Annotated in this window: 211 protein-coding genes, 2 tRNA genes and 2 pseudogenes; 99 read left to right on the plus strand and 116 right to left on the minus strand. The window is 58.2% G+C overall.

Annotated elements, in window-relative coordinates; translation table 11 throughout:
- Nucleotides 1-109: 109 nt before the first annotated feature.
- The 7 genes from ACZ47E_RS12755 to ACZ47E_RS12785 all read left to right on the plus strand — a co-directional run bounded on the left by ACZ47E_RS12755 (nt 110) and on the right by ACZ47E_RS12785 (nt 7,439).
- Nucleotides 110-1,912: a sensor histidine kinase gene (locus ACZ47E_RS12755; RefSeq protein ID WP_004439140.1), complete on the plus strand. Its 1,803-nt coding sequence runs from the start codon at nt 110-112 to the stop codon at nt 1,910-1,912.
- A complete protein-coding gene (locus tag ACZ47E_RS12760) occupies nt 1,909-3,255 on the plus strand; it encodes a sigma-54-dependent transcriptional regulator (RefSeq protein WP_107339865.1) in 1,347 nt (448 codons plus the stop codon). The genes ACZ47E_RS12755 and ACZ47E_RS12760 overlap by 4 nt, the downstream gene beginning before the upstream one ends.
- Nucleotides 3,256-3,453: 198 nt before the next feature.
- Nucleotides 3,454-4,437: a tripartite tricarboxylate transporter substrate-binding protein gene (locus ACZ47E_RS12765; RefSeq protein WP_004439144.1), complete on the plus strand. Its 984-nt coding sequence runs from the start codon at nt 3,454-3,456 to the stop codon at nt 4,435-4,437.
- Nucleotides 4,438-4,537: 100 nt separating this feature from the next.
- The gene (locus ACZ47E_RS12770; RefSeq protein WP_004439147.1) at nt 4,538-4,999 is read left to right on the plus strand and encodes a tripartite tricarboxylate transporter TctB family protein; all 462 of its coding nucleotides are present in this window, start codon (nt 4,538-4,540) and stop codon (nt 4,997-4,999) included.
- A 9-nt stretch (nt 5,000-5,008) separates the two neighbouring features.
- Entirely contained in the window at nt 5,009-6,514 is a 1,506-nt protein-coding gene (locus ACZ47E_RS12775) for a tripartite tricarboxylate transporter permease (protein WP_004439149.1), read from the plus strand.
- A gap of 148 nt (nt 6,515-6,662) precedes the next feature.
- Entirely contained in the window at nt 6,663-6,875 is a 213-nt protein-coding gene (locus ACZ47E_RS12780; protein WP_006699817.1) for a SlyX family protein, read from the plus strand.
- Nucleotides 6,876-6,887: 12 nt separating this feature from the next.
- Entirely contained in the window at nt 6,888-7,439 is a 552-nt protein-coding gene (locus ACZ47E_RS12785) for a DUF924 family protein (protein ID WP_072493789.1), read from the plus strand.
- A gap of 66 nt (nt 7,440-7,505) precedes the next feature.
- On the opposite strand, the gene dnaJ is transcribed toward ACZ47E_RS12785, so the two are convergent.
- Together dnaJ and dnaK are read right to left on the minus strand one after the other, a co-directional pair.
- A complete protein-coding gene (gene dnaJ, locus ACZ47E_RS12790; protein WP_004439156.1) occupies nt 7,506-8,642 on the minus strand; it encodes a molecular chaperone DnaJ in 1,137 nt (378 codons plus the stop codon).
- Between the two features lie 89 nt (nt 8,643-8,731).
- Nucleotides 8,732-10,633 carry a molecular chaperone DnaK gene (gene dnaK, locus ACZ47E_RS12795; protein ID WP_004439158.1) on the minus strand — a complete coding sequence of 634 codons (1,902 nt, stop codon included), beginning with the start codon at nt 10,631-10,633 and terminating at the stop codon, nt 8,732-8,734.
- A gap of 809 nt (nt 10,634-11,442) precedes the next feature.
- Here dnaK and ACZ47E_RS12800 point away from each other — a divergent pair.
- The 3 genes from ACZ47E_RS12800 (at nt 11,443) to ACZ47E_RS12810 (ending at nt 14,210) form a co-directional block, all read left to right on the plus strand.
- Nucleotides 11,443-12,327 (plus strand): hypothetical protein, encoded by an 885-nt coding sequence (locus tag ACZ47E_RS12800; protein WP_464016862.1) that lies wholly within the window; start codon nt 11,443-11,445, stop codon nt 12,325-12,327.
- A gap of 124 nt (nt 12,328-12,451) precedes the next feature.
- Nucleotides 12,452-13,777 carry a DNA cytosine methyltransferase gene (locus ACZ47E_RS12805; protein WP_464016863.1) on the plus strand — a complete coding sequence of 442 codons (1,326 nt, stop codon included), beginning with the start codon at nt 12,452-12,454 and terminating at the stop codon, nt 13,775-13,777.
- Between the two features lie 37 nt (nt 13,778-13,814).
- Nucleotides 13,815-14,210, plus strand: a complete 396-nt coding sequence (locus ACZ47E_RS12810) for a very short patch repair endonuclease (protein WP_464016988.1) — start codon at nt 13,815-13,817, stop codon at nt 14,208-14,210.
- 70 nt (nt 14,211-14,280) lie between these two features.
- On the opposite strand, the pseudogene ACZ47E_RS12815 reads toward ACZ47E_RS12810, so the two are convergent.
- Nucleotides 14,281-14,715: pseudogene (locus ACZ47E_RS12815) on the minus strand (DDE-type integrase/transposase/recombinase); the annotation flags it as partial.
- 688 nt (nt 14,716-15,403) lie between these two features.
- On the opposite strand from ACZ47E_RS12815, the gene ACZ47E_RS12820 reads away from it, so the two are divergent.
- From ACZ47E_RS12820 to ACZ47E_RS12830, 3 genes are all read left to right on the plus strand, one after another.
- Nucleotides 15,404-16,204 carry an FRG domain-containing protein gene (locus ACZ47E_RS12820; RefSeq protein ID WP_464016864.1) on the plus strand — a complete coding sequence of 267 codons (801 nt, stop codon included), beginning with the start codon at nt 15,404-15,406 and terminating at the stop codon, nt 16,202-16,204.
- Nucleotides 16,201-17,256, plus strand: a complete 1,056-nt coding sequence (locus ACZ47E_RS12825) for a DUF262 domain-containing protein (RefSeq protein WP_464016865.1) — start codon at nt 16,201-16,203, stop codon at nt 17,254-17,256. The genes ACZ47E_RS12820 and ACZ47E_RS12825 overlap by 4 nt, the downstream gene beginning before the upstream one ends.
- 581 nt (nt 17,257-17,837) lie before the next feature.
- Nucleotides 17,838-19,073, plus strand: coding sequence for a tyrosine-type recombinase/integrase (locus ACZ47E_RS12830; protein ID WP_464016866.1), 1,236 nt, complete (start codon nt 17,838-17,840; stop codon nt 19,071-19,073).
- Between the two features lie 44 nt (nt 19,074-19,117).
- On the opposite strand, the gene ACZ47E_RS12835 is transcribed toward ACZ47E_RS12830, so the two are convergent.
- Nucleotides 19,118-19,975 (minus strand): hypothetical protein, encoded by an 858-nt coding sequence (locus ACZ47E_RS12835; protein ID WP_464016867.1) that lies wholly within the window; start codon nt 19,973-19,975, stop codon nt 19,118-19,120.
- A 133-nt stretch (nt 19,976-20,108) separates the two neighbouring features.
- Here ACZ47E_RS12835 and ACZ47E_RS12840 point away from each other — a divergent pair, with 133 nt between their 5' ends.
- Nucleotides 20,109-20,312, plus strand: a complete 204-nt coding sequence (locus tag ACZ47E_RS12840) for a helix-turn-helix domain-containing protein (RefSeq protein WP_464016868.1) — start codon at nt 20,109-20,111, stop codon at nt 20,310-20,312.
- A gap of 489 nt (nt 20,313-20,801) precedes the next feature.
- Nucleotides 20,802-21,374 carry a recombinase family protein gene (locus tag ACZ47E_RS12845; protein ID WP_464016869.1) on the plus strand — a complete coding sequence of 191 codons (573 nt, stop codon included), beginning with the start codon at nt 20,802-20,804 and terminating at the stop codon, nt 21,372-21,374.
- Nucleotides 21,375-21,644: 270 nt separating this feature from the next.
- On the opposite strand, the gene ACZ47E_RS12850 is transcribed toward ACZ47E_RS12845, so the two are convergent.
- From ACZ47E_RS12850 to ACZ47E_RS12875, 6 genes are all read right to left on the minus strand, one after another.
- On the minus strand, nt 21,645-22,091 hold the full coding sequence (locus ACZ47E_RS12850; RefSeq protein ID WP_464016870.1) for a hypothetical protein: 447 nt from the start codon (nt 22,089-22,091) through the stop codon (nt 21,645-21,647).
- 269 nt (nt 22,092-22,360) lie between these two features.
- Entirely contained in the window at nt 22,361-23,692 is a 1,332-nt protein-coding gene (locus ACZ47E_RS12855) for a virulence-associated E family protein (RefSeq protein WP_464016871.1), read from the minus strand.
- Nucleotides 23,685-23,900, minus strand: coding sequence for a hypothetical protein (locus ACZ47E_RS12860; protein ID WP_464016872.1), 216 nt, complete (start codon nt 23,898-23,900; stop codon nt 23,685-23,687). The genes ACZ47E_RS12855 and ACZ47E_RS12860 overlap by 8 nt, the downstream gene beginning before the upstream one ends.
- Nucleotides 23,901-23,939: 39 nt before the next feature.
- Nucleotides 23,940-24,299: a hypothetical protein gene (locus tag ACZ47E_RS12865; RefSeq protein WP_464016873.1), complete on the minus strand. Its 360-nt coding sequence runs from the start codon at nt 24,297-24,299 to the stop codon at nt 23,940-23,942.
- A gap of 239 nt (nt 24,300-24,538) precedes the next feature.
- The gene (locus ACZ47E_RS12870; protein WP_464016874.1) at nt 24,539-24,721 is read right to left on the minus strand and encodes a helix-turn-helix transcriptional regulator; all 183 of its coding nucleotides are present in this window, start codon (nt 24,719-24,721) and stop codon (nt 24,539-24,541) included.
- 792 nt (nt 24,722-25,513) lie between these two features.
- Nucleotides 25,514-25,603: transfer RNA gene (locus tag ACZ47E_RS12875), tRNA-Ser, on the minus strand.
- A 220-nt stretch (nt 25,604-25,823) separates the two neighbouring features.
- Between ACZ47E_RS12875 and ACZ47E_RS12880 the strand changes: the two genes are divergently transcribed.
- The 10 genes from ACZ47E_RS12880 to deoA all read left to right on the plus strand — a co-directional run bounded on the left by ACZ47E_RS12880 (nt 25,824) and on the right by deoA (nt 35,034).
- Entirely contained in the window at nt 25,824-26,141 is a 318-nt protein-coding gene (locus ACZ47E_RS12880) for a hypothetical protein (protein WP_006699814.1), read from the plus strand.
- A 63-nt stretch (nt 26,142-26,204) separates the two neighbouring features.
- Nucleotides 26,205-26,855 carry a peptide-methionine (S)-S-oxide reductase MsrA gene (gene msrA / locus ACZ47E_RS12885; RefSeq protein WP_112766027.1) on the plus strand — a complete coding sequence of 217 codons (651 nt, stop codon included), beginning with the start codon at nt 26,205-26,207 and terminating at the stop codon, nt 26,853-26,855.
- Nucleotides 26,856-27,069: 214 nt separating this feature from the next.
- The gene (locus ACZ47E_RS12890; protein WP_004439166.1) at nt 27,070-28,062 is read left to right on the plus strand and encodes a BMP family lipoprotein; all 993 of its coding nucleotides are present in this window, start codon (nt 27,070-27,072) and stop codon (nt 28,060-28,062) included.
- A gap of 82 nt (nt 28,063-28,144) precedes the next feature.
- A complete protein-coding gene (locus ACZ47E_RS12895; RefSeq protein WP_034496172.1) occupies nt 28,145-29,650 on the plus strand; it encodes an ABC transporter ATP-binding protein in 1,506 nt (501 codons plus the stop codon).
- A 7-nt stretch (nt 29,651-29,657) separates the two neighbouring features.
- Nucleotides 29,658-30,761 carry an ABC transporter permease gene (locus ACZ47E_RS12900; protein WP_278067132.1) on the plus strand — a complete coding sequence of 368 codons (1,104 nt, stop codon included), beginning with the start codon at nt 29,658-29,660 and terminating at the stop codon, nt 30,759-30,761.
- 6 nt (nt 30,762-30,767) lie between these two features.
- Nucleotides 30,768-31,739 carry an ABC transporter permease gene (locus ACZ47E_RS12905; RefSeq protein ID WP_004439173.1) on the plus strand — a complete coding sequence of 324 codons (972 nt, stop codon included), beginning with the start codon at nt 30,768-30,770 and terminating at the stop codon, nt 31,737-31,739.
- Between the two features lie 4 nt (nt 31,740-31,743).
- Nucleotides 31,744-32,145, plus strand: a complete 402-nt coding sequence (locus ACZ47E_RS12910; protein ID WP_278067133.1) for a cytidine deaminase — start codon at nt 31,744-31,746, stop codon at nt 32,143-32,145.
- Nucleotides 32,145-32,945 carry a purine-nucleoside phosphorylase gene (locus tag ACZ47E_RS12915; RefSeq protein ID WP_022555368.1) on the plus strand — a complete coding sequence of 267 codons (801 nt, stop codon included), beginning with the start codon at nt 32,145-32,147 and terminating at the stop codon, nt 32,943-32,945. Before ACZ47E_RS12910 ends, ACZ47E_RS12915 begins: the two co-directional genes overlap by 1 nt.
- A gap of 2 nt (nt 32,946-32,947) precedes the next feature.
- Nucleotides 32,948-33,721, plus strand: a complete 774-nt coding sequence (gene deoC, locus ACZ47E_RS12920; protein WP_278067134.1) for a deoxyribose-phosphate aldolase — start codon at nt 32,948-32,950, stop codon at nt 33,719-33,721.
- Entirely contained in the window at nt 33,718-35,034 is a 1,317-nt protein-coding gene (gene deoA / locus ACZ47E_RS12925) for a thymidine phosphorylase (protein ID WP_278067135.1), read from the plus strand. The genes deoC and deoA overlap by 4 nt, the downstream gene beginning before the upstream one ends.
- On the opposite strand, the gene ACZ47E_RS12930 is transcribed toward deoA, so the two are convergent.
- From ACZ47E_RS12930 to cyoA, 9 genes are all read right to left on the minus strand, one after another.
- Nucleotides 35,027-35,548 carry a TIGR02281 family clan AA aspartic protease gene (locus ACZ47E_RS12930; protein ID WP_278067136.1) on the minus strand — a complete coding sequence of 174 codons (522 nt, stop codon included), beginning with the start codon at nt 35,546-35,548 and terminating at the stop codon, nt 35,027-35,029. The genes deoA and ACZ47E_RS12930 overlap by 8 nt on opposite strands.
- Nucleotides 35,549-35,679: 131 nt before the next feature.
- On the minus strand, nt 35,680-36,309 hold the full coding sequence (gene upp, locus ACZ47E_RS12935) for a uracil phosphoribosyltransferase (protein WP_004439188.1): 630 nt from the start codon (nt 36,307-36,309) through the stop codon (nt 35,680-35,682).
- A gap of 95 nt (nt 36,310-36,404) precedes the next feature.
- Nucleotides 36,405-37,382, minus strand: a complete 978-nt coding sequence (locus tag ACZ47E_RS12940) for an adenosine deaminase (RefSeq protein ID WP_278067137.1) — start codon at nt 37,380-37,382, stop codon at nt 36,405-36,407.
- Nucleotides 37,379-38,599, minus strand: coding sequence for a phosphopentomutase (locus ACZ47E_RS12945; protein WP_278067138.1), 1,221 nt, complete (start codon nt 38,597-38,599; stop codon nt 37,379-37,381). Before ACZ47E_RS12945 ends, ACZ47E_RS12940 begins: the two co-directional genes overlap by 4 nt.
- Nucleotides 38,600-38,712: 113 nt before the next feature.
- Nucleotides 38,713-39,474, minus strand: a complete 762-nt coding sequence (locus tag ACZ47E_RS12950) for an SURF1 family protein (protein ID WP_278067139.1) — start codon at nt 39,472-39,474, stop codon at nt 38,713-38,715.
- A 173-nt stretch (nt 39,475-39,647) separates the two neighbouring features.
- On the minus strand, nt 39,648-40,043 hold the full coding sequence (gene cyoD / locus ACZ47E_RS12955; protein ID WP_004439196.1) for a cytochrome o ubiquinol oxidase subunit IV: 396 nt from the start codon (nt 40,041-40,043) through the stop codon (nt 39,648-39,650).
- Entirely contained in the window at nt 40,043-40,669 is a 627-nt protein-coding gene (gene cyoC / locus ACZ47E_RS12960; protein ID WP_006699805.1) for a cytochrome o ubiquinol oxidase subunit III, read from the minus strand. Before cyoC ends, cyoD begins: the two co-directional genes overlap by 1 nt.
- Nucleotides 40,670-40,675: 6 nt before the next feature.
- Nucleotides 40,676-42,679: a cytochrome o ubiquinol oxidase subunit I gene (gene cyoB, locus ACZ47E_RS12965; protein WP_004439200.1), complete on the minus strand. Its 2,004-nt coding sequence runs from the start codon at nt 42,677-42,679 to the stop codon at nt 40,676-40,678.
- Nucleotides 42,680-42,751: 72 nt separating this feature from the next.
- The gene (cyoA, locus tag ACZ47E_RS12970; RefSeq protein WP_034496355.1) at nt 42,752-43,825 is read right to left on the minus strand and encodes a ubiquinol oxidase subunit II; all 1,074 of its coding nucleotides are present in this window, start codon (nt 43,823-43,825) and stop codon (nt 42,752-42,754) included.
- 306 nt (nt 43,826-44,131) lie between these two features.
- Between cyoA and ACZ47E_RS12975 the strand changes: the two genes are divergently transcribed.
- The 3 genes from ACZ47E_RS12975 (at nt 44,132) to ACZ47E_RS12985 (ending at nt 53,135) form a co-directional block, all read left to right on the plus strand.
- Nucleotides 44,132-45,460, plus strand: coding sequence for an MFS transporter (locus tag ACZ47E_RS12975; protein ID WP_107339875.1), 1,329 nt, complete (start codon nt 44,132-44,134; stop codon nt 45,458-45,460).
- A gap of 404 nt (nt 45,461-45,864) precedes the next feature.
- Nucleotides 45,865-51,369 (plus strand): glutamate synthase-related protein, encoded by a 5,505-nt coding sequence (locus ACZ47E_RS12980; RefSeq protein WP_464016875.1) that lies wholly within the window; start codon nt 45,865-45,867, stop codon nt 51,367-51,369.
- Nucleotides 51,366-53,135 (plus strand): diflavin oxidoreductase, encoded by a 1,770-nt coding sequence (locus ACZ47E_RS12985; protein WP_135856011.1) that lies wholly within the window; start codon nt 51,366-51,368, stop codon nt 53,133-53,135. The genes ACZ47E_RS12980 and ACZ47E_RS12985 overlap by 4 nt, the downstream gene beginning before the upstream one ends.
- Nucleotides 53,136-53,171: 36 nt before the next feature.
- Here the strand turns inward: ACZ47E_RS12985 and ACZ47E_RS12990 are convergent, their stop codons facing one another.
- The 5 genes from ACZ47E_RS12990 to fabA all read right to left on the minus strand — a co-directional run bounded on the left by ACZ47E_RS12990 (nt 53,172) and on the right by fabA (nt 57,171).
- Nucleotides 53,172-53,765, minus strand: coding sequence for a TadE/TadG family type IV pilus assembly protein (locus ACZ47E_RS12990; RefSeq protein WP_107339878.1), 594 nt, complete (start codon nt 53,763-53,765; stop codon nt 53,172-53,174).
- Nucleotides 53,762-54,358 carry a TadE/TadG family type IV pilus assembly protein gene (locus ACZ47E_RS12995; RefSeq protein ID WP_004439213.1) on the minus strand — a complete coding sequence of 199 codons (597 nt, stop codon included), beginning with the start codon at nt 54,356-54,358 and terminating at the stop codon, nt 53,762-53,764. Before ACZ47E_RS12995 ends, ACZ47E_RS12990 begins: the two co-directional genes overlap by 4 nt.
- 185 nt (nt 54,359-54,543) lie before the next feature.
- Nucleotides 54,544-55,350 carry an enoyl-ACP reductase FabI gene (gene fabI / locus ACZ47E_RS13000; protein WP_004439215.1) on the minus strand — a complete coding sequence of 269 codons (807 nt, stop codon included), beginning with the start codon at nt 55,348-55,350 and terminating at the stop codon, nt 54,544-54,546.
- Nucleotides 55,351-55,356: 6 nt separating this feature from the next.
- On the minus strand, nt 55,357-56,580 hold the full coding sequence (gene fabB / locus ACZ47E_RS13005; protein ID WP_006699799.1) for a beta-ketoacyl-ACP synthase I: 1,224 nt from the start codon (nt 56,578-56,580) through the stop codon (nt 55,357-55,359).
- Nucleotides 56,581-56,655: 75 nt separating this feature from the next.
- Entirely contained in the window at nt 56,656-57,171 is a 516-nt protein-coding gene (gene fabA, locus ACZ47E_RS13010) for a 3-hydroxyacyl-[acyl-carrier-protein] dehydratase FabA (protein ID WP_003507274.1), read from the minus strand.
- Nucleotides 57,172-57,487: 316 nt separating this feature from the next.
- Here fabA and irrA point away from each other — a divergent pair, with 316 nt between their 5' ends.
- Nucleotides 57,488-57,907, plus strand: a complete 420-nt coding sequence (gene irrA, locus ACZ47E_RS13015; protein WP_022555384.1) for an iron response transcriptional regulator IrrA — start codon at nt 57,488-57,490, stop codon at nt 57,905-57,907.
- Between the two features lie 75 nt (nt 57,908-57,982).
- Here the strand turns inward: irrA and ACZ47E_RS13020 are convergent, their stop codons facing one another.
- The gene (locus ACZ47E_RS13020; RefSeq protein ID WP_004439220.1) at nt 57,983-58,621 is read right to left on the minus strand and encodes a trimeric intracellular cation channel family protein; all 639 of its coding nucleotides are present in this window, start codon (nt 58,619-58,621) and stop codon (nt 57,983-57,985) included.
- Between the two features lie 77 nt (nt 58,622-58,698).
- Here ACZ47E_RS13020 and ACZ47E_RS13025 point away from each other — a divergent pair, with 77 nt between their 5' ends.
- A complete protein-coding gene (locus tag ACZ47E_RS13025) occupies nt 58,699-59,217 on the plus strand; it encodes a hypothetical protein (RefSeq protein WP_004439222.1) in 519 nt (172 codons plus the stop codon).
- A gap of 12 nt (nt 59,218-59,229) precedes the next feature.
- Here ACZ47E_RS13025 and ACZ47E_RS13030 read toward each other — a convergent pair whose 3' ends face one another.
- Nucleotides 59,230-59,940: a YoaK family protein gene (locus tag ACZ47E_RS13030; protein WP_037089520.1), complete on the minus strand. Its 711-nt coding sequence runs from the start codon at nt 59,938-59,940 to the stop codon at nt 59,230-59,232.
- Nucleotides 59,941-60,145: 205 nt separating this feature from the next.
- On the opposite strand from ACZ47E_RS13030, the gene ACZ47E_RS13035 reads away from it, so the two are divergent.
- From ACZ47E_RS13035 to ACZ47E_RS13070, 8 genes are all read left to right on the plus strand, one after another.
- Nucleotides 60,146-61,087 carry an ABC transporter substrate-binding protein gene (locus ACZ47E_RS13035; protein WP_004439226.1) on the plus strand — a complete coding sequence of 314 codons (942 nt, stop codon included), beginning with the start codon at nt 60,146-60,148 and terminating at the stop codon, nt 61,085-61,087.
- A 134-nt stretch (nt 61,088-61,221) separates the two neighbouring features.
- Nucleotides 61,222-61,995 (plus strand): ABC transporter permease, encoded by a 774-nt coding sequence (locus tag ACZ47E_RS13040; RefSeq protein WP_037089516.1) that lies wholly within the window; start codon nt 61,222-61,224, stop codon nt 61,993-61,995.
- Nucleotides 61,995-62,780, plus strand: coding sequence for an ABC transporter ATP-binding protein (locus tag ACZ47E_RS13045; protein ID WP_037089514.1), 786 nt, complete (start codon nt 61,995-61,997; stop codon nt 62,778-62,780). Before ACZ47E_RS13040 ends, ACZ47E_RS13045 begins: the two co-directional genes overlap by 1 nt.
- 34 nt (nt 62,781-62,814) lie before the next feature.
- A complete protein-coding gene (gene hutC / locus ACZ47E_RS13050) occupies nt 62,815-63,552 on the plus strand; it encodes a histidine utilization repressor (protein WP_125270148.1) in 738 nt (245 codons plus the stop codon).
- 189 nt (nt 63,553-63,741) lie between these two features.
- Nucleotides 63,742-64,899 carry a tonB-system energizer ExbB gene (gene exbB, locus ACZ47E_RS13055; RefSeq protein ID WP_278067140.1) on the plus strand — a complete coding sequence of 386 codons (1,158 nt, stop codon included), beginning with the start codon at nt 63,742-63,744 and terminating at the stop codon, nt 64,897-64,899.
- A 6-nt stretch (nt 64,900-64,905) separates the two neighbouring features.
- Nucleotides 64,906-65,391 carry a TonB system transport protein ExbD gene (gene exbD / locus ACZ47E_RS13060; protein WP_006699793.1) on the plus strand — a complete coding sequence of 162 codons (486 nt, stop codon included), beginning with the start codon at nt 64,906-64,908 and terminating at the stop codon, nt 65,389-65,391.
- Complete coding sequence (locus tag ACZ47E_RS13065; protein ID WP_006699792.1) at nt 65,388-66,317, plus strand: TonB family protein; 930 nt, start codon at nt 65,388-65,390, stop codon at nt 66,315-66,317. The genes exbD and ACZ47E_RS13065 overlap by 4 nt, the downstream gene beginning before the upstream one ends.
- Nucleotides 66,318-66,436: 119 nt before the next feature.
- The gene (locus ACZ47E_RS13070) at nt 66,437-67,426 is read left to right on the plus strand and encodes an Ldh family oxidoreductase (protein WP_107339883.1); all 990 of its coding nucleotides are present in this window, start codon (nt 66,437-66,439) and stop codon (nt 67,424-67,426) included.
- Between the two features lie 220 nt (nt 67,427-67,646).
- Here the strand turns inward: ACZ47E_RS13070 and ACZ47E_RS13075 are convergent, their stop codons facing one another.
- From ACZ47E_RS13075 to phnG, 16 genes are all read right to left on the minus strand, one after another.
- Complete coding sequence (locus ACZ47E_RS13075; RefSeq protein ID WP_022555391.1) at nt 67,647-67,892, minus strand: response regulator transcription factor; 246 nt, start codon at nt 67,890-67,892, stop codon at nt 67,647-67,649.
- 455 nt (nt 67,893-68,347) lie between these two features.
- Nucleotides 68,348-69,388 carry a helix-turn-helix domain-containing protein gene (locus ACZ47E_RS13080; RefSeq protein WP_022555392.1) on the minus strand — a complete coding sequence of 347 codons (1,041 nt, stop codon included), beginning with the start codon at nt 69,386-69,388 and terminating at the stop codon, nt 68,348-68,350.
- Between the two features lie 86 nt (nt 69,389-69,474).
- The gene (gene phnN / locus ACZ47E_RS13085) at nt 69,475-70,071 is read right to left on the minus strand and encodes a phosphonate metabolism protein/1,5-bisphosphokinase (PRPP-forming) PhnN (protein WP_172874117.1); all 597 of its coding nucleotides are present in this window, start codon (nt 70,069-70,071) and stop codon (nt 69,475-69,477) included.
- Nucleotides 70,068-71,204, minus strand: a complete 1,137-nt coding sequence (locus tag ACZ47E_RS13090) for an alpha-D-ribose 1-methylphosphonate 5-triphosphate diphosphatase (protein WP_004439239.1) — start codon at nt 71,202-71,204, stop codon at nt 70,068-70,070. The genes phnN and ACZ47E_RS13090 overlap by 4 nt, the downstream gene beginning before the upstream one ends.
- Nucleotides 71,201-71,890, minus strand: coding sequence for a DUF1045 domain-containing protein (locus ACZ47E_RS13095; RefSeq protein WP_345797432.1), 690 nt, complete (start codon nt 71,888-71,890; stop codon nt 71,201-71,203). The genes ACZ47E_RS13090 and ACZ47E_RS13095 overlap by 4 nt, the downstream gene beginning before the upstream one ends.
- 283 nt (nt 71,891-72,173) lie before the next feature.
- Nucleotides 72,174-73,523, minus strand: coding sequence for a phosphonate ABC transporter, permease protein PhnE (phnE, locus tag ACZ47E_RS13100; RefSeq protein ID WP_278067142.1), 1,350 nt, complete (start codon nt 73,521-73,523; stop codon nt 72,174-72,176).
- Nucleotides 73,523-74,509, minus strand: a complete 987-nt coding sequence (gene phnE, locus ACZ47E_RS13105) for a phosphonate ABC transporter, permease protein PhnE (protein ID WP_004439242.1) — start codon at nt 74,507-74,509, stop codon at nt 73,523-73,525. The genes phnE (ACZ47E_RS13100) and phnE (ACZ47E_RS13105) overlap by 1 nt, the downstream gene beginning before the upstream one ends.
- Nucleotides 74,510-74,579: 70 nt before the next feature.
- Nucleotides 74,580-75,485 (minus strand): phosphonate ABC transporter substrate-binding protein, encoded by a 906-nt coding sequence (gene phnD, locus ACZ47E_RS13110; RefSeq protein ID WP_004439243.1) that lies wholly within the window; start codon nt 75,483-75,485, stop codon nt 74,580-74,582.
- Nucleotides 75,486-75,571: 86 nt separating this feature from the next.
- Entirely contained in the window at nt 75,572-76,432 is an 861-nt protein-coding gene (gene phnC, locus ACZ47E_RS13115) for a phosphonate ABC transporter ATP-binding protein (protein ID WP_006699785.1), read from the minus strand.
- A gap of 215 nt (nt 76,433-76,647) precedes the next feature.
- Nucleotides 76,648-77,265 (minus strand): transferase hexapeptide repeat family protein, encoded by a 618-nt coding sequence (locus tag ACZ47E_RS13120; protein ID WP_278067143.1) that lies wholly within the window; start codon nt 77,263-77,265, stop codon nt 76,648-76,650.
- Nucleotides 77,262-77,969 carry a phosphonate C-P lyase system protein PhnL gene (gene phnL / locus ACZ47E_RS13125; RefSeq protein ID WP_004439247.1) on the minus strand — a complete coding sequence of 236 codons (708 nt, stop codon included), beginning with the start codon at nt 77,967-77,969 and terminating at the stop codon, nt 77,262-77,264. The genes ACZ47E_RS13120 and phnL overlap by 4 nt, the downstream gene beginning before the upstream one ends.
- A gap of 4 nt (nt 77,970-77,973) precedes the next feature.
- On the minus strand, nt 77,974-78,750 hold the full coding sequence (gene phnK, locus ACZ47E_RS13130; protein WP_004439249.1) for a phosphonate C-P lyase system protein PhnK: 777 nt from the start codon (nt 78,748-78,750) through the stop codon (nt 77,974-77,976).
- Entirely contained in the window at nt 78,747-79,649 is a 903-nt protein-coding gene (locus ACZ47E_RS13135; RefSeq protein ID WP_004439252.1) for an alpha-D-ribose 1-methylphosphonate 5-phosphate C-P-lyase PhnJ, read from the minus strand. The genes phnK and ACZ47E_RS13135 overlap by 4 nt, the downstream gene beginning before the upstream one ends.
- Nucleotides 79,650-79,782: 133 nt before the next feature.
- Nucleotides 79,783-80,892 (minus strand): carbon-phosphorus lyase complex subunit, encoded by a 1,110-nt coding sequence (locus ACZ47E_RS13140; RefSeq protein WP_464016876.1) that lies wholly within the window; start codon nt 80,890-80,892, stop codon nt 79,783-79,785.
- Nucleotide 80,893: 1 nt separating this feature from the next.
- Nucleotides 80,894-81,502 carry a phosphonate C-P lyase system protein PhnH gene (phnH, locus tag ACZ47E_RS13145; RefSeq protein ID WP_278067144.1) on the minus strand — a complete coding sequence of 203 codons (609 nt, stop codon included), beginning with the start codon at nt 81,500-81,502 and terminating at the stop codon, nt 80,894-80,896.
- A complete protein-coding gene (gene phnG / locus ACZ47E_RS13150; RefSeq protein ID WP_004439260.1) occupies nt 81,502-81,963 on the minus strand; it encodes a phosphonate C-P lyase system protein PhnG in 462 nt (153 codons plus the stop codon). Before phnG ends, phnH begins: the two co-directional genes overlap by 1 nt.
- An 82-nt stretch (nt 81,964-82,045) precedes the next feature.
- On the opposite strand from phnG, the gene phnF reads away from it, so the two are divergent.
- Nucleotides 82,046-82,783 (plus strand): phosphonate metabolism transcriptional regulator PhnF, encoded by a 738-nt coding sequence (gene phnF / locus ACZ47E_RS13155; protein WP_004439262.1) that lies wholly within the window; start codon nt 82,046-82,048, stop codon nt 82,781-82,783.
- Between the two features lie 21 nt (nt 82,784-82,804).
- On the opposite strand, the gene dapB is transcribed toward phnF, so the two are convergent.
- The 4 genes from dapB to mepA all read right to left on the minus strand — a co-directional run bounded on the left by dapB (nt 82,805) and on the right by mepA (nt 86,338).
- Nucleotides 82,805-83,632: a 4-hydroxy-tetrahydrodipicolinate reductase gene (gene dapB, locus ACZ47E_RS13160; RefSeq protein ID WP_278067145.1), complete on the minus strand. Its 828-nt coding sequence runs from the start codon at nt 83,630-83,632 to the stop codon at nt 82,805-82,807.
- A gap of 122 nt (nt 83,633-83,754) precedes the next feature.
- Nucleotides 83,755-84,777: a glucokinase gene (locus ACZ47E_RS13165; RefSeq protein WP_004439264.1), complete on the minus strand. Its 1,023-nt coding sequence runs from the start codon at nt 84,775-84,777 to the stop codon at nt 83,755-83,757.
- 22 nt (nt 84,778-84,799) lie between these two features.
- Nucleotides 84,800-85,183, minus strand: coding sequence for a methylglyoxal synthase (locus ACZ47E_RS13170; protein WP_004439265.1), 384 nt, complete (start codon nt 85,181-85,183; stop codon nt 84,800-84,802).
- A 99-nt stretch (nt 85,184-85,282) separates the two neighbouring features.
- The gene (mepA, locus tag ACZ47E_RS13175) at nt 85,283-86,338 is read right to left on the minus strand and encodes a penicillin-insensitive murein endopeptidase (RefSeq protein WP_278067146.1); all 1,056 of its coding nucleotides are present in this window, start codon (nt 86,336-86,338) and stop codon (nt 85,283-85,285) included.
- A gap of 200 nt (nt 86,339-86,538) precedes the next feature.
- Between mepA and ACZ47E_RS13180 the strand changes: the two genes are divergently transcribed.
- The 7 genes from ACZ47E_RS13180 (at nt 86,539) to ACZ47E_RS13210 (ending at nt 96,596) form a co-directional block, all read left to right on the plus strand.
- Nucleotides 86,539-88,383: an extracellular solute-binding protein gene (locus ACZ47E_RS13180; protein WP_278067147.1), complete on the plus strand. Its 1,845-nt coding sequence runs from the start codon at nt 86,539-86,541 to the stop codon at nt 88,381-88,383.
- Between the two features lie 142 nt (nt 88,384-88,525).
- A complete protein-coding gene (locus ACZ47E_RS13185) occupies nt 88,526-89,620 on the plus strand; it encodes a microcin C ABC transporter permease YejB (RefSeq protein ID WP_004439268.1) in 1,095 nt (364 codons plus the stop codon).
- Entirely contained in the window at nt 89,620-90,765 is a 1,146-nt protein-coding gene (locus ACZ47E_RS13190) for an ABC transporter permease (protein WP_004439269.1), read from the plus strand. Before ACZ47E_RS13185 ends, ACZ47E_RS13190 begins: the two co-directional genes overlap by 1 nt.
- Nucleotides 90,766-90,770: 5 nt before the next feature.
- Entirely contained in the window at nt 90,771-92,411 is a 1,641-nt protein-coding gene (locus ACZ47E_RS13195; RefSeq protein ID WP_037089634.1) for an ABC transporter ATP-binding protein, read from the plus strand.
- 100 nt (nt 92,412-92,511) lie between these two features.
- A complete protein-coding gene (locus ACZ47E_RS13200; RefSeq protein WP_278067148.1) occupies nt 92,512-93,759 on the plus strand; it encodes an NAD(P)/FAD-dependent oxidoreductase in 1,248 nt (415 codons plus the stop codon).
- Between the two features lie 172 nt (nt 93,760-93,931).
- The gene (locus ACZ47E_RS13205) at nt 93,932-95,293 is read left to right on the plus strand and encodes a glutamine synthetase family protein (protein ID WP_004439273.1); all 1,362 of its coding nucleotides are present in this window, start codon (nt 93,932-93,934) and stop codon (nt 95,291-95,293) included.
- Between the two features lies 1 nt (nt 95,294).
- Nucleotides 95,295-96,596 (plus strand): NAD(P)/FAD-dependent oxidoreductase, encoded by a 1,302-nt coding sequence (locus ACZ47E_RS13210; RefSeq protein WP_278067149.1) that lies wholly within the window; start codon nt 95,295-95,297, stop codon nt 96,594-96,596.
- Here ACZ47E_RS13210 and ACZ47E_RS13215 read toward each other — a convergent pair.
- From ACZ47E_RS13215 to rirA, 7 genes are all read right to left on the minus strand, one after another.
- Nucleotides 96,593-97,081, minus strand: coding sequence for a gluconokinase (locus ACZ47E_RS13215; RefSeq protein ID WP_278067487.1), 489 nt, complete (start codon nt 97,079-97,081; stop codon nt 96,593-96,595). The two genes, ACZ47E_RS13210 and ACZ47E_RS13215, sit on opposite strands and share 4 nt — an antisense overlap.
- 107 nt (nt 97,082-97,188) lie before the next feature.
- Nucleotides 97,189-97,929 carry an ABC transporter permease gene (locus ACZ47E_RS13220; protein ID WP_278067150.1) on the minus strand — a complete coding sequence of 247 codons (741 nt, stop codon included), beginning with the start codon at nt 97,927-97,929 and terminating at the stop codon, nt 97,189-97,191.
- Nucleotides 97,926-98,864 (minus strand): ABC transporter ATP-binding protein, encoded by a 939-nt coding sequence (locus ACZ47E_RS13225; protein ID WP_004439277.1) that lies wholly within the window; start codon nt 98,862-98,864, stop codon nt 97,926-97,928. Before ACZ47E_RS13225 ends, ACZ47E_RS13220 begins: the two co-directional genes overlap by 4 nt.
- Nucleotides 98,861-100,027 carry an ABC transporter permease gene (locus ACZ47E_RS13230; RefSeq protein ID WP_278067151.1) on the minus strand — a complete coding sequence of 389 codons (1,167 nt, stop codon included), beginning with the start codon at nt 100,025-100,027 and terminating at the stop codon, nt 98,861-98,863. Before ACZ47E_RS13230 ends, ACZ47E_RS13225 begins: the two co-directional genes overlap by 4 nt.
- A gap of 82 nt (nt 100,028-100,109) precedes the next feature.
- Entirely contained in the window at nt 100,110-101,021 is a 912-nt protein-coding gene (gene osmF / locus ACZ47E_RS13235; protein WP_006699768.1) for a glycine betaine ABC transporter substrate-binding protein OsmF, read from the minus strand.
- Nucleotides 101,022-101,144: 123 nt separating this feature from the next.
- The gene (locus tag ACZ47E_RS13240) at nt 101,145-102,191 is read right to left on the minus strand and encodes an AbrB family transcriptional regulator (protein ID WP_035206796.1); all 1,047 of its coding nucleotides are present in this window, start codon (nt 102,189-102,191) and stop codon (nt 101,145-101,147) included.
- 171 nt (nt 102,192-102,362) lie between these two features.
- Nucleotides 102,363-102,833 carry an iron-responsive transcriptional regulator RirA gene (gene rirA / locus ACZ47E_RS13245; protein ID WP_004439283.1) on the minus strand — a complete coding sequence of 157 codons (471 nt, stop codon included), beginning with the start codon at nt 102,831-102,833 and terminating at the stop codon, nt 102,363-102,365.
- Nucleotides 102,834-103,006: 173 nt separating this feature from the next.
- On the opposite strand from rirA, the gene ACZ47E_RS13250 reads away from it, so the two are divergent.
- Nucleotides 103,007-104,056, plus strand: coding sequence for a Fe(3+) ABC transporter substrate-binding protein (locus tag ACZ47E_RS13250; RefSeq protein ID WP_052114182.1), 1,050 nt, complete (start codon nt 103,007-103,009; stop codon nt 104,054-104,056).
- A gap of 90 nt (nt 104,057-104,146) precedes the next feature.
- On the opposite strand, the gene ACZ47E_RS13255 is transcribed toward ACZ47E_RS13250, so the two are convergent.
- Nucleotides 104,147-105,643, minus strand: coding sequence for a CoA-acylating methylmalonate-semialdehyde dehydrogenase (locus tag ACZ47E_RS13255; protein WP_004439286.1), 1,497 nt, complete (start codon nt 105,641-105,643; stop codon nt 104,147-104,149).
- Between the two features lie 105 nt (nt 105,644-105,748).
- Here ACZ47E_RS13255 and ACZ47E_RS13260 point away from each other — a divergent pair, with 105 nt between their 5' ends.
- The 7 genes from ACZ47E_RS13260 (at nt 105,749) to pncB (ending at nt 112,600) form a co-directional block, all read left to right on the plus strand.
- Complete coding sequence (locus tag ACZ47E_RS13260; protein ID WP_174150588.1) at nt 105,749-106,630, plus strand: LysR family transcriptional regulator; 882 nt, start codon at nt 105,749-105,751, stop codon at nt 106,628-106,630.
- Between the two features lie 123 nt (nt 106,631-106,753).
- Nucleotides 106,754-107,671, plus strand: coding sequence for a DMT family transporter (locus ACZ47E_RS13265; protein WP_006699764.1), 918 nt, complete (start codon nt 106,754-106,756; stop codon nt 107,669-107,671).
- Nucleotides 107,672-107,950: 279 nt separating this feature from the next.
- Nucleotides 107,951-109,057, plus strand: coding sequence for a DUF475 domain-containing protein (locus ACZ47E_RS13270; protein ID WP_004439293.1), 1,107 nt, complete (start codon nt 107,951-107,953; stop codon nt 109,055-109,057).
- A gap of 360 nt (nt 109,058-109,417) precedes the next feature.
- Nucleotides 109,418-109,762, plus strand: a complete 345-nt coding sequence (locus tag ACZ47E_RS13275; RefSeq protein WP_035206798.1) for a MarR family transcriptional regulator — start codon at nt 109,418-109,420, stop codon at nt 109,760-109,762.
- A gap of 18 nt (nt 109,763-109,780) precedes the next feature.
- Nucleotides 109,781-110,632, plus strand: a complete 852-nt coding sequence (locus ACZ47E_RS13280) for a C40 family peptidase (protein ID WP_278067152.1) — start codon at nt 109,781-109,783, stop codon at nt 110,630-110,632.
- Nucleotides 110,633-110,725: 93 nt separating this feature from the next.
- A complete protein-coding gene (locus ACZ47E_RS13285; protein ID WP_072493832.1) occupies nt 110,726-111,085 on the plus strand; it encodes a hypothetical protein in 360 nt (119 codons plus the stop codon).
- 210 nt (nt 111,086-111,295) lie between these two features.
- A complete protein-coding gene (gene pncB, locus ACZ47E_RS13290) occupies nt 111,296-112,600 on the plus strand; it encodes a nicotinate phosphoribosyltransferase (RefSeq protein ID WP_278067153.1) in 1,305 nt (434 codons plus the stop codon).
- 42 nt (nt 112,601-112,642) lie between these two features.
- Here the strand turns inward: pncB and ACZ47E_RS13295 are convergent, their stop codons facing one another.
- Nucleotides 112,643-114,037: a leucyl aminopeptidase family protein gene (locus ACZ47E_RS13295; RefSeq protein ID WP_072493833.1), complete on the minus strand. Its 1,395-nt coding sequence runs from the start codon at nt 114,035-114,037 to the stop codon at nt 112,643-112,645.
- 256 nt (nt 114,038-114,293) lie between these two features.
- Here ACZ47E_RS13295 and ACZ47E_RS13300 point away from each other — a divergent pair, with 256 nt between their 5' ends.
- Nucleotides 114,294-115,004 carry a tetratricopeptide repeat protein gene (locus tag ACZ47E_RS13300; RefSeq protein WP_174150681.1) on the plus strand — a complete coding sequence of 237 codons (711 nt, stop codon included), beginning with the start codon at nt 114,294-114,296 and terminating at the stop codon, nt 115,002-115,004.
- Between the two features lie 71 nt (nt 115,005-115,075).
- Here the strand turns inward: ACZ47E_RS13300 and ACZ47E_RS13305 are convergent, their stop codons facing one another.
- The 9 genes from ACZ47E_RS13305 to ACZ47E_RS13345 all read right to left on the minus strand — a co-directional run bounded on the left by ACZ47E_RS13305 (nt 115,076) and on the right by ACZ47E_RS13345 (nt 123,982).
- Nucleotides 115,076-116,062 (minus strand): type II secretion system F family protein, encoded by a 987-nt coding sequence (locus tag ACZ47E_RS13305; RefSeq protein WP_004439300.1) that lies wholly within the window; start codon nt 116,060-116,062, stop codon nt 115,076-115,078.
- Between the two features lie 9 nt (nt 116,063-116,071).
- On the minus strand, nt 116,072-117,076 hold the full coding sequence (locus ACZ47E_RS13310) for a type II secretion system F family protein (RefSeq protein WP_004439301.1): 1,005 nt from the start codon (nt 117,074-117,076) through the stop codon (nt 116,072-116,074).
- 15 nt (nt 117,077-117,091) lie between these two features.
- Complete coding sequence (locus tag ACZ47E_RS13315) at nt 117,092-118,558, minus strand: CpaF family protein (protein ID WP_035206587.1); 1,467 nt, start codon at nt 118,556-118,558, stop codon at nt 117,092-117,094.
- A gap of 33 nt (nt 118,559-118,591) precedes the next feature.
- The gene (locus ACZ47E_RS13320; protein ID WP_022555427.1) at nt 118,592-119,875 is read right to left on the minus strand and encodes an AAA family ATPase; all 1,284 of its coding nucleotides are present in this window, start codon (nt 119,873-119,875) and stop codon (nt 118,592-118,594) included.
- Nucleotides 119,876-119,909: 34 nt separating this feature from the next.
- A complete protein-coding gene (locus tag ACZ47E_RS13325; protein WP_278067154.1) occupies nt 119,910-120,590 on the minus strand; it encodes a CpaD family pilus assembly protein in 681 nt (226 codons plus the stop codon).
- A gap of 56 nt (nt 120,591-120,646) precedes the next feature.
- The gene (locus tag ACZ47E_RS13330; RefSeq protein ID WP_045533064.1) at nt 120,647-122,230 is read right to left on the minus strand and encodes a type II and III secretion system protein family protein; all 1,584 of its coding nucleotides are present in this window, start codon (nt 122,228-122,230) and stop codon (nt 120,647-120,649) included.
- Nucleotides 122,227-123,033, minus strand: a complete 807-nt coding sequence (cpaB, locus tag ACZ47E_RS13335; protein ID WP_107339899.1) for a Flp pilus assembly protein CpaB — start codon at nt 123,031-123,033, stop codon at nt 122,227-122,229. The genes ACZ47E_RS13330 and cpaB overlap by 4 nt, the downstream gene beginning before the upstream one ends.
- A 127-nt stretch (nt 123,034-123,160) precedes the next feature.
- Nucleotides 123,161-123,673 (minus strand): A24 family peptidase, encoded by a 513-nt coding sequence (locus ACZ47E_RS13340; protein ID WP_037089473.1) that lies wholly within the window; start codon nt 123,671-123,673, stop codon nt 123,161-123,163.
- Between the two features lie 123 nt (nt 123,674-123,796).
- Nucleotides 123,797-123,982 carry a Flp family type IVb pilin gene (locus ACZ47E_RS13345; protein ID WP_037089472.1) on the minus strand — a complete coding sequence of 62 codons (186 nt, stop codon included), beginning with the start codon at nt 123,980-123,982 and terminating at the stop codon, nt 123,797-123,799.
- Nucleotides 123,983-124,396: 414 nt separating this feature from the next.
- Here ACZ47E_RS13345 and ACZ47E_RS13350 point away from each other — a divergent pair, with 414 nt between their 5' ends.
- Entirely contained in the window at nt 124,397-124,807 is a 411-nt protein-coding gene (locus tag ACZ47E_RS13350; protein ID WP_004439310.1) for a pilus assembly protein N-terminal domain-containing protein, read from the plus strand.
- Between the two features lie 221 nt (nt 124,808-125,028).
- On the opposite strand, the gene ACZ47E_RS13355 is transcribed toward ACZ47E_RS13350, so the two are convergent.
- Both ACZ47E_RS13355 and ACZ47E_RS13360 read right to left on the minus strand, forming a co-directional pair.
- Nucleotides 125,029-125,115, minus strand: a tRNA-Leu gene (locus ACZ47E_RS13355).
- A 119-nt stretch (nt 125,116-125,234) separates the two neighbouring features.
- Nucleotides 125,235-125,540, minus strand: a complete 306-nt coding sequence (locus tag ACZ47E_RS13360) for an Rdx family protein (RefSeq protein ID WP_042936652.1) — start codon at nt 125,538-125,540, stop codon at nt 125,235-125,237.
- A 134-nt stretch (nt 125,541-125,674) separates the two neighbouring features.
- On the opposite strand from ACZ47E_RS13360, the gene ACZ47E_RS13365 reads away from it, so the two are divergent.
- The 4 genes from ACZ47E_RS13365 (at nt 125,675) to ACZ47E_RS13380 (ending at nt 128,501) form a co-directional block, all read left to right on the plus strand.
- Nucleotides 125,675-126,124 carry a DoxX family protein gene (locus ACZ47E_RS13365; protein WP_004439312.1) on the plus strand — a complete coding sequence of 150 codons (450 nt, stop codon included), beginning with the start codon at nt 125,675-125,677 and terminating at the stop codon, nt 126,122-126,124.
- A gap of 135 nt (nt 126,125-126,259) precedes the next feature.
- Nucleotides 126,260-126,958 carry a type 1 glutamine amidotransferase gene (locus tag ACZ47E_RS13370; RefSeq protein ID WP_172874111.1) on the plus strand — a complete coding sequence of 233 codons (699 nt, stop codon included), beginning with the start codon at nt 126,260-126,262 and terminating at the stop codon, nt 126,956-126,958.
- Nucleotides 126,959-127,040: 82 nt separating this feature from the next.
- On the plus strand, nt 127,041-127,229 hold the full coding sequence (locus ACZ47E_RS13375; RefSeq protein ID WP_004439314.1) for a YegP family protein: 189 nt from the start codon (nt 127,041-127,043) through the stop codon (nt 127,227-127,229).
- A 174-nt stretch (nt 127,230-127,403) separates the two neighbouring features.
- Complete coding sequence (locus ACZ47E_RS13380; protein WP_060942483.1) at nt 127,404-128,501, plus strand: glycoside hydrolase family 25 protein; 1,098 nt, start codon at nt 127,404-127,406, stop codon at nt 128,499-128,501.
- Between the two features lie 13 nt (nt 128,502-128,514).
- Here ACZ47E_RS13380 and ACZ47E_RS13385 read toward each other — a convergent pair whose 3' ends face one another.
- Complete coding sequence (locus ACZ47E_RS13385) at nt 128,515-129,390, minus strand: DMT family transporter (RefSeq protein WP_107340010.1); 876 nt, start codon at nt 129,388-129,390, stop codon at nt 128,515-128,517.
- A gap of 104 nt (nt 129,391-129,494) precedes the next feature.
- On the opposite strand from ACZ47E_RS13385, the gene ACZ47E_RS13390 reads away from it, so the two are divergent.
- Complete coding sequence (locus tag ACZ47E_RS13390) at nt 129,495-130,937, plus strand: aminotransferase-like domain-containing protein (RefSeq protein WP_107339900.1); 1,443 nt, start codon at nt 129,495-129,497, stop codon at nt 130,935-130,937.
- A 73-nt stretch (nt 130,938-131,010) separates the two neighbouring features.
- Nucleotides 131,011-131,328, plus strand: a complete 318-nt coding sequence (locus tag ACZ47E_RS13395; protein WP_004439319.1) for a hypothetical protein — start codon at nt 131,011-131,013, stop codon at nt 131,326-131,328.
- Nucleotides 131,329-131,405: 77 nt separating this feature from the next.
- Here ACZ47E_RS13395 and ACZ47E_RS13400 read toward each other — a convergent pair whose 3' ends face one another.
- On the minus strand, nt 131,406-131,864 hold the full coding sequence (locus ACZ47E_RS13400; RefSeq protein ID WP_006699744.1) for an Rrf2 family transcriptional regulator: 459 nt from the start codon (nt 131,862-131,864) through the stop codon (nt 131,406-131,408).
- A 152-nt stretch (nt 131,865-132,016) separates the two neighbouring features.
- Between ACZ47E_RS13400 and ACZ47E_RS13405 the strand changes: the two genes are divergently transcribed.
- Nucleotides 132,017-132,904, plus strand: a complete 888-nt coding sequence (locus ACZ47E_RS13405; RefSeq protein ID WP_035206602.1) for an NAD(P)/FAD-dependent oxidoreductase — start codon at nt 132,017-132,019, stop codon at nt 132,902-132,904.
- On the opposite strand, the gene ACZ47E_RS13410 is transcribed toward ACZ47E_RS13405, so the two are convergent.
- Nucleotides 132,905-133,681, minus strand: coding sequence for an AraC family transcriptional regulator (locus ACZ47E_RS13410; RefSeq protein ID WP_034496341.1), 777 nt, complete (start codon nt 133,679-133,681; stop codon nt 132,905-132,907).
- 94 nt (nt 133,682-133,775) lie between these two features.
- On the opposite strand from ACZ47E_RS13410, the gene ACZ47E_RS13415 reads away from it, so the two are divergent.
- Complete coding sequence (locus ACZ47E_RS13415) at nt 133,776-134,183, plus strand: DUF2000 family protein (protein ID WP_006699741.1); 408 nt, start codon at nt 133,776-133,778, stop codon at nt 134,181-134,183.
- A 71-nt stretch (nt 134,184-134,254) separates the two neighbouring features.
- On the opposite strand, the gene lepA is transcribed toward ACZ47E_RS13415, so the two are convergent.
- From lepA to ACZ47E_RS13430, 3 genes are read right to left on the minus strand one after another with little or no spacing between them, the layout of a single operon-like run.
- The gene (lepA, locus tag ACZ47E_RS13420) at nt 134,255-136,081 is read right to left on the minus strand and encodes a translation elongation factor 4 (RefSeq protein WP_003524495.1); all 1,827 of its coding nucleotides are present in this window, start codon (nt 136,079-136,081) and stop codon (nt 134,255-134,257) included.
- Nucleotides 136,082-136,140: 59 nt separating this feature from the next.
- Nucleotides 136,141-137,010 (minus strand): carbon-nitrogen hydrolase family protein, encoded by an 870-nt coding sequence (locus tag ACZ47E_RS13425; RefSeq protein WP_464016877.1) that lies wholly within the window; start codon nt 137,008-137,010, stop codon nt 136,141-136,143.
- A complete protein-coding gene (locus tag ACZ47E_RS13430; protein WP_464016878.1) occupies nt 137,007-137,615 on the minus strand; it encodes a GNAT family N-acetyltransferase in 609 nt (202 codons plus the stop codon). Before ACZ47E_RS13430 ends, ACZ47E_RS13425 begins: the two co-directional genes overlap by 4 nt.
- A 72-nt stretch (nt 137,616-137,687) precedes the next feature.
- Here ACZ47E_RS13430 and ACZ47E_RS13435 point away from each other — a divergent pair, with 72 nt between their 5' ends.
- The 3 genes from ACZ47E_RS13435 to ACZ47E_RS13445 all read left to right on the plus strand — a co-directional run bounded on the left by ACZ47E_RS13435 (nt 137,688) and on the right by ACZ47E_RS13445 (nt 139,298).
- Nucleotides 137,688-138,089, plus strand: coding sequence for a ketosteroid isomerase-related protein (locus tag ACZ47E_RS13435; protein ID WP_142182024.1), 402 nt, complete (start codon nt 137,688-137,690; stop codon nt 138,087-138,089).
- An 89-nt stretch (nt 138,090-138,178) separates the two neighbouring features.
- Entirely contained in the window at nt 138,179-138,760 is a 582-nt protein-coding gene (locus tag ACZ47E_RS13440; protein WP_004439336.1) for a helix-turn-helix domain-containing protein, read from the plus strand.
- Nucleotides 138,761-138,779: 19 nt separating this feature from the next.
- Complete coding sequence (locus tag ACZ47E_RS13445; RefSeq protein ID WP_278067156.1) at nt 138,780-139,298, plus strand: GNAT family N-acetyltransferase; 519 nt, start codon at nt 138,780-138,782, stop codon at nt 139,296-139,298.
- 18 nt (nt 139,299-139,316) lie between these two features.
- Here ACZ47E_RS13445 and ACZ47E_RS13450 read toward each other — a convergent pair whose 3' ends face one another.
- Nucleotides 139,317-140,390, minus strand: a complete 1,074-nt coding sequence (locus ACZ47E_RS13450) for an alpha/beta hydrolase family protein (RefSeq protein WP_278067157.1) — start codon at nt 140,388-140,390, stop codon at nt 139,317-139,319.
- 140 nt (nt 140,391-140,530) lie between these two features.
- On the opposite strand from ACZ47E_RS13450, the gene ACZ47E_RS13455 reads away from it, so the two are divergent.
- A complete protein-coding gene (locus tag ACZ47E_RS13455; protein ID WP_278067489.1) occupies nt 140,531-141,625 on the plus strand; it encodes a helix-turn-helix domain-containing protein in 1,095 nt (364 codons plus the stop codon).
- Nucleotides 141,626-141,632: 7 nt separating this feature from the next.
- Here ACZ47E_RS13455 and ACZ47E_RS13460 read toward each other — a convergent pair whose 3' ends face one another.
- On the minus strand, nt 141,633-142,736 hold the full coding sequence (locus ACZ47E_RS13460) for a TRAP transporter substrate-binding protein (protein ID WP_004439343.1): 1,104 nt from the start codon (nt 142,734-142,736) through the stop codon (nt 141,633-141,635).
- A 184-nt stretch (nt 142,737-142,920) separates the two neighbouring features.
- Nucleotides 142,921-143,394 carry a group III truncated hemoglobin gene (locus ACZ47E_RS13465; RefSeq protein WP_022555454.1) on the minus strand — a complete coding sequence of 158 codons (474 nt, stop codon included), beginning with the start codon at nt 143,392-143,394 and terminating at the stop codon, nt 142,921-142,923.
- Nucleotides 143,395-143,534: 140 nt separating this feature from the next.
- Between ACZ47E_RS13465 and mbfA the strand changes: the two genes are divergently transcribed.
- Nucleotides 143,535-144,518, plus strand: a complete 984-nt coding sequence (mbfA, locus tag ACZ47E_RS13470) for an iron exporter MbfA (RefSeq protein WP_006699734.1) — start codon at nt 143,535-143,537, stop codon at nt 144,516-144,518.
- A 57-nt stretch (nt 144,519-144,575) separates the two neighbouring features.
- On the opposite strand, the gene ACZ47E_RS13475 is transcribed toward mbfA, so the two are convergent.
- Nucleotides 144,576-145,190: a transglutaminase-like cysteine peptidase gene (locus ACZ47E_RS13475; protein ID WP_004439350.1), complete on the minus strand. Its 615-nt coding sequence runs from the start codon at nt 145,188-145,190 to the stop codon at nt 144,576-144,578.
- A 118-nt stretch (nt 145,191-145,308) separates the two neighbouring features.
- Nucleotides 145,309-146,097: an alpha/beta hydrolase gene (locus ACZ47E_RS13480; protein ID WP_278067158.1), complete on the minus strand. Its 789-nt coding sequence runs from the start codon at nt 146,095-146,097 to the stop codon at nt 145,309-145,311.
- Between the two features lie 187 nt (nt 146,098-146,284).
- Between ACZ47E_RS13480 and infC the strand changes: the two genes are divergently transcribed.
- From infC to pheT, 6 genes are all read left to right on the plus strand, one after another.
- Entirely contained in the window at nt 146,285-146,821 is a 537-nt protein-coding gene (infC, locus tag ACZ47E_RS13485) for a translation initiation factor IF-3 (RefSeq protein WP_004439353.1), read from the plus strand.
- Between the two features lie 184 nt (nt 146,822-147,005).
- Nucleotides 147,006-147,209, plus strand: a complete 204-nt coding sequence (gene rpmI, locus ACZ47E_RS13490) for a 50S ribosomal protein L35 (RefSeq protein WP_003493355.1) — start codon at nt 147,006-147,008, stop codon at nt 147,207-147,209.
- 40 nt (nt 147,210-147,249) lie between these two features.
- A complete protein-coding gene (gene rplT / locus ACZ47E_RS13495; protein ID WP_003493358.1) occupies nt 147,250-147,654 on the plus strand; it encodes a 50S ribosomal protein L20 in 405 nt (134 codons plus the stop codon).
- Between the two features lie 162 nt (nt 147,655-147,816).
- On the plus strand, nt 147,817-148,695 hold the full coding sequence (locus ACZ47E_RS13500) for a lipopolysaccharide kinase InaA family protein (RefSeq protein ID WP_035206809.1): 879 nt from the start codon (nt 147,817-147,819) through the stop codon (nt 148,693-148,695).
- Nucleotides 148,688-149,770 carry a phenylalanine--tRNA ligase subunit alpha gene (gene pheS, locus ACZ47E_RS13505; RefSeq protein ID WP_004439367.1) on the plus strand — a complete coding sequence of 361 codons (1,083 nt, stop codon included), beginning with the start codon at nt 148,688-148,690 and terminating at the stop codon, nt 149,768-149,770. Before ACZ47E_RS13500 ends, pheS begins: the two co-directional genes overlap by 8 nt.
- Nucleotides 149,771-149,794: 24 nt before the next feature.
- Entirely contained in the window at nt 149,795-152,218 is a 2,424-nt protein-coding gene (gene pheT, locus ACZ47E_RS13510) for a phenylalanine--tRNA ligase subunit beta (protein WP_278067159.1), read from the plus strand.
- Nucleotides 152,219-152,271: 53 nt separating this feature from the next.
- Here the strand turns inward: pheT and ACZ47E_RS13515 are convergent, their stop codons facing one another.
- Entirely contained in the window at nt 152,272-153,273 is a 1,002-nt protein-coding gene (locus ACZ47E_RS13515; protein WP_045533043.1) for an aldo/keto reductase, read from the minus strand.
- A 116-nt stretch (nt 153,274-153,389) separates the two neighbouring features.
- Between ACZ47E_RS13515 and ACZ47E_RS13520 the strand changes: the two genes are divergently transcribed.
- Complete coding sequence (locus ACZ47E_RS13520; RefSeq protein ID WP_004439376.1) at nt 153,390-154,280, plus strand: LysR family transcriptional regulator; 891 nt, start codon at nt 153,390-153,392, stop codon at nt 154,278-154,280.
- Here ACZ47E_RS13520 and ACZ47E_RS13525 read toward each other — a convergent pair whose 3' ends face one another.
- From ACZ47E_RS13525 to ACZ47E_RS13540, 4 genes are all read right to left on the minus strand, one after another.
- Nucleotides 154,281-154,724 (minus strand): GNAT family N-acetyltransferase, encoded by a 444-nt coding sequence (locus ACZ47E_RS13525; protein ID WP_006699727.1) that lies wholly within the window; start codon nt 154,722-154,724, stop codon nt 154,281-154,283.
- Nucleotides 154,725-155,675 carry an aldo/keto reductase gene (locus ACZ47E_RS13530; RefSeq protein WP_207588402.1) on the minus strand — a complete coding sequence of 317 codons (951 nt, stop codon included), beginning with the start codon at nt 155,673-155,675 and terminating at the stop codon, nt 154,725-154,727.
- Between the two features lie 107 nt (nt 155,676-155,782).
- Nucleotides 155,783-156,766 (minus strand): GlxA family transcriptional regulator, encoded by a 984-nt coding sequence (locus ACZ47E_RS13535; protein ID WP_278067161.1) that lies wholly within the window; start codon nt 156,764-156,766, stop codon nt 155,783-155,785.
- Nucleotides 156,766-157,326, minus strand: a complete 561-nt coding sequence (locus tag ACZ47E_RS13540) for an isochorismatase family protein (RefSeq protein ID WP_037089447.1) — start codon at nt 157,324-157,326, stop codon at nt 156,766-156,768. Before ACZ47E_RS13540 ends, ACZ47E_RS13535 begins: the two co-directional genes overlap by 1 nt.
- Nucleotides 157,327-157,504: 178 nt before the next feature.
- On the opposite strand from ACZ47E_RS13540, the gene ACZ47E_RS13545 reads away from it, so the two are divergent.
- Nucleotides 157,505-158,488, plus strand: a complete 984-nt coding sequence (locus tag ACZ47E_RS13545; RefSeq protein ID WP_037089444.1) for a Gfo/Idh/MocA family protein — start codon at nt 157,505-157,507, stop codon at nt 158,486-158,488.
- Here ACZ47E_RS13545 and ACZ47E_RS13550 read toward each other — a convergent pair.
- Both ACZ47E_RS13550 and ACZ47E_RS13555 read right to left on the minus strand, forming a co-directional pair.
- Complete coding sequence (locus ACZ47E_RS13550) at nt 158,485-158,856, minus strand: hypothetical protein (RefSeq protein ID WP_107339909.1); 372 nt, start codon at nt 158,854-158,856, stop codon at nt 158,485-158,487. The two genes, ACZ47E_RS13545 and ACZ47E_RS13550, sit on opposite strands and share 4 nt — an antisense overlap.
- Nucleotides 158,857-158,868: 12 nt before the next feature.
- Entirely contained in the window at nt 158,869-159,111 is a 243-nt protein-coding gene (locus ACZ47E_RS13555; RefSeq protein ID WP_107339910.1) for a hypothetical protein, read from the minus strand.
- Nucleotides 159,112-159,299: 188 nt separating this feature from the next.
- Here ACZ47E_RS13555 and xseA point away from each other — a divergent pair, with 188 nt between their 5' ends.
- Entirely contained in the window at nt 159,300-160,898 is a 1,599-nt protein-coding gene (xseA, locus tag ACZ47E_RS13560; protein WP_107339911.1) for an exodeoxyribonuclease VII large subunit, read from the plus strand.
- Here the strand turns inward: xseA and ACZ47E_RS13565 are convergent, their stop codons facing one another.
- The 3 genes from ACZ47E_RS13565 to ACZ47E_RS13575 form a co-directional block, all read right to left on the minus strand.
- Nucleotides 160,899-162,101 carry a mandelate racemase/muconate lactonizing enzyme family protein gene (locus ACZ47E_RS13565; protein WP_107339912.1) on the minus strand — a complete coding sequence of 401 codons (1,203 nt, stop codon included), beginning with the start codon at nt 162,099-162,101 and terminating at the stop codon, nt 160,899-160,901.
- Between the two features lie 54 nt (nt 162,102-162,155).
- The gene (locus ACZ47E_RS13570) at nt 162,156-162,863 is read right to left on the minus strand and encodes a FadR/GntR family transcriptional regulator (RefSeq protein ID WP_004439405.1); all 708 of its coding nucleotides are present in this window, start codon (nt 162,861-162,863) and stop codon (nt 162,156-162,158) included.
- A gap of 104 nt (nt 162,864-162,967) precedes the next feature.
- Complete coding sequence (locus ACZ47E_RS13575) at nt 162,968-163,468, minus strand: MarR family winged helix-turn-helix transcriptional regulator (RefSeq protein ID WP_037089606.1); 501 nt, start codon at nt 163,466-163,468, stop codon at nt 162,968-162,970.
- Nucleotides 163,469-163,549: 81 nt separating this feature from the next.
- Here ACZ47E_RS13575 and pecM point away from each other — a divergent pair, with 81 nt between their 5' ends.
- A complete protein-coding gene (gene pecM / locus ACZ47E_RS13580) occupies nt 163,550-164,413 on the plus strand; it encodes a 4-hydroxybenzaldehyde efflux transporter PecM (RefSeq protein WP_060942485.1) in 864 nt (287 codons plus the stop codon).
- A 6-nt stretch (nt 164,414-164,419) separates the two neighbouring features.
- On the opposite strand, the gene ACZ47E_RS13585 is transcribed toward pecM, so the two are convergent.
- The 3 genes from ACZ47E_RS13585 to ACZ47E_RS13595 all read right to left on the minus strand — a co-directional run bounded on the left by ACZ47E_RS13585 (nt 164,420) and on the right by ACZ47E_RS13595 (nt 166,582).
- Complete coding sequence (locus ACZ47E_RS13585; protein ID WP_035206643.1) at nt 164,420-165,658, minus strand: aminopeptidase; 1,239 nt, start codon at nt 165,656-165,658, stop codon at nt 164,420-164,422.
- A gap of 87 nt (nt 165,659-165,745) precedes the next feature.
- Nucleotides 165,746-166,222, minus strand: coding sequence for a Cys-tRNA(Pro) deacylase (gene ybaK / locus ACZ47E_RS13590; protein ID WP_060942486.1), 477 nt, complete (start codon nt 166,220-166,222; stop codon nt 165,746-165,748).
- A gap of 12 nt (nt 166,223-166,234) precedes the next feature.
- Complete coding sequence (locus tag ACZ47E_RS13595) at nt 166,235-166,582, minus strand: ArsC family reductase (protein ID WP_035206648.1); 348 nt, start codon at nt 166,580-166,582, stop codon at nt 166,235-166,237.
- 234 nt (nt 166,583-166,816) lie between these two features.
- On the opposite strand from ACZ47E_RS13595, the gene ACZ47E_RS13600 reads away from it, so the two are divergent.
- Nucleotides 166,817-166,984, plus strand: coding sequence for a hypothetical protein (locus tag ACZ47E_RS13600; RefSeq protein WP_003503889.1), 168 nt, complete (start codon nt 166,817-166,819; stop codon nt 166,982-166,984).
- 169 nt (nt 166,985-167,153) lie between these two features.
- Here the strand turns inward: ACZ47E_RS13600 and ACZ47E_RS13605 are convergent, their stop codons facing one another.
- A complete protein-coding gene (locus ACZ47E_RS13605) occupies nt 167,154-167,870 on the minus strand; it encodes a 2'-5' RNA ligase family protein (RefSeq protein WP_022555468.1) in 717 nt (238 codons plus the stop codon).
- A gap of 415 nt (nt 167,871-168,285) precedes the next feature.
- On the opposite strand from ACZ47E_RS13605, the gene ACZ47E_RS13610 reads away from it, so the two are divergent.
- Entirely contained in the window at nt 168,286-168,864 is a 579-nt protein-coding gene (locus ACZ47E_RS13610; RefSeq protein WP_278067162.1) for a TetR/AcrR family transcriptional regulator, read from the plus strand.
- A gap of 139 nt (nt 168,865-169,003) precedes the next feature.
- Nucleotides 169,004-169,492 carry a hypothetical protein gene (locus ACZ47E_RS13615; RefSeq protein ID WP_006699713.1) on the plus strand — a complete coding sequence of 163 codons (489 nt, stop codon included), beginning with the start codon at nt 169,004-169,006 and terminating at the stop codon, nt 169,490-169,492.
- 70 nt (nt 169,493-169,562) lie between these two features.
- On the opposite strand, the gene guaA is transcribed toward ACZ47E_RS13615, so the two are convergent.
- From guaA to ACZ47E_RS13680, 13 genes are all read right to left on the minus strand, one after another.
- Nucleotides 169,563-171,140, minus strand: a complete 1,578-nt coding sequence (guaA, locus tag ACZ47E_RS13620) for a glutamine-hydrolyzing GMP synthase (RefSeq protein WP_022555471.1) — start codon at nt 171,138-171,140, stop codon at nt 169,563-169,565.
- A gap of 82 nt (nt 171,141-171,222) precedes the next feature.
- A complete protein-coding gene (locus ACZ47E_RS13625; RefSeq protein ID WP_004439434.1) occupies nt 171,223-171,861 on the minus strand; it encodes a 5'-methylthioadenosine/S-adenosylhomocysteine nucleosidase in 639 nt (212 codons plus the stop codon).
- Entirely contained in the window at nt 171,858-172,307 is a 450-nt protein-coding gene (locus tag ACZ47E_RS13630; protein WP_003520131.1) for a PaaI family thioesterase, read from the minus strand. Before ACZ47E_RS13630 ends, ACZ47E_RS13625 begins: the two co-directional genes overlap by 4 nt.
- A gap of 133 nt (nt 172,308-172,440) precedes the next feature.
- A complete protein-coding gene (locus ACZ47E_RS13635; protein WP_004439437.1) occupies nt 172,441-172,893 on the minus strand; it encodes a TspO/MBR family protein in 453 nt (150 codons plus the stop codon).
- Between the two features lie 51 nt (nt 172,894-172,944).
- On the minus strand, nt 172,945-174,039 hold the full coding sequence (locus tag ACZ47E_RS13640) for a DUF1513 domain-containing protein (protein ID WP_048902770.1): 1,095 nt from the start codon (nt 174,037-174,039) through the stop codon (nt 172,945-172,947).
- Between the two features lie 4 nt (nt 174,040-174,043).
- Nucleotides 174,044-175,165 (minus strand): imelysin family protein, encoded by a 1,122-nt coding sequence (locus ACZ47E_RS13645; protein WP_022555474.1) that lies wholly within the window; start codon nt 175,163-175,165, stop codon nt 174,044-174,046.
- On the minus strand, nt 175,165-176,688 hold the full coding sequence (locus ACZ47E_RS13650) for a di-heme oxidoreductase family protein (RefSeq protein WP_278067163.1): 1,524 nt from the start codon (nt 176,686-176,688) through the stop codon (nt 175,165-175,167). The genes ACZ47E_RS13645 and ACZ47E_RS13650 overlap by 1 nt, the downstream gene beginning before the upstream one ends.
- A 61-nt stretch (nt 176,689-176,749) precedes the next feature.
- Nucleotides 176,750-178,027, minus strand: a complete 1,278-nt coding sequence (locus tag ACZ47E_RS13655; protein WP_037089428.1) for an imelysin family protein — start codon at nt 178,025-178,027, stop codon at nt 176,750-176,752.
- A 154-nt stretch (nt 178,028-178,181) separates the two neighbouring features.
- Nucleotides 178,182-179,471, minus strand: coding sequence for an RsmB/NOP family class I SAM-dependent RNA methyltransferase (locus tag ACZ47E_RS13660; protein WP_174150608.1), 1,290 nt, complete (start codon nt 179,469-179,471; stop codon nt 178,182-178,184).
- A 61-nt stretch (nt 179,472-179,532) separates the two neighbouring features.
- A complete protein-coding gene (locus ACZ47E_RS13665) occupies nt 179,533-179,898 on the minus strand; it encodes a septal ring lytic transglycosylase RlpA family protein (RefSeq protein WP_004439454.1) in 366 nt (121 codons plus the stop codon).
- A gap of 428 nt (nt 179,899-180,326) precedes the next feature.
- Nucleotides 180,327-181,199, minus strand: a complete 873-nt coding sequence (locus ACZ47E_RS13670; RefSeq protein ID WP_278067164.1) for an SDR family oxidoreductase — start codon at nt 181,197-181,199, stop codon at nt 180,327-180,329.
- Nucleotides 181,200-181,202: 3 nt separating this feature from the next.
- Nucleotides 181,203-182,354, minus strand: coding sequence for a tRNA epoxyqueuosine(34) reductase QueG (gene queG / locus ACZ47E_RS13675; protein WP_278067490.1), 1,152 nt, complete (start codon nt 182,352-182,354; stop codon nt 181,203-181,205).
- A 78-nt stretch (nt 182,355-182,432) separates the two neighbouring features.
- Complete coding sequence (locus ACZ47E_RS13680) at nt 182,433-183,125, minus strand: glutathione S-transferase family protein (RefSeq protein ID WP_006699702.1); 693 nt, start codon at nt 183,123-183,125, stop codon at nt 182,433-182,435.
- A 158-nt stretch (nt 183,126-183,283) separates the two neighbouring features.
- Here ACZ47E_RS13680 and ACZ47E_RS13685 point away from each other — a divergent pair, with 158 nt between their 5' ends.
- On the plus strand, nt 183,284-184,090 hold the full coding sequence (locus tag ACZ47E_RS13685) for an undecaprenyl-diphosphate phosphatase (protein ID WP_278067165.1): 807 nt from the start codon (nt 183,284-183,286) through the stop codon (nt 184,088-184,090).
- A 576-nt stretch (nt 184,091-184,666) separates the two neighbouring features.
- Here the strand turns inward: ACZ47E_RS13685 and ACZ47E_RS13690 are convergent.
- The 6 genes from ACZ47E_RS13690 to dnaN form a co-directional block, all read right to left on the minus strand.
- Nucleotides 184,667-185,647, minus strand: a complete 981-nt coding sequence (locus ACZ47E_RS13690) for a complex I NDUFA9 subunit family protein (RefSeq protein ID WP_035206671.1) — start codon at nt 185,645-185,647, stop codon at nt 184,667-184,669.
- 120 nt (nt 185,648-185,767) lie between these two features.
- On the minus strand, nt 185,768-186,055 hold the full coding sequence (locus ACZ47E_RS13695; protein WP_004439466.1) for a DUF1330 domain-containing protein: 288 nt from the start codon (nt 186,053-186,055) through the stop codon (nt 185,768-185,770).
- A 20-nt stretch (nt 186,056-186,075) separates the two neighbouring features.
- The gene (gene pyrF / locus ACZ47E_RS13700; protein ID WP_004439469.1) at nt 186,076-186,783 is read right to left on the minus strand and encodes an orotidine-5'-phosphate decarboxylase; all 708 of its coding nucleotides are present in this window, start codon (nt 186,781-186,783) and stop codon (nt 186,076-186,078) included.
- 4 nt (nt 186,784-186,787) lie between these two features.
- Nucleotides 186,788-187,384, minus strand: coding sequence for a histidine phosphatase family protein (locus tag ACZ47E_RS13705; protein ID WP_006699700.1), 597 nt, complete (start codon nt 187,382-187,384; stop codon nt 186,788-186,790).
- 94 nt (nt 187,385-187,478) lie between these two features.
- On the minus strand, nt 187,479-188,072 hold the full coding sequence (pmtA, locus tag ACZ47E_RS13710; RefSeq protein ID WP_006699699.1) for a phospholipid N-methyltransferase PmtA: 594 nt from the start codon (nt 188,070-188,072) through the stop codon (nt 187,479-187,481).
- 193 nt (nt 188,073-188,265) lie between these two features.
- A complete protein-coding gene (dnaN, locus tag ACZ47E_RS13715) occupies nt 188,266-189,384 on the minus strand; it encodes a DNA polymerase III subunit beta (protein ID WP_006699698.1) in 1,119 nt (372 codons plus the stop codon).
- Between the two features lie 265 nt (nt 189,385-189,649).
- Between dnaN and rsmI the strand changes: the two genes are divergently transcribed.
- The 10 genes and pseudogenes from rsmI (at nt 189,650) to ACZ47E_RS13765 (ending at nt 199,476) form a co-directional block, all read left to right on the plus strand.
- Nucleotides 189,650-190,591, plus strand: coding sequence for a 16S rRNA (cytidine(1402)-2'-O)-methyltransferase (rsmI, locus tag ACZ47E_RS13720; protein ID WP_072493860.1), 942 nt, complete (start codon nt 189,650-189,652; stop codon nt 190,589-190,591).
- A pseudogene (locus ACZ47E_RS13725) lies at nt 190,581-190,947 on the plus strand (YraN family protein). Before rsmI ends, ACZ47E_RS13725 begins: the two are co-directional and overlap by 11 nt.
- 10 nt (nt 190,948-190,957) lie before the next feature.
- Complete coding sequence (locus tag ACZ47E_RS13730; RefSeq protein ID WP_278067167.1) at nt 190,958-191,518, plus strand: sugar O-acetyltransferase; 561 nt, start codon at nt 190,958-190,960, stop codon at nt 191,516-191,518.
- A 107-nt stretch (nt 191,519-191,625) separates the two neighbouring features.
- A complete protein-coding gene (locus tag ACZ47E_RS13735; protein WP_022555483.1) occupies nt 191,626-192,924 on the plus strand; it encodes an extracellular solute-binding protein in 1,299 nt (432 codons plus the stop codon).
- Nucleotides 192,925-193,006: 82 nt separating this feature from the next.
- Nucleotides 193,007-193,975 (plus strand): ABC transporter permease, encoded by a 969-nt coding sequence (locus ACZ47E_RS13740; RefSeq protein WP_278067168.1) that lies wholly within the window; start codon nt 193,007-193,009, stop codon nt 193,973-193,975.
- 11 nt (nt 193,976-193,986) lie between these two features.
- A complete protein-coding gene (gene ugpE, locus ACZ47E_RS13745; protein WP_035206675.1) occupies nt 193,987-194,829 on the plus strand; it encodes a sn-glycerol-3-phosphate ABC transporter permease UgpE in 843 nt (280 codons plus the stop codon).
- Nucleotides 194,830-194,839: 10 nt separating this feature from the next.
- The gene (locus tag ACZ47E_RS13750) at nt 194,840-195,940 is read left to right on the plus strand and encodes a sn-glycerol-3-phosphate import ATP-binding protein UgpC (protein WP_278067169.1); all 1,101 of its coding nucleotides are present in this window, start codon (nt 194,840-194,842) and stop codon (nt 195,938-195,940) included.
- Nucleotides 195,941-196,050: 110 nt separating this feature from the next.
- Nucleotides 196,051-196,563 (plus strand): cupin domain-containing protein, encoded by a 513-nt coding sequence (locus ACZ47E_RS13755; RefSeq protein ID WP_278067170.1) that lies wholly within the window; start codon nt 196,051-196,053, stop codon nt 196,561-196,563.
- 237 nt (nt 196,564-196,800) lie between these two features.
- Entirely contained in the window at nt 196,801-197,760 is a 960-nt protein-coding gene (gene gshB, locus ACZ47E_RS13760; RefSeq protein WP_022555488.1) for a glutathione synthase, read from the plus strand.
- 183 nt (nt 197,761-197,943) lie between these two features.
- Complete coding sequence (locus ACZ47E_RS13765; RefSeq protein WP_464016879.1) at nt 197,944-199,476, plus strand: YifB family Mg chelatase-like AAA ATPase; 1,533 nt, start codon at nt 197,944-197,946, stop codon at nt 199,474-199,476.
- 201 nt (nt 199,477-199,677) lie between these two features.
- Here ACZ47E_RS13765 and cysK read toward each other — a convergent pair whose 3' ends face one another.
- The 3 genes from cysK to dut form a co-directional block, all read right to left on the minus strand.
- Nucleotides 199,678-200,646, minus strand: a complete 969-nt coding sequence (cysK, locus tag ACZ47E_RS13770) for a cysteine synthase A (RefSeq protein ID WP_006699690.1) — start codon at nt 200,644-200,646, stop codon at nt 199,678-199,680.
- 141 nt (nt 200,647-200,787) lie between these two features.
- The gene (locus ACZ47E_RS13775; RefSeq protein ID WP_006699689.1) at nt 200,788-201,405 is read right to left on the minus strand and encodes a LysE family translocator; all 618 of its coding nucleotides are present in this window, start codon (nt 201,403-201,405) and stop codon (nt 200,788-200,790) included.
- Between the two features lie 86 nt (nt 201,406-201,491).
- On the minus strand, nt 201,492-201,962 hold the full coding sequence (gene dut, locus ACZ47E_RS13780; protein WP_278067171.1) for a dUTP diphosphatase: 471 nt from the start codon (nt 201,960-201,962) through the stop codon (nt 201,492-201,494).
- Between the two features lie 90 nt (nt 201,963-202,052).
- Here dut and ACZ47E_RS13785 point away from each other — a divergent pair, with 90 nt between their 5' ends.
- The 3 genes from ACZ47E_RS13785 (at nt 202,053) to ACZ47E_RS13795 (ending at nt 205,384) form a co-directional block, all read left to right on the plus strand.
- The gene (locus ACZ47E_RS13785) at nt 202,053-203,636 is read left to right on the plus strand and encodes a peptide chain release factor 3 (RefSeq protein WP_022555492.1); all 1,584 of its coding nucleotides are present in this window, start codon (nt 202,053-202,055) and stop codon (nt 203,634-203,636) included.
- Nucleotides 203,637-203,807: 171 nt separating this feature from the next.
- Entirely contained in the window at nt 203,808-205,013 is a 1,206-nt protein-coding gene (coaBC, locus tag ACZ47E_RS13790) for a bifunctional phosphopantothenoylcysteine decarboxylase/phosphopantothenate--cysteine ligase CoaBC (RefSeq protein ID WP_107339943.1), read from the plus strand.
- Nucleotides 205,010-205,384 carry an MmcQ/YjbR family DNA-binding protein gene (locus ACZ47E_RS13795; RefSeq protein ID WP_004439515.1) on the plus strand — a complete coding sequence of 125 codons (375 nt, stop codon included), beginning with the start codon at nt 205,010-205,012 and terminating at the stop codon, nt 205,382-205,384. The genes coaBC and ACZ47E_RS13795 overlap by 4 nt, the downstream gene beginning before the upstream one ends.
- A gap of 8 nt (nt 205,385-205,392) precedes the next feature.
- Here the strand turns inward: ACZ47E_RS13795 and olsE are convergent, their stop codons facing one another.
- The 3 genes from olsE to ubiE form a co-directional block, all read right to left on the minus strand.
- The gene (olsE, locus tag ACZ47E_RS13800) at nt 205,393-206,307 is read right to left on the minus strand and encodes an ornithine lipid hydroxylase OlsE (protein WP_278067172.1); all 915 of its coding nucleotides are present in this window, start codon (nt 206,305-206,307) and stop codon (nt 205,393-205,395) included.
- Nucleotides 206,308-206,467: 160 nt separating this feature from the next.
- Nucleotides 206,468-208,042, minus strand: coding sequence for a 2-polyprenylphenol 6-hydroxylase (gene ubiB, locus ACZ47E_RS13805; RefSeq protein ID WP_004439518.1), 1,575 nt, complete (start codon nt 208,040-208,042; stop codon nt 206,468-206,470).
- Between the two features lie 36 nt (nt 208,043-208,078).
- Nucleotides 208,079-208,855 (minus strand): bifunctional demethylmenaquinone methyltransferase/2-methoxy-6-polyprenyl-1,4-benzoquinol methylase UbiE, encoded by a 777-nt coding sequence (ubiE, locus tag ACZ47E_RS13810; RefSeq protein WP_278067174.1) that lies wholly within the window; start codon nt 208,853-208,855, stop codon nt 208,079-208,081.
- 143 nt (nt 208,856-208,998) lie between these two features.
- Here ubiE and mutM point away from each other — a divergent pair, with 143 nt between their 5' ends.
- The 3 genes from mutM (at nt 208,999) to rpsT (ending at nt 211,158) form a co-directional block, all read left to right on the plus strand.
- Complete coding sequence (gene mutM, locus ACZ47E_RS13815; protein ID WP_278067175.1) at nt 208,999-209,895, plus strand: bifunctional DNA-formamidopyrimidine glycosylase/DNA-(apurinic or apyrimidinic site) lyase; 897 nt, start codon at nt 208,999-209,001, stop codon at nt 209,893-209,895.
- Between the two features lie 27 nt (nt 209,896-209,922).
- Nucleotides 209,923-210,696 carry an enoyl-CoA hydratase gene (locus tag ACZ47E_RS13820; protein WP_278067176.1) on the plus strand — a complete coding sequence of 258 codons (774 nt, stop codon included), beginning with the start codon at nt 209,923-209,925 and terminating at the stop codon, nt 210,694-210,696.
- A gap of 195 nt (nt 210,697-210,891) precedes the next feature.
- A complete protein-coding gene (rpsT, locus tag ACZ47E_RS13825; RefSeq protein WP_004439523.1) occupies nt 210,892-211,158 on the plus strand; it encodes a 30S ribosomal protein S20 in 267 nt (88 codons plus the stop codon).
- Nucleotides 211,159-211,922 lie beyond the last annotated feature (764 nt).

Genomic DNA, 211,922 nt, shown 5'->3' on the forward strand with positions numbered 1-211,922 from the left:
AGCGCTCACTTGGAAAATCTCGTCACTCCTCCTACACTCGCTTCGGGAGAGCGGGTTAGATTCCTGCCGCGTGAGGGGAGTTTCGGTGAAATATCGCTGGATTTTGTTGATGATGCTCGGTCTTGGCCTCGGTTACGGCGCCGTGACAAAAGGAAGCGGCGTCATTGCAGAAAGCTATTTCGGTGAAATGTCCGAGCAGGGGCGCACGACGCTCCGGCTTGCCGTCTCCGCCCTTGGCGGGCTGTTGAACCGTTACGAGCCGCTGCCTGCCTTGATTGCAGATCATGATGACATTGAGGAGCTGGTCGCACATCCCAAGGATGAAGCCCTGCGACAGCGCGCCAATGTCTACCTCAAATCCATCAACACCCTGCTGGAATCCTCCGATATCTACATCATTACGCTGGATGGCGAGACAATCGCGGCCAGCAACTATGATGGCCCGACAAGCTTCGTCGGTGAGAATTTCAGCTACCGTCCCTATTTTCAGGATGCGGCGAAGGGCCTGCAGTCGCGGTTCTTCGCGCTCGGCACGACCTCGCACAAGCGCGGATATTATTTCTCCGCACCTATTCTCTTCAATGCGGAAATAAAGGGCGTCATCGTCTTCAAGGTCGACATCGAAGGCATAGAGGCCTCCTTCGGCGATGGCGAAAACCGTATTCTTGTGTCGGATCCCGAAGGCATCATTTTCATGACCGGCACGCCGCAATGGCTTTACTCCGGCCTGATGCCGCTGACGCCCGAAAGACTGGCGCGTACCGAGGCCTCACGCCGTTACGCCAATGCCACACTGAAGGAACTGCCGCTGAAACACGGCAGTTTCGGCTCGCATCAGCTGATGACGATTACCCAGAATGAGGGGGACAGGGAATATATGGTCCTGTCTCAGCCGATGGCGGATGCAGGATGGACCGTCAGCGTGCTGATGGATACCGGTTCATTGCGGACACAGGTGAAGACGGCAATGATCGCGATCATCCTGTGCCTGTGTCTGGCAGCCGCGCTCATTGCGGCGATGCTGCAGAGACGGCGACGGCTGCGTGAACGGCTGACCCATCAGGCAGAAGCCCAGGCGGAGCTGGAACGGCGGGTCGAGGAACGCACTGCCGATCTGGCGCGTGTGAACCAGGAGATCGAACACGAAATTGCCGAACGCCGCCAGACGGAAAAACAATTACGTAAGATGCAGAATGATCTGGTGCAGGCGGGCAAGCTTGCGGCGCTCGGACAAATGTCGGCGGCCTTGTCGCATGAAATCAACCAGCCGCTTGCCGCAGCCAAGAATTATGCCGAAAACGCGTCGCTTCTTGTAGAGCGCGGGCGGCTGGACGAGGTCAGGGAAAACCTCAGGCGCATTTCGGGGCTGATCGATCGCATGGCCTCGATCAGCAGGCACCTCAGGAATTTCGCCCGAAAGCCGAACGAAAAAATGACTGCGGTCAGCCTGGAAACCGTGCTTCGCGACACGCTTGAAATCGTCGGTGCCCGGTTGAAGGCCGCCAATGCGGTGCTGGATGTCAATCTCGGCCCGGTGCCACTTGCGGTGAAAGCTGGTCCGGTGCGGCTGCAGCAGGTGCTCGTCAACATCATTTCCAACGCGGCGGACGCCGTGGAGGGGCGCGAGGATCGGCGCATCGCGCTCGAGGCCGTACAGCACGGCCAGACGGTTTCCGTCTTCATCCGCGACCGGGGACCAGGCGTTCCGCCGGCAATTTCGGATCGCATCTTCGATCCGTTTTTCACCACCAAGGGTGTGGGGCGTGGCCTCGGCCTCGGGCTTTCCATCTCCTATAACATCATCAAGGATTTTGGCGGCCAGTTGCGGGTGAGAAATCATGAGGAAGGGGGCGCGGAATTCGAGATCGAATTGCCCGCCGCCGCCTGGCGCATGGAGGCGGCTGCGGAATGACCATGTCGCGGGTTTTGCTGATCGATGACGAAGAGGAACTGCGCTTCTCCACTGCCCAGGCGCTGGAGCTTTCCGGTTTTGCCGTCACCATGCTGGCGAGCGCCGAACACGCGCTCGAACTCATCGGCTACAGTTTTGATGGTGTCGTGGTCAGCGACATCCGTATGCCCGGCATGGACGGCATGACACTGCTGCAGAAGGTGAGGGAGCTCGATGCGGAAATACCTGTGATTCTGATGACGGGTCACGGGGATGTTCAGCTGGCGGTCAACGCCATGCGCAATGGCGCCTATGATTTCATCGAGAAGCCGTTCACACCGCAATATCTCGCGGGCATCATCAAGCGGGCCAATGACCGGCGGGCGCTGGTGCTGGAAAATCGCCGTCTCAAGGCGGTGGCGGGCAAGCATGACGATCTCGAAACGCGCCTGCCGGGCAGAACCCAGGTGATGGTCGATCTGCGGTACCGCATTCGCGCCATCGGTGCGACGGATGCCGATACACTGATCGTCGGCGATACAGGCGCAGGCAAGGAGGTGGTTGCGCGGGCATTGCACGATATCAGCAGCAGAGCCAACCGGCCCTTTGTCGCGATCAACTGTGCGGCGCTTCCGCAGACACTGATTGAGAGCGAGTTGTTTGGTCACGAGGCCGGCGCCTTTCCGGGCGCGCTGCGCCCGCGTTATGGCAAGTTCGAACACGCGCGCGGCGGCACCATCCTGCTGGATGAAATCGGCTCTATGCCTTTCGAACTGCAGGGTCGATTGCTTCGCGTGCTGCAGGAAAGAGTGATTACCCGTCTCGGCTCGAATGAAACGGTCGAACTCGACGTGCGCTTCATCGCCACCAGCAAGGTAGATCTGGAACAGGAAGTTGCGGCTGGCCGTTTTCGCGCCGACCTTCTTTACCGCCTCAACGTCGCGACAATTCTCGTGCCGTCGCTCTCGCAGCGCAGCGCGGATATTCCGCTGCTCTTCCTCCATCTGGTACGAGAAGCTGCCGCCCGCTACGGGCGGGAGGATATGGAGGTGCCGCAGCACCTGCTCTCCGCTGTTTCGCTCAGGGAATGGCCGGGCAACGTCCGGGAATTGCGCAACGCTGCGGACCGCTTCGCGCTGGGCCTGGAAACCGACGTATCCGATGCGTCGCCGGCGTTTCAGGATGATGGCAGGTCGGCTCTTGCCCCGAGGGTCGCGGCATATGAAAAAAGCCTGATTGCGCAGGCCATCGCAGCCCATGGTGGAAATCTGAAATCCGTTTATGAGAACCTCGGCATCTCCCGCAAAACGCTTTACGAGAAGATGCAGAAATACGAGCTTCACCGGCATATGAACGAGATCTGATGGGTGGATTTCCACCCATCTTTACGCCGTCATGGGTTGAAATCCACCCATTATCTTTGGTTACACGGATAAAACTGCGTTTCATCGCAACAGTGCCGTTGCTGAATGTCACTTCGGGATCGCAAATATCGTCACCCCGGCCGCCATGGAGGAGCATGCGCGGCTGAAGTGGCGATCATTTTCATCCGGGAGGAATCGATGAAAATACTGAAGACAGTTTCCGGCCTTGCTGCCGCCGCTGCCGTTTCCCTTTTCGCGCTGTCCGCATCCGCTCAGACCTATCCCGAGCGTAACATCACCATGGTCGTGCCTTTCTCGGCCGGTGGCCCGACGGACACGGTGGCGCGTCTTGTGGCTGAATCCATGTCGAAGGATCTCGGCCAGCAGATCATCGTGGAAAATGTCGGCGGCGCCGGCGGCACGCTTGGCGCCGGCCGCGTTGCCTCGGCAGATCCCGATGGTTACACCATCCTTCTCCACCACATCGGCATGGCGACCAGCGCCACGCTCTATCGAAAGCTCGCTTACGACACGACCAGTGCTTTCGAATATGTTGGTCTGGTCACGGAAGTACCGATGACCATCCTGTCGCGCAAGAACCTTGAGACCACGGACCTCAAGGGGCTGATCGATTACGCCAAGGCGAACAAGGACAAGGTCACCGTTGCCAATGCCGGCATCGGCGCGGCCTCTCATCTGTGCGGCATGCTGTTCATGAGCGCCATCGAGACGCCGCTCGTTACCGTGCCCTACAAGGGCACCGGCCCTGCCATGACCGATCTGCTGGGCGGCCAGGTCGACATCATGTGCGACCAGACCACCAACACCACCAAGCAGATCCAGGGCGGCACTGTGAAGGCTTACGCCGTAACCTCGCCGAAGCGGCTGGATGTGCTGAAGGACGTGCCGACAGTTGCCGAAGCTGGCTTGCCCAAACTCGAAGTCGGCATCTGGCACGGCATCTACACGCCGAAGGGCACGCCTGCGGAAATCAACGAAAAGCTCTCCAAGTCGCTGCAGGTCGCGCTGAAGGACAAGAATGTCGCGGCGCGTTTTGCCGAACTCGGCACCACGCCGTCGCCGGAAAGCGATGCGACACCGGCGGCGCTGAAGGCCAAGCTTGAAAGCGAAATCGCCCGCTGGAAGCCGGTGATTGAGGCTGCCGGCCAATATGCCGACTGATGAACGCGGAAAGACCGGCGGTTTCCTGCCGCCGGTCGACCGTGATCAACTTTAACAGGCGAACCGGCTGAATGTCGGCCGCCGTGGAGGGGCATCTTTCATGAAGTCGTTATTTAATGACCCTGCCGAAGCAGTCTGCGGGGCAATTTTTATGGGGCTTGGCGTCTTTTTTGCCTTGCAGTCCTATGGTCTGGAAATCGGAACCGCCTTCCGTATGGGGCCGGGCTACTTCCCGCTGGTACTCGCGATCATCCTGATCCTGCTTGGCGGCGTCATATTCCTGCGCGCAACCCGGCCGGCTGGCGAGGGCATCGGCGCAATCGCCTGGCGCGGCATATTTTTCATCCTGCCTGCACCGATCTTTTTCGGTTTCACTGTTCGGGGCCTGGGTTTTGTGCCGGCGCTGTTTTTCAGCGCGCTCATTGCGTCCTTCGCCTCACACAAGATGAGCCCGTTGATGGCGGTCGTTCTTTCCGCGGCTATCACTGTCTTTTCCGTCGCTGTTTTCAATTATGGTCTTGGCCTGCCTTTCCAGCGCTTCGGCCCCTGGCTCAACTTCTGAGGTATAGCGATGGATTTGCTCGATAATCTTGCGCTCGGTTTCGTCACCGCCTCGTCGCTGGCAAACCTCTTTTTCTGCCTGATCGGCGTGCTGCTTGGCACCCTCATCGGCGTTCTGCCCGGCATCGGCGCGACGGCGACTATCGCCATGTTGCTGCCGATCACCTTCCAGCTTGAGCCCGTCTCGTCGCTGATCATGCTCGCCGGCATCTATTACGGTGCGCAATATGGTGGATCGACCACGGCGATCCTGATCAATATGCCCGGCGAATCGTCCTCTGCCGTCACCGCCATCGATGGTTACCAGATGGCACGCAAGGGCAAGGCGGGTGCAGCGCTTGCCATCGCCGCCATCGGGTCGTTTTTCGCGGGCACGGTGTCAACCTTCCTCGTCGCAATCTTCGCGCCGCCGCTCACGGCAATCGCGCTGGAATTCGGCGCGGCGGAATATTTCTCGCTGATGGTCGTCGGCCTCGTGTCGTCCATCGCGCTCGCCCATGGCTCCATCGTCAAGGCGTTGGCCATGGTCGTGCTTGGCCTGCTGCTCGGTCTCGTCGGCACGGATATCTATAGCGGCACGCCGCGCTTCACCCTCGGTATCCGCGAATATGCCGATGGCCTGAATTTCGTGGCTGTGGCTGTGGGTGTCTTCGGTATCGCCGAAATCCTGCGCAACCTCGAAAACGAGCGGACCCGTTCGGTGCTGATCGCCAAGGTCAGCGGCTTGATGCCGACCAAGGATGATTTCAAGCGCATGGTAGGGCCGGTTCTGCGCGGCACGGCCATTGGTTCGGCCCTCGGCATCCTGCCGGGCGGCGGGGCGATCCTTGCCGCCTTTGCCTCCTACACCGTGGAGAAACGTGTCTCCAAGAACCCGGAAGAATTCGGGCACGGAGCGGTTGCCGGTGTGGCCGGTCCGGAATCAGCCAACAATGCCGGCGCCCAGACGTCGTTCATTCCGCTGCTCACGCTCGGCATTCCGGCCAATCCGGTGATGGCGCTGATGATCGGCGCGATGATCATTCAGGGCATCGTTCCCGGTCCGAATGTGGCGACCGAACAGCCAGCGCTGTTCTGGGGCATCATCGCCTCCATGTGGATCGGCAATCTGATGCTCGTCATCCTCAACCTGCCGCTGATCGGGCTGTGGGTGAAGCTGCTGACGGTGCCCTACTATGTGCTTTTCCCGATCATCATGGCCTTCTGCGCCATCGGGGTCTATAGCGTCAATTCAAACGTCTTCGATCTCTATGCCGTCGCCTTCTTCGGCTTCATCGGTTACGTGCTGGTGAAACTGCGCTGCGAACCTGCCCCTTTGCTGCTCGGCTTCGTGCTCGGTCCGCTGCTGGAGGAGAACCTGCGGCGCGCCATGATCCTCTCGCGTGGCGATCCGTCGACCTTCGTGACCCGGCCGATCAGCGCAACCCTGCTTTTCATTGCGCTCGCCGTGCTGATCATCGTCTTCCTCCCCAGCGTGAAGAAGAAGCGCGAAGAGGTTTTCGTAGAAGAAGACTGAGAATGCGATAAACTCATGTGGCCGGCGATGGAGACATCGCCGGCTTTTCTGTCTCTGTTTCCGCCATGCCGAATTCGCTTCACGAAAGCGACATATGGTTGACTCGCGAGCCTTTAGGCCCAAGGAAGGGCTGGAAAGAGAGGTCACCATGACGTCGGAAACCGAAGAACGGATCATCGCGCTCGAGGAAACGGTCGCGCATCAGGTGAAGGTGATAGAGGAACTGTCGGACCAGCTGGCGGAGCAGTGGAAGGTTGTTGAACAGACCCGCGCCAAGCTTGATCGCCTGACAGAGCGGTTCCTGAGTCTTGAGGAGCAGTCATTGGACGCGCCCGCCATCACAAGGCCACCGCATTACTGACGGGAGTACAGGATGAAAAACGACACAGCCAAGCTCGCTGAAGAAATCGTCGATTTCTGGAAGAAGGCTGGCCCGGAAAAATGGTTCGACAAGGACGCCGCCTTCGACAGTCACTTTCACGACCGGTTCCGTGACGCTCATTTCGCTGCAGCGAGGCGAGAACTGGATGGCTGGCTGGAGGGTGCAGAAAGCAGCCTCGCCTTGATGCTGCTGCTGGATCAGTTTCCGCGCAACTGCTTTCGCGACACGGCCCACATGTATGCGACCGATCCTCTGGCGCGGCTTTTGGCCGATGAAGCCATCCGGCGCGGACATGATCAGGCAGTGAGTGAGGATCTGCGGGTCTTCTTCTATCTACCGTTTTCTCACGCAGAAGATCTGGAGGCGCAGCACCGGGCGTGCCGTCTCAATCGGCCGCTCGGCGGGCTTTATCTGCATCACGCCGAAGAACATCGCGAGATCATCGAACGTTTCGGCCGCTTTCCGCATCGTAACAAGATATTGTTGCGGGAAACGACACCGGAGGAGCGGCGATATCTGGAAGAGGGCGGCTTTTCAGGCTGACCCCAAAAAGAAAACGCCGCCAGTCCAAGGGATGGCGGCGTTTCTGATGGTGAAGAACGGCGGCACTCAGCCGTCGAAGAATTCCTTCATCCGGGCGAAGAAGCCCGTCGATTCCGGATTATTCTCCTTGGAAGACAGCTGCTCGAACTCCTGCAGCAGCTCGCGCTGTCGCTTGCTGAGTTTCTGCGGCGTCTCGATCTGAATCTGGATATAGAGATCGCCCGTCTGCGCCGAACGCAGCACCGGCATGCCCTTGCCCTTCAGACGGAACTGCTTGCCCGGTTGGGTGCCTTCCGGAACCGTGACGCGCGACTTCGTGCCATCGAGCGTCGTGACATCGAAGGTGCCGCCGAGCGCTGCCGTCGTCATCGAGATCGGCACGGTGCAATAGAGATCGGCACCGTCGCGCTGGAAGAACTCATGCGGACGCACGGACAGGAAGATATAGAGATCGCCCGCCGGACCGCCACGCATGCCGGCTTCGCCTTCGCCCTGCAGGCGAATGCGTGTGCCATCCTCGATGCCCGAGGGAATGTTGACCGAGAGCGAACGCTCTTCCGTTACACGGCCCTGACCATGGCACTTGCCGCAGGGGTCGGAGATCGTCTGTCCGCGGCCATGGCACGTGGGGCAGGTGCGCTCCACCGAGAAGAAGCCCTGCGCGGCGCGCACGCGGCCTGAACCCTGGCAGGTGGCGCAGGTCTTCGGCTGCGTGCCGGGCTTGGCGCCCGAGCCGGAACAGACGTCGCAGGTGATCGAGGTCGGAACCCTGATCTGCGCCGTCTTGCCGGTGAAGGCTTCTTCCAGGGTGATTTCCATGTTGTAGCGAAGATCGGCACCGCGTTCGCGACCGCCGGAAGATCGGCGCGCGCGACCGCCGCCCATCATCTCGCCGAAGATGTCTTCGAAAATATCCGAGAAGCCGCCATTGGCGAAACCGCCGCCGCCAAAGCCGCCACCGCCGCCCATGCCGCCATTTTCAAAGGCCGCATGGCCGAAACGATCGTAGGCCGCGCGCTTCTGCGGATCCTTCAACGTTTCATATGCTTCGTTGATTTCTTTGAATTTCCGTTCGGAATCGGCATCATCAGGGTTTTTGTCCGGATGGTACTTCATCGCGAGTTTGCGGAAGGCGCTTTTCAGCTCTTTTTCGTCCGCAGTCTTGCTGACGCCGAGTGTTTCGTAAAAGTCTGCTTTCGCCATTCAGTTAACAAGCCCCGCAAATGGATTTCCGGCTGCACGCGGCAGCCGGATGTCTTGCATAAATTGTCAGGAGACGGAAAGTCGCGCGATTATGCGGACTTCTTGTCGTCCTTGATTTCTTCGTAGTCAGCGTCGACGACGTCATCCTTGCCGCCTTCGGAAGCATCGCCAGCCTCGGCCTGCTGCGCTTCATAGATGGCCTGACCGAGCTTCATGGAGACTTCCATGAGGGTCTGGGTCTTCGCCTGGATGTCGTCGGCGTCAGGCTCGGAAGCCTCAACCGCGGTCTTCAGGGTGGCAATGGCGTCTTCGATCGCCTTGCGGTCGGTTTCGGAAACCTTGTCGCCATATTCCTTCACCGACTTCTCGGTAGAATGGATGAGGCTTTCAGCCTGGTTCTTGGCTTCCACGCCCGCACGACGCTTCTTGTCGGCCTCAGCATTGGCTTCGGCGTCCTTGACCATCTTTTCGATGTCGGCGTCAGAAAGGCCACCGGAGGCCTGGATGCGGATCTGCTGTTCCTTGCCGGTGCCCTTGTCCTTGGCCGAAACCTGCACGATACCGTTGGCGTCGATATCGAAGGTAACTTCGATCTGCGGAACACCACGCGGTGCCGGCGGCAGGCCAACGAGGTCGAACTGACCAAGCAGCTTGTTGTCCTGCGCCATTTCGCGCTCACCCTGCGAGACGCGGATGGTCACGGCCGACTGGTTGTCTTCGGCGGTCGAGAAGGTCTGGCTCTTCTTCGTCGGGATCGTCGTGTTGCGATCGATCAGACGCGTGAAGACGCCACCCAGCGTTTCGATGCCGAGCGACAGCGGGGTCACGTCGAGCAGCAGAACGTCCTTGACGTCGCCCTGCAGAACGCCGGCCTGAATGGCCGCGCCCATGGCAACAACTTCATCAGGGTTCACGCCCTTATGCGGCTCCTTGCCGAACAGCTGCTTGACCACTTCCTGCACCTTCGGCATGCGGCTCATGCCACCGACGAGAACGACTTCGTCGATCTCGGAAGCGGAGACGCCGGCGTCCTTGAGCGCTGCCTTGCAAGGTGCAACGGTGCGCTGCACGAGGTCGTCGACCAGGCTTTCGAACTTCGCACGGGTCAGCTTCAGCGTCAGGTGCTTCGGACCGGAAGCGTCAGCCGTGATGAACGGCAGGTTGATTTCGGTCTGCTGCGAGGACGACAGTTCGATCTTCGCCTTTTCAGCAGCTTCCTTGAGACGCTGCAGAGCGAGCTTGTCGTTCTTCAGATCGATGCCCTGATCCTTCTTGAACTCGCCGGCCAGATACTCGACCAGACGCATGTCGAAGTCTTCACCGCCAAGGAAGGTATCGCCATTGGTGGACTTCACTTCGAAGACGCCGTCGCCGATTTCCAGAACGGAAATATCGAAGGTGCCGCCGCCAAGGTCATAAACGGCGATCGTCTTGCCGTCCTTCTTGTCGAGGCCGTAAGCGAGTGCTGCCGCGGTCGGCTCGTTGATGATGCGCAGAACATCAAGACCGGCGATGCGGCCGGCATCCTTGGTTGCCTGGCGCTGCGCGTCGTTGAAGTAGGCGGGAACGGTGATGACGGCCTTCTCGACCTTTTCACCGAGATAGGCTTCAGCGGTTTCCTTCATCTTCTGCAGTATCATCGCGGAAATCTGCGAAGGGGAATAATTCTTGTCCTGCGCCTTCACCCAGGCGTCGCCATTGTCGCCCTTGACGATCTCGAAGGGAACAAGAGCCTTGTCCTTCTCGACGGTCGGGTCTTCATAACGGCGGCCGATCAGGCGCTTTACCGCAAACAGGGTGTTAGTCGGATTGGTGACCGCCTGGCGCTTGGCCGGCTGGCCGACAAGGCGTTCGCCATCATCGGAAAATGCCACCATGGACGGCGTGGTACGTGCGCCTTCCGCGTTTTCAATAACTTTCGTGTCCTTGCCATCCATCACTGCGACGCAGGAGTTGGTTGTGCCAAGGTCGATACCGATTACTTTTGCCATGCTCTTCTCTCCTTGAAGCGCGCTGTCTGAACCCCGTGAGGCATTCCTTTGACAGCACCTTGACTTGGATTTGCAGCCTTCGCTGCTGTTATGCGGCGTATATAAGGAGCGATTTTTGCGGCTGCAAGGCGCAAGAGCAGGGGAAAGGCAGCAAAAAAGCGCCGGAAACTCTTTCTTTGCAGATGCATAGCCATCAAGGCTTGCGTAAGCCGAAAAACGCGACTTTGACGCTATGCTGCGCTGTCGTCCGGCGCCGCAGGCACAAGGACTTCCGGGATGCCATTATAATGGTTTGAAGTGGGCGAAATGGCGGACAGGGTGTCTTTCCGCCCAAACATCGAAAAGCCTTGAGCAATTACGATATTAATTTAAAAACAACGCGTTGAGCCCTTTTTTTGCTTGAGTTACTCCGCCAAGTGCCGGTAAGTTCCGACGAGTGTTTGTGGTTAATTTTGTGGGTAGGGAACTTTCAGCGCCAACTCGTTATCACTATCTAGGACTTTTTCTTGGTCCGCTTCGGTCAAATATCGCAGCGATCACTACAGGAATTTCCAACAAAAACATCAGTTTTTTGGGGCGGCATTTCGAGTCGATTATTGAAATTTTGCTTGATTCGCCAATCAAGCCTGCCCACGTCCACCGACGACGGTTAGAGCGCTTAAATCTCGCCCATATCGCAACTTGATAAAGTTATCATTTTTTCAATGCATTAGATAGCCATTCATCGATCAGCTTTATCCCCTGATGATCGCATCTTGCGTCACACTTCAGCGCGTGAGAGGAGTCGAAAAAACACCGGAGATGCGACATTGGAATCGATTGAAGAGTATCGGATCAAAATCCTAAAAGATCTGATGAAAACCAAGACCATGAGCACAGCTTGGGCACTTTGGGCGCCGACAGTGAATTCGCTTACTGAAAGCTTAACCAACACGGATAAGGTATTTGATCTCGGGGACCACCTATCAAAGATTTTCTTATCGACATCCACGGAGGGGCGGGGTCAAGACGTGCTCTCCGCAGCGGGTCACGCATGGGAAGGCTTGGTAACCCTATATCTAAACATGGTTTTGTCAGGGACAAACGGCGTTGCCATGAAGCAGAAGAAAAGCTTGGTTCCCCAATGCATTCTCGACTCAACAAGTATCAACTATCACAGTGACCCGACAAACACCGAATCGGATGTTGTTGTAGTGATTTTTCCAGATGGATTCCAATTTCCCGAGGGTGGGTACACGATACAAACCATGTCTGCCGCAATCTCTCCAATACTCAACCGGTTTGAGCTTGGGGTAGTTCAATGCAAAACAAATTGGAACGACAACTCACAAATCCCTATGCTTTGGGATTTGGTGTATCGTTCGAAGGGGTTTGAAGGTAACCACATCAGCGTCGGTCAAAATGGTCACTATTTTGCAGACTTGAAGAAGTTTACCTACGCCTTTGTAACTGTACCGACCCAAAAAGCTCCGTTCAAGCCAACGGACATGGCTGTCAAACGAGTTAGGAATCTGAGCGGCGGGAATTATTGGGGAAGGGAGACGGAAAAGGGCATTGCATTCGGCGTCAAGCAAATTTTCTCTGCAAACTTCAGGTCGGCATTCGCGGGAAAATCGATACGTAATAGCCTGTCAGACGCAATATTTGCGAAGGCTGGCGCATTTTCCTCGGACCTAGCCCTGGACAAAGCCTAAGCTTTTCTGGCATGTAGAGAGCTTCGAACAAACACCTAGATAGGGTGCATGCATGCTGCGACATAGTTTTCAAAACGACCTAGTTCCAGTTCACACAGGCAAAAACAAAGCTGTGGTCCGCCCTATGATCGACCTCTTTGCAGGATGTGGAGGTCTTTCTCTTGGGTTCGAACAGGCGGGCTTTACGCCGATTTTCGTAAACGAGTTAAATGACGATGCACGCGCGACCTATCTTCTAAATCGAAGCCACCTCATTGGTGGATCACCATTCAATACAATGCCGGATTTGGCATCGTCAGACGTCAACACTCTGGATAAATTGCGTCTAGAAAAGCTACAGGCTGACCTCCGGCAGCTCGACAGCGACTTAGTCTTTGGTCCCGCGAGCACGATTGATGTACTCGCGGGCGGACCACCCTGTCAGGGCTTCTCCGGTATAGGGCATCGACGCTCATACTCCGTCGATAAACAGGACATACCATCAAATCAGCTTTATGAAAGAATGGCTTCCGTTATCGAGACGGTTCAGCCGCGTATATTTTTATTTGAGAACGTGCGTGGCTTGCTATTCTCACGGTGGACTAACGAAGGTCAGAAAGGCGACATTTGGAAAGATGTCTACGGCCGCTTTCGCCGGTTAGGCGTGGAATTTGGCTATACAGTCCGCTGGCAGTTGGTGCTTGCGAGCGACTATGGTGTACCTCAAAATCGGCCCCGTGTCCTAATGGTCGGCATCCGGAATGACGTGAAGGATGCAGCAAGAGCAGTTCTTAAGCCGGAAGCTGATGAACATAGCGCCTACTTATGCAACTTTCTGCCTCGATATGGCATCCACCCCGTTCCAGATTTGATCGACTTACTAGGCGACCTCGAAGATCGAACGACTACTGATGCCCTACTTACACAAGACTTCCCTGAGGATTTCGCCACAAGGAAGTACCCGCGAAAAGCAACTACAGCGGTTCAGGAGCAGCTTCGCGCCAATCAAGGAGGTACAAACGTCTCCAGAATAACGGAGCAGGAGTACAGCCGTCACTCTGCTAGGATCGTGGAAAAGTTCAAAGCAATGATAGAGAACGGCGGCGAGATTCCGGAAGAGCATCGAACTAAGAAATTCTCTCAAAAAGTTCTACCCGCAAGATGGGGCAATAAAGCTCCCTCGATTACTGCGACATCTATGCCGGATGACTATGTCCACTATAGACAGCCTCGAACGCTGACGGTTCGGGAATGGGCGCGGCTACAGACTTTCCCTGACTGGTATCAATTTGCGGGGAAGCGCACTACTGGCGGCCTTCGTCGGGCAGGAAATCCGCGTGAAGGAATTCACGATCGCGAAGTGCCAAAGTACACACAGATTGGAAATGCAGTCCCTGTTAGGCTGGCCGAAGCTGTCGCCCTGCATTTCGACATGATTTTGAAGGCTGCCGGTTATCCGGGCGACGAGTAGTATGGGCAAGATCTCCCCAGAAAAACGCTCCAATATCATGCGAGGCGTAGTCTCAAAGAATACGAAACCTGAAATGCTGGTCAGGCACTTACTCCATCGGCTTGGATATCGGTATACACTGCATGCTCGAGGTCTCCCGGGAAAGCCAGATATTGTTTTTTCGCGGCGACGAAAGGCGATTTTTATCCATGGGTGTTTTTGGCACCAACATCCGGCAACCGACTGTAGGATTTCGAGGCGCCCAACCTCTAACACGGAGTTCTGGAACGCCAAACTTGATCGAAATATTGAGCGAGATAGGGCGTCTCTGCAAGGCCTGCAAAGGCTAGGCTGGACGATCTTAACACTATGGGAGTGCGAACTTAACGACGCCAATCAGCTGGAACTGGCGCTAACGGATTTTTTGGGCCCAACACGCTTTTTGGCGAAATAAACGACTCATAGAGGTGGCTTGGTTTGTTTAGATATTTTCGGGTGTTTTGCTAATTGGGTCTCAGCCTCGATTATGCCGCCACCATGATTGGTGCCAGCGCATTAAAGTAGGCCTGATCCGGCGTCTGCCGGTTAAGGGATAAATCTTGGCGTCGGCTGTTATAAATGACCAGATAGCGACTGATGCCATCCCCGCCCTCGGAGACTCTTTTGTAGGCGTGGAAGTTCTTCGTATTTGATAGACCGCCAGATCCACTCGACGAAGACGTTGCCCGGCTACTCGACGTTACCATCCAGTAAAATGGCGATTACGGCCTTCTTTAGTACCGCCGTGACGTCGACAGAGGTAAACTGCGAGCCTGACCCGTGTTGACGAAGTGGGATATGCCATAACGGGCCAGAGCTTGCGCAACTGCTTCGATGCAAAGAGCCGCTTCCATCGCGATCGACAGCCGCGATAAGAGCACGCGGCGACTGAACCGATCTACGACGGCGCAGAGATAGACGAGTTCCGCAAGGATCCGTGCCTTCTCCCCGGCAGTCTAGTTCCGCCGCTGCCGCCGGCCGGTGATCACCTCTATCCGAAGATACTCTCCCGCCTGACTTCGCGCACGCCTTCATTCATGACTTCAAGCGTGGCATCAGCGCGGTCTCCAACCATTGCATTCCGCTCCTATCGATGAAGGAGCTTATCTCGCGACCTCAATCTCAAAAGAAAATGTGGGGTGTTCGTTGCGCTCGCTCTTAAGCAGCGCGGCGACATGAAGCCACGCAGCAATCCCGCCTTGCCGAGCGCTCCGGCAAAAAAATCGTTTTCAGCGTTAGCTCCACCAGCCGGTTCCGCCCTCGCTTCATCGCCGAACACGCCTGTCGCCCCGTCAAGAAGCTGGCCTGTCGACTGCTTGACCTGATTGGCGTGCATATCAAACTGCTGCGATAATTCCACCAGTGCCTGCTCTCCGCTGATCGCAGCGAGCGCCCACCTTTACCTTGAAGGATGGGCTATGGTTCCGGCGCGATCGTCTCGTCCCGGCATCTCCTGTTCCTAACATGTAAGCCAAAGTCAGGCAGGAGTTCCACTTACCCGCTGCAGGTGAGATAATTGAAAATGCCGCATGCATAGGTCTCCGCCCTACTTCCGCTTAGTCCTAAAGTTGTGGTAACTGGGGACAGTTTGTCGTTCGTGGGGAAGATATGCCAGACATCGTTACTCATAAGCCGGGTAGCTTTTCGGAAGTAATGCAACTCGTTGAAACGTTTCAGAACGAACACGAAACTTCTTGGTACCGCGGAGTTGGCAATGCCGAGCACTCCCTAAGTCCCTCCATTTTTAGGCATCAAAAACATAGAACTATCGAAAAAATCCATGAGATAGAGTCGGCGCTTGCGTCCGTATTCGAGCAACGCTCTCCCCCGTTCGTAAGCCAAGCATTCAAGAATGTCTGGGAGCGCATGTTCTACATGCAGCATTACGGTATACCAACACGCCTTTTAGACTGGACGGAAAGCCCGTTTATCGCTCTTTACTTCGCCTTGACCTCGTCCGAAAGAACGAGAGCAGGCAAGCCCAAGAATGATGCCGCCGTTTGGATGCTTGATCCAGTCCAGTGGAATCGTGGAGCACTCAGTGACATCTCGTTCAATGGAGGGATCCTCGACCCAAACCGCGAGCAGGTTAAAAGTTACAGTCCCGAAGCCGACCTTGAGGAGCGTAAAAATCTTCCAATAATGATATACGGCACCCACAATAGTCCGAGGATCGTGGCGCAGCGGGGGATGTTTGCACTATTCGGCAAAAGCGTCGATGCAATGGATAAAAGCTTTAAAAACAATGCGTTCGCGGCTGGAACTTTACATAAAGTCGTCATTGGTAAAGACATACGGGATGCTGTTGCACATTCCTTGTTTCGCAAGGGGATCTCTGATTCCACAATCTACCCCGATCTTCACGGCTTATCGCTCGAACTGAGACGATCATTTGGGTTTTCGCAATGAGTATACTCCGGATAACTCCTCACAATCCTAAAACTCTCGTCTGGTGGTACAATCACCGGGAGGAGATCGATTTTGATCCACCATATCAGCGCCGCGGCAGGCTTTGGTCCACTGAGGACAAGGCTTACTTAGTCGACTCTATCATCAACGGCTTTGACGTTCCCAAGCTGTATTTGGCTGACTTCCAAATTGGTCAATCGGCACTTAACAATTCAAAGCTGCCCTATGCCATCATCGATGGAAAACAACGCTTGGAAGCGATTTTCGATTTTTTTGAGAATAAACTTGTGCTTGGGCCGAGCTTTTCTTTCAAAAAGGATCCATCGCTCAAAATTGCCGGTTTAAGCCTACGAGATTTGCGGCGTTCTTTTCCAAAAGTTGCGGAAGAATTTGAGAATGCATCTCTGGATATCATGAGTGTATTTGCAGAGGACGAAGCTGATATCAACGAGATTTTCGTTCGCCTAAACAAATCCAAGCCGCTCACAGGTGCGGAGGTCCGGAATGCGGTAGTGGGGCCGGTTTCAGAACTTATTCGCGTACTAGGCTCTCATGACTTTTTCATCGAGAATATCCGTTTTGGGGTCTCGCGCGCCGCAGACCTCAACGCTGCGGCCAAACTTTTGCTTTTCGAATATACTGGTAAACCTGCAGCCACCAAGAAGACGAACTTGGACGAGTTTGCGCTACAAGTCGTAGATAAGGAAAAGCTCGAACTTGCGGCACGGCGCGCATTGGACACACTGACGGCAATGTCAGAGATATTTATACCACGAGATCCGCTGCTTTCTTCCGCTGGCATAATCCCGGTGTACTATTGGTTCATTCGCGGCATCCCGGAAGAGCAAAGATTTCGAGTACGGCAGTTTTTGAATGAATTCGAACTCCAACGAAAAGAAAACAGAGAAATGCAAAAGGATGTGGGAGATGACACTCTTAATCCGGCGCTAGCTAGATTTGACACACTGAACAGAAGCACAAATGATCAGCAAAGCCATTTGGGGCGAGTTTATATACTGCAAGAATTCTTTGAACGGTGGGCGCTGCTATAGCTTGATTATCAGATCTTTTGACGGCGGTGAGGTATAGGGGCACAACACAAACTGTTCCTAGTTCCTCTGAACGACCAATTGCCATGGCGCCATGCTCATGTCAGACACGCAACATAAAGGGGGAGTTATGTCCCCCTAGCCGTATCTAAAAGCCCAATTTCTAGGTGTTCTGAGCGATGGTCGACTTCTCCTCTTGCTTTTTCCCTCCCGCACATTCAGCGATTGACGCTTCGCAGCAGCTAAGGGCTCTGTCATGTTACCATTCACTCACGCTGCTGTAGAAAACTGGTACATAGAAAGTGAGGCATCGTGCCTCAATGACGACCTGTAAAAACCTTTGTTTTTCAGGGCTTTAATTTTCAGGAAGTGCCCGACGTAAGCGATACCGATTTGGGCATAGACATCGTTCCGGCGGCGACGTGATCTTCGGTTCTCGGTTCCATAGTGACTGGAACAACCAGCGATGTATATCACATTCCCAACTGTGTGACTTCTTCCGCGTCCGCTAAAATTACTCGCGTAGACTTCGTCAATTCAATAAGTTACATTGAATTAGTTAAATCCCTTGTGGGTAAACTCCAATGGCCAGTGTTGTAAATAAACTTAGCGCAGCAGGGGTCGCAAAGGAACGTGCGCCGGGCTTGTATGGCGACGGCGGGGGGCTTTATCTGCAGGTCGCCAAGGGCGGGTCGAAGTCGTGGATTTTCCGGTTCATGATTGCTGGCAAGGCTCGTTACATGGGGCTCGGCTCTATCGACACCTTTTCTCTCCGCGAAGCGCGGGAACGAGCGAAGGAGGCTCGGAAACTCGTGGCGGACGGCATTGATCCTATTGACACTCGGCGCGAGATGATAGCCGCAGCCCGCGCAGATGATGCAAAGCTTGTCAGCTTCTCGGAAGCGGCCAAGCGGTACATTAAGGCCCATGAAGCGGGCTGGAAAAATGCGAAGCATGCGGACCAATGGCGTAACACTCTCGCCACTTACGCTGATCCGGTCATCGGTCCCCTCTCAGTCGCGAAGATTGACACCGGGCACATAATGCAAATTATTGAACCCATCTGGACAGGGAAAACCGAAACCGCATCTCGCGTTAGGGGGCGTATAGAGGCCGTGCTAAATTGGGCTACAGCACGGCGTTATCGCTCGGGTGACAACCCCGCTCGTTGGCGAGGCCACCTCGATAAACTTCTCCCCGCCCCATCGAGAGTGGCAAAAATACGCCACCATCCCGCAATGCCATACACAGACCTTCCGGCATTCATGCAGCGGCTTCGGGCACTGAATAGCATCTCGGCCAATGCGCTTGAGTTTACAATCCTGACCGCTGTGCGTACGTCGGAAGCGATCGGTGCGACTGAGTCGGAGTTCGATCTAGAAGCCAAGGTCTGGACGATTCCAGCCGAGCGAATGAAGGCAAATCGCCCCCATCGAGTCCCGCTTTCGGATCGTGCACTCGAAATCCTGAAAACGACCCCACGCGAGGCCAACAGCCTGTATGTGTTCCCCGGTGCAAAACGTGGAAAGCCCTTGAGCAACATGGCCATGCTCGAGTTACTCCAAGGATTGGAAGGTGCTGAGGGATTAACCGTCCATGGCTTCCGTTCTACGTTTAGAGATTGGGCGGCGGAGCAGTCGAGGTTTCCCCGGGAAATTGCGGAAGCAGCGCTGGCCCACGTTGTAAAAGACAAGACTGAGGCGGCGTATCAACGCGGCGATCTGTTGGAGAAGCGCCGCAAACTTATGGCAGCTTGGGCGGGCTTCGCCACTACAACTAAGGCGAGACGCGAAAATGTGGTTGCTATGAAGAAGGCGTAGTAAAATGCGCTTTGTAGATACGAGGTTGTCTACGCACCTGTTGACTATTTTGACGACACTACCTTTGCTTTGGCTATTATCGCAGCAGAAAGTCCCTTGCAGACTGAATCGAGTTCTTGGAAATTCTTTTTGTGAGCTTCCTGCCTCATTAACTCGAAATCGAGTATTTTTTTCAAGTTTAGAGAATTTTTCTTCGACAGCGATTTGTATTCATCAAAGCTTATTTTTCCTTGGATCAGCTTCTCAATCGCATTCGCCTCTGCCCTATAGTACGTATCCATATCTGCCCAATTGGCCGCTTTGGCCAGCTCTGACATTTGGACATTCTCAGCTGCATTAACTTTCATCGCCCAATTAGTATCACCTCCGCCCACTCTCAGATCATGAGCGACGGTATTGCGGTAGTTATTACTGATGCCCCCCCGGACGCAAAGAACAAGGGAAATCTTTTCGGTTTGACTTAGTCCGGACAGCTTAGAGATTATATCGTCCGAAGGGGGTGGCCGTTTTTCTGTTGTGCCTTGTATAGTCTCTCCGGCCTCCATTTGAACCGAAAGCCGTTCCCAGCATTCGATCAACTCTCTGTACTCATTAGTTACGTCGTAGCAGGCCGCAAGAGCATTACCTGCTTCCAACTGGTCGTATCTATTTGCATTTCGCGACATCTTTTGTAGCGCAGCCAATTCGCGGGGGTGTAACGCCTCAAGTTCGGAGCGACACTCCATATCTCGCCAACCTTCAGATATGCAGCGTTCATAGTACCGTAGGACGTGTGCTTTTTTTAGGTTCACGGACGCTTTCAGTTGATCGTCAAAACTTTCTGCAAAGGCAGTTCCGCCCGCCGATACGGTACCGGCGATTAGAATTGCAATAACCTTTGACCAATTCGCTCGCGGCCACATAGTCTCCCCCTACAAACCGAAATTCCTCGTATTATATGACGTGGTTTCGTAGAGTTCCAGATGTTGCTTTGGGAGAATGGATGTCAAAGAGCGCGTTGGTTGGAATCTCAGGCGTTTACGCGTCGGAAAGGGTATGTCGCAAGACCACCTTGCGTATGCTGCTGAGGTCGAGCGCGCTTATGTCGGATATCTGGAACGCGGTAAGCGGAACGCGACCATCAACACGCTCCAAAAGCTGGCGACGATATTGGAGCATGATATTTCCGAGTTGTTTGCCGTCCCTCCAAGCGACGCGGAGCCAATTGCTCCTTTGAATGCAGGTAGGCGAAAAAGCTAGTCCGGCGCAGCGTGAGCCATATCTCGAAAAATTCCGCACAAAATTTGCGAGGGACGTGGCGATAGGCAAGGCCGGGGGCCATCGGCGAACCCACCCCCGCCTACGGCTGCGATTGAGGGAGGTAGGGGACTTATGTTGCTGCGGCCACATGAAGTCAACGCCACGCTCGACCATACCTATTTATTGCCCCGCATTTAGCCCACGGCACGACCTTTAATTTCATAGGTATTCATGCCGGATGTCCCGCCAAGCGCACGGGCGGCGCATTGTCGTCCCGGCATCCGGCAACGCGGCGGCATCCCGTGTCACCCGTGACGTTGCCCGGCCCCATAGGATATGGCTCACACTCTTGCCTGCAGTATCATTAGGGCAAGCTCTAATGATACTCGTCGGCGCGACTGTTTTTCGTATCACACAGGTTCGAGTTGACATTTTGATACGTGAGTATCACAATTTCTTTGATGCTTGTGAGACTGATGGAGCCCCCCTATGTCCACTTCCGCTTTAATTGGCTATGCCCGCACGTCCACGTCAGACCAGAAAGCTGGGCTTGCTGCGCAACTCCGCGACCTGACCGACGCCGGATGCGCCAAGATATTCAAGGAGGAGATTTCCTCTGTTGCATCCCAGCGGCTCGAACTGGATCGAGCGTTGGATTATTTACGGGAAGGCGACACGCTGATTGTCACCAAACTGGATCGCTTAGCCCGATCCGTCGCGGACCTCGTTGCAATCACAGAGGCTCTGCGCATCAAGGGAGTTGCACTGCGCATCCTTTCAATCAGCCTCGACACGGCGACGCCCACGGGCAAGCTCATGTTGAATTTGTTGGGATCGATTGCCGAATTCGAACGGGAATTGATGCTGGAACGCCAACGCGAGGGCATAGCCAAGGCAAAAGCCGAAGGGAAGTATAAGGGACGCGCACCGACGGCCAGAGCCAAGGCGGATGACGTGTTACGGCTCAAGGCCGGAGGGATGACAGCGGACGCCATCGCGATGCGACTCGGGATCGGGCGGGCAAGCGTGTTTCGCATCCTGCGCGGCGCGAGCGGGAGTTAACCTCGGCAGTATACGCTTCATTGGGGCTAGCGCTATGCGCTGTATTGCTACGCCCGCAAGTCACCAACGCAAAAGTCAAGAACTCGACAGCAAGCGGTGCAAGGCAAAGGTTTTAAACTTTTCGTTTCCCGAGCGCTTTCCGAGGTCCGTGAAAGGCATGAGATTACGCACATACGGGCCAGAACAGCAAAACAATAAAAAGCTGCGGCGGTATAGCCTCCGTCGTCCGAAGTCGAATTCAGCTTGAATTGGCTGACAACAGCGCGGAAGTTACCCGCCTCTTGCCGCCTTAAGCCGCTCAGCCAGCCCGTCTGTGTCTAGCGTCACAGCCTCCGGCACCGCCGCTTGTTCCCATCCCTCGCCGGGGGGCCACTTCCCTTCGGCAATCAAGGATAGCCGACGCTTAGCCGATCCAAGCCGCCTCGCAGTCTCCTGACTTATCATCGCATTCGCAGCAACTGCCACCCCCGGTACCACGCGGCGCGCCTCAACTTTTCGGATGAGTTTTAACGCTTCCAGCTTCAGCCCAACATCCTGCGCTTCATCTTCGGCCACGCCCAGCAAATATCTATGCGTCAGGTCATAGACTCCCTGCGGGGCTTCGTACTCAATAATCGCTTTCGCCGCCTCTATGCACCGGGCCTCAGAAACGTCCGCCGATGTCATAATCTGCAATAGCGCGACGAGCGCGGGGCTCAGGATTTCGTTTTCAGTCATCGGCTTTGCCCTTCTTTGTCCTGCGCTGCACAGGATGTGTCTGTTGATTGTACCAAACTGAAACCAAAGGTGGGTTTGGGCAACTACCCGGTTATGAAGCCCGGCGCGGTTATGATAAATTCCCAATCTTTTCAATTAAATGGAACAATCCTAACCCGTCTAACCCCTCTAACTATAGTTGGCTGTTGGCGCTACTTTTGGGGAATGGGTTCATAGAACTACCGGTTCTAACCGGAAAGCGCGGTTATGCGGTTAGGACCATACCAAACTCATTCCAGCTTCTTTTCATACCCCTTCAGCGCCGTATCCCCCATCCAAAGCGGCTTCGGCCCCTCCCAGCCCAACCGCCGCATACACGCGGCCACACGCTTGTTCTCCCGCATGGCCACGTCCCGCATGTCCCGCATGAGGATTTGCTCGAAGATCGCCTTCGTTGTAATCCGCTGCCTGCCTTCGATAACCTTCGCAAACCTCGGCAAAAGCGTGGAGAGCGTATCCTCCCATGGATCGGCCTCAACCCTTTCCGCCTGTTGCGCCGCCGCAAGAGCCCACAGGTGCTCCGGGATCGTAACAGGCTCAGCAAAGCTGGGCTCTGCCATTGCAGCTTCGGCCCAAAGCTGATCCCGGTCCCGCCGAAGGCCCTCGAGATCAATCTTCCCCGTCCGCACAGGCCAGAACCTCCGGTTTCCGGTCGGGTCTTTCAGATATGTTGCGTCGTTTGTCGTGCCGATCAGGATACAGCGGCGCGGCACTTCCTCAACAGCGCGGGCGTAGGCCTTTCGTGCCCGATCATGAGTTTTGGAAATAAATTGCTTCGCCGACTGAACGGCGGCTTGGCTAAGTCCGCTCAGTTCCGGCGCTTCCAAGACCCACTTCCCTGCGAGCATCTCCAGATGTTCTTTATAGCTTTGGCGGAAATCGAGGGCGTCACTGAAATTGTCATCGCCTCCGGCCAGAATCTTGAGAGCCGTGGACTTACCCGGTCCCTGATCCCCTTCGAGAACTAGCATCGCATCAAACTTGCAACCCGGCTTGCGAACGCGCCGCACCCCGGCAATTAGCACCGCACACCCGATTGCCCGTGTCAGTTCGTCGTCTACCGCACTGAGATATCGCGACAACCAAGTATTCAGCCTCGGGGTGCCATCCCATTTCAACCCGTCGAGATAATCACGGACGGGATCGAATGCGTTCTCAAGCGCTAAAATCCGCGTCGCATCCTCCGTGAAACCTTGCTTGGGATCAAAGCCAAACCGTTCTACCACCGCATTTCGCATCTTCAGGGTGGTGTCGGAGAAAGGCTCCCCGCTCGGCTTGTTGTATCCCTCGAATTCTATCCGATCGTGAAACACGTTGTATTTAGGACGAACGCCTAAGGACTTGACGGCAATTTTTGCGTTTGCCAGCGATGGCTCGTAATCTTCGGCATTGCCTCGGCGGATGAAGTTAGGCCCAACTTTCGATCCGGGCGTCTGCTTCCGAGTCAGTTGCGAAGCAAACGCATCAACTTCCCTCGGTTTTGCTGGAGCAGGTGGAAGTATCTCGCCTAATCCTAGGTCTTCCAACCGCAAAGGTGACTCATTCTTCTCTTCTTCACCCACGATGCACACCTTTCTCGCGGTTCACCAGTATCCGCAATCCCTCATACAGCTTGTCGTACGCGGCCTGCGCCCGCGCCGTGGGAATATCCTCGACCAGTTCAAGCGCCTCGAAGATCAGCATCCACGCCTGCGCGAATGCAGGGTCAACCGGAGGCTCGTTGCTACGTCGCGCCCTTTCCACGTCCAATGAAATAATTTCGGCAGCCATAGGCTTTTACCTCGCTAGATCACTGTGGCTGGATCAGCCCTAGACTTGCTGCTGCAAGGCTCTGATTCGCATGCTTCGCAGCACTTTCTCCGCCTTTTTCGCCAATTCGCTAACATCCGGTTGGGGTAATCCAAGTACCCGCAGCGTCGTGATGGTGGCGCGAAACCGGTCGAAGACAGGAAGGGCCTCACAATGCGCCAGCCATTCTTCGAACCTTTCCAGAACTAGAGTGCGGAAAGGAGCCTCAGTATCGGGCCAACCTGCGGACGTTAACAGTTCAAGCGCCCGCATGACTTCGTATCGGTTTTCTTCGTTGAGGTGGCGGAGAACTTGCTCCGCCACTCTAGTCGTTCCGTACCGACTGAACTGCAAGTCTAGGACGATTTCTTGCGCGTTCATTCTTCAAACCTCACGTTAGGACAAGTGATCTAGCCTGTCGCTCTCGTGACGCTGCCACGAGTTCAAAGCAACTGAATGGGAAGGGGCCGTACCCGGTGGTCAAAGCCCCGTGTAAGTCGAGTCCGCAATCACGATGCCGTTCAGTTGACGCATCGAAATAGACAATTTTCAATTCAAGTGATGCTGCTCAAGCTCAGAGGCGCTGGTTGCCATGAAACCGGAGTTGAGTGTTGTCCATATCAGGCGCTCTTCGCGATGCGTTCATCTTGCCATGCGCTAATAACGTCAATGTCCCACGCGATGGCGCGCGGCCCCATCTTTACCGGCTTGGGAAACCATCCGTCCCGGATGCCTTCGTAGATGGTAGAGGTGGAAAGGCCGGTGGCCTCACGAACTGCTGGCAGGCGGATGAAGGTCTTCATGATTTCTCCTATCAGGTTGATATGGCTCACGTAATTTCATCCCGTGAAAGCCGATAGTGTACGTCAACACCCCTTCATGCTTGCTCGGATTCCCCCGCAAGGCAATGATATGGCCCTAGCAAAAATCATTCACAATCACGTGATTAAATCGATTCATTTAAGTATATCGGAGATAAATCGAAATAAAATAAATGAACATTACCCAACATAAGCTTTTCAACGCCCAATATGATAAAAAAAATCCTCTTATTACATATTTTTATCTTAACAAAACATAGCTTTCGGGGAATACTTATACTCAAACGACGCACCTATTTTAACTTAATCTGCACATCGTTTATATTTGCAATTATACCTCGCGCTCGGGAAACGCGCTTTCCCTTAGAAGTGCTTGTGCAAGCTTAGGGCGATGCGTTCAATCACACCCATCTACGCCTCGGTATCCGAGTGTCTTTGCAGAGACTTTAGCCGGAGGGTTGGCACACCGGAAATGCGCGGAGCCCTGTATGGTCTTGGACACAGTGTCTGGAGCCATACCAAGCTGCGCCTCAATTGCTGCTAGGGGAGTCGAAAAATTTTATTTGAGATCGAGTCTTTGGAAAGTCAGCGCTAGTGGCCAACTCACTGATTGTGCCATGTTGGTTCACGGCTTACAAAACGGTGAGACTCCTAAATTGGATTTAGTTTCCGAAGCCCGGCAGAACGTAGCGTGTGGCTTTTGTGGGTAAAGTTGTTGGTCCACCACATGCTATCGATAAAAATCTACATTTATCAAATACTTACATGGAGATATGGCGGACAGGGTGGGATTCGAACCCACGGTACGCTTTCACGCACACACGCGTTCCAGGCGTGCGCCTTAAACCACTCGGCCACCTGTCCTTTTTCAAGTCTGCATGTCATGAAGAATGCAAATCACTGGAACGGCGCGATATATACCGATGAATTCGCAGGGATCAACACGAATCTGACAGTTTTTTGAATTGTCGGCAATTTCATGCCTTTCGATGCGATTGCAATCGCGTTTTCCGGCCTTTATCCATGCAGGAAATGTTTCAAAATGTGGCTGCCGTAAGCGGCAGACCGTGAGCGAGGTATCCCAATGAAAGCTTTTTTGCGGTTTTTGAGCTTTCTTTTCCTCGCCGCAGCGATTTTTCTGGGTGTGCTCGATTCGATCCGCTCTGTTTCCACGTCATCAGTCACCATCACCGGCATATTGTCAGTCTGGAACTATCTTCTTCCTGCTTCGCGAACCATGGTGGAAGCGTCTCTGGCTCACTATATTCACCCTGAAGCGTGGCGCTTCATAGAAAATGCCCTGTCGGCACTGCCTGCATTTGCCTTTTTCCTCGCGCTGTCCCTCCTCTGCTGGATGGCCGGTTACAGAAAATACAAGGCGACGAGACGTTTGGCGGTCTGACGGGGCTGGCGCCCGCGGATGTGAACCGTGAGAAGCGGCGGAACTGGCCGCATGGAGGACCGAATGTTCCTGTTCGATACGCTTTCTAAAAAAACGACGATGCCGACCGAAGAGACGGCGTTGCCTGGCCGTGAAGAGGCTCTCGTTGTGCCGGAACTTCACTTCGTCAACGGCAGACCTCTGAAGGGGCCTTATCCGGATGGCTTCGAGACCATCTATCTCGGCATGGGTTGCTTCTGGGGCGCGGAGCGGTTGTTCTGGAAGACGCCCGGCGTTTGGGTGACGGCGGTCGGTTATGCCGGCGGCTTTACCCGCAATCCGACCTATCAGGAAACGACGACGGGTCAGACGGGCCATGCCGAGGTGGTCAAGGTTGTCTACGATCCGGCGGTGATCTCGCTCGGGGCGCTCTTGAAGATATTTTTCGAGGAGCACGATCCCACTCAAGGCATGCGGCAGGGCAACGACGTCGGCACGACCTATCGTTCCGCCATTTATGCGACGACGGAAGGGCAGCTGCAGCAGGCACAGAAAGCTCGAGACGCATTTCAGCAGGCTCTGGAAGAGGCTGGCCATGCCGGCGCCATCACCACCGAGATCGGCCCGCTTGAAACGTTTTATTATGCTGAGGACTATCACCAGCAATATCTTGCCAAGAACCCGGGTGGCTACTGCGGCCTCAGGGGAACCGGCGTAAGCTGTAATATCGACTAGTTTTTTTGCAGTTCTGCCCGGTGGAAAGACTAAAAAATCGCCAGATCAAAGTTTTTCCACCGGGTCAAAAAAACCGGATGAATTTTTCATTGAGCCATGCAAGGATATGAGGCAAGCACAGCCGGTATAACGGCTGGCGGTTCCGCAGACATTCCCGGGAAACGGGATTGCGGGAGGACCCTTAAAATATCAATTGCAACAACAGGGCTGCACAATGAAAAAATCCCTTCTGACGCTTTTTGCGCTTGCCGCAATGTCGGCCTCCGCGCTCGCCGCGGATATCAAGCCTGCGCTGGTCTATGGCACGGGCGGCAAGTTCGACAAGTCGTTCAACGAGGCCGCTGCGGCCGGCGCTGAAAAGTTCAAGGCGGAAACGGGCATCGAATTCCGCGACTTCGAACCGACCAGCGACACGCAGGGCGAACAGGCCATCCGCAACTTCGCCAGCAAGGGTTTCAACCCTGTCGTCGCCGTATCCTTCGCCTGGACGTCGGCCATGGAAAAGGTTGCCGCCGAGTTCCCCGACACCAAGTTCGTCATCGTCGATTCCGTCGTTGAACTGCCGAACGTCCGCTCGGTCGTCTACAAGGAGCACGAAGGTTCTTACCTCGTCGGTCTGCTGGCCGGCATGGCTTCCAAGACCGGCAAGGTCGGGTTTATCGGCGGCATGGACATTCCGCTGATCCGCAAGTTCGCCTGTGGTTACGCTCAAGGCGCCAAGGCTGCCAACGACAAGATCGAAGTCTTCCAGAACATGACCGGCACCACCGGCGCTGCCTGGAACGACCCTGTGCGCGGCGGCGAGCTTACCAAAAACCAGATCGATCAGGGCGCGGACGTGATTTACGCGGCAGCCGGTGCGACCGGTATCGGCGTGCTCCAGACTGCCGCCGACAACAAGAAATTCTCGATCGGCGTCGATTCCAACCAGAACCACCTGCATCCCGGTTCGGTTCTGACCTCGATGGTCAAGCGCGTCGATCTGGCCGTTTACAACGCCTATAAGGACGCCAAGGATGACAAGTTCACGCCTGGCATCGTCGCTCTCGGCGTCAAGGAAGACGGCGTTGCCTACGCGCTCGATGATAACAACAAGGCGCTCATCACGCCTGAAATGACTGCTGCCGTGGACAAGGCCAAAGCCGACATCATCTCCGGCGCCGTCAAGGTCCATGATTACATGGCGGACAATTCCTGCCCGAAATGATATGATATGTGGCTGGGGCGCGTGATGTTTTTCATCTTGCGCCCTTTTCATATCCAGCCTTCGGAGAGGTTTCGGTTTGAATATGGACCCTGCAATCGAACTCGTGGGCATCGACAAGAAATTCGGTGCCGTACACGCCAACAAGAACATCAATCTGACAATTGCCAGGGGTACGATCCACGGCATCATCGGGGAAAACGGTGCCGGAAAGTCGACTTTGATGTCGATCCTCTACGGTTTTTACCAGGCGGATGCCGGTGAAATCCGGGTGAACGGCACGCCGGTTTCGATCCGCGACAGTCAGGCCGCCATCAATGCCGGTATCGGCATGGTGCATCAGCACTTCATGCTGGTCGAAAATTTTACCGTGCTGGAAAATGTCATGCTGGGCGCAGAAGGCGGTGCGCTGCTGGCCAATGGCCGGGCTGGTGCACGCAGGGAGCTGAAGCGCCTGGAGGACGATTATGGACTGGAAGTCGATCCCGATGCGGTGATCGAGGAATTGCCAGTCGGCCTCCAGCAGCGCGTCGAAATTCTGAAAGCCATGTATCGTGGCGCGGAAATCCTGATCCTTGACGAGCCGACCGGCGTTCTGACGCCGGCAGAGGCCGATCACCTGTTCAAGATCCTCGGCGTGTTGCGTGATCAGGGCAAGACAGTCATTCTCATCACCCATAAGCTGCGCGAGATCATGGCGATCACGGACTCCGTCTCCGTCATGCGTCGTGGCGAGATGGTGGCGACCCGGAAAACCTCCGAGACGAGCGTCGAGGAACTGGCCGAACTGATGGTCGGCAGACGGGTGCTGCTGCGGGTGGAGAAGGGCGAAACGACGCCGGGCGACGTTCTTCTGTCGATCCGCAATCTCACCGTCAAGGATAGCCGCGGCGTCACCATGGTCGATGACGTTTCGCTGGATGTCCGAGCAGGTGAAATCGTCGGTATAGCCGGTGTCGCAGGCAACGGCCAGTCGGAGCTGCTGGAAGCCATCGCTGGCATCCGAAAGCCCTATTCCGGCGAAATCTGGGTGGACGGAAAGAAGGTGGATCGCCCCGATCCCGCAATTTTACGCAGGCTTGGCCTCGCCCACATCCCGGAAGACCGCCATCATATGGGGCTGGTGCTGAAATTCGAGGAATATGAAAACTCCATCCTTGGTTATCATCACGACGAACGTTACGGCAAAGGGCCGTTCCTCAACCCCGAGGCCATTCGCAGGGATGCGGTCGAGAAGATCGAGAAATACGATATCCGCCCGCCAAACCCGCAGCTGAAGACCGCCAACTTTTCCGGTGGCAACCAGCAGAAGATCGTTGTCGCCCGTGAAATCGAGCGTGACCCCAAGATGCTGATAATCGGCCAGCCGACACGCGGCGTGGATATCGGCGCGATCGAATTCATTCATCGCCGCATCATCGAAATGCGCGATGCTGGCAAGGCGATTTTGCTGGTTTCCGTCGAACTCGATGAAATCCGGTCGCTGTCGGACAGGATCATGGTCATGTTCGCAGGCCGGGTCGTCGGAGAAAAAACGGCGGAAGCCGAAGAACAGACGCTGGGCCTGATGATGGCCGGCATCGCCGCATGAGGCATGAATGAGCACCGCTTCCGTACCGCTGCCAAACTGGATTACTTACGGCCTCCTGCCGTTTCTCAATGTCGTTACCGCCTTTCTGATTTCCGGCCTCGTTGTCTGGTCCATCGGTGAAAACCCGCTTGCGGCGCTGCGCCTGCTGATCGAAGGGGCGCTCGGCCGTGGTGATGCCATCGGCTTCACGCTGTTTTATACGACGAGTTTCATCTTCACCGGCCTCTCCGTCGCCGTCGCCTTCCATGCCGGGCTCTTCAATATCGGCTCCGAAGGTCAGGCCTATGTCGGTGGCCTTGGCGCGGCGCTGGTGGCGCTGGCACTCGATCGTTATGTGCCGTGGTACGTGACGATGCCCTTCGCCGTCATCGGCGCTGCTGTTTTTGGCGCCGCCTGGGCCTTCATTCCGGCCTGGCTGCAGGCAAAACGCGGCAGTCACGTGGTCATCACCACCATCATGTTCAACTTCATTGCTGCGGCCTTGATGGTTTACCTGCTGGTGAACGTGCTGATCGTGCCCGGCAAGATGGCGCCGGAAACCCGTACTTTTCTGCCGGGCGGCCAATTGCCGAAACTCGACTGGCTGATGGCTCTCTTCGGCCTGAAGCTTGGTCCGGCGCCGTTTAACGTCTCCTTCCTGATAGCGTTGGTGATGTGTTTTCTGGTCTGGGTGCTCATCTGGCGCACCAAGCTCGGTTATGAAATGCGCACGCTCGGCATCAGCCCCTCCGCCGCCATTTATGCCGGTATTCACTATGCACGCACCGTCATCATCGCCATGCTCATCTCAGGCGGTCTGGCGGGCATGATGGCGCTGAACCCGGTTATGGGCGCGTCGGCCCGTCTGCAGGTGGAATTCGTCGCCGGTGCGGGCTTCGTCGGTATCGCCGTGTCGCTGATGGGCCGAAGCCATCCGCTCGGCATCATCTTCGCGGCATTGCTGTTCGGCATTCTCTATCAGGGCGGCGCAGACCTTTCCTTCGAGATGCCCAACATTACCCGCGAGATGATCGTGGTCATTCAGGGTCTTGTGATCCTTTTCGCCGGCGCGCTGGAATATATGTACCGGCCTGCAATCGTCCGCATTTACCAGCGTCTGGCAAAGGGGTGAGCTGATATGGATTTCTTCGATATGCTGGTCAGCATTCTGGGCTCGACCGTTCGTCTCACCATTCCGCTTCTCTTTACCGCACTGGCCGGGCTCTTTTCCGAGCGGGCCGGCGTGTTCGATATCGGCCTTGAGGGCAAGATGCTGGCAGCGGCCTTCGCTTCCGCATGCGTTGCCTATATCACGGCGAACCCCTGGGCCGGCCTCTTGGCCGGTATTGCCGTCTCGATCCTGTTCTCGCTGATCCACGGCTTTGCTGTCATCACCAATCGCGGCAACCAGATCGTGTCGGGCGTGGCGTTGAACTTCATTGCCGCCGGCCTGACCGTGGTGCTGGGACAGGCCTGGTTCGGCCAGGGCGGACGCACGCCGCAGCTTCCGGGCGAGGGGCGTTTTGCCCCGATCATCCTGCCCGGTGCTGATGCCATGCGCGAGGTTCCCTTCATCGGCCCGCTCTATGCAAACGTCATTTCCGGCAACAACATCCTCACCTATCTTGCCTTCTTGGCTGTGCCGCTGTCCTGGTGGGTGCTTTACCGAACGCGTTTCGGCCTGCGCCTGCGCGCGGTCGGTGAAAATCCGGGTGCTGTCGATACGGCTGGTATTTCGGTGACATGGATGCGCTTCCGCGCTGTCATTGTCGCCGGTTTTCTCTGCGGTTTTTCGGGCGCCTATCTTGCTGTGGCTCAATCTGCTGCCTTCATCGCCAACATGTCGGCGGGCAAGGGCTACATCGCGCTCGCAGCGTTGATATTTGCGAAATGGAAGCCGGTGCCGGTTATGTTCGCCTGCCTTCTGTTCGGTTTTCTGGATGCTGTCGCGAACTTCATGCAGGGTAAATCCGTGCCTGGCATCGGCGAAGTGCCGGTGCAGATATTCCAGGCCATGCCCTATATTCTGACCTGCATCCTGCTTGCGGGTTTCATCGGCGTTGCCAAGCCCCCGAAGGCCGGTGGCGTTGCTTATGCGAAGGAGCGTTAACCCCATGTCCGATCCGCAGGCCCATGCCCTGTTTGAGGCGGCAGTAGAGGCCATGGCCTTCGCCCATGCCCCCTATTCAAAATTTCCGGTCGGTGCGGCAATCCGCGCCGAAGACGGCAAGATCTACAAGGGCGCCAATATCGAGAACATCTCCTTCCCGCAGGGCTGGTGCGCAGAACCATCAGCCATCAGCGCCATGATCATGGGCGGGGCGAAAAAGATCAATGAAGTCGCCGTTATCGCCGAGAAGCTGCCGCTCTGCTCTCCTTGTGGCGGCTGCCGCCAGAAGATCGCCGAGTTCGCCACGCCAGAGACAAAGATCTATCTTTGTGACGAAACCGGCGTCCAGAAGGTCATGACCATGGAAGAGCTGCTACCCTCCGTCTTCAAGACCGAGCTGCCCTGATGACCGACGGTTTGATCGACATTCTGGTGGACCGCCTGAACGGCCTCATGCCGCGCGTCGCCATCGTGCTTGGCTCCGGTCTGGGATCGCTGGTGGAAGAGGTGAGCGAGCCGATCCGCATTCCTTACACCGAGCTGCCCGGCTTTCCAGCTGGCGGCGTTTCCGGCCATGCGGGCGAACTGGTGGCCGGTTATCTCGGCGGTGAGCCCGTCATGATGCTGTCGGGTCGGGTCCATTTCTACGAAAAGGGTGATCCCGCAGCGATGCGCCCGGTCATCGAAGCGCTCGCCGGCCTGGGCGTGCAGTCGCTCATCCTCACCAATTCGGCGGGCTCGGTCAGGCAGGATATGCCACCCGGCTCCGTCATGCAGATCACCGATCACATCAATTATTCCGGCATGAACCCGCTGATCGGCGAAGAAAGCGACCGCCGCTTCGTCGGCATGACGACGGCTTATGATCCTGATCTTATGCTTGCCATGCGCAATGCCGCCATCCGTGCGACGGTGCCATTGTTCGGCGGTGTCTATATGTGGTTCTCTGGCCCCAGCTTCGAAACACCGGCGGAAATCCGCATGGCGCGTCTGCTGGGGGCGGATGCCGTGGGCATGTCTACCGTGCCGGAAGTCATCCTTGCGCGCTTTTTCGGGATGCGCGTCGCTGCCGCATCGGTTATTACCAATTACGGTGCCGGCATGACCGGCGCGGAACTGAGCCATGAAGAAACCAAGGACATGGCTCCCGTGGGTGGCAAAAGGCTTGCCGCCATTCTGAAGGAAATGATCGCAGGAGGAGCGTGACCATGGAACTCCAGCGTCCGCGCGAAGCGGCTGCCCTCACTTTGTCCTTGCTGGACCTCACCAACCTCAAGGAAGACTGCACGCCACAGCAGATCGCCGCGCTCTGCCAGCGGGCGCATACGGAGTTTGGAAATACGGCCGCCATCTGCATCTGGCCGCGTTTCGTGGCGCAGGCGCGCGCCGCCTTCGGAGAGGACCACACGATCCGCATTGCAACGGTCGTCAATTTTCCGTCGGGTGATCTTGATGTCGCAACCGTGGTCGCGGAAACCGAGGTGGCGATCCGCGACGGTGCGGATGAAATCGATCTTGTCATTCCCTATCGCAAATTCATCGCGGGCGATGAAACCGCGGTTTCCGACGTGGTGGCCGCCGTTCGCAAGGCCTGCGCTACACCCGTGCTGCTCAAGGTCATTCTCGAAACCGGCGAGCTGAAGGACAGGGCCCTGATCCGTCGGGCTTCCGAAATTGCCATTGCCGAAGGCGCCGATTTCATCAAGACCTCGACAGGCAAGGTTGCCGTCAACGCCACGCTGGAGGCGGCTGACATCATGTTGCAGGCGATCCGCGACAGCAAACAGAAGGTGGGCTTCAAGCCGGCCGGCGGGATCGGTACCGTGGAGGACGCGACACTTTACCTGCGGCTGGCGGAAACCATCATGGCGCCGAACTGGGCCATGCCTTCGACGTTCCGTTTCGGCGCTTCAGGTCTCCTTGACGACGTGCTGAACGTTCTGGCCGGCGGAGAGCCCGCCAGGACCGCCAGCGGGTATTGAGCTTGATCCCGCAGGAAACCATCCGCCGCAAACGCGATGGCCTGGCGCTCTCGCCGCAGGAGATCGCCGCATTCATCGAAGCGCTGTCGAAAGACGGCATCTCGGAAGGGCAGGCGGCGGCTTTTGCCATGGCGGTGTTTTTCCGTGGCATGAACCGGGATGAGATGGTGGCATTGACACTTGCCATGCGTGACAGCGGTGATGTCCTGTCCTGGAGCGATATCGGCAGGCCGGTTGCCGACAAGCACTCGACCGGTGGCGTTGGAGACAATGTCTCTCTGATGCTCGCCCCGATCGTAGCCGCCTGTGGTCTCGCTGTGCCGATGATTTCCGGCAGGGGCCTTGGACATACCGGCGGCACGCTGGACAAGCTGGAAGCGATTCCCGGTTACAATGTCATGCCGGACGAGGCTCTGTTTCGCCGGGCGGTGAAGACGGTCGGCTGTGCCATCATCGGTCAGACGGGTGACCTCGCCCCCGCTGACAGACGCCTCTATGCCATTCGCGATGTGACCGCGACGGTCGATTCCATACCGCTGATTACGGCTTCCATCCTGTCGAAGAAGCTGGCGGCCGGGCTGCAGACGCTTGTGCTTGATGTCAAGGTCGGCAACGGCGCCTTTATGCAAAGCATTGACGATGCACGGACGCTCGCCCGCGCGCTGGTCGATGTGGCTGTTGGCGCAGGTTTGCCGACAACGGCGCTGATAACAGATATGAACCAGCCGCTTGGCGATGCTGCCGGCAATGCCGTTGAAATCGTCAATTGTCTCGATTTTCTGGCTGGTCGCAAGGCTGGCAGCCGTCTGGAAAACGTGGTTCTGTCTTTCGCGGCGGAAATGCTCGTGCAGGCTCAAAAAACGGCCACACTGGAAGAAGGCGCAGCACTGGCGTCGGCCGCCCTCTCCTCCGGCCGGGCAATGGAAATTTTCGCGCGAATGATTTCGGCATTGGGCGGGCCAACGGATTTCGTTGAAAATCCTTCCCTTTATCTGCCGTCCGTGCCAGTCACTCTTCCGGTCCAGGCCGCGAGCAGCGGCTGGCTGACATCCTGCGCAACGCGCGAACTCGGCATCGCCGTCGTCGGACTTGGCGGCGGCAGACGAAAACCCTCGGACAGGATCAATCCCGCCGTTGGTATTTCGAATATCCTGCCGCTTGGGATGAAGGTGGAAAAGGGAGAACCGATTGCCATTGTCCATGCAGCGTCCGGAGAAGACGCAGCCTACGCCATTAAAGCGATAACGGCCTGCTATGGAATCAGCGACGACGCGCCGGAAGTCGCTGCACCCGTTCTCGAGCGGATCACCTGACCAGCCGCATTTCGCCGCCAGAAACCTTGAACGACGATAATTGCTTCAGGAAGCTCATGCCGACCAGCATGTTGCTCAGTGCATTGTCCTTCAGCACCATGGCGTCGACATTCTGCACGCGGATCGTGCCTATCTCCACCCGGTCGAGCTTCACATAGGCGGCCATGGTATGACCGTTGGCGGTTGAGATCGCGTATCTGAAATCCAGACTGTTGACGCCGTACCCGAGTCGACGTGCAATCGTCTCATTGATGGCAACCGTTGAAGCACCGGTGTCGATAAGTCCGTCGAATGATTTGCCGTTGATACGAAAGGTGGCGTTGAAGTGGCCGCGGGCGTCAGCTTTCAGATTGACTCCGCCCAACGAAACAGGCTGGGGTTTGGCTGCTTCGGCCACAATTTCGGTTTTTGCTACGCTGCTTTCCGGGCGCGGCTGAAATTTGTCCATCAGAACGGGTATTTGCGTGGCGCCGATGGAAAGGCCAACAAGCAGAAAAATCGCGCGCGCCAGCAAGTCTTCACTCCTCCGAGGGCCGGTTACCCCTGGCAAGAATAGACGCAAAACATGCCGAAATCTTAAAAGAAAAAGCCATCCGCCGCTGATCGGGCAGCGAATGGCGTAAAAGGTTAAGCGATGATGAATGGTTACTTGGTGCCGTACATGCGGTCGCCGGCATCACCGAGGCCGGGAACAATGTAACCCTTCTCGTTCAAATGCCTGTCGATCGCGGCGGTGTAGATCGGCACATCGGGATGTGCCTCACGGAAATTCTTGATGCCTTCGGGGGCTGCCAAAAGACACAGGAAGCGGATGTTCTTCGCACCACGCTCCTTCAGCTTTTCCACGGCGGCGATGGAGGAGTTGCCGGTCGCCAGCATGGGGTCGACAACGATGACCAGACGGGCATCGAGGCTTTCGGGAGCCTTGAAATAATATTCGACGGCCTCGAGCGTATCGTGGTCGCGATAGACGCCGACATGGGCAACGCGCGCCGAAGGCACCAGTTCGAGCATGCCTTCCAGAAGGCCGTTGCCGGCGCGCAGGATGGAGGCGAAAACCAGCTTCTTGCCTTCCAGCACCGGTGCCTGAATGGTCTCGAGCGGCGTATCGATGGTTTCCATCGTCATTTCAAGATCGCGCGTCACTTCATAGCAGAGCAGCGTCGAAATCTCCCTGAGCAGGCGGCGGAAGCCGGCTGTGGAGGTTTCCTTCTTGCGCATGATGGTGAGTTTGTGCCGCACCAGCGGATGTTCGATGACTGTGACGCCGTCCATGAAACTGGCCTTCCTTTTTTCTTGTGCCCCTGTAATTGACCGAAAGTCGGCTTTTCGCAAGCCTTCTTCGTGGTTTTACCCTGCCAACAGCTGCATCAGGCACCGTCGAGTTTTTTAAGCAGCCTTCCGCGCGTTGCCTCGTCAACGAAGGCACATTCCAGTGCGGTGCGGGTCATGCTGTTTATCTCGCCATCGCTGAAGCCGAACTCGTCGGCGGCCAGCGCATATTCCCGTGCAAGTGATGTAAAGAAGAATGGCGGGTCGTCGGAGTTGATGCAGACCCGCACTCCCGCGTCGCTGAGGGCTCTCAGCGGATGGCTGGCGAAGTCGGGATAGACCTTGAGCGCAATATTGGAGCCGGGGCAGACTTCAAGGACTGTTCCGGTTTCGGCGAGCCGTGCAACGAGACCGGCATTCTCGATTGCCCGCACGCCATGCCCGATGCGGGATGGTTTGACGAGATCGAGTGCATCGGCCACGCTTTCCGACCCGCAAACCTCGCCGGCATGAATGGTCAATCCAAGGCCGGCATCGCGTGCGATATCGAAGGCGCGCGCATAATCGGCGACGCGGCCCATACGCTCCTCGCCCGCCATGTTGAACCCCGTCACCAACGGATGTTGGGTGCGCGCCGCATATTCGGCCGCGGCGATCACCCGCTCCGGACCGAAGTGCCGCTCGCCTGTGACGATGATGCGGGTTTCGATACCCGTCTTGTCCCTTGCAATCCGGATGCCTTCGGCAATGCCGGCCAGATAAGCGTCGGCGCCAAGCCCGATGCGGTCGCCATGGTCGGGCGAAATGATCAGTTCGCTATAGATCGTATTGGCTTCCGCGAGTTCGGTCAGATAGGCCTCGGTGAGAACGGCATAATCCTCATCCGTCTTGAACACCTGTGCCACCGCATCATAACAACGGATGAATTCGGCGAAATCCGACCATACATATTGGCCGTTCCGCAGAAAGCTGCTGGTGTCGATCCCGTATTTTTCAGCCTGTTTCGCGACGAGGGCGGGCGGGGCCGCACCTTCGATGTGGCAGTGAATTTCCGCCTTCAGCAAATGCGATGTCAAATGAAGCTCCTGCCGTGAGAACCGGCCTCGATACCTAGATGGTGGGCGATGCTTTCGCCGATATCGGCGTAGCTTGAACGAATGCCGACATCGCGCGAGCGAATGCCCGGGCCGAATGCCATGATCGGCACCCTTTCCCGTGTGTGGTCCGTGCCCCGCCATGTGGGGTCGCAGCCGTGATCGGCGGTCAGAAGAGCGATATCGCCAGGCGCCATCTTGCGGTGGATTTCGGGGATTCGCGCATCGAAAGCCTCAAGGGCGGCGGCGTAACCGGCAACGTCGCGCCGATGGCCATAAAGCATGTCGAAATCGACGAAATTGGTAAAGACGAGATCGCCGTTTTCTGCCTCGTCGATAGCCTGCAGCGTCGCATCCATCAGGGCGGCGTTGCCGTTTGCCTTGATGACGCGTGAAACGCCCTGGTGGGCATAGATATCGCCGATCTTGCCGATGGCGTGCACTTTTCGGCCGGCCTCCACAAGCCGGTCGAGCAGAGTAGGCTCCGGTGGCAGCACGGAAAAATCGCGGCGGTTGCCGGTGCGTTCGAAGGTCGCGACCGTTTCGCCGATGAAGGGACGCGCGATGACGCGGCCTATGTTCAGCGGATCGAGCAGCTTGCGTACCGTCTCGCAGAGCGCGATGAGCCGCCCCAGGCCAAAATGCGTTTCGTGCGCGGCAATCTGGAACACGGAATCCGAAGATGTGTAACAGATCGGCTTGCCGCTCCGGATATGTTCTTCGCCGAACCGCGCGATGATCTCGGTGCCGGAAGCATGGCAATTGCCAAGAATACCCGGAAGATCCGCCTCCTCGCAGATCGCTTTCACCAGTTCCGGCGAAAACGCATCGCCCTCCGTCGGAAAATATCCCCAGTCGAACGTCACCGGCGTTCCCGCGATCTCCCAGTGACCGGACGGAGTGTCCTTGCCCTTCGAAACCTCGCTGGCGCAGCCATGCAGGCCAAAAATGCGTTCCGGCGCCTCCATACCGACGGGAATGTCACCACTTGCCTGCCTTGCGATCTCCAGCAGGCCGAGCGAACACATGTTCGGCAGCTTCAGCGGTCCGGACCGTAGTCCCGTTCTGTCAGCTGCACCGGCAGCGCAGAATTCCGCGATGTGACCGAGCGTATTCGCTCCAAGATCGCCATAGTGCTCCGCATCGGGCGCACCGCCGACGCCGAAGGAATCCAGAACGAGAAGAAATGCTCTTGCCATAACTCACCGAAACGAAGCTGCGCCGACGGGCATGTCAGGCCGAACTGTCGTTATAGATCAGCAAAACGTGAAGAAGGAAGGGGTTTTGTGAACCATTCGGTAAAACCGGCCGCTCAATCCTTGCCCTGCTTTGACCTCGGGGCGTTCAGATTGCGCAGCACATACCAGCCCGCCGCGACGACCATGGCCGCGAGAATGTACCAGGTAATGGCGTAGGAGAGATGGTTGTTGGGGAAGGTAAGCATGGTCTTGCCGCCGACCGGCAGACCGCCGGGATTGGGTGCCGCATCGGCATCGACATAAAACGGCGCGACGCCCGAAAGGCCGGAGGCCTGCGATATCTGCGGAATATTGCGGGAGTACCAGCGTCCATTTGCGGGGTCATTGGTGCGGAGGAAAAGCCCGCCTGTCTCGGGGGCACGCATCAGCCCGATGACCTCCGCGCGGCCTGTCGGCTGACCTTCCTGTCGCGATGACGGGTCTCGCCTGTCGGACGGGACAAAGCCGCGATTGACGATGATGCTCGTGCCATCATCTCGTCTCAGCGGTGTCATGATCCAGTAACCCGGGCCGAGATCGGTAACGGTATAGACCTGGACCTCTTTGTCGTTGAGGAAAGTGCCCGAAAGTCTCACACGGCGATATTCGTACTCCGCTGGCTCGCCGAGCGCCGCCCACTCCCCGGCGGCGGGCGCATCGGTGGGCTCCGCGTGCACACGGGCCTCGACACGCTCAATCAGGTCGAGCTTCCAGGAAAGTCTTTTGACCTGCCAGGTTCCAAGAGCCAGCAGCAGCCCTGTCAGGGCGACGGTCAGAAACAGAACGACGATGGCTGCGGGGCGAATGCCGCGCTTGGGGGGCGTTGTTTTGGTCATGTCACGGTCCTTGAGAAGCGTGTCTGGCAGAAGTGTCGTCCACCTGACCGGGCCTCATCGCCCCGAATGCGCTTCTTCCAGCAGATAACCCCATAAATCGCGCTACGATTCATGGGGTTATGTGTTGGCGCGGAAGGCGGCCTGCCGGGCTTCCGGCAGGCCGCAATTTGTGGTTAAGGCAGGTTTTTCACATCTTCGATGTGCAGCGGCATCATGTTCTTGTTCATGTTGTACATAACCCACAGCGAACCGGAGAGCGTGATCAGCAGCACCACGACGGTGAAGATCAGCGCCATGAAGGTCCAGCCGCCTTCCGACTTGGTGTCCATGTGCAGGAAATAAATCATGTGCACGAAGATCTGGATGACGCCGAGGCCCATGATGGCGATGACGAGCAGCGTCTTGTTTTCAAGGACGTCGCCCATGACCAGCCAGAAGGGGATCGCCGTCAGAATGACCGAAAGGATGAAGCCGATCATGTAGCTTTTGAACGTGCCGTGGCTCGCGCCATCATGGTGATGATGGTCGTCGCCATGCGCGTCGTGATGTGCGTGTGCTTCGGAACTCATCAAAGAACTCCCATGAGGTAAACGAAGGAGAAGACGCCGATCCAGATGACGTCGAGGAAGTGCCAGAACATCGACAGGCACATCAGGCGACGCTTGTTCGCCGCGATCAGGCCATGCTTGGCGACCTGCACCATCAGCGTGACGAGCCAGATGATGCCGAAGGTGACGTGCAAACCGTGGGTGCCGACCAGCGCGAAGAACGACGACAGGAAAGCCGAACGGTGCGGACCGGCTCCTTCTTCGATCAGGTGATGGAACTCGTAAAGTTCGACGGCAAGGAAGGCGAGGCCGAAGAGACCGGTGATTCCGAGCCAGACCAGGGTCGTCTTCACCTTCTGCTTTTCCATTTCCAGCATGGCAAAGCCATAGGTGATGGAGGAGAAAAGCAGGAAGCCGGTGTTGATGGCGACGAGCTTGAGATCGAACAGATCCGCGCCCGAAGGTCCGGCCGCATAGCTGCGGCCGAGGACGGCGTAGGTGGCGAAGAGCACGGCAAAAATCAGGCAGTCGCTCATCAGGTAGAGCCAGAAGCCGATCGAAGTGCCGTTCTCGGGATGATGGTCTTCCTTCAGGTAAAAGACCGGTGGTTCAGCGCCGTCGACGCTTTGTGCAGGTGTATGAGCCATGTTTCGTTACGCCTGTTTCGCGAGCAGCTTGGTACGCTCCGCCTCAACCGTGGAGACGTCGGAGGCTGGAATGTAGTATTCGCGATTGTAGTTGAAGGTATGGGCGATCGAGACCGCGACGATGCCGATGAATGACAGAACTGCCAGCCACCAGATGTGCCACACCAGGGCAAAGCCCAGCACCACGCTGATGGCGCTGATGATGACGCCCGAGCCGGTATTCTTCGGCATGTGGATTGGGATGAAGCCTTCCAGCGGGCGGCTGTAACCGCGCTTCTTCATGTCCGTCCAGGCGTCAACATCGTGAATGACGGGCGTGAAGGCGAAATTATACTGCGGCGGCGGAGAAGACGTCGACCATTCCAGCGTGCGGCCATTATAGGGGTCGCCGGTGACGTCACGCAGCTTGTCGCGCTTCAGGAAGCTGACGATGAGCTGGATGACGAAGGAGGCGATGCCGAGCGCGATCAGGAAGGCGCCGAAGGCGGCAATCAGGAACCAGATCTGAAGAGAGTTGTCTTCGAACTGGCTGAGGCGGCGGGTAATGCCCATCAGGCCGAGAATATAGAGCGGCATGAAGGCAAAATAGAAGCCGGTGAACCAGAACCAGAAGGACAGCTTGCCCCAGAACGGATCGAGACGATAGCCGAAGGCCTTCGGGAACCAGTAGACGATGCCGGCGAGAACGCCGAACACCACGCCGCCGATGATCGTGTTGTGGAAGTGGGCGATCAGGAACAGCGAGTTATGCAGCACGAAGTCCGCTGGCGGTACGGCGAGAAGGACGCCGGTCATGCCGCCGATGACGAAGGTGATCATAAAGCCGATCGTCCACAGCATCGGCACGTCGAACTTGATGCGGCCCTTATACATGGTGAAGAGCCAGTTGAAGATCTTCGCACCCGTCGGAATCGAGATGATCATCGTCGTGATGCCGAAGAAGGCATTGACGTTTGCGCCCGAACCCATGGTGAAGAAGTGGTGCAGCCAGACGATATAGGACAGGATGGTGATGACGGCAGTGGCGTAGACCATCGACGCGTAACCGAAGAGGCGCTTGCCCGAAAAGGTGGCGACGATTTCGGAGAAGATACCGAAAGCCGGCAGTACCAGAATATAAACTTCCGGATGGCCCCAGATCCAGATGAGGTTGACATACATCATCGGATTGCCGCCGAGGTCGTTGGTGAAGAAATTCGTACCAGCGTAGCGGTCAAGGGTCAGAAGCGCGAGCGTTGCGGTCAGGATCGGGAAGGATGCCACGATCAGGATGTTCGAACACAGCGACGTCCAGACGAAGATCGGCATACGCATCATTGTCATGCCCGGCGCGCGCATCTTGATGATGGTCACGATCAGGTTGATGCCTGACAGCGTCGTTCCGACACCCGCGATCTGCAAACCCCATATATAATAGTCGACCCCCACTCCCGGGCTTCCGTCGATGCCGGAAAGCGGCGGATAGGCAAGCCAGCCCGTCTGCGCATATTCACCGATGAACAGCGAGATCATGGTGATGACGGCGCCAGCCGTGGTCATCCAGAAGGAGAAATTGTTGAGGAACGGGAATGAAACGTCGCGGGCGCCGATCTGCAGCGGCACGACGAAGTTCATGAGACCGGTGATCATCGGCATGGCCATGAAGAAGATCATGATGACGCCGTGGGCGGTGAATATCTGGTCGTAGTGATGCGGCGGAAGATATCCCTCCGATCCGCCGGAGGCGATGGCCTGCTGCACGCGCATCATGATGGCGTCGGCAAAACCGCGCAGAAGCATGATAAGCGCCAGAATGATGTACATGATACCGATCTTCTTGTGATCGATGCTCGTGAACCATTCATTCCAGAGGTAGCCCCACAGCCTGAAATAGGTGATGGCGCCGACGACGGCGATGCCGCCCAGAGCCACGGCCGCGAAGGTGGCGACAAGAATGGGCTCGTGAAGCGGGATTGACTCCCAGGTTAGCCGTCCGAATAGGAACGACGTTTGATCGGAGTTGACGACCATTTTAGCCTCTTGCGATTCAAAGACGTAAATTCGGCGCGGACAGGCCGCGCCGCAGAATGCCGGGACGTATCGTCAGCCAGCGACTTGTTTGGTTTCCGGCAGCGCCGCAGGTTCGAAAGTCTGGCCTTCGATAGCAGCCGGAGTGGATTGTGGACCGCTGGCGACGCCATAAGGCGCAAGCGGGGTGCAGACGACGGAGTTAAGCGCCTTGGCGATGTCGATGCCTTCCTTGCCGCCGCCGCCATTGGCGTCGATATGCATCATGTCACGCATGCAGAGTTTGTTGGGCTCCACACAACGGTTGAGGATCGCGCTGTAGAGTTCCGGATCGACCGAAGCGAAATATTGCACCGGCTCGCGCTCCGAAGGCTTGGCGAATTCGAGATATTCCTGGCGCCCGAAGCCCTTGCCGCCTTCCTTTGCCTTGGCCACCCACTGGTCGAAGCCCTGCTGGCTGAGGCCGTGGAATTTGAAGCGCATATGCGAGAAGCCGGGGCCGGAGAAGTTGGCCGAGAAGCCGTCATAGACGCCTTCCTTGTTGATCACGGCATGCAGCTTGGTCTGCATCCCGCCCATGGCATAAATCTGGCCGGCCAGTGCTGGAACGAAGAAGGAGTTCATCGCCGTCGTGCCGGTGATCTTGAAATTGATCGGAACATCGACCGGAGCGGCGAATTCATTGACGCTGCCAATGCCGAGTTCAGGGTAGAAGAACAGCCACTTCCAGTCCATGGCCACAACTTCGACGGTGATCGGCTTGATATCGGCGGTGACCTGACGGTTCTCGTCGATGCGCTCCAGCGGCCGATAAGGGTCGAGTCGGTGGGTGGAAATCCAAGTCACGGTACCGAGCATCAGAATGATCGCGACAGGTGCCGACCAGATCACCATCTCAAGGCGCGTGGAATGGTGCCACTCGGGATCGTAATCCTCGGCCTTGGCCGACTCGCGGTACTTCCACGCGAAGAACAGCGTCAGGGCAATGACGGGAACGATGATCAGCAGCATCAAGACCGTGGACGTGATGATAAGATCGCGCTGCTGGATGGCGACGTCGCCCGAGGGATTCATGACAACAAGGTTACAGCCGCTGAGCAGCAGCATTGCCGGAATTGCCAGGAGGGCGGATGGGAGTTTTTTGATCATGCGCACGTTCTTTGAACTCGTACAGTTTGGATTATGCCGCGAATAATTGCCGAACATCATTTTTCAAATGAGGTATATTGTCGCGGTGCAGCGAAATCTTTGCGATGCACCATGTGGCGGTCAAAGCTGCGTTTACAGGCGGAGCGCGTGCATTATCGCATAGGAAGCCCGTGGGGCAAGCCTTTCTTCTCAAACTTCAATTGACGTTACGTAGGGTGCGTGTGACAATCCGTCGCATCGTAACGCAACGGAAGAGGAGCCTGCGCGTTACAGGAAATGGTTCGTCCATGACGCAGGAGGAATATTATGAGTTATACGAATGCTGCTCCATCTTTTGGGCAGGCGCCAGAGGCGAACGGACACGGTGCCGGCCCCGTAAAGGTCGATCCGGATCGCATTACGATTGCAGTCATTCTTGCGAGAATGACGGAGTTTTTTGATTTTTTCATTTACGCCATCGCCTCCGCGCTCGTTTTTCCGCATGTCTTCTTCTCTTATGTGGATCCGCTGACGGCCACGCTTTATTCCTTCGCTGTCTTCTCTCTCGCTTTTATCGCAAGGCCGATCGGTTCTCTGATCTTCCTCCAGATCGACCGCAGGTTCGGCCGCGCCGTCAAGCTGATGGCCGCGCTCTTCACGCTCTGCGGTTCCACCATGGCGATCAGCTTCCTTCCATCCTATGCCGAGGCTGGCATGCTGGCTCCCTGCCTGCTGGCGGTTTTCCGTATCGGCCAGGGCCTTGGCCTCGGCGGCGCCTGGGATGGCCTTGTCTCGCTGCTCGCCATGAACGCTCCGCCGAGGCAGCGCGGCTGGTACGCCATGATGCCGCAAATCGGGGCGGCCATGGGTTTTGGACTCGCCAGCGCCTTCTTCATCGTTTTCGTCACGCAGCTTTCCAGTGCAGAGTTTTTGGCCTGGGGTTGGCGTTTCCCCTTCTTCGTGGCGCTGGCGCTGAATGTGCTTGCGCTCTTTGCCCGCCTTCGCATGATCGTGACGCCGGAATTCCAGGCCATGCTGGAACAGCATGAACTGGAGCCGCGTCCCATGTTCAGAATGCTGCGGTCGCAGTTCCCGGTGGTTGTCACCGGCGCTTTCGTGCCGCTGGCGAGCTTTGCGCTCTTCCATCTCGTCACCGTCTTCCCGCTGAGCTGGGTTTCTCTCAACACCAGCCAGCGCGTGTCGGACTTCCTCTTCGTGCAGTTCGTCAGCGCCATCATTGCCGGCGGCATGATTGTCGTTTCTGGTATTCTGGCGGATCGCATAGGGCGGCGGAAACTTCTCGCCATCGCGGCGGTCCTGATTGGTCTCTTCAGCCTTGTGGCCCCCGTTCTCCTCAGTTCCGGTGATATCGGCCGTTATCTTTTCGTGCTGATCGGCTTCTCGCTGCTGGGCCTGTCCTTCGGTCAGGCGGGTGGCGCGCTCGCCTCCCGCTTCAGCCGCGAGTACCGCTACACCGGCGCATCTTTGACCTCGGACATTTCCTGGCTGATCGGTGCCGGCTTCGCGCCGCTCGTGGCGCTCGGATTTTCGTCCAAATTCGGCCTTTTCGCGGTCGGCATCTACCTCATGTCGGGCGCCCTGTGTACGCTTATTGCCCTCTGGTTTAGCCGCACGCTCGAAATGCCGTCTGACTGATCTGGGCAATTTAAAAAACTCCTGAAGCAGTCACGCCGCGGAATCCTGTCGGATTTCGCGGCGGTTTTGTTTTTTTATTGCGCCGGATCGATTTTAATCTTGACTTTCCTAATCATGAAATATTACGTAAGCAATACTGACGTAATTCGGCGTATGTTTGCGCTTGAAAATCGACCATCAGGGAACGCGATGCGAACGAACACGATCATTATTTGCGAAAATGCGGCGATTGCCGCCCAGCCGTTTGACGGCCGCAAAACGACCGTTCGCGCCATCAAACGCCGATAAGCAGAAGAAGAGGAGCAGCCAGGTCGCCTGCGGCTCCGCCCGCAGAGCGCCGGCTGACGCGCCGGATTCGGGAAAAAGGCGATGCCGCGCGAATTGCGCAATGAGAGGAGACAGCCTTGAGCGTGACGGAGCAAAAATTCGGCCTTTACGATGCCGCTTTTGAAAAAAGCAGCTGTGGCGTTGGTTTCATCACCCGCAAGGACGGCGTGCAGACTCACGATGTGTTGAAGCGCGGCCACGAGGCGCTCTGCGCCGTCCCGCATCGCGGTGGCATGTCGGCAGAAGGTGTCGGCGATGGTGCCGGGGTGTCGCTGGATTTGTCGCTCTCCTTCTTTCGGAAATTGACTGGCGAACACGGTTTGCAGGCCGGCCGTTTCGGCGTCGGCAATTTTTTCCTGCCGCAGAACTCCGCGTTCCATGATGAGGCGGTTGGCATTATCGGCAGCGCGCTGCAGGAGCAGGGATTTTCGGTCCTCACCGTCCGTGATGTACCGGTAAATGACGCGGCCATCCGTGCTGCCGCCATCCCTTACCAGTTGCCGATCCGCCAATGGGTTTTCTCTGCTCCGGCCGAATGCGCAACTCTGGCGGAATTCGACTGGCGTATCCACAAGGCACTGATTGCCATCGAGGCGCTTGCGTATAGCGTGCCTGACCTCGCCGGCTTTTATCCGCTCTCGCTCAGCGCCCGCACGCAGGTCTTGAAGGGCCGTCTGAACTCCCATGAGGTGATGCCCTATTTCTGCGACCTGACGGATCCGCGCCATGAAGTGCATACGATGTATTTCCACACGCGGTTCTCCACCAATACCGATCCGCACCCATCCATGGCGCAGCCTTTCCGCCTGATGGCGCATAATGGCGAACTCAACACCGACAAGAAGAACCGCCTGTCGGAAGCGGCAGTCGCCCTGGCGAAGAATGCCAGCATCATCAGGCCGAAAGGCCAGTCGGATAGCTGCCGTCTGGACCAGACCTTGCAGGCGCGGGTTATGGAGGACGGTCTTGACCTCGTTACCGCTGTGGTCTCGATGATGCCACCAGCCTGGGAAAACGACGACACCCTGTCGCCGGGCGTGAAGGCGATGCTGGAATATTTCTCTCTCTATGAGGAGAAAAATGACGGTCCGGCCGCGCTGATCTTCGGCGACGGCACTATCGTTGGCGCGCGGCTCGATCGGCTTGGCCTGCGCCCGCTGCGCACCGTCGAGACGGACGAATATCTCTGTGTCATGTCGGAGGCCGGGCAGATCGCCTTTCCGGCGGAGAGCGTTATCCGGCGCGGCCGCATCGAGGCGGGCGGCATGCTTTATTACGACCACGCCGCGCGCCGCGCCTTTTCCACCGTCGAGGCGCTGGAGCTTCTTGCCGCGCGCCGCGACTATTCATCCCTGCTGCGCGAAGCCCGTGTCATGCTGGAGGATCTGCCGGAAGTGCCAGCGGAAAAGCAGGGCTCACCGCTGCGTTATAATGGTGATCTCGAACGTCACCAGCGTTACGTCGCCTATTCGCACAATCAGGAAAGTTTTAAATTCCTGATGGACCCGATGCTGGCTTCCGGTTCCGAAAAAATTTCGGCGATGGGATACGGCAATGCCATCAACGCGCTTTCCAATCAGGAAGGTGGGGTCGCCAAGTATTTTTCGCAGCGTTTCGCGCAGGTCACCAATCCGCCGCTAGACAGTATTCGCGAAGCTGATGGCATGACGCTACGGGTGGCCCTGGGTGCCAAGCCGAACAGCGGCGCTAAGAAGGCACGCCAGATCGTCGTGCGCTCGCCAATCCTTAGCCACCTGGACATGCTGCGCATCCGCGAGCAAACCGAGACGCCGGTGTGCCGTTTCGAAATGCTCTATGCGCCCGTCTTCGATCAAGGGGAGGCCAATGAAGCGGCATTGAGAGAGGCGATAGACGGACTGTGCGCCGCGGTCGCCGCTTTTGCCGCTGGCGAAGGTGGCATTGCCGTGATCACTGACCGGCATGTTTCCGCACGTCGTGCCGCTTTGCCGATGATCATGGTCGTTTCCGCCATCAATCAGCGACTGATCGAGGAAGGCCTCAGGCTGCGTGTGTCGCTGATCGTCGAAAGCGGACAATTCTCCTCCTCCCATCACATTGCAGCCGGTCTCGGCTTTGGCGCTTCGGCGGTCTATCCGCTCGCCGTGCAGTTCCGCGCCGAGGAGAAATTCGGCAGCGAAGCCGACAAGGCCTTCAAGCGCTTCGCCAAGGCGGCGGAAAAATCGCTGATGAAGACCATGGGCAAGGTGGGCCTGTGTACGGCGGAAAGCTATATCGGGGGCGAGTTCTTCGAGCCGAACTTCCTCGATACGGAAGATGACGTGCTGAAGCGTTATTTCCCGAATGTGAAAACGCCGGTCGGCGGCGTGAGCTTCGCCGTCATCGCCCAGGCCGTGGCGGACTGGCACCGCAAGGCGCTGTCTGTAAAGGGAGAAAGCGACATTCCGCTGCTCGGTCTTTTCAAGGAGCGTGCCGAAGGGGCCGGCCATTCCTATGGCACGACGGCCGTCCGCGGTTTCGTGGATATGACGGAGGAAAAGATCGGCTTCGACAAGGGAACCGAAAACGAAGAGGCGTTACGTCTCCTGCCGCTCAACCGCTTGGAAGATGCCTTCGGTCTCGGCGACGCGGCCTATTATCACACCAGTTTTGACCGGTTGACCCCGGAGGCGATCGATGCCTTCGAGGTAACGCCCGGCTACCGCGCATTTGCCAGTATGATGGCGGAAGAAAGAGCGCGTCGCCCCGCCGCCCTGCGCGATGTCCTGGAATTGCCGGCGGATGTGACGTTCGCCGGTTCGGCGGAAGAGTTTCGCCGTGAAATGGGTCGGTTTTCCCGCAAGGGCAATAACAGCTTCATGGTACGGGGCTTGCTCTGCGAAGGCGCAGAGGAAGGCGCCTTCCGGCTGCAATTGACCGGCCCGGACGGCCATGAGCTTGCCAGGCTCGCAGCACTTGGCCAATCGCTGATCGATCGCTTCGGCGAGGACATAGTTGGACATTGGCTTGAAGGGGGCGCTCTTCTGGTTCAGGCGAGGGGCGAGGCTTCCGATTACCTCTCGCTTGTTCGCACCGCGCCGGCGAGCATTTCGCTCAATGCCGTGCAAAAAGCCAGCGAGATCACCATGACCCTCGCCTCTGGTGCAATGAGCCATGGCGCGCTTGTCGCGGCCGCTCATGAGGCTGTGGCGCATGGCACCAACATGGTTGGCGGCATGTCAAATTCCGGTGAGGGCGGCGAGCATATATCGCGATACGGCACCATTCGCGCCTCGCGCATCAAGCAGTTCGCATCGGGCCGCTTCGGTGTCTGGGCCGGCTATCTTGCCGATCCGATGCTGGAAGAGATCGAGATCAAGATCGGCCAGGGCGCAAAGCCCGGCGAAGGCGGACAATTGCCGTCTCCAAAGGTCACGGTGGAAATCGCCGCCGCGCGTGGCGGTACGCCGGGCGTCGAGCTTGTCTCGCCGCCGCCGCATCATGATACCTATTCCATCGAGGATCTGGCCCAACTCGTCCACGACGCCAAGGCAGCGCGCGTGCGGGTCATCGTCAAGCTGGTCTCGTCAGAAGGCATCGGCACGATCGCGGTCGGTGTCGCCAAGGCGGGAGCGGATGTCATCAACGTCGCCGGCAATACCGGCGGCACGGGGGCGGCGGCCGTTACCAGCCTCAAATATACTGGGCGCGCCGCAGAAATTGGCGTTGCCGAGGTGCATCAGGCGCTTTGCGCCACCGGCCTGCGCGCCAAGGTGCTGTTGCGCTGCTCCGGCGCGCACCAGACGGCGAGCGATGTCGTGAAATCGGCTCTTCTCGGCGGGGATAGTTTCGAATTCGGCACCACGGCGCTGATGATGCTGAAATGCGTCATGGCGAAGAACTGCAACATCAAATGCCCGGCCGGCCTCACCACCAATCAGGAGGCGTTTAACGGCGATCCGCGGGCGCTGGCGCAATATCTCATGAACATCGCCCATGAAACGCGCGAGATCCTGGCCGCACTCGGGCTGCGTTCGCTGCGGGAAGCGCGGGGCCGCTCAGATCTTCTTCACCTACTCGATCATCCCGCAAGCGTTGGCCAGCTTGACCTCCGGGCAATGCTAACCGTGGTCGAGGAAGTGAAGATCGACAGCCCGGTCTATATGGAAAAGGACTTCGCGCTGGACGATGCCTTCATCGAACTCGTGCGCTCGGCACTGGTCGACGGCGGGCGCGAAAGCATCGAGCTTGGCGGCAACCGTTTCCTTAACAATTGCAACAAGAGCGTCGGCGGCCAGCTCGCCGTCGATATCGAACGTATGCTGAACCATGAGCTTTCCGACGAAGAGGCGGATGCGCTGCCGGCCGTCAGGCGGGACAGCCGTGGCCGTCGATTTCTGGAAGCGGGTTCCGTGCGCATCGATACATCAGGTTCGGCTGGACAGTCCTTCGGCGCTTTCTGCAACGACGGCATGATCATGGTCCATACCGGTACCTGCAATGACGGCGTCGGCAAAAGCGCCTGCGGTGGCACCATCGTCGTGCGTTCTCCCGGCGGCGGTTCGCAGGAGGCGGGCGGGAATGTGCTGGTCGGTAATTTCGCACTGTTCGGCGCAACCGGCGGCCGCACCTTTGTGGAAGGGCAGGCAGGCGATCGTTTTGCGGTGCGCAACTCCGGCGCGACCGCCGTTGTGGAGGGCGTGGGGGATTTTGCCTGCGAATACATGACCAACGGTGCGGTGCTTAACCTCGGTAGTTTTGGCAAGGGCTTCGGCAACGGCATGAGTGGCGGTTTCGTCTATCAATACGACCCCTATGGCGACCTGCCGAAGAAAGTCAGCCACGATTCGATCCTGCTTGGCTCCATCACGGGCGAGGACGAGCAGGCGGCGATCCATCGTCACGCCGTTCACCAGCTTCTGAACTGGCACGCGGTGGAGACTGGCTCAGCGAAGGCCGCATGGCTGCTGGAAAACTGGGAGAGCGAACAGCACAATTTCGTTTACGGCATGCCACGCGCGCTGCTGCTTTATCAGGACAGTGACGAAATTCTCAAGGCCAAGCCGCGCAAGGAATTGCTGGAGGAACTGGCTTCCGCACTTGCTGCCCATCAGCTGCGGAAGTTCAAGCTGGCCTATCGAGATCGCAAGTCCGTATTGAACGGCACCGTGCCGGCCTATGGCGAAACGGATACGGAAGACATGTACGCACTGATCAACAATTACACTGTGTTGAGCATGGCGCAGGCCATCGCCTTGCAGCGATTGCCGATGGCATCGGGTCCTTCCGACGCCGCCATCGAAAAAGCGGTGCGCAATCTCATTCTCACGGAAGATTATGCCCTGATGCAGCGTCTGCTGAAATATGCGCGCGAGGCTCTTTCCGACCATAGCGACGGACAGCTTGCGGTGATGATCGCCGCCAAGCGACTTGATGACTACAAGCAGGCACTGGCGCGCCGCAACATCTGGTCGGTGGACAGTCCAGGCACCTATGGCTGGATCATTCATCAGAGCCGCAAAAACATCGAGAAGATCGGTCGTCTGCCGGGCTTCGAAGAGCTTTTCGCGGCCCGCGCCATTCCTGACCTAACCGCCGCATCCAGCCAGAACAGGGCAGCATGATGAAGATACCCTACATTCCCGAAGATGCGCCCTTTAACGGCGACCAGCGCGCCTGGCTTGCGGGTTTTTTAGCCGGGCTCCACTCCCGCGCGGCCATTGGCCTGGAGGCATCTGTCGCCGCTGCCGCTCCCGAGACGGCGGCGAGCGTGCTGAACATCCTCTTCGGCACACAGACCGGCAATGCCGAGGCGCTGGCGATGGATATCGCCGCCGCCGCCCGCACGCAGGGTATGCAGCCGGCGGTGATGGCGCTTGACGACGTGTCCATGGAGCGCCTCGGTTCGATGAAACGGGTCATTGTCGTGACCTCGACCTATGGCGAGGGTGAAATGCCCGATAATGCGCAGCTATTCTGGGAAGCGCTTGCCGCTGATGGTGCGCCACGACTGGAGGCGATGAATTTCGCCGTGCTGGCGCTGGGTGATACGGGGTATGACGGATTTTGCCAGGCCGGCAAACTCATCGATACGCGCTTTGAGCAGCTCGGCGGCAAACGTATGAAAACGCGGATTGATTGCGATATCGACTTCGAGGACGCTGCCGCCGCCTGGATCGATGAGACCCTGCCCATTGCACTTGCGCTCGATGGCGACCAGGCGGCGACTGTCGTGATGCCTCGTCCGGCCCAACTCCCCAGGCGGGTGACACAGGAATGGAACCGGAAGAATCCCTATCTGGCGCGGCTAAGCGTCAATCACCGTCTTTCCGGTCCGGCTTCATCGAAGGAAATCAGGCATTACGAATTCGATCTCGGGGAAAGCGGCCTCAGCTATGAGGCGGGTGATGCCCTTGGTGTCGTTCCCGTCAACTGCCCGAAACTGGCTGGTGCGTTGCTCGACCATTTCGAGGCGGAAGCCGATAGCGAAGTGGCCGGGCTGGATCGTTCGGTGGGAGACGCATTTCTCCGCATGTTCGAAATCTCGACGCCCTCGCGTGAACTGGTCGCCGAAATCGGCAAGCGCGCGGGTCATGACGAACTGGCGCATGTTCTTGCGAACGGCGACAGGGAGCAGCTGGCCGCCTTTCTCTGGAGCAAGGATATTCTCGACCTGCTCAATCTTGGCGGCAGGCGTCTTTTCGATCTTGCTGAATTCGTGACTTTCCTGAAACCGCTGCAGCATCGGGCTTACTCCATCTCCTCCAGCCCCCTTGCCGCGGGAAACAGCGTGCATCTGACGATCGCCAGCGTGCGTTATCGCGCTCACGACCGCGAGCGCGGCGGCGTGTGCTCCACCTATCTGGCAGATCGGGTGGAGGCAGGGGCGACTGCCGGGGTTTTCGTTTCGCCCAACAAGGCGTTCCGTGTGCCGCAGAACGACGATGCGCCGGTTATCATGGTGGGTCCGGGCACGGGAATAGCGCCGTTCCGGGCCTTCCTGCAGGAACGGCTGGCGCGGGGCGCCACCGGCCGGAACTGGCTGTTTTTTGGTGACCAGCACCGGCAGTCGGATTTCATTTACGAGAGTGAGCTGGGTGAAATGAGCCGTGCGGGCGTGCTGACGCGTCTCGATCTCGCCTTTTCGCGCGATCAGGCGGAAAAGATCTACGTGCAGACGCGCATGCGGCAGAATGGCAAGGCGCTTTATCAGTGGCTCGAAGAGGGGGGCTATTTTTACGTCTGCGGTGACGCGACCCGCATGGCGAAGGACGTAGACGATGCCCTGCACCGGATCATCATTGACGAGGCCGGCCTCTCTGCGGAAGCAGCAAGCGAATATGTCAGCCAGCTGAAGCGCGAAAAGCGCTATCTTCGCGATGTCTACTAGTCGTCAGCGCGAGGGGATCCGGATGCAACGGTGCATTCAGCAATTGCTGCAGACTGTCTCCGCATCGCGCTGCTTGAAGAAATAATCGCGGCCGATGGTGATCGACTTGACGCCAGAGGAGGAGATGTCGGTCATGAACATCAACAGTTCATGCGGGACAGAAAGTTCGACATGGATGAGGAAGCTGTCAGCAATCAGCAGGCGGGTCGGCACCACCACCGCAGAGCCGACCGCATAGGGCCGCTGGTTCTTCTCATCCCAGGACCAGGTGATTTTCGCCTGTTTCTGAGCATCGATCTTGATACCGCTGATCTTCAGCCGGAGACCCTTCGTGCTATAGGGCGCGAAGACTGCGGATGCTACATCCCCCATGCCTGCAAGATAGGTCTTGTCTACAGAACCCGTTTTCGAAATCAGGTCGTTGATAGTCGCGGCGGCGCTGCTTGCCCGCTTGTAGGTATTGTAGCCGATGGTGAGTTCGAAGGACGTCACATAAAGTGCGAGCAATATCGGGAAAATGATCGCGAATTCCACCGCGCCAACACCGCGGCGATCTCTTGCGAAGCGTGAAGCAAGCGCAATGAAACGCAGCCTGCCGTGCGTCACGGCGGCAATCAGACCTGCCATCAGGAGCCCCCGCTTGTCGTGTATTTTTCATTCATGAAAGCGTCGGTCGCGACGATCAGGAAGTGAGAAGGCATCGATCCATCGGCCGGGCGAATTTTTGTAAGATAGGGGCGAATGATATCGGCCGTCACCCGCCAGCGATAATAGACACGCAGCATGTTGATCGTTTCCGGCCCACCCGGCTTGAAGCCGAATTGCGCCGTATCAAGATCGTAATATTCTCCGAAGGCCTTCAAAGGTATGGCGGTGGGGATATCCTTGAAGGTGGTGAAGGAGCGAAGATCGATATAGAGCTTCTGTTCCGTTTTGATCTCATCCGCCGAGCAGGTGATTATCACCGAGACTTCGTTGCAGAAGTTCTTTCGGAAATCTTCTTTCGAAATCGAACTGCTGATCTGCCCCGTCCTCAGCCGCCGGGCCATGCTTTCGGTGGCATTGACGACCACCTGCTCCGCGATCATGGCGATGAAGGTTTCGATGATTGCGAAAACAACCAGGAAATAAGGGATGGCGAGGATCGCGAATTCGATGGCTGCGGTCCCGTCGCGCGAAACTCCGAATTTTTCCAGCAATGGCTTCAGTTTGGCCAGTCGCATGAGGCAGTGTCGATCTCTAAGCATATGCGGCAAGCGCAACCGTTGAATTGTTGCGGACCATAATCAACCGATGTTTAAAATCAGTTACCTCGGTGATTTATACTTTAGTAATTTATGAAAATGACACAGACGCCAAATGAAAAAAGCCCGGCACGGGGCCGGGCTTTAATAAACCAGGGACGTGATTATTCCGCGTCCGCTTTCGACAGAACCTCGAGCGTGGGTGTCGAGGTGATATTATAGCCGCAGTCTACGTAATGGCACTCACCCGTCACGCCGCGCGAGAGGTTGGACAGAAGGTAGAGCGCAGACCCGCCGATATCGTCGATATCCGCCGTCCGTCTCAGCGGCGCGTTCTTCTGGTTCCATGCGTAAATGGCGCGCGCGTCGGAAATGCCCGCACCTGCGAGCGTGCGGACCGGGCCGGCCGAGATGGCGTTGACGCGGATATCGCGCGGGCCGTAATCGGCAGCGAGATAACGCACGGAAGCCTCGAGCGCCGCCTTGGCAACGCCCATGACGTTATAGTTGGGAATGACGCGCTGCGAACCGTTATAAGTCAGTGTCAGCATGGAGCCGCCATTCGTCATCAGCTCGGCGGCGCGCTTGGCGATTTCCGTGAAGGAGAAACAGGAAATGACCATGGTGCGGCTGAAATTCTCGCGCGTCGTATCCGCGTAAAGGCCCTTCAGCTCGTTCTTGTCGGAGAAGCCGATGGCATGCACGACAAAATCCAGCGCGCCCCATTTTTCGCGAATCGTCTGAAACAGCGCGTCCACAGAAGCGATATCTTCGACATCGCAAGGCACGATGAAGTCGGAGCCAAGTTCCGCGGCGAGCGGTTTGACACGCTTGCCGAGCGCTTCACCCTGATAGGTGAAGGCCAGTTCCGCGCCCTGTGCCGCAAGTGCCTTGGAGATACCCCAGGCGATGGAGTGATTGTTAGCGACGCCCATGATGAGGCCGCGTTTACCCTGCATGATGCCGTTCATGGGCAATTATCCGTTATGACGCTGGAAGACGAGCGTGGCGTTGGTACCGCCGAAGCCGAAGGAATTGGATAGGATGGTGTCGATCTTGGCATTGTCGATGCGGCTGCGAACGATCGGAACGCCCGCAAATTCCGGATCGAGTTCGGAAATATGCGCGCTCTCGCCGATGAAACGTTCCTGCATCATCAAGAGGCCGTAGATTGATTCCTGCACTCCGGCCGCGCCAAGCGAATGGCCAGTCAGCGACTTGGTCGACTGAATGTGCGGGATCTTGTCGCCGAAGACTTCGCGGATCGCGCCGATTTCCTTGCTGTCGCCAACCGGCGTCGAGGTGCCGTGGGTATTGATGTAGTCAATGTCGCCCTTGACGGTGGAAAGAGCCTGCCGCATGCAGCGGATCGCGCCCTCGCCTGAGGGGGCAACCATGTCGTAACCGTCAGAGGTCGCGCCATAACCGACGATTTCGGCATAAATCTTGGCACCGCGTGCCTTTGCGTGTTCCAGCTCTTCGAGAACCAGAACGCCCGCACCGCCGGCGATGACGAAGCCATCGCGGTTGACGTCATAGGCGCGCGAGGCGACGTCCGGGGTCTCGTTGAATTTGGACGACATGGCGCCCATGGCGTCGAAAAGGTTCGACATCGACCAGTCGAGGTCCTCGTGGCCGCCAGCGAACATCACGTCCTGCTTGCCCCACTGGATCATCTCGGCGGCGTTGCCGATGCAGTGCGCCGAGGTGGAGCAGGCCGAAGAGATGGAGTAGTTGACGCCGTGGATCTTGAACCAGGTCGCGAGCGTGGCCGAAGCGGTGGAGGACATCGCCTTCGGCACGGCAAACGGACCGATGCGCTTCGGGCTGTTGTTCTTCAGCGTAATATCGGCAGCTTCGACGATGGTGCGGGTGGAAGGACCGCCCGAGCCCATGATGATGCCGGTGCGCTCATTGCCGCTGATATCGCTCTCTTCCAGACCGGAATCGGCGATTGCCTGCTTCATGGCAACATGGTTCCACGCGCCGCCCTGTGACAGGAAACGCATGGCGCGGCGGTCGACCAGATCGGTGGGGTCGAGAGAAGGCTTGCCCCAGACCTGGCACTTGAAACCGTGTTCGGCAAAATCCGGCGAAAAAGAAATGCCGGATTTGGCATTGCGCAGCGACGCGGTGACTTCAGCGGCATCACCGCCGATGGAAGAAACAATACCGAGGCCGGTGACAACAACTCGTCTCATGAAAGGGACCTTTTCTTAAGATTTCGGCTGGACAACCGAAGCCGCCCGGCGTTTGTCTGAACTATTCCGTCTGCCTCAGGCAGCCTTTTCCTTGGACAGGCCGACCCGCAGGTCTGTCGCCTGATAAATGGTTTCGCCGTCCGCCTTCAGCCAGCCGTCAGCAGTTCCAAGCACCAGACGGCCACGCATCACGCGCTTGAAATCAATACCATATTGAAGGAGCTTGGTGTGAGGGCGCACCATGCCCTTGAACTTCACTTCGCCGGTGGAAAGCGCCATGCCGCGGCCTTCTTCGCCCAGCCAGCCGAGGAAGAAGCCGGTCAGCTGCCACATGCCGTCAAGGCCGAGGCACCCCGGCATGATCGGGTTGCCCTGGAAATGGCAGGGAAAATACCAGTCATCGGGGCTGACATCATATTCGGCACGGATGAAACCCTTGTCGAACGCGCCACCGGTTTCTGAAATTTCGGTGATGCGGTGAACCATGAGCATGGGGGGCAATGGGAGCTGTGCATTTCCCGGGCCGAACAATTCGCCGCGACCGCAGGACAGGATCTCCTCGTAATTGTAACTTGATTGCCTCGTTGCCATACCGCTTTCACTTCCCCAATTACTGGTGTTGATCGACTTCACTAGAGCAAGTTAGGTTCAAAATGAAGCGCTGCAAGGGCAGAGGCGGTTCCGCCCCCATTCTTTGTCTTCGAACCTTCTTTGCAGAAGTCATTACCTCAATATGCCGTCCGCATACAGGAACCATCCGGTCGGAACCAGAGGAAATTTGCAGGAATGGCCGGTTTGCGGCCATTTGCGACACTCGGCGGCGCTGAAACTATTGAAAGCATTCCCTGCAAAAGATATATGCTATTGCAATTGACGGGTGGCATACCTCTGTTTGGAATGGGATTGCATGGCATTTGACGCCACAATGGATATCGGAACGAGGCTGCGGCGCTCTGGGCTGAGGCCCACGCGCCAGCGCGTGGCTTTGGGCGATCTTCTCTTCGCGAAAGGTGACCGCCACCTCACCGTCGAGGAACTGCATGATGAGGCTGTGACAGCTGGCGTGCCCGTTTCTCTCGCCACGGTCTACAACACACTGCATCAGTTCACCGAGGCCGGTCTCATCCGGGTTCTCGCCGTGGAAGGTGCCCGTACCTATTTTGACACCAACGTGTCGGATCACCATCACTTCTTCGTGGAAGGCGAGAACGAGGTTCTCGATATACCTGTCAACAATCTCCAGATCGGCAATCTGCCGGAAGCGCCTGAGGGCATGGAAATCGCCCATGTCGATGTGGTGATCCGCCTCCGCCGCAAGCGCGGCTGAAGTTCTTCGGTTCGACGACGGATATGCAAATGGCGCCCGCGGGCGCCATTTCTGTTTTCAGCGTCGTTCCATGGGTCACTTCATGACATCTTCCGGGCGTCTGCCGGGCTTGCCTTTATAGGGCGGGAAGGTCCAGCCGAAGATCAGCGCGCCGGACCGGATCCCAAAGGCCATCAACACGCCCGCTGCCGAAGCGGCATAAAGCGGCGCGCCGAAGAAATAGACGACAATGAAGGTGGAAGAGCCCAGAAGCGCGCAGGTGATGTAGATTTCCGGCCGCAAGAGCACGGAGGGCTCACCGGCGAGAATATCGCGCAAAACCCCACCAAATGTTGCCGTCAGAACGCCGGTGACAATGGCGACAGTGGCCGAACCGCTTGCTGCGAGGCCCTTGGCCGCTCCCATGACGCAATAAGCAGAAAGGCCGAGCGCATCGAGCCAGATCAATACCCGGTAACGGGATTCGAACAGATGTGCCGTGAAGAACAGCAGCACCGCCACCGAGACGCAGACGAGAATATAGGTGGGGTTGATGACCCAGAACACCGGCGTTCTGCCGAGCACGAGATCACGCACCGTGCCACCGCCGATACCGGTGGCCGCCGCAAAAAACAGGAAGCCGATCAGGTCGAGCTGCTTGCGCGAAGCGGCAAGCGCACCGGTTGCGGCAAACACTGCCACGCCGGCATAGTCGAGAAAACCCAGAAGTGTCATGAAAAGGTTCCCCCCGGAACACGGGCGGCGAACACGTCAGTGTCGCGCAAGCACTAAATTCTAGGCTGGCCGCCCGGATGATCGCAACATCCATAACCCAAACGGATGCAAAGGAAAATGCCGTGCGAATCGCTCTCGTTGCCGCTCTTCAGGCGCTGGTTCTCTTGATGTTCCCGGTGGCGCTCTCGGCGCAGCAGCAGCTGGTGAGCGATCCGGAGATTTACGAGAAGGATCATTTCCGCAACGAGTGCAAGGTGGCAGCATTCGGCGACGATTTTGTCACACGGCTGGATATCAACAATGACGGGTTGATGGATGCCATCGTCAATCACGGGGTTCTGGATTGCGACGGCGAAAAAGGCCGCGCCTGTGATGACGAGGGATGCCCCTATAATTTTTACGTGCAGGTGAAAGAAGGCGGCTACCTGATGATCGCGACGGCCCGCATCTACGGTTATGACTTCATCAAGCGTTTTGGTAACATGGTCTTCGTGCTGAAGATGCATCCGCGTTATTGCGAGCGTACTGATAAGGAGCCCTGCCTGATGACAGTGCGGGTGCGCGGGACAAAATTCGTCACGATCTCGCGAAAGTGAGCGCAACGGTTGCTACGGCGTAATCCGCCGGATTTTCACCCTCTGATTATAGCGCTGTCGGAGTGAGCGCGGAATGATGAGTGTGGCGATGGCGACAACGAAGACAGCGACCGCCACGACCCAGAGAGCATCCGATTGCAGCTTGGCCCCGAGAACGGCACCGCACATCGCACCGCTCAGCATGCCCAGCCACGGCACGATCTGGATGCCCCAATCAAAGCTCCGGTCACCGAGAAGAAAGCGGCCGATGCCTCGGCCGAAACGGGAAAGGGCGCCCGTCACATAGGTTAGGCCGATCGGCAGTCCCTCGATATGCTCGACGGCCGCATTGACCATGCCCATGGCGAAGACCACGAGGTAAAATTGCACGAGGCCCGAGGTCTCGCCACGAAGCAATGCCGAAATGGCCACAAGCGATCCGACCGCCATGAGGACTGCAAAGATACGCCGCTCGAACTTGTGCGCCACCACGATCCCGCCCGCGTTGCCCGCCACAAAGGCGATGATCGCGACAAGGAGTTTCACGGCGTGGGAATAGATGCCGGCTTCCGCTGAAACCGCGGCGCGCGTGGTATTGCCGGTCATGAAGGATACGAAGTCGCCGGAAATATGCAGTCCAACCGCATCCGTCATGCCCGCGATGAAGGAAATGGCGGCAACCAGCGCGATACCCGTGCCGGTCCTTCTGGCCTTGATGATATTACGACGTCTCTGTCTGGTCATGGAGAGCTCGATACGGGAAATCGTTGGGCCTGCTCGCCGGCCGCGTTCTCTATGTCTAGAATGGCTGGCCGTGCATTTGCAATCGTTCCAGGGATGTGCGTGCGCTTTCTGTTTTGTCTAGACAAATACAAAATGCCTGCCTACGATGCCTCAAATAAAGCGAAAAACAATGTCGCACAAAAATAAATCAAAAGGGGTTCCGATCATGAAAAAAACCTGGGTTTTCGCCGCTGTGGCGGCGCTTTTCTCATCCGCTTCCGCCTATGCCGAAACGTCCGTGACGATAGGCATGTCGGGCTGGACGGGTTTTGCACCGCTGACGCTTGCAAAACAGGCCGGCATTTTCGAAAAGAACGGCCTGAAGGTCGAGATCAAGAAAATCCCGCAGGCCAGCCGCCATCTCGCTCTCGCTTCCGGTGACATCCAGTGCGCCGCCACCACGGTGGAAACCTGGATCGCCTGGAACGCCAATGGCGTGAAATCCACCCAGATTTTCCAGATGGACAAATCGCACGGTGCCGATGGCATCGCGGTGCGCAGCGATGTCGCAAAGGTCGCGGACCTCAAGGGCAAGACGGTGGCCGCGTCCGCACCGGGCACCTCTCCTTATTTCTTCCTCGCCTGGATCCTCAAGGAAAACGGCCTGACACTGAAGGATGTGAAGGTCGTCAACCTTGAGCCGGGGCCGGCCGCGCAGGCTTTCGTCGCCGGACAGAACGATGCAGCCATGACCTATGAACCCTATCTCTCTACCGTGCGCGCCGCTCCCGACAAGGGTAAGATTCTTGCCACGACACTGGATTATCCCGCGGTTATGGACACGTTTGGCTGCACGCCAGACTTCCTGAAGGCCAATCCGCAGGCAGCCAAGGCTCTGGCGGACAGCTATTTCCAGGCACTTGATCTTATCAAGGCCGATCCCGAAAAATCCTATGCGACGATGGGCGCGGATGTGAAACAGTCCGGCGAGGCCTTTGCCGCTTCGGCAAAATTCCTCGAATGGCAGGACAAGGCCGCCAACCAGAAATTCTTCGAGGGCGAGTTCAAGACTTTTTCCGAAAAATCGGCTGACCTGCTGCTCGAAATCGGCGTGATCAAGTCGAAGCCCGATCTTTCGACCCTCGCGGACACGTCCTTCATCAAGTGACGGAAACAGCCAGCTGCATTTCCCTCTCCGGATATTGCAGCCAGTAAGAAGCGCGACAGTGTTCCCGCGTCTTGAGTGCGGGAACATGGTGATGGCGTGGCGAAGTGCCGCGCCGGTTCGGGACAGGCGACAGAATGCAACCACTTCAACCCATAAAGAACAGCACGAGGATAGCGCTCGGCATCCTGTTCTTCGTGCTTTTTTTCTCTGCCTGGGGCTTTGCCACGCTGGGCGGTTTCGTGTCGCCGACCTTTCTGGCCGACCCCGTCACCATGCTGAAGGATGGTATCTATCTGCTGACGGATCAGGGTTTTGCCAGCGATATCGGCATGACGATCTGGCGTGTCGTGGGCGGTTTCGTGCTGGCCTCCGTAGTCGCCGTCCCTCTCGGTATCGCCATGGGGGCTTATAAGCCCATCGAGGCGCTGCTTGAGCCTTTTGTCTCCTTCGCGCGTTACCTTCCGGCTTCCGCCTTTGTGCCGCTGCTCATTCTCTGGGCCGGCATCGGCGAGATGCAGAAGCTGCTGGTGATCTTCATCGGCGCCGTCTTCCAGATCATCCTGATGGTGGCTGTGGCCGTCGCCGGCACGCGGCGGGATCTGGTGGAGGCCGCCTATACGCTGGGCGCGAGGGATCGGGGCGTGGTGCGTCGAGTCCTCATTCCCGCCAATGCGCCCGACATTGCCGAAATCCTCCGTCTCGTCCTCGGCTGGGCCTGGACCTATGTCATCGTCGCGGAACTGATCGGCGCCTCCTCCGGTATCGGCTACATGATCATCAACAGCCAGGCGCTGATGGCGACCGGCCAGATCATCTTTGGCATCATCGTCATCGGTGTTATCGGCCTTATCTCGGATTTCGCGTTCAAATCGCTGAACTGGAAGCTTTTTGCCTGGAGGCTTGCCTGATGAGCGAACTCGTTATCAACGGCGTCAGCCGCATCTTTCCAGGCGTACACGGCGGGCAGCCGACGCTGGCCCTGCAGCCCACCAATCTGGAAATCCCGCGCAATGATTTCGTTACCATCCTCGGTCCTTCGGGATGCGGAAAATCGACCCTGCTGCGCATCATCGCCGGGCTTGACCGTCCGACAACGGGCGAGGTGCTGTTGTCAGGCAGGGCGGTGACTGGCCCGGGGGCGGACCGCGGCATGGTGTTCCAGTCCTACACGCTGTTCCCTTGGTTGACGATCCGTGAAAACGTCGCTTTCGGCCTGCGCGAACGCGGCGTTGCGGAGAAGGAAAAATGGGAGATCGTTGACAGCTATATCGACAAGGTCGGCCTGCGTGGTTTCGAAAACCATTGGCCGAAACAACTCTCCGGCGGCATGCAGCAGAGAACGGCCATTGCCCGCGCCCTGGCAAATGGCCCGAAAATCCTGCTGCTCGACGAGCCTTTCGGCGCTCTCGACAATCAGACCCGCGGGCTGATGCAGGAATTGTTGCTCGGCATATGGGAGCGTGAGCAAAAGACGGTCATTTTCGTCACGCACGATATTGAGGAGGCGGTTTTCATGGCATCGCGCGTGGTGACCATGTCTGCGAGGCCGGGCCGTATCAAATCGATCACGCCGGTCGACCTGCCGCATCCGCGCCACTACACCGTCAAGGCCAGCCCGGAATTTTCCGAACTGCGTGCAAGGCTGACGGAAGAAATCCGCAGCGAAGCGATCGCCGCCGCCGCTCACGGATAGCAGGGTATGGAACGGGGAGGATAGAAGCATCGGGATGAGGGGCACAGGCGCCGATCTTCAGGAAAAGTCACTGCACGAGCGAATCCGCAACGATGTGGAGCGCCACATCATGTCAGGCGAATGGCCGCCGGGATATCGTATCCCATTCGAACACGAAATGACCCGCCAATATGCCTGTTCGCGCATGACGGTGAACAAGGCTTTGGGAGAACTGGTGCAGCGGGGTCTTATCGAAAGACGCCGGCGTCTCGGTAGTTTTGTCCGTCAGCCCCACGCGCAATCGGCCGTGCTGGAAATCCACGATATCGAACGAGAGGTGCAGGCACTTGGGCTGGTTTACAGGTATCGCCTCGATCAGCGGCGTCTCCGGCCTGCGGGTAAAGACGATGGAGCGGCTATGGCGCTTGCGGCCGATGCGCCCGTGCTGGAACTCACCTGCACGCATTTTGCGGGTGGCGTCCCATTTTGTCTGGAAGAGCGCCTCATCAATGTCACTGCTGTACCGGAGGCCGAGTTTGCCGATTTTTCGCAGATCGGCCCCGGAACGTGGCTGCTGAAGATGGTGCCCTGGAGCGCTGCCGAACATCGCATCAGCGCCGTCTCGGCCGACCGCAAAAATGCCGCTGCGCTGGGTATCCGATCGGGAGCCGCCTGTCTGGTCATCGATCGCCGGACCTGGCACGGAACGGATTACATCACCCGCGTGTCGGTCACCTATCCCGGTGACCGACACGCGCTCGTTGCGCAGTTTTCGCCTTCGCAGAGCAGCTGAAGACGGTAGATCGGTCAATTTTTTGTAAAGAAGAGTTTACGGGTCGTCTTTTGGCAATATAATAGTTGTCAAAAGAACTCAGGTTTATTATCGGAACGTCAAGCTTTTACGACGGCATCCGTTATGACCCCGGTTTCAAACCGGTCAATCTGCGGATGGGTTCATCGACGGAAATCCGGGATAAAAAACATGTCAGTTGCGACCACCACTTCTTCCGCGTCTCTCAACAAGGCAAGCAGGACACGGCGCATTTCCCTTGCCACGACGGTTATCTTACTGGTTGGATTGAGCGCCGGTGCGGTTTTCGCTCAGACGGCATCCGAACCCCAGATTCAGTCCGCACCGCAAGCGGAAACGGTCCAGCCGGCACAGCCGTCCCCACAAACCCCGGCGGCGCCGGACGCTCCAGTCGTTCAGCCGAACCAGCCTTCCATGCCCGCACAGGAACGGCCGGCAGCCGTCGCGCCTGCACAACCTCAAAACAATGAAGCCGCGCCTGCAGAGCGCGCACAATCTTCAGTCGCTCCCGCCCTGACACCCGAAGGTGCCGCGCCGACCAACGAGGTTTCAACCCCGGTAGAGCCCGTCGGCGCCGAACCGGCAAGTGCCGAACATCGCGCGGATATCCCACACAACCTGTCCCCCTGGGGCATGTTCATGGCGGCGGACTGGGTCGTGAAGGGTGTCATGATCGGTCTGGCCTTCGCCTCGCTGGTGACCTGGACGGTGTGGGTTGCAAAGTCGGTTGAACTTGCAGGTGCGCGTGTTCGGGCCGGCGCAACGCTGAAGGTCATTCGCAAGGCGAAAACCCTTAACGAGGCCACCGAGGCTGTCGAGAAGAAGGGCGGACCTGCGGCGCTCATGCTGCGCATGGCAACTCATGAAATGCAGCTTTCCGATGCTGTGGTCGAACATACCGATGGCGGCGGTATCAAGGAACGTGTCTCCTCGGCGCTGTCGCGTATCGAAACCCACGCCGGTCGCCGCATGTCACGCGGGACGGGCGTTCTGGCAACGATCGGTTCCACCGCCCCCTTTGTCGGCCTGTTCGGCACCGTCTGGGGCATCATGAACTCCTTCATCAGCATTTCGGAATCGCAGACCACCAATCTCGCCGTCGTCGCGCCCGGCATTGCCGAAGCGCTTCTGGCCACCGCCATCGGCCTCGTTGCCGCCATTCCCGCAGTGGTGATCTATAACGTCTTCGCGCGCTCGATCACCGGATACCGCCATCTGCTGGCGGATGCCGCAGCGGGCGTGGAGCGCCTCGTCAGCCGCGACCTCGATTTTCGCCGCATTCCGCCGGGCAGCACCAGCAAACCCGCAGTATCGCTGGTTGGACGGTGATCGGACATGGCTGGAGGAATTCGCGAAAACAGCGGTGACGATCTCTCCGAAAACCATGAGATCAATGTCACGCCCTTCATCGATGTGATGCTGGTTCTGCTCATCATCTTCATGGTGGCCGCGCCACTCGCCACCGTCGATGTGAATGTCGATCTTCCCGCATCCACCGCAAAACCCGCGGAGCGACCGGAGGAGCCGCTGTATCTTACGGTCAAAGACGATCTCTCGCTTAATCTGGGCAATGATGCGGTGGCCCGTGAAGCCTTGGCGGCCGCCATCGACCGCCAGACGGGTGGCAAGAAGGATACCCGCATCTTCCTGCGTGCAGACAAGGCGGTTGATTACGGCCACTTCATGGAAATCATGAACCTGCTGAGAGATGCCGGTTATCTGAAGATCGCCCTTGTGGGGCTGGAAAATGCCGCTGCCGTATCGCAGCCTCCGGCTGCTGGCCAGCCCGCCCCGTCGGCGGTGCAGGAAGCGACGCCATGAGTGAAAACGGCTATCCACAGGCCCGACATTCCCGCCTTTGGGAGGTGACGCTGTGGTCCGCCGCGGCGTTGCTGATGCTCAGCGTCCATGCCGGGTTCGCTTATTATCTGATGCAGGAGCCGGATGAGCTTGAGGCCGGCGGGCCGCCCCCCGCCGCCATCATGATCGAAATGGCGGCGATACCGGAAGCCGTCCAAACTGAAGAAACGACGCAGGCACAGGATGTCGAGGACGCCGAAGAAGTGAAGAGCGACAGCAGCGAACCGGTTGAGGAAGCTGCTCCTGAAGAGACCCCGCCACCACCTGAACCGGTTGCCGAAACGCCGCCGCCTGAGCCGGTGCAGCCGCCTGAGCCACCGGTCGAGGAGATCGTCGAACCGCAGGAAATTCCCGAGCCGGTTGAGCCTGTCGATCCCGTTCAGGAGCAGATGATGGCGGAACTTGAAAATGTCGAGGTCCCCTTGCCCGTCATGCGGCCTCCGCCTCCGCCCGTCGAAAAGAAGGTGGAAAAGAAAGAGCCTGAAGAGAAAAAGAAGGTCGAGCGCCAGCGCCCCAAACCGCAGCAGGCCTCGGAACTGCGTGAAACTGCGAAGGCGGAAGCCCAGCAATCCGACCGCACGGCCGCATCGCGCAGCAATGCCGGCTTCTTTTCTTCGTCATCCGCCTCCCCGGCAAAATGGGGATCGAAAGTCCGCTCGCACATTCAGCGCCGCAAACCACGTTCACTCCGCAGCGATGCAATGACTGCGACGGTGCGGTTCCGCGTCAATGATGCCGGTGCCATCAGCGGTGTCAGCGTTGTTCAGTCCACCGGCGATTCGTCCGTGGATCAGCAGATCGCCGCCTGGATTCAGAGCGCGTCGCCCGTGCCCGCCCCGCCGCCGGAAGCAAACAGGACAATCACGCTGCCGATCAGCATCCGCTAGCAGCTCCCCTGGCGGGACCGATTTTTTCCGACCTGTCCCGTGGTGTGGCCTCAATGATATTTCGCGAATGTTTTCGATGGTGTAGGTCTTGACGACATCACAAGCAGAGGCATTCCGGAATGAAATTCTCAATCGCAGAGGCGGAGGATCTCGTATCCTCTATCTTTGAGCGCAACGGCGTTCTACCGCAAAACGCCCGCTCGGTGGCAAAGGCGCTCGTCGCCTCCGAGGCCGCCGGGCAGGGTGGTCATGGTTTTCGCCGTATACCCGTTTACGTGCGTCAGGCCCGTGTAGGCAAGGTCGATGGCAAGGCGCGTCCGGTGGCCACACGGGTGAAGCCCGGCGTCCTCTCGGTCGACGCCAATCATGGTTATGCCTATCCGGCGATCGATCTCGCGCTTGAGGAATTGCCTGAAATGGCGCGCCAGCAGGGGATCGCGCTCGCCGCCATCCACCGTTCCCATCACGCCGGCGTCATGGCGCTGACTGTCGAACGTATTGCCGAAACGGGTCTCGTGGCGCTGATGTTCGCCAATGCGCCTGCGTCCATGGCGCCCTGGGGCGGCAGCAGGCCGCTTTATGGTACGAACCCGATTGCCTTTGCCACGCCCGTTGGCGGCGCTGATCCACTCGTCATCGATCTGGCTCTCTCCAAGGTCGCACGCGGAAAAATCATGGCGGCGCGCCAGAAGGGGGAGACGATCCCGGGCGACTGGGCGCTTGACAGAAATGGCCGACCGACCACCGATCCGGAGGAGGCCATAGAAGGAACCATGGTTCCTGCGGGCGAAGCCAAGGGCGCAGCGCTGGCGCTGATGGTGGAAATCATGGCCGCTGCAATTACCGGCGGAAACTTCGCCTTCGAGGCTTCCTCCCTTCTGGACGACAAGGGTGCGCCCCCCTCGCTCGGACACACCATTATCGCAATAGACCCTGTATCATCAGGCGGCTCTGCCTTTACCGAAAGGCTGGCTCTCATAGCCCAGGAGATAGAAAAACAGGAAAATGTCCGCCTGCCCGGTCGCCGCAGCCAGGGTATCCGCAAACAGGCGTTGGAAAGCGGTATCGTGATCGAAAGCGATATTCTTGGCGAAATTCAATCGCTTTGACCGGACATTAAAAACCCGGCGGGTCGACCGTGACCCGCCGGGTAAACCGTAAATGGCTGCGTTTATCTGCGTCGATGGGACCGGACATCATGTCCAGCCGCCATTTGGTCCGCCGATCCCGCCATTGATATGGAAGGATTTTGACGCAGAAAGCCGCTCATTCGGTTTTCAGCTTCCGGAAAGGACTTTGTCGCGGAAGCTTGAGTTGAGCAGGTGGCGATTATGCCTCCTGTTCGATCAGGCCGCGCAGCAGGGCAATACTGACGGTATTCAGCAGATTGGTCGCACCGAGCCTGTGGCGCACCTTTTCCAGAGTATCCTTGACGTCCGCCTCGTCGGCGCCGACTATCACGGCGACGTGCGAGGGATGTTTGCCCCGCGCGACCAGCCCCAGATATTGCCGCTCACGCTCCGAGAGGACGACTTCATGCGTCTGGCGATATTCATGCGGCGAATTTGAAGACATTTCTTTCAGCCTCAAAAAAGATTGGCCTTCCCGGGCAGGAGCAGGCAGTGTTCATTCTCCGACACCAGCTCGTTGGCCGCTCCGTCCACACGCGAACAGAAACGCCAATTTCGCCAATAGGTTTCATCTGGCCTCAGGAGTTTTGCGGTAAGGGGCCGCTTTCGCAGCCTGTAAATCCGATGCAGACGTTCTATTCCAGCCATCGAGGGCCTGCGACAACGACGCCCAGCGACGACAATCTGTCTGGCGTGAAATACAGTTTCAAAGCTTTGGAATGTTTTCGTCACACCCGAAGGAGATCGGCGCTCTAATAGTGGATGTGTTCCACCGATGAAATAACATGACGCGCCAAGTTTTTCATTTTATTGTTATGTTTCGGCACACATCGCGACAACTGTTGATATATTCATCAACTTTAATGCCTCGTTCCGAAATATTGATGCTGTAGCCATGTATTATCCGGCGGAATGATGCGCGTGTTTCCGGCGAATATCCGTAGGTGTTGCCCCGAACCAGCGAGAAACGGAGCGGGAAAATGCACCTGGGGTCGAATATCCAAGCCGGTAACTGATGTCGGAGACCGGAAGATCACTTTCCACCAGAAGCTTGAATCCGGCATTCTTGCGAATGGCATCCTTTATCTCGTTGAGATTGGTCCCGAGTTCGGCAAGGCGCCGCTGAAAACTGCGTTCCGAAAGGTTGAAATAGGGGGCAATCTCGCTGAGCGAAAGCTCCGCATCGGAAAGCCTCATCTGCATATACCGCTTCACCTGATCGATGAAATGCGTCGCGTCGGCCGATGTCTCCGGTCGAAGCATCCGACACTGCAAATTCATCAATTCGAACAGGCGTTCATCGGCGTTCGGATTGGCCACCTCAAGGAGAGATAGGGGAAGGCGCATGGTATGGATCGGTTGGGAAAAGCTGATCCGCTTCGTCATTCTTTCTTTAAATAATTGAATATTATCGGGTTTCTGTCGCTCCATCCCAATCTCGATCTGATGGATGCGCTCTCCCAGAATATCGCGGAGCCGCTGTATCAGGATTGCCAGGGACAGATCGACATATTGATCACGCTTGACAATCACCGGTGCAAAGGACCATGACAGCGTCACCCCGGTCGCATCTGCAACCATGGTGAAATTGCTGTTATTGGTCGCATAATAGACGTGATCCTGAAGAAAGCGCAGAAACGCCCGCACCGTCGGGGCGCTGATCAGGCCATATCCGAAAGCACCGGACGCGCCGGCGGGAAAAGTGGAGGCGCACTGCAATCCGAAAGCGTCGTCGCCGGATATCAGGGCGCAGGTTTCCAGCAGACGGCATAATCTATCGAGGCTGATGCGCTCTGTGAGACTTCCGAAATTGCCGGGATCGATCTCAAGAGCCTTGCAGATGGGTGCGATATCGATGCCACGCCCCCGCGCATAATTGCTGACGCCGGCGGCCAGACCGGCCACCACAGTTATTTCGTCGCTGAGCCTCTTTTCGGGCATCCCTAGCCTTGGCGTACCATGTTTGGAAATTGTCGCCTAATGGTAAGCCTCGCGCACCCGTTTGTCGAGCAGCGCGGCCGGGGATTTTATGTACGGTTGCGGACGCTTTGCTCCAGAAGCTCCATCATTGTTCTTCCCGCATCTTCGATCGCGCCGCTGTTGTCCACAGTGATCACGTCAAAATTGCCGTCGACACAGAGAGCACTACGTTCCAGCCGTCGCAGGATATCGTCGCGGCTCTCCCTTCCTCGCTGTTCCAGCCTTCGTGCCAGAACCTCCGGTCGCGCCACGATATTCACGACCTTCAGGCGGGAAAAAGCAATACCGAACTGAGGCAGGGCCGACCGGGAACCGTTGGCGATAACCACGTCCCCGGCGTTCAGCTGACGATAGACAGCGGCCGGAATGCCATATTTCAGCCCATGCGCCTGCCAGGAGACTGCGAAAGCGCCTTCACTCTCAAGCCGGTTGAATTCCTGCATGGAAACTGCGTCGTGGTTTTCACCGCCCGCGTCGCCGCTGCGGGTAATGACGCGGCGGGTGAAGTGAAAGCCCGGCCGGCCGGACAGCTGCATTGCCGCATAATCCATCAGCGTATCTTTGCCGGCCCCGCTGGGGCCGACAATGACGATCATGGTTCCGGGCGATCCCTCGCGCCGGCTATCTTGTCCGTCGCCGGTCATGCCACGCGCTTGCCCAGACGCCAGACGGAACGTGCCACGGGAACGCCATCTTCGCGGTGAACCCGAACCAGATCGGCCCGCAGACCGCCGGCTATGCGGCCGCGGTCGTGAAGACCAACGGTCCGCGCCGGTGTGGCGGTGACCATACGCAGAGCTTCCGGCAGCGTGATGGCTTCCACCTGATCGGCAAGCAGGAACGGCGCGAAGAGCAGGCTGAAGGGCACGTAGTCGGAAGAGAGAACATCCAGAACACCAATTTCGGCCAGATCGCGGGCGGCGATGTTGCCGGAATGGGATTTGCCGCGAACGATGTTCGGGGCGCCCATCAAGACACTCATGCCGGCGCTGTGCGAAGCTTTTGCCGCCTCGACGCTGGTGGGAAATTCCGCCAGCTTCACACCGTGACCAATCGCTTCGCCGACATGCGCTTCTGTTGCATCGTCGTGGCTCGCAACGGTGATTCCACGCTCAGCGCAGCGGGCAGCCAGATAATCACGATGTTTGGCGGAATATTCCGCCGATGCCGCCTGCCTGCGCCGCACGAATTCGGCGAACGCCTCGTCGCTCAGACCGCGCTTCTTCTGATAATAGAAAATATACTGGTCCATCGACTGGAACTGGCGCTGGCCCGGGGAATGATCCATCAGCGAAATCAGCCGCACGCGCGGATCGGTTTCGAAATCTTCAAAATGCTCCAGCACATCGGCGGAAGCGACCTCACAACGCAGATGCAGCAGGTGGTCCGAGCGCAGGCGGTTCTGATCCGCCGCCGCCTCGATGGCGTCAGCCATTTCCCGCATTTCACCTTTTTTGAAACCACCGTCTTCATCCGAGCCAAGTCGCAGGCAATCGAATACGGTGGTGATGCCGGAGGCCGCCACCTGTGCGTCATGGGCCTGAATGGCGGCAATCTTGTCCCAGATGACACCGGGGCGCGGCGAATAATGCTGCTCGAGATGGTCGGTATGCAGTTCCACCAGGCCGGGAATCAGGAAATCGCCTTCAAGATCTTCTCCGGTCTTGGAGGCGCCTTCGCTGATATCGGCGATCTTGCCGTCGCGGATCAGAACGGAGCCCAGAATAATATCGTCTTCCAGAACGATACGGGCGTTGGAAAGGGCGTGCTCAGTCATGGTGTCGCATCTTCCTTTGGCTGCTGGCCAAGCGGGTGCCAGCTGTGAACGGTGAAGGGGGCGCCGCGCGTTTCTTCAATGAACAGGGCGAGGCCGGAAACGGTGAGGGGTTTGTCGGTGAATTCGGCAAATCGTGCGGAGAGAAGCTCACGCACGGCGGGCTGTTCGCTTTCGTCGATCCGGCCGGTCAGCGTCATGTGAAAACGGAAATCATCCATGACATGCGGATAGCCCCAGAGCGACAGATTTTCCCGCTGGCTTTCGGTCAGCATCTGCGGCCGGCGGCGGGCAATATCTGTTTCGGACAGGGGGGCGCGGAACCGGTCGAAATGATCCACGATCTCCGCTGCAAAGTCTTGCAGCGGCTGGTAAATGCGATCCGGCACCAGGGCGAAGAATGGCCCAAGTGCACCAACCACGATACGCGGAATGTCAAAGGCCGGCTGGCTTGCAGCAAAGTCCGCCACGGCCGCCAGCAGCTCTGCTTCGCTGTATTTTTCGGACAGCTCGAAAGGCGCTTTCAGGGTTGCGTGGAAGCCATAACGGCGGGGCTCTTCCGTCATCTCCGCATAGTCGGCATGGTCATCATGCAGTCTGCCGGAAAACGCGTTTCGTCCAAGCCAGCGGGATGCCGTTTTGGTCAGAGGATGATCTTTAGCCGGAGAAAAATAGATGGCATAGCGCACGGCAAGCACTCTTCGGTGTCATGGAAAACCAGGGATGAGAAGCCATTTGGCGTGACTCGCCCGCCTCCCGCAAGGTCAGGAGTGCGAAGTAATCTCTTTCCGTGACAGAATGATGATGCAGATGGAAAAAAGCGCACCCGGAACCTCATAGAGGTTAAGGGTGCGCTTGAGGATAAGTTAGCCCTACGGACGCGGGACGGAGAAAGGATCAGTCGCTTCTCCTGATGTGAGGGGCGGGATGACGAACGCTTGCGGCGTCACGTGAAGTCCCGTCTTGCCGGGTTTAATGATGCGTTTTTCCGATGAGACGCGAACGCAGCGAGTTAGAAATGTGGTCAAACAGGAAAACGACGAACAGGATCAGCAGGACCATATAGGCCACCTTGTCCCAGTCGGCATTGGTGCCCATCGCTTCCAGCAGTTTCAGGCCGATACCCCCGGCTCCCACCGCACCGATGATGGTGGCGGACCGGGTGTTGCTCTCCCAGAAATAGAGTGACTGTGAAATGAACACCGGCAGAACCTGCGGCAGCACGCCGAAGCGATTGACGGCAATCGGGGAGGCGCCGACCGATTTGACACCCTCGCGCTGCTTGTCGTCGACATTCTCCAGCGCCTCGGCATAGACCTTTCCGAGCGCGCCGGTATCGGTGAAGAAGATCGCGGCAATGCCGGGGATCGGTCCCGGGCCGAAGCTGCGGGTGAAGAACAGTGCCCAGATGAGCATGTCGATCGAGCGCAGAAAATCGAAAAGGCGCTTCATGCCCCAGTTCGCCGCCCTGTTCGCGGTGATGTTGCGTGCGGCGATAAAGGCGAGCGGCAGGGCAACGACGGTGCCGAAAAGCGTACCCACGAAAGCCATGACCAGCGTTTGCATCAGCTTGGACAGGATGTCGGCGTGTTGCCAGACACTGTTGTCGAGAAAATCATCGACCATATGGCCGAGATTGGAGCGCGCGGGATCGAGCCTCTCTCCCCAGAGAGCGAGAGCGGCAAGCTCGCCATAACCCTTGCCCCAGAATTCCGATTTCGTATCGAACAGGAAGTTCGCCCATCCAAGGAAACGGCGCTGCACATAAACCTGGCTGGTGCGGATTTCCGCCTGACCGGCAAAGCCGTAATGCACCAGCACCTTCTTGCCGTCCTGCTGGATTTCGGCAGGCAGCCCCTGTGGTGCAATAGCGCCGTCGTCGTTGATCATGACGGGATAGTTCTTGCCGTCGACATAGACATCCACGCGGGTTGGCGTCACATCGAGGCGGTTGTCCGAACCCACATAAACAACGCTGTAACCGCCATCGGGCAGGGGTTGCAGCCAGTCGATCTTCGCATCGACCGGATATTGACCGCGGCTCGACCATTGCGGTTCAACCTTGCCGGCTTCGAAACGGAGGCGCGGTTGGGCGCGCCAGGAATACCAGTCCTGCATGTAGCTGGAGGCGCGATCCCATCGGCCCTGCATAAAAGCCGGACCAACATTGAAGAGGAAAAAGCAGCCGACGAGATAGGCGGTGACGGCAAGAAGTCCGACAAGCAGACCATATCGCTGCATGAAACTGCGGTTGAATACCTCAGGATGCGCAGCCGTCAGCCTCTCGCGCTCGGCAGTGTTGAGAATGAAGCTGGAAGACATCAGGCCGCTCCCCGTCCGAATTCGAAGGATTGATGGCCGATCAGCCTGCGGCGCAGCCAGCCGGAAAACTGATCGACGGCGATGATGGTGATCAGCAGCAGAATGATGATGGCATAGGTCTTCGACGCATGATCATTGCCGATGGACAGCCGGAACACTTCGCCGATGCCGCCGCCGCCCACGGCGCCGATGATGGTGGAGGCGCGCACGTTGATTTCGGCGCGCAACAGCGCATAAGAAACGAAATTTGGCAGCACCTGCGGCACGATGGCGAAACGCACCCGCTCCAGCCAGTTGGCACCGGCGGCGCGAAGGCCTTCATCCGGCTTCATGTCGGCATTTTCCACCACTTCGAAGAAGAGCTTGCCGAGAGCGCCGATGGTATGGACCGAGATTGCGATGATCGCCGCGATCGGACCGATCGACAGAATGGCTGTCAAAAGCCCGGCGACGACGATTTCAGGAAAGGCGCGCAGCACTTCCATCACCCGGCGCACCAACCAGCGCACAAGGCCGGCGCCAACGAGATTGGTGGAGGCGAAGAAGCAGAGCACGAAGGCGAAGCCGGTGCCGATGATCGTCGAGACCAGCGCAATATTGAGCGTGATGATCAGCTGGTAGATGAAGTGCGGGATGTAGAAACCGCTGGTGATGTAAACGCGATCCGCGACATAGTTGTATTTCAGCGAACCGTCCGCATAGGGCGACGGCAGGTCGAACATGGCCCGGAAGATTTCCAGCGGACTATCGGGTACGAAGGTCTTCATGAAATCGAAGAAATAGGGCAGGCGCTCGAAAAATTTGCCTGAATTGGCCGCATTGGCGAAATTCAGGGAGGCGGCAAGGATGACGAGAAAGATCACGAGCGAAATGACGGTATAGATTCGCCGAGTCGCAAGCTGCTGTTGATAATGACGCATGACCGTCTGGGACGATGCGCTCAATCCTTCTGGCGAGAAGGTACCATGGTGCAGTGTGGTCGCCATGCCGCTTTTCCTTTATTTGCAAAAGCGGCGGCGCCGCAAGGCACCGCCGCTTCCGGATATGATCTGAGGATCAGCCGCCGATAACCGACTTACGGGCGTCGATGATCGTCTGGTAGAAAGACGGGTCGACCTTGATGTAGGCGGTGTTCTTGCCCTGTGTGAAGCCCTGGAAGCAGGCGAGGTCCTTCTTCGGCAGTTCCATGAAGAAGTTTTCGACCTTCTGCTTCATCGCGTCGCCGAGCTTGTTGGTGACCATCAGCGGGCCGTTCGGGATCAGTGGCGACTTCCAGACTTCGACGATATCGTCCATGTCAAGGTTGCCCTTCTTGACCATCTGGTAGAGGTTGCCGGCCGTGTAGCCTTCTTCCCACTTGCCCACGCCCGAACCAAAGGTGGTGCCGACATCGAACTTCTTGTCGAGAACGGCGAGAACGAGGTTCTCATGGCCGCCGCCAAAGCCGGTTTCGGAGAAGTATTCCTTGACCGGAACGCCGGTTTCCTTCGGAATAGCGACGTTCGGAACGAGGAAGCCGGAAGTGGAATCCGGGTCCGCGAAGCCGATCTTCTTGCCCTTGGCATCAGCCAGCGTCTTGATGCCGCTGTCCTTGCGGGCAACCATGATCGTGTAGTAACCGGTCGAGCCGTCAGCGCCGGCGGTGGTCAGAATCGGATCAACGGCCTTCGGATCGGCCAGGGCGATCTTGGCGTAGGAAGAAGCGCCCATGGAGGCGATGTCGATGGTGCCGCCGAGCAGACCCTGGATGACGCCGTTATAGTCCGGCGATGGGAAGATCTGAACTTCGGAAACGCCGGTCGCGGCCTTCAGGCCGTCGGCTACGCACTTCGTGTTGCGGATCTGGTCCGCTTCGTTTTCGGAACCGTCGAGACCGATGCGCAGGACCTTGACGTCCTGGGCCATGGCGGAACCGGCCAGAACGCCAAGGGCGACTGCCGAAAGAAGGATTTTCTTCAACATGGACTTTCTCCTGTTTCCCGGCAAGCCGGAGTTTGTTGTGAACCATCGGCCCTTGACGCGGGCGCAAACGATGCTGGGCGGTTCCCTCAGAGCCCGGCGAGAGCGAGCGGTTCGGGACCGGCAGATTGCTGCACCGGACGCGCGGCAAGCTGCGCGCCGGGAATATTGATGCTGGTCGAGGTCATGGTCTCGTCGATGCCGGATCCCTGAGAATCGGTTCCGTAAATCTCGGTAACGGCTGCGGCCGTCAGTTCGGCGGGCGTTCCGTCGAACACGACGCGGCCCTGAGACATGCCGATGATGCGTTCGCAGTAGTTGCGCGCGGTATCCAGCGTGTGCAGGTTGGTAATGACGGTGATACCTTCACGCTCATTGATGTCGCGCAGCGCATCCATCACGATCTTGGCGTTCAGCGGGTCGAGCGAGGCGATCGGCTCGTCGGCAAGGACCATCTTCGGAGACTGCATCAGGGCGCGGGCTATGGCGACGCGCTGCTGCTGACCGCCGGAAAGCGTACCCGCCGCCTGCATGGCCACATGCTCGATGCCGAGCCGCTCCAGCGCGGCGATGGCCATCAGGCGCTCTTCATGTGTGAAGATGTTAAAAAGGCTCAATGCCGTGGAACGGTGGTTGAGGCGTCCAAGCATGACATTGGTGAGCACGTCGAGGCGCGGAACAAGATTGAATTGCTGGAAGATCATGGCGCAGTCGCGCTGCCAGTTGCGCAGTGCAGCCCCCTTCAGCGACGAAACTTCCGTGTCATTGAAATAAATGGAACCCGAGGACGGATCGACGAGGCGGTTGATCATGCGCAGCAGCGTCGACTTGCCGGCGCCTGAACGTCCAATCACGCCGACCATCTGGCCCTGCGGAATTTCGACATTCACGGAATCGACCGCGGTGTGATTGCCGAAACGGCGCGTGACTTGCTTCAGGTGAAAGCTCATTTCCCCGTCCAATCTTCTTTTGACGGGGTTCGACGTAACAGCGGTGCGTGAAGTGCGAATGTCAGTTTGATGAAGAAAATATTACAAAGAGCTCAAGTGTTGCGGCCGCATGTTTGCCGGCGAATGTCTGGGAACCGGCCCGCCGCGTCTTCAGGACACCAAACTGAAAAAGCAAACCCCGGGAACTTCCCGGGGTCGATCAGGTCTGTAATGTTTCAGCCGCGATATTTTCTGATGAAATCCTCGGCCGCCATGCTGCGAAAATCATCGAGCGCGTCGCGCAGTCTTCTGTGATCCCAATCCCACCAGCGGAGGTCATCCATCTGCCGGCCCAGTTCTGCGGGGAAACGCTCCCGGATCAGTCTTGCGGGTACACCTCCCACGATGGTGTAGGGCGCTACGTCCCTCGAGACGACAGCACCTGCTCCGATCACCGCGCCGTTTCCAACGGCGACCCCAGGCAGGATGGTGGCGCCGTGGCCGATCCAAACATCGTGACCGATCACAACGCGTCTGGCGCGGCGAGCGGCAAAAAAATCGGTCTCGTCTTCCGCATCGTCCCAGTAATTGCGCGCGCGATAGGTGAAATGATGCAAGGTCGCCCGCTGCATGGGGTGATTGGTGGCATTGATGCGGACGGAGGCAGCGATGTTGACGAATTTGCCGATGGTCGCGCACCAGATGGCGCCGTCCTGCATGACATAGGAATAGTCGCCCATCTCGACCTCCTCGATCCGGCAGCGCTCCGAAATTTCGGTGTAGCGGCCGATCGCGCTGTTGGTGACGCGGGCGGTTTCGTGGATGACGGGCTCGAGGCCGACCTTCACACTCATGCTGCAGCCTTCCGTGGAGAAAACTGCGAAACGTCGAGAATGCGGTCGGCCACGGCTTCTCGCACTTCTTCATCATGAAAGATGCCGAGCAGTGCCGTGCCCTTTTCCTTTTTCTCCCTGATCATCTCGACGACGACACGCCGGTTGGTGGCATCAAGGGAAGCGGTTGGCTCGTCGAGCAGCAGGATCGCATGATCGGTGATGAAGCCGCGGGCGATGTTGACGCGCTGTTGTTCACCACCTGAGAAAGTGGCGGGCGGCAACGACCACAATTCGCGCGGCAGGTTAAGTTTCGAAAGCAGAGCGGCCGCCTGCTCACGTGCCTCTTCAGTGGCAATCCTGCGCGCCAGAAGCGGTTCGGCAACAACGTCTATGGCGGCGACTCGGGGTACCGTGCGCAGGAATTGGCTGACATAACCGATGGTGCGATGGCGAATGTCGAGGATCGTGCGAGGGGAGGCGCTGCCGATGTCGACAACTTCACCCTCATGGCGGATCAGAATCTGTCCGCTGTCTATGGCATAGTTGCCATAGAGCATCTTCAGGATCGAGCTCTTGCCGATGCCGGAGGGCCCGCCGAGCACGACGCATTCGCCGCTGCAGACAGAGAAGTTGACATCGCGGACGACAGGCAGTTCGATGCCGTCGCGAAGATGCATGGTGAAGCTTTTGAAGACTTCCGAAACGATGAGAGGCGTCGGCATGGCGTCAAACCTGCAAGATGGAGGAAACAAGCAATTGCGTATAGGGCTCGCGCGGATCGTCCAGCACCCGGTCGGTCAGGCCGTGCTCGATGACGTCGCCGCCCTTCATCACCATCATGCGGTGAGACAGCAGCCGGGCTACCGCGAGGTCGTGGGTGACGACGACGACGGCGAGGCCGAGATCGTTGACGAGGCCACGCACAAGATCAAGCAGACGCGCCTGCACGGACACATCGAGACCACCCGTTGGCTCATCCATGAAAACCAGGCGCGGCGAGGTGACGAGATTGCGGGCGATCTGCAAACGCTGGCGCATGCCGCCTGAGAAGGCGCGCGGCTGATCATCGATACGGTCGGTGCCGATTTCCACCCTCTCCAGCCATTCGCTGGCAGATTGCCTGATATTCCCGTAATGCCGGTTGCCAACTGCCATCAGCCGCTCGCCGACGTTTGCACCGGCCGAAACCGCCATTCGCAACCCGTCTGCCGGGTTCTGATGCACGAAGCCCCAGTCGGTGCGCATCAGGAAACGCCGTTCGGCCTCACCCATATGGTAGAGATCGCGCATAGAGCCGTCGCGCATGCGATATTCCACGCTGCCTGCCGTTGGCATCAGCCGGGTGGAAATGCAGTTGAGGAGCGTGGTTTTGCCGGAACCGGATTCGCCGACTATGGCGAGAACTTCACCTGGATAAAGTTCGAAAGAAACATTGCGGCAACCGGCTCGGTCACCGTAATATTTTGAAACGTCACGGACTTTGAGAAGCGGTGCGTCGCTCATTCTGCGGCCTCCTTCACATCCGCCAGCATATGGCCCTTGTGGCCATGGGCGCGGCGGTCCTCGCAATGATCGGTATCGGAGCAGACGAACATCCGTCCGCCTCTGTCATCAAGCACCACCTCGTCGAGATAGACATTTTCTGCGCCGCACAGCGCGCAGGGCTTGTCGAAGCGCTGGATTTCAAAAGGATGATCCTCGAAATCGAGGCTGACGACGTCGGTGTAGGGCGGTACGGCATAGATGCGCTTCTCGCGCCCGGCGCCGAACAGCTGCAACGCGTCCGACATGTGCATTTTCGGGTTGTCGAATTTCGGGGTTGGCGATGGATCCATCACATAACGCCCGGCCACCTTCACCGGATAGGCGTAGGTGGTGGAGATGCGGCCGTTGCGGGCAATGTCCTCATAGAGCTTGACGTGCATCAGGCCATATTCCTCCAGCGCGTGCATGACGCGCGTTTCGGTCTCGCGCGGCTCGAGGAAACGCAACGGCTCGGGAATGGGTACCTGATAGACAAGCACCTGGCCCGAATGCAGTTCCTCTTCCGGAATGCGGTGCCGCGTCTGGATGATGGTGGCATCCTTCGTTCGGGTCGTAACGGCAACATTCGACACCTTCTGGAAGAAGGCGCGGATGGAAACCGCATTGGTCGTGTCATCGGCTCCCTGGTCGATTACCTTCAGCACGTCGTCGGGGCCAAGAATGGAGGCGGTCAATTGCACACCGCCCGTGCCCCAGCCATAGGGCATGGGCATTTCACGGGAAGCGAAGGGAACCTGATAACCCGGAATCGCGATGGCTTTCAGGATTGCCCGGCGGATCATCCGCTTGGTCTGTTCGTCCAGATAGGCGAAGTTGTAGGCAGCCAGTCCGTCGTCAAATGAAACTTCTTCAAGCATTGCGCGTTAGCCTTGTGAAAAAAGGAGTACAAGCTCATGGAGATTGGAATTCTTGTAGCCGTGTTCTTTGCTGTCTTTGCAGCAACGACCGTCTTTTGCGCTTACTGGTTCGGCGAGCAGCACAGCCGCTGAGTCATTCGGCCGCATCGCCCATCCATTCCGTGCCAGTCGCGTTCGTTGCTTCGAAATCAGCACGCATTTTTCGGACGAGCCCGAGTTCAGCCTCGAAATCCACGTAATGCGGCAGTTTCAGATGTTCGACGAAGCCCGTTGCCTGCACGTTATCGGCGTGTGAGATGACAAATTCTTCGTCCTGCGCTGGCGCTACGACATCTTCGCCGAATTCGCCGGCGCGTAGTGCACGGTCGACCAGCGACATCGCCATCGCCTTGCGCTCGCTCTGACCGAACACCAAGCCATAACCGCGCGTGAATTGCGGAGGGGCCTTGGACGAACCCTTGAACTGGTTCACCATCTGGCATTCGGTAACCTGGATATCGCCCAATGAGACCGCGAAGCCAAGTTCCGGCACGTCTAGCTGGATTTCAACTTCACCGATGCGAATCTCGCCGACAAAAGGATGTGTCCGGCCGTAGCCGCGCTGCGTGGAGTAAGCGAGCGCCAGAAGAAAACCCTCATCGCCGCGTGCCAGTGATTGCAGGCGCAGATCGCGCGACATCGGGAATTCCATCGGTTCCCGCGTCAGGTCACCGGCAATATGGTCGTCCGGCAATTCGCCATCGCTTTCGATCAGCCCTTCCTGGGCGAGAATATCGGAAACGCGCATGACATGTTCCGGCTCGCTATCCCGCTGGGTTGCTGCTTCGACCGTTTGGTCTTCGAGAAGGGAGGGGTCGAGCAGGCGGTGGGTATAATCGAAGGTCGGCCCCAGCAATTGTCCGCCCGGCAGGTCCTTGTAAGTCGCGGAAACGCGCCGCCTCACCGTCATATCCGCTGTGTCCACCGGTACCGAGTAACCGAAGCGCGGCAGCGTGGTGCGGTACGCACGCAGCAGAAAGATAGCTTCGATCATGTCGCCGCGCGCCTGCTTGATGGCAAGGGCCGCGAGCGACTGATCGTAGAGAGACGCTTCCGCCATTACCCTGTCGACAGCGAGCGAAAGCTGTGAAACGATCTGCGCGACCGTCATGGCAGGCAGGTCCCGGTCTCCGCGCCGCTTGTCGGCCAGAAGCCGGTGGGCATTGGCGATGGCGGTTTCACCGCCTTTGACAGCAACATACATCTTATGACTCCACGAGTTTGATGCGCGTCGTGCGCGGCAGGCAGACGAATTTATCGCCAGCCGTCAGGATCACGTCGACGCCGCGCGGAAAGAAGGCGTTGTTCTCCGCCCAGAGCCTCGGGAATATGTCGGGCAGACCGGAAGGACTGATCACGTTGACGTGGCGGATGCCAGGGCCGGAAAGCTGCAGTTCCCGACCGCCATCGAGATCAGGCAACTCGATGATGAGCGTGGTGGAACGGTCGGGATATTCCTGGCTTCCCAGGGCGAAGAGACCGAAGGAGGAGATGGCGCCGCCGGCCTCGAAGACCGCGAAATGTGCCGCGACCTTTTCTTCTGTCGCAGCTGCGCCAGTGTGAAAACCGATCCAGCCGGGGACAGCGGTTTTTCGTAGTGCACCGCTCAGCCAGACCGGAGTGTCATGGTCACAGAGCGCCAGCAGAACCGCTCCGGTCGCCGCGGCAAGCGGCAGCGGCGGAAAGACTGCTGTTTCGACCGCCTGTGTGGTGCCCGGACGGGCCATGCCGTCCATCAGTTTTTTGAAAACCCGTTGGGAATCGAAGACGGCGTTGGAGAAACCGCCCGTCAGTGCTTCGGCCGTGACACCCATCAATCTTCTCCTCGAACCATGGTAAAGAAATCGACCCGTGTTGCGGCAGTCTCCTTCATTGTCCGCTCTTTCTCTGCGGTCAGCCTTTTTTCAAGAGGCGAGAGAAGCTCGGTCTCGATGAAATCCCGTGTCGGGCTTTCCTGCCAGAGCGCATCGAAAACGGCGGCGTACCAGGCTTTTTTGCGGCCGGTGCCGAGAACATGCGCATGACCCACGGTGCCGGAGGCCAGCTTGATCGTCGCCCGGGTGACTGTCGTTTCACCGAGGTTGAAAGGAGCGCCGCCACCGCCGATCCGGCCCTTGACCATCACCAGCCCGGTTTCCGGCCCGCGTACGGTTTCCGTTTTGGGGTTCTCACCTTGGCGGTTCCAAGCCGTTTCAAGTTCCTGAACCGTGGCGCGGGCAAGAAGCGCTGCCGCTCTTTTTCTGCCTGCGTGTATGTCTGCAGTATCGTTTGTCATCGCTTGACCTCTAATGTCTATTGATATAGACAACTATACAATATAAGCTACAAGTAATGGCGATGAATGACAAGCGTGTGACATGAGCCCTTCGGCAACGATGAAAAGAAAGAATGGAGTGGCGCTCTGGCGGCAGATTGCCGACCGGATCAGAGGCGAAATCGCCGCTGGTGATCACGACGAAACCGGCATGTTACCGCCGGAAATGACATTGGCGCAAAAATTCGGCGTCAACCGCCATACTGTCCGGAGTGCCATTGCCGCACTGGCGAGCGAGGGCATACTCGAGCCGATGCAGGGACGCGGCACGATCATCGCCCGCAAGGAGCGTTTGAGCTTTCCGATATCGCTACGCACGCGCTTTACGGCTGGCATCGGCGATCAGGTAAAGGAAATGGAGGCGCTGCTGCTTTCCCACATCACCGAGCCGGCCAATGCCGATCTGGCGGCGCGACTGCAATTGCCGCTGGGTACGCCGCTCATACGTCTCGAAACGCTCCGAAAGGCGGACACTCGCCCGGTCTCTCGCTCGACCACGTGGTTCCCCGCCGACCGTTTTGCCGGAATAGGAGAGGCCTATCAGAAAAGCGGCTCCATTACGGCTGCGTTCAAGATGCTTGGCGTGGCTGACTACGTGCGTATTTCGACCGTCATTTCCGCTAGTCACGCGGATACGCGCGATCTCGCCGATCTCGAATTGTCGCCAGGCGCCATCCTGCTGATAACCCAGGCGCTGAACGCAGATATGGACGGCGTGCCGGTGCAATACGCCATCAGCCGCTTCTCGGCCGATACGGTCGAATTCACGGTGGAAAACTAAGGTCAAAATCGAGGTGGAAGACTATTCCGCCTGCGACAACCCCAGCACATCCAGCATCGAATAGAAACCGGGCTTCTTGTCGAAGGCCCAGACCGCTGCCGTGATCGCGCCGCGCGCGAAGATGGAGCGGTCGCCGGCGTAATGGGAAAGTTCGACGCGCTCGCCTTCGCCGGCGAAGATGACAGAATGTTCACCGATCACCGAACCACCGCGCAGTGTGGCAAAGCCGATGGTTCCCGTCTCGCGCGCCCCGGTATGGCCGTCACGCACACGAACGGATGACGTGGAAAGATCGACGTTGCGGCCGGCGGCGGCGGCTTCGCCCAGCAGCAGCGCTGTGCCGGAAGGTGCATCCACCTTGTGCTTGTGGTGCATTTCCAGGATTTCAATATCCCAGTTCTCCGCATCCAGCGCCTGCGCCGCCTGCTGCGTCAAGACGCTGAGCAGGTTGACACCGAGGCTCATATTGCCCGACTTGACGATGCGGGCATGGCGCGACGCCGCCTTGAATTTTTCCTCATCTTCCGGCGCGCAGCCCGTGGTGCCGATGACATGCACGATGCGGGCCTGTGCAGCGAGACCGGCAAAGGTGACGCTGGTTGCCGGTGAAGTGAAGTCGATCACCCCTTCGGCGTGGAGAAATGCCTGCAGCGGATCGCTGGTGATTTCGACGCCGATGGGGCCGAGACCGGCAATCTCCCCGGCATCGCGGCCGACAAAGGCCGAACCCTCGCGCGCGACCGCAGCATGCAGCTGAACGCCCGGCGTCTGGTGAATGAGGCGGATCAACGCCTGTCCCATGCGGCCCGCCGCGCCGACCACCACCAGTTTCATGCCGCTGCTGCCCATGCTGTCACTCACTTCTCATGTCGGGCGGATCGGAACCCGCCGGTATCGGATGTTTGATTCCGCAGTGACGTTAAAGACCGTCCGCCCGCTTCGCAAGCATCACGTCGGAACGGTTCGGGCGATCAGACCCTCCAGCGCCGCCCGTCCAGCGCCAGGCCGAAATCGGAAGGTGTTCTCGCATAGGTGGCGAGGCCGGAAAGGGCCGCCTGAGGGTGGGTGACGACGAAAGTGGGGATGGTCCGCATCAGCGCACTGTGCGGCGCCTTGTCTTCAAAGGCGGTCCGGAATTCCGGGCTCTTGAGCGCCGGAATGATCTTCTGCGAAATGCCGCCCGCGAGATAAACGCCGCCCTTGGCCATGAAGATTAGCGCGAGGTCGCCCGCTACGCGGCCGAGATAGGTGCTGAAAAGCGAAAGCGTTTCTTTGGCCTGTGCATTCTCACCCGTGAGCCCCTGCGCGGTAATATCGGCCGGATCGGAAAAGACGGCTTCGATGCCATCGGCCTTGCAGACGGCGCGGTAAAGATTGACCAGCCCGCGCCCGCACAGAATCTGTTCGCCAGCGACGCGACCTTCGATGGTTTCGATATGCGGGAAAACCGCGTAGTCACGCGCGCTTCTCGGGCCGATATCGATATGGCCGCCTTCACCCGGAACCGGAAACCACATATGGCGCGCATAAACCAGACCGGCCACACCAAGTCCCGTGCCCGGTCCAAGAACGACGCGAGAGGCCAGCACGTCTTTTTTGCCGGAGCCGATGGCTTCGCGGTTGTTGTCATCCAGAGCCGCAATCGCGAGCGCCTGCGCCTCGAAGTCATTGATGACGATGACGTCCTTCAGGCCGAGATTGGCGAGCATTCCCTTCGGCTTGACGACCCAATGGCAGTTGGTGAGCGGTATCTCGTCACCTTCGATCGGGCCGGCAATGGCAAGAATGGTCGAGACGGGCTGAAGCGAGGTCTTGTCCAGAACAGCCTGCTGGATGGCGTCGTCAATGGTTGGGTATTCCGCCGTCTTCACCGTTGTGAGGTGCACAGGCTCCGCAAAGGAATCGATCAGGATGGAAAAGCGGGCATTGGTGCCGCCGATGTCGCCAAGAAGGATTGGAAAGGACAGATATTCGGTATCGGACGTCTTCGGCATTGCCTGTTCCATGGTGGGAGGGTCAGTTGGCGACGTGGAAGTCGATGAGATTTTCTGCGGTGGCGCGGTTGAGCGCCATGGGAATATCATAGACCGTGGCAAGCCTCGTCAAAGCCTTCACGTCGACATCATGCGGCATTGCCGTCAGTGGATCGGTGAAGAAGATCAGCATGTCCACTTGGCCAGTGGCGATCATCGCGCCGATCTGCTGGTCGCCGCCGAGAGGGCCGCTTTTGAGGCGAATGACTTCAAGCCCGGGGCAGGCTTCCTGCACCCGTCCACCGGTGGTGCCGGTTGCGACAATCTTGAAATTGGCAAGCGCCTTCTGGTGATGACGGGCGAAATCCGCCATATCGTCCTTTTTCTCGTCGTGAGCGATGAGCGCGATACAGCGTTGTCCTTCCATGGTCCCAGCCCGTCCCCGTAGAATTAAATCGATTTGAAGCCTTCTATAACAGCTTGCCGCCATTTGAAAAGGGAAGCTGTTGAATGCCTCATTTCTGTTTCAGTTCAATGTCGGGCGCTGGGTCGGAAGTGGAATATCCGAAGGCGGCTGCAGGGCGGGGGCCGCCTGAATGACCTGTTCCACGCTTTGCTGGCGCACGGCCTGGGTCGGCGAAGTTGAATAAGCCTGGGCAGCAATCCCCTCGGGGTTGGCGGAAAGAGCGGCGGCCACGGCGGCGCAGGCAGCGGGCAGGTCGGAAACCATGACGGGACGCGGTCTCACCGGCTTGGCATTGGGGTCCTTTTTCGGCGGCGCCCATGGCTCCTTGGTGAACCACCAGGCAAGAGACTTATCGCAGCCATCGCCCTTGCCGACGGCGGCCTGCGGCTTGCAGTTCGGCGCGCCGGGCGGGCATTCGAGACGGATGTGGAAATGCTCGTCATGGCCGTAGATCGGCCTGATCTTGCCCATGAAGGTGCGATCGCCGGTCCAGGTCTGGCAGAGCTTCTGCTTGATCGCCGGGTTGACGAAAACACGCTCCACCTGCGGGTAACTTGCCGCCATCATCACCAGCCGTGCATTCAGCGGCGACCACTTGCGGTCGTCAACCGTCAGAAACTTGCTCTTGTCCAGCATGGAGATGAAGGGCACCGTTTCGCGCTGTTCGACAGTGAGCCGAGGCGTGGGCATGGGCCGCCACCAGACATCTACATCGAGGCCGATCTGGTGCGAGGCATGGCCTGTCAGCATCGGACCGCCGCGCGGCTGGGAAATGTCGCCGAGCAGCAGGCCCGGCCAGCCGATTTTCTGGGCGTCCTGCGAAAATTGCTCAAGGAAGGAAATCAGCTGCGGCTGGCCCCAGCGCCGGTTGCGCGAAAGGCGCATGGCCTGCCAACCGGGACCGTCCGTTGGCATGGCGACTGCGCCAGCCTGGCAGCCCTTGGCATAGGAGCCGATCGGCTGCGATGCGGCGGCGGAAGGCAGCGCCATGTGGCCGAACACTTCTTTTGCGGGCCTGTCTTCGGCCGATGCGGTTTCGATCTGCAACTGCAGCGACAAGACGACCGACATCGCCAGCATCGTCGCCTTGAAAATTCTCGATGATCCCGCCCTCATATAGCCGTGCCCGTCCGATCAGTTGATTCTCTTGCCCCAAGAATAAACTGGAACGGGATTTTGTTAAAACCATGTTTCGTGTTGCCCTTCAGGGCGGGATAACGACGCTGATAAAGAGCTTGTGAGACAGCGCATCTGTTTTTTGCCAATGTTTCTTTTATGCTCTCCGCAACAGGCACAAAAACAGGGACATTGACCCGATGACATTGGCACCACTGAAATCCCGACTTCTTATCGCCCTTATGGCGTCCGCCATCCTGATGCCGGCGGAGGCTTCCGCCCAGTCGGGCGATGTCTGGCGAAAGGGGATTTCGACGGTCGGGGAGCTGAAGCATCCCGATGGATTTGACCATTTCGATTATGTAAACACCAATGCACCAAAAGGCGGCACGTTGCGCCTCTCCACATCGGGCACCTTCGATACGCTGAACCCGCTGCTGGCGAAGGGCGAGGCGGCGACGGGCCTTTCGCTCGTCTTCGATACGCTGATGAAATCGACGGAAGAGGAACTGTCGGCCTCTTATGGTTTGCTGGCCGAAGGCGTCAGCTATCCCGAGGATATCTCCAAAGCGACGTTCCGCCTGCGTCGGGAGGCCAAGTGGGCGGATGGTAAGCCTGTGACGCCTGAGGATGTCGTGTTCAGCTTCGAAAAAGCCAAGGACCTGAGCCCGCAGCTTGCGACCTATTACACCCACGTCACCAAGGCGGAGGTGAGCGGCGACAGGGACATCACCTTCACCTTCGATGAAAAGAACAATCGCGAGCTGCCGCAGATCGTCGGTCAATTGCTGATCGTTCCCAAGCACTGGTGGGAGGGCACCGGCCCGGACGGCAAACCGCGTGACATATCGCGCGGCACGCTGGAGCCTGTGATGGGTTCCGGCCCCTACAAGATCGCTGCCGTCGCCCCTGGATCGACCATCACTTATGAACGCCGTGACGATTATTGGGGCAAGGACGTCAACGTAAATGTCGGGATGAACAACTTCAAAACCATCGCATACACCTTTTTTGCCGATCAGGACGTGGAATTCCAGGCGTTTAAATCGGGTACGATCGATTTCGCGCGGGAGGCTTCCTCCAGCCGCTGGGTCACGGGTTATGATTTTCCCGCTGTCAAAGACGGTCGGGTGAAGAAGGAGGAGCTGCCGAACATCTACCGTTCCGTCGGCATCATGCAGGCCTTTGTGCCGAACATGCGGCGGGAAAAGTTCCAGAACCCGAAACTGCGCAAGGCGCTGAACTATGCCTTCGATTTTGAGGAACTCAACCGCACGCTGGCTTACGGCCAGTTCCAGCGCATCAACAGCTTCTTCATGGGCAGCGAACTAGCTTCGTCAGGCCTGCCGACGGGTCGCGAACTGGAGCTGCTTCAGGAGCTCAAGGATCAGGTTCCACCTGAGGTCTTCACGACGGAATACAAGAATCCGGTGGCGGGCGATCCGGCCAAGCAACGCGACAATCTGCGCGAAGCCGTCAGGCTGATGAAGGAAGCGGGATATGAACTGCGCGGCAATCGCATGGTCAATGCGAAAACCGGCCAGCAACTCGATATGGAATTCCTGATTGATTCCGCCGGCATGGAACGAACGATCCTTCCTTACGTCCAGAGTCTGAAGAAAATCGGCATCAACGCGACCATCCGCACAGTCGATGCCTCACAATTCACCAACCGCACCCGCAGCTTCGATTACGACATTATCGTCAAGCTCTGGGCGACGTCGGCCAATCCGGGCAACGAGCAAGCCGATTACTGGGGTTCGGCGGCTGCTGATCGTCAGGGATCGAACAACCTCGCCGGCATCAAGAATCCGGCCGTCGATGCTTTGGTGCGCAAAGTCATTTTTGCGCCCAATCGCGATGAGCAGGTCGCTGCTGCCCGGGCGCTTGACCGGGTGCTGCTCGCCAACAGCTATGTCATTCCGCAATTCTACCGCGGCGAGCTGTTCATCGCCTATTGGAACACGATTATCCGCCCGGAAAACCTGCCTGAATATGGCATCGGTTTTCCTGAAGCCTGGTGGTCCAGCCAGACGGGAAAATGACGCCGGCCTTGCTTTCGCGATCAAGGCTTGATTCACATAGGCCGAGACGAATCGCTTGAAATGCGCGTGACGCCGCTTTGAGGAAAGGACCGGGCTTGACCGAGACGAAAATCGCTGACCGAACGGCTGGGAGAAAAGGCTGATGGGCGCCTATATCCTCAGACGTCTGGCGCTGATGATCCCGACCATCATCGGCATCATGGGCATTTCGTTTCTTGTCATCCAGTTCGCCCCGGGTGGGCCGGTGGAACAGGTCGTCGCGCAGCTGACGGGTCAGGGCGACAGCGCCTCCGACCGGCTCTCGGGCGGCGGCGATCTCATGGGGCAATCAGGCGGCTTCGATGAAAGCGGTTCGAAATATCGCGGTGCACAGGGGCTCGATCCGGAGCTGATCAAGAAGCTCGAAAAGCAGTTCGGTTTTGACAAACCGCCGCTCACCCGGTTCCTTGAAATGATGTGGAATTACATCCGCTTCGACTTCGGCGACAGCTTCTTCCGCAATTCGTCGGTCATCGATCTCATCATTGACAAGCTGCCGGTCTCGGCCTCGCTCGGTTTCTGGATTCTGATCATATCCTATGTGATTTCCATTCCGCTCGGCATCAAGAAGGCCGTTTCCGATGGCTCGACCTTCGATGTCTGGACCTCAGGCATCATCATCATCGGTTATGCGGTGCCGAGTTTCCTGTTCGGCATCCTGCTCATCGTGCTTTTCGCCGGCGGATCGTTTTTCGACTGGTTTCCGCTGCGGGGACTGGTGTCTGATAATTTCGACCAGCTGAACTGGTGGCAGAAGATCATCGACTATTTCTGGCATCTTACCCTGCCATTGATCGCGCTGTCGCTCTCCGCCTTTGCGACAACGACGCTTTTGACCAAAAATTCCTTCATCGACGAGATCAAGAAGCAATATGTCATTACTGCCCGCGCCAAGGGTCTCACCGAGCGCAAGGTCCTTTATGGGCATGTTTTCCGCAACGCGATGCTGATCGTGATCGCTGGCTTTCCGGGTGCTTTCATCTCGGCCTTTTTCACAGGCTCACTGCTCATCGAGAATATCTTCTCGCTGGATGGTCTCGGCCGCCTCGGTTATCTCTCGGTCGTCAACCGTGATTACCCGATCGTCTTCGGCACACTGTTCATCTTCTCGCTGATGGGCCTTGTCGTCGGCCTGCTCTCTGACCTCATCTACACATGGATCGATCCGCGTATCGACTTCGAGCGGAGGGACGTGTGATGTCGCTCGCTCATCCTGCAGGAACCGAGACGCTGGTAAATCCCAAGCGCCCGTGGTTTTCGCCGACGACCAAGCGCCGCTGGCAGAATTTCAAGGCAAACCGCCGTGGATACTGGTCATTCTGGCTGTTCCTGATCCTGTTTTTCCTGAGCCTGATGGCGGAATTTATCGCCAATGACAAACCCATCCTCGCCTCCTACAAGGGCGAGCTGCTGGTGCCGGTCATGGTGGATTATCCGGAGGAGAAATTCGGCGGGTTCTTGGCCCAGACCGACTACAAATCCTCCTTCATTCAGGACGAGATCAACGCCAATGGCTGGATGATCTGGCCGCCGATCCGGTATTCCTACCAGACGGTCAACTCCAACATTCCGCATTCGGCACCCACCGCACCTTTCTGGCTGATGGATAAAAAGGAGCGCTGCTCGGCCTATCCGCAGGGCGATGCCGATCCCGGCTGCACGCTTGGCAATCTGAACTGGCTCGGCACCGACAATCAGGCCCGCGACGTCACGGCGCGGATGATCTACGGCTTCCGCATCTCCGTGCTGTTCGGTCTGACGCTGACCATTGCTTCCGCCATTGTCGGCGTCACCGCCGGCGCCATTCAGGGCTATTTCGGCGGCTGGACGGACCTGCTTTTGCAGCGTTTCATCGAAATCTGGTCGTCCATGCCGGTGCTTTACATCCTGCTCATCATTGCGGCCATTCTGCCGCCCGGTTTCTTCGTGTTGCTTGGGATCATGCTGCTGTTTTCATGGGTCGGCTTCGTCGGCATCGTTCGTGCCGAATTCCTGCGTGCCAGAAACTTCGAATATGTCCGTGCCGCCCGTGCGCTCGGCGTCGGCAACTGGACGATCATGTTCCGGCATCTTCTGCCCAATGCCATGGTGGCGACGCTGACCTTCCTGCCCTTCATTCTTTCCGGCTCCATCACCACGCTTACCTCGCTCGACTTCCTCGGCTTCGGTATGCCGCCGGGCTCACCGTCGCTGGGCGAGATGATCGCGCAGGGCAAGAATAACCTTCAGGCGCCCTGGCTCGGTCTCACGGCCTTCTTCACCATGTCCATCATGCTGTCGCTCCTTATTTTCATCGGCGAGGCCGTTCGCGACGCCTTCGATCCACGCAAGACGTTCCGGTGATCGCCATGACGGAAACAAATATCCAGCCGCTGCTCTCCGTTCGTGATCTCTCTGTCGCCTTCCACCAGGGCGGCGCGACAAGTGTTGCGGTCGATCACGTCTCCTTTGACCTGATGCCGGGCGAAGTCGTTGCCCTTGTCGGCGAATCCGGCTCTGGCAAGTCGGTGACAGCCAATTCCATCTTGAAACTGCTGCCCTATCCGGCAGCAAGCCACCCCTCGGGCAAAATCCTGTTCGATGGCAAGGACATGCTGACATTGCCGGAGCGCTCGCTACGTGCGGTGCGCGGCAACGATATCACCATGATCTTCCAGGAGCCGATGACCTCGCTCAATCCGCTTCACACCATCGAGCGTCAGATCGGAGAGATTCTTGAGCTGCATCAGGCAATCACGGGGAGCGAGGCGCGTGAACGCACACTGGAGCTTCTGCGCCAGGTCGGTATCCGTGAACCGGAAAAACGCCTGAAAGCCTATCCGCACGAATTGTCCGGCGGCCAGCGACAGCGTGTGATGATCGCCATGGCGCTGGCAAACCGGCCGAAACTGCTGATTGCCGACGAGCCGACGACGGCGTTGGACGTGACGGTTCAGGCCCAGATTCTTGAACTCCTCGGTGATCTGAAAAAGCAACACGGCATGTCCATGCTGTTCATCACCCATGACCTCGGCATCGTCCGTAAATTTGCCGACCGCGTCTGCGTCATGACGAAGGGGAAGATCGTAGAAACCGGGACCGTCGAACAGGTTTTCAACGATCCGCAGCATGCCTATACACGCCACCTGCTGGCGGCGGAGCCCAAGGGCGAGCCACCGGTTTCCGACAGCAGTAAGCCTGTGGTCATGCAGGGCGACGATATCAAGGTCTGGTTTCCCATCAAGGCGGGGCTGATGCGTCGCGTTGTCGACCATGTGAAGGCGGTGGACGGTATCGATATCACGCTGCGTGCCGGCCAGACGGTGGGTGTGGTCGGGGAATCCGGGTCCGGAAAGACAACCCTTGGTCTCGCGCTCTCCAGGTTGATCGCATCTGAAGGACGTATCAGCTTCATCGGCCAGTCGATCGACCACTATTCCTATGAGATGATGAAGCCGCTCAGGAACCGGCTGCAGGTCGTGTTTCAGGACCCCTATGGTTCACTCAGCCCGCGCATGTCGGTGGGTGAGATCGTCGCCGAGGGCTTGAAGGTGCATGAGCGGTCGCTGTCTGCCGACGAACGCGATACGCGCGTCGCCACCGCGCTGGAAGAGGTCGGTCTCGATCCGGCCACCCGCTGGCGATATCCGCATGAATTTTCCGGCGGCCAGCGCCAGCGCATCGCCATTGCCCGTGCCATGGTGCTTAAACCCCGTTTTGTCATGCTGGACGAGCCGACATCGGCACTCGACATGAGTGTGCAGGCGCAGGTGGTCGATCTCTTGCGTGATCTCCAGGCAAAGCATGAGCTCGCTTATCTCTTCATCAGCCACGACCTGAAGGTGGTGAAGGCACTTGCCAACGACCTGATCGTCATGCGTCACGGCAAGGTGGTGGAGAGCGGCCCGGCGGCGGAAATCTTCGCCAGTCCACAGCAGGACTATACCCGGGCGCTCCTGGCGGCTGCCTTCCACATCGAGGCCGTGAAAACGAAGGCGATTAGCCAGTAGGCCGCGTGGTGTTTCTGTTAAGGCAATGATTTTTCTGTTGCTTCGCGAAAAATGCCGACCCATGTTGCTGGGTATGTGACGCAGAGACGGATTGATTGCCATGGCAGCGGATGTGATCGTTTTGGGGGCGGGGATCATTGGGGTTTCCACCGCCTTGCAGCTGGCCCGCAGGGGCAGGTCGGTGGTGCTGGTCGACCGGCGCGGACCGGGTGAGGAAACCTCTTTCGGCAATGCCGGGTTGATCCAGAGAGAAGGTGTGGTGCCCTATGCCTTTCCGCAGGATCTTGCCCTGCTGCTGCGCTATTCCCTGAATAACAGCATCGATGCCCGTTATCATCTCTCAGCTCTGCCCAAGATCGCGCCTTTTCTGGGCCGCTACTGGTATAATTCCGCAGCCGCGCGCCATGCGGCAATTGCCCGGGCCTATGCACCGCTGATCGAGCATTCGGTATCCGAGCACAACATCCTGATCGAGGAGGCCAAAGCCGGTGACCTGATCGTCAAGAATGGCTGGATGGAAGCCTACCGGACAACCGCAAGGCGGGACGCTGATTTTGCCTTTGCCGAACGTCTGGCGCGAGACCATGGCATTTCCCATACGAAACTCGACGCTGAGGAACTTGCCGCTGCCGAACCGCATCTGAGCCATGATTTCGTCGGCGGCCTGAAATGGAACGATCCCTGGTCGGTGCTCGATCCGCATGCGCTGACGCTCGCTTATGTCCGGCTGTTCGAGAGCCTCGGTGGACGCGTGTCAAGGGGCGATGCGTCCACCCTCAGTCAGACGGCAAGCGGTTGGACGGTGCGCACCGAAACCGGCGCAGTCGAGGCCGAACATGCCGTCGTGGCGTTAGGCCCCTGGGCGGATACCGTCACCGAGCGACTGGGCTACCGTTTTCCGCTCGGCGTGAAGCGCGGTTATCACATGCATTACGCGCCGCAGGAAGGCACTAAGCTCAATAACTGGCTGATCGATGCCGAGCGGGGATATTTCCTTGCGCCGATGCGAAAAGGTATCCGGCTGACGACGGGGGCGGAATTTGCCGAACGCGATGCGCCGAAATCGCCCGTGCAGATTGAACGGGCGGAGCGGGTGGCGCGGACCGTCTTTCCTCTTGGCGGCCGGCTGGATGCGGAACCGTGGATGGGTGCCCGGCCCTGCACGCCGGATATGATGCCCATAATCGGCAAGGCGCCACGTCACCGGACTTTATGGTTTGCCTTCGGCCACGCCCATCACGGGCTGACGCTCGGGCCCATTACCGGTCGTGTTCTGGCTGAAACGATGCTGGGCGAAACGCCTGTTATCGCAATTGACGCGTATCGCCCGGGAAGGTTCAATCCCTGAGAACGAAATCCGCTGGCCTTCTGTGAGCGGGCCACGTAACATGGTCCCATGCAAAGGGGAAAAGGGGCAGACGTCATCATGGTGGCGAGGTTTCTCATCTATCAGCAGCAGGATGATTTTCGCTAGCGAAGATTGCTGCGCATGATCAGAGATGAAAACGGCTTGCTGGTGCATGATGGATGATATTGAAAACGCAAAGAAATTTTTCGTCGATAACCCCGATATCGAAATACTCGAAGCCTTTGTCATAGATGCCAACGGCGTGCCGCGCGGCAAATGGATTCCGCGCGAACGGGCAATCGACGTGCTTGAAAAGGGGATGGCCATTCCCCGTTCCGTTTATGCGCTGGATATCTGGGGCCGTGATGTCCACGCTGCGGGCCTCGCGGAGGGCACGGGTGATCCGGACGGCTTCTGCTTTCCCGTTCCCGGCACACTGTCGCGGGTGACATGGCTCGGCCGGCCGACGGCGCAGGTTTTGCTCGCGATGAAGAATCCGGATGGAACCGGTTTTTACGGCGATCCGCGCCATGTTCTGGCGCAGGTTCTCAATGCTTATAAAAAAGCGGGTTTGACCCCTGTCGTGGCCACTGAACTCGAGTTTTACCTGATCGATCCCGTTCGTTCGGCGCTCGATCCCGTGCGTCCGCCGCACAGCCGCGAGGGCCGGTGGCATACGGGCCAGACGCAGGTCCTGTCGATTTCAGAGTTGCAGGATTTCGAAGATGTTTTCCACGACATCGCGACAGCGTGCCGCGCGCAGGGCGTGCTTGCCGATACGACGCTGCGGGAAAACGGTCCCGGCCAATATGAGATCAACCTCAATCACGTGCCTGACGCGTTGCAGGCTGCCGATTTTGCCGTTTTTCTGAAGCGTATCGTTAAAGGAGTGGCGCGTCGGCATGACCTCGACGCCACCTTCATGGCCAAGCCCTATGGGCTGCAGGCAGGCAATGGCATGCATGTGCATTTCTCCGTTCTCGACAGGGATGGCAGGAATATCTACGCGGGAGAAAACGGCCCTTCGGATGCGCTGCTGCATTCGGTCGGAGGCCTCCTTGAAAACATGGGAGAGAGCATGGCGATCTTTGCACCTCATGCCAATTCCTATCGCCGTCTCACACCGAGCGAACATGCGCCGACCTACGCCTCCTGGGGTATCGATAACCGCTCAGCAGCGGTGCGCGTCATTGTTGCCAGCAAGGCGGCGACGCGTATCGAACACCGCGTCGCCGGCGCCGACACCAACCCCTATCTGGTTCTCGCGATGATACTGAGCGCCGCGCTCGCCGGCATGAAGGAGAAGCGCCAGCCCGGCGGCGCGATTTCCGGCGACAGTCACGCGATCAACCATGAGCCGCTGCCCACCAACTGGGACTATGCGCTGCAACGCTTCACGCGGTCCAGCTTCGCCTATGCGACGCTTGGCCAAAAATACCGTACGCTGTTTTCCGCCTGCAAACAGCAGGAGCTTTCCGAATTCTCCCTGCGTGTAACCGACGTCGAATATGACGCCTATATCAGGACGGTGTGAAATGGCTGAGGTCACCAACATTCCCAATCCCGGCCACACATCGTCATGGTATGCGGCCTCCGCTAATGTCAAAACCGTGCGCCCGACGCTTGAGGGCGCGCTGGAAGCCGATGTCTGCGTGATCGGCGGCGGTTTCACCGGCATTTCCGCCGCCCTTGAACTCAGTGAACGTGGCTACGCGGTCATTGTGCTGGAAGGCGTGCGGGTCGGCTTCGGCGCGTCGGGGCGCAACGGCGGGCAGATCGTCAACGGTTACAGCCGGGATCTCGAAACCATCGCCGGCCGCTACGGGCATGACAAGGCGGTGAAGCTTGGGGAGATGTCGCTTGAAGGCGGCGCGATCATCCGCAACCGCATCGCCAAATATGCCATCGACTGCGATCTGGTCGGCGGCGGTTTCTTCGCCGCCTTCACGTCAAAACAGATTCGCGAAATGGAGGCACACAAGGCCCATTGGGAAAAACATGGTCATGGCGGCCTGGAAATGGTCTCCGGAGCGGATGTCGGCCGCTACGTGAAGACCGATCGTTACGCCGGTGGCATGATCGATCGTTTCGGCGGCCATATCCATCCTCTTAATCTCGTGCAGGGCGAGGCGGCGGCTGCCGAAAGCCTGGGCGCTCGGATATTCGAAAATTCGCGGGTCATTGCGGTAGAGCAGGGGGAAAACCCCGTCGTGCGGACGGCAACGGGCAGCGTGAGGGCGAAATATGTTCTCGTTTGCGGCAATGCTTATCTCGGCAAATTGCTGCCGGAAATCGGCGAACGGATGATGCCGGTCTCGAGCCAGGTCATGGCAACGGAGCCCCTTAATGCCGATCTGATCGAGGCGCTTCTGCCCGCCAATTACTGCGTCGAAGATGCCAATTACATTCTCGATTATTACCGTCGCACCTCGGACAACCGTCTGCTTTACGGCGGCGGTATCGGTTATGGCGGCAGCGATCCGGCCGACCTGACAGGCGTGATCCGCCCGAACATGCTGAAGACCTTCCCGCAGCTGGAAAAGATAAAGATTGAGTATGCCTGGAGCGGCAACTTCGCCTTGACCCTGACGCGTATTCCGCACATGGGCAAACTGTCGGACAATATCTACTTTTCCCATGGCGACAGCGGTCACGGGGTAACGACCACGCATCTGCTCGGCAAGATATTGGGCGAGGCCGTTGCAGGCCACGCCGAACGTTTCGATATCTGGAGCTCCTTGCCGAACTATCCCTTCCCGGGTGGCAAGACGTTCCGCGTTCCGCTGACCGTACTTGGCGCCTGGTGGTATGGCCTGAGAGACAGGCTCGGGCTTTAAAACACGACCGTTTTCAAAGCGGAAAGCGCGTTCGAAACGATCTCTTCCGGGGTCGTATCGATGCTGACAGCCACGACGCCGGGTTCTCCCGTTGGTACTTCCAGCGTGGCAAGCTGGGTCTGAAGCAGCGAGAGCGGCATGAAATGGCCCTTGCGCTCGCCCATCCGCCGGCTAAGCAGTTCCAGGCTGCCATCCAGATAGACGAACGCCAGCGGGCCGCCTGTGGCCCGGCGGAGGCGGTCGCGATAGATTTTCTTGAGCGCCGAGCAGGAAACGACGACACCGTTGCTTTCGCTGCCTTTGCGAAGTTCCGCGCCGACGAGATCGAGCCAGGGCCAGCGGTCTTCATCAGTAAGAGGAATACCCTCTGACATCTTTTCGACATTGGATTTGGGGTGGAGTTTATCGCCCTCAATAAAGGCAATGCCCAGTTTTTCCGCCAGACCTTCCGCGACCGTGGACTTGCCAGAACCGCTCACTCCCATCACGACGATTGCCTGTGTCACCCGAACCTCTGAAATTTCTGTTTCGACGGTTTGCCCCTACCATGTGCGGCGAACGCCGGGAATATAAAATGTGACGCATGTCCTGTTCATTGCCCGGTTCTGCGGGCCGCGGTCCTTTCCAGGGCGGAAAAGCCGGTGTGGATCAGGATCGCCAGTGCCGCAACGATAAGCCCGCCCTGAAGGATGAAAGCGAGATTGTTGGATTGCAGGCCGGCGATGATAACTTCCCCAAGCGTCCTTGCGGCAACCGTTGAGCCGATGGTGGCGGTGGAAAGGCTGATGACCGCCGAAAGTCGGATCCCGGCGAGGATGGCCGGCAGGGCGAGCGGCAGCTCCACTTTTACGAGCCGTTGCCAGCCGGTCATGCCGCTGCCTTTTGCGGCATCCACCACTGCTGGCGGAAGGGTGGTAAGTCCGGTCAGCGTATTTTCGAAGACGGGCAGCAGGGCATAAAGAAACAGCGCGATCAGAGTGGGTTTTTCGCCAAAACCGATTATCGGCACCGCGAGCGCCAGAACCGCTACAGGGGGAAAGGTCTGGCCGATATTGACGATGCTGCGGGAGAGCGGAAGGAAATCCCTTCCGGAGGGCCGGGTTACGAGAATGGCGAGCGCACCCGCCATCATGGCGGCAAGCCCCGTTGCGATAGCGACAGTGGCGAGATGCGAAAGGGTGAGGGAAAGCAGATTGGCCTGCGTGTAGATGGCTGGCGCATTGGCCTGCACAAGGGGGCTGAACAGGGGCGAGAAGCTCTGGGGCGAGGCAAGAAACGCCATCAGCGCCAGCACCAGAAATCCCAGGGCGAAGAAAGAAGCGGCTTTTCTCATCGGTTTCCGGCGGCGCGCTGGAGGAGAACGTCACGCCGCACCAGGCCCGCGGGCTGTCCGCTGTCTTTTATCACTGGCAGGACATCGCGGCCCGCCCATAACATGGCCGAAAGCGCGTCGCGCTGGCTTGTATGTTCGCTTAGCGGCTCGCCCTCGGCGCTTCCCGGCTCCACGACATCGGCAACCGAGAGGACCGAGAGCAGTTTCAGCGCGCGTTCGTTTTCCCCGATCATGGTGCGCACGAAGTCATTCGCGGGTTTCAGCACCAGTTCTGCCGGCGGACAGTCCTGCACGATACGTCCCTTGTCCATGACTGCGATACGATCAGCCAGATGAAAAGCCTCGTCCATGTCGTGCGTGACGAGAACAATGGTCACGCCAAGCTTCTTCTGTATATCGATGAGGTCTTTCTGCGCCTTGGCGCGGATAACCGGATCGAGAGCGCCGAATGGCTCGTCCATGAGGAGAATGTTCGGTTCAGCGGCCAGCGCCCGCGCCACGCCGACACGCTGCTGCTGGCCTCCGGAAAGTTCATGCGGGAAACGCTCGGCATAAAGCGCAGGTTCGAGCTGGAAGAGATGCATCAGCGCATCGATCTTCGCAGCGATGCGTTTGCGGTCCCAGCCGATCAGCTGCGGCACGGTCGCGATATTCTCCGCCACCGTTCGATGCGGAAACAGGCCATGGCCCTGAATGGCATAGCCTATCTGGCGGCGAAGCCTGAATCCGGGTATCGCGCTGGCATCTTTTCCGTCTATTCGGATTGCGCCGGAAGTTGGCTCCACCAGCCGGTTTATCATGCGCAGCAGGGTGGTTTTTCCCGACCCCGACGTGCCGACGATGACGGTGACGGTGCGCGGCGCGACCGTTAGTGACACCTGGTCCACAACGGTCGTATCGCCATATCGCTTCGTGATGGTGTCGATCTCGATCATGCCTTTTGCCTTCCGCCTGCGCTGAAGAGATTGCTGTCGATGAGGGCGTCAAGCATGATTGCAGCCGCAAAGCCGAGGAAAACGGTCGGCACGGTACCCAGCAGCACGAGGTCCATCGCCGTCTGCCCGATGCCCTGGAAGACGAAAACGCCAAAACCACCGCCGCCAATCAGCGCTGCGATCGTCGCGAGCCCGATATTCTGCACCAGCACGATGCGGATGCCGGTGAGGATGACCGGAATGGCCAGCGGAAACTCCACCCGCAGCAGGCTTTGCGTGGAAGTCATGCCGAGTCCGCGCGCCGCCTCCCGGACTGCTCGCGAAACGCCGGAAAGGCCAACCACCGTGTTGGAAACCACCGGTAGCAGCGAATAGAGAAATAGCGCCACGAAGGCGGGCGCCATGCCTATGCCGGCGATGCCGATCTTTGCCGCGCCCGGCACCGTCGCTGCGATCCATCCAAGCGGCGCGATCAGCAAACCGAAAAGAGCGATGGAGGGTATGGTCTGGACGATGTTGAGGGTGTTCAGCACGCCCGCCCGCAGCCGCTCCACCTTGTAGCAGAGGAGGCCGAGCGGAATGCCCACGAGCGTCGCCGCAAAGAGCGAGCCGATGGCGAGCTGCACGTGCCGCAGTGCCTCGGTCCAGAATGTGTCGGCTCTCCCGGTATATTCCCTGATGATCGAGAGATCGTTCCAGAGACCGCTTGTCAGCACGGCCGCAAGTGCAGCCATCGCCAGCAGCAACAGCAAAATCCGAACGACGGGCCTGGGCCTGAGACGGGCTATACAATCCGTAGCAAGCAGAGCAAGCCCGGCAAAAATCAGCCAGAAACCGCTGGCAGGCGAGACGCGTGCAAAACTATTGCCCTCCGGTGTCAGGAAAGAAGCAGCCTGACCGACGAAAACCGCCAGTACCGCAAGCCCGACCAGCGCAATCGTGAGCTTGAGGCGGGCGGAAAAGCGAAAGAACGCGATGAAAGCGGCAAGAAGAACGACGGTGGTGATAATGGCGGCAGCCGAAGCCGGGAGGGCTTCGAAAACCGTTCGTGTCTCACCCTGAACGATCCGGTTCGCACGGAATGTCATGAAGGGCGCCACGAGAAGCGCATAGAGAAGCAGGCATGAAATCACCACCCCCACCTTGTCAGGCCATTTCGTCAAAATCCCGCTCCCCTGTCTCATCGATCAGGCGAAGGCCGGAAGAACGAATTTTTCCCGACCCGTCGCCCGGAACCACAGACTATTACTTGACGAAGCCGTTCTTGGTCAGGAAGTCGAGCGCGACGGTTTTTGCCTGCTCGCCGCCCACCTGGACACGGGCGTTAAGCTCCTGCAGGGTCGCCAGATCGAGCTTTTCAAACACGGGTTTCAAAAGTTCCTCGATATTCGGATGCTTTTTCAGGACTTCTTCGCGAATGATGGGCGCCGGCTGATAGACAGGCTGCACGTGTTTGTCGTCCTCCAGCACCACGAGACCGGACGGGGCGATGCCGCCATCCGTGCCGTAGACCATGGCGGCATTGGCGTTGTTGGTCTGGTTGGCTGCGGCTGCGATGGTAGCGGCCGTATCGCCGCCGGACAGCGTGATCAACTGGTCCGGCTTCATGGTGAAGCCGTAAGTGGTCTGAAACGCCGGCAGGGCAGCAGCCGAGTTGACGAACTCGGAAGAAGCGGCAAGAACCACTTCACCACCGTCGGCAACATATTTGCCGAAATCGGAGAGCGTCTTCAGCTTGTTTTTGTCCGCAACATCCTTTCGCAGCGCGATTGCCCAGGTATTGTTGGCCGGGGAGGGCGTCAGCCAGACGATCTTGTTGGCGTCATAGTCGAGCGTCTTTGCTTCCTGGTAGGCCTTGGCAGCGTCCTTCCAGAGAGGGTCATCCGCCTTGGAGAAAAAGAAGGCGGCGTTGCCGGTATATTCGGGGTAGATGTCGATCTCGCCCGCGGTAATCGCCTTTCTGACGACTGGCGTTGCGCCGAGCTGAATGCGATCCGTCGTCTCGATATTGTTCTTGCTGAGAACGGCGAGAATGATGTTGCCGAGAACGCCACCCTCCGTGTCGATTTTCGACGACACGACCACTTGCGCCTGAGCGATCGAAACAGAAAAGGCAAGCGCAAGTCCGGCGCCCGTCAACGTCATCAAGCGGTTCATGAATGGTCCTCCGATGGGTCAGCCTGCCGAACAGGCGAAAGGTCGCCGCCCGCAATTGCGGCTAAGCCTGAACGTGCCGGAGAGAAAAAGGTTGCAATGCTGCCAGCATTTTTCCGGCAGATGTCAGGTTTCGCCGTCTCGTTTTCGGGCATCCTTTCCCATGACGAGCGGCATAAGAACCGACAGGAACAGAAGCCTGATGACGTGATGCGAGCCGACATAGGCGGTATCTGCGTGCATCATGACCGCCATCGCAGCCATCGTTTCGAGGCCACCCGGTGAATAGGCGATCATTACCGCATTGAGCGGAACGCCGGTCACGTGGGAAATCATCCAGGCAATACTGCCGGCGATCACCATGACGGCGATGGTGACGACAAAGCCCGCTACAAAGCCCTTGCGCACCTCCATCAGCGAGACATTCGAAAACCGTGTCCCGATCAGGCAGCCGATCAGCACATACACTGGAAGGCTGAGCCAGGTCGGGACGCCGCCTTCAGTGAGGCCGGTAATATGCGTGCCAATGGAGATCGCGACGCCGCCGAGCAGCAGGGCAGCAGGAAACTTCCAGCGCAGGAAAAGCCAGCCGGTCAGCAGGGAAGCGACGATGGTCAGTCCCAAGGTGAGGAGATCCATCGGGGGTTTGGTGAGGAGCGGTTCGGTGCTGACAAGATCGAAATATTCCACGATCAGCGGTACGGAAAGAGTGAGCGCAAGTACCCTGACGCTTTGCACGATGCTGACGGTTGCGAGGTCGCTTTTCGTCTCGGCCCCGAGGCTGATGATATAGCTAAGGTGGCCGGGGGAAGCGCCGAGCATTGCCGTGGTCCGGTCGTAGCCGAAACCGTAATGCAGTATCCAGTAAGCGACATAGAGCATGATGACGACAGCGACGAGGACGACGACAAAGCTCACCGGCCAGGTCTTCGCAGCGTCTATCACGGAGGGCGTCACGCTCGTTCCCATCGAAATGCCGACAACGACGAAACAGGCATTGCGGATGAAGGCGGGAATGCCAAGCCTGAGGCCTGCCAGTCCAGAGATCGTCACCGCAAGTGCCGGGCCGGATAGAAAGGGTGCCGGGATATCGATGAGGCTGGCGAGCAGCGCACCTATACTGCCGATGAGCGCGGTAAGCGCAAATGTATGGAATTCAGGCTTGATGATCATTGCGACGCTGATTGGTTGCTTGAAAAAGCTCGCGACCAAATGCGCCGCTTCCGTTCGCGAGGTCAACACGCGGGATCAAAAATATTCTGTCTCGCGCGGCTTCCTTAAAGAAAAGCCCGTGACCTCATGGGCACGGGCTATGGTGTAATCGCCAGGGAAGCAATAAGACGATCATGCAGCCGGAAGGGCAGCGACCTTCGGCATCGTGGTGTCGAGGCCAAGCAGAAAGTTGATCTGCGGCCGAGCCTTGACGAGATCGTCGATCGAATATTCGGCCAGCACGTCGAAGAAGGCGTTGAGCGCCTTGCGCAGCGCAGAGTTCAGGCCGCAGCTGTCAACAAGAGGACATTCGACGGCGCCGTCCTCGAAACATTCCGCCATGGCGAAGCTGTCTTCGGTGACCCTGACCACATCGAACAGGCTGATCTTTTCGGCAGGCTTGCCAAGCCGCACGCCGCCATTGCGGCCGCGAACTGTTTCCACCAGGCCGGCCTTGTTGAGCGGCTGGAGGATCTTGAACAGGAACAGCTCGGAAACGCCATAGGCCTTGGCAATCTCCGGAATGCGGCTCAGATGGCCTTCATTTGCGGCGCAGTACATCAACATGCGCACGGCATAGTTGGTCTGTTTGGTCAAGCGCATGCTGGTCTCCTAACTCTCAATGTGGAGTTATATAGTCTCTTTTTCAGTTTAGAACAATTCCAGAAACCGAAAAAACTGGCATCCATCCGAGATTTCTCAAACAGCCTTGTTGACCGCCTTCATGATTCATGAACAAACAAGTCAAGAATCGGAATGTAATGGAGGCATTCACAATGGCAAGCTTGAAATCATATTTTTCCGCTGCCGTTTTTTCAGGGATGATGATCCTTTCCTGCGCACCCAAAGCCTGGGCAGAGGGAGAGGTTAATGTCTATTCCTATCGCCAGCCTGAATTGATCCAGCCGCTGCTCGACGCCTTTACCAAGGAAACGGGAATAGAGACGAATGTTCTTTTTCTCGACAAGGGACTGGTGGAACGCATCCAGGCAGAAGGCGTCAATTCGCCGGCCGATGTGCTGTTGACGGTCGATATCGCCCGTCTGGTCGAGGCCAAGGAGGGCGGTGTCACGCAGCCTGTTCTCAACGATCCCGTCATCGAAAAGGATATCCCCGCCAATCTGCGTGATCCCGAGGGCGAATGGTTCGGCCTGACGACACGCGGCCGGGTTGTCTATGCCTCGAAGGAGCGGGTGAGCCAGAAGGATATCACCTATGAGGAACTGGCGGATCCGAAATGGAAGGGCAGGATCTGCATTCGCGACGGCCAGCATTCCTATAATATTGCGCTGATCGCCTCAATGATTGCACATCATGGTGTCGATTATACCCGCACCTGGCTTGCCGGCCTGAAGAACAACCTTGCCCGCAAACCTGATGGAACCGACCGCAGCCAGGCGAAATCAATCTTTTCCGGCGAGTGTGATATTGCCCTTGGCAACACCTATTATGTCGGCCTGATGCTGACAAATGACCGCGAGCCGGAAGAAAAGGAATGGGCGGGTTCCGTGCGGGTCATCTTTCCCAATGCGGGCGACCGTGGCACGCATGTGAATATTTCCGGCATGGCCCTGACGAAATACGCCCCCAACAAGGACAATGCCCTGAAACTCATGGAGTTCCTGGCATCGCGCGAGGCACAGGAAATCTACGCCAGGCAGGTCTTCGAATATCCGGTGCTGCCCGGCGCCGAGCCGTCGGATGTGGTGAAGGGCTTCGGCCCCATCAATCCGGACAGGTTGCCGCTGACGGACATCGCCGCCCATCGCAAGCAGGCATCCGAACTGGTGGACGAAGTGGGCTTTAATGACGGCCCGACCAACTGATCTCAGGCCCTGCTTCCAGGACGGATGAATTCCAGTCAAAAAAGCCCCGCTGCAAAACAGCGGGGCTTTTTTGTATTGCCTGCTTGCGGCTTATTTCATCGTCGGCATGACGAATTCGGCACCCGACTTGATGCCAGACGGCCAGCGCGAGGTGATGGTCTTGGTCTTCGTCCAGAACTTGATCGAATCCGTGCCGTGCTGGTTGAGGTCGCCGAAGCTCGAAGCCTTCCAGCCGCCGAAGGAATGGTAGGCGAGCGGAACCGGGATCGGAACGTTGATGCCGATCATGCCGATATTGACGCGGCTTGCGAAATCGCGGGCTGCATCGCCGTCACGGGTGAAGATGGCGACGCCGTTGCCATATTCATGCTTCATCGGCAGTTCCAGCGCCTCTTCGTAGTTCTTGGCACGAACGACCGACAGAACCGGTCCGAAGATTTCCGTCTTGTAGATGTCCATGTCAGGGGTGACGTGGTCGAACAGGCAGCCGCCGACAAAATAGCCGTCTTCATAGCCCTGCAGCTTGAAGTCGCGGCCGTCGACCAGGAGCTTTGCGCCCTGTTCCACGCCGCTGTCGATCAGGCCCTTGACGCGCGTCTGGGCTTCCTTGGTGACGAGCGGGCCCATATCGGCCTTGTCGTCGGTGTAAGGACCGATCTTCAGTGCCTCGATTTGCGGAATGAGCTTTTCAACGAGACGGTTTGCCGTCTCTTCTCCGACAGGAACTGCAACGGAAACAGCCATGCAGCGCTCGCCGGCCGAACCGTAACCGGCGCCCATCAGCGCGTTCACGGCCTGATCGAGATCGGCGTCCGGCATGATGATCATGTGGTTCTTCGCGCCGCCGAAGCACTGCGCGCGCTTGCCGTTCATGGCAGCGGTGCCATAGACGTAACGGGCGATCGGCGTCGAGCCGACGAAGGAAACCGCGCCGATATCGGGATCGGTGAGGATGGCGTCGACGGCACCCTTGTCGCCGTTGACGACGTTCAGGATGCCGGCCGGAAGACCGGCTTCGATCATCAGTTCCGCGAGGCGGATCGGCAGCGACGGGTCGCGCTCGGAAGGCTTGAGGATGAAGGCGTTGCCGCAGGCGATCGCCGGGGCGAACATCCACATCGGGATCATGCCGGGGAAGTTGAACGGGGTGATGCCTGCGCCGATGCCGACCGGCTGGCGGATCGAATACATGTCGATGGCCGGGCCCGCGCCTTCGGTGAACTCACCCTTCTGCAGATGCGGAATGCCGCAGACGAATTCGCAGACTTCAAGTCCGCGGACGATATCGCCCTTGGAATCTTCGACGGTCTTGCCGTGCTCGCTGGAGAGCAGCACCGCCAACTCGTTCATGTCTCGGTTCAGAAGTTCGACGAACTTGAAGAAAACGCGGGCACGACGCTGCGGATTGGTCGCAGCCCATTTCGGCTGTGCCGCCTTGGCGCTTTCGACAGCCGCGCGCAGTTCGGCGTCGCTGGCAAGCGCGACCGTAGCCTGAACTTCGCCCGTGGCCGGATTGTAGACATTCGATGTGCGGCCGCTGGTGCCCGGCACATGTTTGCCATTAATGAAATGACCGATTTCCTTCATGGTGTTCCTCCAGAATGTGATGGCGCAGCATTGCCTTTCGATTTGCACAAATCAATCGCCTGAAATAAGCATCAATTGTGCAAAAATAGACACAAGGAACGTGGCATGAACTGGGATGATGTACGTTTGTTCCTGAGCGTGGCGCGAAGCGGCCAGTTTCTTTCCGCGGCCAGAAAGCTCGGTGTGAACCACGCCACTCTCAGCCGCCGGGTTTCCGCGCTGGAAGCCGCCATCGGTACCCAGCTCTTCCTGCGCAGCACCAATGGCTGCGAACTGACGGAGGAGGGTCAGCGGCTTCTTGCGAGTGCGGAGCGCATGGAAACTGAAATGCTGAATGCCCAGGCTAATCTCGGTCGCGTCGATACGGCGGTTGCGGGAACGGTGCGCATCGGCGCGCCGGACGGCCTCGGCGTATCCTTCCTCGCGCCAAGGCTTGGCAGACTGACGGCGCGTTATCCAGATCTGAAAATCCAGCTCGTTCCGGTGCCGCGTTCCTTTTCGCTGTCGCAACGTGAGGCTGATATCGCCATCACTATCGAAAGGCCGGAACAGGGCAGGCTGATGTTTTCCAAGCTCACCGATTATTCACTCGGCCTCTATGCCTCGGCGAATTATCTGGCTGACTACGGAACGCCTGATGATGTCGAGGCACTGAAACGCCACCGGCGGATCGGTTACGTGGAGGACCTGATCTTTTCGCCTTCGCTGAACTTCACAGGCGAAATCATGCGTGAGTGGGACGCCGCCTTTGAAATCTCAAGCGCTACCGGCCAGACGGAGGCAGTACGATCCGGTGCAGGGATCGGCATCCTGCACAATTACATCGCGGGCCAATATCCCGAACTTATACGGATCATCCCGCATCTCACCATCAGCCGGTCCTATTGGACGGCTTATCACGAATCCGCTCGCCAGTTGGTCCGTGTCCGCACGGTGGTCAATTTTCTCCAGGAACTCGTGGCCGAAGAACGACGCATCTTCATCTGATATCCGAAGCTCCGGCGTAATAGTACTATTAATTGTGCAAACCCGTCCGTTGTGGACTTGACAAAGGACGGCTGGTTGGACGACCAATGCAACCATTGGGAGATCGGAACTGACATGTCGACTATGATAAAAAAGCTTTCGCCGACGGGCCTCGGCGTGGCCGTGATGCTGCTTGGAATGCTGCTGTTTGCGTTGAACGACGCCATGGGAAAATGGCTCGTATCGACCTACAGCCAGGGCCAGGTGATCCTTATCCGAAGCGCCGCGGCGCTGGTCATCCTTGTTCCGATCGTCTGGAGAGCCGGCCTCTCCGGCCTCGTGAAAATCGAGCGGCCCGGCCTTCAGGCGGCGCGCGTCTTTTTCTCCACGGCCGAGCTTTTCTGTTTCTATTTCGCGGTCGCGGCGCTGCCCCTGGCGGACGTCATGACCTATTGGCTCGCGGCGCCGATTTACGTGGCGGCGCTTTCCCCGTTTCTGCTCGGAGAAAAGGTCGGCTGGCGTAGATGGACGGCCATTGGCATCGGTTTTGTCGGCGTTCTCATCGCGCTCAAGCCGAGCTCGGCAAGCCTCACCTCCGCTGCACTCTTTTCTATCCTCGGCAGCGCTGCCTTTGCATTCATGATGTTGTCCGGCCGCCAGCTGCGCAATACGCCCGACACGGTGCTCGCCTTCTGGCAGATCATCGGCGCTGCGCTTGCGGGCATTGTCGCCGTGCTCGTCACGCCATCGGGATGGCTGCCGGTGCAATCCGGTTTTGATCTTGCCTTCCTCGGCCTGCTCGGCGTCGTCGCCATGGCGGCGCATGTGCTGGTCAACCGGGCGCTCAAACTTGCCGATGCTGCAACGGTTGCGCCGCTGCAATATACGCTGCTGCTCTGGGCGGTCATTTTTGGATGGCTGTTCTTCGGCGATGTGCCCCAGACAAGTATCGTGGTCGGCGCGGGCCTGATTGTTCTTTCGGGCCTTTACATCTTCTTTCGCGAAAATACGCTCAAACGCCGTCGCGAAACCGCCGAAGATCTGGCCGCAGAGCAGGTTTGATCTCTGGTTGCGATCACGGGACTTGACGAAGGCGTGATCTTCAGGGAGTAAGAAGGGGCCCTGCGATGATTTGTCTCGCAAGGGCAGAGGAAACAAAGGTGCCGGGCCCCTCTGGCGAGAGTTTTACGGCGCTCTCGTGATGTCGGTACCGCCTGCAAAATTCGCCGGCGGATTAAAAACTATGAAAAACCTGAATGTGCTTCGCGCGCGTGCTTTCTGCGTGCGGCCTGACGCCCCGCGTCGGTCTGCAACCGTCCTCGTAATGAACGGTGACCGGACATGAGCGCTGCCCAGAAAACCACGCTCTCCTACTTCAAGTGGGCTTTTATCGTCACCATCGTCGGTCTCATCCTCGGCGGCTATCTTGGCTGGGAAATGACCGGTACGGTTGGCGGTACCGCGACGATCTTCTTCATCTGCGTCGTTCTGGCGGTGCTGGAAATCTCGCTTTCTTTCGATAACGCCATCGTCAACGCGAACAAGCTGAAGGACATGACGCCGGTCTGGCAGCACCGCTTCCTGACATGGGGCATTCTCATTGCCGTTTTCGGCATGCGTATCGTCTTCCCGCTGCTGATCGTTGTCGTCGCCGCCAATGTCGGTCCCTGGACGGCCATCGTCATGGCGGCAACCCAGCCGGAACGTTATGCGGAAATCATGCAGGACGCCCATCTGCCGATTGCGGCTTTCGGCGGCACCTTCCTGATGATGGTCGGTCTCAACTTCTTCTTTGACCATGAAAAGGACGTGCATTGGGTGCGCTGGATCGAGGAAAAGGCTGCGACCTATTCTTCCGTCAAGGGCATCGAGATCGCCTTCGTGCTTGTTGTCATGCTGATCTTCTCGCGCATCATCGGCGCCAGCGACAACCCGGAACTCGGTCCGGTCGCGGCCAACACGTTCTTCCATTCGGCGATCTGGGGTCTCTTGACCTTCCTGCTGGTAGAAGTTGTCGGCGGCATTCTCGATCGTAGCCAGGAAATGCTGGAAGGCGCAGCAAAGGGCGGTTTCGGTGCGTTTCTTTATCTCGAAGTGCTTGACGCCAGCTTCTCCTTCGATGGCGTGATCGGTGCCTTTGCGCTGACGCAGAACCTGTTCATCATCGCCATCGGCCTCGGCATCGGCGCCATGTACGTGCGCTCGATGACGATCATGCTGGTCGAGAAAGGAACGCTCGCCGAATATCGCTATCTGGAGCACGGCGCCTTTTATGCGATCCTGATCCTGTCGGTCATCATGTATGTGCAGACCATGGTGCATATACCTGAAGTCATCACGGGCCTTGGCGGCGCAACCCTGATCGGTATCTCGCTCTGGTCGTCGATCCGCTATAATCGGCAGCAAAATGCCGATGCAGTCGATGCCGCACGCGGCGCAGAGATTTGATCCACAATACCCCTGTCTTCCGCCGTCACGGCGGGAGACAGTTTTTAAGCATTGAATTCGTTCTTGCCTCTTTTTATCGCCATTTACGCCTTGCAAACGCCTTCGCCGCGCGCGTCATTTATCCATTAAGTCCCTGATTTAAAATATACTTGTGCGGCGCAGCAAAACTGGCACGATTTCTGCATCTCATCTTGCAAGTCCAGAGGGGACATATGGCCTAAAAATGGGTCAACAAGTACCGCCGCGCCGCGCGATCTTTCGGATCTGCGCCGTGCGGCGGTTCTGTTTGTGGGGATGGTTCTTGAGTTTTTCGCGCTGTTGCATGAAAACGATAGGACAACGACTGGAAGGTTTATCGGCTTGCCTGCAGAACTTTCGCCCACGGCCGCCCTCGGGCTCTGGCATCGCGTCTCGATGGCGCAGGTCACGGCCGACGCGCCCGATTTGACCTTGCGTCAGACAGCCATCCTGCTGCAGATTTATCTTGTGCCGCCGCCGCATACCGTGCGCGGCCTCGCCGGCCTGCTGGGCGTGACCAAGCCGGTCATCACCCGCGCGCTCGACAGTCTCGGCGCGCTAGGGCTGGTTGACCGGGCCCGGGATGAGCGGGACAGGCGCAATGTCGTGATAAAGCGCACCGTCGCAGGTGCGCTTTATCTGGAAAAATTCGGCGATCTGATTATTGATCAGGCCCGTAATATCTAACCTCTGGACGTGAACCCCATGATGCTCGACCGCCGCCTGAATGTCTTCCGCTCCGATCTCGCCGACGAAAAACTGCAAGGGGCGGTGCAGGCCGATCGTTTCGTCCGCGGATCTCCCGCACAGGTCGTGGTACCTGTCATCGGCCTGCGGCCCACGCCGGACCTTGTCGCCGGTATCGATACTGAACTGCTGTTCGGCGAGACCCTGCGCGTTTTCGACAGGGCGAACGGCTGGGCCTGGGTGCAGGCGGATGCGGATGGTTATGCGGGTTACGTGCCGGAAACGGCCATTGGTGATGTCGTCGCGGCCACTCACCGTATCGTTGCTCCCCGTACCTTTGTTTATCCTTCGGCCGAACTGCGCAAGCCACCGGTGGCGGCGCTGTCCATGGGCAGCTTGATCCGGATCGTCGGTGAAGAGGAGACCCGTGGCACCCGGTATCTCATGACCGAAAATGGCGAAGGCGTCATTGCCGCCCACTGCCGGACCGTCGATGCTGCCGCTGACGACGACTATGTCGCGGTGGCGTTGCGCTTCATCGAAACCCCCTATCTGTGGGGCGGTCGCTCCGGCTTTGGTATCGATTGTTCAGGCCTCGTACAGCTTTCCATGGCGATGGCGGGCCGGCGGGTGCTGCGCGATACCGACATGCAGGTGAAATCGCTCGGTGTGGAAATAGAGCGGGACGAGTTGCGGCGCGGCGATCTGGTTTTCTGGAAAGGCCATGTCGGGCTGATGGAAAATGAGGAAACGCTGCTGCACGCCAACGGCCATACCATGAATGTCGCGCGCGAAAATCTCGCTGCAGCCATTGAGCGCATCGGTTGGCTTTATGAAAAGCCGACGGCGTTCCGTCGCCTGGAGGACTGAGGGAGCGCTTCACGAAATTGTTCCCGTCTTGCCCTTTGTGCGACAGCCGTCGCCGGCCTACATGCTGTCAATAATGGTACGGGACGGACACTCATGAAGACAAGAACGGCGGCACGATTGGCAGCGATCCTCGCGGCGGTCTTATTGAGCACTTCGGCAGAGGCCCAGACGGTGTTCCAGAACGGTTTTGCCCCGGCACCCGACGCCTATGCCAACCTGCCCGGTGTAAAAGACCCTCGAACGCTCCAACCCAAGGTCCGTTATAACTGCCATAGCGAACTGGGAAGCACCGGATATTCACGTGGGCCCTACCGGACCGTCTTCGGCAGTCGCGGACTTCCCGTCCAGGGTTACCGCTGCACCGATGAAAACGGTATTTCCAGCTTTGGCGGACGTAACCCCGTTTCCAAGGATTGGTACCCCGGCATCAATCCCGTTGATCCGACTTTCTGACGCGGCGTGCCCGTAGCCCCTGGCTGAAAACGATAATGAGGTTGCCGGGAAATCAACGCGCGGGCGGCCTGGTGAGGCATTTGCCGGGCCGGTGCTCTGGACTTGTTGTCGCTTTTTCAGATAAATCTTCCGCATGACGGGTTGATACCTGCCAGGGTGCGGATTGACATCGGCTATTCTGACCTTTGGCCGATACTGGGGAATGCAAGTATGACGAAGACCGATATAGCCACCCGTGTCCACAATCATACCTGGAAACTTGACCCGATCGTCCGCAGCCTGATCGATACGGATTTCTACAAGCTGTTGATGTTGCAGATGATCTGGAAGCTTTATCCGGAAGTCGACGCGACGTTTTCACTGATCAACCGCACCAAGACGGTGCGGCTGGCCGAGGAGATCGACGAGATGGAGCTGCGCGAACAGCTCGATCATGCGCGTACTCTGCGTCTTTCCAAAAAAGAGAATATCTGGCTTGCGGGTAACACGTTTTACGGCCGCTCGCAGATTTTCGAGCCGGAATTTCTCTCCTGGCTATCAAGCTATCAGCTGCCGGAATATGAGCTTTTCAAGCGCGACGGGCAGTACGAGCTGAATTTCCACGGCCGCTGGATGGATACGACGCTCTGGGAAATCCCGGCGCTCGCCATCATCAACGAGTTGCGTTCGCGTAGCGCCATGCGCTCGCTCGGTTATTTCACGCTGGATGTTCTCTATGCCCGCGCAAAGGCCAAGATGTGGGAGAAGGTTGAGCGGCTGCGGGAACTGCCGGGCCTGCGCATTTCCGATTTCGGCACCCGCCGCCGCCATAGCTTTCTGTGGCAGCGCTGGTGCGTCGAGGCGTTGAAGGAAGGCATCGGGCCGGCCTTTACCGGTACGAGCAACGTGCTGCTCGCCATGGATTCGGACCTTGAAGCCGTCGGGACCAACGCGCATGAACTGCCGATGGTGGTCGCGGCGCTGGCGCAGACGGATGAGGAGCTGGCTGCCGCGCCCTATCAGGTTCTGAAGGACTGGAACCGGCTTTATGGTGGCAACCTGCTGATTGTTCTGCCCGACGCCTTCGGCACGGCGGCGTTTCTGCGCAATGCGCCGGAATGGGTGGCTGACTGGACGGGTTTCCGCCCGGACAGCGCACCGCCGATCGAGGGTGGCGAGAAGATCATCGAGTGGTGGCAGAAGATGGGTCGCGACCCGCGCAAGAAGATGCTGATCTTCTCCGATGGCCTCGATGTCGATGCCATCATCGACACTTACAGGCATTTCGAAGGCCGCGTTCGCATGAGCTTCGGCTGGGGCACCAACCTCACAAATGATTTTGCTGGCTGCGCGCCAAAAACCATCGCCAGCCTCAAGCCGATCTCCATCGTCTGCAAGGTCAGCGACGCCAATGGCCGGCCGGCTGTGAAACTCTCGGACAATCCGCAAAAAGCAACCGGTGAACCGGCCGAAGTGAAGCGTTACCTGAAATTCTTCGGCCAGGAAGATCACAAGGAACAGAAGGTTCTGGTTTGATCAAAGCGGGGCGCTCCGGTCGACGAAGCACCCCTAAAGCCGCTATTTCGTGAACTGATGTGCGATATAATGGAAGAGGGCGCGAATACCCTGCGCTTCTCCACCGATCGATGAGTGGTGCCTTTCACTCAGCGACCAGCCGTAAATATCGAAATGCGCCCAGCGCCGGGTGTTGGTCACGAAACGCTTGAGAAACAGCGCGGCGGTGATCGATCCGCCCATGCCGCCGGAAGGCGCATTGGTAATATCGGCCGCGCGCGAGCGAATGTCCTTGTCGTATCCCATATAGAGCGGCATGCGCCACAGCGGATCGTCGGTATCGATGCTGGCTTCAGCGATGTCGTGGGCCAGATCGTCGTCGTCGGTGTAGAAGGGCGGCAGATCGGGACCGAGCGCGACGCGGGCGGCGCCGGTCAATGTTGCCATGTCGATCATCAGGTCTGGCGCGTCCTCATCGGCATAGGCCAGAGCGTCCGCCAGAACGAGGCGGCCTTCCGCATCGGTATTGTCGATCTGCACCGTCAGCCCCTTGCGGCTCCGGTAAATGTCGCCGGGACGGAAGGCGTTGGAAGAGATGGAGTTTTCGACCGCGGGCACGAGGACGCGCAGGTCGACCGGCAGCTTCGCGTCCATGATCATCAGAGCCAGGCCAAGGACATTGGCGGCGCCGCCCATGTCCTTCTTCATCAGGGCCATGGACGCTGCGGGTTTTATATCGAGACCGCCGGTGTCGAAGCACACGCCCTTGCCAACAAGCGTCAGACGCGGATTACCCTTTTTACCCCAGTTCATTTCCAGAAGGCGTGGTGCGCTTTCGCTGGCGCGGCCGACGGCGTGGATGAGGGGGAAGTTTTCCTTCAGCAGGTCGTCGCCGGTGGTCACCTTCACCTTCGCCTTGTAATGGGCGGCAAGGGCCCGGAAAGCGATCTCCAGCTCATCCGGTCCCATGTCGTTGGCAGGCACATTGATGAGATCGCGCGCGAGAAAGACGCCCGCGAGAATGCGCTTGATCTCGCCGTCTTCGGCATCCTGTGGAATGAGCAGCTTGGCCCCGCTGGTTTTGGTGGTCTTGTATTTGTCGAAGCGGTAGCTGCCGAGGCCGAAACCGAGAGCGAGGCGATTGGCCGTCAGTGGTGCGGTCTCGATGTGCCACTCGCCTTCAGGCAGTTCGCGGGCGAGTTTGCCGGTGATGAACGGTATTTCAGAGGGATTGCCGCCAAGGCCGAGAAGCACGCCGCCGAGCGAACCATCGGCAGAGGGAACGAGCAGGATGGCACCGGCTTCCGCCTTGAACCCTGCTTTCTTTGCCCAGTCCAGAGCGACGGGGTCAATGGCGCCCTGCTCGATGTGGGCGGGCGTGACTGCGAAAACCGGCAGTGTACTGCCTGCCTTTGAGCTGAAAGGGGTCGGGCGTTCGATGAACTGATAGGGCGCCATTATATGCTTCCGTAAATGTCGAGAATCGGTGCGATTAACGCTCTGTTAGGGTTAACAGATTATTGCTTAAGCGAAAGTTGCGTCATGTGAGTCTGTCGTTTGTCGGGCGCAAGATTGATCATTCTTGGGCGAGGGCGCTGCCATGACTGCTTTTTCTTTGGCTGAGACAGGCCGGACAGGGTTGCTGCGGGGCGCGTGTTTTGCAGCATTGGTTCTTGCGGTTTCTGGATGTGCAAGCACCAACAAACCGGACCGGATGTCTACCGGCTCCATTCCCGCCGCCGCGCGCTCCTATGATCACATGAACATGGACCAGCTTCGCCAGGCGGAAGAAACCGCCGGCAAAGCCTATGAACGCAATCCCAAGGACAAACCGGTGGGCATGAATTATGCCAGCGTCTTGATGATGACGGGCAAGAACACGCAGGCTCTTGCAGTCATGCAGCAGATAGCCATCGCCAATCCCGCCGACCGCGACGTGCTTGCCGCGTATGGCAAGGCACAGGCGGCCGCGGGACAGCTGGAGCAGGCGCTTTCAACCATTCAGCGGGCGCAGACACCCGATCGACCCGATTGGCGCCTCTACTCGGCCGAAGGCGCGGTGCTTGACCAGCTTGGACGTTCGAGCGAAGCCCGCTCCCGCTATCGGCAGGCGCTTGACCTGAAGCCGAACGATCCGAGCGTGCTTTCAAATCTCGGCATGTCCTATGTGCTATCGAGCGATCCGCGCACTGCCGAAACCTACCTGCAATCGGCCATCGCCCAGCCTGGCGCCGACAGCCGCGTTCGCCAGAACCTCGCGCTCGTTGTCGGCCTCCAGGGTCGCTTCGCCGAAGCAGAGCGCATTGCGGTACAGGAACTCTCGCCGCAGCAGGCTCAGGCAAACCTGACTTATCTGCGGGCAATGCTGTCCCAGCAAAATTCCTGGCAGCAGCTCGCAAAAAAAGACGGAAAGCCGGCGGGCTGATGCTTCGCGCGATGCCGCGTCCTTATATCCGGAACTTGACGCGTCGCCGCGAAATTCGGGCGGTATGTTTTTCAGAACGTGTCCAGCACGCGGATGATGGCAGGGCCTAGAATGACGGCGATGAGGACCGGCAGGAAAAATACAATCATCGGCACGGTCAGCTTCGGCGGCAGTGCAGCCGCTTTTTTCTCCGCTTCATTCATGCGTTCGTCGCGGCCTTCCTGTGCGAGAACGCGCAGCGCCTGAGCGAGCGGCGTTCCGTAACGTTCCGCCTGAATAAGCGCTTGCACGACGCTTTTCACGGCTTCGAGCTGTGTTCGCGTGCCGAAATTCTCGAGAGCGACCCGCCGGTCTTGCAGGAACGACAGTTCCGCCGTCGTCAGCATCATTTCTTCAGCCAGTTCGGGTGACTGCTCACCCATTTCCTCTGCCACGCGGCGCATCGCGGCCTCCATGGACACGCCGGATTCGATGCAGATCAGCATGAGGTCGAGCGCATCCGGCCAGGCTTTCTTGATCGACGCCTGCCGTTTGTTCATGCGGTTCGACACATAAATATTGGGAGCATAGAAACCGATATAGCCGAACAGCAACACAGCCATCAGCCGGACGATGAAGGCTTTGTCGGAGAGATTGCCGAGCACGAAGATCCAGGTGAAGGCTACGGCCAGAAAAATGAAAGGCAGGATGAAGCGGGCGGCGAGAAACGTGTTGAACGCGTTTTGGGAACGAAGCCCTGCTGCCCGCAGCTTGTTCATCGTGTTCTTGTCCGCAAGCGCTTCCTGGAGGTTGAATTTCTCCACGATGCGCCGGGCGGACTTGTTATTGTTGCCGCGCAAGGAGGTTTTGCCTTCCCTGGTAACGGTCGCAAGCCGCTCGCGCTCGCGGCTGCGGATGAGATCGCGTTCCGACGACACGGCTTTCATGCGTTTGGCAAAATCCTTCCGCTCGAAAACCGGCATGATGAGCGTATAAAGGGTGGCGAAAACCGCCAGCGTCACCAGAACGGCGACGATCGTTTGCGGATTGGTGAGGCTCGAAAGAAAACTCCCGCTCATTCTGCGCCCTCAAATATCGAAATTGATCATTTGGCGCATGATGAATATCCCGATCAACATCCAGACGGCCGACGCCCCAAGAATGATATGGCCGCGAATATCGGTAAAAAGCACCGATAGATATTCCGGCGAGGTAAAGTGCACCAGCATCATGACGACAAAGGGCAGCGAGCCGATGATGACCGCAGACGCCTTTGCCTCCATCGAAAGTGCATTCACCTTGGCCCGCATCTTCTTGCGGTCGCGCAGAACTTTTGAAAGGTTCGACAGCGCTTCGGAGAGGTTGCCGCCGGCCTGCGCCTGAATGTTGATGACGGTGCTGAAAAAGCTCACTTCGAAAAGCGGCATTGTCAGCATCATGCGCTCGATCGCCTGGGGAATGCCGATGCCGACCTGCTGCGCGTCGACAACCCGCTGGAACTCCGTTTTCACCGGCTCCTGGCCGTCAGATGCGATCAATCGCACCGCGTCGTTCAGCGGCAAACCGGATTTGATCGAGCGACACATGACATCAAGTGCGTTGGGAAACTCTTCGAGGAATTTCTTCTGCCGGCGCTTGAGGAGGAACGCCAGTGCCCAGCGCGGCAGCCCCAGCGCGATAACGGCGCCTATCGGTAGGGCGATAAGCAATGACAGGCCATAAAGAAGTGCGATGAGGGTGGCAAAGCCCGCCGCGCCGACGCTCAGCAGCTGAAACTGTCGCAGGGACAGCGTCAGCCCCGCCTGAACGAGCTTTTCGCGCAAACCGACATTTTTTGCCTTTTTTGCCCTCTCATTTTGTTTTTTTTCCATTTCCCGCAGGTTGTCCTGCATGGATTTGCGGCGTTTGCTGAGCTCATGCACGCGGTCACGTGCGGCTTTGATGTTGGTGTGGTCCGTCTCCGCGGCCTGGACCCGCTTGAAGCGGCTGGTGGTCTTTTTTTCGACCTCTATCTGCTGGAAAAGAAAAGCGTAAGCGAGCGCGCCCGCCGAAACGGCGACGAGTGCGGCCAATAAGAGGATTGTCGGGTCCATGGCGGTCGCTTTCCCTTAGGAGGTCTTTTCCATTTCATCGAGCGCGGCGGCCAGGCGTTTTTCCTCGCCATAATAGCGTGCACGGTCCCAGAAATGGGGTTTGCTGATGCCCGTCGATACATGTCTGCCGATCAGTTTGCCGTTGGCATCCTCACCTTCGATTTCGTATCGCATCAAATCCTGAGTGACGATCACGTCGCCTTCCATGCCGATCACTTCAGTGATCTGGGTTATCCGGCGTGAACCATCACGCAGGCGCTGCGCCTGTATGACGACATCGATCGATCCCGAGATGATTTCACGCACGGTTTTGGCCGGCAGGGTGAAGCCGCCCATGGCGATCATGGATTCGATGCGGCTGAGGCACTCGCGTGGTGTATTGGCGTGCAGCGTTCCCATTGAACCGTCATGGCCGGTATTCATCGCCTGGAGCAGGTCGAATACCTCCGGTCCGCGCACTTCGCCGACGATGATGCGTTCCGGCCGCATGCGAAGGCAGTTCTTGACGAGATCCCTCATCGTGATCTCACCTTCCCCTTCGATGTTCGGAGGCCGCGTTTCGAGTCTGACGACATGCGGTTGCTGCAGCTGCAGTTCGGCGGTGTCTTCGCAGGTAATGACGCGCTCATCCCTGTCGATGAAGCTCGTCAGGCAATTGAGAAGCGTGGTCTTGCCGGAGCCGGTGCCGCCCGAGATGACGACGTTGCAGCGGACACGACCGATGATCTTGAGCAGTGTCGCGCCTTCGGGTGTGATCGCACCGAAACGCACGAGCTGGTCGAGCGTAAGCTTGTCCTTCTTGAATTTTCGGATTGTCAGCGCCGGGCCGTCGATGGCGAGCGGCGGCGCGATGACGTTGACGCGCGAGCCGTCCGGCAGGCGGGCGTCGCATATGGGGCTCGATTCATCCACACGTCGGCCAACCTGGCTGACGATGCGCTGGCAGATGGAAAGCAATTGCGCGTTGTCGCGGAAGCGGATGTCGGATTCAATGGTCTTGCCGCCGACTTCGATGAAGGTCTGGCCAGAACCATTGACCATGATATCGGCGATGTCGTCGCGGGCAAGAAGGGGCTCAAGCGGCCCATAACCGAGAACGTCATTGCAGATGTCTTCAAGCAGTTCTTCCTGCTCGGCAATCGACATTGCGAAATTCTTGATCGTGATGATGTCGTTGACGATATCGCGAATTTCCTCGCGCGCGCTCTCCGCATCAAGTTTGGCGAGCTGCGAAAGGTCGATCGTATCGATGAGCGCGGAAAATACCTGGCTCTTGGTATTGTAATAATCCTCCGTGCGGGCGCGCTTTTTTTGCGCCGGCTGCGTGACCGCCATCTGTCGCGCTACGGGTGATTGGCCCGGCTCGAGCGTGTCGATGGAGAGAGAGCGCGGCTCGGGCGCCGCCACCTGCATGGGGACAGGTGCGACGGGATCCGGCTTCGTGCTTCTGGCTGGGCCCTCGGCCCCGCGTTTTCCGAACATCGGCGTTTCCGTCAATAGGCGCGGAGGGAATCCCTACTTGCGCTTGAGAATATTCTTAAGTCTGTCCAGACCGCCGCGCCGGCTTTTGCGCAGCACCGTGCGACCGGTGATGGTATGGGCAATTTGCGAGAAGGTTTCTGCGATCTGGGATTTTTCATCCATTTCGCTAATCATGCGTCCGCTGTTTGCGGCGTTTCCAAACAATTGCGCCTCGAAGGGAATGATCGCAATCGGCTCGATTTCCAGCGGGTCGAAAAAATCCGCCGGAGCGATTTCGGGTCGCTTCGGCATGCCCACCTGGTTGAGGATGAGATGCGGCAATTTATCGTTGGGGCGCAGTTTTATCAGCGCGTCGAACAGGTTCTTCGTGTTGCGAAGATTCGCAAGATCCGGAACCGCGGTGATGACGACCTCATCCGCTTCCGCAAGCACAGCCCTTGTCCAGTCGCACCATTGGTGGGGAAGGTCGAGGACGGCGACGGGGGCGCTACGCTGCAAAACCTCAAGGATCGGCAGAAAGGCCTGGCGGTCTAGATCGTAAGTCCGGTCAAGAAGCGACGGTGCCGCGAGCAGCGATAGGTGATCGGAGCATTTCGTCAAAAGGCGGTCGAGAAATACCTCATCCAGCCGCTCCGGCGAGAAAACCGCTTCCGCCATGCCCTGGGCCGGATCCTGATCGAAATCGATATTGGCTGTGCCATAAGCCAGATCCATGTCGGCGAGAATGGTTTCCGTCGAAAACAGGGTCGAGATGCCGAAGGCGCAATTATGTGCGACCGTCGAGGAGCCCACCCCACCTTTGGCGCCAATGAAGGCGATGTTGCGGCCAAGCGGCTCCGCTTCGGGGTCGACGAAGATCGCGGCGATCGAAGCCAGAAGATCGGCCATGTTGACCGGGGCGACCAGATATTCGGAAATACCGTTGCGGATGAGGTCGCGATAGAGCGTTATGTCATTGTGGCGGCCGACAATGATGACACGGGTGGAGGGGTCGCAAACCTCCGCGAGAGGAGCAAGATCATCCAGCAGCGAAGCCGGCGCGCTTGCCGTCTCCAGAATGATGAGATTTGGCGTAGGCGAGGCAGAGAACATCGTGGCCGCAGCGTTGATGTCACCCTTCGTCACCCGCAATGTTACCTTGCTCATGCGCCTGTCACCGGACAATGCGTCCATGACGCCCTGCATGTTGTCGCTGACGCAGAAGGCGTGGATGGAGATGCGGGGCAGGGGCCGCAGGCGGTCCATATCGGAGGTGCGCACCGGCTGCAGGGTGTCTGCTCCGTCGCTTGACTTGATGTCGTATTCTACAGCGCTCATCGTCTTTCCTGCCGTGACAATTGTTGGGACCGCATCAGTTTGCGGTGGCCGTGTTCTTGCCGTTACGATACGTATCGATAACCACTGCGCGGCGCTCGGCATCGATGGGGCTCATGCCGCGCGGGCCGACCAGATCCATCGGATTGGCGACTTGAGCCGCGAGATTGCTTTGCGAAGCGCACCCGAAATTGTACCAGTTCTTGTTGGCGAAGGTGTTGTCCAAAAGGTCTTCCGGCCACTGGCCGCATTGCCCGGTCATGGCGGTAATAGCGACATAGCTCAGTCGGATGGGGGCGGAGTCGCCGTTCGGGGAGGCGGCGTAGCGCGTTTCCATGATCTTGCCCGGTGCGACCCCGGCGCCGGACAGCGTAGTGCGGATCTGTTTCGCCATTCTAGCGGCGCTTGCCGAATTGGCTGATCCCGATGGCATCTGGATGTTGATGACACCCGTCGACATCGACGCATAATTCTGGGCGAAACCACGTATATTGTCCGCCATCGCCGTGGTGAGACGGCTATCGCCTGCCGAAACCGGGATATCAAGCGAATGTTCCGCTTCCGACAGGGTGATCGGATGGCGGGTTCGGTAATCGTCGGGAATGGCGTTGGTCGTCAAAGGGTCACGCGCGCAGCCCTGCAGAAGGCCGGCGGTGAGCGCAACCATGGCGACGAGACCGGCGCGTTTGATGGACAAAAAGGAAGAGGTTTCCTGCATGATGTTTCCTGCCCCCGCCGGGCTTGCTCTGAAGAGGGGATTTCGTGCGCGTTTGGTCATTTGTAGATGAACCCCACCGATCCCTGATAAGGAGCCGCCTGAACCTGGTCCTTGCGGCCATAGACCTTGTTGACGCGGTTCATGAAATACATGGCTGCATCGTTTTCCGGATTGAAGTTGTCATCCGGCCGGGCGATCTGGTTGCGCGCGACTGGCCGCACCAGATAGGGCGTCGCGATGATGACCAGTTCCGTTTCGTTGCGGATGAAGTCCTTGCTGCGGAAAAGCGTACCGAAGATCGGAACCTTTGAAATGCCCGGAAGCCCCGACATGGCCTGGCGGATATTATCCTGGACCAAGCCGGCGATGACGATCGAGCCGCCCGATGGGAGTTCGACCGTTGTCGAGGTCTCGCGCTTGCGGATCGACATATAAGTCGAACCTGGGATGTTCCGGCCTGCATTTCCGGTTACCACGTTACCTTCATAGGTAGGCTCGGAAACATTGGTCTCGATCTTGAGGCTGATCCGTCCTGGCGAAAGCACGACCGGCCGGAAATTCAAGGTTATGCCGTAGTCGACCGTGTCGGTCGTGCGCGTTATGGTCTGCTGGCCCGTATCCTTGTCGATGGTGACTTCCTGTTCCGCAGGCAGACGGAAATCGCCCCCGACATAGAACTTTGCCTGCTCGCCGGAAATGGCGGTGAGGCTGGGTTCGGCCAGCGTGCGTACGACACCGGCCTGCTCCATGGCATTGAGATAGGTGGCAAAGTTGAGCGAACCGGAACCGATCGCGCCGCTGGCGATCCGCGAGGCGCCGCTGATTGCATTTCCAAGATTGGACGGATTTGCGAATTCGAAGCCGTTATTGCTTGTCGAACTGCTGATGGAGCCATTGAAACCCAGCTGTTTCAGCACCTGCCGGCTGACCTCGGCGACGGTAACCTTCAGCGTTACCTGATCTTCGCCTTCGATCGTCAGCATATTGACGATTTGCGATACCTGGCGGTTTTCGGCAAAAATTGCGGCGTCTCCGCCATTGTCGCCACCTGTCAGCGATATGTTACGGGTGGTGGCTTCACCACCCTTCAGAAAGGCTTCGGCAAGCTGTACTGCCCGTGCCGAGTCCTGCGGTGTACGAACCGTTCCCGTCAAAACGATATTGTCTGAAACAATTTCGACCTTGATGTCGGAGTCGGGAATAAAGCGGCGAATATTGGTTTCCAGCCCGACGATATCGCGCTCCACCTCGAGATCGAGGCTGACGATTTCACGGCCACTATCGCCGAAAATGAAAATATTGGTCTGCCCCACCGTTTTTCCGAAGAGATAGATTCGTCTCGACGTGCGGGTCACGGCATCGGCAAGGCTGGGGTCAGCAACGAGAATATCATGGGCGTCCTCGGGCAGGTCGATGACCAAAGCCTTGTTGAGGCCGAGTTTCAGGCGTTTGCGAACGCCCGAGCCACTCTCGGTGATGCGCACGATGCTGGCGCTTTGTGCCGCGGCCTCGCCGAGACGCAGAAATTCGGGCGAATGCGGGTCTAGAATGCCTGAAAAAGCCACGCAGAATGCAAGTCCGCCCAGCATCGATGAACGCAGGTGTTTTTTAACGCGCTTTGCCATGAACCCCCCGGTCATTGTGATGCTCCCTGATTGCCCTTGACGATTGAACCGGATTTGATCACCTGAATTTCCGGTTGGCCGGAGCCACCGTTGAGAAGATAGCCCGCCGAAAGCGTGTCGTTTTCCTGTGCATCGGCGATCGAGCGCAGGGCGAGAGTGAGGCGATCCGCCATCTGCTGCGCCACCGTTATGATCTTCGCCTGCTCAGGCGTCAGTTCCAGTGTGGCCGTTGCGCCCACGACGGCGGAAATCCCGTCTTCGCCTTCCTTGATCTGCTGGTCGATCGCGAGAACCCGGACATTGTTCAAAACATTCTCGGTCAGGAAGTTTCCGTTCTCACCCTTGCGAACCATGATGACGTCGACACGGTCATTGGGCAGTACGAAGCCGCCCGCGCCGGTTGAAACGGAAATTTCCGTGGCGACGGCGCGTTTTCCTGCCGGCAGAAGCGATGACATGATGCGGGTACTGGAATCGACGACTTTTTCCGGCCGCACCGGTTCCCCCTCGAACAGGGGCAACCGCACGACGGCGCCGGTGAGTTCGGTGATTGCGTTGGGGTTTTTGGCTTCGGTTATGAAGCTGTCGACGACATTGCCCTGCGGCCAGGGCGTCCAGCGCACCGAGCTGTCGTTCAGACGGCTGCCGACGGGTAAATTGACCGAGGAAACGAGAACGTTGACCGTCGGCTCTTTCTGGATGATCGTTTCCGCCTTTTCGATAACCTGTTTTGCACCGGAAATCTGCATGGCGACAAGACCGGCAAGGCCGGCAGCCACCAGAGCAACGGACATAATGACGATACGCGACGGTTTCATGCTCGATCCTTGAGGGAGTCAGATTCTTCTCACCTCAGGATGGCGCGCGATTGGTGTAATTATGGTTAATATTGTGCTTGGATTTGTAGTTAATGATGCCTTAATTCCGGTGAGGCAGTAATTCTCTCTAGGAGAGGCTGGCGATTGCCGCTTTTACTATCGGTGCGTCACCATAGGTCAGGAACCCTGCAATGGCGATGCCGATCCCATAGGGAATTTTTTTTGCCACGAGCAGCGAAGCTGGCACGGGAATGCCGCTGGCCATGATTTCCTGGGCGCGCGACCGCAAGAGCAAAATGCCGAGGGTCAGCAGTCCTCCAACGAATGTCACTGAAAGCAGAAATTCAACAAGGGAAACGCTGAAGCCGTACCACACCGCTGCGCCAGTCAGGAGTTTCGCATCTCCACCACCCATGACGTTTGCCGCAAAAAGCGCGAAGCAGGCAGCAAAAACTACGCCCGCCGCGGCAAGGCTCATTCCGAAAGTATGCCAGCCCATGCCGGAAAAAGGCGCGATCACGATGAACGACAGCAGCAAAATCAGCGGAATCCGGTTGGGGATAGTCATGCTTAGCAGGTCGGTAAACGCCGCGAATGCAAGGCAAAGCGGAAGTGCCAGGAAGATGACGGCTATAACCATGAAGGAAACTCCCGTTTATTCGAACACTTCCAGGCGGCGTGCACAGGTATTCCAGGTATTGAACACAATGTGAAATGCCGCTCACAAGTTTTGAGCGGCATTTCGATCTCAGATTGGAAGCAATTAGAAAGCTGTATTTCGAGCGGTTGTCATAGTCGTACCGATGCGGTCGAAGAGCGCGTCGAGCTGTGTGCCGACGACGCCTGCGCCGCCAACGATTGCGACGGACAGCAGGGCAGCAATCAGGCCATATTCAATTGCCGTAGCGCCGGATTCGTCCTTGAGGAAACGAGCGAAAATCTTGGTCATGAGTATCTCCTAACTCTTGTGTAGTTCAGCACGCCGACAACTGTTCTCCGTTGTTCGGTTGCCTTCAAACTACAGACGAGCGATTTCCAAGCGCTTAAAAAAAACGATTAACTCAAAGTAAACGGCAGGATGAGTTTCCTTTGGTAAATAAATATGAAAAGTATTTAATGTATTTCTATATTTGCTTATAAACAAAATTCTTCTGTCGAAGGGCTGTTCTCATTTTGGGAAAACGGGTTCCTCAATGAGACACAGATGTTCAGTTATGATGCGGGGCGGCGCACGTCGGGAATGCCAGGAATTATGCATGGTTACCGTGCGCATCACGCATTTTCGTCACTTAACGCTTCATTCACTAAAACCACGCATTCTTTGACGCGGTAAACTGCTGATTAGTGAGCAAGGGCAAAAAGCGTGTCATCCGGAAAACTGACGAAAATTGTGGTCGGCTTGTCGGTCATTCTGGGAGGGGCGTTCCAGCCCGGTTTTGCCCAGGAAGACATATTGCGCGTCTCGATGAATCACGCCCGCGTCCTCCGTCTCGACCGTCCTGTCAGCAAGGTTATCGTCGGCAACTCGAAAGTTGCCGATGCCACGGTTGCCGACGCCACCACGATCGTTCTGACCGGCCGCAGTTTCGGCACGACAAATCTCGTACTTCTCGACGCCGAAGGGAATCCAATCGTCGATGAGCGGATTCTCGTCTCCATTGATGAAGGCAATACGGTCCGTGTTTTCCGCCAGACGGAGCGAACCGTTCTTTCCTGCACGCCCAATTGTGAGCAGCATTCGCAAAACAGTGGCGACAAGGACGCCCAACCTTAACAAGGCTTGGTCCGCCTCAAATCCGAACGATCGAGCCGCCGTATTCGATGCCGTGAAGGCGTGAGCCTTGGCTCGTCATCTGCATCTTTTCCTAAGGGTAAGATTGGCGCTGGGCGTCAGCAAAACGAAAAACCGCAACATGTACCCCTGCGTTCTGCAGGAGGGCCAAATGTTGCTGTTTTTTCGTCTAAGTATTTGATCTGGCTAAGATCAAAATGGAATGGTGCCCAGAAGAGGACTCGAACCTCCACACCCTTGCGAGTACCAGCACCTGAAGCTGGCGCGTCTACCAATTCCGCCATCTGGGCGACGGAGAGCGATGTACGAGGGCAGCCGCCCGGTGTCAACAGGCTTTTTGAACTTTTATGACGGTCATTGATTTTAAAGGGAAAAAACTTGTCTGGTGCTGTTGAAACCCGTCGCCGGGTCAGGTGTCGAGGCCTTCGTGCTTCGTCCTGTCGGCATGACCGAGGTCTCGTTCCGGGTCGATGATGTCGCGGATTCTCTGTTTGAGCTCTTTTGGGCCGGGAAAACCGCCGTCACGTTTGCGTTCCCATATAATGGTACCGTCCACCCCGATCTCGAACACGCCGCCGGTCGAGGGGACAAGGCTCACTTCGCCGATGTCCGAGGCGAAGGTTTGCAGGATTTCCTGCGCCATCCATCCAGCCCGCAGCAACCAGTTGCACTGGGTGCAGTAGCGTATCGTTATGCGCGGTTTGGTGTCGGTCATCATCACGTCTCCTTCGCGGCCGAGTCACGATAATGTTAACTTTAACGCTCATGTTTTTACCCGGCATATGCTTGTTCTTATCACGGGGCTTTGCGAACAGATAAGTCAATCGAATGCTCAAACAGAGAGATCCTATGGCCCAGTTCGACAATAATCGTCAGCGTCTGTTCGTTCCCGCCGTTGCACCGCTTTATAACGGGACACACGATGTGGTGGAGACCATTTTGCGTGTCACGGCGGGACTTCTGCTGGTTACCCATGGGTTCGGCAAGATTCTCAATCCCTTCGGGGCGGTCGGCATGGTGGAGAGCCTCGGTTTTTACCCGGGCGTCTTCTGGTCGCCGCTGCTGGCGGCAACGGAATTCTTCGGCGGTATTTTCATCGCCATCGGCCTTTTCACGCGGCCGGCATCCTTCGCCGCCATGATCGTCCTTCTGGTAACGGTCTGGTTCCATGGTGTGGTGAAGGCGGAAGGTCTGGGCGGTGCGGAAAAATCGATTCTCTGGGCGGCGATTTTCCTGTTCTTCGCGATTCGGGGCGGCAACCGGCATTCGGTCGACGCGAAGCTCTCGCGGGAATTCTAATATCCAGTGGCGGGGCCCATGCTGCGCCACGCCACTGCTGCCGTACCTCTTGAAAATCCCTTTTCATCATGATGAAGCTTGGATTCAATCGGCGAAACCCGCCGGCTGAATCATCTGTTATCATCAAGAGGTCGCATGCGCGTCGCAATTATCGAAAACATGGCGGGCACGCCGCATGGACAACTCGGCGTGGCATTGGCGGAGGCAGATGCGGAGGTACACGTCATTCGCGCCTATGCGGGGGAACCGCTTCCGAAAGATGCGGGCGGTCATGATGCCCTTATCGTTCTGGGCGGAGAGCAGAACGCACTCGACGATGCCCTCTATCCCTATCTTACAGAGCTTGCGCGTTTGATGAAAACCTTTGGCGATGCGGGCAGGGCAGTCATGGGTGTTTGCCTCGGCAGCCAGCTGCTGGCCCGCGCTTATGGTGGCGATAATATTCTTTCCGGTCCACCGGAATTCGGCTGGCAAAAGGTGTCCCTCACGGAAGAGGGCATATCCGATCCGCTTTTGGCCGGGATGGATAGAGCTTTTCCGATTTTTCAATGGCACTGCGATACATTTACACTACCACCCGGTGCCACCCGGCTTGCGACCAATGCCTCGACACGGAATCAGGCCTTTCGCCTCGGACGGGCGGTCTATGGCACACAGTTCCATTTCGAGGCCTCCGCCGCAGTCGTTGACGGCTGGTGCGAGGCCTTTCCCGCTTCCATCGAAAAAATGGCGCCCGGCTGGCTGGCACAATATCCCGATCATCGCGACCTGCACGCAGGGATGGCGGATGCAGCGGGTCTGGAGATTGCCCGTGCCTGGGTGCGGCTCATCTGACGGATTTTCTGTTGCGAATATCATTTTGCCAGACCAGAATTGCGTGGAGTTCATTTTTCAGCGCGAAGGAGCCGCAAAGCCCATGTACAAATTCGAGATCTATCAAGACAAAGCCGGAGAATTTCGCTTTCGCTTCAAGGCTTCGAACGGCGAGACGATGTTTGTCTCTGAAGGCTATAAGGCCAAAGCCTCGGCCATTCACGCGATCGAGTCGATCAAGAGAAATTCCCCCGGCGCCGATACCGTTGATCTCAGCACCATGACGGCCTGAGTCGTCCAATGAGAACCGGAATGCAATTTACCTGCCAGAAATGAAGGGCGCATTGGTGGGTGCCGGCGTAAAGATAAGATTCAGTCTTTTTTGATAATCTTCCGTTAGCATTTGTATTTCGAGGTCTCCGGGTGGCGCCAGTGCGTCCCCGATTTGTTTTGCGTACGGGTTCTCATGCGTTCTTCGGCTGTGCCAGCACTTCTTTTCGGTTGCCTTCTGCTTGGCGGCTGCACGTCCAGTTCCGGTCCGGAAAGCCTGGTTGCCGGCTTGCCGTCGAAGGAAACCACGAGTTCTGTCACGCCATCAGCGCCGGTGCCGCAGGCAAGTGTCGGCTCGCAGCCGATAACCGCTCAACCGCGGCAGGAAGTACTGGCTTGGGGCGGGCCGGTGCCGGAAGAGCCCAAGGCTTTTTCCGCCGTCACGCCGAGGGCGTCGCTGCCGCAGGATGCGCCTGAAATCCGTTTGCCGGTCCCGCCGCAGGCCGGGATGATACGGCCGGCCGAACGGCCGATGGAGCGTCCGGTCCAATTGGCCATGGCGGCGGCTCCGGCGGCGAGCGCCGGTGCGCAGATCCGCTCCCGCATTTTCCGTTCCAGCTTCAGCGATGCGAAACCGATCAATTTCGGCCGGGTTCAGCCGCGGCATTTCCAGGTGCACGGCGTGGATGTGTCGCGCTGGCAGGCCAATATCGATTGGCCGTTGCTGCGCACCCGCGGGGCCAATTTCGCCTTCATCAAGGCCACGGATGGCGGCGATCACCTTGATCCGATGTTCCGCACCAACTGGCAGGGTGCAAAGGCCGCGGGCATTCGCCGTGGCGCCTATCACTTCTTCTACTGGTGCCGTTCGGCCAGCGAGCAGGCAGACTGGTTCATTCGCAACGTGCCACGCGATCCCGACGCGCTGCCACCGGTGATCGATGTGGAATATAACGGCGAGTCGAGCTGCAAGATGCGCCATTCCCGTGAGCGCGTTCTGGAAAAGATGCGCGTCTTCATGAACAAGCTCGAGCGCCATTACGGGCAGCGGCCTATCATTTATACCGCGCCGGATTTTTACAAGGATAACCTGACCGGCGAGTTCCAGGACTATCCTTTCTGGCTGCGCGCCGTCGCCCAGCACCCATCAGTGGTCTATCCCGGTCGCAAATGGCTGTTCTGGCAATATTCCGGCTCGGGCCTGTCACATGGCGTCGATGGCCGAATCGATCTCAATGTCTTCAACGGCAGCGAAGATGCGTGGCACCGCTGGGTGGATCGCCGTTCCAGCTGAAGGATCGCCCGTGTCAGCGCGCGAATTTTCTGGCGCCCGCGACGCAGAGCACCACAACCAGCGTAACGGCAATCATGGCAGGGCTTACCTCTTCGTGCAGCAGGGTTGCGGCAAGCGCGAGGCCGAAGAACGGCTGCAACAGCTGCAATTGTCCGACTGCTGCAATGCCGCCCTGCGCCAGGCCGCGATACCAGAAGATGAAGCCGATCAGCATGCTGAACAGGGAAACATAGGCAAGGCCGCCCCAAGCCTGGGGATCGATGCCGGCAAGCGTTTGCGGCCCTGTGAAAAACGCGAGCGGCAGCATCACCGGCAGGGAGAGAACCAGCGCCCAGGAAATGACCTGCCAGCCCCCCAGTCTGCGGGAAAGGGCGGCACCCTCTGCATAACCAAGTCCGCAGACGATGATTGCGCCGAGCATCAGGAGATCACCGGCAAGCGAGGCCTCAAGCCCGGTCGAAAATGAATTCCACATCGAAAAGCCCGCCACCAGGGCGCTGCCCGCGCAGGAAAAGAGCCAGAAGGCCGGGCGCGGGCGCTCGCCTCCGCGCAGAACCGCAAAGATTGCGGTGGCCAGCGGCAACAGCCCGACAAAAACAATGGAATGCGCCGAGGTAACGTGCCGGAGGGCAAGCGCCGTCAACAGCGGAAAGCCCACGACAACCCCAAGCGAGACGATGAAGAGCGATGTCAGATCATGGCGCGCCGGGCGCTTTTGCCGGAAAGCAAGCAGCAGCACCACCGCCAATAGACCCGCAATGCTGGCGCGGGCCACAGTGAGGAACACGGGATCAAAACCCGTCACCGCAACGCGCGTGGCGGGCAGCGAGCCGCTAAATATCACCACGCCCGTCAGACCGTTCAGCCAGCCGCTTGTCGCCTTGTCCATCGTCATCTCCTGCATTTTGTACTTCTTCCTCCGGAACTGCTGGCGGCAACAGCGACAGTCATATACAATTTAAAGAAACTGTTATGGTTGATGTTCCAGTACGGATGGAGAGAGTTGTGGACGGGCGGCTTTCAACCCTCGCGCAGATCGAACCCGGTACGCGCATAGAAAAGGTCATGGCGAGCATTCGCCAGCGCATTGCTTCGCGCAGCCTCGTTCCAGGCGCGCGCCTGCCTTCGGTGCGCGGGCTGGCGAAAGCCATGCACGTTTCCACCTCCACTGTTGTCGAAGCCTATGACCGGCTGGTGGCCGATGGCACGATAAGCTCGCGGCCGGGCTCCGGATTTTTTGTAGCCGGTCCGCTTGCGCCCCTGTCTCTCGCCGATATCGAGCCCCGGCTGGACAGGGCGGTGGACCCGCTATGGGTATCCCGTCAGGCGCTGGACGAAGGGTCCGTCCTCGCCAAGCCCGGTTGCGGCTGGCTTCCCGCGTCCTGGATGCCGGAAGAGGCAATGCGGCGGGCGATCAGGGGGCTTGCGCGCGCGGATGCCGCCCTGCTGACGGATTATGCGAGCCCGATGGGGCTTCTGCCGCTGCGGCAGCTCCTGTCGCGCAGGCTGGCCGATCACGGGGTTCAGGCCGGAGCCAGCCAGATCATGCTGACCGATTCAGGTACCCAGGCAATCGATCTCCTGTGCCGCTTTTTGCTGCAGCCTGGAGATACAGTAATCGTCGACGATCCATGTTATTTCAATTTCCACGCCCTTTTGCGCGCGCACCGCGTCAGGGCCATTGGCGTGCCCTATACACCTACAGGGCCGGACCTGCCGATTTTCGAGCAGGCGCTGAAAGAGCACCGGCCGCGGCTCTATATCACCAATTCCGCGATCCATAATCCCACTGGCGCGCGGCTCTCCGCCGTTCATGCCCACCGTTTGTTGATGTTGGCCGAACAGTCGGGACTGACCATCATTGAGGATGATATTTTCGCCGATTTCGAAACTCAGGCCGCCCCGCGTCTGGCTGCTTTCGACGGCCTGAACCGCGTTGTCCAGATCGGTAGTTTTTCAAAAACACTGTCGGCTTCCGTGCGCTGCGGTTTCATAGCAGCGCCCCTGGCGTGGGTGGAAGCGTTGACCGACCTCAAGATCGCCACCGCTTTTGGCGGAGCGCATTTCTCAGCCGCGCTGGTCCTGTCGCTTCTGACGGATGGCAGTTATCGCAAACATGTCGAGGCGCTTCGTCTGCGGCTTGCGGCGGCGATGCCGGAGGCGGCGGCGCGCCTCGTCTCACTTGGATGCGTACCGTGGATCGAACCGCAGGCGGGCATGTTTTTATGGTGCCGCCTGCCGGAAGGCGTGGATGCTGCCGATGTGGCGCGCCGCGCGCTCGCGCAGCAGTTGGTGCTCGCACCGGGGAATGTGTTCAGTTCCTCGCAGAGCGCGTCCGGTTTCATGCGTTTCAACGTGTCGCAAACGGGTGGTCCACACGTCATGACCGTGCTTGCAGATGCTCTTCGTCAGCCGCCCGTTTCACCTTCGTCCTGACCGCAGGGGCGACTGATCGGAACAAAATCGCGGGAACGTCGTTTTCTCGGCAGAATGAAGAGGAGGAAACACCATGACATTCGATCCCAACAACCCGCGTCCGGACCGCGATCTTCGTCCGGAACTGAATATCAACAACGAACCGCGTGCCCGCACCTCGTCGTCCTGGGTGCCGTGGCTGGCAATCATCGTCGTCGTATTGGTGGGCGTCTTCGCTTGGTCGCAGATGAGTGGCCCGACCACCGATCCGGCCACGACGTCGTCCACCACGCCACCCGCTGCGACGGACCAGGCGCCGGCACCGATGGCACCGACTACCCCGGCAACGCCGCCGGCAAATAACGCCGCCCCGGCAAGTCCGAACACGGGTGGAACCCAGACCCAGCCTTAATGGCTGACTGGACACGATGAAGCCGCCTGCTTCCGAGCAGGCGGTTTTTTCGTTTGCACAATCGCTAGTTTACTCGCTCAGAGCTGGTCCATGGCGGAAGGATGATTGGAGACTTTTGACCAGCGGGTGATCGATTCTGCCGCCAGCGCCGAAAGCGTAATATTTCCGAAGCGGGATAACAAAATGCTCTCCGCCTCGGTCATGGCCTCGAAAAGTGCAGCATTGACTGCCTGTTCAATAACACAATCCGGATTGTCACCTGCCAGCCCGATAGAGAACAGTTCGGGCGCGCCAAGCGCTCTGTAGATATCGAGTAATGTAATCTCATTGAGTGGGCGCGCCAGAACCCATCCTCCGCCATGTCCTTTTTCGGAAGAAACATATCCCTGCTCGCGCAGGCCCGCCATCGTCCTGCGCACCACCACCGGATTGGTCTGCAACATGGCTGCGATACTTTCCGAAGTCGCCGCGCCCTCATGTTTTTCCATATGGATCAGAATATGCAGCACCCGGGAAAGTCGCGTGTCGTGTCTCATTGTTGAAGCCCGCCTGTTTGCATTCACGCTTACCACCCTCCGGCTGACGTAACAATATAAGTTGCATGACCATTGACTCGATCTTTCATGTAACAATATAAGTAGCATGATATGGACCGCGGTTACGGTCGGCCTCAAAACATGGGTGCATCATGAAATTCGACGTGATCATAATAGGCGGCAGTTACGCCGGGTTATCCTCCGCCCTGCAGCTGGGCCGCGCAAGGAAGCGGGTTCTGGTTGTGGACGCAGGCGAAAGACGAAATCGCTTTGCCAGCCACTCCCATGGTTTTCTTGGGCAGGACGGCAAGGCGCCCGGCGAAATCGTGAGCGAGGCACGCAGCCAGATCGAGCGTTACCCGACGATCGAGTGGGCGCGGGGCAGCGTAACGGATGCGGAAGGGACTTTTGGTGACTTTGAGGTCGAAATCGATGGCGGTCGCCGTGAAAGCGGCGCCCGTCTCATTCTCGCCATGGGCGTCACCGACGAACTTCCGGATATAGCCGGGCTGAAGGACCGCTGGGGGTCCTCTGTTTTCCACTGCCCTTATTGCCATGGCTACGAACTGGATCAGGGAAAGATCGGCGTTATCGCGGCTTCACCTCTGGCCATACATCATGCACTGATGCTCCCGGACTGGGGGGAGACCACCTTCTTTACCAATGGCGTCTTCGAGCCGGATGCTGATCAGGATGCGCTTCTGTCTGCTCGCGGGGTCCATGTGGAAAAAACGCATATCCGGGAAATCGCCGGACATGCGGATATCGCTCTGGTGGATGGGCGTAATGTTGCACTGGCGGGCCTTTTCACCCAGCCGAAATTGCGTATCGCCTCAGACTGGGTAAAAAAACTCGGCTGCGCCATCGAGGAAGGACCAATGGGATCGACCGTCGTTACCGATCCGATGAAACAGACCACCATTGCCGGCATATTTGCCTGCGGCGATGTGGCAAGGGCTGCCGGCTCTGTGGCCCTTTCGGTTGGCGACGGCGCAATGGCCGGTGCGGCGGCGCATCGGTCGATCCTGTTTCCGCAATGATCAGTGTGAAACGAGGTTGAGCCAGCGCCCCGGTGGCATGCCGAAGGCATTTTTGAAATGCCGCGTGAAATGTGCCTGATCCGCGAACCCGCAGGCGAAGGCTGTTTCCGCAAGGCTGCCACCGGCCCGCATCATCTCCTTGCATTTTTCCAACCGCCGCATGATGAGATAACGGTGCGGGCTCGTTCCGAACAGGAAACGGAAATGCCGAAAAAGCGTAAAGCGGTCGAGCCCGCTTATCTCTTCCAGCTCTTCCGACCCCACGGTTGCGGCGCTGTTCTCCAGCAGGTAATTCCTGCACCGCAGGACGGCCGCCCTGTCAACTCGCTTGATATTCCCAGTTCTTTCATTCGAATGTTTGCAGAGCAGATCCGCAAGTCGCGCCTGCCAGTCTGTCACAAGTAGATTGTCCGGCTCGCTTTCGAGGTTGGCAAGCACTTCGATCAGGCATAGGCGAAAGGCCTCGTCCTCGATAACGGGATGTTTGGAAAAAGGCAGCGACTTATGTCCTGCCTGCATCATCTTTTCAGGCGGAAGGTAAAGCATGCGGTAGCGCAGGCCCTCATCCGTGCCGGCGCCGCCATCGTGAACTTCGTCGGGATGCAGCACGATCACATTTCCGGGCATGCTGAAATGCGATGCGCCACGATAGGAAAAGGTCTGAACGCCTGAGAGCGTAACGCCCAGCGCATAGGTATCATGCCGGTGCGGCGCGTAAGCATTACCGTGAAAGCGCGCTTCTATGCGCTCGAAACCGTCGCTCGCGGGGGCCTGCACGATGCCCTCGAATTTGCACGAACGTTCAAGATCGGTGGCATGCAGAGGCTGTAGGATTGCTTCTCGTTCGTAACCACAGCCAGATTGAGTTCGCATGTTTGATACCAAGATCGCCGTCGTCCTTCGTGACGACCTTGCCGTTTGGCAAAAATTGAACGTCACCGCATTTCTCATGTCCGGGATCGTAGCTCAGACCGGAGAGATCATCGGGGAACCATACCGCGACAGGGCGGGGAACGTCTACAATCCTCTGTCTGTCCAGCCGATTGTCGTGATGGCCGCGGATCAGGAGGCGTTGCGCAAAATCCATCAGCGTTCTCTTGAGCGTGATGTCACGACATCGCTTTATATCGAGGAAATGTTCTCCACCGGACACGACGCGGCGAACCGTCAGGTCTTCTCGGAATTTTCTCCGGAAACCGCAAAGGTTGTCGGAATGGCGCTTAGAGCCGATAAGAAAATCGTCGACAAGATTACAAAAGGCGCGAAGCTGCACGCCTGAGAACGGTGTTTTTGAAAGGAAAAGGGAGGCCGCAAGCCTCCCTTTCAAAAGCAATCGCGGTACTTCGCCGCTTATTCGTCGTTCATCTTCAGAGCGGCGATAAAGGCTTCCTGCGGAATTTCGACCTTGCCGAACTGGCGCATGCGCTTTTTGCCTTCCTTCTGCTTGTCCAGAAGTTTGCGCTTGCGTGTGGCATCGCCGCCGTAGCACTTCGCCGTTACATCCTTGCGCAACGCGCGCACGGTTTCGCGGGCGATAACCTTGCCGCCGATGGCGGCCTGGATCGGGATCTGGAACATGTGCGGCGGAATGAGTTCCTTCAGCTTTTCGCACATGCCGCGCCCGCGCCGGTCGGCCGCCGAGCGGTGGACCAGCATGGAAAGCGCATCGACGGGATCGCCATTGACGAGGATCGACATCTTGACAAGATCGCCTTCGCGATAATCGATGATGTTGTAATCGAACGAGGCATAACCCTTGGAGATCGATTTCAGACGGTCGTAGAAATCGAACACCACTTCGTTGAGCGGCAGCTCGTAGGTAATCATCGCGCGGTTGCCGACATAAGTCAGCTCGGTTTGCAGTCCACGCCGGTCCTGACAGAGTTTCAGGATGCCACCGAGATATTCGTCCGGCGTCATGATCGTCGCCTTGATCCACGGTTCGCGGATTTCCTTGATCTTCACCACGTCAGGCATGTCGGCCGGGTTGTGAAGTTCCTTTTCCGTGCCGTCCGTCAGCGTCATTTCATAGACAACCGAAGGGGCGGTGGCGACGAGATCGAGATTGAACTCGCGCTCGAGGCGTTCCTGAATGATTTCGAGATGGAGCAGGCCCAGGAAGCCGCAGCGGAAACCGAAGCCAAGAGCGGCAGACGATTCCATTTCGAAGGAGAAGGAGGCGTCGTTAAGGCGAAGCTTGCCCACCGCCGCGCGCAAATCTTCGAAGTCGGCCGCATCGACCGGGAAGAGGCCGCAGAACACCACGGGCTGCGCGGGCTTGAAGCCGGGCAGGGCCTGCGCCGTCGGGCGCTTGTCGTCGGTGATGGTATCGCCAACGCGTGTATCGGCCACCTCCTTGATCGAGGCGGTGATGAAGCCGATCTCGCCGGGGCCGAGACTATCGACATTGACCATCTTCGGGGTCAGGACACCGACGCGCTCGATGCCGTATTTCGCGCCCGAGCCCATCATGCGGATCTGCTGGCCCTTGCTCAGCACGCCGTCGATGACGCGCACGAGAACCATAACGCCGAGATAGGTGTCGTACCAGCTGTCAACAAGCAGCGCTTTCAGCGGCCCGTTTTCGCCGACTTCGCTCTTCGGCGGCGGCAGGCGGTGGACGATGGCTTCCAGAACATCGGGAATGCCAAGACCTGTCTTGGCGGAAATCATCACCGCATCGGAAGCATCGATGCCAATGACTTCCTCGATCTGTTCCTTGATGCGGTCGGGTTCGGCCGCAGGCAGGTCGATCTTGTTGAGCACCGTGACCAGCTCATGATTATTGTCGATTGCCTGATAGACATTGGCGAGCGTCTGGGCTTCCACGCCCTGCGAAGCGTCGACCACCAGCAGCGAACCTTCGCAGGCCGAAAGCGAGCGGGAGACTTCATAGGCAAAGTCGACGTGGCCGGGTGTGTCGATGAGGTTCAGCACATAGGTCTCGCCGTTATTCGCCTTGTAATGCAGGCGCACGGTTTGAGCCTTGATGGTGATGCCGCGCTCGCGCTCGATATCCATCGAATCGAGCACCTGTTCCGACATGTCGCGTTCGGCGAGGCCGCCTGTCGACTGGATCAACCGGTCGGCCAGCGTCGATTTGCCGTGATCGATGTGGGCTACGATCGAAAAGTTGCGGATATGGTCCAGGGGCGTGCGGGTCGAATTTGTGCTCATGTTCCGCGCTATAGCAGGGGCTTGTCATGCCGCAAAGCGGGAATTTGGTTAAAAGCCTTCTAAAACGCAAATTGCTCCGGCCAGTCACGGCGGGTGGCGACCTGCCCCTCGGTGCGCAGCCTTGCCACTGTGGCAAGATCGATATCGGCGATCAAAAGGCTGCTTTGCGTCACCGCATCACTTTCGCTTTCCGCGACGATGCCGGATGCTGGCATGCCGTAGTCCGACGGCACGTAAAGAGCAGCGCGACCACGATTTTCATCGACGGCCGGGGACCATGGCGCTTCCCCGGCGGTGGGCGATGACAGGACGGCATACTGGTTTTCCAGCGCCCGCGCCTGCGCGCCGATGCGGACCCGATAGGCACCCGCGAGGGTATCGGTGCAACTGGGCGCGAGGACCAGTTCGACGCCGAGTTCCGCCAGCCTGCGGCCAAGCATCGGGAACTCGTTGTCGTAACAGATGAGAATGCCCAGCCTGCCGATCTGCGTATCAAACGCTTTAAGGCCCTCGACGCCGGCATGGATGTTCCATTGCTCCCGTTCGAAGCGGGTCATGATCTGCTTGTCCTGATAACCGATCAGTCCATCCGGACCGAAAAGCCACGCGCGATTGCGGAATTTGCCGTCCGGGTCCTTCACCGGCGCGCTGCCGGGCTGGAACAGAATTTGATGTTGCCGCGCCAGCTCCTCGCATAGCTCTACCCAGGAGGGGATCATCGGCTGTATCTCTTCGATGGAACGGTGCAGATCAGAACGGATGTCGGGTGGCAACTGACCGGTCAGCGTCATCGCCGAATATTCCGGCAGCAGCAGCAGTTCTGCGCCCTCGCTCTTGGCCTCGCGGACAACGGCGGACAGATGGGCGGTATAGGCCTCCCATGTCTCGATCAGCTCGATGGCATATTGGCTGGCGGCGAGGCGTGTCATGTGTCTCCATCTCCGGCAAGGATGGTCTTCATCCAGAATGACAGGGGTTTGGGGCTCTCGGTGCTTTCGTCGAGGTCCTGCCAGATGAAGCTTGTATGCAGCTCGGGGTGGTGGCGATAACCGCGCTTTTCCCAGAAGGCATTGAGCGGCACGTAATCCGTCGGCCGGCGGGGATGGTCGGCAGGCCGCTCGACAGCGCAGAAGGTGCACTGGTTGAAGCCGAGCCGCTTTGCATGTGCCTCCCGCTCCTCGAAGAAGCGCACGCCGACGCCGTGGCCGCGATAGCCGGGAAGCAGCACGCTTTCACCGAAGTAGAATACCCGGTCCGGATCGTAGCCCGCTTCCACGAATGGCGTTTTCACCTCGCCGGTTTCGGCGGCCATCGGCATGCCGGTGGACATGCCGACCACTCTGCCGTCATCGAGCGCCAGCACGAAGATCGCCCCGTCCGTATCGGCATAGGTCGCAAGATATTTGCGCTCATACTCCAGCGAGCCGTCATAGAGATACGGAAAGGCGCGAAACACCTCGATCCGCAGGCGCGCGAGGTCATCGAAATAAGGTGTGGCGTCAATGCCGGAAAGAGACTTGATTTCGACGGTCATGGGCATTTTCACTCTCGGTTGCACTGGTTATACCGTCATGGAACACCCGCGCAAGCATGAACGGAGAAGACGATGACCGCTGCCGAGACCATCCGCGCCTATTACGAAGCCTTCAACCGTCAGGATATGGATGCCTTCCTGGCGCTGCTTCACGATGAGGTGGTGCATGACATTAATCAGGGCGAGCGCCAGACCGGCAAGGCCGCCTTTGCGTCCTTCATGGATCATATGAACCGCTGCTATAAGGAAAACCTTACCGATATGGTGATCATGGCGAGCGAGGATGGAAAGCGCGCGTCCGCCGAATTCATTGTCAATGGCGAATATCTCAAGACTGACGAAGGGTTGCCCGAGGCGAACGGTCAGACATATGTGCTGCCGGCCGGCGCCTTTTTTGATCTGAAAGATGGAAAGGTTAGTCGAGTAACGAACTACTATAATCTGAATGACTGGATTGCCCAGGTCGGCGCCTGAGGCCTATTTACCGATAAGCACCCGGCGGAAAAATGACAATTTCCACTATGAAGGATATTGACTCCATCATGTGAGAGTGAAATTCTCATATGATGGAAAACGAAGATCACATTCTCGAACGCTCGATCGGCGAGCGTATCAAAACGTTGCGGGCTGAAAGCGGCCTGACGCTGGACAGGCTTGCATCCGAATCGGGCGTCAGCCGCGCCATGATTTCCCGTATTGAAAGGGGAGAGGCGAGCCCCACCGCGTCGCTGCTCGCCCGCATCTGCGCGGCATTTGGCCTGTCGCTCTCCGGTTTCTTCGCCGAAAATGAAGAGACCGTTTCTCCGCTGGTGAGAAAGCGCGACCAGCAGCTCTGGAAAGATCCCGAGACAGGCTATGTCCGCCGCGCCATTTCCCCGCCGCGTGTGGGATCGGATGTCGATATTGTCGAAGTCGAATTTCCAGCCGGCGCGCGCGTCGGTTTTCCGCCGCATGCGGCAAGCCGGGGCATGACGCAATATGTCTGGCTTTTTGAAGGCGTGCTGGAAATGACGAGCGGCGGAAACGTTCACCGGCTGGAGCCGGGCGATTGCCTTTTCATGCCGGTCGGAGAAGGGCACGTCTTCCACAATCCTTCCGAAAAACCTGCTCGTTATGCCGTTGTGCTGGATCAAAGACAGCGCTGATTTCCCCACAGGAGTTTTTATGACCATCATCCGCATGTTGAACGGGCAAGAGACCATCGATGCCCTGCCAGAACTCTGCGAAGTCCTCGCCGCCTGCGTGAACAGCGGCGCCTCCGTCGGCTTCATGTTGCCCTTTTCCCCGCAGGATGCCGAACCCTTTTGGCGATCCGTGGCTGAAGCGTCAGGTCAGGGTGCGACTATTCATGTGGTAGCGGAAGTGGATGGCAAGGTGGTCGGCACCGTGCAGGTGGCGCTCGCCTCCAAACCCAACCAGCCGCATCGCGGCGATCTGATGAAACTTCTCGTGCACCCATCCGCCCGAGGCCTTGGCGTCGCCCGCAAGCTCATGCAAAGGGTGGAGGAGGAAGCGGCAAAACGTGGCCGTACCCTTCTGGTTCTGGATACGGCAACTGGCAGCGATGCAGAGGCGATTTATCCCCGTTTCGGCTGGGAACGGGTCGGCGTCATTCCGGATTACGCCCTGTTTCCGGATGGACGCTTTTGCAGCACGACCCTGTTCTATAAGCGGATCGGCTAGGCCTTTGAGACTGCAGCCTCACTGGCCCGGCTTCAGCGTGCGGTTGAAAGCTGTAAGGATCATCGTCTCCAATTGTGCGTGAATATCCGCGCGGTCTCGTGGTCCGGCCGGTTCGCAGATCGGATCACGCTCGCCGATGGATTTGAGAAATGCATCGGCATCCGGTTTGCAGAGGGGCAGGAAGCTGAAATGGTTGGCGTCGTCCACCCGCAGATAGGTCGCGCCGGGCACGTCGTCTGCAAGTTTATCCGCAAGCACGGCCGGCGGAATTTTACCTTTGCTGCCGAGATTGATGAAGGTCAGCGGAATATCGATCGCTTTCAGGCTCTCCGGTTTGAAAGCCAGCGCCAGGCCGGGATCGATCAGCACGGCGGAGCGAATGCGGGGATCGCGGTTCTGCTGCTCAAAACGGGCCTTGTCGAGGGTTTTGATATCCAGCTTCGGAACGCTGACCGGCTCGCCATTGAGGTAACCCCGGCCGCCGGCGAACCACTGGCAATCCATCATCGAAGAATAGTCCTCGCAATAGCGGGCATAGGCATCGAGATCGGCGCGCGCACCCGCAATCTCCATCGCCGCGCTGCCGCCCAGCGAGAAGCTGAGAACACCGATCCTCTTCGTGTCGATCGCATTCGACCACTTGCCTTCTGCCGTCATGACAGTAATGATCGTTGAGAGATCGTCCGTTCGCTCCCAGATTTTCGGCGTATCGGCGGGCGTGGAATCGCCGCTGGTGGTCCCGGGATGGTTGGTGCCGGCGACGATGAAACCCTCGCTCGCAAGCTTCGCGGCGATCCATGCCATGCCGGACACTCTTGAACCCGAGCCGTGGGACAGAAGCACGAGCGGCAAACGGCCCGTTTTCACCGCACCATCCTTGAACACGGGCGTGCCCTGAAAAATTCGGTCCTCGCCGGAAGGCGCCTGTGTGCCCTTTCCGTCAGATGGATACCAGACGGTGAGAGCAAGGTCTTTGCCGCGAGCTGGCGAATGGACGGTAGTTTCGCTGATGCCGACGGCGTCCGACGCAAAAACCGGTTGAGTGACGAAAGCGGAAAATAACATGGTCGCTATGGTGGTGACAGGGCGCATGAAAACCTCGTGTGTTTGGGAAGAACGGTGCTCAATCTGCGCCGCCACGTATTTTTTGCGTCCTTGATCGCGTTAAAGGTCGTACCGAAACGCGATCTGGTCCATGAAGTGCGACAAGGTTTCGCTCCGGGATGGTTATCGTGCTTTTCATTCCCCTGCCTTTCGTCGTGGCGCTGTTGTTGGTGGTCATGTTCATCGTCTTCTTTCGAAGCGGAGACGATGTGCGGACAAGCCGCGTATTTTTGGCGCTTATCGCCCTTTGCGCCGTGCAGTCTGTGCTCGTCGGCCTGCGCTGGGGATATGGTGTGAGCCTGGTGCGATACGTGCTGCCGGTCTTGGCCGCCTGCCTACCACCACTTGTGTACATTGCCTTTCGTGGCCTGATGAAGGTGGGGCCGGAAAGCAGAAGAGCCATGCTGGCAAGCCTCGCCCTGTCCCCTCTGCTGATCATTCTTCTGGAATTCACATTCCCGGTCGCTATCGATCTTGGCCTGATTGCCCTCTTCGTTGGCCATGCCACTGCCCTGCTGTTGCTCGGAAGAAAAGGGCCTGATGGGCTGGACGAGGCGCAATTCGCCAGCGTCGCTTCGGCACACAAGGCGCTCATCATCGCTGCTGTGGCGCTGTGCGTTTCCGCGATGTTCGATCTTCTGGTGTTTCTCGATTTCGAATGGGCACATGGCGAGAACGTCGCGGCGCTCGTCAGCAACGCCAATCTTTTCGGCCTGTTGCTGATCGGGCTGATGGCGGCCATGGCCGGGAAAAGCAAGGCGTCGCAAGCGGCCGCGGAGCCGCCGGCAGAGGTGCCGCCTCCTTCGGAACCATCACAACAGGACCGCGAGATTGTTGCGGGCCTCGATCGCCTGATGACGTCGCAGGCGCTCTACCGCGACGAAAATCTCAACCTGTCGCGCCTAGCAAGACGCCTCGGCCTGCCGAGCCGGCAGATTTCGGGTGCGATCAATCGTTCGCTTGGCGTCAACGTCTCGCAATATGTCAACCAGCTGCGCATCCGCGAAGCCTGCCGGTTGCTGGAGGAGACGGAGCAATCGGTGACATCGATCATGTTTTCTTCCGGCTTTCAAACCAAGTCCAACTTCAACCGGGAATTTCGCCGCGTCACCGGCATGAGCCCGGTCGACTGGCGGGAACGGCAGGTGTGGAAACTGGTCTCCCCCAACAAAACAGCCACCCGGCAGATGCCGGATGACCGTCTGAAGATCGTCGGGAAATGATTGTCGATCAGAGCGTGCCGTTACGCTGCTGGATCATCATGTAGGTGTCATAGGTGTATTCGGCGATCTGTGCCCAGAGATAGGCATCCTTCTTGAAGGCCTGCTGGCTCTCATAGATTTTCTTGAAGCTCTCGTTCTTGGCCGAAATCTCCGCATAGGTTTCCTGCGCCGCTTTGTGGCAGACATCGAGGATTTCCTGGCTGAAGGGGCGCAGGATCGCGCCCTGCGCTACCAATTCCTTCAGCGCCTTCGGATTGCGTGCATCGTAGCGTTCCAGCATGCTGGCGCTGCCCGCGGCGCAGGCGTCTTTCAGGATGCGTTTGTAGTTTTCCGGCAGTTCGTTGAACTTCTGCAGGTTGACGAAGGCATGAACGGCCGGGCCGCCTTCCCACCATGCGGGGTAATAGTAATATTTCGCGACCTTGTAGAAGCCGAGCTTCTGGTCATCATAGGGGCCGACGAACTCGGTGGCGTCGATCGTGCCCTTTTCGAGCGCGGCGTAGACATCGCCGCCGGCGATCTGCTGCGGCGTCACGCCAACCTTCTGCATCACCTGGCCGGTGAGGCCGGCGATACGCATCTTCAGACCCTTGAGGTCGTCGATGGTGTTGATTTCCTTGCGGAACCAGCCGCCCATCTGGGCACCGGTGTTGCCGAGCAGGATCGAGTAGATATTGTGCTGGGCAAGGAACTCATTGAGCAGCTCGTTGCCGCCGGCCTGGTTGAACCACGCATTCGTCTGGCGCGCATTGAGGCCGAAGGGAACCGAGGTCCCGAGCGCGAAGGTCGGGTCCTTGCCAACATAATAATAGGCGCATGTATGCGCCATTTCGACGGTTCCGGCTGTCACCGCGTCCGCGGCCTGCAGGGCCGGCACGATCTCGCCGCCCGCGAAATGCTGAATGACGAAATTGCCGCCGGAAGCTTCCTTAACGTGATCGGCGACGATCTGGCCCGCGCCGAACAGAATGTCGAGGCCCTTGGTGAAGGACGACGTCATGCGCCAGGTAATCTTGGGATTTTCTTGTGCGATGGCCGGAGCGGCCAGCGCCGTTGCGGTAACACCGGCGCCCACGGCGCCAGCCTTGCGGATAAATGATCTGCGATCCATGTCGATAAGCCCTGCTATGCTTCATATTACAGGCGAACCGCACGGTACGCCTCCCGCCGGCTACTAAACATTTATCCTTGCGGCCATCAAGAGGGAATGTTCGAAACCTGCGCGCTCCTGCGCGGCGCTTCGTCATCGTTCCAACTCTGCAATCAGGTGCCGTACCAGGCCCCGCGCCTTGCGGCTAAGACGACGATCGCGTCAACGCGGGATCATCGAGCGCCGGATTGTAAAAGAGCGAGAGGGTCAGGCTTCTGGCGATGCGTTCAGCGGTTTCCATAAACCAGTCGTGCGCCTCTCTGCCCGGTGCAATGTCATCGAGTGTGGCGGAAAACAGCGCAAGCCATTGGGGGAAAAGCTCGGCGGTCATGCCTTTTACGCCAAGATGGGCTTGGACCGGCTTGCCGCCATAGCCGCCATTCTTGAACGCGACGGCCGCCCAGAACTGCTTCATCCTGGCCATATGTTCCGGCCAGCGGCCTGCAAGCCGCGCATCGAAAACGGGCCCGAGCGCGGGGTGCTCCAGCACGCGACCGTAAAATGTTTCCACCAGCAGATCGATGAAACGGGCATCGACACCGATAGCCGCCATCGCTTTTTCTGCCCTGTCCTGAATTTCTGCGCTGTGGGCGGCTCTTGCCGCGGCTGGGTTCTGCATCATCGATCCTTTCCCGACGAATTTACGCCGCTGCGCTGCCATCGGCAATGCGGCGCTTTGACTGATTAGAATTATTCTAAGATGGCTTGATCGCGGGGTGATGTGGATGTATTTAGAATTATTCTAAAAAGGTTTCAGCCATGTTCCACAGTCTTTTCTCGCTTTCCAAACGTCCCTTTTCCTCCCTCAGCGAACAGGAAATCCTGGCGCTCGCCATCTCGTCGGAAGAAGATGACTCTCGCATCTACCGCTCCTATGCCGATCACCTGCGCGCGCAATATCCTCAATCGGCGAAGGTTTTTGACGACATGGCCGAGGTCGAGCAGCAGCATCGAAACGTGTTGATCGACATGCATCGCCGCCGCTTCGGAGAAACCATACCGTTGATACGCCGCGAACATGTGCGTGGTTTCTACGAACGCACACCGGACTGGCTGGTGAAGAATCTCTCACTGGAAAAAATTCGCGCCCAGGCGGAATTGATGGAAGCGCAGGCAATCCGTTTTTACGACGAAGCCGTCAAGCGCACCACGGATGCTTCGACGCGCAAGTTGCTCGGTGATCTGGCGGAGGCAGAGCGCGGCCACGAGGATATCGCGCATATGCTCGAGGAAAAACATCTCGATGAAAACGGCAGAACGGAAGAAGAGGAGACCGCCAAGCGTCAGTTCCTCCTGACCTATGTGCAGCCGGGTCTCGCCGGGCTTATGGACGGTTCCGTGTCGACGCTGGCGCCAATCTTTGCAGCGGCCTTTGCCACACAGGATACCTGGCAGACCTTCCTCATCGGTCTTTCCGCCTCCGTCGGCGCGGGCATCTCCATGGGGTTTACGGAAGCCGCTCATGATGACGGCAAGCTTTCCGGTCGAGGCTCGCCACTGAAGCGCGGCCTGGCATCGGGCATCATGACGGCCATTGGCGGCCTCGGCCACGCGCTACCCTATCTCATCCCGCATTTCTGGACAGCCACGGCTATTGCCGCGATCGTTGTTTTCGTGGAACTCTGGGCTATCGCCTTCATTCAGAACCGCTTCATGGAAACGCCATTCCTGCGCGCCGTCTTTCAGGTGGTCCTCGGTGGCTCATTGGTGCTGGCGGCCGGCATTATCATCGGCAATGGCTAAAGGCAAAAGCCCGCGGCGCGTGCCGCGGGCTTTTCGATATAATCGATTTCATGCAGATCAGCGCAACGCGCCGACCAGAACGTCCCGACCATCCTCGATGGAAACCCAGCGGCCCGTATTAAAGGACGCCTGCCGCTTCAGATAGGTGTAGTTTGTGTCGGTCCAGAGCTTCACGTCGTCGGTGAGATTGTCGAGAATATAGTCGCCATCCGTGGTGCGAAGGGTAAGCACCGCATGACCTTCACCATCAGGCTTGCGAACGACTGTTATCAGCAGGTCGGCCACGGAAAATCCACGCTCGATCAGCTTCTTGCGCTTCAGCAGTACGAAATCTTCGCAATCGCCGGCGGTTGTCGGGTATTCCCAGACCTCGTCCTTGCCATAGATTTCCTGGTCGGTCATCGCCACGATGGTCGTGTTGACGGAGGTGTTGACCTCGCGAATGACGCCCCAGCCATAGTCGGTGACGCGTGGCGGCGGCGTCGCCTTGCTGCGAATGTTGCACTCGTCGGCATATTTTTGACAGAACTCGTAATGGCCGATCGGCTGGGAGGTGATCCCGCCCGTCACCATGGAAGGGCTTCCCTTGGTTTCCGCCATGGCGGAGGCAGCAGTCATTAGCCCGGCGGCAACTGCAGACAGCAGCGCACGCGCCAGCGGTGCGTTCATCATGAAACCCGTCCCTTAATTCTTAATGAAAAGTTAAGAGGGTTGGGGGGCAGGAGTCAATCTTTAGCAATCAATGGCGCGCAAGACTCGTTGAATATGGTTAAGAGCGTTGCGGAAATGCCTATGTTGCAAGGGCTCTAACCGCCGTGAGCATCCTTTCAATGTCCTGTGGCCGGGAGAGCCGGTGGTCGCCGTCGCGGATCAGCGTCAGAACCACGTCGTCGGCTGGCAGGTGTTCCAGAAGTTTCAGCGCGTGTTGATAGGGCACGTCGGGATCGCGCATGCCCTGCAGGATGTGAACGGGGCAACCGGTGGTGATGATGCCCTGCAACACGCGGTTCTGCCGGCCGTCTTCCATGAGCGCGCGGGTGAAGGTGTTGGGCTCGGGACTGTATTCCGAGTGCTCCTCGAAATAGCCCCTCTCCAGCAGCGATGTCTTTTCTGCCTCCGTCAGGCTGGGCTCTATCAGTTCCGCCGTGAAATCAGGCGCAGGCGCGATGAGGATCAGGCCTGCGACGGATGGGGCGCCACCTGTCTTGCGTAGTTCCTCAACCATGCGCAAGGCGATCCATCCGCCCATCGAGGAGCCGACGAGAATGACGCTCGACTGTGCCTTTGCACGCACTACGGCGAGTGCCTCTTCCAGCCATCGGGAGATTGTGCCTTTTTTGAAATCTCCGCCGGACGCGCCGTGGCCGGAATAGTCGAACCGAAGGCAGGCAAGGCCGTTTTCCGCTGCAAAGCGATCCAGTTCAACCGCCTTTGTTCCGGTCATGTCTGAACGATAGCCGCCGAGCCACACCAGCATGGGTGCGCTTTTGCCGGAAATCGCCGGACGATGGAGAATGGCAATCTCGCGGCTGTCGTTATCGGGACCTACGCGCAGGAATTCGGCGGCTTGTTCGCTCATGTATATGCAATTCTCCTGATTTTAGTGCAACAACGGCGGCGTATTTGCAAAAACCGTGACAACAGGTGATCTTTTCGGGCAGATATGCTATTGACTTCGCCACGGCAATAACGACATTTCCGCCGCTTGTACCAAACAAGCTGTTTTTTGCCGACGTGATCCAGAAACAGATCAGGAGAATACGACCATTCGCAGACCTTTCAAAGCCGATGCCCCCGTCAAGGAGGGGCCGCGCTCCAACCGGGAAATTCGGGTTCCCAGAGTTCAGCTTATTGATGAAGAGGGCCAGAACCTCGGTAGCATGCCGACGGATCAGGCATTGAAACTGGCGGAGGAGGCCGGTCTCGATCTCGTTGAGATTTCGCCGAACGCTGAACCGCCGGTGTGCAAGATCCTCGATCTCGGCAAACTGAAATACGCGACCCAGAAAAAGGCCGCTGAAGCGCGCAAGAAACAGAAGATCGTCGAAGTCAAAGAAATCAAGATGCGCCCTAACATCGACACGCATGATTATGACGTGAAGATGAAGGCGATGGGCCGTTTCTTTGAAGATGGCGACAAGGTGAAGGTGACGCTGAAGTTCCGTGGCCGTGAAATGGCTCACCAGGAACTGGGCATGAAGCTTCTTCTTCAGGTGAAGGAAGACACTCAGGCGATTGCCAAGGTGGAGGCCGAGCCGAAGCTTGAAGGCCGTCAGATGATGATGGTTCTCGCGCCGAAATAATTTATACCGCCACAGAACTGGCGTAATGAGCCGCACGGGGAAGTTCGCTTTCCCCGTTGCGCTTTTAACCGACTGCGGTTATAAGCGCGCGTCCGAACGGTCCGGCAGGGCATGCCGAGGCCGTTCCTGAATAGCTTGAAATAGGCCTCGTCTGCCTGTTTCGATACAAAAACGGAGTAGCAAAATGCCCAAGATGAAGACGAAGTCCGCTGCAAAGAAGCGGTTCAAGATCACTGCAACCGGCAAGGTTGTTGCAGCCGCCGCCGGTAAGCGCCACGGCATGATCAAGCGTACCAACAAGTTCATTCGCGACGCGCGTGGAACCATGGTTCTCGCCGAAGCTGACGGCAAGAAGGTCGTCAAGAACTACCTGCCGAACGGTCTCTGAGACTTTTCCGCATTTTTGGACACTTTAAGGAGATCATGACATGGCACGCGTAAAACGTGGCGTAACTTCCCGCGCCAAGCACACCAAGACACTCAAGGCAGCCAAGGGTTTCTACGGCCGCCGCAAGAACACCATCCGCGCAGCAAAGGCTGCCGTGGATCGTTCCAAGCAGTACGCTTACCGCGACCGCAAGGTCAACAAGCGTAACTTCCGCGCTCTTTGGATCCAGCGTATCAACGCTGCTGTCCGCGAATTCGGCCTCACCTATGGCCGCTTCATCGACGGCCTGAACAAGGCTGGCATCGAAGTGGACCGCAAGGTTCTGTCCGACATGGCTATCCATGAGCCGGCAGCATTCGGCGCGCTCGTCGAAGCAGCGAAGAAGGCGCTTGAGTACCTCAAGGATGCTGGTACGGCCAACGAGTTTGAAACCGCTGTAAAGTAATTACGGCGCGGACAATCTTTTGTTCATTTGAACCCGCGTCGGGCAACCGGCGCGGGTTTTTTGTTTTCAGCTGCCATACATTTCTATCGGCGTTTTTTAATTTAGAAATTTAGAAGACTTGGAGTATTCAGGCCGTTTGAAGCGAAACCTTTGGTGGACGAAATGCAGGTCAATAAAAGTGAGGTTGTGGAAGCGGAAGGTTTCCGAGTTCATCTCGACGACGATGACATCGCAACCGTGATGCGTGTCCTCCTGAAAAGTGACCGTCGCATTCAGAAGGTTGAACTCTCGCAGCTGACGGTGTGGATCAAACGGCAGGGCACGGAGCGTGTGACGTGGTGGATGAAAATTCAGAAGCTGCTGTCAAAACTGCTGCCCTACGCTTTTCTTCGCCCTTCCGAGCCGCTTGATGGCGCGGGCCTCATGCAGCGGGAACTGGAAACCTTGCAGCAGTTCCAGCAGCGCGGCTTCCCGGTTCCGCCGCTGATCTACTCATCCCGCACGGCCGTGGTGCTGGGAGATGTAGGCCCGACGCTCATGGAGCGCATGGATGCCCTGAAGGCCTCCGATCCGATCGAGCATGACGCCCTGCTTGTTAAATCCGCAGAAGCACTTGGCGAGCTGCATGCCGCAGGCCTCTGCCACGGCCGCCCGCATGTACGAGACTTCTTCTTGAAGGATGGCCGTATCGGTTTCATGGATTTCGAGGAGCGCCCTCAGGATGTCATGCCGCTGGAAACGGCGCAGGCTCGTGATATCTGGCTGCTGTTTCTGCAGGTGGCCACGCGCGCCAATGATGCCCCCAAAACCCGCGACGCCGCCTTTTCGCGCTGGCTCGAAAATGCTCCACCCCGCGCACTGGAAGAATTAACCCGCTTGACCCGCATTCTCGGGCGTTTTTTACCGCTTGCCCGGTTGATCGGGCGCGTGCGGATGGGTAGTGATCTGCGACGCTTTATCATGGCGACCGACTATCTGATGAATGCTGTGAACACCGACGCCGCTGTTAAAAAATCCGGCAAGGCAGGAAAAGATGACTGAACTTGATACCTTGAAATCGCAATTGATGTCGGAGATCGCCGCCGCTGCCGATGAACCGGCCATCGAAGCCGTGCGCGTCTCCGCGCTTGGCAAGAAGGGCTCGGTTTCGGAGCTTCTGAAGACGCTTGGCAGCATGAGCCCGGAGGAGCGCCAGACCCGCGGCGCCGCCATTAATCAGCTCAAGACCGAAATTACCGACCTTATCGGCGAGCGCAAGAACGCGCTGAAAGACGCCGCCATCGCCGCGCGTCTCAAGGCCGAAACGGTGGACGTCAGCCTGCCTGTCCGCCAGTCTCCGGCAGAGCGCGGCCGCATTCATCCCATCAGTCAGATTGTCGACGAAATCACTGCCATCTTCGCGGATATGGGTTTCTCCATCGCCGAAGGTCCTGACATCGAGACTGACTATTACAACTTCACGGCGCTGAACTTCCCGGAAGGCCATCCGGCCCGCGAGATGCACGATACCTTCTTCTTCCAGCCGGACGAAAAAGGCGAGCGTAAGGTGCTGCGCACCCACACCTCACCGGTGCAGATCCGCACCATGGAGAGCCAGAAGCCGCCGATCCGCATCGTCATCCCCGGCAAGACTTATCGCCAGGATTCCGATGCCACCCATTCGCCGATGTTCCATCAGGTCGAAGGTCTTGTCATCGACAAGAAGGCGCATGTCGGCAATCTGCGCTGGATTCTTGAGGAGTTCTGCAAGGCCTTCTTCGAGGTCGACAGCGTCGTCATGCGCTTCCGCCCGTCCTTCTTCCCGTTCACGGAGCCAAGCTTCGAGGTGGATATCCAGTGCGACCGTTCCGGCCCCATCGTCAAGTTCGGCGAGGGCAAGGACTGGATGGAAATTCTCGGCTGCGGCATGGTGCACCCAAACGTGCTGCGCGCCGGCGGGCTGGATCCGGATGAATATCAGGGCTTTGCCTGGGGCATGGGTCTCGACCGCATCGCCATGCTTAAATACGGCATGCCCGATCTGCGCGATTTCTTCAACGCCGATGTCCGCTGGATGAACCATTACGGGTTCCGCCCGCTCGACATGCCGACGCTGTTCGGCGGTCTGAGCGTTTAATCCGGTTAGCCAAGGAGCAAAGACATGAAATTCACTCTTTCCTGGCTGAAAGAGCATCTCGATACCGATGCGACGCTGGACGAGATCTGCGAGCGGTTGACGGCGATTGGCCTTGAGGTCGAGGATGTTGACGACAAGGCGGCCTACAAGCCCTTCGTCATTGCCAAGGTGGTTTCCGCTGAAAAGCACCCGGAGGCCGACCGCCTGCAAGTGCTGATGGTCGATGCCGGTGACGGCAAGCCGGTGCAGATCGTCTGCGGTGCACCGAATGCGCGCGCTGGCCTCGTCGGTGCGCTCGCACGTCCAGGCACCTATGTCCCGGGCATCGATGTCACGCTCGCCATCGGGAAGATTCGCGGTGTGGAAAGCCATGGCATGATGTGCTCCGAAAAGGAGCTCAACATTTCCGACGATCACGACGGCATCATTGACCTGCCGGCGGATGCGCCCGTCGGTACTTCCTTCGCATCATATGCCGGCCTCGATGATCCTGTCATCGAGATCAATCTCACGCCCAACCGTCCGGACTGCACCTCGATCTACGGCATTGCGCGTGATCTCGCGGCCTCCGGTCTCGGCAAGCTGAAGACAAAGCCTGCACCCTCCTTCAAGGTGGAAGGCGCAACGCCCGTCGATGTGAAGCTGGAACTGGACGATCCCGCCCTCTGCCCTGGCTTTTCGCTACGCATCGTGCGCGGTGTGAAGAACGGCCCCAGCCCGAAATGGATGCAGCAGCGTCTTCTGGCGATCGGCCTGCGTCCGATCAATGCGCTTGTTGATATCACCAACTACATGACCTTCGATCAGGGCCGGCCGATGCACGTCTTCGACGCCGCCAAGGTCAAGGGTGATCTGACCGTTCGCCGCGCAAAGGAGGGTGAGACGATCCTCGCGCTCGATCAGCGTGAATATAAGCTCGGCCCGAACAATGTCGTCATCGCCGATGAAAAGGGCCTCGAGTCTATCGGCGGCGTGATGGGTGGCGAACATTCCGGCTGCGACGAAAACACCGTCGACGTGCTGATCGAATCCGCCCTCTGGGACCCGATCAACATTGCCAAGACCGGCCGTTCGCTCGGCATCATCACCCATGCGCGCTACCGTTTCGAGCGCGGTGTCGATCCGGAATACATGGTTCCGGGCCTGGAGCGGACCACCGAACTGGTTCTGGAGCTCTGCGGCGGCGTTGCCGGCGAAGCCAAGGTCGTTGGTTACAAGGGATATCAGCCCAGGGTCGTGGATTTCCCCCTTGCTGAAGTGAAGCGGCTGACGGGGCTCGAAGTCTCGGCTGAAGAGAGCCTCGCCATCCTCAAGGGCTTGGGTTTTGGGGTCGAGGGAACGGGCGAGCGCGTGTCCGTCACTGTGCCGTCCTGGCGCCCGGATGTCGACGGCAAGGCTGATCTGGTTGAAGAGGTCATGCGCATTCATGGCGTTGACAATATCAAACCCGAGCCGCTGGAAAGCTTCGGTGCTGTCAACGGTCGCATCCTGACCACGCTGCAGGTCCGCACGCGCACCGCGCGCCGTGCGCTGGCAAGCCGCGGCATGCTGGAGGCCGTCACTTGGTCCTTCATCCCGGAAGCGCAGGCGAAGCTATTCGGCGGCGGCTCGCCGGCGCTGAAGCTCGCCAACCCGATTGCGGCCGATATGTCGGATATGCGGCCCTCGCTGCTGCCGGGCCTGCTGACCGCCGCACAGCGCAATGCCGACAAGGGCTATGGTGACGTCGCAATCTTCGAGGTCTCCGGCACCTATGAAGGCGACACGCCTGATACGCAGCGCCGTGTTGCTGGCGGTGTTCGCCGTGGCACGGCCTCGCTCGCTGGCAGCGGCCGCATGTGGTCCAATGCGTCCAAGGGCGGCGGCAAGCCCGTGGATGTCTACGACGCAAAGGCGGATGCACTGACGGTGTTGGAAGCCTGCGGCCTCCCCATGGCCAATGTCCAGATCGAGGCCGGCGGGCCTGCCTGGTATCATCCCGGCCGCTCCGGCACCATCAAGATGGGCCCGAAGGTCGTGCTTGGTTACTTCGGTGAATTCCATCCGAAAACACTGTCCGAGCTGGATGTGTCGGGTGTCTATTGCGGTTTCGAGATTTATCTCGACGCCATGCAGGAGCCGAAGAAGAAAGCCACCCGCACCAAGCCTGCGCTCGAACTCTCCCCCTTCCAGGCGGTCAAGCGCGACTTCGCCTTCGTGGTCGACAAGGCCGTAGAGGCGGGGGCGATCATCAAGGCGGCAACGAGCGCTGATCGCAAACTGATCACAGGCGTCAATGTCTTCGATATTTTCGAAGGCGCATCGCTCGGAGAAAACCGCAAGTCGGTCGCCATCGAAGTGCAGATTCAACCGGTCGACAAGACTCTGACCGATGAGGATTTCGAAGCCTTGACGGCCAAGATCGTCGGCAATGTCGAGAAATCGACAGGCGGCGTTCTGCGCGCCTGACATCGGATAACAGATTGAAAAAAGCCGCGGCAACCACCGCGGCTTTTTGTTTTTCAACGATTGGCCATCTGTGACATGCGCTCGGGATAACGTTCGCCCGCAACCTTGGACGGAGCCAGCAACGCACCGAGGCTTTCGACTTCTTCCGGCGTCAGGGACACATCAGCGGCCGCGACGTTTTTCTCCAGATTGGCAATCTTCGTGGTGCCCGGGATCGGTACTATGAAATCCCCCTGCGCCAACACCCAGGCCAATGCCAGTTGCCCGGCAGTCACACCCTTTTCGGCAGCCATGTCTTCCAGAAGTCTGACCAGAGCCAGGTTCGCGTCGAAGTTTTCACCCTGGAAACGCGGCAGGCCACGCCGGAAATCATCGGCTGCAAGTCCGTCCAGCGATTTCAGCGCTCCGGTCAGCGCACCGCGCCCAAGCGGGCTGAACGGTACGAAACCGATGCCAAGCTCACGGCAGGTATCCAGCACGCCATTTTCTTCCGGGTCGCGGGTCCAGAGCGAATACTCGCTCTGAATGGCGGCAATCGGGTGGGTGGCGTGGGCCTTGCGAAGCGTTTCGGCACTGGCTTCGGAGAGGCCGAGATGTTTTACCTTGCCCTGCTTCACCAGTTCCGCCATCGCCCCAACAGTTTCTTCGATTGGCACATCGGGGTCGACACGGTGCTGGTAAAAGAGGTCGATGGCGTCAACGTCGAGGCGCTTGAGGGAGGCTTCGGCGACGGCACGAACATTTTCCGGTCGACCGTCCGTTCCCACCATCATCTGGCCCGCGGGTTTGCTGCCATCAATCTTGAAGCCGAACTTGGTGGCAATCACCACCTTGTCACGATAAGGCTTCAGGCCCTTGCCGAGGAGAATTTCGTTCGTGTAGGGCCCATAAACTTCCGCCGTATCGAAAAATGTAACGCCGAGGTCAACAGCGCGATGCAGCGTCGCGATCGCACTGCTTTCATCGCCCGTCGGGCTATAGGCATGGGTCATTCCCATGCAACCGAGGCCGAGCGCCGATACGGTCAGATTGTCTCCAAGGGTTCTGCTTTTCATCTGTTCGTCCTTCCATAAGGAACCGCCCGTCATCAGGGCGTGATGGGAACATAGCGAATGAGAACAGCAAAAATAATCACTGCAAATCCGCGTGGGTTGTTCTATAATTTAGAACAATGAACCGTGTACAACTCTCCCAACTGGCCGTTCTCTCCGCCGTTGCCGAAGGCCGGAGCTTTCGCAAGGCGGCTGCCGAACTCGGTATTGCCCCTTCCGCCGTCAGCCATGCGGTCTCGTCGCTGGAGGCGAGCCTGGGCCTGCGGCTACTTCACCGTACCACCCGCAGCGTTTCTCCGACAGAGGAAGGAAAGCGGCTTCTCGAAACCTTGGGGCCGGCGCTTGCCGATATCGACGCCGTCATCGATACTCTTGCCGAACAGGGCGGTCGACCCGCAGGTCCTTTGCGCATCACTCTCCCCAGACTTGCCGCTGAAGATCTTATTGTGCCCCGACTGGGGGAATTCCTGCGGCTCTATCCCGAAATCTCCCTCGAAATTTCGACCGATGATCGCTTTGAAGATATTGTCGCAAAAGGTTTCGATGCCGGGCTTCGTCTCGGGGAACATCTCGATGCAGATATGATCGCCGTGAAAGCGAGCGGGGCCTGGCGTGGCGCGATTGTCGGCGCACCGTCCTATTTTGCGGAAAATCCGCCTCCCCGTGATCCGAGGGACCTCATCCGGCATCGCTGCATCCGCCGGCGTTTTGCGAGTGGATTGATCTATCGCTGGGAGCTGGAGAAAAATGGCAAAGCGCTTGTGGTCGACGTTCAGGGGCCGCTGATCCTGTCGGACCAGAGTCTCATTCGCCGGGCGGCGATAGACGGCGCAGGGCTTGCCTTCGTTTTTGAACAGCGTGTCGAAGACGATATAAGGGAGGGCAGGCTGATCCGCGTTCTCGAGGATTGGTGCGCGCCGTTTGATGGATTTTACATCTATTACCCCTCGCGCCGGCAGATGCGTCCGGCGCTGAGGGCCTTCGTGGATTTCTTCCGCTTCCGGGGGTGATCAGAAGGTGATGCGATAGCGGATATGGCCGTCGCTTTTCACGTAGCTGTCGTAGAGCTTCTGGGCGCGGTGATTGTCCTCACCGGTGTTCCAGTAAAGCCTGGACCAGCCCTTTTCCTTGCAGATAGCGATAAGGTCATCCATCAGCGCCCGGCCCGTCCCCTTACCGCGGATTTCGCCATCGACAAAAAGGTCTTCCAGATAGCAGTCAGGCGTTTTCACCCAAGTGGAATCATGGAAGTGGTGAATGGCGAAACCGGCCATGCGGTCGCCAAGCATTGCCACCCGCATCGAAACGCGGGAGGCGGGGTCGAGAATGCGCTCCCAGGTATGGTCGGTTACCTCGTCGGCAAGATCGACATCGTAAAAGGCGAGATAGTCGTTCCATAGGCGCAGCCATTCCGCCCGGTCAGCCGGCTGCGCATCGCGAATTACAAGCTCCATTTATGCACCCGCCTTGTCGAGAAGCGTCATCATCTCATCCGTCAAGGTCAACTCAACGGCGCGTTTGAAGCTTTCGAGCTGGGACAGGCTGGTGGCGCTGGCGATGGGCGCGGTTATCGCCTTCTTTCTCAACAGCCAGGCCAGTGCAATATCTGCAAGCTTGGCCCCCGTTTCGACTGCCACCGCATCCATGGCCCCCAGGACGGCAAGGCCACGGGCATTGACATATTCGCCCACGCGATAGCTGCGGGCGACACCCTCTGTATCGGCCTTGGCACGATATTTCCCGGTCAGAAAGCCGGCCGCTAGGCTGTAATAATTGATGACGCCAATCTCTTCCTTCTGGCAAAGCTCGGCAAGCGGGCCTTCGAAATCCTTGCGGTTATAGAGGTTGTATTCCGGCTGCAGCACGTCGTAACGCGGAAGATTATTTTTTTCTGCCGTGTCCAGCGCATCCTGAAGCTGGCCCGCGGAATAGTTGGAGCAGCCTATGGCGCGAATTTTTCCCTGTTCCTTCAGTTTTGCGAAGGCGGCAAGTGTTTCTTCCAGCGGCACGTCGGCATCCGGCTTATGCGCGAGGTAAAGGTCGATATAATCAGTCTGAAGCCGCTTCAGCGAAGCTTCGACGGCTTCGGCGATCCACTTGGCACTGAGACCGGTCTTCTGGCCGCGATTGTCGAAACCTACCTTGGTGACGATCACCGCGTCCTCGCGCCTGACGCCGGATTGTTTCAGCCACTTGCCGATGATGGCCTCGGATTCACCGCCAACATGCCCATCCACCCAGGCGGAATAGACATCCGCCGTGTCGATGGCGTTGAACCCCGCATCAAAAAAGGCGTCAAGCAGGGCAAAGGACGTCTTTTCATCCGCTGTCCAGCCAAACACGTTGCCGCCGAAGACGATGGGGGCGATGGAGAGGCCGGTGCGGCCGAGGCTTCGATTTTCCACGGGGAATGCTCCTGTTGCTGTCTTATCGCAAGGTTAGCAACTGCCTGCTGGCATAACCATTCAATTCCTTTGATGGCAATCATCAGGCTGCGGGAGGTCCGAGATTATCAGGCGTGAAAGCCGCGATAGTGGCTGGGCGGATAACGGTTATGCTGCTGCCAGACCCGCCGCAAATGCCGGGCGGAGGCAAAACCCACCCGTTCGGCAATGGCCTCCATATCAAGGCGGCTGTTTGCGAGAATATCACGGGCGAGGTTGACCCGCATCAGGTTGACATAATCGATGACGCTGATGCCGGCATGCTCGCGAAACAGACGTGAGAGATGCCTTTCGCTGAGCGCGGCGATATCCGCTAGCCGCTCCAGCGACCAGTCCTGCGCCGGTTCGGCCATTACGCGGTCCTGCACCCGGTGAATGGCGGGATGGATGTGGTTGCGGCCTGTGAGCCAGGGGGAGATTTGCGGATCGTTACCGCTACGCCTGAGATAAACCACCATGGTTTTGGCGATGCGTGCCGCAACCGCAGGCGATGTCAGCCGGGAGACCACATGCAGCATCAGGTCGATGCCGGTGGAAATACCGGCGCTGGAGAAACGGTTGCCGTCCTCGACGAAAAGGCGGTTTTCGGCCACCTGTGACAATGGCGCAATGCGGCGTAGCCCCTCTATACAGTCAGCATGGGTCGTGCAGTTGCGGCCGTCGAAAAGGCCCGCTTCGCCCGCCAGAAGCGCGCCGGAGCAAATGGAAATCACCGTGGTGTCGGGACGCACTGCACGGCGCAGCCATGTCGCCAGCGCCTGCCGCTCACGCTGCGTTCCCGGATCACTGTCGAAGCGTGATGTGCTCCCGGAGATCAGTAGAAGAGCATTTTCCGGCAACGTCGCCGGCAAGCTCTCAAGCCGGGCAAGCGCAAGACCAATGGAAGTTTGTTGCTCGTCGCTCGCAGCAATGTACCGGCAGTCAAAATGGATGTCGCGCTGTTCCCCGTTGGCATAACGGATCACCTCAAGCGGGCCGGCTATATCGAGCAACAGCGCATGTGGCGGCACAAGCGTATAAAAGGGAATGACGCGGGTGCCGCCCTCATCCATCAGGCGGCCTCTTTGATGGTTGCAAGCACGTCGCTGACAGTTGCGATGCGCGCGAAGCGGCCAGCCAGCACCAGTTCGGTTCGCTTGCGGATATCTTCCGCACTGAAAACGGTGCCGGAAGCATGTGTCATCGGGAAAGTCAGCGTCGCTTCGCTGACGTAGTCGACTTTGTAACCAAGATCGGAAGCGTGCCGGGTCGTGGTTTCGCAGCATTGCTCGGTACGGATGCCGGAGACGATCAATCGGTTGATGCCCTTCTCAGTCAGCCAGATTTCAAGACCGGTGCCGGCAAAGGCCGAATGGCGGTTCTTGTGAAAGGTGACATCTGGGGTAATTCTTACGCCCTCAAGTGCACGGATGTAACCGCTGTCTTTTGAGAAGGCCTTGTCACCATCGACATGGAAGATCTGCACAACGGGAATACCAGCAGCTTTGGCGCCATCGATGAGCGCCTGCTGCTTCTCAAGATAAAGCGAGAGGCCGCTTTCATCAAAGTAGGGGGCGTGACGAAAGGATTCCTGAACGTCGATGACAAGCAGCGCGGTGTTGGAAGAGGACATTTCACGGTTCTCCGTTGGGTTCATATCTAGCATCATTTCCCTTTTGATGTACGTATAAAAGCAGCCAGACCGACAATGACCGGACAAATTCGGCCATTCTTTATCAGTCGCGCTGCCGCGGCTTGCCAGAGTGTGTGGCGGTGCTAAGTTTCCAGGAATGACAGAACGGGAGAACGGAATGCTGCGCTTCGGAATAATCTCAACGGCGAAAATCGCTCAGGACCACGTTATTCCGGCAATACAGGATGCACAGAACTGTGTGGTCAGCGCCATCGCCAGCCGCGATCCTGCCAAAGCGCGCGCGGTGGCCGATCGCTTTTCAGTGCCCTACGCTTTCGGCTCCTATGAAGAAATGCTGGCTTCTGATGTCATCGATGCGGTTTATATTCCGCTTCCCACCTCGCAGCATGTGGAATGGACCGTCAGGGCGGCTGATGCCGGCAAGCATGTTCTTTGCGAAAAGCCGATTTCATTAAAGGCCGAGGAGATAGACGCCCTTATCGCCGCGCGCGACCGTAACGGCGTTATCGTATCCGAGGCCTTCATGGTGGCCTACGCTCCGGTCTGGGCGAAAGTGAAAGAACTGCTGGCTTCGGGCGCAATTGGTTCGCTGAAACATGTGCAGGGCGCTTTCACCTACTTCAATCGCGATCCCGGTAATATGCGTAATATTCCCGAACTGGGCGGCGGCGCCCTGCCGGATATCGGCGTCTACCCGACGATCGTGACGCGATTTGCCACCGGTGCGGAACCGAAACGTGTGCAAGCAACCGTCGAACGCGACAGTGAATTCGGCACGGATATCTACGCTAGCGTCAGGGCCGATTTCGGCGGTTTTGAACTGAGCTTCTATCTGGCGACACAACTCGCCTCCCGCCAGCTCATGGTCTTTCACGGCACGGACGGTTACATCGAGGTAAAGTCGCCTTTCAACGCCAATCGGTGGGGTGCGGAAGAGATCGAGTTAACCAATCAGACCCATAACGCCTCGCAAATCTTCCGGTTTCAGGACAGCCGTCAGTACAAGCTGGAAGCGGAAGCCTTTGCCCGTGCGGCGAAAGGTGAGGGCGACGTCGTCACATTGGAAAGCTCAAGGAAGAACCAGCTTTTCATCGACGCCATCTACCGGGCGGCGGAAAAGGACGGCTGGGAAACGGTTTAGTCTCGCTCTTGCCGTTGCCTTTGAAGCCGCCAATAGCCGTAAAGCGCCAGCACCAGTGCCGCGAATGCTGAAAAGACAAGTGGCACGAGCGGTTGCACCAGGGGGTTGCGCCATTGCAGCAGCGCAAAAAGCCCGACGCTGACAATACGTGAGGTAATAGTTACGGCGTTCATCAAAAAACCGTGCGGCCTAACTGATGCCTCAGCATTGACCCTGTTCAGCCGCCAGCTTGTTGCGAGCCCCGTTGCCGCGCCGGGCACGCGGGCGACGAGCGCATCAACGCCGAGATAGAACATAAGCAGGCAGGTAACGATAATGTCGGCGGCCAGCCCGCAAATCTCGGTAAGGGCAAAGCGCGGAAGCCTCAAGGCCGGGGGCTTTTAGAGGGTTGGCTGAGTGGAACGCGGGCGCTGCAGCACGAGAAGGCTGATAATGACACCGACGACACCGAAATTGTAACCGGCGAGTGCCAGAAGCAGCGACATCAGCGGTACGGCCGTGGGAGAAAGTGCAATCGCCACGCCATAGGCACCGATAATCATCATGCAAATGAAAACGATGCTGAAAACCGAACGTAACGCAACTGCGGTTACGCCAAGCACTGTGGCGGTAAGAAAAATCATGATGCCGCCTCCTCTTTGGTTGCCGGGCCTGGGACAGACGTAACGCCGTCTTCCCTAACGAACCCTTGTTTTCTCCTCCATTCCCCATTTTCCTAACTCTGTAGTTGAGGATATGGTTTCATCGCGGTTAAAAAAGCGCTGGCCGGCGCTGGCATTTCCGAATCGACGGCTTTTGGTTACAAACAGGCATGAGCGATATCTTCTCCCACGCCGCATTGAGCAATCTTGCCGAATTCTCCGTCTCCGAACTGTCGGGCTCCATCAAACGCACGGTGGAGACGGCGTTCGAACAGGTGCGGGTGCGGGGCGAAATTTCTGGTTATCGTGGGCCGCATTCGTCAGGACACGCCTATTTCTCACTGAAGGATGATCGTGCCCGCATCGATGCGGTGATCTGGAAGGGCACCTTCTCGCGGCTGAAATTCCGCCCGGAAGAGGGCATGGAAGTCATCGCCACCGGCAAGATCACCACCTTTCCCGGTTCCTCGAAATACCAGATCGTCATCGAAAACCTTGAGCCCGCCGGCGCCGGCGCGCTGATGGCGCTTTTGGAGGATCGCCGCCGGCGGCTGGCGGCGGAAGGGCTGTTCGATCCGGCCCGCAAGCGCCGCCTGCCTTTCATGCCGCGCGTCATTGGAGTTGTGACCTCGCCGACGGGCGCGGTCATCCGCGATATTCTCCACCGCATTTCGGATCGTTTCCCGGTCCATGTCGTCGTCTGGCCGGTCAAAGTGCAGGGCGAAGGCTCGGGTGAGGAGGTGGCGAACGCCATTCGCGGCTTCAACGCGCTTCAGCCCGGCGGCGAGATTGCCCGCCCCGATGTAATGATCGTTGCGCGCGGCGGCGGCAGCCTCGAAGACCTCTGGGGCTTCAATGACGAAATCGTCGTGCGCGCTGCTGCCGAGAGCGAAATCCCGCTGATTTCCGCCGTCGGACACGAGACCGATACGACATTGATCGATTATGCCGCCGACGTGCGCGCCCCGACGCCGACGGGAGCCGCCGAAATGGCGGTGCCGGTGCGGGCGGAACTCGAAGCGCAGCTGTCGGGCCTCGCTGCCCGCCTTTCCGGTTCGGTCTTGCGGCAGATGGACAATCGCCGTCAAGGCGTGCGGGCGCTGGTGCGCGCGCTGCCTTCGCTCGATCAGCTTCTTGCTTTGCCGCGCCGCCGGTTCGACGAAGCCGCGAGTGGTCTCGGTCGCGGATTGGAAATAACAGCCCTCAACAAGCGCCGTGCCTTCGAACGTTCTGCCTCGGGTCTCAGGCCGGAAACCCTGTTGAACGGTCTCAAACACCACAGGCAGGGGATCAGCGAACGCATGCGCCGGGCCGAGACCCTTGTGGAACGCCGCCTGTTGCAGGGGCAGGGCCGCGTTGATGCTTTCGATTCCGCGTTGCGTTCGCTCCCTGCCCGACTTCTCGGCCAGCTGGAGCGGCAGAAGGAACGCGTCGTCACCGCGTCTCGCCGCGCCGATACCGCCGTGTTGCATCGCATGGCGCAGAACCGTTCCGGTCTCGCCGCCCATGATCGTATCCTGCAATCGCTGTCCTATAAGAACGTGCTGAATCGCGGTTATGCGGTGATCCGCGATGATGAGAACCGGCCGCTGACTCGTGCTGCGGCTATCGCGTCAGGCGCTGTTGTCTCTATGGAATTCGCCGACGGTCGCGTCTCCGCCATCACAACGGGAGAGGGGACGCCGTCCCCGGATCCGCCCGTCGCGTTGAAAAAGAAGCCGGTCAAACCGGCTTCTTCGGACCCTGGCAACCAGGGCAGCCTGTTCTGATCAGATCGATGCCGCATCTGAAGAACGGCGGCTGACGGTGAAGGTCTTTTCGATATCGGGATGCAGCTCCATGCCAAGGCCAGCGCCTGGCGGCACGGTGATCATGCCGTTCTTCACTTCCGGCAATGCGGTCACGAGATCGCGATACCAGGTCTTGTAGAAGGCACGCACGCTTTCCTGCACCAGCGCATTCGGCGCATTGAGCGACAGATGTGTGGAGGCGCACAGCACCACCGGCCCGGTGCAATCATGCGGGGCGACCGGCAGATGCCAGGCTTCCGCCATCGAGGCAATCTTGCGCGCTTCGGAAATCCCGCCGCACCAGCTGATATCAAGCATCACCACACCGGCAGCACCTGTCTCGAGCAGGTCGCGGAAGGCCCAGCGGGAACCCAGCGTTTCGGACGCGGAAATCGGTGCGGGCGAAACAGCGGCATATCGCGTCAGGCTGGAAAGGCTGTCCATCTTGATCGGGTCTTCATGCCAGAAGGTCTGGTATGGCGTGAGCGCCTTGGCGATCTGCATGGCGGGCAGAAGCTGCCACATGGAGTGAAACTCCACCATGATATCCATCTTGTCGCCCACCGCTTTGCGGATTTTTTCAAACGGCTCAAGCGCTGCCTTCAGGTCCGGCATCGAGATATATTGCCCGCGCGTCTTCTCCGCCGCTGCATCGAAAGGCCAGATCTTCATGGCCGTGATGCCGTCTTCCAGCAGCGAATGGGCAAGCTCGTCCGCGCGATGCAGGAAGCCGTTCAAATCGTCATAATCCTTGCCACCGGAGAGGCCGTAATTGGCCGTGTGCTGGCCGGTGGCTTTCTTGATATATTCAGTGCCTGCGCAGGTATTGTAGGTGCGGATTTCCTTGCGGCTGAAACCACCGAGCAGCTGGGCTATCGGCTGGTTGGTGGCCTTGCCGAAAATATCCCAAAGCGCAATATCGAATGCCGAATTGCCGCGCACTTCCGCACCGGATGAGCGGAAGCCGAGATAACCGACGAGATCCTGCGCCAGAAGGTCGATCTGCAGCGGATCGCGGCCGATGACCCTGGGTGCAATATATTCATGCACATAGGTCTCCACCGTCTCGGCGCCATAAAAGGTTTCGCCAAGCCCGGTAATGCCCTCATCCGTATGGACCAGAACCCAGAGCAGGTTTGCCCGTTCCGCCACGCGGACGGTCTCGAGTTTGGTGATTTTCATGAAGTGTCTCCTCCAGAGGCAGTCAGTTTCCGTCTGGGACTGCGTTGAAAAAAATCAGGCGATGCCGGCCGCCAGAAGCGCGTGAACGCTTTCATCGAAATGACGCGCCATCAGCGTTGAAGCGGTTTGCGGGTCACCGGCGGCAATGGCCTGTCCGATGGCGATGTGAAGTTCGCCTGCAGCATGTCGCTGTGCATCGGATGTGCGGCTTTTCCAGCCGATCGGCCACGTCTGGCGCGTTACATTCTGAAAGGCGCCGAGAATGAGTTCAAAAACCGGGTTCTTGGAGGCTCTTGCAACAGCAAGGTGAAAAGCCAGATCGTGTTCCATGACCTTGTCATTGTCGCCAAAGTCCCGCTCCATGTTGTTGGCATGGTCGAGAATGGTGAGCGCTTCCGCATCCGTTCTTCTGAGCGCCGCGAGCGTCACGGTTCTGACCTCGATCGTACGGCGCACATCGTAGATCTGCTGGATATTGATCTGTTCGGTGTGAATGCCGTGTTCGAACATCAATGACATCGCACCATGATCCAGCGTCGCTACCGTAGCGCGTTTGCCGGCGCTGACATCGATCAGCCGCATGGCCGATAGGGACCGGAAGGCCTCACGGACGACGGTGCGGGAAACGCCGAGCTGCTGCGAAAGCGAAAGTTCGCTGGGGAGCTTGGCGCCGGGCGCAAGTTCGTTTTCGCGGATATGACGGGTGATCGCGCCGATCGTGCTGCTGACGAGGCCGGATTCATGCGAAATGGCACTTAACATTTTTCCTCCAACCTGTAGTACAGGTTTACGGAAAATTGCTTACAGGATTTTTGGGCGCGAAACAAGCGGCATCACGGAGCATTATGTTTGCCAGGCGGAAATGCCTACGCTTCGAAATCCCGCAAGAACCGTTTCAACAGCTGGTTCAGCGTCGTGCGCTCTTCCTCGCTCAGACTGGAGACCAGGCGCTGCTGGTTTTCGACATGTGCACCGACCGCTTCCTCGACAATGGAAAATCCCGGTTCTGTTAACGATATCAAGACGCTGCGCCGGTCATCGGGATTATGTATGCGCTTCACAAACCCAGCTTTTTCGAGCTGGTCGATGCGGTTGGTCATGGTGCCGGAGCTTACCATTGTCATCGCCAGCAGATCGCCGGGGGAAAGCCGGTAGGGTGATCCGGAACGCCGTAATGTTGCGAGAACATCGAAAGCGGAGGAGGAAAGACCGTGCTTCAGCAGCACGGTCTCCACCTCTCGCGCTAGATGGGTGGTGAGACGGTTCAGGCGCCCCAGCAGAGCCATGGGTTCAACATCGAGATCGGGCCGCTCCCTGCGCCATTGCGCCAGAATGTGATCGACGCGGTCAAGTGGTTCTTTGCTCATCATCAAGGCATAACAATTAGTATCTTGACGTCAAGATAAAATCACTTAGGGTGCATTTGTCTTGATATAGAGATTCTTGAAATGAAGAAAAATACAGCCTATGCCGCCGATGTGCTGACGACTTCTCTTGCTCCCGCTATTTGGGGCACGACCTATTTCGTCACCACCGAGCTTTTGCCTCATGGATACCCTCTGCATGTCGCCATGCTGCGCGCATTGCCGGCTGGCGTGTTGCTGCTGCTTTTCGTGAGAAAACTGCCAAACGGTATCTGGTGGCCGCGCAGCCTCATTCTGGGGGCACTGAATTTCTCGTTCTTCTGGGCGATGCTTTTCGTTTCGGCCTATCGGCTGCCCGGCGGCGTGGCGGCAACGGTGGGCGCGGTCCAGCCCCTGATCGTGATTGGCCTTTCTCGGCTGTTTCTCGCGACACCGGTCCGGCCGCTGGCTATCGCGGCCGGTTTTCTGGGTATTGTCGGTGTGGCGCTTCTGGTTCTGGCGCCGGGGGCTGCGATGGATGGTATCGGCGTGGCGGCAGGCCTTGCCGGTGCCGTGTCCATGGCTTTTGGAACAGTGCTGACCCGCAAATGGCGTCCGCCGGTGTCGAACCTGACGTTTACCGCCTGGCAACTGACAGCCGGTGGTATCCTGCTGCTGCCGGTCGCGTATTTTTTTGAACCCACACTGCCGACGCCGACGGCCGCCAATATTCTCGGCATGGCCTATCTGGGTCTTATCGGCGCTGCCTTGACCTATTTTCTGTGGTTCCGCGGACTTGCCCGCATCGAACCTTCCGCCGCCGCATCGCTTGGTTTTCTAAGCCCGGTCGTTGCAACCCTGCTCGGCTGGCTGGCGCTCGGCCAAAGCCTCACGCCAGCGCAGATCGCAGGTTTCGTTGCGGTGCTCTTCAGCATCTGGCTCAGTCAGCGCAGCCAGTTGCCGAGATAGGTGTCGTCAGGCCCATTCGCCCTTGCGCATGACAGGAACCGTGGAGCCATCCGGCCTCACGCCGTCAATATCCACCTTGTCGGAGCCGATCATCCAGTCGATGTGGATCAGGCTGGAATTGCCGCCCTGCGCCTTGATCTGATCCTGCGACAGCGACGCGCCGTCGAGGAAGCACTTCGAATAGCACTGACCGAGCGCGATGTGGCACGAGGCATTTTCATCGAACAGCGTGTTGTAGAACAGGATGCCGCTTGCCGAAATCGGCGAGGAATGCGGCACCAGCGCCACTTCACCGAGACGCCGCGCGCCTTCGTCAGTGTCGAGGACCTTGTTCAATACGGCTTCGCCCTTCGAAGCCTTGGCTTCGACGATACGTCCACCCTCGAACTTTACCTGGATATCGTCGATCAGCGTTCCCTGATGCGACAGGGGCTTGGTGCTGGAGACGTAACCGTCGACCCGCAACGCGTGCGGTGTCGTGAACACTTCTTCGGTCGGGATATTGGGGTTGCAGGTGACCCCATTCTTGGCGGTGGAGGCGCCGCCATGCCATTCGTGGCCGTCCGCCAGGCCGATCTTCACATCCGTGCCAGGGCCGGTGAAATGCAGTGAAGCGAAACGTTCGCCATTCAGCCACGCCGAGCGCTTGGCAAGGTTGGCATTGTGCTCAGCCCATGCGGCGACCGGATCAGCCAGATCCACCCGCGAGGCAGCGAAGATGGCGTCGGCAAGCCTGCGGACCGCTTCGTCTTCCGTCACGTCGGGAAACACCTGCTTTGCCCAGGAGGGGTTCGGATAGGAGATGATGTTCCAGTTGATGTCGAAGTTGGAAATCTTCTCCAGCGCCGGCTTATAGGCGGTGGAGTTAGCTTTATTGGCGCGGGCAACCTTGGCGGGGTCCTGTTCGGCCAGCAGCATGGGGTTATCGCCGGCAATTGCCAGCCGCGCCGCGCCGTTCGAATAGGCCTTTGCCATGCCATCATAAAGCCAGCCGGAAGCCCGGTCGAAATTGGCGTCGCTCGCATGGCGATAGCGGGCAAGCGTGGTTTCTTCGTCGGAGTAAAAGGTGGTAACCAGTCCGCCGCCCGCCATATAGGCATGTTTTGTCAGCAATCGCACCAGCGGCAGCGCTGCCAGCGGCGCGGTAATCACCAGATCCTGATCCTTCTGCAATTGCAGACCGACCTTGATGGCGACTTCGGCCAGTTTTTCGAGTTTGACGGGATCGATGGGGGAAACAGTCATGATCTGCCTTCGTCTATTTCAATCGGAGGCGCCGACCATAGCCCATTCCTCCTGAAAGCCAAACGCTTTCAGGCGCGCCCCTGCGCCTCAATCGGCGACCAGCGGTGCGGCAATGGCCTTCAGTGCCGTTTGGGCATCTCGGGGGGAAAGCCTCACCTGCAAGCCGCGCTGCCCACCATTCATGTAGACATAATCATGCGTCATCGCTTTGGCCTCGATGGCCGTAGGCACCTGTTTCTTCTGCCCGAAAGGGCTGATGCCGCCAACATGGTAACCGGTGGCACGCTCGGCATCGGCAGGTTTCATCATGCTGGCGGATTTGCCTCCGAAAGCGGCCGCAAGCCTCTTCATGCTGACCTCACGATCCGAAGGGACGACGACACAGACCGGCTTGCCGTCCAGCTCCGCCATCAGCGTTTTCAGCACCAGATGCGGTGGCTCGCCGATCGCCTCGGCCGCCTGCAGGCCAATGCGGTCTGCATTCGGGTCGTAATCATAGGTAACGGCGGTGAAGGCGACGCCCGCCTTGTTCAGCATCTGGGTGGCGCGGGTTGTTTTGGACATGGCAGATTGCAGTCACGCAAAAAGAGTCTGGTAGGTTTCAGGCTTGAAACCGACGGTTATCTTGCCCTTCGCCTCCAGCACCGGACGCTTGATCATGGAGGGCTGCTCCAGCATCAGTGCAATGGCCTTCTCGCGGCTCAGGCCAGCCTTCTGGCCGTCATCGAGTTTTTTGAAGGTCGTACCGGCGCGGTTGAGAACCGTTTCCCAGCCCGCGGCATCGCACCATGTCTCCAGATGGGCGCGGTCAATGCCCGAGGCCTTGTAGTCATGGAAAGAATAGTCGACGCCATGGGTTTCCAGCCAGCTTCTGGCCTTCTTCATCGTGTCGCAGTTCTTGATGCCGTAAATGATGATCGTCATGCTGCCAGCCTCTTTGTGTTCAAGCTTTCCGGCATAACAAAATATCCGCCTTATTCAACCCGCCGGCTGAGGCGCCCTGCGTCCTTTTGAAGACGCCAAGCCTGAGCCATGCGAAATCGCAATGGCTGATATCCGAACGAGCGCGAGCAAAGCTGCATGGCTTACCTGCTACATCATGAGTTGTAGAACGGCGCGGAAATGCCCATTATCTGGGCATCAAAGATGGAGAGAAAAATGCGTCAGGTTGCAAAGACATCGCGTAACTTCTTCGGTGAAACTTTCGCCGTTCTCGGTGCAGCGCTCTCGGTTTCGGCCGCTGTTCGCGCGCATCGCAAGCCCGCCCGTGCCGATCTCGAAGCCCTCGGCATCGATGGCAAGGCTTTCGACAAGGTTCAGCTCTAAGCTGGTTATCGTTCCCGGCGAGGCGGCACCGCCTCGCTCGCGCCGGATTCCGGAACACCTGGTTCTCGGCGGGCGCTACAAACTGCGCTTTTGTTGGCGCATCCTCTGCGTCTAACAGCAGTTTGGCAGCTAATGCTAGGCATGTATGCCGTGCTTTTTCACGTAAGCGTTATCGTGCCGCCATCTTGTGCGCCGACCGCTTCTGCGGCCTGAATATTTTTTCCGGCAGATATAATTGACTTTCCGGCTGCTCATAGCGGTCCGCTTTCGCCGAAAGCGGGAAGCGCCCGAGAGATTCGTGCCGCGTCTCTCCATTATGGCTGAAGATGAGTTCGAAGCTGCCCGCCAGCCAGCTATATGGTTTTTCAACAGGCATGATGTCGATTTTCCCGCAGCCATAGACCACGGTGAGATGCGGCGTGAACGACGATGCGGCAACAAAGGGCAGATTGGCCCGCCAAAGCGCGCGCTGCACCATCTTCGCCAATGCTCTGAGCTCCAGCATCTCGCGGCGGCTGCTTAGCGCCAGACAGCTGCGATTACCGAAAAGCGAGCTGCCATCGAACGTAATCGGAACGGGACGCGCCCTTATTTCCCCCAGTGCCGCCTTCAGCCGGTTTGCGAAACCGCGAGGCACGGTGTCGAAACACCCGACGCAAAGGAGGGTGATATGCAGAAGCTCGGCTGGATGGGCCGCCCTCTTCGTCCGCCCGGCGGCATGGCACGATGCATCGGTGAAAATTCTCTCCGCCAAGGCCACGGGCGGCTTCAGCACGATTAAGACCTTGTTGCCAAATCGCGGATTGACCCGTCGCTGCTTCTCCAGATCGAAGCCTTCGAGGAAAAGCTGCCCTGACCCTCCATTATCCGTCAACTCGAAACCCACGACGATGCTCCACGGCCTTTGCTCAAGGCCGCAATATTATCATCGCCGAGGAAAATTGGAAGAACAAAAAGCGAACAAAACTTCATCATATGCGGGGCAATATCCGATACGGCCTTTCGCGAACGCAATCCGTATAACCCGGCAACTCGGTCTGGGACAGACGATCTCAGCTGGTCCGCAGGACCAGCAATCCGCTAGCGAAGGTGGCGGGAAGCAGGGCCAACCGAGAAGCCAATGCGAGTGGCATGTCGATGGGGGCCAGGCAATGACGGGGCAATGGCTGAGGGCATGCCTTTATTTCATGGTTCTCCGCCTGTGATCGTCGGGGTCGATCCTCGTCCGGATCCCATCGCCGGCGCTTATTCACTGCGAAGAACGTGTTTGACATTCTACCTACTAGTTGGTAGGCAAAAGCATGAAAAGCTCTAAAACCAAAGCCGATGACATTCTCCAGTGCGCCCGGACCCTGATTGTGAGAGGGGGCTATAATAGTTTTAGCTATGCCGATATTTCCCATGTAGTCGGCATTCGCAACGCGAGTATCCATCACCATTTTCCAAGCAAGGCGGACTTGGTCGCGAAACTGGTGTCACAGTACAGGCACGAGGCCGAAGCCGGTATCGCCGCGCTGGAGCAGCACATTCCAGATCCGCTGGAGCAGCTTCGCGCCTATATCGGCTATTGGGAGCGCTGCATCGCCGATGCAACCCACCCCTTCTGCGTCTGTGCGCTGCTTGCCGGCGAAATACCGATTCTTCCCGAAGCGGTCGTTCTCGAGGTGCGTGCGCATTTTCGGAGTCTCTCGGACTGGCTTACAGCCGTGCTGGAGCGCGGCGCTTCCCAGGGGCGCCTTGCACTAACCGGCACAGCGCGGGTCAATTCTGAGATGTTCATGGCCACCGTGCACGGCGCAATGCTCTCAGCGCGCGCACATGGCGATGCCGCAAGCTTTGGCGCCATAACCCGCCCGATGCTGGAGCGCATCACCGCTTGAACTGCATCTTGCGAGGGGCGTCGACGCATGACCCAAACGAGACCGACCGATCAACTAATGACGCTGCTCTGGCAGACATGCCGGCGACAATTTGCGTTCCGGACCACCCCATCTTTCAGGAAGAGAAAGGCAATTTCGCATGTTCGGTATTTCTTCGCTTGGCTGGATCCACACGCTCGGCAGCCTGCCGGCCATTCCAGCGGCCATTTTCATGTTTACCCGTTACGGTCGCATCGTCCCCCGATCCACGCCCGGGGCAATCTACTTTGTGTCCATGCTGATTGGCGCTGCAACTGTCTTTCTTGTGGCGCATCAGCCAATCAGCTACGTCGTTGGCGTCCTGACCATCCTGTTCCTGCTTGCAGGCTACGGTATCGAACGCGTTCTGGGTTCAACGCGTATCGCCAGATATATTGAAACCATCTGTCTCAGCATTACCGCATTTCTGTTGATGGTCCCGACGGTGAGTGAAATTCTGCGCCGTGTTCCCGACGGTCATCCGATAGTGACAGACCTGAAATCGCCGCTGCTTCTCGGCGCCCAGGCAGGATTGCTGGCGATCCTCGTGGTCGGCCTGACTGCCCAGATGATCTATCTCATCCGACAAAACAAAAACGCCGCGAACTAGTCGCGGCGTCGTCTTTCTTCCTTAGATACGGTGGCGTTGCGGCAGCAACCTCACCGTATCGAGTATGGTCCTATTCCCACTCGATCGTGCCGGGCGGCTTGCTCGTGACATCGTAGACGACACGGTTGATGCCGCGCACTTCGTTGATGATGCGGGTTGCCGCACGGCCGAGGAAGTTCATGTCGTAGGGATAGAAATCCGCAGTCATGCCGTCCACCGAGGTCACCGCGCGCAGCGCACAGACGAAGTCATAGGTTCGGTAGTCGCCCATGACGCCAACAGTCTGGACCGGCAGCAGCACGGCGAAAGCCTGCCAGATGGTGTCGTAAAGACCGGCCTTGCGGATCTCGTCGAGATAGATCGCATCCGCTTTACGCAGGATATCGAGCTTTTCACGGGTAATCGCACCGGGGCATCGGATCGCAAGACCCGGACCGGGGAAGGGATGGCGGCCGATGAAGCTTTCCGGCAGGCCGAGTTCGCGGCCAAGAGCGCGCACTTCATCCTTGAAGAGTTCACGCAGCGGCTCGACGAGCTGCATGTTCATGCGCTCGGGAAGACCGCCGACATTGTGGTGGCTCTTGATGGTCACCGAAGGGCCGCCGGAGAAGGAGACACTTTCGATGACGTCGGGGTAGAGCGTGCCCTGCGCGAGGAAGTTCGGAGCACCCTTGCCATCGGCGGCAATCTTGGCCGCTTCGGCCTCGAAAACCTCGATGAACAGACGGCCGATGGTCTTGCGCTTCACTTCCGGATCGGAAACGCCGGAGAGTTCGCCGAGGAACAGGTCGGATGCGTCCACATGAACAAGCGGAATATTGTAGTGGTCGCGGAACATGCCGACGACCTGTTCGCTTTCCCCAAGCCGCATCAGCCCATGATCGACGTAAACGCAGGTCAGCTGGTCGCCGATAGCCTCATGAATGAGAATAGCTGCAACCGAAGAATCGACGCCGCCTGAAAGTGCACAGAGCACCCGGCCGGTGCCGACCTGCTCGCGGATCTTGCGGATCATCTCGGCGCGATAGGCCGCCATCGTCCAGTCGGATTTCAGACCAACGATCTTGTGCACGAAGTTTGACAGCAGCTTGCCGCCATCGGGCGTATGCACCACTTCCGGATGGAACATGGTGGAGTAATAGTGGCGCTTCTCGTCCGCTGCGATGGCGAACGGTGCGTTTTCGGAGGTTGCGATGACCTCAAAGCCTTCCGGCAGCTTCGTCACGCGGTCGCCATGGCTCATCCACACCGGGTAGCTTTTGCCCTGCTCCCAGAAGCCTTCGAACAGCGGGCTAGCCTTCTTGATGTCGATATCGGCGCGGCCGAATTCCGCCGCATGGCCGCCCTCGACAACGCCGCCGAGCTGTGTGCACAGTGTCTGCTGGCCATAGCAGATGCCGAGGATCGGTACCTTGCTGTCGAACACTGCCTGCGGCGCGCGCGGGCTTCCTTCCGCCGTGACAGATGCGGGGCCGCCGGAGAAGATCACGCCCTTGGGCTGAAGTTTCTCAAACGCCTCTGCGGCATTCTGGAACGGGTGGATTTCGCAATAGACCCCGGCTTCGCGGATGCGGCGCGCAATCAGCTGCGTCACCTGGCTGCCGAAATCGATGATGAGAATGCTGTCGGGATGGGCTATCTGGGTCATGGCGAGCCTTTAAAGAAAATGGCGGCTTTAGGCAACCCGGAAGCGGGTGGCAAACGGTAGAAAATCGCGAAAATCGCAAGGTTCAGAGGGCTATCGCGCCGTCTTCGATAGCGCGACAGAGCCGGTCAACGGCATCCGCCAGTTTTTCGTCGATGATGTGCAGATACTCGGTCCAGTCATTCACGTGTTTCACATCGGCCTTGCCGTCGGAAATACCGCGCAGGCCAATCAGCGGTAAACCGAAACGCTGGCATGCTCTTAAAACTGCATATGTCTCCATTTCCACCATATCGGCGTCGATCAGCCCATAGGCCTCGCCTGAAACGACGTTGGCGCCGGTGGAAAGCCGCGCCCCGGCAACATCGGGTATCCGCAATGGCAAGGCCACCTCCGCCGGCAGGTCGAGAAACGGTGTGCAACCCTTCGCAAAACCGAAGGGAGAGGCATCCATGTCACGATAAGAAACAGACACCGCCTGGTAGATTGCGGTCTGTTCGAGCGTGCGGGAACCGGCGGAGCCGAGCGACACAACGAGGTCTGGCAGATGGCCCGCCGTATCGAGACCGGCAAGAGCGGTCGTGACCGCAATAGCCGCTTCGACCGGTCCAACACCGGTCATCAGCGGTGTGATGCGTGCCTGCAGGTGGGGACCGTATTCGGCGGAAGCCGCCATGACGAAGAGGATTGATTTATCCGCGACATGCATAGGCCGGTAGCTCATCCGGTAATATCCTCGCGTCCTTTCACCACCATCATCGTGCCCGTCATTGAGGCGATCAGCTTTGCCGGCCCATCAGACAGGGCATAGGCGCGGCCATCGGCGACAATAAGATTATTGCCTGGCTTGATGATCTCGCCGCGAAACAGAAACCGCTCGCCGCGTCCCGGCGACATGAGGTTCACCTTGAACTCGATGGTCAGCAGCGAGGCTTCCGGCTCAATGATCGTATAGGCGGCATAGGTGCAGGCGGTATCCAGACCGGCGGCGATGACACCCGCATGCAGTATGCCGTGCTGCTGCGTCAGCTTTTCATGAAAAGGGAGTTCGATTTCCACCAGCCGGTGTTCGATACGGCTGATTTCGGCGTTAATCGCCTGAACCACGCCCTGCCGCGCAAAGCTTCTTTCTATCCGCTGACGAAAATCGCCGGGATCAGTGATCTCCATGGCCTGCCTGCCTGCTTCTGCCTCATCGCAAACTGACATGGCGCGGGGCGGCAGGCAAGACAAGGGCGATGCGGCAAATTAGAGAAATTAGGAAAAATCCAGCGCGCTTTTCCTTTGGAAATGCGCAAGCACTTTAGTTAAGCATGCCGATGCTTGCGTTGAGCACCGTCGCAAAGGCGACCCATACGGCATAGGGTACGAAAAGCCACATTGATATGCGGTCACGACGATAGGAAAGCGCTATAAAGGCGACGATGCTGATCAGCATCGGGATGATGACAATCAATGCGCCAGCCGGACTTTGCATGCCGAAAAAGATCGGCGACCACAGAAAGTTCAGTACCATCTGGGTGAACCAGAGCCGCATGCGCGTTCCCATCGGCCTGCGAATCCATGTCCGCGCGCCAGCAACGCCGATCAGCACGTAAAGCGCGGTCCAGACAGGCCCGAAAATCCAGTTGGGCGGATTGAAGAAAGGCTTCTGCAGCGATTGATACCATTCGCCGGGTACATTGTTGACGCCGATCAACGCCCCTACGGCAACAACGACAACCACAAAGACAATATAGATCGCAAGATTTCTCATGATCGGTCCAATGCGCCGGCTGGGCTTTTGTTCCCCTGTTTTTTCAATATTTTAGCTGGATAGCCGCACGATGTGCTGGTCCCATGCCACATCGCTGCGCCGGGTTCCGAAAAACCCCTGATAGGACGAAACCGCGATGCCTCTTAAGGCGGGCGCAACACCTGCCGCGTCCCGCACTGTCGTCTCGGAAACCACACGCCCGGTTTTTGCATCCAGCGTCACGGCGGCGTTGCCGTTGGGCGAGGTCAGGCCAACCAGCTGATCGCGTCGGTTGACGGCGATGGCACCCACATAATTGGCAAGGCGGACCGTTGTTTCTTCCGGTAGATCCACAAAGGTTACATCCTCACCCCTAGAGAAATGGCCGACAAGTGGCGGAAGATCGTTGCGCGGTCCTTCATACTGGCAGGCGAACCAGATGCGCCCGTCATCCCCGATATCGACATGACGTGTGGATAGCTGCCGCAGTCCGTTCGGCATCGCGTGTTTCTGAATCAAATGGCCGGTTGCTGCGTCCAGCAGCACGAGAGAAGGTTGCATCCTGTCGACGTTGAGCTTGGTGCGGCCGAAATCCGGATGGGTTTCGATACCACCATTGGCGATGATGATCGTTCGCCCGTCGTCGCTCACCGTCATGTCATGCGTGCCGACGCCATGCGCGTCATATTCGCCGATGCGTATGAAGCCGTTTCTGGCGTCATAGAGCCCGATAACGCCACGATTGCCGTCGAAGTCGTTTTCGCTGGCATAGAGGATCGACCCATCTGGCGAAAACTGTCCATGACCGTAGAAATGGCGGTTTTCCGGCGTGTGCATCACGATCGGTTCGCGATGCCCCCCGGGGTCGAAGGCCATAAAGAATGTCCCCGGCCGGCGGGCAAAGGCCACGGTCATGCCGGTCGCGCGGCTCGTCGCCATTCCATGGGCGCGGGCAGGAAGCGTGACGCGGTCGATGATCTCGCCGCCCTCGCTCACCGTCGCAATGCCGTAGGACCCGTCACGGGCGCGGAAGGCAGAAGCAAAGACCGCGTCTGTCCGCTCAAGCGCATAAAGTGAACGGGGAGCCAAGGCGGTGAGGAAGGAAACTCCCGCCGCTTTGATGAAGCTGCGCCGATCTATCAGTGTCCGCCTGGTGCCGGAGATCATCGGCTCAATCCCCATCGGCGAAAGAAAAGCCGGAACTGAGGCCAATCGCGCCGCCATATTGATCGTTTAACCGGTAGATAAGGTCTTTGCCGTTCAGCAGAAGATAATCCACCTTCGCTCGCTGATCGTCCTGATCCAGCGCCTTTTGCACATCTGCATCGATTGTCCCGGCCACGCGGATCATCGATTTGGCAATGAAGTCGATGGAATTTACGATGGAGCGTTGGTCGGGGGGGACGAGTTCGGCCATATCGGCGGTATGCAGCAGTGTCTGAATGGCCTTGATGTTTGTGGAGATGCTTCTCCATGTCAGGCCAGACCGCCAGTAAATGGCGGTGCGGGGAAACGTCGCCTTGTCCGGCCCCTTGTAAAAGGTCTCGATCCGCTGGTCGCGGATCGCCTCGGCGCCGTGCACCAGAATGCCGAGCAGGGCAACCAGCGCCTCTCGTTCGTCGCGGAAGACGGGGTTATCAGGCCCCGGCTGCGTCCAGTTTTTCTGTGCGCCATCGGCCGCGTTCCAGCTATCGGAAAGCTCTGCCGCGACATCGGCGATATTGCCGGCAATGGCGGCTCCGAAACGGCAGCGGAAATCGCCCTTCTTATCAAGAAGTTCGTTCGCGCCGGTGCCGTAGAGAATGAATTCCAGGGCGCCCAGCCCCTGTGCGGCAACGCTCTTGCCACTCAGGCCTTCGGCGGTGGTAACGCTTTCATCCTTGTCGGAAAGGTAACGCTGAACCTGTTTCAGCCCTAGCCCCTTCTTGTCGGGATAATAAAGGACGCGCTCGAAACGGTTCTGTTCGATGACAGGGCCGACACGCACGATCTCTATGGTCGACCAGCTTGAGACCGCATCGGCAAAGGCGTCCTTCGCCGTCTTCTCCGTCGTAGCAGAAGGCGCCGCGCAGAAAGCCTTCATGCTGTCCTCCAGCGTCTCTGCCGAGCGTCGGAAGTGGTCGTAGCCGGGTCGGATGAAGCCGTTCACTGCCTTTTCCATGACGCCGCGCACCTGTGCGGGGTCGAGCGGTGGCGGCGGCATCAGTTCCACATCCTGGGCCATGGCCGGCTGTGTCGTCAAAAGCATCAGCATGGATATGAGGCCGGAGATTTTTCGCATGGCTTTTTTCATTAAAGAGACTCCAGAAAGGCCAGCAAAGCCTGCCGGTCGGATTTTTTCAAGACGGCAAAGGCGTCGCGCGCTTTCTGACCTTCGCCGCCATGCCATAATATCGCTTCCGTCAGGCTGCGCGCGCGCCCGTCATGCAGGTAAAAACCATTGCCATTCACGCGTTCTGTCAGACCTATGCCCCAGAGAGGCTGGGTCCGCCAGTGTCGTCCGCTTGCTTCGCCCACCTGTTGGCCATCGGCAAGCTCCTCTCCCATGTCATGCAGCAGAAAATCGGAATAGGGCCAGATAAGCTGAAACGCATGCATCGGATCGGCGGCATCGCGTCGGGTGACGAATTTGGGGGAGTGGCAGGCCGTGCAGCCCGATGCGTAAAAGAGTTGCTTGCCCCGCAGCACCATCGGCTCACCGACATCACGCCGTTGCGGCACGGCGAGGTTTTCAGTGTAGAAGGTCACGAGATCGAGAACCTGATCCGGCGCCTCCACCGGCCCGAGCCGCGGTTGCACGCCCGTTGGCATGGCGAGACATTTTTTCTGCCTGTCGGTACAGTCGCCATAGGCATTCGGCGCATCCGGTGTGGAGATGCCGATATCGTGGGAGAAAGCGCTTGCGCTCTGGTCGCGTACGCTCGCGTTCTGAGCTTTCCAACCAAACCTCCCGATTTTCGTTTCGCCGGTGCGATGATCCTTGACCCAAGCGGGACGCCCTTGAATGCCGTCCCCATTCTTGTCGTTCGGATCGGCGTTGGCCAGAATATCGGTGTCGCTGATAGCTTCTATCAAGCCAAGCCCAAGGGTCGGCATGGCAATGCGTGCTGACAGCGAAGTATCGGCGCTGAGCGGGCCATATTTCAACTCTGCCACGGCATAATCAGGCTGGCGCAACGTCACCATCTCACCATCCGCCAGGGACACTCGCTTTTCCGTATAGGTGATGACAGCCTTGCCCTCGGCCTCAAGGCCGGGAATGGCAAGATTCTGAAGCTGCCGTCCATAAGTGTCGTCAGGAAAGTTCAACACTTCATGGCGCGCGATCGCCGTCCGTTCCGCCTCGTCTCGAGCCGGCCTTGCCAGCCGTAGAAACAGAGAGACGGCGTCTTCGCCGGCAAGAGGCGGACGGCCCCTGCCATCCTTCACATGGCACGTCTGGCAGGATCGGGCGTTGAAGAGCGGCCCCAAACCGTCTGAAGCCTGCGTGGAAGAAGGAGAAGAGACCCACAATTTCTGAAACAGCGCGTTGCCAAGCTTAAAATCCTGCCTCCGCTTCGGGGGCATGGTGGCTGACGGATGGGAAAACGCGTTGCTGTCAGTTCTGTTGGTATTGGTCGACGCCCCGCCAGACATGGCTTCGAAAGGCTCCGGGCCGGTAAAATCGATCGCCGGAGCGGTTACGGCAAGAACGCGGTTTCTGTCATTTTCCGTCAGATCGTCACGCAAGGATGCGGCAAGCGTCGCCGTCGCCAAAAGACAGGCTGCCCCGGCGAATAAGAACGGCCTACGGATCGGCGACAGAGACATTTCCATGAAAGTCAAACGCGTGCGGGGAGCAACAGGCCGCAGTCTCCCTGCGGCCAGTTTTTGCCGTTTATTTGAAAACGGCGTTCGGATTATCGAGGCTGTCGGATCCTTCGAGGTCAATCTTGCCGAGATCGAGTGCAGCAATGACGCGTTCGACCGACTTCGTCTGGTCGAGGAGGCCATCGATGGCGGCCTGAACCACGGCGTTGCCTTCCTTGTTGCCCTCGCCGATCATCTGATCGTAGGCCTCGACCGTCTGAGCGCGCTTTTCCATCGCGTGCATGGCATTGAGCGTCTTGTCCAGCTTCGCCAGCATCTCGTCGTTCAACGCCTTGTCTTTGGAGCCGACCAGTTCCGAGAGCGACGCGCCAGTCATCTTCGTTCCGTCCACACGGGTATAGTCGCCGGTATAGGCCGAGGCGATGCCGATCGCGTCGTTGAGATGCGAATTATAGGTATTGTCGGAGAAGCAATCATGCTCCTCTTCCGGATCGTGCAGCAAAAGGCCAAGTTTCATGCGTTCGCCGGCCAATTCACCATAGGAGAGCGAGCCCATGCCGGTGAGAATGGCGGTGAGGCCTGCCTTCGGATCGCCTTCCAGCGTTTTGGTTGCTTCGCCTTCCGGCGCCCAGGCGTCGACCATCTCCTGCAGATCCTTGATCAGCAGGGTGGAGGCGGATTTCAGATAATCGGCACGGCGATCGCAATTGCCGTTCGTGCATTTCGCCTTGTCATAATCGGTGTAAGGGCGGTTGCCTGCGCCCGGCCCGGTGCCGTTCAGATCCTGGCCCCAGAGCAGGAATTCGATGGCGTGGTAACCTGTCGTCACATTGGCTTCGACATCGCCCGCCTCGTGCAGGCTTTCGATGAGTTCCGGGGTGATCTTGGAGGCGTCGACCTCTTCACCACTGATCTTGATCTTCGGGTTGGCGATGATATTCGCAACATAAAGCTCGTTTTCGTCGCTTTCCGTGCCATAGGAACCATCGACGTAGTCGATCAGGCCTTCGTCCAGCGGCCAGGCGTTCACCTTGCCTTCCCAATCGTCAACGATCGGGTTGCCGAAACGATAGACTTCCGACTGTTGATAGGGAACACGTGCCTTGATCCAGGCTTCCCGCGCGGCCTTTAACGTCTCTTCGCTCGGTGTGGCGATCAATGCGTCGACGGCCTTATCCAGCGCCTTCGCTGTGATCAGCGAATCCTCGTATTTCGCGTGTGCGACATCGGCATAGTGCTTGACAACAGCGGCCGCGTCAGTGGCAGCCTTTGCAGGAACCGCGGTGAAAGCCGCCGATGCGGCAAGAAGCGCGAAAGAAGCGCTGAGAATGGTTTTGCGGATCATGATCCCTCTCCTTGAGCAGACATGAAATAACTTCACACTGCGGCAAGCGAGTTCTGACCCAATCACAAACTTGTGTCAAACATTCTAGTTTAGAATGCTTTGAAACAAGCCCGTGCTGTATTTCCCAGGTAAAATCCCTGGATGCAAAATGCTTTTATGCTCTGCGTTTCATCAGGCAGAAGAAGAAACCGTCCGTATCTGTGGTTGCAGGCGTGAGCGTCACTGTCTTGCCGTCGGAAGAATGCGGTTTGTTGGCATTGCTGCCGAAAGTCGTTTGCCACCGCTCCAACGCCGAACCAATGGCAAAATCTGGATTTTGCTCGCAGAAACGACGGACCTGCTGTTCGTTTTCTTCGGGAAGCACCGAACAGGTTACATAGAGCAGCTCTCCGCCCGGGCGCACGAATCCCTTGGCCTGCGAAAGTGCCTCGCCCTGCTGTTGCACGCGCTCTTCCAGATTGCGCGCGGTCAGCCGCCATTTGGTGTCGGGGCGCCGCCGCCATGTTCCGGTTCCGGTGCAGGGGGCATCGACGAGAACGCGGTCGAATTTTTCCTGAAACGGTGTGAGGCCCGATGGACGGTCATGAACCTGCACATTACGCGTGCCGGCCCGCTTCAGCCGTTCGATGATCGGCGCAAGGCGCTTGCGGTCGGCGTCGAAGGCGTGGACCTGACCCTTGTTGTTCATGCTGGCAGCCATGGCCAGCGTCTTGCCGCCGCCGCCTGCGCAATAATCGAGGATCTGATCACCCTCATGCGCGCCGGCGAGATCGGCGACGATCTGCGACCCCTCGTCCTGCACTTCGAACCAGCCCTTCTGAAAGGAGAGTTCGGCGGTGACGTTCGGCAGGCGGGATGGGCCTTCGCCTGCGGGAATGCGAACACCCTGACGGGCGATGTGCGTGGCCTCCGCGCCGCTTTCCTCAAGAACCTTCAAAACCTTTTCACGGGTCGCCTTCAAGGTGTTGGCACGCAGATCGAGAGTAGGGCGCTCATTGAGCGCCTGAGCCTCAGTCAGCCAGCGCTCCCCGAATGCGGTCTCGAAGGAAGATTGCACCCAATCGGGAATGTCGCCCTGAACATGGGCCGGCGCCTCGGCAAGGGAACGGGAGAGAAATGCCTGCTGTCTTTCAGCGTCCGGTGCGGCAGGCGCGAATTTGTCACCATCGAATTCCGCTGCCAGTTCCGTGAAGCTCTTGCCCCATTGACGCAACAGAACAGCGTAGCCGAGTGAGGTGGCGCTGTCGTCATCCATCAGCCAGGCGTGCGACAGTTTCATGCGCAACGCATCATAGACAATGTTGCCGATCGCGGCCCTGTCGCCCGACCCGGCGAAACGATGGGCAAGGCCCCAGTCCTTCAGAGCATCGGCGACGGGACGCCTGCGTCCCTCAATATCCGCCAATACTTCGATTGCTCCGGCCAAACGCCCGCCTAATCGCATTGTCTACCTCGTTTTCCTGACAAGTCCGGTTGGTAGACGCGAATGGCGGCGAGGGCAAGGCTCAATCGGCTTTGACGACCTCGTAGCAGACCTTGGCAGTGCCGGAGTTGATCATGCCGATGTTTTTGGCCGCAGCCTTGGAAAGATCGAGAACGCGACCCTTGATAAATGGCCCGCGGTCATTGATGCGAACGACAACGGCCTTGCCGTTGCGCGCGTTGGTAACCTTGACCTTGGTGCCGAACCGCAGGGAGCGGTGGGCGGCGGTCAGATTGGCGGCGTTCATACGCTCGCCAGAAGCAGTCTTGGAGGTCAACGCATACCACGATGCGCCTCCACAACCATTTGCCGCATTCGCCTGAAGAGGCGCGATGATGGAACAGGCGGCGATAGTTGCAGCGGTGAAAGTTATACGACGGATATTCAAAACAGTGCTTCCCTGAAAATCGGCCCCGCGCCGATTGATTGTGCCCTTGCTAAACGGCCATGAACTGGCCTGAACGCCTTTTGATGCGAGATTGTAGGGCGAGGGAAAAATGGCGAAAAAAAGCTGATCTCAAATCACGAACTGTTACAGACTGTAACATTCGTGATCATCGGCCGGAAGCTGCCATTGCCGCGCCCGTTTGAAGAAGCGGAAAAAATAACGCAGAATCAATGCTCAATGGGAATGCTGTTGCAAGTCACGGCTTCGTGAATCCACTTCACGAAATGTGAGTGAAATATTTTTCTAATGACTACGATTTTAGTCATTTCGGCTTGGTTAATAAAATCCTAATTGGCTGAAATAAGACGAAAACCATCCGCAAAAGCGGGATTGGAAGGATTTTTCATCGCTTTTGGAGATGGCATTTTTCAGCCTCGCCAGAGGCCGTTTTCCCATAATTGTCGAAGCGAGGCCCTGTACTCCGGGAAGCGAACATCGAAGCCCAGATCGCGAATTCTGGCGTTGGAAACGCGCTTGTTCTCGCCATAAAAAGAGCGCGCCATCGGTGTTAGATCGGCAGTTTCAAAGGCCTGTTCGGGTGGTGGTTCCACTCCCATCAGCGCTGCCGCGAAGCTTACCACATCCTGCGGGGGGCAGGGTTCATCATCGGTCACGTTGAAGATGCCGCCTTCGTGTTTCTGTGCCAGGAAGGCAACCGCCGCGCCGATATCCTCCACGCGGATGCGATTGAATACCTGGTCCTTCTTCACCAGCCGCCGCGCCGTTCCCTTCTCGAAATTCATGAAAGCATTGCGCCCCGGGCCATAAATTCCGGATAGACGCAGGATGGAAAGCGGCGCGTCGGCGTCGCGGGCCGCTTCAGTCCATGCGGCCTCAGCCGCTACCCGCTCAACAGAACGTGGGGAAACGGGGCGGCAGGGTGTTGTCTCGTCCACCCAAGCGCCGCCGTGGTCGCCATAAACACCCACGGTGGAAAGATAAGCGATCCATGCCAGATTGGGCAGGAGCTTTTTCAAGTCGCCGTCCAGAAGCGGAAGCAGAGGATCGCCATCCTTGCCCGGCGCGACGGATTGTATGAGATGCGTGACATTGCCCATCGCAGCGACGAGCTCATCATTGAGCTGGACGCCGTCAAAGAGCAAGGGCGTCATGTGTGCGCTGGCGAGGCCAGAGAATTTGTCCTGACTGCGCGTGGTGCCGGAGATCCCTGCTGCTTGGGATTTCAGCGCGTTGGCAATGGCTTTCCCCGAATAACCCGCGCCAAAAATCATCACATGCATGGTTCACGCCTCTGCCAATTGCCATTCCATTTCCGCCTCCGGATCAGTCTCCGGTGCGCGCGTGGCAGAGTATGTACGGAATTCCTGCCTGTCCATAAGCCGCGATAAAGCCCATGCGGCCATGCCGCGTACCTCCGGCGAAGGGTCCGTTTCGGCAAGAGCTTTGCATCGTTCCACGAACTGCGGGTTTCCGGAGTTGCCGGCCGCAATCAGCACATTGCGGATAAATCGGCTACGGCCGATGCGTTTGACGGGAGAGCCACTGAAAAAGCTGCGGAAGGCAGCATCATCCAATGTCAGGAGGAAATCGATAGACGGATCTTTCAGATCATCGCGCGCCTGCAATTTCATTTCCGAGGCGCTGGCCGCGAACTTGTTCCATGGGCAGGCGGCGAGGCAATCGTCACAGCCGTAGATGCGATTGCCCATCATCGGCCGGAACTCATGCGGAATTGGCCCCTTGTGCTCGATGGTGAGATAGGAGATGCAGCGACGGGCGTCGAGTTGATAGGGGGCGGGAAAGGCCGCCGTTGGACAGGCATCAAGACAGGCCCGGCAGGAACCGCAATGATCCTTCTCGGCCTCATCGAGACAGAGATCAGCGGTGGTGAACATGCTGCCGAGGAACAGCCAGGAACCATGGCTGCGGCTGACGAGGTTCGTGTGTTTGCCCTGCCAGCCGAGACCGGCGGCGGCGGCGAGCGGTTTTTCCATCACCGGGGCAGTGTCGACGAAGACCTTCACATCCTCGCCGGCGCGTGCGGCAAAGCGCGTGGCGATTTCCTTCAGCCGCCCCTTGATGACGTCGTGGTAATCGCGATTGCGGGCATAGACCGAAATGGCCGCCTTGTCCGGTCTCGAGAGCAGATTGCGCGGGTCTTCGTCGGGACCATAATTGAGGCCGAACATGACGATGGAGCGTACATCGCTCCACAGCGTTTTCGGCTCCGCCCGCCGGGCCTCGGTTTCTTCCATCCACGCCATCGTGCCGTGATAACCTTTGCCGAGAAATTCTCTCAGCCGTTCCGGTGCGAGCGGAATGCTGTCCGGCGCTGTCACGCGACATAGATCGAAGCCAAGCGAAAGGGCTTCCTGACGAATGAAATCCGTCAGTTTGCGCGCGCGTATCCGCTGCTTCTCGTCGGCAACGTCGATGGTAGTCTCTCCTGCGGGTTGTTGCGCGTCATATATAGGCGCAGTCCCGGGCCGCAGCAAATAACCGAAAGGCTGAACTTAAAAGTCCAGATCGGCATAATGGGAGGAGGGGGCGAGGCGCGGAATACGCTCGCTCAGGAACGGCCGGAAGGACGGCCGCGATTTCACCCGCTGATACCATTCCTTGGCGATGGGCGCCTCGAGCCAGTTGATCTCGCCGAGATAATCCAGAACCGAAACCGCGGCTGCGGCGGCAAGATCGGCATAGCTCAGCCGATCACCCGCCAGCCATGTGCGCGAACCGGCCAGCCATTCCAGATACTTTATGTGCTGGCGGATATTGTTGCGGGCTGTGCGCAGCAATTTGGAATCCGGCGGGCCGCCGCCTTGCGCGGTCGTCATCTGCAATTTGTAAACACGCTCCCGTACCAGCGGCCGGGTCACGTCATTTTCCATCTTCTGCAGAAACCATTCCGTCAGGCGGCGAATTTCCGCCCGCTGAAACGGGTCTTCCGCCAGAAGACGCCTGTCACGCTTCAAAACCCCATGGGTTTCATCGAGAAATTCCGCAAGAACGTAAGGCCCGCTGAGGGAGCGCATATTGTCGTCGAGATAGACCGGCAGGGTGCCGGCCGGATTGAGCGCCAGAAACTCCCGCCGTCTTTCCCACGGTTGCTCCTCCACGAGATCGGTCTGGAACCCGTATTCCGCAAGGATCAGACGAACGAACCGGGATGCGGTCGACATCGGAGAGTGATAGAGAGTTGGCATCGGTACTCAATTTTTACGATTGGTTGTCATGATCGGCATCTGCCGGAAAACTTTTTCAGTTTCGCTTCATCAAGACGCTATAAGAGCTTGGCTACTTTAAAACAAGTTTAACGCAATTGCCTTCCATTGCCACTTCCCCCTGAAAAGAAGGATTCCCCATGGGTGACCAATCGATCATCAGCGCGTTTCTGCTGGGTATCATCGAGGGTCTGACGGAGTTCATTCCCGTTTCCTCAACGGCGCATGTGCTGCTGGCCGGGCACTTCCTCGGCTTCAAATCACCCGGCAACACCTTTGCGGTTCTCATCCAGCTCGGTGCGATCCTTGCGATACTTCTTGTTTATTTCCAAAAGCTTGTATCGATAGCGCTCGCTCTGCCGACAAGCGCGAAAGCGCGCCGCTTCGTGCTGGCCGTCGCTCTCGCCTTCCTGCCGGCGGCCATCATCGGCGCCTTGGCGCATGACTTCATCAAGACCGTGCTGTTTGAAACGCCCATGCTCATCTGCGTGGTGCTGATCATCGGCGGGGTCATTTTGCTTGCCGTCGACCGCATGCCGCTAAATCCGAAATATACCGACATCATGGATTATCCGCCATCGCTTGCATTCAAGATCGGCCTCTTCCAGTGCCTCGCGATGATTCCCGGCACATCGCGTTCCGGTGCCACGATCGTCGGCTCGTTGCTGATGGGCACGGACAAGCGCTCCGCCGCCGAATTTTCGTTCTTCCTGGCGATGCCGACCATGCTCGGCGCGTTTACGCTCGATCTTTACAAGAACCGCGATGCCCTGAGTTTCGATGACGGCGCTCTGATCGCCGTCGGCTTCATCGCCGCTTTCGTCTCGGGTCTTTTTGTCGTTCGCTCGCTCCTGGATTTCGTCTCGCGACGGGGCTTCGCGCCCTTCGCCTGGTGGCGCATCGCCATCGGGTCGCTGGGACTTATCGCGCTTCTGGTCCTGGGCTGAGGCTTTAATTTATATGGTCTGAAAAAGAAAAAGCGCCCCGGAAAACCGGCGGCGCTTTTTTTAAACTTCTAAAGGCTGGTCAGTTGGTGCTGATCGAAGCCGTCGCGCAGGGGTCCACGCCATAAGCCGGAGCACAACCGCTCTTGCCCGCTGCAACCGTGCCCGGTGCCATGAATGAACCCGCCAGAACCACCAAAGCCGCACACGCAAAAAAGAGTGCGATAGATCTGCCCATTTTATGATTGCCTTTCAGACGTTCGTTCGCGCGGATCGTGCCGCCGTGTGTGAATTGAGGGTTCGGGATATGTTTGGAATGTGGCGAATATCAATAAAGCAGCTTGTTGAATACCGGGTTAATGCGAAGTCTTTTCCACAGTTGCGCTTGTGCCACGCTTGCCTGCGGAGACCTTTCCGCCGTTAACCTTTTCCAGCGGCTCGCCAGCTCCGATATTGATGTCGTCTCCTTCCCGTTATCGAAGGAGAAATGCACCGAAAGCGGTTTGGTTGCGATGAAGAATGCACAAAAAAGCGGGAACAAGTCCCGCCTTTCAAGTAGGTGCTGCATGGCGGCAGAACTCAGGCCGCCTTGCCCGCATTCGAGAACTGGCCGTGCGGGCGATATTGCACCATGTAGGACGGCAGAACAGACGCAACACGAACGGGCGTAATGCCGATGCCTTCCAGCGTCAGGCCGTTCTTTTCCGCCTCGGCGGAAACGACGTTGTCCTTTTTCAGCATGGTTACCTGATCGGATGTCAGCGGTGGCGTGATCAGCGGCACCATCGAAGCAACCTTGCCGATCATCGAGGCAACGCCGAAAGGCAGATTGACGAACGGACGTTCGCGATAGGTAGCGGCAAGAACGGCCTCAAGACAGTCGCGGAACGTCATTACATCCTGGCCGCCGAGCTCATAGATGGCGCCGGGTTTCAGCTTGCCGTCAACGCTACGAGCGACGGCCTCCGCGACATCCTCGACATAAACCGGCTGGAACCTGGTTTTTCCGCCACCGATCAACGGCAGGAAGGGCATGCCGCGGGCCATCTTCGCGAACTTGTTGAAGAAATCATCTTCCGGTCCGAAGATGATCGAAGGACGCAGGATAACGGCGGCGGGCAGAACGGAATGGATAGCAGCTTCGGCGCGGCCCTTGGTGCGGCCGTAACCCGTGGATGAACCGGCTTCCGCGCCGATGGCGGAAATATGCGTCAGCGTGGCGCCGGCATCGCGGGCGGCCTCGGCGATGGCTTTCGCGCCGAATTCCTGCACGGCGTCAAAGGTGTTGCGGCCACTTTCGGTCAGGATGCCGACGCAATTGACCACATGATCCGCATCTTCCACGGCTTTTACGATGGAATCGCGGTAACGCAGGTTGGCCTGCGCAAAGGAAATCTGGCCGACATTGCCAAGCGGCTGCAAAAAGCCGGCGAGATCGGGTCGGCGCACGGCGACACGAATGCGATAACCGCGCTTGGCGAGCAGTCTCACCACATGCCGCCCGACAAAACCCGAACCGCCGAATACGGTGACGAGGGGGGGAAGGTTGGCCAAGGTCATGGGAGGCTCCTCAGAAGCTGTCGATAAAGCGTTTTTCAGTCTCTTAGCCCAAAGCCGCGCGCACGGGAAGAGATGTTCTCGCCGGGGAGAGGCGGGTTTGGGACATAGGGTTGACGACCGTCAAATTCCCTCGACGATCACCATTTCCGCATCCGCGACTTCCTGGCGGATTTTGGCGGCTGCCTGGTATTCGGGGGAATTATAGCAATCGATGGCGTGTTGCACCGAAGGAAACTCGATGACGACGTTGCGCGCCCGTGCCTTGCCCTCAAGCTCGGTCAAAGCACCGCCACGAGCGAGGAAATTCGCACCGAACCGCTCGAAGGCGGGTTTTGCCGTTGAGACGTAGTCCTTGTAACGCTCGCTGTCGCGAACATCGACGCGGGCGATCCAATATCCCTTTGCCATTTCATCTCCTCCTGTCGTCATTATTGATTAGCTGGAAAGCTGGCGCGCAGCATGTCATCGAGAATGGCGCGGGCCGCCGCTTTCGGATCTTCCGCCCTGACGATCGGTCGGGCGACAACCAGATGGCTCGAACCCGCCTTGATGGCGTCGTAAGGCGTCATCACCCGTTTCTGATCGCCGAGATCGGCGCCCGCGGGGCGAATGCCGGGGGTAACGACGGCAAGATCGGGGCCGAGGATTTCGCGCACGGCGGTCGATTCTTCCGCCGAACAGACGATGCCGCCCATGCCCGCCTCGCGTGCCTGTTCCGCGCGGCGCAGCACCAGCGAACGGGCATCCGCGGCGTAACCGGCTTCGGCCAGATCGCTGTCATCCATCGACGTCAGCACGGTGACACCGAGCAGGCAGAGGCCGGAACCCTCCGCCGCCTTGACGGCAGCACGCATGGCTTTGGGATAGGCATGCAACGTCAGCATCGACATGCCCATCCGGGCGATGTTTTCGACGCCGGAGGCGACGGTGTTGTCGATATCGAGCAGCTTCATGTCGAGGAAGACCTTCTTTCCGCTTTGGACAAGGTCGCGCGCGAATTCCAGACCGCCGGCGAAGACGAGCTGATAACCGATCTTGTAGAAAAGAACCTCGTCGCCGATTTTTGAAACGATGTCTTCGGCCTGCTGCACAGTCGGAACATCGAGCCCGACGATGAGTTTTTCGCGCGCGGTCATTGTCTTATCCCTGCCATGTTTCCATTGCCGTCCAGTCGCATGCGGGGGAGGCGGCTGCAAGTGAAAAGTCGGCGATGGAGAAGCGAAAGAGATTGCCGCCGCCGGGTGGCTGGTCCTCGCTGCGGCTGATGCGGCGGCCTTCTATATGGCATTTCAGAAGTGTGCCCACACCGCCATGGCCGACAAAGGCGATAGGCCGCTGTGTATCGTGCCGGTCAAGAATAGCTCTGACGGCATTGACAATCCGCGCCTGCGCATCGATTGCCCGCTCCCAGCCGCGAAAACTTTCCTGCGGGTGAGCGAAGAACCAGTCCGCCGCCTTCTCGAATTCCGGTGGCGTCAGGAAACCGGTGGAGGACCGATCGTTTTCATGCATCTCCTCGACGATTTCTATCTCCGCTCCGGATGTCTCGGCAAGGATACGGGCGGTTTCAATCGCCTTCGTCTCGGCGCTGCAAACGATATGGCGCAATGCCAGTGCCCAAGGCAGGCGGCCTGCCTCTCGCGACCGCTCGGCACCTCTTTCCGAAAGCCCCCATTGAGGAACGGGAACAGCCGGATCGATTCTGACCTGGGGGTGGGTAATGTAGAGAGCATGCACGGCAATCGGTCCCCAAAAGGCCATGGAAAGGGCATCGACACCCTAACCATGCGCTACGACCGGGAAATGACGGATTTTCTCGATCTGCCGGACCTCAGGCCCGAGTATAGGTCCACAGTTGCGCCGGCGGAATATTGCGCACGATGAAATCGAAATGACGAATGTGGTAAAGATGCGGCTGTGCCACGATCGGCGAGATCGGGCCATAGGATATCTGCACCACGGGGCGGCCATGCGGCACGCGCTTCAGCAATTCGTCGAGAAGCTTGATGCGGGCGGCCATCGGAAAATTCAGCATCGGCACGGCGGAAATGACACTGTCGAACATCTGATGCCCGTGTTCGCCGAGCGTTGCATCAAGATCGAAGGCATCCCCATTGACGAAGTTGACGCCGGGGTAGCTTTTGAGCAGCTGATTATAGAAATCGGTCGAATATTCGATGGCGGTCAGGTTCTCCGGCTTGATGCCGCGCGCCAGGATGGCCTTGGTGATGACACCCGTGCCTGGGCCGAGTTCAAGAACCGGCAGGCCGGAATGGGGATTGATGACACTCGCCATCTTTTTCGCTGTGATGGCCGATGTCGGTACGATGGCGCCGACTTTTTTCGGCTGGCTGACCATGCCCTTGAAAAAGCGGATTTCTTCCTCGAATTTCTGTTCAAGGCGTTGCTTCAGGTTAAGTGCCATAATTCCCCTCAGATGCATTTGGTCATTGTCAAAAAACAGTTACGCAATGTTGATCCCATTTGGCGCAAAAACAAGGCAAAATGTCGTAACTGGGAAAATTCGCCTCTGGGTCCAAGGCGGCGATAATCGAATCAAAAACGCCGGCGGAGCGATCCACCGGCGTTTTGGCTAAAATGGAAAGAAATCAGCGTACTCACACGCGCATCGGCATCAAAACATACAGGGCATCGTCGCCGGCGGTGTCACGAACCAGCGTTGGCGACCCTGCATCTGCCAGAAGGAAAATCGCGTCGTCACCGGAAAGCTGTGAGGTGATGTCGAGCAGATATTTCGCGTTGAAGCCGATTTCCATCGAATCATTGTCATAGCCGACGGCGACTTCTTCCGTCGCGCTGCCCGAATCGGGATTGTTGACGGTAAGAGTGAGCTGTCCATTGGTGAGGGCGAGTTTCACGGCGCGGCCACGTTCGGACGAAATGGTCGAAACGCGATCGACAGCCTGGGCGAAAGACTGGCAGTCGACCCGCATTTCCTTGTCGTTGCCGGTGGGGATCACGCGCTGGTAATCCGGGAAAGTCCCATCGATCAGCTTCGAGGTCAGAACGACCGAGCCGATGGTCAGGCGGATTTTCGCATCCGAGACTTCGACGGTGACTTCAAGCTCGGGGTTGTCCATCAGCTTCTGCAATTCACCGACAGTCTTGCGCGGAATGATGATGCCAGGCATGCCTTCGGAACCGGACGGCGCATCCACATCGGCGCGTGCCAGACGGTGGCCATCGGTTGCGACAGCGCGCAGCTTCAGCTCGCCATTGCTTTCGATGGTGTGGAAGAAAATGCCGTTCAGGTAATAACGTGTCTCTTCCGTTGAAATCGCGAATTGCGTGCGGTCGATCAACATCTTCAGATCGGTCGCCTTCAGCTTGAAGGTGTGGCTGAAGGTGCCGGCGGTCAGGTCAGGGAAATCCGCCTCGGGCAGGCATTGCAGCGAGAACTTCGAGCGGCCGGACGCAACGGTCATGGAGGAACCGTCCGGATTGGTCGCCAAAAGCACCTCGGAACCATCCGGCAGCTTGCGCACGATTTCATAAAGCAGGTGTGCCGGCACGGTGGTGGCGCCCGCCTGCTCCACCATGGCCGGGGTCGCTTCGGTGATTTCGAGATCGAGGTCGGTCGCCTTCATGTCAAGATTGGCGCCGGAGGCGCGCAGCAGAACGTTCGACAGGATCGGGATCGTGTTGCGACGCTCGACGACCCGGTGGACGTGGTTCAGCGATTTCAGAAGGTTCGACCGCTCAAGAGTAATACGCATGGACACTACCGCTTTCAACCGTTGCGAACCGGCCACCGCCGGATCGGCAAGAAGAGTCTTCACCGGCAAATGCCGGATAATGTGGACGGGCAAAATGGCAGAGTTATTGCGGAGAATGCAAGAGCCGAGTTCGTCTGCCGCGGGTCATTTTGCTGCTATACAGCATGATCCACAGGCTGGCGCCGCCCGTTGCCCTTGTTCGCCGGTTTTCAATTGCCCATAAAGAGGAATAACTGGAGCGACCGGCCGGAAATGATCGGCAAGAATGATTGGAAGCCGTGTGACGGAAGAAACATCGAAGATTGACGCCAGGCAGGCGGTGAAGGAATTCAGGATCGGCGCTGCCACAATTCCCGCGCGTCCGCTGGAGTGCGCGCTTTATCTCGTCGCCACCCCCATCGGCAATCTGGGCGACATCACCATTCGCGCGCTGGAGACGCTGGCTTCTGCTGATGTTCTCGCCTGCGAGGATACCCGCGTCACGCGCATCCTGCTCGAGCGTTACGGTATCCGTACCCGTCCGTTTGCGTATCACGAGCACAATTCGAACGAAGTGGGGCCAAAGCTCATCGCGGCGCTGGAAGCAGGAAAATCCGTGGCGCTGGTGTCGGATGCGGGAACGCCGCTTGTTTCCGATCCCGGTTACCGGCTCGGCCAGCTTGCACTCGAGGCCGGGCATCGCGTCGTGCCGGTGCCGGGCGCCTCGGCGCCGTTAGCCGCGCTGGTCGGTTCGGGCATGCCAAGCGACGCCTTCCTGTTTGCTGGTTTCCTGCCTGTAAAGGACCGCGGCAAGCGCGACCGTTTTGCCGAACTGGCGAAAATCCCCGCGACCCTCATTTTTTTTGAATCACCGCATCGCATCAGCGCTTCCATCAAGGTCGCATCGGAAGTGCTTGGTCGTGAGCGCCGTGCCGTGGTCTGCCGCGAGCTGACCAAGACGTTCGAGGAATTCCGCCGCGGCACGCTCGGTGAGCTTGCGGATTACTATGACGGTGACCGTGTGGTGAAGGGCGAGATCGTGCTTCTGGTGGAGCCGCCTTCCTATGACGAGATTCCCGATATCGAGGATGTCGAGAAGCTGCTGAAGGATCTGGTCGCCACCATGCCCGCTGCAAGGGCTGCAGGCGAAGCGGCGAAGCTGACGGGCCTGCCGCGCAAGGAGCTTTATCAAAGGCTGCTGGACATGAAGGAAGCGGATGGCCGCTAACTGGCGAAACGACAAAAGGCGAAAAGCCGAGCGGCGTGGTCATGCTGCGGAATATTGGGCGGCACTTTTTCTGCTGCTGAAGGGATATCGCATTCTCGCCATTCGTTATCGCACCCGGCTGGGGGAGATCGACCTTGTCGCCCGCAAGGCGGACGTCGTCGCGTTTGTGGAGGTCAAGGCCCGGCCCTCCGGTATCAGCGCGATCGATGCCGTCGGCTTTCATTCGCAGCAACGCATCCGGGCGGCTGCGGACCTGTGGCTGGCCCGCCACGGCGGCCGGGCGGCTTTCACTGCGCTTCGATATCGTCGCCATTCTGCCGCGAGGTCTGCCGCAGCATTTTATCGATGCCTTTTGAAGGGGAGACGATGTCCACCGAGCGTGAAAAAATGGCCGCGGGCGAATGGTACAGCTGCATGGATGACGAGCTGGATATATTGCGCCGGCGCGCACGAGGGGCCGTCCACCAGCACAACACGATGCCGCCGGATGAGCGCGGGGCAATTGCACCGCTGCTGCGCGCGCTGTTTAATTCTGTCGGGGAAGGCGCGTTTCTCGAAGCGCCGTTTCATTGCGCTTACGGCTTTAATATCGCGCTGGGAAAGAATGTATATCTCAACGCGGGCTGCACCATTCTCGATTCCGCTAAGGTAACGATAGGCGACGGCGCGATGCTGGGGCCTGCGGTGCAGATTTACTGTGCGGAACACCATCTCGACCCGGTGCCGCGTGCCCAAGGCATTGAAATCGCAAAACCCGTGGCCATCGGTCGCGACGTCTGGATCGGCGGTGGAGCGATTCTGCTTGCGGGCGTGACAGTGGGTGACGGTGCGATTGTCGGTGCCGGTTCGGTCGTCACACGCGACGTCGGTGCAGGCGTGACGGTGGTCGGGAACCCGGCGCGGCCCCTGAAACGCATATCCGACTGAGATTTTCATCCGCCGCTGTAATAAATCTGACATGGAACTGTCAAAGAGGCGTCATTGAACCTCTCTATTCGCATCCTCACCCCAATAAATGGTGGAGAGGATTTGATATGTTCAAGAAGATTTCCATGGCCGCTGTGGCTGTCAGCATCTCCGCGACCTCTTCCATGGCTGCGACCAACATCACCTGGTGGCATGGCATGGGCGGCCGTAACGGCGAAGTCATCAACGAAGTCGCCCAGAAATTCAACGAAGCCCAGAAAGAATGCGCGCTAACGCCGGTTTCCAAGGGCTCCTATGAAGAAGCTCTCGCCAGCGGCATCGCAGCTTTCCGTTCGGGCGAACAGCCGAACATCCTTCAGGTTTTCGATGCAGGTGCTGCCACCATCATCAACGCCAAGGGCGCGGTGATTCCTGCCGAAGACCTGATCACCAAGGCCGGTTACAAGTTCGATCGCGACGCCTTTATCAACGGCGTGCGCTACTTCTACGCTGCCGCTGACGGCAAGTTCGTCGGCATGCCGTTCAATTCCTCCGCTCCCATCATGTACATCAACGACGAGGCTCTGAAGAAGGCCGGCGTCGAAGCTCCCAAGACCTGGGAAGACTTTGAAAAGGTCGCGCCGAAGCTGAAGGAAGCCGGCTATATTCCGCTCGTCCAGTCGCAGCTGACCTGGCAGTTCACGGAGAACTTCTTCTCGCGTAACAACATCCAGTTCGCTACGAACAACAATGGTTACGACAGCGTCACCGACACCAAGCTCAAGGTCACCGACCCGAACCTCGTCATGATGTTCGAGAAGCTGAAGGACTGGAAGGACAAGGGCCTGTTTGCCTATTACGGCGCCGGCTGGAACGACAACCAGAAGCCCTTCGAAGAAGGTAAGGTAGCACTCTGGATCGGTTCGTCGGGTTCCTTCGGCGGCCTTCAGAAGACGGCCACAATGCCATTCTCGGCAACTTTTCTCCCTTACTGGGGCTCCATCAAGGGCGCGGGTACCAACTCCTTCATCGGCGGCGCTGCCCTCTTTGCAATGTCGGGCAAGTCCGAAGCCGAAAACAAATGCGTGGCCGACTTCTTCCAGTTCCTGACCTCGCCGGAAATCCAGGTCTTCTATCACAAGGCAACCGGTTACGTCGCCATCACCAAGGCCGCTTATGAAAAGGCCAAGGCTGAAGGTTACTACAAGGAAAAGCCGGTCGCCGAAGTCGGCATCCAGCAGCTGTCACTGCAGGGTGGCGACTGGTCCAAGGGTTATCGCCTCGGCTTCTACCCGCAGATCCGCGCCGTGATGGAACGCGAATATAACCGCATCTTCTCCGGCGAAGTCACGCCGAAGGCTGCTTTCGAAATTATCGAGAAGGAAGGCAACGACCTTCTGGCCCGCTTCGCCAAGACGGCCGGCTGATCGATCTCTTCGAAACCGTTGATCTTGTCGAGCCTCCTTTCTGACGGAAGGGAGGCTCACTTCTGGATAAGGAGGCGCAAGCGTGGCCTATACATCGTCTCAACCGCGCCGGTTTTTCTCCGGTCGGTCCGCAAAGGCTGGAAAACCCGCCAAGCCCGCAGAAGCCGGCATGAAGCGCGTGCAGTTCTCCTCGTCCTTTGTGCCCTACCTGTTTCTGGCACCGCAGCTTGCGGTGATTTTCATCTTCTTCTATTGGCCATCCGTTCAGGCCATCCATTCTTCTTTCTATATCGAAGACCCGTTCGGGTTCGGCGCTTCCTTCGTTGGACTCGCTAATTATTCGGATGCGATCTTCAGCCCCGAATATCTCAGCATCGCGAAATTCACGGTAGTCTTCACCGTGCTCGTCACCTTCTTTTCGCTGGCGCTCGGCCTGCTGCTCGCCGTCAAGGCGGATGCGGTCATTCGCGGCAGTTCGACATACAAGACGCTGCTGATTTCCGTCTACGCCATTGCGCCGCCAGTCGCCGGCCTTATCGGCATGATGTTTTTCGACCAGCATATCGGCCCCTTCGTGAAGATGGCCGCGTTTCTCGGTTGGGACATGAAGGTCGGCCTCAATTATTTCGATACGGCCTTTGCCATGATCGTTGTCGCGGTCTGGAAGCAGATTCCTTACAACTTCATCTTCTTCCTCTCCGGTCTCCAGGGCGTTCCGGTCTCCGTGCGGGAAGCCGCGTCCATCGATTGCCGTTCGGGCTTTCGCCGGTTCTGGACCGTCATCATGCCGCTCCTGGCGCCCACGGCCTTCTTTCTGCTGATCATCAACATCACCTATGCGCTCTTCGACACCTTCGGCGTCATTGACGTGATGGTGAAGGATAAGGCCGCCAACAACCCGATTACGCTGGTCTACAAGGTGTTCCTCGACGGCTTCCGCGGCAATGACATCGGCGGTTCCTCGGCCCAGTCCGTCATGCTCATGCTGGTCGTTTTCGTCCTCACCATCATCCAGTTCCGCTTCATCGAGAAGCGCATCCATTACAATTGAGGGAAAAGACGATGTACAAGACAAAACCCCTCGATCATCTGGTGCTGATCATTGGCGCATTGTTTCTGATCCTGCCTGTTGTCGTGGCCTTCATGACGTCCACCCACACGGCGGCTGAAATTCACCGCAGCGGCCTTGCGATCATTCCCGGCGACAATTTCATCGAAACCTATGAGAAGGTCCTTACCCAGAAGGGTGGTTTCACCGGACAGGTTACAGGCCTGAACATGGTGTTGAATTCGCTGATCCTCGGCATCGGCTTTGCCGTCGGCAAAATCGTCCTGTCGATGACGGCGGCCTATGCGATCGTCTATTTCCGCTTCCGTTTTGCGACGCTCGCCTTCTGGATCATTTTCACCACGCTGCTTCTGCCGCTCGAAGTGCGCATCATGCCGTCCTACGAGGTAATGAGCAAACTCGGACTGTTGAACTCCTATACCGGTCTGATCGTGCCGCTTCTCGCTTCGGCGACGGGCACCTTCTATTTCCGGCAGTTCTTCAAATCCGTGCCTGAAGAGCTGCTGGAGGCTGCCCGTATCGATGGTGCGGGGCCAGTGAAATTTTTCATCGACGTTCTCATTCCGCTGTCGCGCACGATGATGGCGGCAATCTTCATCATCATGTTCGTCTATGGCTGGAATCAGTATCTCTGGCCCATGCTGATGACGACGGATGAGAGTTTCTTCACCCTGATGCGTGGCATCAAGTCGATCCTGCAGGTCTGGGTCGGTTCGCAAATCCCCGATTACAACGAAGCTTTCGCGCTCGCCGTGCTGGCCATGCTGCCACCCGTGCTGATCGTCGTTATTTTCCAGCGCTGGTTCATCAAGGGCCTGACCGAGAGCGATAAATAAGGAGACCGAAATGGCCGCGATAGAAATCAGTCAGGTCTGCAAGGATTATCATGGCGGCGTGCGCGCCGTGCATCATGTCGATATCGATATCAAGGACGGCGAGTTCATCGTTCTCGTCGGTCCCTCCGGGTGCGGCAAGTCCACGCTTTTGCGTATGGTCGCCGGGCTCGAGGATATTTCAGAAGGCACGGTGAAGATCGGCTACCGGGTGGTTAACCAGACCGATCCGGCTGACCGCGATATCGCCATGGTTTTCCAGAACTACGCGCTTTACCCGCATATGTCGGTACGCGAGAACCTGGAGTACGGGCTGAAGAACCGCAGGACACCCAAGGCGGAAATTGACGCCCGTGTGGCTGAAGCGGCGCGTATGCTGCAACTCGAACCCTATCTGGATCGCAAGCCACGCGCCCTTTCCGGTGGTCAGCGGCAGCGCGTCGCCATGGGGCGCGCGATCGTTCGCAAGCCTGCTGCCTTCCTGTTCGACGAACCCCTATCCAATCTCGATGCCAAGTTGCGTGTTTCCATGCGCGGCGAAATCAAGCGGCTGCAAAAACGTCTCGGCACGACATCGATCTACGTTACCCATGACCAGTTGGAAGCCATGACGCTGGCCGACCGCCTCGTCGTGCTGAATGGCGGCCGTATCGAGCAGATCGGTGCGCCGCTGGATGTCTATCACACGCCTGCCTCAACCTTCGTCGCGAGTTTCATTGGTTCTCCGGCCATGAATCTTCTCAGCGCCGAATTGCACGGCGATAGCCTTGCCGTCGGGCCGTCGCTGTTTGCGCTCAATGGCTTTGCCCCCACGTCCGGCCCGGTGACTGTTGGAATGCGGGCGGAAGATTTTCGTCTCGCTGCTGCTGACGCCCAGGGTTTCGCACTTCGCGTGGATTATATTGAGGAGCTGGGTTCGCAACGTCTTATACACGGCATGATCGGCGATCAGAGCCTGACCGTGGCCTTTCCGCCTGACGTCGAGGTTCCGTCCGCGCTTTCGGTGACGATTGCTCCGGAAAAACTGCACTTCTTCTCCAGCGAAACTGGCAAGCGTATCGCCAGCAGAGCGGAACAAACGATGGCGCAGGACGCTCAACTGGCGACGGCCTGAGTTCGTCACCTGAAATCGGCGCGATGGCTAAAATTGCGCCGATTGTCAAAACTGGTTTGTTACGATCCCGATGATAGAAGGCCTCCAATATTTCACGGGGGTTTTCTCATATGTCGTTCAAAATGATGTTCGCGGCGGCCGCAACGATGGCTATCCGTACGGTGCCGATATTGCCGGCCTATCTGCGTCGGAAAAAAGACGATGCCGTGGTCAGCGCATCCTGCACCGATCTGCGGCTTCAGCCGGCGCCTATCAATGCTGAATGGATCATTGCCGGCAACCCGCAGGCACGTGCTGCGGATCATTCCCGAAGCGGCGACCGTGCCTCAAGCACTGCCATGTGGGATTGCACTGCAGGCGAATTCCGCTGGTTCTTCGGCTGGGATGAGACCGTCTATATTCTGGAAGGCGAGGTGCATGTGACGGCCGAGGACGGCTCGGTCAGCATCCTGCGGGTCGGTGACGTCGCTTATTTCAGGGCCGGAACATGGGCCACCTGGCGTGTTGATCATTATGTGCGCAAGGTTGCCTTCATGCGTCGTCCGTTCCCCAAGGCGCTGGCATTTGCCTATCGCGTCAAGAACAAGCTGTTCGCCGGTCGCTCCTACAAGCTGGCAGCCTGAGCCGTCGCCCATGCCGTTGGCGGGCGCGGGTGTGCCTTCGCCGTGGGAATTATGAAGGTTCAATAAAACTCACAGAAACCACGGCTCGCAGCAGTTGCGTTTGAATGGTCGCTGCCCTACATCTTTCAAGTTTTCTGAAGCATTTCCGGGTCTCTTCCGGTCCTGCAGGAACGATTGAAAGATGAGACACGGCATGGCGGATCGCAGGCGTCCGTATGCTGCGAGAGGAACATGCGCATGGCGAAGATCAAGAACGTCGCGATCCAGATGGATCATGTCTCCGGCATCAACATCGGCGGTGATTCCACCTTCGCCATGAGCCTTGAAGCGCAGGCGCGTGGATATCGGCTGTTCCATTACACGCCCGACCGCCTTTCCATGCGCGATGGCAAGATTTACGCGACCGTCGAGCAGATGGAGCTGCGCGACATCAAGGGTGACCATTTCTCGCTTTCCGAACCGGAGCGCGTTGATCTGTCCACGATGGATGTCATCCATCTGCGTCAGGATCCACCATTCGACATGGCCTATATCACCTCCACCCATCTGCTGGAGCGCATTCATCCGAGGACCCTGGTGGTCAATGATCCCGCCTGGGTGCGCAATTCGCCGGAGAAGATCTTCGTCACCGAATTCGCGGATCTCATGCCGAAGACGCTGATCACGAAGGATGTCGCGGAAATCGCGCGCTTCCGCAACGAAATGGGCGATATCATTCTCAAGCCGCTTTATGGCAACGGCGGTGCGGGCGTCTTCCATTCAGCGCGGGACGACCGCAATTTCTCCTCGCTGCTGGAAATGTTCGGTCAGATGTTCCGCGAACCTTACATTGCTCAGGAATATCTGCCCGACGTCCGCAAGGGCGATAAACGCATCCTGCTGGTGGATGGAGAGCCGGTGGGTGCGATCAACCGCGTTCCAGCGGAAAACGACGCCCGTTCCAACATGCACGCTGGCGGCCGGCCTGAGCCTACGGAACTGACCGCGCGCGAAAAGGAAATCTGCCGCCGTATCGGCCCCGCCCTGCGCGAGCGTGGTTTCCTGTTCGTTGGAATTGATGTCATTGGCGATTACCTCACCGAAATCAACGTCACCTCGCCGACCGGCATTCGAGAGGTGCGGAAATTCGGCGGCGCCGATGTGGCGAGCCTGCTGTGGGACGCCATCGAGAAAAAGCGCGAAGCTCAGGATTTTTGATAAGACATAAATCGCTCTCGGTTTGTTCCGGATATACAACTCGATACAACTAAAATACAGCGGATGCGATAAATTGTTCGCTGGATGTTCTTGTTTTATTCTTTGACCTGTGGCACGTTGCTTGGCAAGGGTCGTGGATGGGGCATAAGGCTCTGAAAGCGCGACGGTTTGCGGGGGCAGGCCATGGTGGCACGGGTCAATACGGTGGCATTTCAGGGCATAGAGGGTGTGCCTGTCGAGGTGCAGGTCATGGTCGCACCGGGAAGGGTCGGCATCCAGATTGTCGGTCTGCCGGATAAAGCCGTCGCCGAAAGCCGGGAGCGCGTGCAGGCGGCATTACATGCCTCAGGCTTGGCGCTGCCGGCAAAGAAGGTCACGGTCAATCTTGCCCCTGCCGATCTGCCGAAGGAAGGATCGCATTTCGATCTTCCCATTGCCCTTGGCCTCATGGCCGCCCTGGGAGCCATACCGGCCGAAGCGCTGGGGCGTTACGTGGTCCTTGGCGAACTCAATCTCGATGGTACTATCGGCTTGGTTGCGGGCGCGCTTCCGGCCGCGATCGGGGCCAATGCGCTTGGCAAGGGACTGATTTGCCCGGCTGATAGCGGCCCGGAGGCGGCATGGGCCGGAGCCGGGATCGATATTCTCGCCCCGCGCAGCCTGATTGCGCTCGCTAATCACTTTCGTGGCACGCAGATCCTCTCGCGCCCGACGCCCGCCATTCGCGCCAATCCGGTCAATCTGCCTGATTTAGCTGACATAAAGGGGCAGGAGAGCGCCCGGCGGGCGCTGGAGGTGGCAGCCGCCGGCGGCCATAATCTGCTGATGGTCGGCCCGCCCGGCTCGGGAAAATCCATGCTCGCCGCCCGCTTGCCTTCGATCCTGCCGCCGCTGGAGGCGGCAGAACTGCTGGAAGTGTCCATGGTCCATTCCATTGCCGGCCAATTGTCGGGTGGCAAGCTTTCGGATCGCAGGCCCTTCCGCACGCCGCATCATTCCGCCACCATGGCGGCCCTGATCGGCGGCGGGCTGCGGGCCAAACCGGGCGAGGCTTCGCTTGCTCACCATGGCGTTCTTTTTCTGGATGAATTCCCGGAATTTTCGCCGCAGGTGCTGGATGCCCTGCGTCAGCCGCTCGAAACCGGCGAATGCATTATTGCGCGTGCCAATCACCGTGTCAGCTATCCCGCGCAAATCCAGCTTGTCGCGGCAATGAATCCCTGCCGTTGCGGTATGGCGGGAGAGCCGGGTTTTACCTGTGCCAGAGGCCCACGTTGTGTGGCAGACTATCAGGCTCGCATTTCCGGCCCGCTGCTTGATCGCATCGACATCCGTATCGACGTTCCCGCCGTTTCCGCCGCCGATCTCATTCGGCCCGTGACGGCCGAACCGAGCGCCGTGGTTGCGGCGCGCGTCGCCGAAGCGCGCCTTGCCCAGCAGGAACGTTATGCGGCAGCGGGCTTCCCTGCCATCCGCACCAACGCCCGCTGCACGATAGCAATGATCGAAAAATACGCCGAACCGGACCAGTCCGGGCTGCAATTGCTCCGTGATGCGGCGGAGCGCATGAAGTTTTCCGCGCGCGGTTACCATCGCATTCTCAAGGTGGCCCGCACCCTGGCGGATCTGGATGGCAGGCAAACGGTTGGACGTATCCATATTGCCGAAGCAGTGTCCTATCGTATCGCCGGCGAAAGGCTAACCGCCGCGGCGTAAGACCAGCTAAGGGCACTTTGTCTGGGAAGGACGCTTATGCCTGCCGGTCAATCAGGCGGTTCCGGGAATGACGGGTAAAATGCTGTTTGGACAGCTCGGTAGGTGATGGGCCGAATGAGGGGGCCTTGAAACAGAAGTGCCGCCGGCAAACCGGCGGCACGTCAAATATTCGCTCTTCCGCAACCGGGTGCCGAGAAGGGGCTAGAGCCCAAGCCCTTCGAAAAGTGCTGTCGAAAGATAACGTTCCGCGAAGGAGGGAATGATGATGACAATGTTCTTGCCGGCATTTTCCTCACGCGCACCGACCTTGATTGCCGCCGCCAGCGCCGCACCCGAGGAGATGCCAACGGGCACGCCTTCCAGCCTCGCCGCCAGACGTGCGGTTTCGAAAGCCTCATCATTGGTGACGGTGACGATCTCGTCATAAATGCCGGTGTCGAGAATGGCGGGGGCAAAACCGGCGCCGATGCCCTGAATTTTGTGGGGGCCGGGGTTGCCACCGGAAAGAACGGGGCTGTCGGCGGGCTCCACCGCAATCACCTTCACCTCGGGCTTGCGGGATTTCAGAACCTGACCCGTGCCGGTGATCGTGCCGCCGGTGCCGATACCCGAGACCAGAATATCAACCGTGCCTTCGGTGTCGTTCCAGATTTCTTCAGCCGTCGTCTTGCGGTGGATCTCCGGATTGGCGGGGTTTTCAAACTGCTGCGGAATGATGGCGTCAGGCAGGGTTTCTGCCAGTTCCTGCGCTTTGGCGATGGCGCCCTTCATGCCCTTCGGGCCTTCGGTCAGCACCAGTTCCGCGCCCAAGAGAGCCAGCATTTTCCGACGCTCGACCGACATGGTTTCAGGCATGGTCAGGATCAGCTTGTAGCCTTTCGCGGCGGCAGCGAAGGCGAGCGCAATCCCCGTATTACCGGAGGTCGGTTCCACCAGCGTCGTCTTTCCGGGCGTAATCTTGCCCTGGGCTTCCAGAGCTTCAATCATGGCGACGCCGATGCGGTCCTTCACCGAAGCGATGGGATTGAAAAATTCGAGCTTGGCAAGAAGATTGGCCTTCACGCCTTTTTCCTTCGCCAGCTTGTCGAGCCGCACGATCGGTGTATCGCCGATTGTTTCCGTAATCGAGGAATAGACGCGTCCGCGTCCGGGCTTTCTGGCTTCCGGCATGATGCTCTCCTGTGTAAAGACCGCAAGATTTGAGCGGCAGAATAGGAGCAATAACCTCCGCAAGCTAGCGAACGTTCGTCCTAATATCCGTGAATTGCGGGAATAATTTCACGCCAGATCGCGGAAATGCACGAATTTGTTTTACGTGCTGCGGATGGCGATCATCGTCGCGGTTCCGGCCAGAATACCCGCCGCGGTGCGGTTGAGAATTGTCAGGGCGCTCGGTCTTTTCAGGAGGTTGCGCGCTTTGGCCGCAAGCAGGATGTAAGGCAGGAGAACCGCCATCAGCACGACAAAGGTGATGGCAAGAAGCGTCGCATATTCCGAAGGGCCGATCATGCGGATGTCGATCAGCGTCGGCACCAGCGCCACATAAAAAAGCATGGTTTTTGGATTGCCGAGGGTGATCAGCAGGCCGGACAGGAAGGACATGGACATGCTGGTGCTCTTCTTCGCCTTCAGGTCCTGCGGCAAGAGACCGGCGGTCCAGAGCTTCCAGGCGATATAGAGAAGATAGGCCGCACCTGCAAATTTCAGGACCATGAAGGCCTCCTGAAAGGTCTGCGCGACGAAGGCCAGCCCCAGGATCACAGCGGTCAGATAGATCATGTCGCCAAGCACCAGCCCGAGACCCATAAAAAAGGTTTCCCGAAAGCCCGAACCCAGCGCCCGCGCCACGATTGCCGTCATGCCGGGGCCGGGAATGGCGGCAGCGATGAAGAGGGCGGTGGCATAAGCGAATAGGGTGGTCAGCGTCATGATCGTGTTCCCTGAAAATCCGCCAGATCCATAGCGAAAATGCCGGGCAAAGACAATCAGTCCGCTCCTCTGCACCAGGGGTGTCGCTAAACGCCGGTAGAGCCGAAACCGCCGACGCCACGCGCCGTCTGCGAAGTTTCCATCACTTCGACAACAGTCACCTGCGTCACGGGCGCGATGACCATCTGCGCAATGCGCATGCCGCGCTCGACGACGAAATCGTCCTGACCGAGATTGGCGAGGATGACTTTCACCTCACCGCGATAATCGCTGTCCACCGTGCCCGGGGAATTGAGGCAGGTGATGCCGTTCTTGATGGCAAGGCCGGAGCGGGGGCGGATTTGCGCCTCATATCCGGCGGGAACTTCGAACACGAAGCCGGTCGGCACCAGCGCCCGTTCACCGGGTTTCAGGGTCAACGGCTCACCCACGGACACAGCTGCACGCAGGTCCATGCCGGCGGCGCCGCCGGTCTCGTAAGAGGGGAGTTCAAGGCCCGCGCCGTGGGCGAGGCGGACGAGACGAAGAGGAGGCAGATTGTTGTTTTGAACGGTCATGCGGCATTAGTTTGCCGAGATCGCGGCAAGGTCAATTGCAAAACCGGGCCTGAAACGCTAGATACCCCGCAATTCCACAGGATTTGTCAGATGGCCGAAACACTTGCCGAGGCGGTCTCCCGCCGCCGCACCTTTGCTATTATCGCGCACCCGGACGCGGGTAAAACCACGCTCACCGAAAAGCTGCTACTGTTCGGCGGAGCGATTCAGCTTGCCGGTGAGGTGAAGGCGAAAAAGGACCGCATCCAGACCCGTTCGGACTGGATGAAGATCGAGCGCGAGCGCGGCATTTCTGTCGTCACGTCGGTCATGACTTTCGAATATAACGACCGCGTCTTCAACATCCTCGATACGCCCGGCCACGAAGATTTCGCCGACGATACCTATCGTACGCTGACGGCCGTGGATGCGGCGATCATGGTCATCGACGCCGCCAAGGGTATCGAGCCGCGCACGCTGAAGCTGTTCGAAGTCTGCCGCATGCGCGATATTCCGATCATCACCTTCATCAACAAGATGGACCGCGAAAGCCGCGACCCCTTCGAGATACTGGACGAGGTGGAGGAGAAGCTGGCGCTCGATACGGCGCCGATCACCTGGCCGGTGGGCCGCGCCAAAACCTTCTGCGGCGCCTATCATCTTGCCGACAGCACGTTCCGTGGCGTCGACACGCAGGTGGAGGCCATGAAGGTTAACGGTCCGCAGGCGGTGGCGGATCGACTGCCGGAAAATGAGCGCGATGCTTTCATCGAAGAAACGGAACTGGCGATGGAAGCCTGCCGTCCCTTCGATCGGCAGGCTTTCCTCGAAGGTCATATGACGCCGGTCTTCTTCGGTTCGGCGCTGCGCAATTTCGGTGTGCGTGACCTTATCAATGCGCTCGGCGATTTCGCACCGCCACCGCGCGATCAGGTGGCGGATACCCGCACCGTGCATGCGGCCGAAGACAAAATGACTGCCTTCGTCTTCAAGATTCAGGCCAATATGGACCCGAACCACCGCGACCGTATCGCCTTTGCCCGCATCTGCTCCGGCAAGCTGGAGCGCGGCATGAAGGCGCGCCTGTCACGCACCGGCAAGCAGATGGGACTCACCGCGCCGCAATTCTTCTTCGCCTCGCAACGCCAGCTGGCCGACACAGCCTTTGCAGGTGATGTGGTCGGCATTCCGAACCACGGCACGCTCCGCATCGGCGATACGCTGACCGAGGGTGAAAACCTCGTGTTCCAGGGTGTGCCAAACTTCTCGCCGGAAATCCTGCGCCGTGTGCGTCTGGAAGATGCGATGAAGGCGAAGAAGCTGAAGGAAGCCCTGCAGCAAATGGCCGAAGAGGGCGTCGTGCAGCTCTTTTCGCCGGAAGACGGCTCGCCAGCCATCGTCGGCGTCGTCGGTGCGCTGCAGCTTGACGTGTTGAAGGAACGGCTGATGGGCGAATATGGCCTGCCGGTTTCCTTCGAAATGTCGCGCTTCTCGGTCTGCCGCTGGATTTCGTCCGATCAGCCGGCAGAAATGGACAAGTTCCTCAACGTCAAGCGTGGCGATATCGCCCGCGACCTGGATGGCGATCCGGTATTTCTGGCGCAGGATGCCTTTTCGCTGCGTTATGAATCCGAGCGTTTCCCCGCGATCAAGATGGTTGCGATCAAGGAATATCACGTCGCCAAGGCGGCGTGATATCGGCCGGGTTGCACTTTGTATGCCAAGGGCCGAGCATTTTCAGGAAAAATGCGCAAGCGGTTTTCCGTCCAGGAATGCGGAAAACAAAGGGCTAGAGCATTGAAGGTGATTACGTTTTCACCGAAAATGCTCTAGTTTCCCGGTGAAACGGGAAACTGGTCCGGCATCATGGCGCTTTCAGACAAACATATTCTCCTCATCATATCAGGCGGCATCGCGGCCTATAAGAGCCTCGACCTCATCCGCCGTCTGAAAGAGCGCGGCGCAAAGGTTACGCCTGTCATGACGAAAGGCGCGCAGGAATTTATCACCCCGCTCGCCGTTGGTGCATTGTCTGCCACCCATGTTTTCACGGAGCTTTTTTCACGGCAGGACGAGCAGGATGTTGGCCATATCAGGCTGGCGCGCGATTGCGATCTCGTGCTGGTGGCGCCCGCCACCGCCGATCTCATGGCGAAGATGGCGCATGGTTTGGCCGATGATCTAGCTTCGGCGGTCCTTCTTGCGACCGACCGCAAGGTGCTGGTTGCGCCGGCGATGAACCCAAAAATGTGGTCGGCAAAGCCAACAATACGCAATGTCGATACGCTGAAGAAAGACGGTGTGTTTTTCGTCGGACCAATGGCCGGCGAGATGGCTGAGAAGGGGGAGGCTGGTCTCGGCCGAATGGCGGAGCCTTTACAGATCGTCCAAGCCGTTGAAGCGCTGCTGGATGGGGGGACGAAGCCCCTGAAGGGCAAGACGGCGATCGTGACCTCCGGCCCTACGCATGAGCCGATCGATCCCGTGCGCTACATCGCCAACCGTTCATCGGGCAAGCAGGGCCATGCGATTGCAGCGGCTCTCGCGGAACTCGGTGCAGACGTAACGCTGGTTTCCGGGCCGGTGACCATTGCTGATCCCGCCGGTGTGACGGTAATCCATGTCGAGCGCGCCGAAGAAATGCGGGACGCGGTGATCTCAAGGCTGCCGTCGGATATCGCCGTCATGGTTGCCGCCGTCGCCGACTGGCGGGTGGCGGGTTCATCAGAACAAAAGATCAAGAAACAGCCAGGTGATGCGCCGCCGGCGCTCCAGCTGACAGAAAATCCCGATATTCTCAAAACCGTCGGCCACCATGAAAACCGTCCGAAGCTAGTGGTGGGCTTCGCTGCCGAAACGCAGGACGTGGAAAAAAACGGTCGCGCCAAACTGGAACGCAAGGGCGCGGATTACATCGTCGCCAATGACGTCTCGGCGCAAACCGGAATCATGGGTGGAGACCGCAACAGCGTGAAAATCATTTCGGCTGAGGGTGTTGAGGCATGGCCGGATCTCGATAAGGCCGAAGTGGCAAAACGTCTGGCAGCCTTTGTCGCGGAGAAACTCACGTGACCATCTTTGATCGCAAGACATTCGACAGGATGCTTGGCGAATGGCCGGGCGTGCGTTTCGTAGATCAATGGGATTCGCATGTTGCCAAGGTGGGCGACAAGGTCTTTGCCGTGCTGGGCGAACGGGAAGACTGGCGGCTGGTGGTGAAATGCTCGGAGGAAAGCTTTGAAATCCTCACTGCACTCGAAGGTATCGCCCAGGCGCCGTATTTTGCCAAACGCAAATGGATATCGATTGCCGATCATTCTCCGCTCGAACGGGAAGAAGTGGAGCACTATGTTCGCCGCTCCTATGAGCTTGTGGCAGCCGGCCTGACAAAAAAACTGCGAGGCGAGCTGGGCATCGTGATCGATCCCGCACCCGCCCTATAATTTCCGCTTCAATTGACCTTTTTGTCCTTGCCGATGATCTGGCGGACGCCTTCTTTGGTGAAGGGCTGCACGAGCTGTGGCAAAAACCCCTTGGCGATCTCACCCTTGATGCCGATATCAGTTGATGAGGGTCGGTTAGGGTTATGGTAGGAGCCAAAGAGAATATCGAAGATGACGAGGTTTTCGCCGTAATTGGTATTGCCTTCCGGAAGCTGTTTTGAATGGTGCCAACGATGTAGGCGCGGCGTGCTGAAGACATAGTCGAGCACACCCGTTTTCATGTCGACATTGCAATGGGTCAAGATACCGATGAATGCGGTCACAGCACCCAGCCACCAGAACACCTGCAGCGGCGCACCCATGAAATAAAGCGGAATCTGGCTGAGCGCGATCTTGAACAGGGAATCGGCCACATGGAACCGCCCGGTATTGATGACCCATAGCCGTACGACGCTGTGATGCAGGGCATGGAACCGCCAGAAAAAAACGGTTTCATGCGCGATGCGATGGGCCCAGTAGAGACCGAATTCGGCAATCGTTACCGCAAGCGAGACCTGCACCACCATTGGCAGATGCGATGGCCACAGGTCAAAGCGCATTGCCGCGAGCGGCTGGAGCACGTTCGCGGCCAGCATCGGGAAGATGGCCGATGCTGCGGCGGCAAGTTGCACCAGCCCCTTGGTCAAAAGCGTGTGGCCGATGCTCGTCATTGTCTCGCCATCCCCTTCGAGCCATTCGACTTCATAGGGAATATAGCGTTCGAGAAGAAAGAGAGTGATAACCGCGCAGGCATAAACACTGAGAAACGCCGCGATCGGATGGCTGCTCGTGAAGGCGAAATATGACCCCACGAGGCCGCCAACAAAGACGAGTGGCCAGGAGGAATAGGAGAGGGTCTGTTTCAGTATCTGCGCTTTTGCCATCACAATCAAATCCCGTCCGGCATCATCCGTCTCTAGCACCCGCGCACTATCGCGGCTTCAAAGCAGCCCTTACCCGCACAACTGCCTGACCCGAGGAAAGGCGAAGTCTTTATTACCTCGAGACGTTACACAAACATGGCACGAAAACGTGCCGAGATGTTCAGCTTACCTTGATGGCAATAAAGACAAGCGTCAGCGCAATAACCCACAGCGCTATCCGCCCCCATCTGGTATGGCGCGCTTCTGCCCTGCCGATGGCTTCTGCGGTCTGGGCGTCGAAACGCAAGCCGTGCTCGCTCATATACATCAGTTCGGAATGCAGCTTCTCCGTCTTGGCGGCGATCTCCGGCGCTGCCTCGGCGAGCTTCAGGGCGGCCTTCACGCCGTCTTTCAGATCGGTTACTATACGTTTCGGGCCAAGATTGTCCCTTATCCAGCCACTGACAACAGGGTCAGCCGCCTTCCACATGTTGAAGCGCGGATTGAGCATACGCGACACGCCTTCCACCACCACCATCGTCTTTTGCAGCATCACGAGTTCCGGCCGGGTTTCCATGTCGAAAAGCTCAGTGACTTCAAAGAGAAGGGTCAGGAGCTTGCCCATGGAGATCGTCTCCGCCGGCTGGCCGTGAATTGGCTCGCCGATGGCGCGGATCGCCTGCGCGAAACTCGCTATGTCGTGATGGCCCGGCACGTAACCGGCCTCGAAATGTACTTCCGCCACCCGCATGTAATCGCGCGTGATGAAGCCGTAGAGGATTTCAGCGAGAAACCGCCGCTCCTTTTTCCCGAGCCGTCCGGCGATGCCCATATCGACCGCGACTATCATGCCCTGCGGATCGACGAAAAGATTGCCGGGATGCATGTCGGCATGGAAAAAACCGTCGCGCAGGGTGTGCCGCAGGAAGGACTGAATCAGTGTGTCGGCGAGCTTGTTCAGGTCGTGACCGGCGGCCTTCAGGCCTTCAATGTCCGACATCTTGACGCCGTCGATCCACTCCATGGTGACGACGTCACGACCGGTGCGTTCCCAGTCGACTTCGGGAACACGAAAACCGGGATCTTGCCTGGTGTTTTCCGCAAGCTCGGAAAGGGCGGCGGCCTCAAGCCGCAGATCCATCTCGATCTTGGTGGTCTGCTCCAGCGTGCGCGTCACTTCGACCGGGCGCAGACGACGGGCCGAGCGGACAAAGCGCTGTTGCAGGTCGGCGATCAGATACATCGCCTCGAGATCGTTCTGGAAGCGTTGTCGCACGCCGGGACGGATCACCTTCACGGCAACCTTGCGTGGCCCCTTTGGCGTATCCACAATCGCCGGATGGACCTGGGCGATGGAGGCGGCGGCGATCGGGTCGCCAAATTCCCTGTAGAGTTCCGAAACCGGCCGTCCGAGCGATCCCTCGATATTCGCTTTGGCGGCTGCTGCTGGGAAAAAGGCCATGCGGTCCTGAAGGCTTGCGAGATCGTCTGCGAACTCCGCGCCCACCACATCCGGACGGGTGGCCAGAAACTGACCCATCTTCACATAGGACGGCCCAAGCCGCTCGACAGCCACCGCCAGCCGATCACTACGCTGCGCTCTTTTCGCCTTGCTACGGGCGAATGGCTTCAGCAGGGCTTTTAACACCTGCGCGGGAGCGGGCAGGTCATCGGACGGCAGGGCCAGCACGACGCCTTCGCGCACGAGAACCCAGCCAACCCTTGCGAGGCGGAAATATGCGCCCAAAGTGCTCATGCTTATGCTTGTCTCCTGCCTCTGCCGGCCATGGTCTTAGAGCTTCCAGCCGGAATGCAGGGCGGCGATGCCGCCGGTGTAATTGGTATAGGTCACGCGGGAGAAGCCGGCGGTGCGGATCATCGTCGCAAAATCCTCCTGATTGGGGAATTTACGGATCGATTCGACCAGATACTGATAGGGTTCGGCGTCGCCGGTGATCATCTTGCCGAATTGCGGAATGGCATTGAACGACCACGCGTCGTAGACGCGATCAAGCAGCGGCATCTCAACTTCGGAAAACTCCAGCACCAGAAGCCGCCCGCCGCGCTTCAGCACACGGTGCGCTTCCTTCAGCGCAACGTCGATGCGCGGAACATTGCGAATGCCAAAGGCGATCGTATAGGCGTCGAAGCTGTTCGCCTCAAAAGGTAGTTCCTCGGCATTGGCCTCCACGAAGGTCAAATTGTCCGAAAGCTTCTTTTTCGCCGCGCGCTCTTCGCCGACGGCAAGCATCGAGCCATTGATATCGAGAACGGTGGCATGCGCCAGACGATTGGAAGCTTCGACGATCCTGAAGGCAATATCCCCGGTACCACCAGCCACGTCCAGAACCTTGTAGGAGGGATCCCTGCGCGGCGAAAGCGAGGACACCATGGCGTCCTTCCACAGCCGGTGCAGGCCGGCCGACATCACGTCATTCATGATATCGTAGCGCTTGGCCACCTTGTGGAAGACCTCGTTGACCATCCCCTGCTTCTGGCCTTCGTCCACCTTGTGGAAGCCATAGGACGTTTCCATGCCGCCTTGGGCGGTGGTACGGGCGTCGGTCATCGTCTGTCTCCATATTTATTGCGTGGCGGACCATAGCGGAAACGCCATGGCGACGCTATCTGTTGCCGCATCGCCTGGGCGCGACATTTCGCGTGCACTTTATAGACCACATGGTCCTAACGAAAAACTGCCGGATAAGCCAGATGCCAGAATTGCCAGAAGTCGAAACCGTCAGACGCGGCCTTGCTCCCGCCATGGAAGGGGCAAGGGTTCGCAAGCTCCATCTCGGCCGCCCCGACCTGCGGTTTCCGTTTCCAGAGGATTTCGCGGAGCTTATCGAGGGGAAGACAATCATCTCGCTCGGAAGGCGGGCGAAATATCTTCTGATCGAGCTGGAGGACGGGCTGACAATCGTGTCCCATCTCGGCATGTCCGGCTCTTTCCGCGTGGAAGCGGAAGCCGATGCAGAAGGCAGCATACCCGGCGTGTTCCACCATCCCCGCTCGAAGGACGGCAAGCACGACCACGTCGTCTTTTATCTGGATAAAGGCGAAGAGCGCATCTGCGTTATATATAATGATCCGCGTCGCTTCGGCTTCATGCATCTGGTGGAGCGCAGCAAGCTCGATCTTTATCCCGCCTTTGCGGAACTTGGCCCGGAGCCAACAGGCAATATGCTGAGCGCGGATTATCTCGCGAGCCGGTTCGACGGTAAAAGCCAACCGCTGAAAAGCACGCTGCTGGACCAGAAGGTTATTGCCGGCCTCGGCAATATCTATGTCTGCGAGGCGCTGTGGCGCGCCCATCTTTCCCCCCTGCGTGCCGCCGGAACGCTGGTAACGAAAGGTGGCAAGCCCACAGCGAAGCTCGTGTATCTCACGGAGAAAATCCGCGATGTCATCGCCGATGCCATCGCCGCCGGGGGCTCATCATTGCGCGACCACATACAGACGGATGGAACGCTTGGTTATTTCCAGCATTCCTTTTCGGTCTACGATCAGGAGGGGCAGCCTTGCCGTACCCCCGGCTGCAGGGGTACGGTTGAAAGGGTGGTGCAGGCTGGCCGCTCCACCTTTTATTGCGCCGCCTGCCAGAAATGAACGAACGACGGAGAAGGGGAGACTGCCGTGGATTATGAAACGATATTGGTCGAAAAGCGCGACGAGGTAGGGGTCATCACGCTCAATCGTCCAAAGGCGCTAAACGCTCTCAATTCCGTGCTTCTGAAAGAGCTGCGACACATCCTGTCTTCATTTTCCGTGGACGATTCCATCGGTGCGGTCGTTATCACCGGCTCTGAGAAGGCATTTGCGGCTGGCGCCGATATCAAGGAAATGCAGGGGCTGGATTTCGTCGATGCCTATGTCGGTGATTTTCTTGGCGGCTGGGACGAGGTTGCGGCCACCCGCAAACCCGTCATCGCCGCCGTTTCCGGTTTTGCCCTCGGGGGCGGGTGCGAACTCGCCATGATGTGCGACTTCATAATAGCATCCGATACGGCAAAGTTCGGCCAGCCGGAGATCACGCTGGGTGTCATTCCAGGCATGGGCGGCTCCCAGCGGCTGACGCGTGCGGTGGGTAAGGCAAAGGCGATGGACCTCGTTCTGACTGGCCGCATGATGGATGCGGCGGAAGCCGAGCGCGCCGGTCTCGTATCGAGAATCGTGCCGGCCGCGAACCTGATGGACGAGGCGGTGGAGGCCGCCGCCCGCATCGCGTCGCTGTCGCGTGCCTCCGTGCTCATGGCCAAGGAAAGTGTCAATCGTTCCTTCGAAGTGCCGCTTTCGGAAGGTCTGAGATATGAAAGACGGTCCTTTCAGTCGCTTTTCGCCACGGCAGATCAGAAGGAGGGCATGGCGGCCTTCGTCGAAAAGCGCAAACCTGCTTTCCGGAATCGCTAAGGATTCGGAATATCGGCGCTTTTAAGCGTTTTGCGCGTTGACGGGCGTAAGCTTTAGCGGTATATGCCCGCCCACGGTTAAGGAAAGCCATCCGGCTTGTCCGAAATTACTCCCGCATTCTTGGGTTACGTGAGGTCTTCGAAAGACCCGATCCTCTGGTTGCGGAATTTGGTTTGAATTCGAAGAGAGGCATACATGGCCAATACAACTTCGGCGAAAAAGGCGACCCGCAAGATCGCTCGCCGTACCGCAGTCAACAAGGCTCGCCGTTCGCGCGTTCGCGGCTTCATCCGCAAGGTAGAGGAAGCTATCGCTACCGGTGATCTCGCTGTCGCTACCGAAGCTCTGAAGGCAGCTCAGCCCGAGATCCAGCGCGCCGCTACGAAGGGCGTTCTGCATGGCAACACGGCATCCCGTAAGGTGTCGCGTCTTGCACAGCGCGTGAAGGCTCTTTCCGCCTAATCCGGCTAATTACAAATAATTATTCAAAAAGCCTGGTCTTTGACCGGGCTTTTTCTGATTCTAACCGCCTGTTAATCATTCCTCCCGTAACGTGACAAATGCGTGTCAACTGAACGACAGGAAAAACTAAGCAAAAACAAATACTTGCTGGAGGTCTTCTCCAAAATGGGAAGCTTGCTCTACGGAAGTCGGGGCAAGTTTTGAGTCAAGAAGATTTTTATTTTTTTGCCAAAACAGGCTCTCAAAAAACGCCAAAATTGAATCTCATTGATTCATAAGCGATTCTGCTTTGAACCTTGACGGTGATGCAAAACGGCCTTTGCGAGTCAATGGCCGATCTACGTTTTTGCAGAAAAAACGCCATTGATCTCTCCCCACGATCCTGCCTAAATGCATTCCAACAAGGGGTGCGGATCTCAGTCCACAGATTATCTCGATGTTCGTATCGACGATATTCACCTTCTTGCTGACGGGTCTTTCGAGGTCCGTTTTTTCAGGTCATGGAGCTTTTTGTACCGTTTCGGTCTCGGAACGGGCGGGAGCTTTTTGTCCTTAAAAATGCGCCTTAAGGTTGTGGCGAAAGGAGCGTTTTGAGCGTGTCGCAGGCCTCTCCATGAGGGAGAGGGAAATGGGAAACCGGCTCGCAACGAGAATAGTCTTTGACGTTCTTTCGAGGGGAACGCTGAGGGCGGGAATAAACGAGGGGGATCTCTGGCGATCTATTTTGGTCGTCAGGCTATGATTGGCAATTTGAAAGGCGGCAA

It is taken from the genome of Agrobacterium sp. 5Ca39 (genome assembly GCF_055382365.1).

Coding starts and splice junctions, on each gene's coding strand:
- ACZ47E_RS12755 (WP_004439140.1), top strand. CDS start 110: ATGATGCTCGGTCTTGGCCTCGGTTACGGCGCCGTGACAAAAGGAAGC.
- ACZ47E_RS12760 (WP_107339865.1), top strand. CDS start 1,909: ATGACCATGTCGCGGGTTTTGCTGATCGATGACGAAGAGGAACTGCGC.
- ACZ47E_RS12765 (WP_004439144.1), top strand. CDS start 3,454: ATGAAAATACTGAAGACAGTTTCCGGCCTTGCTGCCGCCGCTGCCGTT.
- ACZ47E_RS12770 (WP_004439147.1), top strand. CDS start 4,538: ATGAAGTCGTTATTTAATGACCCTGCCGAAGCAGTCTGCGGGGCAATT.
- ACZ47E_RS12775 (WP_004439149.1), top strand. CDS start 5,009: ATGGATTTGCTCGATAATCTTGCGCTCGGTTTCGTCACCGCCTCGTCG.
- ACZ47E_RS12780 (WP_006699817.1), top strand. CDS start 6,663: ATGACGTCGGAAACCGAAGAACGGATCATCGCGCTCGAGGAAACGGTC.
- ACZ47E_RS12785 (WP_072493789.1), top strand. CDS start 6,888: ATGAAAAACGACACAGCCAAGCTCGCTGAAGAAATCGTCGATTTCTGG.
- dnaJ (WP_004439156.1), bottom strand. CDS start 8,642: ATGGCGAAAGCAGACTTTTACGAAACACTCGGCGTCAGCAAGACTGCG.
- dnaK (WP_004439158.1), bottom strand. CDS start 10,633: ATGGCAAAAGTAATCGGTATCGACCTTGGCACAACCAACTCCTGCGTC.
- ACZ47E_RS12805 (WP_464016863.1), top strand. CDS start 12,452: ATGATCGACCTCTTTGCAGGATGTGGAGGTCTTTCTCTTGGGTTCGAA.
- ACZ47E_RS12810 (WP_464016988.1), top strand. CDS start 13,815: ATGCGAGGCGTAGTCTCAAAGAATACGAAACCTGAAATGCTGGTCAGG.
- ACZ47E_RS12820 (WP_464016864.1), top strand. CDS start 15,404: ATGCCAGACATCGTTACTCATAAGCCGGGTAGCTTTTCGGAAGTAATG.
- ACZ47E_RS12825 (WP_464016865.1), top strand. CDS start 16,201: ATGAGTATACTCCGGATAACTCCTCACAATCCTAAAACTCTCGTCTGG.
- ACZ47E_RS12830 (WP_464016866.1), top strand. CDS start 17,838: ATGGCCAGTGTTGTAAATAAACTTAGCGCAGCAGGGGTCGCAAAGGAA.
- ACZ47E_RS12835 (WP_464016867.1), bottom strand. CDS start 19,975: ATGTGGCCGCGAGCGAATTGGTCAAAGGTTATTGCAATTCTAATCGCC.
- ACZ47E_RS12840 (WP_464016868.1), top strand. CDS start 20,109: ATGTCGCAAGACCACCTTGCGTATGCTGCTGAGGTCGAGCGCGCTTAT.
- ACZ47E_RS12845 (WP_464016869.1), top strand. CDS start 20,802: ATGTCCACTTCCGCTTTAATTGGCTATGCCCGCACGTCCACGTCAGAC.
- ACZ47E_RS12850 (WP_464016870.1), bottom strand. CDS start 22,091: ATGACTGAAAACGAAATCCTGAGCCCCGCGCTCGTCGCGCTATTGCAG.
- ACZ47E_RS12860 (WP_464016872.1), bottom strand. CDS start 23,900: ATGGCTGCCGAAATTATTTCATTGGACGTGGAAAGGGCGCGACGTAGC.
- ACZ47E_RS12865 (WP_464016873.1), bottom strand. CDS start 24,299: ATGAACGCGCAAGAAATCGTCCTAGACTTGCAGTTCAGTCGGTACGGA.
- ACZ47E_RS12870 (WP_464016874.1), bottom strand. CDS start 24,721: ATGAAGACCTTCATCCGCCTGCCAGCAGTTCGTGAGGCCACCGGCCTT.
- ACZ47E_RS12880 (WP_006699814.1), top strand. CDS start 25,824: ATGAAAGCTTTTTTGCGGTTTTTGAGCTTTCTTTTCCTCGCCGCAGCG.
- msrA (WP_112766027.1), top strand. CDS start 26,205: ATGTTCCTGTTCGATACGCTTTCTAAAAAAACGACGATGCCGACCGAA.
- ACZ47E_RS12890 (WP_004439166.1), top strand. CDS start 27,070: ATGAAAAAATCCCTTCTGACGCTTTTTGCGCTTGCCGCAATGTCGGCC.
- ACZ47E_RS12895 (WP_034496172.1), top strand. CDS start 28,145: ATGGACCCTGCAATCGAACTCGTGGGCATCGACAAGAAATTCGGTGCC.
- ACZ47E_RS12900 (WP_278067132.1), top strand. CDS start 29,658: ATGAGCACCGCTTCCGTACCGCTGCCAAACTGGATTACTTACGGCCTC.
- ACZ47E_RS12905 (WP_004439173.1), top strand. CDS start 30,768: ATGGATTTCTTCGATATGCTGGTCAGCATTCTGGGCTCGACCGTTCGT.
- ACZ47E_RS12910 (WP_278067133.1), top strand. CDS start 31,744: ATGTCCGATCCGCAGGCCCATGCCCTGTTTGAGGCGGCAGTAGAGGCC.
- ACZ47E_RS12915 (WP_022555368.1), top strand. CDS start 32,145: ATGACCGACGGTTTGATCGACATTCTGGTGGACCGCCTGAACGGCCTC.
- deoC (WP_278067134.1), top strand. CDS start 32,948: ATGGAACTCCAGCGTCCGCGCGAAGCGGCTGCCCTCACTTTGTCCTTG.
- upp (WP_004439188.1), bottom strand. CDS start 36,309: ATGGACGGCGTCACAGTCATCGAACATCCGCTGGTGCGGCACAAACTC.
- ACZ47E_RS12945 (WP_278067138.1), bottom strand. CDS start 38,599: ATGGCAAGAGCATTTCTTCTCGTTCTGGATTCCTTCGGCGTCGGCGGT.
- ACZ47E_RS12950 (WP_278067139.1), bottom strand. CDS start 39,474: ATGACCAAAACAACGCCCCCCAAGCGCGGCATTCGCCCCGCAGCCATC.
- cyoD (WP_004439196.1), bottom strand. CDS start 40,043: ATGAGTTCCGAAGCACACGCACATCACGACGCGCATGGCGACGACCAT.
- cyoC (WP_006699805.1), bottom strand. CDS start 40,669: ATGGCTCATACACCTGCACAAAGCGTCGACGGCGCTGAACCACCGGTC.
- cyoB (WP_004439200.1), bottom strand. CDS start 42,679: ATGGTCGTCAACTCCGATCAAACGTCGTTCCTATTCGGACGGCTAACC.
- cyoA (WP_034496355.1), bottom strand. CDS start 43,825: ATGATCAAAAAACTCCCATCCGCCCTCCTGGCAATTCCGGCAATGCTG.
- ACZ47E_RS12975 (WP_107339875.1), top strand. CDS start 44,132: ATGAGTTATACGAATGCTGCTCCATCTTTTGGGCAGGCGCCAGAGGCG.
- ACZ47E_RS12985 (WP_135856011.1), top strand. CDS start 51,366: ATGATGAAGATACCCTACATTCCCGAAGATGCGCCCTTTAACGGCGAC.
- ACZ47E_RS12995 (WP_004439213.1), bottom strand. CDS start 54,358: ATGCGACTGGCCAAACTGAAGCCATTGCTGGAAAAATTCGGAGTTTCG.
- fabI (WP_004439215.1), bottom strand. CDS start 55,350: ATGAACGGCATCATGCAGGGTAAACGCGGCCTCATCATGGGCGTCGCT.
- fabB (WP_006699799.1), bottom strand. CDS start 56,580: ATGAGACGAGTTGTTGTCACCGGCCTCGGTATTGTTTCTTCCATCGGC.
- fabA (WP_003507274.1), bottom strand. CDS start 57,171: ATGGCAACGAGGCAATCAAGTTACAATTACGAGGAGATCCTGTCCTGC.
- irrA (WP_022555384.1), top strand. CDS start 57,488: ATGGCATTTGACGCCACAATGGATATCGGAACGAGGCTGCGGCGCTCT.
- ACZ47E_RS13020 (WP_004439220.1), bottom strand. CDS start 58,621: ATGACACTTCTGGGTTTTCTCGACTATGCCGGCGTGGCAGTGTTTGCC.
- ACZ47E_RS13025 (WP_004439222.1), top strand. CDS start 58,699: ATGATCGCAACATCCATAACCCAAACGGATGCAAAGGAAAATGCCGTG.
- ACZ47E_RS13030 (WP_037089520.1), bottom strand. CDS start 59,940: ATGACCAGACAGAGACGTCGTAATATCATCAAGGCCAGAAGGACCGGC.
- ACZ47E_RS13035 (WP_004439226.1), top strand. CDS start 60,146: ATGAAAAAAACCTGGGTTTTCGCCGCTGTGGCGGCGCTTTTCTCATCC.
- ACZ47E_RS13040 (WP_037089516.1), top strand. CDS start 61,222: ATGCAACCACTTCAACCCATAAAGAACAGCACGAGGATAGCGCTCGGC.
- ACZ47E_RS13045 (WP_037089514.1), top strand. CDS start 61,995: ATGAGCGAACTCGTTATCAACGGCGTCAGCCGCATCTTTCCAGGCGTA.
- hutC (WP_125270148.1), top strand. CDS start 62,815: ATGAGGGGCACAGGCGCCGATCTTCAGGAAAAGTCACTGCACGAGCGA.
- exbB (WP_278067140.1), top strand. CDS start 63,742: ATGTCAGTTGCGACCACCACTTCTTCCGCGTCTCTCAACAAGGCAAGC.
- exbD (WP_006699793.1), top strand. CDS start 64,906: ATGGCTGGAGGAATTCGCGAAAACAGCGGTGACGATCTCTCCGAAAAC.
- ACZ47E_RS13065 (WP_006699792.1), top strand. CDS start 65,388: ATGAGTGAAAACGGCTATCCACAGGCCCGACATTCCCGCCTTTGGGAG.
- ACZ47E_RS13070 (WP_107339883.1), top strand. CDS start 66,437: ATGAAATTCTCAATCGCAGAGGCGGAGGATCTCGTATCCTCTATCTTT.
- ACZ47E_RS13075 (WP_022555391.1), bottom strand. CDS start 67,892: ATGTCTTCAAATTCGCCGCATGAATATCGCCAGACGCATGAAGTCGTC.
- ACZ47E_RS13080 (WP_022555392.1), bottom strand. CDS start 69,388: ATGCCCGAAAAGAGGCTCAGCGACGAAATAACTGTGGTGGCCGGTCTG.
- phnN (WP_172874117.1), bottom strand. CDS start 70,071: ATGACCGGCGACGGACAAGATAGCCGGCGCGAGGGATCGCCCGGAACC.
- ACZ47E_RS13090 (WP_004439239.1), bottom strand. CDS start 71,204: ATGACTGAGCACGCCCTTTCCAACGCCCGTATCGTTCTGGAAGACGAT.
- phnE (WP_278067142.1), bottom strand. CDS start 73,523: ATGTCTTCCAGCTTCATTCTCAACACTGCCGAGCGCGAGAGGCTGACG.
- phnE (WP_004439242.1), bottom strand. CDS start 74,509: ATGGCGACCACACTGCACCATGGTACCTTCTCGCCAGAAGGATTGAGC.
- phnD (WP_004439243.1), bottom strand. CDS start 75,485: ATGTTGAAGAAAATCCTTCTTTCGGCAGTCGCCCTTGGCGTTCTGGCC.
- phnC (WP_006699785.1), bottom strand. CDS start 76,432: ATGAGCTTTCACCTGAAGCAAGTCACGCGCCGTTTCGGCAATCACACC.
- ACZ47E_RS13120 (WP_278067143.1), bottom strand. CDS start 77,265: ATGAGTGTGAAGGTCGGCCTCGAGCCCGTCATCCACGAAACCGCCCGC.
- phnL (WP_004439247.1), bottom strand. CDS start 77,969: ATGCCGACGCCTCTCATCGTTTCGGAAGTCTTCAAAAGCTTCACCATG.
- phnK (WP_004439249.1), bottom strand. CDS start 78,750: ATGAGCGACGCACCGCTTCTCAAAGTCCGTGACGTTTCAAAATATTAC.
- ACZ47E_RS13135 (WP_004439252.1), bottom strand. CDS start 79,649: ATGCTTGAAGAAGTTTCATTTGACGACGGACTGGCTGCCTACAACTTC.
- ACZ47E_RS13140 (WP_464016876.1), bottom strand. CDS start 80,892: ATGTATGTTGCTGTCAAAGGCGGTGAAACCGCCATCGCCAATGCCCAC.
- phnH (WP_278067144.1), bottom strand. CDS start 81,502: ATGGGTGTCACGGCCGAAGCACTGACGGGCGGTTTCTCCAACGCCGTC.
- phnG (WP_004439260.1), bottom strand. CDS start 81,963: ATGACAAACGATACTGCAGACATACACGCAGGCAGAAAAAGAGCGGCA.
- phnF (WP_004439262.1), top strand. CDS start 82,046: ATGAGCCCTTCGGCAACGATGAAAAGAAAGAATGGAGTGGCGCTCTGG.
- dapB (WP_278067145.1), bottom strand. CDS start 83,632: ATGGGCAGCAGCGGCATGAAACTGGTGGTGGTCGGCGCGGCGGGCCGC.
- ACZ47E_RS13165 (WP_004439264.1), bottom strand. CDS start 84,777: ATGCCGAAGACGTCCGATACCGAATATCTGTCCTTTCCAATCCTTCTT.
- ACZ47E_RS13170 (WP_004439265.1), bottom strand. CDS start 85,183: ATGGAAGGACAACGCTGTATCGCGCTCATCGCTCACGACGAGAAAAAG.
- mepA (WP_278067146.1), bottom strand. CDS start 86,338: ATGAGGGCGGGATCATCGAGAATTTTCAAGGCGACGATGCTGGCGATG.
- ACZ47E_RS13180 (WP_278067147.1), top strand. CDS start 86,539: ATGACATTGGCACCACTGAAATCCCGACTTCTTATCGCCCTTATGGCG.
- ACZ47E_RS13185 (WP_004439268.1), top strand. CDS start 88,526: ATGGGCGCCTATATCCTCAGACGTCTGGCGCTGATGATCCCGACCATC.
- ACZ47E_RS13190 (WP_004439269.1), top strand. CDS start 89,620: ATGTCGCTCGCTCATCCTGCAGGAACCGAGACGCTGGTAAATCCCAAG.
- ACZ47E_RS13195 (WP_037089634.1), top strand. CDS start 90,771: ATGACGGAAACAAATATCCAGCCGCTGCTCTCCGTTCGTGATCTCTCT.
- ACZ47E_RS13200 (WP_278067148.1), top strand. CDS start 92,512: ATGGCAGCGGATGTGATCGTTTTGGGGGCGGGGATCATTGGGGTTTCC.
- ACZ47E_RS13205 (WP_004439273.1), top strand. CDS start 93,932: ATGATGGATGATATTGAAAACGCAAAGAAATTTTTCGTCGATAACCCC.
- ACZ47E_RS13210 (WP_278067149.1), top strand. CDS start 95,295: ATGGCTGAGGTCACCAACATTCCCAATCCCGGCCACACATCGTCATGG.
- ACZ47E_RS13215 (WP_278067487.1), bottom strand. CDS start 97,081: ATGGGAGTGAGCGGTTCTGGCAAGTCCACGGTCGCGGAAGGTCTGGCG.
- ACZ47E_RS13220 (WP_278067150.1), bottom strand. CDS start 97,929: ATGAGAAAAGCCGCTTCTTTCTTCGCCCTGGGATTTCTGGTGCTGGCG.
- ACZ47E_RS13225 (WP_004439277.1), bottom strand. CDS start 98,864: ATGATCGAGATCGACACCATCACGAAGCGATATGGCGATACGACCGTT.
- osmF (WP_006699768.1), bottom strand. CDS start 101,021: ATGAACCGCTTGATGACGTTGACGGGCGCCGGACTTGCGCTTGCCTTT.
- ACZ47E_RS13240 (WP_035206796.1), bottom strand. CDS start 102,191: ATGATCATCAAGCCTGAATTCCATACATTTGCGCTTACCGCGCTCATC.
- rirA (WP_004439283.1), bottom strand. CDS start 102,833: ATGCGCTTGACCAAACAGACCAACTATGCCGTGCGCATGTTGATGTAC.
- ACZ47E_RS13250 (WP_052114182.1), top strand. CDS start 103,007: ATGGCAAGCTTGAAATCATATTTTTCCGCTGCCGTTTTTTCAGGGATG.
- ACZ47E_RS13255 (WP_004439286.1), bottom strand. CDS start 105,643: ATGAAGGAAATCGGTCATTTCATTAATGGCAAACATGTGCCGGGCACC.
- ACZ47E_RS13260 (WP_174150588.1), top strand. CDS start 105,749: ATGAACTGGGATGATGTACGTTTGTTCCTGAGCGTGGCGCGAAGCGGC.
- ACZ47E_RS13265 (WP_006699764.1), top strand. CDS start 106,754: ATGATAAAAAAGCTTTCGCCGACGGGCCTCGGCGTGGCCGTGATGCTG.
- ACZ47E_RS13270 (WP_004439293.1), top strand. CDS start 107,951: ATGAGCGCTGCCCAGAAAACCACGCTCTCCTACTTCAAGTGGGCTTTT.
- ACZ47E_RS13280 (WP_278067152.1), top strand. CDS start 109,781: ATGATGCTCGACCGCCGCCTGAATGTCTTCCGCTCCGATCTCGCCGAC.
- ACZ47E_RS13285 (WP_072493832.1), top strand. CDS start 110,726: ATGAAGACAAGAACGGCGGCACGATTGGCAGCGATCCTCGCGGCGGTC.
- pncB (WP_278067153.1), top strand. CDS start 111,296: ATGACGAAGACCGATATAGCCACCCGTGTCCACAATCATACCTGGAAA.
- ACZ47E_RS13295 (WP_072493833.1), bottom strand. CDS start 114,037: ATGGCGCCCTATCAGTTCATCGAACGCCCGACCCCTTTCAGCTCAAAG.
- ACZ47E_RS13300 (WP_174150681.1), top strand. CDS start 114,294: ATGTCTACCGGCTCCATTCCCGCCGCCGCGCGCTCCTATGATCACATG.
- ACZ47E_RS13305 (WP_004439300.1), bottom strand. CDS start 116,062: ATGAGCGGGAGTTTTCTTTCGAGCCTCACCAATCCGCAAACGATCGTC.
- ACZ47E_RS13310 (WP_004439301.1), bottom strand. CDS start 117,076: ATGGACCCGACAATCCTCTTATTGGCCGCACTCGTCGCCGTTTCGGCG.
- ACZ47E_RS13315 (WP_035206587.1), bottom strand. CDS start 118,558: ATGTTCGGAAAACGCGGGGCCGAGGGCCCAGCCAGAAGCACGAAGCCG.
- ACZ47E_RS13320 (WP_022555427.1), bottom strand. CDS start 119,875: ATGAGCGCTGTAGAATACGACATCAAGTCAAGCGACGGAGCAGACACC.
- ACZ47E_RS13325 (WP_278067154.1), bottom strand. CDS start 120,590: ATGCAGGAAACCTCTTCCTTTTTGTCCATCAAACGCGCCGGTCTCGTC.
- ACZ47E_RS13330 (WP_045533064.1), bottom strand. CDS start 122,230: ATGACCGGGGGGTTCATGGCAAAGCGCGTTAAAAAACACCTGCGTTCA.
- cpaB (WP_107339899.1), bottom strand. CDS start 123,033: ATGAAACCGTCGCGTATCGTCATTATGTCCGTTGCTCTGGTGGCTGCC.
- ACZ47E_RS13340 (WP_037089473.1), bottom strand. CDS start 123,673: ATGGTTATAGCCGTCATCTTCCTGGCACTTCCGCTTTGCCTTGCATTC.
- ACZ47E_RS13345 (WP_037089472.1), bottom strand. CDS start 123,982: ATGACCAAGATTTTCGCTCGTTTCCTCAAGGACGAATCCGGCGCTACG.
- ACZ47E_RS13360 (WP_042936652.1), bottom strand. CDS start 125,540: ATGACCGACACCAAACCGCGCATAACGATACGCTACTGCACCCAGTGC.
- ACZ47E_RS13365 (WP_004439312.1), top strand. CDS start 125,675: ATGGCCCAGTTCGACAATAATCGTCAGCGTCTGTTCGTTCCCGCCGTT.
- ACZ47E_RS13370 (WP_172874111.1), top strand. CDS start 126,260: ATGCGCGTCGCAATTATCGAAAACATGGCGGGCACGCCGCATGGACAA.
- ACZ47E_RS13375 (WP_004439314.1), top strand. CDS start 127,041: ATGTACAAATTCGAGATCTATCAAGACAAAGCCGGAGAATTTCGCTTT.
- ACZ47E_RS13380 (WP_060942483.1), top strand. CDS start 127,404: ATGCGTTCTTCGGCTGTGCCAGCACTTCTTTTCGGTTGCCTTCTGCTT.
- ACZ47E_RS13385 (WP_107340010.1), bottom strand. CDS start 129,390: ATGGACAAGGCGACAAGCGGCTGGCTGAACGGTCTGACGGGCGTGGTG.
- ACZ47E_RS13390 (WP_107339900.1), top strand. CDS start 129,495: ATGGAGAGAGTTGTGGACGGGCGGCTTTCAACCCTCGCGCAGATCGAA.
- ACZ47E_RS13395 (WP_004439319.1), top strand. CDS start 131,011: ATGACATTCGATCCCAACAACCCGCGTCCGGACCGCGATCTTCGTCCG.
- ACZ47E_RS13400 (WP_006699744.1), bottom strand. CDS start 131,864: ATGAGACACGACACGCGACTTTCCCGGGTGCTGCATATTCTGATCCAT.
- ACZ47E_RS13405 (WP_035206602.1), top strand. CDS start 132,017: ATGAAATTCGACGTGATCATAATAGGCGGCAGTTACGCCGGGTTATCC.
- ACZ47E_RS13415 (WP_006699741.1), top strand. CDS start 133,776: ATGTTTGATACCAAGATCGCCGTCGTCCTTCGTGACGACCTTGCCGTT.
- lepA (WP_003524495.1), bottom strand. CDS start 136,081: ATGAGCACAAATTCGACCCGCACGCCCCTGGACCATATCCGCAACTTT.
- ACZ47E_RS13425 (WP_464016877.1), bottom strand. CDS start 137,010: ATGACACGCCTCGCCGCCAGCCAATATGCCATCGAGCTGATCGAGACA.
- ACZ47E_RS13430 (WP_464016878.1), bottom strand. CDS start 137,615: ATGACCGTCGAAATCAAGTCTCTTTCCGGCATTGACGCCACACCTTAT.
- ACZ47E_RS13435 (WP_142182024.1), top strand. CDS start 137,688: ATGACCGCTGCCGAGACCATCCGCGCCTATTACGAAGCCTTCAACCGT.
- ACZ47E_RS13440 (WP_004439336.1), top strand. CDS start 138,179: ATGATGGAAAACGAAGATCACATTCTCGAACGCTCGATCGGCGAGCGT.
- ACZ47E_RS13445 (WP_278067156.1), top strand. CDS start 138,780: ATGACCATCATCCGCATGTTGAACGGGCAAGAGACCATCGATGCCCTG.
- ACZ47E_RS13450 (WP_278067157.1), bottom strand. CDS start 140,390: ATGCGCCCTGTCACCACCATAGCGACCATGTTATTTTCCGCTTTCGTC.
- ACZ47E_RS13460 (WP_004439343.1), bottom strand. CDS start 142,736: ATGGATCGCAGATCATTTATCCGCAAGGCTGGCGCCGTGGGCGCCGGT.
- ACZ47E_RS13465 (WP_022555454.1), bottom strand. CDS start 143,394: ATGCAGAACCCAGCCGCGGCAAGAGCCGCCCACAGCGCAGAAATTCAG.
- mbfA (WP_006699734.1), top strand. CDS start 143,535: ATGTTCCACAGTCTTTTCTCGCTTTCCAAACGTCCCTTTTCCTCCCTC.
- ACZ47E_RS13475 (WP_004439350.1), bottom strand. CDS start 145,190: ATGATGAACGCACCGCTGGCGCGTGCGCTGCTGTCTGCAGTTGCCGCC.
- ACZ47E_RS13480 (WP_278067158.1), bottom strand. CDS start 146,097: ATGAGCGAACAAGCCGCCGAATTCCTGCGCGTAGGTCCCGATAACGAC.
- rpmI (WP_003493355.1), top strand. CDS start 147,006: ATGCCCAAGATGAAGACGAAGTCCGCTGCAAAGAAGCGGTTCAAGATC.
- rplT (WP_003493358.1), top strand. CDS start 147,250: ATGGCACGCGTAAAACGTGGCGTAACTTCCCGCGCCAAGCACACCAAG.
- ACZ47E_RS13500 (WP_035206809.1), top strand. CDS start 147,817: ATGCAGGTCAATAAAAGTGAGGTTGTGGAAGCGGAAGGTTTCCGAGTT.
- pheS (WP_004439367.1), top strand. CDS start 148,688: ATGACTGAACTTGATACCTTGAAATCGCAATTGATGTCGGAGATCGCC.
- pheT (WP_278067159.1), top strand. CDS start 149,795: ATGAAATTCACTCTTTCCTGGCTGAAAGAGCATCTCGATACCGATGCG.
- ACZ47E_RS13515 (WP_045533043.1), bottom strand. CDS start 153,273: ATGAAAAGCAGAACCCTTGGAGACAATCTGACCGTATCGGCGCTCGGC.
- ACZ47E_RS13520 (WP_004439376.1), top strand. CDS start 153,390: ATGAACCGTGTACAACTCTCCCAACTGGCCGTTCTCTCCGCCGTTGCC.
- ACZ47E_RS13525 (WP_006699727.1), bottom strand. CDS start 154,724: ATGGAGCTTGTAATTCGCGATGCGCAGCCGGCTGACCGGGCGGAATGG.
- ACZ47E_RS13535 (WP_278067161.1), bottom strand. CDS start 156,766: ATGGATGAGGGCGGCACCCGCGTCATTCCCTTTTATACGCTTGTGCCG.
- ACZ47E_RS13540 (WP_037089447.1), bottom strand. CDS start 157,326: ATGTCCTCTTCCAACACCGCGCTGCTTGTCATCGACGTTCAGGAATCC.
- ACZ47E_RS13545 (WP_037089444.1), top strand. CDS start 157,505: ATGCTGCGCTTCGGAATAATCTCAACGGCGAAAATCGCTCAGGACCAC.
- ACZ47E_RS13555 (WP_107339910.1), bottom strand. CDS start 159,111: ATGATTTTTCTTACCGCCACAGTGCTTGGCGTAACCGCAGTTGCGTTA.
- xseA (WP_107339911.1), top strand. CDS start 159,300: ATGAGCGATATCTTCTCCCACGCCGCATTGAGCAATCTTGCCGAATTC.
- ACZ47E_RS13565 (WP_107339912.1), bottom strand. CDS start 162,101: ATGAAAATCACCAAACTCGAGACCGTCCGCGTGGCGGAACGGGCAAAC.
- ACZ47E_RS13570 (WP_004439405.1), bottom strand. CDS start 162,863: ATGTTAAGTGCCATTTCGCATGAATCCGGCCTCGTCAGCAGCACGATC.
- ACZ47E_RS13575 (WP_037089606.1), bottom strand. CDS start 163,468: ATGAGCAAAGAACCACTTGACCGCGTCGATCACATTCTGGCGCAATGG.
- pecM (WP_060942485.1), top strand. CDS start 163,550: ATGAAGAAAAATACAGCCTATGCCGCCGATGTGCTGACGACTTCTCTT.
- ACZ47E_RS13585 (WP_035206643.1), bottom strand. CDS start 165,658: ATGACTGTTTCCCCCATCGATCCCGTCAAACTCGAAAAACTGGCCGAA.
- ybaK (WP_060942486.1), bottom strand. CDS start 166,222: ATGTCCAAAACAACCCGCGCCACCCAGATGCTGAACAAGGCGGGCGTC.
- ACZ47E_RS13595 (WP_035206648.1), bottom strand. CDS start 166,582: ATGACGATCATCATTTACGGCATCAAGAACTGCGACACGATGAAGAAG.
- ACZ47E_RS13600 (WP_003503889.1), top strand. CDS start 166,817: ATGCGTCAGGTTGCAAAGACATCGCGTAACTTCTTCGGTGAAACTTTC.
- ACZ47E_RS13610 (WP_278067162.1), top strand. CDS start 168,286: ATGAAAAGCTCTAAAACCAAAGCCGATGACATTCTCCAGTGCGCCCGG.
- ACZ47E_RS13615 (WP_006699713.1), top strand. CDS start 169,004: ATGTTCGGTATTTCTTCGCTTGGCTGGATCCACACGCTCGGCAGCCTG.
- guaA (WP_022555471.1), bottom strand. CDS start 171,140: ATGACCCAGATAGCCCATCCCGACAGCATTCTCATCATCGATTTCGGC.
- ACZ47E_RS13625 (WP_004439434.1), bottom strand. CDS start 171,861: ATGAGCTACCGGCCTATGCATGTCGCGGATAAATCAATCCTCTTCGTC.
- ACZ47E_RS13630 (WP_003520131.1), bottom strand. CDS start 172,307: ATGGAGATCACTGATCCCGGCGATTTTCGTCAGCGGATAGAAAGAAGC.
- ACZ47E_RS13635 (WP_004439437.1), bottom strand. CDS start 172,893: ATGAGAAATCTTGCGATCTATATTGTCTTTGTGGTTGTCGTTGTTGCC.
- ACZ47E_RS13640 (WP_048902770.1), bottom strand. CDS start 174,039: ATGATCTCCGGCACCAGGCGGACACTGATAGATCGGCGCAGCTTCATC.
- ACZ47E_RS13645 (WP_022555474.1), bottom strand. CDS start 175,165: ATGAAAAAAGCCATGCGAAAAATCTCCGGCCTCATATCCATGCTGATG.
- ACZ47E_RS13650 (WP_278067163.1), bottom strand. CDS start 176,688: ATGGAAATGTCTCTGTCGCCGATCCGTAGGCCGTTCTTATTCGCCGGG.
- ACZ47E_RS13655 (WP_037089428.1), bottom strand. CDS start 178,027: ATGATCCGCAAAACCATTCTCAGCGCTTCTTTCGCGCTTCTTGCCGCA.
- ACZ47E_RS13660 (WP_174150608.1), bottom strand. CDS start 179,471: ATGCGATTAGGCGGGCGTTTGGCCGGAGCAATCGAAGTATTGGCGGAT.
- ACZ47E_RS13670 (WP_278067164.1), bottom strand. CDS start 181,199: ATGCATGTGATGATTTTTGGCGCGGGTTATTCGGGGAAAGCCATTGCC.
- ACZ47E_RS13680 (WP_006699702.1), bottom strand. CDS start 183,125: ATGCCAACTCTCTATCACTCTCCGATGTCGACCGCATCCCGGTTCGTT.
- ACZ47E_RS13685 (WP_278067165.1), top strand. CDS start 183,284: ATGGGTGACCAATCGATCATCAGCGCGTTTCTGCTGGGTATCATCGAG.
- ACZ47E_RS13690 (WP_035206671.1), bottom strand. CDS start 185,647: ATGACCTTGGCCAACCTTCCCCCCCTCGTCACCGTATTCGGCGGTTCG.
- ACZ47E_RS13695 (WP_004439466.1), bottom strand. CDS start 186,055: ATGGCAAAGGGATATTGGATCGCCCGCGTCGATGTTCGCGACAGCGAG.
- pyrF (WP_004439469.1), bottom strand. CDS start 186,783: ATGACCGCGCGCGAAAAACTCATCGTCGGGCTCGATGTTCCGACTGTG.
- pmtA (WP_006699699.1), bottom strand. CDS start 188,072: ATGGCACTTAACCTGAAGCAACGCCTTGAACAGAAATTCGAGGAAGAA.
- dnaN (WP_006699698.1), bottom strand. CDS start 189,384: ATGCGTATTACTCTTGAGCGGTCGAACCTTCTGAAATCGCTGAACCAC.
- rsmI (WP_072493860.1), top strand. CDS start 189,650: ATGATTGGAAGCCGTGTGACGGAAGAAACATCGAAGATTGACGCCAGG.
- ACZ47E_RS13730 (WP_278067167.1), top strand. CDS start 190,958: ATGTCCACCGAGCGTGAAAAAATGGCCGCGGGCGAATGGTACAGCTGC.
- ACZ47E_RS13735 (WP_022555483.1), top strand. CDS start 191,626: ATGTTCAAGAAGATTTCCATGGCCGCTGTGGCTGTCAGCATCTCCGCG.
- ugpE (WP_035206675.1), top strand. CDS start 193,987: ATGTACAAGACAAAACCCCTCGATCATCTGGTGCTGATCATTGGCGCA.
- ACZ47E_RS13750 (WP_278067169.1), top strand. CDS start 194,840: ATGGCCGCGATAGAAATCAGTCAGGTCTGCAAGGATTATCATGGCGGC.
- ACZ47E_RS13755 (WP_278067170.1), top strand. CDS start 196,051: ATGTCGTTCAAAATGATGTTCGCGGCGGCCGCAACGATGGCTATCCGT.
- gshB (WP_022555488.1), top strand. CDS start 196,801: ATGGCGAAGATCAAGAACGTCGCGATCCAGATGGATCATGTCTCCGGC.
- ACZ47E_RS13765 (WP_464016879.1), top strand. CDS start 197,944: ATGGTGGCACGGGTCAATACGGTGGCATTTCAGGGCATAGAGGGTGTG.
- cysK (WP_006699690.1), bottom strand. CDS start 200,646: ATGCCGGAAGCCAGAAAGCCCGGACGCGGACGCGTCTATTCCTCGATT.
- ACZ47E_RS13775 (WP_006699689.1), bottom strand. CDS start 201,405: ATGACGCTGACCACCCTATTCGCTTATGCCACCGCCCTCTTCATCGCT.
- dut (WP_278067171.1), bottom strand. CDS start 201,962: ATGACCGTTCAAAACAACAATCTGCCTCCTCTTCGTCTCGTCCGCCTC.
- ACZ47E_RS13785 (WP_022555492.1), top strand. CDS start 202,053: ATGGCCGAAACACTTGCCGAGGCGGTCTCCCGCCGCCGCACCTTTGCT.
- coaBC (WP_107339943.1), top strand. CDS start 203,808: ATGGCGCTTTCAGACAAACATATTCTCCTCATCATATCAGGCGGCATC.
- olsE (WP_278067172.1), bottom strand. CDS start 206,307: ATGGCAAAAGCGCAGATACTGAAACAGACCCTCTCCTATTCCTCCTGG.
- ubiB (WP_004439518.1), bottom strand. CDS start 208,042: ATGAGCACTTTGGGCGCATATTTCCGCCTCGCAAGGGTTGGCTGGGTT.
- ubiE (WP_278067174.1), bottom strand. CDS start 208,855: ATGACCGACGCCCGTACCACCGCCCAAGGCGGCATGGAAACGTCCTAT.
- mutM (WP_278067175.1), top strand. CDS start 208,999: ATGCCAGAATTGCCAGAAGTCGAAACCGTCAGACGCGGCCTTGCTCCC.
- rpsT (WP_004439523.1), top strand. CDS start 210,892: ATGGCCAATACAACTTCGGCGAAAAAGGCGACCCGCAAGATCGCTCGC.